This window comes from Sutcliffiella horikoshii (assembly GCF_044809035.1).
Taxonomy (GTDB): domain Bacteria; phylum Bacillota; class Bacilli; order Bacillales; family Bacillaceae_I; genus Sutcliffiella_A; species Sutcliffiella_A horikoshii_G.
The window spans coordinates 502555-733240 of sequence record NZ_CP085237.1; the positions used below are offsets into that span (position 1 = coordinate 502555).

Consider the following 230686-nt stretch of genomic DNA (forward strand, 5'->3'; position numbering starts at 1 on the left):
ATCAAAGTCAAAATAATTAAAGTGAAAAAAGGCTATGCATTCGGCCGCCTTGAGGAGATCCACAAGACGAGCCCTTTTCGTGTCGATGCTCCGTGTCCGATCTACAAGCAATGCGGTGGCTGCCAGCTTCAGCATCTGAGCTATGAAGGTCAGCTTGTGGCGAAGCAAAAGCAGGTCAAGGATGTTCTTGAACGCATTGGACACCTAAAAGATGTGCCGGTTCATCCCGTTCTCGGCATGGACCACAACCCATGGCGCTACCGCAATAAAGCTCAGGTTCCGATCGGGGAACGCGAAGGCGGACTGATTGCAGGCTTTTACCAGCAGCGCAGCCATGAGATCATCGACATGAAGGAATGCTTGATTCAGCAAGAAATCAACGACCGTGTGGTTCAAACAGTCCGTGATATCTGCGACAAGCATGGCGTGCGTGCTTATAATGAAAAAACTCATAAGGGTGTACTCCGTCACGTGATGGCTCGCTATGGGCTGGTCACTGGTGAGGTGATGGTCGTGCTCATCACCCGAACGCCAGATATCCCAAATCGCAAGTCAATCGTCGAAGAAATAACAGCGGCCATGCCGGAAGTGAAATCTGTTGTGCAGAACGTCAACACGAAGAAAACAAATGTGATTTTCGGTGATGAAACGCGTGTGCTTTGGGGCAACGAGTACATTTACGATTTCATCGGCGATATCAAGTTTGCGATTTCCGCAAGATCCTTCTACCAGGTCAACCCGGAGCAAACAAAGGTATTGTATGATAAAGCGCTTGAGTATGCCGACCTAACAGGCGAAGAGAGTGTCATTGACGCCTACTGCGGAATCGGGACGATCTCCTTATTCCTGGCACAAAAGGCGAAAAAAGTGTTCGGAGTAGAAATTGTGCCAGAAGCGATTGAAGATGCAAAACGTAACGCAGAGTTAAATGGAATTTCCAATGCGGAATTTGCAGTGGGCGAAGCGGAAGTCGTAATTCCCAAGTGGTATAAAGAAGGAAATACAGCCGATGTGTTAATGGTGGATCCGCCGCGTAAGGGCTGTGATGAAGCGTTGCTGAAAACCATTTTGGAAATGAAGCCGAAGAAAGTTGTCTATGTATCCTGTAACCCTGCGACACTTGCAAGAGATTTAAGAGTGTTGGAGGACGGTGGATATAAGACGGTTGAGGTGCAGCCGGTGGATATGTTCCCACATACGACACACGTGGAGTGTGTTTCGCAACTCATTTTAAAAGAAGGCAACTAACCCTTGTGGTTGTTGCCTATTCTTGTTCATCGAAAGGATTTACGAAGTTGTAATGAATCCTTAGTTTACCATCAATGCTACAGGTGACTTTATTCACCAGTGAATGCAAGACTTGATGAGTTAAATCGTTTAGTATTGTGACTTTATTTAGCATCTTACCTAGATCGATTGTGTAATCCTCGCTTTCCCACTCTTCTAGCTTTTCTTGCAAATCCCTTCTAGTCGAATCTAAACTGGATATTTCTTCATCAATTTGCTTACGATATTCCACGAGTTCGTCTCGAGAAATAATATCGTCAGCATACATATCAATGTAATCTTTTTTTCGTGAACGTGATTTATTTGATTGGCTTTCAATATTTGTCAGCTCATTTTTATTCAGAATTTTTTTCTTCTCAATTCTAGTTTATAGGCTTCTTAGAAACTCATCATCTTGAATAGATATAAAAATCTCTTGTAAATCTTCGATGATTATTTGTTTTAATTCTTTCTCTCGGATAACTACTCGACTTTCGCAGAAAGCATCTCCGTGTTTAATATTACCACCACACCTATAACCTTTTTGATTAGCTTTGAACCACATTCCCTTTTGACAATTTTCACAGAACAAAACATTTGTGAACAAATGCTTTTTAGGGGCTGTACTGGTCCGTGTTCTTGTTTGCAGCAGGCCTGGAAAGTATCTTTCGCGATAATAGGCTCGTGAGTGTTCTCGTGGGTTATAACTTCGTCTTCACCTAGAACTCTTCGTTTTGTTGTTGTAACGGATACAGTTTCAGTTCTGTTTTGAACCAGGTCTCCACAATATGTTGATTGCTTAAAATGTTTTTTACTGTGGATGCGTGCCATAGAGGTGATGCAAAAATAAAAAATTTTTTAGGTGAAAAGTATTTGAGTTTGGACTTTAGTAACGAGAACTTCCATCAATTTCCCAGTAGAGATTGAATTATAATTAAACTTGCATATGTGTTTAAGATTCACTCGAAAAGCTCTAACGATATAGGTTGGAGTCTTTTTTCTTCTATATGTTTTTTAAACATATGTTGAATTTTTATTTTTGATTATAAATAACATAAAATTATCTATCCCTTTTATTGGTAATGTTATAATGGATAATATTAGAATATTTTTTCTGAAAACAGGAGGGAGATCTATGCATATATCAAAACTCCATATTAACAACTTCAGAAATTTTAAAAGTCAGAACTTTTTCTTCAGGCCTGGTGTTAATACAATAATTGGGGAAAATGGTTCCGGTAAAACCAATGCATTCTTTGCTTTAAGATTAATGTTAGATAGTAATCTTCCGATAAGTGCATCCAAATTATTAGAGAATGATTTCAATAGGAGTCTTGGAAAGTGGCAAGGTCATTGGATAATAATATCCATTGATTTTGAAGATTTGGACTCAAGTGAAGGAGCTAGTTTATTAGCTCACAAGGTTGAGAATATAAGTGATTTTTCATCTAGTGGTTCATATTATTTTTATTTTCGGCCTAAGAAAATATTTAGGAAAAAGTTATATGAACTATCACATACTGAAGATAAGGATCAAGATAAATTAGATAACGTTCTAAATGTAATTACAATAAATGATTATGAAGCAGTTTATTATTTAAGAGGTTCAGCAGACTTCTCAAAAGAAGAAGTTTATAAGGAGTTAGTTGGTGACTTAGAAAATATAAATTTTCCTAATCCAGATGACCAGAAAATGGACTTATTAGGGATTCTAACATCGCAAATTTTCTTAGTACGATCAGAAATATTCAATACAACCAAGAAAAAGGAGCTGTGTAATGAAAAAATGGAATACTGAAATTAATGCGTTTTTTGAAAAAGTTACTGAATTTTTATTTAAGTATTTGAAGGAAGGGAGTAGTGTTATTTTTGAGTTTGTAAAGACTTATAATTCACTTCTTGCATTAATTATATTAATACTAGTAGGCTTTTTTTACTTTAAAAAGGTTATTGATAAGGAAGAAAAGGAATTTACGTTATTAAAGATATGTGAGGTAATCTTAAATGTTTTAATAGCGGTTGGCCTAGGTTATCTGGTCAAATTAGCTAATATTGAGGGTTTAATAAAAATATTAAGTTTAGTTTGGTCTGTAAGCGTTGGATTAGTAATTTTTTTTCTTGTGCTCTTAGTAAGAGAAATAGTTATTTATATAAAATCTAGTAAGAAAATAGTTGCAGGATATTCAAATGGATATATTTTTTTAGGGTTAATTTATTTGTTTGCATCTATAGCTTCAAATCAATTTGAACCTATAAATAATATTTTAACGATTATTTACTTTTTAAGTTTATGGATGTTTGTACAATTAATTAATCAAAATAGTAGAAAAGTAGACATTGGAATTGATGAGGAATCTGACAACCCTATAAATACATATTCGCAGTTACTACCAACAAGAGCGAATGAATTTAACCGGGTATATAACCAACTAACGAATGTTCGCTACAATGAGCCTTTCGCAATAACGATTAATGGGGATTGGGGAGAGGGAAAGACTAGTTTTGTTAATGTTCTTTCAGAAAAATTAGAGGAAAACGATAACTATATAATTTTTATTCAGCCAATGGTTTTAGATACGAGTGAAAAACAAATGGATTATTTGTTTAAACAATTAAAATCAATTTTGAATAAGAATGGTATATATACCGGTAAAGGGAGTCCCTTTAAGCAATATTTTAAACTAATCACTAATGTATTAAATGCAAAACCACTATTGCAGTTAGAAGAGCTTTTCTCCGTTTTTAATGATGAGGAACTCCCAAGTGATTTTAGGACTAATAAACAGCTCCTTGAAGAAGATATTCAAAGGTTGTTAAGAACGAATAAGGATATGTCTGTTAAAAAGAAAATTTATATTATAGTTGATGATTTTGATAGGGTTGAGAAAGAGACAATGTACAACACATTAGTCTTTATTAAAGAACTAGTTCATTTTAAAGGAGTGAATGTTATCTTCTTAATGGATGAACAAAAACTTGAAGCTGTCAAAGAGAATAAGATTAATAAAGAATATCTAGACAAATTCGTTAATAACAAAATACAAATGTCAAAGATAGAATCTAGAGAGATTTTTGATTATTTTCTTAACAATATTAAAGAAGATTTTAAATCTGATTTCGTAAAGGCAATATTAAAAGAATTAAAAGATAAAGTGAATAATCGAATTGAACAAGTTCAATTGACGACAAAGGAAAAGATTGCAGAGGTAGAAAAAACCATTGAAGATCTCACTTCAAATACTGGAAAACAAAATAAAGAGGAAGATAATAAAAGTGAAAGGTATGAAAAATTACAAAACCAAAAAAATCAATTAATTTCTTTTTTAAATCGTTTTAACAGCGGTGTAACAAATTTAAGGAAAGCAAAAAAAGTAGTAAGGGAAATCAAAGAAATACTAATTATTTGTGATGAACAAGAAAATAATAATAATTACTCGTATTTCGTTATTAATATGAAAAAGGGAAAAATTAATGAAAAGATTGCAAATTTGGCTTTTTTAAAGGTATTGTTTAGTGAATTTGTTGATGAAATTATAAAAAGAAATGACACAAGGGATTTAATTTATGAAACAAATGTTGATTTTTTAAAAATTATGTTTGAAGATCTTGGATATCCTTCGTATACGGAGGATAAGGAATTGATGGCTAATATCGTTAATTTATTTTGTAATTCTATCTTCCTAAATAAGCCTTTTGAAAAAGAGTTGTTTTCAGAATTAAGAACAAACTCTGCGGAAATATTGAGTAAATTGGATAGTTCAGATATGTTGAATATTTCAAGTAATCATTTTGAAGTAATACAGGAATATTTAAGAGCCATTAAGTATAATTCTGCGGTTGTACCAAACAATATTGTGTTAAAAAGACTGGAAAAACTCATTGAATATATCTTTGTTTTGTACGATAATGAGGATCTTTCTTTGAAAAACTTATTTGAGCTATTATCGAAACCCCAACGAAATCCATTGATTGATCATTCGTTGTATTTTGAAAAAATAAATAAGATATTGCAACAAGAAAAGAAGTTTGAAAATGAAAATGATAAGAATGTAAGTGTATATTTTCTTGACCAAATAGAACCACAACTACTATCCCAACATAGAGGGGATGTAATAATGTTTATCAGTTTATTAAAATTAAAGGAAGGACTCTTTACATATGAGAACTTTGTTGCTGATTTGGGCGGGACCATTAGATTAGATATAATGATTAAGGAAATAAAAAATATTTTTAAAGAAAATGATAATAACCTATTTGGAATTGAATTCTTAGCAAATTGGACTGAGGAAGCTGTGTTGAAATTAAATGTAGAGTATTCCGATAATAAATACATTCTAGATTCCATCGAAAAATACAAAAAACTTATTAATGATTTTATAAAAACTTATAGATTTTGGGAGGAAGTTAAATTTAAGGTTAAGAATTTACCGGTAATTCTCCAATCAAAATTTACTGAAAAACTAGCAGTAAGATCTATACAAGAGTTAGAATTTGATATTAATGAATTTTATGAGTATATAAATAAGGGTAATAGAGTGGAACCCCACTTTTATTATTTCAATTCTATGCTTATACATCTAGCAAAATACACAAGAGAGAATAAAATTAAAGAGGATATCATTCAAACTGTTGAGGATATATACCAGAAATTAAATAGAGAAGATTTAAATGAAATAACAGCTGATACAAATCAATTACTTTTATGGTGTGCAGTAAATCTCGGAGAAATTAAGGAAAATCTTAAAAAGGCAGAAAATATGAACTAAAATTCCTACCAAGCGTTTTTCTTTTTTTGTTTATATTATTTCAATGTTTTAAATCTGAAATTGGATTTTTTTGAACTTAATACTGATGAATAAAAATAATAAATAGACAGGTGCTAATATGGAGAGAAAAAGACCTATAATACAAAACAAAGTCGAAATCCCCGTAAATATTTACAAAGGAGAAGAATTAATAGCTGAATGTCCTAGTATTCAGGAGGCGGCAAGATTTTTTAAAAAAGAAACTAATTCTAAACGTTTCAATTGGTCTGTTATTAATAAGGGGATTTGGTACGGTGAATCGTATTCTAAAGATGGAGCTACTTATTTTTTTACAACGGATATAGAAGCTGTTAAAAAGAAAATTAGATGCGATGTAGTCTAAAACTAGAAAAGAAAAAGATACAGTTATTGAAAGTGGTATTTCTTTTTAGTGAGGTATGAATATGTTGAAAAATAATAATACATCAGCTGAGAATTTAGTTTATAAAAGGGCAGTAGATTGGTTAATAAGAAACTACAATGCAATAAAATTAATGGATCCAGAATCTAGACATACCTTTCAAAATAGTACGAATTTTATCCAAGGTTTCGTATATAGATGCTTAAGGTCCTCTGCAAAAGAAACTTTAGATATAAATTATGATTGGAATGGTATAGGGGTACATAAATATATTACCCCAATAGCTTTAGAAATGTATGATACTAACAATAAAACTTCATACATAAAGGAACACGTAGTATGTAAAAACATATATTTCAAAGATATAATTAAAGAATTAAAAAAAGATTCTCCAGGTGAAGGCACTATTGGTAATATCCTATTAAAGTATTACTTTACAGCTCTTATAACCAAAGAAGAAGATAAAAAATTAGATGAAAAAGGGCTAAGAAGGGTAATGTGTGTTAATGAGGAATGGGATTATGAAAGTTTGTTTATAAGGTATGAAACAGCAGGGATCGAAATAGTTGAAAATCCATACTATGTTTTAAAGTAGAGAAATAAAACTAGTGTGTTTGTTGACAAAGGTACGAGGAATTAACAATAGTTAAAAATAAAGGGATGGCATTTTATGAGTAATGGGTATTTATATGTGCTTATTAATGAGAGTATGAAGGGGTTAATAAAGATAGGAATTACCTCTATAAGTCCAACTGAAAGAGCAAGAAATTTATCAAGTAGTACAGCAGTACCTACGCCGTTTAAAGTTGCTTATGAGGTTTTTGTAGAAAATTGTAAGGAATTAGAAAGAAAGATACATACACATCTAGAGGATTTTAGAGTTAATCAAAGGAGAGAGTTTTTCAATTATCCATTAAATAAAGCCATTGAATTAGTTCAATCTTATTCAAAGAAAGAGACAAGTAATAAAGAAGACAGTTACGAATCAATCGAAATACTGGACGATTTAAAAGAAAAATATAGTAGTAGTATAAATAAAAATGTAACTTCTGTAAAACTGTATCAAACTAAAGAGAGGGTATCATTGGAGGTTACTTGTGATTACAAATTAGGAAATGACCTATTAGATCAAGTAATTAGGAGAACAGATTTAGGGTTTATTGGTAATGGGAATGGAAAAACTTTTGATCCTAGAGACTCAATTCAATCCAATGTTGAAATGTTCTTAAACTGTAGCCCAGCCACTCACGTTGTAAGTTATTCAAATTTATTTACTGAAGAACAGGCAGAGAGAATATACAATGAAGACGTATTTGGATATTCTGAATAAATACCATTAAAAGCCTTTTATTTTATTATTTTGTAAAACAATTTCTTAAACTCTAAATGATGCGTTAGTTTTAGTGGGTTTTCAGAAAGAAAAGGTCATAAGAATGTTGATAAACCCACCAACATCCCTTTGTGTTGTCAGTTACACTCCATACACGTGGAGTGTGTTTCGCAACTCATTTTAAAAGAAGGCAACTAACCCTTGTTGTAGTTGCCTTATCCTTTTTTATAGAGAAGTATTAATTACGTAAATTACCTTCTTATTTAAATACACCTTTTCTTTTGGAAAGCCAATCTTCCAAGGCATCTTCGTGTTGTTTTGTAAATAATTTCGGCATTTGGTTTATTGGGAAGTATTTTAATTCTAAACTCTCGATACCATCTGCGTTAAGTTCCCCATCAATTGGCTTGCATTGAAAAAAATGAGTGATAGTCTGAGCTTTATCTCCGTTCGGAAACTCACTAGAATAGTTAGAGTAGACACCAATAAGATGTTCAATCTCAACATTTAATCCTGTCTCCTCAAGTATTTCTCGTTTAGCGGTTTCTTCAAGAGATTCTCCAAGTTCCATAGCACCACCTGGCAATCCCCACTCATTTCTATCTCCCCGTTTTTGTAAAAGAATTTCATTTCGTTCGTTGTAAACTATACCTCCAGCAAAGTTAAGGAATATTAAATCGTGCCCAACTTTCCCACGAATATAACGAATGTAGTCCTTATTTGTAGTCATAAATTCCCTCCAGTTTTAAAAAAGTGTATAGATGTTAGTGAAAGAAGCCGCACTAATTATAACACGATAGTTAATGCCCTAGATTTTCCTTAACGTCAAATAAAAAGTAGTGGCATAAGCAGTAGGCAGGTGGCGGTTAAGATTCCCACCTGTTTTTTGTTTTATTAAAGTATCATTCAGGCAGGATTTTCGTTAAAATAAACAGTGGCAATTTACACAGGCTTTATTTTTTCTGAATATATGAGTTTGAAAATATGGGAAGAAGCATGATATAAATTATAGGTATAAAATTTTTGAACGGGTAAGAGAAGTTGCATTACTAACGAGAGGATTTGAGTTTGACATGATAGATAATTTTTGGCGTGATTTACCGAAACCGTTTTTTGTTTTGGCGCCGATGGAAGATGTGACGGATGTAGTTTTTCGCACGGTGGTAAGTAAGGCAGGGCGACCGGATGTGTTTTTTACCGAGTTCACCAATTCGGATAGCTATTGTCATCCAGAAGGCAGAGACAGCGTGCGTGGGCGTTTGCTTTTTACAGAAGATGAACAGCCGATGGTGGCGCATATTTGGGGCGATAATCCTGAGTATTTCCGTCAAATGAGCATCGGCATGGCGGAGTTGGGGTTTAAGGGAATCGATATTAACATGGGTTGTCCTGTGCCGAATGTGGCCACAAGAGGAAAAGGGAGCGGCCTTATTCAACGTCCAGAAGTTGCGGCGGAACTGATTCAAGCGGCAAAAGCTGGCGGACTGCCAGTTAGTGTGAAAACACGACTTGGCTTTACGGAAGTAGACGAGTGGAAGGAGTGGTTGAAGCATATTCTAGAACAGGATATTGCGAACCTATCTATTCATTTACGGACACGAAAAGAAATGAGCGAAGTGGATGCGCATTGGGAGCTGATTCCGGAGATCAAGGAATTACGTGACCGCATCGCGCCGGAGACGATGCTAACCATCAATGGGGATATTCCAGACCGCCAGAAGGGACTGGAGCTTGCGGAGAAATATGGCATTGACGGTGTGATGATTGGACGAGGCATCTTCAAGAATCCTTTCGCTTTTGAAAAAGAGCCGAAAGTTCACAGCAGCAAAGAATACCTGGATCTCTTAAGGCTGCAACTGGACCTGCAAGATCATTATGCGGAAATAGTACCGCGCAACATGTCTAAGCTTCACCGCTTCTTCAAAATATATGTCAAAGGATTCCGTGGAGCCGGAGAACTAAGAAACCAACTCATGAACACCAAATCAACAGACGAAGTTCGTGCATTGCTTGATGCGTTTGAAGCAGAAAATGGGCTGTAAGGACAGGCACCGTGACCCACTCTGTCCAAGGATGAAAACAAAGTAAAACCCGAGAATATACGAGCTATTCTCGGGTTTTTTAGTATGTACACATAAAAATGGGTTGGCGTGCCTGTCCCCTCAGTTTCTAAAGATTTAAGGTTTATTTAAGGTTTGATTAAGCTTCTATTTATACTAATTACTTAAAATAAAGGAGAGGATAGAGGGGGATAAGCATGCGGAAATATGTAATTTATGCTTTGTTATTAAATATTATTATCATAGCTATAATTGATAGCTGGGGAGAAGTAAGTAAAACTATTATGTTTGGAATTGCACTTTTAAGTATTATTAGTTTAGTCATAATGAAAGTAAAAGAAATAAACTGAGGGGAATAAAAGAGAAAGTGATTATGAATTTTGAGCCAAATCACCATTTACATATAGGGTATTACGATAATGGTTTTGATTTAGAAGCAACAGCTTATAAAACTGTCGGTCACAGTGAGTGGGTAATATTCCTAAATAGTGATCAAGATCTTACTGATTTAAATGATGCTTTGTACTGTTATAAAGAGATTGATAAATTAGGCTATAAGATATTTACAGTAAATACGGACGATTTGTCATATGAATATGGACTAGAAAAATTTACAGAATGGTTAAAATCACTTAATTTAATTTAAAGTTAAATTGTCAATTAGAATATTGTGGCGTATGAGAAAGGTGATTTAAATGAAGATGGAAATAAGTTTCTTTCCTCCCGAATATACATATCCTTTTGAAATTAACGGTGAGTCAAAGAATATCGTAGAATTTTCATGTTATATAGATGGAGAGTTTTCAGATGCCCATGAGGATTTCTTTTGTAAATGGATGGAGATACCAGACTACTACCCTATTTATTCACTTGCCGAAATCTATGATTTTCAGCAAGCAGAGTACGAAGAGTTGTTTGAGTTGCACAATATAAAATTCACTTATACGAAGGGAAGCCGTAAAGACACATTCTTTGTGAAGGCAATTATCAGCAACCCAAAGCAATTTAAAGAATATTTTCCGTATTTGCATGGGAATGGCAGCATGTTGAATTTATCATTAGGGTCCTTAAACCAAGATATATTTAGATTAGAGGAAAGGGAATATGAATCCCCTTATCCTGTGAAAAGGACTAAAAAAAATCAAACTCGACTAGTCAAAATAAAGTGGGTAGCCCATACTCCTATCATCACCTTAACGGAAAGCTCGACTATGTTTTGGGTAGGGTATGATGGTGATTATATTACTGCATTCTCCAACAATAAACACTTCTCAACGGTAGAATTTCTTCAAAAAATTATGCCTGAAAAAGTCGAACTGGTGAGAATTGAATATGGTGGGTTGTAGAGGCATTATAAGAAAACGGGTCAGCCTGCCTGTCCCTTCAACTGCTTTTTCTCTTTCCGATCCAAATAATAACTCAGAAACGTAAGCAAACTCGCACAAACAGCAACAATTCCGCCTACCCATGTTACATGAATAAGGCCGACTTGGTGGTAGACGAATCCGCCTAGGGCGGACCCGAAAGCGATGCCGACGTTGCTTGCGACAGGCATAAGGGAAGCCGCAAGACCTGTTGCTTTTGGCTGGTAGATTCCGGCTAGGTCTATCAGGTAGAGTTGGGTGGATGTTGTCAAAAGAATGGCCATTAACGACATTAATCCAATGTTTAAAAGTCCGAGCTCGAAATGGTTGGTTGTCCAAAATAAACTTATCAGTACAACCGCCTGCACGAGAAACACAAATCGAAGGCGGCTAATCGGATTATGGCTGGCTATTTTACCTGCCAGGATATTGCTGAAAATCGAGATGAATCCGTATGCGAAAAGAATCAAACTGATCGAATAGCTTGGTGCTCCCATTCCCTTCAAAATTGGAACAAGGTACGTAAAGACGACATAGGTTGCTCCAAATCCGAGAGCGGGAATGAAAAAGGCGATAAGTATTCGTGGATTGGTCAGCAACGAGACCTGATCACGAATCGAGCTTCGAACCTGGCTAAGCTTGCTTGGCAGTACGAAATAAGATGCTAGGAACGCCACTATTCCGAGAATGGTAGTCAACATGAAGGTGGAATTCCATCCGAACCAAGATGCCACAACCGTTCCAATTGGTACACCGATGACGTTCGCAAGGGTAAAACCACCGAACACGAATGAAATGGCAAGGCCGCGCTTTGCTGCGGGCATGGTTTCACTTGCGACTATCATGGCAAGGGAGATGAGGACTCCCGTCACAATTGCCGTCAAAATCCGAAAAGAAAGCAGCATCGTATAGGAAGTAGAAACGGCGCACAAAGCATTAAAAATAATGAAAGCCCCTATTAAAAACAACATCCATTTACGCTTTGGAAAATGACTTGTTGCGGACATCACAATCGGTGTGGCGATAGCAAACGTTATGGCAAACGCAGAAACAAGTGTACCTGCTTTTGCATTTGACATATTAAGGCTTGAAGAAATCTCAGTTAAGATTCCAACTATAACAAACTCACTTGTACCAAGGACAAATGTTAATAAAGAAAGGGTTACAATGAGCAACCAATGTTGCCTCGTTAATTTCTCAGATTGCATAAATACCTCTTTTCTAAGCTGAATGGACATGTGTAGTATGGTAGGTAAATAACCTAAATATCATAACATAATGAACGTTCAATATAGAAGTTTTCTCAAATGTAAAAGAAAAAGCCGAGAATCCATGAGATTCTCGGCTTACTTGCATAAGTGTAGAAGAGATTGGTCACTTCAACCCATACAATCACTTTCCACAATGTCTACTAAAGCTTTCAACTGATTCACACCTGTGTCCAAGGTTAAGGAATAATAGCGCATGGTGCCTTTTTGTTCCATCTGCACCAGTCGGTTGTCTTTTAGGATTTTTAAATGATGAGAAATTGCCGATCGAGATAGGGAGGACGTGTTTGCAATTTCTCCAACACTAAGGTTTTCATGTTCTGCCAAAAGTAAAATAATATCTTGCCTGGCAGGGTCACTTAATGTTGTAAACAATGGAATACAGGATCGAAAAACATCTATTGCTTCTTGTGTCATGGATGTGGCCTCATTTATGGATGTAGTTTAGTTTTCTTTCATGACAAGCTTCGCAACTTTAGCTGCGGTACGTCTTGGTAAAAATTTTGCGGCCAATGCCCCAACTTTGTTAAATCCGCCAGTTATCACAACACCTTTTCCTTGCATTAAAGCATGATACCCTTGTTGTGCTACTACATCAGAAGACATAGCATTGCTAAACATTTTGGTGTTCTCCACTTTTGCAACAGAGCTGAAATTTGTTTTGGTTGCTCCAGGGCATAGAGTGGTAACCGTGATATTATCTTCTTTCAACTCCTCAGCCAATGCTTCTGAAAAGGATAGAACATAAGCCTTTGTTGCATAGTAGACGGCCATATTAGGTCCTGGTTGGAATGCTGCAGTACTCGCCACGTTTAATATTTTTCCAGACTTACTTTTTTTCAGTTCTGGAAGCAAACGATAGGTTAATTCGGTTAATGATGAAACATTGAGGTGAATCATATTTAATTGCTGTTCAATATTGAGGCTTTCAAAGGATCCTAATAATCCAAAGCCGGCATTATTTACTAATATATCTACGGAGATTTTCTTTGTTTGTATTTCGTCCATGATCTCTTTACTTGCATTAGGCATACTCAAGTCTTTAGAAATTACTGTAACGTTAATGTTAGGGAAATCTCTTTTTATTTCTAGAAGCTTTTTTTCATTCCGTGCTATTACCACTAAGTTATAGCCATCATTCGCAAATAACTTAACAAATTCCAACCCAAGTCCGCTTGACGCTCCTGTGATTACAGCTGTTTTCGTCATATATATCTTACCTTCCTTTTTGTTAGAGTAATTAAACGTTTAAGTGTTTAAACATATAATACGCAGTGTGCATTACTTCTGTCAATTGGTTTGGATAAATTAATTAAGGTAAATTATACAAAAAGCCGGGAATAGTTGATTCTCGGCTTCTCTCAACTATAGGTTTAGTTTATAGGTAGTTCTATATTTAAGTTGAAAGTATTGTCTTTACTTGTAGCCCAAACCTTACCGTTATGCATGTGGATGATGCTTTTGACGATGGCAAGTCCAAGGCCCGAACCAGTGGAGGTGCGTGATTGATCTTTCTTGTAGAAACGCTTGAATAGCTGTTCGACCTCTTCCTTAGAAAGGGGTGGGGCTGGATTGGAAAAAGAAATTTGGACAGTTTCGCTCGATTTCAAGCCTGTTTGAATGGTCAAAGTCGATGGCTTCAAGCTATACCTGCCAGCGTTCGTAAGCAGATTCTCAAATATTCGGATCAATTTTTCAGGGTCTGCTTCCATCCAAATGGTTTCCTTGCTTAAACGAAGCGATACTCCCATTCCTTTTGGTAAGGTACCTTCACTTTCCATGACAAATTGTTGAAGCAACAGGTTCAAGTTAACCCTTTGCTTGGTAATATTGGCTTGATTGTGCGTTAAGGTAGTAAGGTCGAATAAATCATTGATAAGACGTTCAAGTTGTTGTGCCTTGGAGTGGGTAATATCGATATATTCGTCCTTCTCTTGCTCGGATTCATAGCGCTTCTCTTTCACCGCGCTCAAAAAGCCGATAATGGAAGTAAGAGGTGTTCGCAAGTCATGAGAAATATTTGCTACTAGTTCGCTTTTTTCCTTCTCCAATTTTTGCTGATACTCAAATCTTTCTTTTAATTCGGCTGCCATTTGATTGATGTTTTGCGAAAGGGAGGAGAGCTCGTCTTTTCCTTTGACTGGGATGGTACGGTCCAGATTCCCTTCCCCCATATCCCTAATACCGGCTTCTATATCCCGTATATAAGTAAGGGTGGGGCGAAACAGCAGATAAAACAACCCAATGAAGAACAAGATGCTGATGAAAAAGTTAGCAAATGCAATCGTGTTCCATTGAAGAACCGTAAGTTTATCTAACTCCATAAGCCTATATACATACTGAGCTGGAAAGCTAAATATAAAAATGCTTACGAAGCCACTTATGACAAAAATACCAAGGATTTTCGTCACCAATTTTTTTGTCAGCATGTGATTTTATACCCCACTCCCCAGACCGTTTCGATATAGCGTTTGCCGGTCTCTTTCTCCAGTTTTTCTCTAATCTTCCTGATGTGGACCATCACGGTATTGTCGGAACCATAGGGATCTGCCTTCCAAACATGAGTGTATATCTGTTCGGTGCTTAGGACCTTTTCCTGGTTCTTCGCCAGCAACAGGAGAATGTCGAATTCCCTGGGAGTGAAATTGATTTGTTGAGATTTCACCTTAACTAGTCTTGTTTGAGGGTCTATTGTCATATCACAAATCGAAATATTGGTTTCTTTTACTTCATGAAAAACTTTGTGACGTCTGATTTGAGCTTTAATACGGGCAGCCAATTCAAGCGGGTTGAACGGTTTGGTCATATAATCATCAGCGCCAAGACTTAAACCGGTGATTTTATCAAGGTCCTCTGATTTTGCTGATAAAAGAATGACTGGGATGACTTTTTCTTCCCTTATTTTCATCAATGTTTGTAACCCATCCAGCTCAGGCATCATGATATCAAGTACGATGCAGTCGATTGAACGTTGGTTGACGATTTCCAATGCCTCAACCCCGGTAGAAGCCTGGTGCACCTCGTATGCTTCATTTTTCAAGTATATAGAGATGAGTTTTCGAATAGCCTCATCGTCATCCACGATCAGTATGGAAGTCTGGTTTTTCATGGCGCTTACTCCTCCGGAAAGTGTTCGTTTTATTATATAGAAAATAAGCAAAGATTCCAATTCCGAGTAAGATGCCAAACCACAGTCCATATTGAAAGGCGAGTTCGGAAATCCATTCAATATTTTCCCCGAAAGTAGACCCTAAAAGGAAATAAAAAAGGGTCCAGAAAAACCCTGTGGTATAAGAATATAGGGCGTACCGCTTGAACGTCATTTTGTTGATGCCGACAAGATATGGAACGATATGACGGACAAATGGGATGAAATAGCTCAGCACCAATGCGTAATGGTTATACTTTTCTAGTAAGTTCTGTGCTTTTAGGAGATGCTTGTTCTTTTGTTTGGCCAATACCTTATCGACCACTTTTACCCCCATCACCCGCCCCACGATATAACCGATGGATAATCCGGAGACCACGCCAAGGTAAGTGAGCAGAAAAGCAGGGATAGGTAACAGGATTCCAATGGACGAAACCATTCCGCCACTCATCACAATGACTTCATCCGGAATGGGTGCTCCGATGATCCCTAGCCAAAGACAAAAGAATAATGCGGCATATCCATAATTGCCAATTAAGTTAATCAGTTCATTAACTTCCACTTAGACACCAACTTTCTTGCATGAAAGAACATAAGCAGGAGGAAGGTTACCCCATACTTTTTTTAATGCAATGCTTGGAAAATACTCTTGTATGAAAGATTTCTTTACTAAGGAGTATTGAAACGTGATGAAACGACCATCACTATCCAAACAGTGTGAAACCTTTTTTAGTATGTTCTTAGAAATGATGGCCGGCATGGATGCAAAAGGAAGTCCTGAAATAACGACATCGATTGTTGTCAAGTTTAGTTCATTCAGGTAGTCTTCCATATTTTCTGCAGATCCATGAATGATGTGGAAATTGGGAATATGCTTGAATTCTTTTTGAAGTTGCTTTACAAATGTTTCATTGATTTCTATAAGGATCAGGGTGGTGTCAGGTGCTTTTCTTTTCAGGATTTCCTTTGTGAAAACACCGGTTCCCGGCCCCAATTCTACGATGGTAGTTGCCTTTTTATAATGGACTTGATCTGCCATTTTTCTCGCAAGATACTTAGAACTTGGTGCGATGGCTCCTGTCGTTCTTGGATGTCTGATATATTCGGATAAAAAGGTAATCATTTTACTGTTTTCCCTCATTTCATTAGTCCTTCTTGAAAACAGTTTAAAGGAGAAAGCTGAAGAAAATAGGAGGGGAAATCTTAAGGTTTCTTAAGGAATAGACTAGGAAGGAAAATAAAAAAGCCAAGGATACCTAGTATCCTTGGCTTTAAACGCAAAAAAACACTTGAATCTCCACTAAATACGTGGTAAATTCAAATAGATTGTATTTGTATATGTTTAACATTACTTATAATTATCCCTATTATAATCATACAATACAATCCGCCCACGAGTCAACCCCCTAAATAGCCATTTTCGAAAAAAAAGGAGTGTTTGCATGAGTATGGAATTTCAGTTGGAGCAAAAGCGTGTGGACGATGTGATGGAGACCATTACGGAGGAGATCGGGAAGCTGGAGAAGGAGACTTCCAGGCGTAAGGATGAAGTCATTACTATTCGCAAACACTTTTGGGATGAGGTTAAGGTTAGTACGGATTCATTTGATGATTATTTGGAAACGATCATTGGCTTGAGGCAGGAGGCACAAGCGTTGTCTTTGAGTCAGAGCTCCCATAGGCATGCCGCCAAGCGTTTGATTACCTTGCGCAAAATGGAGCAGATTCCTTATTTCGGCCGAATTGATTTTAAAGAGGACGGCACAACGGAAGAAGAACAGATCTATATTGGAATTTCCGCTCTAATGGATCAAAGTGGGGAGGACTTCCTTATCTATGATTGGCGAGCTCCGATCTCGAGCGTCTATTATGATTTCCAGCCGGGCCGGGCTAGATACACGACTCCAGGCGGCGAAATTGAAGGCACCCTAGAAAAGAAATGGCAATACCTGATCCGAAATGGTGAGCTCGAATCAATGTTTGATACAAGTCTCACGATTGGGGATGAAATTTTACAAAAGGTGCTCGGCAAAGCGACCACAGACAACTACATGCATAACATCGTGGCGACCATCCAGCAAGAGCAGAACCGGATCATAAGGCATGACAGCGGTAGGCTCTTAATCGTTCATGGTGCGGCAGGGAGTGGGAAAACGTCAGCCGCCCTTCAACGGATTGCTTATTTGCTTTATAAGTACAGAGATAACCTTGATGCCGACCAGATCCTTTTATTTTCACCTAACTCCATGTTCAAAAGCTATGTGTCCAATGTCTTGCCAGAACTTGGAGAGGAAAGCATGCAACAGGTTACTTTTCAGGAGTATCTAGATCATCGATTGTCCAAGGTATTCCATGTGGAAAATCCCTACGAGCAGTTGGAATATGTACTGACGGAGAAAGATTCGCCAGGATATAGTGCAAGGCTTGCAGGAATAAAATTTAAGGCTTCGTTGCGATTTTATGATGCAATTCAATCTTATATAGAGTTGTTAGCGTCGGAAGGAATGACCTTTAAAGATATTACATTTAGAGGTGAAACGATTGTATCGGCACAGCAAATTGCGGATCGGTTTTATCAGCATGAAACTTCGCTTCGCCTGTCCAACCGACTGGAAAAATTGAAGGATTGGCTGGTTAAAGAGGTAAAAACAATCCAGAAATCGGAAAGTGATAAGCCGTGGGTTCAGGAGGAAATGGAACTTCTCAGTAACGAGGAATACCATGAAGCGCGAGCGTTTTTGGCGAAAAAGAAAGGCTTTGAAAGGGAAGAGGTCGCTGACTATGAAGTAGAACCAAGGGCACTAGCGCGTTTGCTTGTGCATAAAAAGATGAAGCCATTGCGTCAGCGGATTCGTGGCTATCAATTTATCAATTTTAAGGCGTTGTATGAGCAAATTTTTGCAAAACCGGAGCGGATTGTCCATTGGCTGGATGGGGAGACACCTGAAAAGTGGCCGGCAATCTGCCAGGGGACAATTGCAGCCTTGACGGAAAATAAGCTGATGTATGAGGATGCGACGCCATTTTTACTTTTAAAAGAATTGATTCTTGGTTTTCAGATCAACAGCTCAATCAAGCATATTGTCGTGGATGAAGCACAAGATTATTCCCCGTTCCAATTTGAGTTCATGAAGCGGCTTTTCCCTGCAGCCAGAATGACCGTCCTTGGCGATTTTAACCAAGCAATCTTTGCCCATGCGAGTGAAGCGGTCAACTTTGACGTGCTGGAGGGTCTTTATGGAGCGGAAAAGACGGAAATAATCAATATTACGAGGAGCTACCGTTCCACAAGGCCAATCATCGAGTTTACTCGAAGGCTAGTTCCAAACGGAGATAAAATCATCCCGTTTGACCGGGACGGCGAGGAACCAGTGATGACGGAAGTGAATGATTTTGATAGTCTGCATAGTGGGATCGTGGCAAGAGTGGAGGAGTTAAAGGCTCGGGGGTATCACAGCATAGCTATTATCTGTAAGTCGAGTGAAGAGAGTGGTCGTGCGCATGAAGCACTTTCTTCGGAGATCGAGAATCTAAAGCTCTTGAAAATGAACTCCTTGGAGTACGAACAAGGCGTGGTTGTCGTGCCGTCCTACTTGTCAAAAGGCATCGAGTTTGACGCGGTCATTATTTATAATGCATCCGATGAAGTATATGGTGATGAGAGTTTGAGGAGAGTGTTTTATACAGCATGTACCAGAGCGATGCATTATTTAGAGGTATGTAGTGTGGGGAAGGGTTGTGGGGACAGGTTCCTTGATCCGGCTGTGCGTTAATGGATAAAAAAAGAATCCCACACCTACATTCCTGGAAACAAAAATGTATGAGATTTTATTACATCTTTACTTGTCGTCCAGGGGAATATACTTATTGTGCTACAAACTTGAAAGGTGGCGCATCATGCATATTATTAGGAGGATGGTTATGGGTATTTTAAGTGGAAATCCACAAGACGAACCAATGCATTATGGTGAAGTATTTGGAACTTGGAACTACTTGTTAACAGCTAAAAGTACAATAGCAGGCTATCAGATGCAACTAAATCATGCAGGAGATGAAGATCTTAAGAAAATTTTGAAAGATAGTATTGAAGGTGGACAAGAAGAGGTCAAACAAATAGAAACGCTTCTTAAGGAAAATGGAATTGGCTTACCACCTACCCCACCTGAGCCACCTCATGCATGCTTAGATGACATTCCAATAGGAGCTCGCATGCCGGATCCTGCCATTGCAGCAGCATTATCTGCAAATGTTGCTTCTGGATTGGTAGCATGTAGCACAGCTATTGGTCAAAGTATTCGTGAAGATATCGCAATGATGTTCGGTCAATTTCATATGCAAAAAGCTCAACTAGGAGCAAAAGTTTTAAGGTTGAATAAAGAGAAGGGATGGCTTATTCCCCCTCCACTGCATAAAAATAAAAATGAACACTGTGAATAGAAAAAAGATTTAAACTGGCCCTTTATCGATTAAGACCATCTTAATCGGAATGTGAAGGAATTTGCCGGTGTGTAAAATAACAAAGGGGTAAAGGGGGAGGTAGGTTCTCCTCCCTCATTTAAGTGGATTGAGCCTTCGAAGGTATAATTCGCTGAGAGTTTATAGAAAAAATTTAAGCAAGTCCCGAGTGTGGCTTGGCGATTAATGGGGGAGGCTACCTGTCCTTCGATTTCCAAGGGTATTTAATTCACAATATCCTTTTTCTTAATCAATATAGATGTTACCTAATTGATCGATTTGGGCAAAGAATACGTCTTCCACATTAGAAATATTGTGGGTTTCCAAGGTTTGTATTACCCAATGAATGTCTTTACCAAGTAACTTCAAACTTTTTTGCAGTACTTTTCCATCAATGATGATTGCCTGAGCTAATCCTCTACTTTTGTTCTCACAATCATTTCATAAATTGTCATAGGTGCACCTACTTTAGGTGTGGAAAATCATACATAATGGAGGACTCTTTTTCCATTCAGGGTTGTGGGACAGGTTCCCAAGCCGAGTGGTGCGTTAAGTGATGATAAAGTTGCTCCTGCCCTCAAAGACATAATTGGCCGAGGTTCAAATTCCGCTTTAATTTTTCATCTTGCTAGAAAGAAAATTAAAGCCAAGTCCCTGAGTGGGGCTTGGCTATTAGTGGTGGACCTGTATGCCTGTCCCCTCGCCCCACTGAAACTTTTCTTCCGCAAATTCGTAAGTAAAAGAGAGGAGGCGATTAATATGAAGATATGGTGCTTGGTGAAAGCCTCATGAAAAACTATTGGCTGAAACAATCCTTGGTAATTCTTTTACTCGTTTTATTTGCGTTCATAGCAAATTTCAATTTGGTTAATCCTTATCTGACTATGGAAAGTACACTATTAAAACAATTGGCAATCCTGGTGTCCATTTCACTGATCTTGTTTGCATGTAATCAGTTGCTCTATAACTATGCAAAGTATAAAAAGCAATTCATTCAACATCCATTAGGGAATAAAATGTCCATTATCCTCTTGGTTTGGCTCATGATTTCCTTTGTGCTGTTTATCGTGTTATTTTTTATAACGCCATTAGAAGACTTACTCAATCAGCATGCTTGGTTGATGTTTATGGTTATCTATTACTTTTTGTTTTTCATAAATCTATTCATTTTGTCTATCGTACATAAGGTGATGGACTCATCCGTAAAAGTAGAAAAGAAGCTCGTTATCACATGGATCGGGTCTTCCTTATTAATTGCTATCATCTTATTAATGGGCTGAAGGGACAGACAATTTTTGACCCGTGGTGGGCCGGGGGGCCTTTACCCTTGGACCACTCTTACTCCACCCTCGAAAAATCACTCCGCCTAACCACAATATATAATACAGCCGTAATACAAGTAGAAATTATAAACAGTGGGGGAATAGGCAAAAATTCAGCCCATATTCCTGCTATAAAGAGACCCAGCGGCAAGGCGAGTTTCATTAACATGGAGGATGTGCCGGCAACCCGCCCTAGTAGATGGTTTGGTGTGAACTCTTGACGAATTGTAAAATACACCACATTGGACATGATGACTGCAAAGCTTCGGATTAGTAAAGACAATCCTATCAGCCACCAAGTATTGGCGAAAATAAGAACAGCAAGTCCGATAATTTCAATAAACAAGCACCAAGCATAGATTTTCCCTCGTCCCATTGTTTTTCTAAGTTTTGTAATGACAAGGGAACCGATTAATCCTCCCACTGCCCCAAAGCTAAACATGAATCCTATCTCTTTTTCGGATGCTTCAAGGACATCTGCAGCATAAAAGATAAGCACTCCAATGACGAGGCTGGCTGAAAGGTTAGAGAACACAGTCACTATGGTTGGTGTGAGCAGTGTTTTATTCCCGAACAATTCGTGAATCCCTTCCTTCATATCCTCCCAAACGGACGCTTGTTGCTTTTTCTCTCTTTCAACTTGCGGTACCTGTACGAAAAGTAAGAAGGCTAGCATGACTACAAGGCAGATCAGGTATAAAGAAAAGCTGAAACCAAACGAATAAAGGGCAATGATGATACCAGCGAATCCTGGTCCAACCATGGAGACAAATGTGTCAACGAAGGTTAATTTTGCATTTGCTGCCGTCAATTGCTGTTTGGAAACCAGCTGGGGTATGGCCGAATGCTGAGAGTTTCCAAAGGTGTAGCCTGAAGTGGATAAAATAAACCCAAATATGTAGAGATGCCAAACTGCGATTTCATTAGAGAAAATAAGCAAAACGATTCCCGTCAATGCCGCAATTTGTATGATGACGGCGTATTTCATGATACTTTTTCGGTTAAATCGATCTACCATCACTCCTGCTAACATTCCTATGAAAATATTAGGGAAGAAATCAACCGCCCGCATCATACTCATGGCAAGCGCAGATTTTGATAGTTCATAGATTAAAAGTGGCAAAGCTATTGCGTAAATCTGAAACCCAAAGTTTGAAATTACTTTTCCAACCCACAAGAACATAAAGTTTTTATTTTTCCATAAGCTAGGTTCTTGGAAAACTGACTCTAACTTTCTTTCCCCCATGACAATCCCATCCTTCCGTATTTCAACAACTTTAAGTTTATCTGGAAAAAAGGTGAAGAAAAAGTGTAGTATTTAGGTAACAGATAGAGCACCTTTTATGAGGAGAGTGACTGCACGTGAAAATGTTAGAGCATTATTTAAGGCTATTGGATGAACTTAGAATAGTGGATACCCCAATTCCTACAACGATAGAAGAGTTATCGACGACACTTTTTTGTTCCAAACGATATACCAAACAGATTCTAAAGGAACTAAAAGAACAAGGTTGGATTGCCTGGGAGGTGAAGCCCGGCCGGGGTAACCGCTCCATCCTAAAGCTCTTGTTAAGTTTGGAAGATATGGAGTTGATGAAGGCGCAAGAGCTTTTTAAACAAGAGAAGTACAAGCAATCCCTGGAACCTCTCAAAAATGTTTCGAACGAGAAAAGGGAGGAGTTTCTTCATTGGATGGAGGGGCAGCTTGGCTATGTGAATGATAGTAAAGAAGATAAAGATATTCTCCGCTATCCTTTCTATGAAGCTGTGAAAAACTTAGATCCAAACGGTTTGGTATCACGGCATGATGTCCATATCGCCGAACAGATTTATGATACACTCGTTGCCTATAAACCTATGGAAAATGTGTTTGAAGCTAGGCTAGCTTTTTCATGGGAGGTAGATGAATCAGGGCTTAAATGGAGTTTTTATTTGAGAAAAGGGGTGTATTTTCATCAAGGCAGAAAGTTTGATGCAGACGATGTTATTTACACGTTTGAACGATTGCTACATATGGATTCAGAGGAGACGGAATGGATAAGAGCACTGGTGACAAGAGTGGAAAAGGTAAGCCCGTATACAGTACGGTTTCATCTGAAATCCGAAAATTACTTGTTCCTTAACTATTTAAGTGGCATTCGAGCAGCCATCCTTCCAAAAGACGAAAAGGTGGATTTGAGAACGATGCCTGTCGGGACTGGGCCGTTTAAGCTGGTACGAAACGATGAGTCCATGATGGTACTTGATGTTAATGAGAAATATTTTCTGGGCCGCCCTTTTTTAGATAGAATCGAAATTATTCACGTTCCCGACATTTCCCCAAAACAGACCCAGCTATCTTTTTGGTTGAGTAAAAGGGATGTTAAACCTGAAACGAGCATTCGCAAGTTAGAAAAAGGTGCAACTTATCTTTCTTTTAATCTAAGGAAGAAGGGACCTCTTCAAGACGAAAAGGGTAGAGATGCCATCATGGCTGTGTTAGATCCAAACCTGCTAATCGAAAAGATTGGTTCGGAAAATCATGCCGCCGCTACAAGCTTTCTCCCAGAAAAAAGTAGTGTATCTGTTTGTGGAACAAGTGTAAAAGCTCAATTGCCTTTTGCGGAACCCTTGGTTGTTTGCGGTACGCAGATCAGAAAAGGTGCCAATGTGGAAAGGGAGCTTATATGGGTAAAGGATATGCTTGAGGAAGCAGGCTATAAGGTCAAGGCGGAAATTGTTCCTATTGAGAAGCTTGCAAGCGATGAGTATTTAGAAGGGGTGGATATGGTGATTGGAGGAATTGCCTTAAGTGAGGATGAAGTGCTGTCTTATGTCAGGTTTTTTCAAATGTCCCAGGCCTTTATTTACAATCTGGCAGATGATGATTTGCGGAAGGTTATAAATAAGACGTTAAGAATGGTCGAGAAAACACCTGCAAGAAGCGAGCAACTTCAACTTTTGCTAGACTTAGAGGAAAAAATTATCCAAAGTAAGCTCATCCATCTTTTCTATCACCGTGCTCAACAAGTGAACATCTACAACTCATCGATCCAAGGTGTTTCCCTTAAGAATACAGGGAGGGTAATGTATAAGGATTTGTGGGTGAAGAGGGGTTAAGGAGAGTCAAAGGGACAGGTTAAATGACCCTGCGTCCCTTTAAAGTGGGTCAGCGTGCCTCTCCCCACGACGCCCCTCACCCAAACACCTGCGCTGCAATTCCATAATAAGTGCGGCTGCGGACAGGCATGCCAGAAGAAGGATGGATCATGATGGGAGGTTGGCTGACTTTGTGAAATCCGCACTGCTCCAAAGAAGTCATAAACATCCCATGACCTGAAGGTACATCGATTCGGAGCGCTCCATCATGGCCGTATGCCAATTTTTCTAGTAAGCTTACAGCTATTTGATTATCTGGCGCAACAATTGGCCCTAATATTAAATGGATTGGACCGGCGATTGCCATTCCAAAGGCAAGGACTCGTTTATTGCTATCCTTAACTACCAAGCACGTTTTGGCTTGCTGGATACGGGCCCGAAGAAACTTGCTCCGCTTATCTCCAAAGGCCTCTTTATCTAAGTTTAGGAGAGCAGGTAGGTCACTAGATTGATACTCTTCAATCGTGTAGGCAGTTTGGTGAAGGTCCGTTGTAATAGGAACAAACTTTTCACATAAAAACTTATGTACGCAATCGACCTCTTTAAATCCCATTTTTTCATAAAGGGGCTTTCCGTCAGGGGTTGCAATCAGCATAATTGTTGCATTCATACTGCGAACTTCATCCATACATCTCTGTGTAGCCTTTTTTCCTAAACCCATCCCTCTGAAATCCCCATGCACAATGACCATTCCGATGGAAGCCAACCTATCATCATAAGGAATGATCGCGGCGCTAGAAACAATGACGCCTTCTGAGTTTTTATGACCAAAAATTTTGCCAGATGCCAGGACCGTTGAAATCTCTTCATACTCATAATCCCATCCAACCGAAGCTGATAGTCCAATGAGACCAGGGATGTCATTACACGTAAATTCTACGAGTTTTAGTGACTCTTTCGTATGTATAGTCATGATTTGCCTCCTATTTCAATAGTGAGTTATAGGGACAGGCACTATGACCCGTAGTGGGTCGGCGTGCCTGTCCCCTCAAAGCAAGTGCTTCACATCCTCCCAACCATATACAACCTCCGTAAGTTTCTTCCCAGCAATCTGAACTTCAAGATCTTCTATTTTCTTACCACCCAGTGCTTCATAAAACAAACGCGAGGCATTATCTTCTAAAACAAGAACAAGCATGGTGTTTAAACCCATTCCTATGATTTCGTCTATGATTGGTTGAATAAGTGCTTTTCCGATCCCTTGTCCCTGATACTCTTTTAAAATATAGATGGCGTATAATTCCCCATCAAAGCCATCATAGTTACCACTTCGTTCTTTGCCGCCGGAAGAAAAACCAACTATTTCGCCTTGATTATTTTCGGCTACATATACACCGCCATTTGGAATGCTGGTTATCCAAATTTGTTCACGACTTTCATAAGTTAAATTGTTCAAGTATTCGTCTGGAACAATATTGGCATAGGTAGTTTTCCAACTTTCGACGTGTACTTTAGCTATCCCTTTTGTATCGGATAAATTTGCTTTTCTGATTATAATAGACTCTTTAACCATTTGCAATCCTCCATTATTCTAGTTAAAAAACTCCATATGTGTTTTTTCATTTGCATAGTAATACAATCTATCTTGTAGTGTACCTGTATGAAATTCAAATTTATGACCATCTGGGTCCGTAAAATAAATGGATTTTTTATCTCGTTCATCTCTTGGACGACCTGATAGGATGTTCACATTTAATTTCTTTAGCTTCTCATGGACTTCATCAAACTCTTTTTCTTCAATGGAAAAAGCAATGTGTGAGTAGGACTGGTGTATTTCATTGCGGGGTATATCTTTCTCCACGTTAAGGGCAAGCCACATTCCATTTAAATCAAAGTATGCGGTGTTTTGTCCTTTTACTAACAATTTAGCATCAAATACTTCATTATAAAATTTAATGGAAACTTCCAAATCAGAAACGGAAAATAAAAAATGATTAAGTCCTTTTATCGACATGGTGTCACCTCTATAAAATAGTATCCTTAACATAAGGAATGTGTTGTGCGAACTTTTCCAAATCTATCTGGAAATAGTCCTCGAGATCTTTTCTAAGTGCAGACTCTAACTCCATAAGCTTTGAAACGGCATAAGATTGATCAAAGACATTATAAATATCGACTTCTGCCCAAATGGTTGTAATCCTTGCCTTATCTGCAAAAGGGAGCATGGAAAGAATCGCACCGTCCTCGTAATCGTCATATTCAATCGAATAGTAATGGAACGATGGAATGTGGGAATTAGTCACCTTTTGTTTCCATTTTAAAAGTGTTTTGTAGAATTCTAGAATAGCGATTTCCGCCTCGAAATAGGTCTCATCCTTAATTTTCACTATAAGAGTTGCATCAATAGAAAGGATGGTAGGAACATCTCTATAGTGTTTATTGAAAATCGCGTTGGGCTCATTTATGAATTGATAGGTAAACTGAAGGTTGTTCATTTTGCCTCCTTTAACTCTACACTTCTCACCTAAAACAAGGTTGATTAAACTAAAAAACCTCTCATCCTTCTGACGGAGTGTAGGTTTCAGAAGCCTATCACCCCTTCTTAAAGATTGTAGTATTCTCTATCCGGATGGAGTCAACTTCCCCACAGCTTAAACAAAAGGTATAGATTTTGTTGGAGCCGGTCAGAGCGAGTTTACTCGTTTTAATAGGCATAAAATCTGTTCCCTCGGCAAATTCCATGCCTCCACATTTTAAGCATGCTTGTTCATTCATTTTTTGTATCCCCTCTCTCAACCTACTTGCATGATTTTACGTTATATAGGTATACGTGCGTTAAGAGATTTTGTTTCAATATTAAGATGTAATTATGCTCTAGCATGTTTGGTAACATTAATTGAAGAAGGAAAAGAGGAAAAGTGAACTTGAAAATCTTTAACGATGTAGATATAAACCAACCATTGACACCCTACTTTCAAGTTGGGGTTGCTCAAAGGATTCGCTTTGCGATGACAACCTTGCAGGAAAAGCCAGGATTGCTGAAGAAAATTTTTAAAAACATGAAATTTGATAGGGAGGCAAAGGTCGATTGTACTTTTTTATCTGCATATGAAACGGATGCATATAAAAGGAGTATAAAGCTAGGTTTAGGGAGAAGGTTCAACATCATGAACTGGAGGGAGAGCAGCATATGGAATGAGGATTTAGAATGCACCTGTTTCTATACCACCATTACGAATGTATCAACCGACAGTCTCTATTCATACATTCTTGCGTTTTCCAGAGGGTATCAACGAGAACTGAACATCTGTTTTTACAACAATGACTATCTTCTATATGCAAATGGAGATGTGCTGGATATTGTCTCAAGTGAAAACAACATAGCTGGTCTCAAGCATACTTTTAACAAAGAATATGATAGATACCATGAAGAGGCGGGCATAGAAGGTGGTGGGGGATATATAAATATCGCCATCGTCTATTCCAAAAATAAAGATATTAAAGAAAATCTCCTTGCATTTCTCGACTTTTTCTACACAAAGGAGAACAAAGGGTTGATGGTTACATATAGCACAGACATGGATGGAGAAGAGTGGGTGGAAGAGAGTGTACTTGAAAACAGTAGGGTTCTAGACCTGCTGTCGAACTATTACCTTACTATTGAAATGTCAGGGAAGGATTTAGGCATTGAAGGGGAGGAGCTAACCATTACCATAACGGAAGAAATTGATTTTTATGGATTTCTTGTAAATATGAGATGGGAGGATGTCTGCCAATCTGATGTAAACGAGGTACAGGAAACGTTTATTGAGATTTTAAAGCATTTCTACTCCGTAAGTAACTATGATTACGCACTGATTGGACATGAACTAGATATAGAAATTGCGCCGAAGAGATTTAATACGATTGTTGAAGAGGCAGACTACTTCCCTGTAGCGATAGTGGGGGAAGACTCGAAGCTTCACATCTATAAAGGTTCTTGCAAAATGGATGGGTTCACTAAACAGGATCGAAGCTATGAAGTAGTGGATGTGAAGTAATTGTATTCTTCTTTAAAATTTCCGCCTTTGATACTGAATAATTGTCATTGTACTGTTTTAATTACCTTGAAAGGAGCAATAAAATGACCAATCCCACAGAAGAAACCTACAACAAACTAGCTCAAACTTATCAAAACGATACGGATGAAGGAAGTCCTTATAACGCCTATTACGAACGTCCGGCGATGATGGCTGCATTGCCGCAAAACCTATCAGATAAAAAAGTGTTGGACGCCGGCTGTTCCGCTGGCTGTTCCGCTGGCTGGTATGCTTCTCAATTGGTGCAGCGTGGTGCAGTGGTAACGGGGATAGACCTCAGTCCGGGTATGATAAAAGCCGCAAAGGAACGGGTAGGGTCGGCGGCAACCTTTCTTTGCCACAATCTCAAAAATCCACTACCGTTTGAGGATAATTCTTTTGATGTGATTGTCAGTTCGCTCACGCTTCATTATCTAAAGGATTGGATCGCCACCTTCCGCGAATTCGAACGGGTGTTAAAACCGGGAGGAACATTTTTGTTTTCGGTTCATCATCCATTCATGGACTATACGAGATTCCATTGTGAAGATTACTTTAAAACCCAACTACTAACAGAAACGTGGCATAAGCCGACCATCACCATTGAAGTGAGCTTTTACAGGAGGCCGATGGAGGAAATCGTCAATGAAACTACTCGATTTTTCGTGCTAGAAAACCTGATTGAACCTAAACCGCACGAGATGATGCGAGATGTAAAAGAGGAAGCTTACTACTATCTCATGACAAATCCACATTTTCTCATGGTGAAAGCTAGGTCTAAATAAAAATGCCCAAAGATTATGGTCTTTGGGCATTTTTTATTAGTAATCTTCTGTTACTAGGTCGGCGTGCCTGTCCCTTTAACCCGCATTACCATTTTGCTCTCTGGCAAGCATGGGATTTGGGACATACTAAAGTTCAAATCTTGTTCTGGTAAGTCATATTCTAAATCATTCACAAGGAAGTCCAGGCTTAAATTCATGACATCAACAGTCAGCCACTCTCCGGCACAGCGATGACCGATATCGTATTCTCCGCCACCTTGTGGGATAAAATCAAAAGGACTTTTGTCCCAGGTTTTAAAGCGGTCGGGCTCAAAGCGGTCTGGATTCTCCCAATCTTCCGGATGATGGTTTGTTCCGTATAAGTCCAAGAGGGTAAGGGTGTCTTTTTCAAACTTATAGCTATTCCAAGTAAAGTTTTCTTTTACTCTTGCGGCGGTGAAGGGGAAGAATGGATAGAAGCGGCGAACTTCTTGCACAAATCGTTGAAGACTTGCGCTTTCTCCTTTTTGCAATTTTGCAGCTTCCTCTGGATACTGATGGACAGCAAGAGCGGAAAAGCAAACATAAACAGAAATAGCCACAATCGGACGCAAGAGATTCAGTAATTCCACTGCAACGATTTCTTTATTAAGAAGTTCGCCGTTGAGGTCGCGATGCATGGAGAATTGATAGAGGGCTTTGTCTTTTGGCGGCTCTATTTTTTTCTCCCGTACTTCGTCTACCAGGTCCTCCAACCAGCTCTCTACACTGGAGCGGGATCTGCGTCCTTTCCAATGCTTTAACCCGATTGCAGCAGCGGATTCATACATATCTCCCAGTTGTACGGAGAACTTCTCCACTTTATCTTCCGGGAGAGGGACGCCCGTCCACTCACATGCAACCTGTGTGAGAATTTTCTTTGCTTCTATGTATAAACAATTTCGTCCTCGCGCTCCCATTTTAGGGCGGCATTTTCCCATGCTTTTCTTGTAAGTACGGTAATCTCCTTTAAACTCTCTTTCGTCATAAGGGACATAAACATTGCTTTTCGGTGGTGGTGCGCTTCACCGTCCATCGCCTGTACGCCACCTTCACCGAAGAGCGTCTTTTGCAAACGTTTAGGAGCTGCACCTTTTCGTTTAAACTTTTCATTATCATAGAAAATTTCTGCAGCTTCTTTACCAGTCAGGCAAATTGCTTTTTCTGCTAGAAGAGTTGTTTCAAAGATATTAGAGTGGAACATATGACGGCGGTTCATAATGAACTGGTATCCTTCTGATAATAATTTCAGGCTGTGATCCAGTCCTTCTTCCTTAGGCATGGAATGATTACTTTTCAAACAAATCCCTCCTTAATGTATATATACTTTGTATATTTACTTCTTTCTTCCAACCTAAACGTAAGACATGGAGGGGGATTAAAAGGAGTCAACTAGGTGGATGTGGAGCACCAGGTGGACTGTATTTCGGAGGAACCCTTAACCATCCCCTGGACTTCATTAAATTCTTCAGTGGTGCGGCAAACTTCATTAGATGAACCTGTATGGAAAAGAACAAAAGCCCAACATCGGTTCGAACCGTTTTGGACATTGCTTGGGCACAAAAGGTAATGGAAGTGGCAACTTTAGCTGCAATAAGATTTGCAATCTCATCCTCGGTCAGTTTTACCCCCTCGGGAACAGCGCTCGGATCGGATACAGGCTTATTGGGATTAACAAGGGGTAATGGGACGCCTTCTTTAACGAGGAAATCTTCTATCCGTTTTGTATCAGACAGGCTGCTGTCCAATGCATCCTCCAACATGGCTTTCAAGTCCCTATCAATGGTGCTGTTGAGTGCAACCTGATAAAGAGTATGCGCTTCCTTAAAAGCTGTAAAAGCTGTCCAAAGATCCATTACTTCGCCAACATGTAACGGAAGTTTAGGCTCTTCATCTGTGAAATTTTTTAAGATGGCTGCTATGGTTTCTATTGCACTAGTCATGATGAACCCTCCAAAATCTGATTTTGTATATTTTTACCGTAAGACTAGTAAATATTCCTCTCTACTCTTCATTTAACATTCTCAGATGTATCGCTTCAACTCCAACATTCTCCTAGAGGTTGGTTCTTCATCGGTGCTACATAAAAGAAGAAGATTGAGGGAACATACGGATAATAGGCTTTTCTTAAAGGAGAACATCATGGAGAATTTTAGTAATGACAACACAGCAAGAAGGTATAGAGCGCATGTCAGTATACTGGGTACGACTCAACTTCATCTTAGAAACCCTTATATCATGGCTTGGTGGAGTGCTGCTTTTCCTGGTTTTGGCCATCTGCTTTTATCTAAATATCTTCGGGGATTTGTGCTGTTTATCTGGGAAGTTTTAATTAATATTAAATCACATGTTAATTTAGCCATGATTTATTCTTTTCAAGGAGACATCGATAAAGCTAAAGACATTCTAGATACCCAATGGTTATTAATTTATATTCCAGTCTATATATTTGCAATCTGGGATAGCTATCGTACAACGGTTGATATGAATAAAGTCTGTGTGTTGGCAGAACGGGAAGAGCATAGGTTCAATTCCTTTAGTATAGGTGCACTGGAAATCAATTATTTAGATAAACGAAATCCAGTTATGGCAGTCCTTTGGTCCCTTTTTATACCAGGATTAGGTCAACTTTACTTACATAGAATTGTAACAGCATTTTTCGTTATCGTTTGGGTGATCGTCTTTTTTTATTACTCTCACGGCCTGGAAGCTATATCTCTATTATTTTTAGGGGAAATCGAAAAGGCTACGTCGGTCATTGATCCAGAATGGCTCCTTTTCTTCCCATCTATTTATGGTTTTGCCATTTTTGATTCATATATTAACACGGTTGAAAATAATAAATTATATGATAAAGAACAGCGTGGCTTTTTTATTGATAAGTACCAATCCTCATCCTTTCGAGTATTAAAAGGGCAAAAGGTGGACTAGACCATGCAATTATTTTCTACATTTAAACATTCCATTCATATTGAATTGGCTATTTCCACTCTTGAGAAGAAGGGTATTGAAAGGGAAAAGATATTTATCCTTCCTCTTGATAATAGAAAAGAGGAACAAAAACTATTTGATACCATTCATCATTCCGATGGAACTTCTCTTATTGATATCGGAGCAGCACTTGGGACCGCTTTTGCAGTAATTGGTGCCAGTATAGGTTTTAAATTGGCATGGGGGCCAATATATTGGGGTTTAATAGGTGCATCTGGCGGGTTTGTTTTAGGTTTTGCCATACGTCTCTTTACGGAAAAGATCTTAAAAAAGAAACAACGGTTGTTAAAAGGCGTCCATTCGGAATTGATTATGATTGTTGATTGTGAAGACGCGCAGGGAGAACTTGTTGAAAACATTTTGTTTGACCACTTTGCATTTGGTGTGGCGAAAATAAAGTGAATGAACATTCTGCTTCAATTCCATAAGGTGATTGGAAAATAAAGAAAAAGGTAAAAGAGAGAGAGGAGAGGTGGGGAAAGTGCTCTTTAAATCCCTCCCTCTTGCACCTAGAGTAAAGAATTGAGGGGAACGCCCATCTCTTTAAAAACCAAACTGATCCTTAATCACTTGAGCCACTTCCGCCGCACTCATGTCTGTATTGTTAATTTTGATGTAGTTTGGAAATGTTATCTCCCCATGCACCGAGTTCAAACGATGTTTATCCAATGTCTGCAGTAAGTCATTTTCCGACCACTCCAAGTCTCGCTTTTTCGGCTTGTGTTCCAGGCGGTTTGGCGTTTTATTTCGCTCAAGTCGTTCGTCTAGATCTGCCTCTAATTCCACGTAGTAAACAGTCGCCCCTCTGGATTCAAACAGTTGAGTGAGGTTCCTCACATACTCCCAATCTGACTCCATATCCAACATCCACACATACGTGAAGATCATGCCGTACAGGTCACTTTTAGAAACCTCTTCAAATATCTCCTGGCGGAACAAATTCACTAGCCGCTTAGCTTCCTTCGTACTGTAATCAAAAAAATGCCCAACTAAATCAATCGTCATATGGTTATGAAAAAGCTTCAGCTCTGTTATTTTCGCTAACTCTTGTCCAACCGTCATCTTCCCAACTGCTTGGGGGCCGAATATGTGTACGAATTTCATGGGATGGATCACTCCTTACTTTATAGAGATATATTAATCTTCCAATCGCTCCAACCATTCGCTTACTAATGCGTTGAAAAGTTGTGGTTGTTCAATTTGTAAATTATGACCTGCTTTATCCAAAGTCGCGAAAGTTCCACGCAGATATTTATCCTGCAATGCCAGAGCATCCATATATCCAACCACTGCGTCCTGTTTCCCCATGAGGAACAGGCTGGGTTTAGAAAAAACAGATTGATCCACCTCAAAGGAAAATCCATAGTTTTTCTGGACCTTTTCTAGAAAAGGAATATCTGCAATTTGAACACCACTAACAATTTCTTGGTTGTATCTGATCCAAGTAGACTCGTTTAGAACTACATTTTTCGTTTTAAAGTCCTCTAACTCCGTTTGTGTTAATGTTTCTAGGAACTTTTCGTCCGTTTTTACTATTTGGTGTTGCCCGACAGTTCGATCTTTTGCAAAAGGCTTAATGACTGGGCAGATGAACGCCGCACCTAGAATGTGCTGCTCTTGCTTATGAATGATGCCCCTTGCTATGTAACCACCATAAGACTCGCCAAGGACAACATACTGTTGATCGGGAATAATTGTTTGAATAAACTCCACTACCGTATTCAACATTTCGTCTGAGCTAGTAATCTCGTCATAATTTCTCGATTGACCCATCCCTGGAAGGTCCAAATAAATACGACGCCATCCAGTTCTATTTTCAAAAAACGGCTCCATGCACCCGCTCATCAAACGGTGGTCAGGTGAAAAACCGTGAATCATGATGATAGGCGTGCCTTCTCCTATATCCTTATAAAAAATCTCTGCTTGCTGAACCTTACAATATGCCATATTAGATCCTGCTTTCTTTAATAATTTCTAGTTTGAAAACCTGGTTGGAACACTGTTGTTTTAGGTCATTCCATAGTAAAGAATTTGAATTATTTTAACATAATGTACCATATAATTGTTTGTAAAAATCAAATATTTGCGACAAATTATAATTTCAGTTATGGAATTATATGTTAAAATGAATGTGGGATTCAAGGAGTTTCGTAGAAGTGGGGGAGTCATAATGATTTATGAAAGTGTTGGTGTCGCAGTTTATGCATTGTTGGTTTGGTGGGCCATACTTCTCGCATTTAAAAGGTTTCCTAGTAGTTACCCACACAATAATACCTGGAAAAAAGACATTTCCGTTACGTTTGTTCAAAGTATAGTAATGTTAACAGCTTTTCAAATTATCGTGTAATTCCAATAAAGGATGAGCATGTAACTTAAGCTAAGTAAGAAGGTGTATGGATGATATACAAAGTACTCTTATATATGGCAATTGCTATTTTCATAGTGAATTATTTAGTTGGGCCCACGTTCTTAAATATGGAAAGCAGTGATACGGGATTATTTGTTGGATTAATGTTGTTGTGTATAGTTGTTGGACATATTTTGAGACGAGAGAAAGTGTGAAGGTGGGAAAAAAGGGTCGAGGTTCTCTCATCCAAAAAGAAGGAGTGTGAATCATGCTCTATATCTACCTTACTTTAATGAGTTTAATTTATGGGGCTTATGTTTGGTTGTTTCATTATAGAATGAGTATGTCTGAGGTGTGGCTGTCAAAGAGTATCTTAACCCCAGAGGACAGTGCAATGATTAGCCAATTAGGAAAATGGTCAGAAATGCTGGATATATTATTTCTACTAATATTCATTGGAATGGGGTTATTTTGTTTTTACAAGAGGCGATCAGATAATAAAATAGTTAGGAAATTTATTGCAGTGAATGTCATTTTAACGTTAGGGGTAGTGGTGTTCAGTATTATTTATAACCAAATTACTTCGCTTCCATTTATGAATTTAGTGCTGCCTTTAATTAATTTGGTCGGGATTGTTATTTTGCTCACCATATTTTTGATTATCGAGATAAAATATAGAAATATAGTAAGTCGAGCATAAGGTGGCAGGACGGTGATTGTAAAATGGGTCGCCGTGCCTGTCCCCTCGACTCTCAAGAGGTGAAATCATTGAAAACTACAAATAAAGAATTAAAAGTGGTAATCGGAGCAGGGGAATATAACAATAATCCAGGCTGGGTTCATACACAAGAAGACGAACTGAATTTAATAGACGTGAGCACTTGGAGGGACAAGTTTGATAGAGCTTCTATAAGAGCTATTTTAGCAGAACATGTTTGGGAGCATTTAACCTATGAAGAAGGCATAAATGCCGCGAAGCTTTGTTATCAGTATTTAGAACCTTCAGGGTATATCCGCTGCGCTGTCCCAGATGGGTACTTTCCGGATGAAGAATACCAAAACATTGTGAAAGTAGGGGGACCTGGATCATTAAATCATCCCGCTGTAAGTCATAAAATAGTTCACACTTATGAAACATTAAGAGAAATGTTTGAGGCTGCGGGATTTGAAGTGAATCTACTAGAATATTGCGATGAGGATGGTAACTTTCATGCTCATGATTGGGATGGCAAGGATGGAGTTATTTTTCGTTCAAAAAAATTTGATCCTAGGAATCAAGGAGATAAGCTAGCGTTCCCTTCTTTAATAGTGGATGCGATAAAGCGTTAAGGAGAAGTGAAAATGGAAAATATAAAAGAGCAATATAAAAATTCATCCAATCTACATACTCGAATCAATATTCATGAGTTATATAGTACAAATAAGGAGGATTGGCATCTCTGGCTTTTTGATCAGTACGATATCTCTCCGAATAGTAGGATACTAGAGATTGGTTGTGGGGACGGGACTTTTTGGTATAAAAATAGAGACAGGATTCCTGCTGATTGGGACATAACTTTGTCTGATTTATCGTTGGGGATGATGGAGGCGGCAAAAAGTAGATTAGAAGGCATTTCTAATATAACTTTTCGTCCGTTAAATATGGAAGAAATTATATATGAGGATAATAGTTTTGATGTGATCATTGCAAACCACATGTTATACCACGTTCCCGATAGAACGCGTGCCATAAGTGAAGTTCGGCGTGTGTTGAAAACAGGTGGCGTATTTTATTGTTCAACCATAGGAAAGAATCACATGAGGGAGTTTGGAGAGCTCGTGGAGGCTTTTGATCCTGAAATTCAGTATGCTTCAGCTAACAACCATGCTGATGCATTTGGGATAGAAAATGGACAAGCGCAACTAGCCACTCATTTTAACTCGACAACTTATCATGATTTTCCAGGAGACTTGATTATTACTGATATAAATGCGATAGTGGATTATCTGATTTCAACGAATCCAGAGCTTTCTAGCATTATAGTAAAGGAAAAATTAGCGGAATTTCTTCACTATTTATCTTCTGTAAAAGGAGAAAATAATGGAGCGATTAGAATTACGAAGGCAACCGGTTTATTTGTGTCGGGGTAAAGAAAATAATTTATTGAATGGGTAACGTTTGTAAGGGTGTGGTAAATTGATGCTTTATAATCCCAAAAAAATTAGTCTAGAAGAGGCTCAAGCATCCGGAGTAGATGTGAACTTTGAGCTAATGGAAAATGGAGAAAAACGGTACAGATTAGTAAGCTCTGATGGCAGTGGATATTGCCGCACGGAGGGGTCAGGTGCGGGAGCTTGGCAAAATAGTCATTACCATAAATCCACATCTGAGTTTTATTTGGTTCAGTCCGGATGGATTGTATATGCGGAGTTGAATGAGAGTGGAGAAGGGGAATTTCGAATTCTTCGAGAAGGTGAAAGTGTGTTGGTAACCCCACTGGTCCATCACAACATCTATATGTCAGCAGATTCAGTCATTCACACCATCAAATATGGTGGTGGCGCGGAGGATACTGTCGATTGGTTTGCATCAGAAGAATTGGATACTTTTATTCAATTACATAAGGAAGATGGTAAATATTTTTGAATGAATGGATGCGATTCTACCTGCAGGATTGCGTCCATTTTAATATTTGTTGATAGGGGGTGAATCATATGAGTACAGTCGTTTATATGGTCAGGCATGGTGACTCGCCAAAGGACGGAAACGAAAGAAGCAGAGGATTAACGCAAAGAGGATATTTGGACGCAGAACGAATATCAGGCTTGTTAATAGAAGAAAAAATTGATGTAGTTGTTTCAAGCCCTTATTTACGTTCGGTGTTAACGGTCCAACAGCTGGCTGGACAAATAGGACAAGAAGTAAGGGTGTTCGAGGATTTAAAAGAGAGAGTTTTCTCTTTTGGAGAGAGTCGGGTGTCTGATGAAGAATTGCTGCCACTGTTAGAGAAGTCGTTCTCGGATCCAGATTTGTCTTTAGATGGAGCGGAATCAAATGCGGAATGCCAAAGAAGAGCTGTCCGTGTCCTAAATGAAATTTTAGATACATATAGAGGTAGAAAAGTAGTGATAGGTACTCACGGTGCGGTGATGACCTTGATGATGAGCTATTTTGATAGCCGGTTTGACTTGGATTTTTTGCATAGCACATCGAAACCGGATATCTATAAGATGGAGTTTGACGAAAAGAAGTTAGTAAATGTTCGAAGATTATGGGGAGGGAATTAAAGCGTGAGAGGGAGTCTGGAAAATGAGTCGGCGTGCCTATCCCCTCGACTCTCCCCTCAACGCACCCTCTCAAAATTCACTTCCAGTTCACTGGTGGCTTAACCATTTGCGCTTTCATTCCAAGCTCTTCTGCAGCTGCTAATATAAACTCTTTTCGGAAAAAATAGCTTTGGTGGCTTACTATTTTGCCATTTTCTATTTCTTGGATTTGTATGTCATGGATTTCGCCATTGGCTAACACGATGATGACGGGTTTATTCCAAAGAATGAATTCTTGAGCTGTATGGCCGGGTAATCCGAATTTTAGGGAGCCTTTCAGCATTTCGGATTTAGAAAATTCCTGGAACCCGAAGAACGCTTCGTTTTGTGCTTGATCACTAAACAGTCTCAGCATGCTATCTAAATCTCCATTATTAAAAGCTTGTAAGTATGCTTGAATAGTTGGGTTTTGGACCTGTGTATCCCGTTGAGCCTTGGATTGTGTAAAGTCCAAAGATGCTATTTTCCTTCTCGCCCGTTGCACAGCTGAATAGACACCGCCTGGCGTACTATGGACAATCCCGGCTATTTCTTCTGCACTAAATTGAAAAATGTCCAATAAAAGGAATGCAGCTGTTTGTTTTGGGGTCAAATTTGATTCCAACGATATTAGAATTTCTTCTAGTCTTAGGTGATCGGAGAAATCAAGAGTAGCTTCAGGTGTTTCATCTAACATACCTATTTCACGGTTTTGCTTCCTGCACTGATCAAGCCACGTATTTGTTGCCACTCTAAAAAGATAGTATTTCTTGTCGGTAATATCACTCCATCGCTGGGGGAGTAATCCAAAAGCCTTTATCATCGTCTCTTGAAAAAGATCTTCTCCATCCCAAGGAGAACCTGTGACGTATTTACAATAATTCCATAAATCTGTTGAATAAACACAAACTAGTTCCTCAAATTCATTCTTTAATCTCCGCGCTTCCTCCACCAAATCCTTGCTAATGGTACTTGCCTGTTCCATATTTGTTCCCTCCTAAAGTGCTTATACTATAAAGACGTTTCCATATAAAATAATTATACGGATAACTTTAAATTTTTCATAAAATTTATAAGGAGCTGACGCTATGTTGGGTGTTAGTAATGTGGATGGCGTTCTGGAAAAGTACAAACAGGCCATTTATGAAAAAGATGTGGAGAGCTTTTTAGCTATCTATGATGCGGATGTACATATTTATGATTGCTGGGGGAAGTGGGAGAGTAAGGGTATTTCTTTATGGAGAGAAAATGTAGTGAATTGGTTTGGCGCTATGAGGGAAGAAGGCGAATTACTGAAAGTGGATGTTAGTGATGTAACCATTGAGGAAAATACGAATCTTGCATTTGTGCATTGTGCAATTACCTTCGCTGCGTATAATGAAAAATCGGAAGAGAAACTTCGTCAAATCACCAATCGTTTTACATTTGGTTTGAAAAAAATAAATGAATCTTGGCTCATCACCCACGAACATTCCTCCTTGCCAATAGATATGGAGACTGGAAAAGGGATGTTTGAATAAGTGGGAGAGGGAGGTAACTAGTAAAATTATTAGTGTGCCTGTACCTTTACTGAAAAATATTGCTCAGAGATTAAATCTCTGGGTATTTTTTTGTTTTTTTCAATATGGTGAGATAGCGATATTTAAACAATCGTTTGTTCAAAGGGTAATTCTGTATGGCTTCATTAAGGATGAAATGGGTTCGTGATTTTTCAACCATTTTCGCACGGTATATCAGGATAGGGAACAACGGAAAAGTATTCTTATCTCCAGAAAAAATATAAATGGTAAATAATACATTTATAGTGTAAAATTACACAAAAGGTGGGTGAAATATATGTCATTTACAATGTATGTTACGGCTCTTTTAATGGGTGTTTTAATGTTAGTTGTCAGCTATGCCTTTTTGAAAAACTGGGAGATATCAATGAACTACAAAATCCTTGTTTGTTTAGTTCTTCCACTACTTAATATAGCCTTTGGAGTAGCATTAAACTTACTCGATTCCTTTGTAGGTGATCCCGCAACTTTAGATCATCTCCTCGTAACAATCATTCATTTAGCTGTCTGGATAATCTGCATTGGAATCGCTTATAAAGCAGAAAGCAAGGGTGTGCTAAAGTTGTACGCTATTTTTTGGGCGTTAACTTCTGGAATCGCTGCCTCAACTGCTTACATTAACTCTGTAGAAAATACCGTTGATTTTGCTTGGGCCATTCCTTTTGCAATGTTACTTTTGCCACAATGGCATGGATTCACCTATTTAGTAGAAGATTATTTTGTTTTATCAATAATCTTAGTGTTCATATCCTTGATGATGTTCAGCATCGTGGTCTGGAGATGGAGGAATATATTATAAGTGGAGTGGGTCACCGTGCCTGTCCCCTCAACCCACTTCCCTAGGCATTCGCACATCTTTGTGGGTACAAGTTTATAGACTCATGTCCCTTGAATAGGATGGTAAGGAATAACTTGAGGGAGTGTAGTCTAGTGAACTTTAATTATAATGATCAACGAAGAATTGTTGGCCGCCCAGGCTTTGGTTTAGGTGGATTCGGTTCTGGCTTTGGTGTCCGTCCAGGTCTAGGGTTTGGCCGTCCAGGCTTTGGCTTTGGTGGTTTTGGTTTCGGTCTTCCGTTTGTAACTGGTTTGGCAGCTGGTGCGCTGTTAACGCCAAGACCATATCCGTACTATCCATACCCGCCTTATCCATATCCACCATATCCATATTATTAATCTATCAAAATGAAACATTCCACTCCCTAGCTGCGTAGTACATGTTAGGGAGTGTTTTTTTATGAATTTTTCTTTAAATAGTAACAGTGGGTCTGCGTGCCTGTCCCCTCGACTTAAACCGATAGTTATTGCCATTGCAGCTGTTTCTGGTGGAGGGAAAACCACCGTGGCTTGTGTTGAACATATTGTCGAACTGGTGAGGAAAGAAATACGAGATAGAGGTTTGTAAGTTATTAGATTTGGGGCTTTCGATTGTTTAGCTGTGAAAATGCTCTGTTTTTAATGAAAAAATGCCTGTTTTTGGGGCCAGAATTTAGGTTCAGACATTTTTCATATATCTTCGGTCAAAATGTGTTGATATAACGAGGTGTTCGGTCATTTGAAAATTTGGTTCGGTCAAAATTCGAAAATCTTTGGCCAACTTCGCCCGAACTTCGGTCAAGAATGCAAAATCTTTGGTCAACTTTTGGGAAACTTCGGTCAATTGCAATGCTGCCCGGCTCCAAACAGACAATTAGCTTATCTCGACGCTAAAAAAAAACTGATTGAATAATCCAACTTATTTCGAGATGATAAGTAAAAGTAGATTCATTACTAAAAAGGAGGAAACTACATGTTATTCATGCTAATCGTCAAAGCATCAACAAATTCGGAAACCGGTAACCGCCCGAATCCTGAGCTGAATGAAGCGATGGACAAGTACAACGAAGATTTAGTGGCGGCAGGTGTGCGGGTGATGGCAAAAGGACTACACCCAAGCTCAAACAGCATGCGTATTTCGTTCCCAGAGCCAGGTGGGGAGCCAGTGGTGACGGAGGGACCTTTCGCTGAACCGAACAATTTGGTTGCGGGATTTATTTTGATTGATGTGGAGTCGAAGGAAGAGGCTGTTGAGTGGGCGATGAGGATGCCGGACCCGCAAGGATATGGGGAAGGGCAGATCGAATTGCGTCAAGTGTTTGAGTTTTAAGTTAGGATAGGGTCGAGTCGCGGGAAGGGCACGGTGACTTGTGAGAAAATGGGTCGGCGTGCCTGTCGCCTCGACTCCCCTCGAACCTAGAAGTAAACGAGATAGATGACCAATGCCAGCACAATTCGATATATGGCGAATGGCATCAGCTTAATTTTATTGATTAATTGTAGAAAGAATTTAATTGATATTAGTGCGAAAATAAACGAGGTGATAAATCCGGCTGCGAAAAATGGTAGTGCTTCGATAGAGAAATACTGCCAATTTTTCAATAAGGACAATCCACTCGCTCCCACCATGATCGGCACTGCCATAATGAATGTGAAGTCTGCGGCAGCACGATGGCTCATTCCAAGCAGAACTCCCCCTGAGATGGTGGAACCTGATCTAGAAAATCCAGGCCATAAAGATAGGCACTGAATCAACCCGATGGAAAAGGCCTGTTTGTAGGTCATTTGGTCAATACTCTGCATTTTCGGTTCTTTTGGTCCGAATATGTCTGCGATGATCATCAATACAGCCCCGATGACCAGCCCGATCAGAACAGTCTCCAGTGAAAATAAGTGTTCATCAATATAATCCTCAAATAACACGCCCAAGACACCTGCGGGAATAAGACCGACAATAACGTGCGTAAGTTTAAGTTGCTTGGAATCTTTCGAAACAGATTCTCCACGGAGTTTTTTTAACCCAAGCAATTCAATAAACCGGTCCTTGAAAATCACAATTACCGCCAGGATGGAGCCCAGCTGTATGACGATTTTAAATGTGTTGGCTACATATTTACCAAGAAACTCTTCAGATTGAAGAAGCATATCGTCCACAATGATCATATGTCCTGTGGATGAAACAGGAGCAAACTCCGTCAAACCCTCGACAATTCCTAAAATGACTGCTTTTAATATGATGATAAAATCCATAATCTAGCTCCTTTTCATTTAAGCGATAACCTAATTACTATATTACAAATTAATAGTTTTGAAAATGCGAAAGATTACCAAAAGATTGATGAGTTGCCGTACATGGCCTTAAATTTTTTAGGGAGGTGATGAGGTTGCCAGAGCCGAGATTTAGAATGAAGAAAATTTGGACGGATACTGATTTTTTTGAAGTGAAACTATCCCTAACCGGAACTAACTGTACGGTTGATATGGATTTTTATCTAGATAATGCTCAATTAGAGGAACTGCAAAATGGAGTTTATATATTTGCCGATCAACTTGGAAAAAATGAATTCACGTGGGTAACAGGGGATAAAAGCGACAAAACAATGCCATTCTTATCTATGAGATTCTTCCTGCATGATAGAAGGGGAATGGTAGGTATTGAGTTTAACGTAGATAATAGATTAGAGGTTCCGGATGCTATGCGATCAACCTTCTATGTTTTGACTGAAATAAACCAGGTGGACGATTTCATAAGGCAGTTGAACAAGTTCATTATAGAGGAAATTTCTGTTTTAGAGAGTATAAGATAGAGGGAGGGCAGGGCGGTCACGGTGTCCGTCCCCACAACCCTGCCCCATAGGGGGGAACAGGTCACAGAGGATTTATATTATTACACCAATCAAGTGGTGAATATATGCCTTTATGGAAATTCAGAGAGCTGGGTACTGATTGATACAGGCATGCCAAAGTCTGCACGAGAGATTCTTTCTATGGTGGAGAACCATTTAGGTAAAGGTGCCCGCCCGAAAGCGATCATTTTGACACACGGTCATTTTGATCATGTCGGGGCATCGGTGGAGCTGGTGCGGCATTGGGAGGTTCCGGTGTATGCGCATGAGTTGGAGCTTCCTTATTTAACTGGAAAAAGCGATTATCCTGAACCGGACCCGAGTGTGGAAGGGGGGCTCGTTGCAAAAGTGTCCTCCTATTTTCCTAACGAATCAACGGATCTCAGCGGGCATGTCCATGCACTGCCTGCGGACGGGACTATACCGGGTATGGAAGCCTGGCGCTGGGTTCACACGCCGGGGCATATCTCTCTGTTTCGCGATTCAGACCGCACCCTCATCGCAGGGGATGCCTTTGTAACGGTAAGGCAGGACTCGGTCTATAAGGTGCTTGTGCAAAAGCAGGAAGTCTGCGGACCGCCTCGTTATTTTACAACGGATTGGCAAGAGGCATGGGAGTCGGTGAAAAAGATGGAAGCGTTAAAGCCGCAAGTTGCTGTCACGGGTCATGGGCCAGCCATGGAAGGGGAGGAACTTGCCTGAGGACTAGCAACACTGGTGCAAGAATTTAAAATGGTGGCTATTCCTGCGGACGGGAAGTATGTATGAGAGAACCAACAAGATAAATGGAGAAAAGGTAAACAAACAGCCATGCAGCAAGATTATATCTACATGGCTGTTTGTTCTAGTTGACTTGTTTGTAGTCTGTTCAAGGTGGGTCGCCGTGCCTGTCCCCTCGACTCTCCTTCGACTCCCTAAGCTTCTTTGCGTTTGATAAATTTTACGATAAGAGGAAGGGCGATAAGGAAGACCATGTATTTCATATATGGTTGGATTTTCACTTGGAATTCTTGCAGTGCTTGGAAGGACTCTGCGATAGAAACCCCCAGAAAGAGGTTTAGCAGGATAAACCCGCCTCCACCCAGGAAGGCAATGCCAATGGGAATGGCAAGGGCGGAGAGGGCGATTAGTGCGATCTTTTTAAACACGGTTTACTACTTCCTTTCTTTTATAGAGCTGGTTCTTCTGTCGGTACTCTCTTTCTATAAATCTGTCTTACTCCTAAACTAATAATCAGAGTCAGGATGCCGACGCCGAAGATGAGCAGGTATATCTGACTGGAGAATCCGTCGACGAGAACACCGAAAAGCATTTGTCCGATCGGGACAGCAGTTGTTCCGGCAGTGATTTGGATGGCCATAACTTTTCCAATCAGGTTGCTAGGTGTTTCTTCTTGGATCTTGGTGTTGATAAAAATGTTAACTACTGTTAAGGCAAACATGACGAGCATGGAACTTACCGTTACTATCAGGTATTGGACAAAGGGGCTGGAAATGAGGCTGGTCGTTCCGGCTGCCATGGCAAAATAAACTCCGGCACAGCCCAAAATCCATAAATACAAGTTGCTCACCTTGATCTTGCCTTTTAGCAGGCCAATGGTCATGGCGGAAAAAATGATGCTTAAGGAAATGCCGGACTGCGTGAAGCCAAAGAATGTGTCTGGCATGCCAAACAGAATTTTTATCATATAGGGCAAGCCCACAAAGAACATAGGAGCAATAAATAAGCTGACAATGAATGTGACCATAATGCTTTTTAGAATGAATCGATTATCGTGAATGATATACATAAGTCCTTCTTTGATATCGGAAACAACCATTTTCACCAGCGGCTGCGGAGGCCTCTTTTCAAAAGGGATCTTTATGAACATTTCCATGACAGCTGCGAGGAAGAAGCAGATCGCACTGACAATGACGATCGCTTTGATGCTCACGAAGCTGTACAGGACGCCTCCGACAATCGGTCCGATGAAATTGGAAATGGACATGACACCTGAGATGACGCCATTGCTTTTTAGTAATAATTCTTTCGGTACCAGTACCGGGATGCTTGATTGAACGGCAGGTTGGTACATCGCACTGATTAGTGTCAGGGCGGTCATCAGGATGGCGATAGCGACGACGGTCACATTATCGGTAAAGAGTATGACGGCAAAAGCGGCAATGAGTGTGCCGGTGATAATATCAAGGGTCACCATCAACTTTTTCTTATCAAAACGGTCAGCAATGGCGCCCCCGACAGGTGAAATGAAGATCGTCGGCACAATGGAAAGGGCCAATATCGTCCCGAAAATGGTGGCCGATCCCGTCAAATCCAGAATATAAAGGGACAGGGCAAATCGGAGGACAGAGGCTCCGAACATGGAGATGACCTGCCCGACTACCATAAGCTTGAAATGACGATTGAATTCTTTCATATTATTCCCCCGCTAAAAGTTTTTGGAGTGCAGTTGATAATACGCTTATTTGCCTGCTGATTTTCTCTGTTAGTTCTTCCGATGGTTTAGAAGCGAGGTCTGGATGATGGATCAGACCCGTCATATACACTTCAATCAGCGTTAACACTTCTTCCTTTTGCATCGTTGTCTTAAACGTACCAGTCTTTAACTGTTCTACGAGAAATGCAGCAAAAGACTTCTGCAGATATTGAAGATTGGACACTTCGTTTAGTTGACCCTTCACTGTTTCAAATCTCGCAGGATCTTTTGAATACAGGGAAATAAGTTCGTAATAAATCGAGCCATCTTTCTTTATGGAAGCAACGATGTGCTGACCGATGATGCGAAGAAATTGGTCCAGCTTTTCCGCAGGCTCTGACTGACTCTGAAAAAGGACGTCAACCCGCTCCTTGATCGAAGAAGTCAATGTTTCTTGGTTCAAGATTGCGACAAACACTTCATCTATATTAGCGAAATATTTATAAACGCCACCCTGGCTCATTCCAGATTCCATCACAATATCCCGCATTGCCACTTCATAGACGGGCTTTCGGCTGCAAACCCGCTTTGCCGCATCTACTATTTCTGCTTTTTTCCGTTCTGCATGTTCAGGTTTAACTTTTGGCATGAATGTTACCCTCTTTCTGGTTAATTTTTATCGTTTCCAAGATAAGCTTCGCTGCTTTTTGGGCACCGTGTTCTGCTTTTACGTTCGTTCCTAATTGCCTTGCCTTTTCTTGAACAGAAGCTGTTTGCGTGAAGCGGATGGCTTCTGTAAGTTTTTCTGTAGTCAATTCCTTTCTCGGTATAGCATTGGCGCCAACTCCCAATTCATTCATTCTTCTGCCCCAAGCAAACTGATCGTTTCCAAACGGAATAATCACTTGCGGAACACCGGAACGTAAAGCCGCTGCTGTCGTGCCAGCACCTCCGTGGTGGACGACGGCAGACATATGAGGGAAAAGCCATTCATGCGGAACACTCTTCACAAAGAAGACATCCTTTGTATTAGGCCTTTCATCCATTCCGCCGCCAGCATTGATAATGGCGCGTTTTCCTGTTGCCTTCAATGCGCCAAGCACCATGTCCGTTGATTCCTTAGCCCGTTTTTTATCCCCGACACTACCAAACCCGACATAGATTGGGGCGTCCCCAGCTTCTAAAAATTGTTGCAGCTCCTCGGACGGCTGATAGTCGCTTTGGTCCTCAATGAACCAATTGCCAAAAGCGTGCACATGCTCCGGCCAGTCCTTTGGAACAGGAAAGACGCTAGGACTCACGGAGATGATGGTAGGGTTATTTTTCGTCCGCTGCTTCGGATAAGGGTTCGTAAATCCTTTTGGCAGCTCGCCGAACTTTTCTGTCCAATAGCGCTTAAACCCTGTATTGGCCATCTTCCAAAATCCTTTCTCAAAGACAAGGTGTGTCAGTTTATTGGAAAGCTTCCCAAGCCGCACCTTGTCATAAAAAATGATTGCAGGATATTCATTGGTCGGAACCATTGGGAAGGGGGAGGCAAGTATGCTTGGAATCCCCATCTCTTTAGCCACAAAATAACCAAGTGGCGAACCTGGATGATAGACGATTGCATCCGCACCCTCGCACGCTTTATGCTGATCTTCCTGAGCCCCCACCATCAAATCCATCAAGTCGTCATTCTTTAAACTGGAGAAAAACTTAAAAGGATTATCCGCCTCTTTTACCACACCACTTTCAATGATCTTGGCGACATCCCCGCGGATCTCAGCATAATCAAATCCATAACTCTCCACCAGTCCCCGATAAGACTCGGAAGCGGCGATTCGCACGTCTAGACCAAGCTTCTTTAATTCCAATCCAAGTGCAATATATGGCTGTGTATCCCCGCGAGTCCCGCTCGCTAACATTGTAACCAACATATATAAAACCTCCTGTGAGATGTGTTTAAAAATTTATAACGACAACGTTGTCGTTTTTTATTATAGGGCAGATTCTTTTGGGAGTCAATAGTAAAATGACAGTGTTGTCGTTTTTGTGGGTGTGTGGGTGATTTTTAGGTTTAAGTGGGGCGTTCTCTTCGCGGGACGGAAGGGGGAGAATGCTACTCCTTAGATAATTGGAGTAAAATTGAGTGATTTTAACCGGAAAATGCTTGTTTTTTATGGTTGGAATTTAGGTTCGGTCACTTTTCATCTCGCTTCGGACAAAATTTGTTGTGATTAAGAGAGGTTCGGTCAAATTACCTCGGGGGTTCGGTCAACTTTTACCAGGGGTTCGGCCAATTGTATTTTTGGTTCGGTCAAATTCGTGAAGACTTCGGTCAACTTTCCAAAAACTTCGGACAAAATCGCAAAAACTTCGGTCAAATTTCAGAAATCTTCGGACATTTACAAAGATAGGCCTGTACCGATAGTCAATCCGCGTTATATCATATTACCTAATAAAGCATTTAAATAAGTAACAAAAAGGAGGATCTCTTCATGTTATTCATGCTAATCGTCAAAGCATCAACAAACTCAGAAACCGGAAACCGCCCGAATCCCGAGCTGAATGAAGCCATGTCGAAATACAACGAAGAATTAGTAGAGGCGGGCGTGCGAGTGATGGCAAAAGGACTACATCCAAGCTCAAACGGCATGCGCATTTCGTTCCCAGAGCAAGGAGGGGAGCCGGTGGTGACAGAGGGGCCATTCTCTGAACCGAACAACCTGGTTGCCGGTTTCATTTTGATTGATGTGGAGTCGAAGGAAGAAGCCATAAAGTGGGCAATGCGAATGCCGGATCCTCAAGGTTTTGGGGAAGGGCAAATTGAATTGCGCCAGGTGTTTGAATTTTAAGTTAGAATAGGGTCAAGCAAAAGGCGCGGTGACTTGTGAAAAAGTGGGTCACCGTGCCCTTCAGCCCTCCCGTTATCCGCGACCAATCGTATCGTTCAACTTCTTCCGATACTTGTCTTTATATGTTTCCGTATCCTTCACAAGTTCATCGCAGAAAGCTGCCACGTCTTCTCCTGTGAGGTCTGTTACTTTTTTGCCTTCTGCTGCGCCTTGCTCGAAAAGTTCTAGAATGCCACCAAATATACGACTGCATTCCCTCCAGTCAGTAGGCCCGCCAGCGGTCCACATATACTTTTGGATTGCGTAGTATGCGTTGCGGTACTCAGTAGGAAGGGCTTTCGCGCGCGCCTCCATTTCTCTCCATTCCTTTTTGTCGTTTAAACTTCCGATGATTTTCTCTAAAAAGCTCATAGTATCTCTCCTTTTGATAAGTCTTTTGTTTTCAGTTCGTTGATTTTGCTTGAAACGAACTCCCATTTTCCCCAAAACGTTTTAAGGTGTTCTTGGCCAGCTGCATTAAGTGTGTAAAACTTTCTCGGCGGTCCTATGGTGGATGGCTTTTTCTCGATGTTCACCAGATTGTTTTTCTCAAGGCGCATCGTAATCGTATAAACAGTGCCTTCCACCACATCTGTGAAGCCAAGTGCCCGTAGTTGTTGCGTAATCTCATAGCCGTACGTTTCGCCTCGGCTGATGATTTCCAGCACACAACCCTCCAGCACTCCCTTCAGCATTTCTGTAATATTATCCAAATCTATCCCACCAATCAGGTATTCTGTATTACTTATTACTAGTATATAGTAATACATAGTAGTGGTGCAAGTAGAGAATTTTGCTTTTTGGAAAAAACATTAGAAGAATAATAAGTAGACCAGAAAAATAAGGTGCTCTTAAATGGATTATTTATGCCAGATGAAGTTGGTGAGTTATTATCAGTGGAAAGGAAAGACGCCAGGTCCATCATCTGGCATCCATTAAAGCGAATTGAAAAAGATTGTAAAATCCTTTGGAGTTTACAACGCAAGTTAGAAGTGGTCGGCCTGCTGTCCACGTGTACCAAATTATTTTTAGCTTTGTAGGCATTGAGAGAAGCGGATGGTTGGCAGAACGTGGTAGAATTATTTGAAGGATTGTTTAAAAGGTAGAGTTTTCCTAAATTTAAGGAGGGAATGGAATGTTTACTTCAGTAAATGATTTTCTAAATGAATGGAAACAAGAAGCAGCTGTTACACAAAAATTGTTGGATGTGCTGACAGATGAATCGTTGAATCAGGAAGTTTCCCCAGGATTATACAGTGTTGGTAGCCTTGCTTGGCATATTACAGGATCCGTTTACTACTTTCCTGCTCAAGTTGGTATAAAATTTGAGGTTCCTGATCTTCAAAAAGAGACCCCAAAATCAGCTGCTGAAATCAGCGAGACATACAAAACAATAAGTCAGCGCTTTACACAAGCATTTTCTGAACAAGTTACAGACGAAAATATGAACAAAATGGTGAATTTATTTGGCGGAGACATGCCACTTCAGGCTGTTTTTCGTCTGCTGATTCAACATCAGGCACATCATCGCGGTCAATTGAGTGTCCTTATGAGACAGGCAGACTTGAAAATTCCTGGAGTGTATGGTCCTAGTAAAGAAGAATGGGAAGCGATGAATGCTCAAAAGAGCTGATATCGTCATGATGCAAAAAGCCGGCGCACGCCGGTTTTTTGTATTGGCTGTTATCTTAAACTATGAATATGGATAATGGAGTGGATAAAATGAAGGTTATTGGTCTTATTGGCGGAATGAGTTGGGAATCTTCTGTTGAATATTATCGGATTATCAATCAAGAGGTTAAGAGAAGGTTGGGGGGATTACATTCAGCGAAATGTCTATTATACAGTGTCGATTTTCATGAAATAGAACGTTACCAATCAGAAGGCTCCTGGGAAAAGGCCGGTGAAGTGTTAGGTGATGCCGCGTGTTCTTTAGAAATGGGGGGAGCGGACTTTATTGTCATTTGTACCAACACGATGCACAAAGTTGTAAATGACATCCAATCAAAAATAACTATTCCCCTATTGCATATCGCAGATGCAACCGCAGCTCAGATTAAGGAGAAAGGTATAAATTCGGTTGGATTACTAGGCACAAGGTACACTATGGAACAAGATTTTTATAAATCTCGGTTGGAGATGAACGGAATAAAAGTCATTGTACCAAATGAAAAGGAAAGAGAGATTATAAACAAAGTCATTTATGAAGAGTTATGTTTGGGAAAGATTCAACAAAAATCAAGGGATTACTATAAAAAAGTCATCCAGGACTTAATCGAATCTGGTGCCAAAGGAATTATTTTAGGCTGTACAGAAATTGGTTTATTGGTAAAACCGGAGGATTCAGATGTTCCTCTATTTGACACAGCTCACATCCATGCTTTTGAAGCTGTGAATACGTCATTGAATGAAAAATAGTCTTATGTGATAAAGAAATAAAACCTATTTTAATAAAAACTCCCGGGACTGGTTTAATAATAATTAGGAGTGGGAAAATGAAGAAAATGACGTTATGGGGAAGAGAACTTTTTTTCGTATACTCTTGTCTTCTCTAATAGTAAAAAAATGATTAAAATTAGGTCAATAAAAATAATACTGTTAATCAAATAATAAAAATTCACAAAAAAGAGGTGATGGAATACTTGAACAAATCCAGAAATAATTCCAAAACTACACAAACAAAAGAAGAGGAATTCTTAATTTCCAATACATAGGATTACCTACCTTTTTTTAATAAAGGGGACAAGCAACGTGCCTCGACTTCAAATAATCCTCCAAAAGATAATATAAAATCCTATATAAATGCTAAAAGAAAAGCAATACCCCAGCTTCCTACAAAAAAGATCAAACTTGAAATAAAATATAAACTAATATCAGGGGAACTCGCCGCTTCGTATTGATGTCCATAATCGTTATTGGTAAGAAATTTTGCGACGGTACCTTGAGAATTTGTGCTGGCCTTCCTTGTAATGTTTGTCATCCACCCTAACCCAAAGAGACACAGGCTGGAGATAAAAATAGTATCAATGAACTTCCAGTTTCCGAGTAAACTGATGACATAAGTGCCGCTTATCATTAATGAAAGCAAGATAACAATGATTGTGCTATTTAGGTATTTAGGGTTAATACGTTTTTGTAAAACTTTGCTGATAAAGTCGATTGAAAAAGCTGCTAGTGTAAAAAGGATTAAAAGAATAATCGTAAATGCCACACTATAGTAATAATTCATTCCCCTCACCTCCAAAGTAACTTCACATCGTATATCTCTTTTACGTTTAGAATGGAGTAAAGTTCCAGTAATTAAAGAAAAATGAGTCACCGTGCCTGTCCCCTCGACTCTCTCTCCAAAAAAATGTTTATCCCCCGCCCCCTTAACAAATACTATCCAGGTACATACAGGATAGGAGTGTTAAAAGATGTCTCAAGATATGAACTACAGCCATGACAACAAATTTATCCCGGTTACATCCATCGCTTCACATAGTGGAAAACATGTCACCGAAGATTTGTATTACTACACGAATCAAGTAGTGAATATTTACATCTACGGAAACTCAGATGGCTGGGTACTGATAGATACAGGCATGCCAAAGTCTGCGGGAGAAATCCTTTCTGTAGTGGAGAACCATTTAGGAAAAGGTGCACGCCCAAAAGCAATCATTTTGACGCACGGACATTTTGATCATGTCGGGGCATCGGTGGAGCTTGTGCGGCATTGGGAGGTACCGGTGTATGCGCATGAGCTGGAGCTTCCTTACCTGACCGCCAAAAGCAATTATCCAGAGCCGGATCCGAGAGTAGAAGGGGGCCTCGTTGCGAAAGTGTCCTCCTATTTTCCCAACGAATCAACCGATCTCAGAGAGCATGTCCATGCACTGCCTGCGGACGGTACTGTACCGGGTATGGAGGGCTGGCGCTGGATTCACACGCCAGGTCACACGCCGGGACACGTCTCTCTGTTTCGCGAGTCAGACCGCACCCTCATCGCAGGGGATGCCTTTGTCACGGTGAGGCAGGACTCGCTCTATAAAGTGCTTGTGCAGCAACAGGAAGTATGCGGGCCGCCGCGATATTTTACAACGGATTGGCACGCGGCATGGGAATCGGTGAAAAAGCTGGAAGCGTTAAAGCCGCAAGTTGCTGTCACCGGTCATGGACCTGCTATGGAAGGGGAAGAGTTGGCCAATGGACTTACAAAACTTATACAAGATTTTGAATCAGTCGCTATCCCTGACTACGGAAAATATGTATAACAAAAGGAGAACATCATGAAAGCAGTCACTTACCAAGGGAAAAACACAGTAGTCGTAAAAACAGTAGAAGCCCCGAAAATTCAAGATCGTGAAGACGTCATTATCAGAATAACGTCCACCGCCATCTGTGGGTCGGACCTTCACCTGTATCAAGGGAATTTCCCATTGCCAATCGGCTATATCATCGGGCATGAACCGATGGGGATCGTGGAGGAAGTGGGACCAGACGTGACAAAGGTGAAAAAGGGAGATCGGGTGGTCATCCCATTTACCGTTGCGTGCGGGAGATGCCATTACTGTGAGCACGAACTGGAAAGTCAATGCGATAACTCTAACCCGCACTATGACTCTGGCGGCTATTTCGGCTATTCCGAGAAATTCGGAAATCACCCAGGAGGACAAGCAGAATACCTGCGGGTGCCGTTTGGCAACTATACCCCATTCCTGATTCCGGAGGACTGTGAGCTGGAGGATGAATCACTCCTCCTCTTATCTGACGTCCTGCCAACTGCCTACTGGAGCGTGGTGAATGCCGGTGTGAAAGAGGGAGACACGGTCATTGTCCTAGGATGCGGACCAGTTGGTCTCATGGCCCAACAATTCGCCTGGCAACAAGGTGCCAAGCGAGTCATCGCCGTCGATTACATCGGCAACAGGCTCCAGCATTCCAAGCAATACATGCAAACAGAAGTCTTCGATTTCACTAAATATGACGATATGGGCGAAACCCTCAAGGAACTGACCAAAGGCGGAGCAGACGTTGTCATCGACTGTGTCGGAATGGACGGTAAAAAGTCTCCGCTGGAATGGGTTGAGCAGAAAATGAAGCTGCAAGGCGGAACACTCGGTCCAATCCAAATTGCCACCAAAGCCGTGCGAAAAGCAGGGACTCTGCAAATTACTGGTGTGTATGGTGGATTGTACAACATGTTCCCACTAGGGCCGTTTTTCAGCCGGAACATCAACATCAGAATGGGGCAGGCGCCGGCGCGTCACTTTATGCCGCATCTTTATGATCAGATTAAGAGTGGGAAGATTGATCCGACCAAGATCATTACACATAAAATGTCGCTGGATGAAGCAGCACATGGATACGACATTTTTAACAAAAAAGAAGATGACTGTATTAAGGTGATTTTGAAGCCTTGATGGTGCAGGGACTTCGACCGTCTTAGGTCAAGGTCCATGTACCTAAAGAAAAAAATGCTTGGAATAAATAACTATATATTGTAATATATTCATATGAATATCCACTAGGGGAGCCAATAGGCTGAGACGGAGCTTTACGCGACGGACCCTTTGAACCTGATCTGGGTGATACCAGCGGAGGAAAGTGGTGCATTGAGTTTAGTACGTACATATTCTCATGCTCCTCTTTCCCATGGAAGAGGAGTTTTTTTCGTTTTGAAACTTCTGTGGGAAAAGGTGGGTATTCTCCTAAAAAATTTTGAGGAGGAATACACATGAAGTTTTCTGAGCAGTTACGAAGAGAGGCAGATCCCATTTTTCAGGCTATTTTTGAACACCCGTTTGTAAAAGGGATCGGGGAAGGAAATGTACCAAAAGAGGCACTTATTCATTATGTAGAGCAGGATTTTGAGTATTTATCGACTTTTTGCAGAATTTATGGGCTGGCTGTTTCTAAATGCACCGACCGAGAGGATATGGCATTTTTCCAACAACAAATTGGGTTTGTGTTAAACTCTGAGGTGCATCCACACAATAATTTTTGTGAAGTAGCTGGCGTGCGTTATGAGGATTTACAAAAAGCACCACTTGCCCCGACTGCCCACCACTATACCCGTCATATGATGGAAGCAGCAGCAAACGGGACACTGGGCGAAACACTTGCTGCCCTCGCCCCTTGCCCTTGGACCTATTGGGAGATTGGGAAAAAGCTTATCCAAGAAGTGAAGCCAACACCTGCCCACCCTTTCTATGAATGGATCATGTTTTACGGAAACGAGGAAGTGACGTCGATCACACAAGTGTTCATGGACAAAATTGATGCTTGTGCAGCCACTGCAGGTGAAGAAGAAAAACAACGTATGCGAGACCACTTTATAACCAGCACACAATTAGAACACCAATTTTGGACAATGGCTTATACGCAGGAAAAGTGGCCAGTTGCGTTGGATCGGGTGGGGGTTTAGAAAGGTAGATTAGTAACATTAGGGGACTGTGTTTTATCAATTGAAGCATTAGACATAAAGAAAAGCTTGAAACATGCAGGTGATCATGATGATTACCTGCATGTTTTTGAGTTTTAGTGTTTAAGCGACCGAAGCATGCATACAAAAACTGGGTCAGCGTGCCTGTCCCCTCAACCCTCCCTCAACCCCGATGAGCCAGTCTTGGGTGATGCTCATTAACTGGTGGAAGGTGGTGGTGCTGGAGTAGGTGTGGGTGGCGTGTTGGATGGTGTGGAGTTGGCAGCTTCCGTTAGTTCGTGTTGTAAAGGCGTTGGCGTATTCGGTTGCGTATTGAACATGGATGTCTTCGTCGTCCTCCCCGTGAATGATAAGAACATCCCCCGAAAAGAAAGGGCAGAGCTCAATTGGTTGATAGTTCGCTAAAGAGGCGATGAAAGCATCAGACAGGAAGTATCCCTCGTATTCATGAAGGTTGTTGCCGGACTTCTGGATGATCTCGCAAATATCTTTAGAAGGGTTACCGACAGCAGACCAAAGAATCAGTCTTTTGACATCAGGCTCTTTTAAAGAGGCGAGGGTAGCCACCGCACCGCCTAGGCTATGTCCTACAAAAGTGATCGAATGAGGATCCACCCTGCGCAATGTTTTAGCAAAGCGCAGAACTGCCCTCGTCTGCTCGATAAAACAATCGAATGTGTTGGATCCGTAATCCCCCTCACTTTCCCCGCACCCGGCATAATCAAACCGGATCACCACATAACCGACTTCCGTCAAAGCGTCACAAGTCTTGACGAAAAGTCGATTCACGCCCACCTTCGAACCGATAAAACCATGGCAAATAATGACCACGGGAAAAATAGCTTTCTTATCTGAAAAATAGGAAGGAGGGTAGTCAACAGATACAGACAGATTTATTTCATTCCAAGTTAGATTCAGGTGATTTCTCAATGGTACTCCTCCTTTATGCGCTCGCCTTTTTCTAAGGTTGGAATCGTTTTAGACAGAACGGTTTCCGGATATTTAATTCCCATCCCTGTATTCAGGCAGAGCACCTGCTCATCATGTGAGATCCAGTTACTTTCCCGCAGCTTTGTTGCCGCAGCAATGGTAGCGGCTCCCTCTGGACAGATGAATTGCCCTTCCTCTTGTGCTACCTTCCGCTGATAAATCTCGATATCCGCTTCAGACACTGCAATAGCTGTTCCGTTTGTTTTGGCGATTGCCTCCAACACAAGAAAGTCCCCGAGTGCTTTTGGCACATTGATTCCAAAAGCCTTTGTTTGGGAATCTTCCCAAAATACTGATGAGGATTCTCCTGCTTCATGTGCTTTTACAATAGGAGCACACCCTTCCGATTGAACGGCTACTAGCCTAGGCAGCTTGTCGTTTTCCAGCCAGCCAAGCTCCTGCAGCTCCCTAAATGCTTTATAGATTCCAATCAACCCAACCCCGCCACCAGTTGGATAGAGAATGACATCCGGAAGCGACCAATTAAACTGTTCTGCAATTTCATAGCCCATCGTTTTCTTGCCTTCTATTCGATACGGCTCTTTTAATGTAGAAGCATCATAACAATCATGCTCCTGTACAAATGCTGCAACAGCTTTGCCGGCATCACTGATAAGTCCATTGATTAAGTAGAGCCTGCCACCTGAGATAAGGACCTCTTTTCTAGTGATTTCGGGTGCTTCTACGGGCATCACGATATGTGCCTTAATTCCCGCCTTCGCAGCGTACAAGGACCAAGCCGCCCCGGCGTTTCCGTTTGTCGGCATTGCCAGTTCCGTTACACCGAGTTCCTTTGCCTTGGAAATTCCCACTGCAGCCCCTCTGGCCTTAAAAGAACCACTTGGAACGAGCCCTTCGTCTTTTAAAAATAAAGAGGGAAGAGAACTGCGGGATCCTAGCCTGTTAAGCGATGTGATGGGGGTGAATCCCTCCCCTAAAGAAACTACATTTTCTTTTTGTAACACAGGCAAAAACTCATGATAACGCCAAAGCGAAGATTCCCGCCCATTCAGAGACTCTTTAGAAACCTTAGATTTAGCTTTGGCTAAGTCATAACGAACCAACAGGGGAGAGCCACATGAACAAAGTTGGGTTTTATCGTTAATGGAGTAGGTGTTCTTGCATTTAGGACAGCTGAGATGTGTAGCGTAGCTATGTGTCATTCTTTTTCCTCTCCTTTTTTATAATTATTCCAATGAGTTTACTTGGTATTAATGTCAAAAAAATAAGTCCTCTCCAAGAAAAGGAGAGGACTTATGAAAACATCCGATTTCTTCCTTATCTCTCAGGCTTCCACCTGCTGGAATTAGCACCTTCTCACGCTGAAGAGGTTGCTGCGGGATCATAAGACCAGTTCTTCCCCCGACTCTTTATAAGGATTTAGTTGTTAAAAATACCATACAAGAACTCTATGGTTGTGTCAATATTTTGTTAGTATCATATGACTTCCAGTTTGGAAGGTACCGCTACCCAATGACCTTTTGTGATTTCTACTAGTTCGGAAGCCTGAAGCCCGTATTTATCTTTCTCGTCTGATTCCTGCATGAGCTTAGTGCTTCTGTTGTACTCAATTTTAGGGTTAGGAATCGGTATTGCCTCTAATAAGGACTTCGTATAGGCATGTTGAGGATTGTTATAAAGCTCCTCGCTTTCTGCCAATTCGACGATTTTTCCTTTGTACATCACCGCTACTCGATCACTGATATGTTTGACCATGGAAAGGTCATGTGCGATGAAGAGATAGGTCAACCCAAGGTTCTTTTGAAGATCTTCTAATAGCGTGACAATCTGTGCCTGGATGGAAACATCTAGTGCAGAAAGTGGCTCATCACAGACAATGAAGCTCGGCTCTACTGCGAGCGCACGTGCAATTCCAATCCGTTGTCGCTGACCGCCTGAGAATTCGTGCGGATAACGTTCAGCGTGAAAGGATGAAAGTCCCACTAGCTCTAATAATTCCTCGACCCTTTTTCTTCGTTGAGCGGAGCCTGTTGTTAGTCCATGAAGGTCCAATGGCTGCCCGATGATGTCTTCCACTTTATATCTTGGGTTTAGGGAGGAGTATGGATCTTGGAAAATCATTTGCATATGTTTGCGCATGTGTTTTAGTTCTTTCTTGTTTAGACGATTCAGTGGGAGGCCTTTATATAACATTTCTCCGGCAGTTGGTTCGTGCAGTCTCAGTAAAGCTCTCCCTGTGGTGGATTTTCCAGAACCGGACTCGCCGACAAGCCCCAAAGTCTCCCCTTGGTAAATCTCAAACCCGATATTGTCTACAGCTTTTAACACATTGCCTTTGCCTAAAGGAAAGTATTTCTTTAGGCCTCTCACTTGAATGAGCGGCTCTGCTTGAAAGGCAATGGACGGGGCTTTCTTCTTCTTCTTTTCATCAAGTCTTGGCAGGGCATGGAGCAGTTTTTTTGTATAAGGATGCTGAGGCTTTTCAAAAATATCCACCGTGTTTCCTTGTTCTACAATCTCTCCGTCTTTCATCACCAGCACCCTATCACACATACGGGCAACGACACCAAAGTCATGTGTGATCAGTAATATCGAAGTATGGAATTTCTTTTGCATGTCTTTCATCAAATTTAAAATTTGAGCTTGGATGGTTACATCAAGCGCGGTAGTTGGTTCATCTGCTATTAGCAAAGCAGGATTGCAGGCAAGGGCTATGGCGATGATTACCCGTTGTCGCATGCCTCCTGAGAATTCGTGTGGATATTGGGAATAGCGTTCCTCGCTGTTTAGTATCCCAACAAGCTTTAACATGTCGATAGCTTGAATTTTAGCATCGGATTTGGAAAGGTTTTGATGCTTTAAGATGCTTTCCTTCAACTGTTTTCCGATGGTCATGGTCGGATTTAGTGACGTCATTGGGTCTTGGAAGATCATGCTGATATGTCGTCCCCTGATATCCTCCATCTCTTTTTCTGTTTTGGTTAACAGATTCTCCCCTTGAAAGAAAATCTCCCCTGATTTTATGAAGGATGGGGGAGTGGGTAGCAATTGCATAATGGATTTAGCGGTTACACTTTTCCCGCTCCCTGATTCCCCGACAATGCCTAGGGTTTCCCCATTTTTAATCGAAAAGCTTATGTTCTTTACAGCATCAAATTCTGATTTGCCTGTTCGAAAAGAGACGCTTACATTCTTTAAATCTAGTAGTTTATCCAAATACAACCACCATCCGAGCGAATAAATTTTTATAAAAAAAAGAATATTTTATATTGTAATATATTAGAATTAAACTATACTATACCTATCGGAATTTAGCAATTTAAAGTAAGGAGGCGAAAAAACTATTGTTGGAACCAGCGAAACAGGCTAATCAGAAGCAACTGGATGATACCAGAGCCACATCAAATGGACTACAGCTGATATATGAAAAATTATGTCGTGCCCCCATTTATAAATGGTTAGTATTACTTCTGGGGATCCCAATTGTTGTATGGATTTACGGGCTTTATTTAATAAAAAGAAGAGATGATCCTTATGCCGAAGTCTACGAGAAAGTAAAGGGACAGTTAGAGGTAGAAGGTATCTATGAGCAGTTGGTAAGTAAGTATACAGCTCAAATCAACCAAAAGAATCGCTTCTTTCAGGAGAAGGTCAATTCCGCGAACGTCGCAAAGGAAGCAACGAGATGGGCGGATGAAAATTATAGGGAGATAATAAACGCAGAAGTGGATAGGCAATTGCGGAGTACAGCGAAACAGAGGGTCACGTTTGATCACGTTTTTACGGAATTGTTGGGAAAAAGGATGTTTGTCCTTCTTACATTCGTTCCAGGAGTGTTCATGTACTTATTGATGTATGTGTTTGGAAATCCCTATCAGAAGTTTATCGTGGAAAGATTGGCAATGAGTGTTTTTGTTGTCTTAGGTGTCGCGTTTTTTGTCTTCACCATCCTTTATTTATCGCCGTTCCAGCCGGCTGCCAATATACTTGGAGAGTCGGCAACACCTGAACAGATTGCAGCCTTCAATAGGTTATATGGGCTTGATCAGCCATATTTCGTCCAACTTTGGAGTGCGTTAAAAGGAATTGTTACCTTTGATTTGGGAACATCTTTTACAGGAAATGAAAATGTGGCAGACAGTATCTTCCGCCGATTCCCGATTACGATGGTCTTGGCTGTGATTTCCTTATTGATGGCAATCATGATTGCCATTCCGATTGGGATCATTGCGGCAACGAAACCAAATTCTTTTTTCGATTATACCTTTATGTTCATTGCCCTAATTGGCTTATCCATCCCGAATTTTTGGCAGGGATTGATATTTATCCTTAACTTCTCTATTAAACTACAATGGTTACCGGCTACTTTCAGTCCAACGAATTGGCTATCCATCATTATGCCGGCCGTTGTGCTGGGGACAGCGCTTACGGCTTCCATTGCCAGGATGACCCGTTCATCTACCCTTGAAATCATTCATGAAGATTACATGTTGACGGCCAAAGCAAAAGGTTTATCCAAGCAACAGGTACTGTGGAAGCATGGAGTGAGAAATGCCATGATTCCGATCATTACTGTCATTGGCTTGTTATTTGGCGGAATGCTAGGTGGTGCGGCTGTCACTGAGAAGGTATTTAATATTAGTGGAATCGGTAGCTTTATTGTGGATAAGCAATTTATCCCTGATATTCCGAGTGTAATGGGTGGGGTTGTCTATATCGCGATCACCATCTCACTTGTCAACTTATTGATTGATGTTCTTTACGCGTTCTTTGATCCACGTATCCGGACAAAAATGAAACACTATTAAAGTAGGTGATGCTTTGAAAACAGAACTAGAAATGATACCGGAATATGTAAAAGCACATTCCCTGAAGCTTTCTGCAGAATACAAACAGTCAGGGTTCGCCTTGATCATGTCGGCGGTTGTAGCGGTTGTCCTCCTTTTTGTTTCATTTGATATCCAATCGAAGGAAGTGAATCAACCGTTATTCCTTGTATTCAGTACTTATGCATTTTTTACCCTTATTCAACTGGCAATATGGTGGAAGGTGAGACGGGATATCACAAAGGTTGGCTATGTCCTTCCTGCAACTAGAAAACTAGGAATCTTCCAGATAGTAAGTATTCTGACAGGTAATATATTTACAGGAGTGGCTGGATTCTTATTGGCAAAGCAAAAGACAACGCCGGAATATGTGTATGGTACATATATGCTTGTGACACAATTCTTCATCATTGGCGTTTCAGCCTTAAATATATTTAAACCTTATGTCGCCGACAGCTTCCCACTAGCGATGTTGATTCTTTTAATCATCCTGTTTATTTACGTTTTGACAGTTGGGTTGTTAGCGGCGGATGTCCTGGAAAAACGGAAAGGGCTGGCAGTTTTCTTGGCTATCATCCTTTTCACTACAGCAATCACAGGGAATCTTTTTGCGCTTCTCACAGGGTATCTCATTTTAAAGAAGCGATTTGGATTAGAAAGAGCGGTAAACAAAGCCTTTTATTCCGTATTAGAAAAATTGGCCACTAATTCCACCGCAATGTTAGGTATGTTCTTTATCCTATTTGCGTTTACCCTTTCTATATGCAGCTACTTTACCTTTGATTATAGCCTTGCGATCGAAAATAATTATGCATCCATCCTGCAGTCTCCAAGTCTAGTTTATCCATTGGGTACAGATAATTTCGGGAGAGACCTCTTTTCTAGGATTGTCTTTGGTGCAAGGATTTCCCTGATTGTCGGGATCATATCTACCTTTATTCCATTTGTGATCGGAGGCGCGCTTGGTGCGATCTCTGGTTATTACGGCCGTCATACAGACAATGTCATCATGAGGCTGTTGGATATTTTATATGCGATTCCAGGAATCCTGCTTGCGATTGTCATCATAGCTGCATTTGGTTCCAGCACCACCACATTGATTATAGCCTTAAGTGTAGGCGCCATCCCGACATACGCGAGGACCATGCGTGCCAACGTGTTGATGGTGTCCAATTATGAATATGTTGAATCTGCAAGAGCGCTTGGAGCAAGTAATCTTTCTATTATTTTTCGTGAAATCGTCCCTAACTCCATGGCCCCGATGATTGTGAAATCCTCTTTAACCGTAGGGGGAGCTGTCATCGCAACGAGTAGTTTAAGCTATCTTGGCCTCGGGATTGAACCGCATATCCCGGAATGGGGAAATATTTTGAAGATTGGTAGTACGTATTTAGAGTCCCATTCATATTTAGCAATTTACCCCGGCTTAGCGATCATCCTTTTGGTGCTTTCCTTTAACTTTCTAGGAGATGGGTTAAGGGATGCGTTAGATCCCCGGGTCGATTGATAGATAGGTGGTCTTACACCACCATATACAACCTTTAAGAAATAGGAGGAGATTTAATTGAAAAAATCATTTTTAGCGCTTGTATTGATTGCCGTTTTGGTTTTATCCGGCTGCTTTAATACAAAATCAAGTGTAAGTGAACAAGAATCAGCAAACGACGGAGTGAGCGAAAGTGGTTCACAAGTCGAAATCGAAGTATTGGGGATGTCGAGCTCAGAAGATGACCTCAATATTGTAAGAGATCAATTAGAGAAAAACGGATTCAAAGTTAAATTAAACATACAGCCAGACTATGGAAGCTTTACGTCCCAAAAGGATGCAGGCAATTATGATATTGCCCACTCTAGTTGGACGACTGTGACAGGAAATCCTGACTATGCAGTACGCGCGCTCTTCAAAACAGACGGAGCAAACAGCATCATGTCCGATGAGGAAGTAGACAAATTGATCGACCAGGCGAGTACCGAAACACAGGAGGAATATGCATCCACTTATAAGGAGTTAGAACAACGACTTGTGTTTGATAAGGCATATATCGCACCTCTTTACAACTCATTTAAAGCGCAAGGTGTCAACTCGGAAGTCTTAAATGAAGAAACAGTTCGGTTGGCTAAGTCACGTGCAGTAGCGTGGGAAACGATAGACTTTAACGATACAAGTAAAAGAGAGTCCACTGCGCTTGTGACACAACAACCGATCGGCACCCTTACCTCCCTTGACCCGATCAAAGGAAATGATGGTTCCATCAACACGTTAAATACGAATATGTATGTCCGCTTAGTCAACTTAACAGACGATGATGTCGTGACATCAGACGGGTCCCTGTCTTTAAATCACGTGATTGCAGAAGGAAATGCAGAGTATTACTTCTTGCTTAGAGATGATATCAATTTTGCTAAAATTACAGACGGAGCAGCAGAAGACACAGGCGAAAGAGTCGGTGCAGATGATGTAATCTTCTCCTTGCAACGTGCAAGCAATGTAGACTCTGTTCCAGATCACCGCACATACAGCCTTCACGAGCATATTGAAGATGCTGAGCTTGTGACAGATGTGGCAGAATTAGAATCTGCAAAGCAATCTTTAGGCGAAGGAACAGTAAAAGAAGCTTTGGAACAAAATCTTGACATAAAAATCAGCGAGTTAGTGGCAGATAAAAACGATGCAAACAATCAAGAAGGGAAATACCAAGTGGTCAAAGTAACCACTTCCAAACCATTCCCACAAGTATTGAACTACCTGGCGCACCAATCAGCGGGGATTGTTTCCAAGAAGCAAGTAGAAAGCATCAATACGTATGATGTGGCAAGCTTCGACCCAACAAAGGATGTTCCATACGGAGACCAAAATACGGTTACAGAGGGTGGACAATACGACAACCACCTATATGCGAGCGGACCATACATCCTTAACAGCAAAAACGATTATGAAGCAACTTTCTTGAAAAACCCAGCCTACATGACAGGTACAGAATACGAGGCGAAAATCTCAACCGTCACTGTTCGCTTCATCCAAGATCCAGACAGTGCCTTATCCGCACTACGAAACGGTGAAATCCACCTATTTAACGGCGTGCCTGAAACAAAATATGATGTAGTCAAAGGCGATGAAAAACTATTCCTTCAAAAAAATGACAGCAATGCCGTTGCTTACTTGCTTTTCAACACTAAAAATCGCGAAGTATCCGATAGTGAAAACCTAAGAAAAGCAATCTTGCATTCTATCAACCAAGACGAAATCATCAGCTTCTACCAGAACAACAAGAAAAAAGCAGTTTCCACTGTCAGCCCACTGGTAGACACAGGAAATGAATTGAAAGCCGACCCGGAAAAAGTGAAAGAATATTTGAAGAAGTATCAAGAAGGGGAATAAGGCTTAGGGGACCGGTGGGTCGAGGGGTCAGGTTCCTCGGCCCATTTTATAAGAGTATAAGTACGCTCCATGCAGGTGATTGCACATAGGTCACCTGTATTTTTTATGGGGGGGAAAGGGGAGGGGAGATATTCTACTCCTGTTAAGGGGGTTTGTTAGTTGGGCAATGGTTTTAAGTGGAAATACACTGTTTTTGAATGAAAATTGCGCTGTTTTTACTGAGGTGGACTCTCGTTAGGTCACTTTTTATCTTTCTTTGGACAATAAATGGTGGTAAATTCGTTAGGTTCGGACAAAATATCTAGAGGGTTCGGCCAACTTTTCATAGGTTGAATTTTTGGTTCGGTCAACTTTACGAAAACTTTGGTCAACTTATGAAAAACTTCGGACAAATTCGCGAAAACTTCGGTCAACTTATCAAAAACTTCGGACAAATACCAAAAATCATACAATCAAAAGCAAAACTTCCCAGGCTTTCGTCTACCCTTCACCTCTTCTAGAATAACAAAATTTAAACAAACGTTGGTTTAAATGAAAACCAATCCCCGAAACAAAAGACTTTAAAACCATTCGCCAAAGCTCAACCATTTTCGCAATCTATATTAAGATAGCTTTACCCTCGCCCCCTCACCCAAACTGGGCAACCGTGCCTGTCCCCTCAACCCAAAAACCCCTTGTATAATTATGTCACGACGTGATATAGTCAAACTACGACATATGTCACAACGCGACACACTTGAAAGATAGAGGTGACTACATTGGATCTTTCCAAAATCATAAAAAAGTACATACCCATGACCGAAACGGCGTTCTACATCTTGCTCTCATTAACAGAACCACGCCATGGCTATGGCATCATCAAACACGTTGAAGAAATATCAAACAACAGAATTCGCCTTGGCTCTGGAACCATCTATGGAACCCTGACGAAAATGCAAAAGGATGGGGTCATTACGGTGTTTGCCGATGCCGAGCGAAAAACGGTGTACGAAATCACCGATAGCGGCAAAGAGCTGATCACCGCAGAGATAGAGCGATTGAAGGAGCTTCACGGAAACGCATTGAAGTACGAGGGGGAATTTAAATGAAAACGGTCACCAAACCATTATGGAGCTATGATGTGCAAAAAACCGAGCAATGGCTCACCGACCAGGCAAAGGCAGGCTATCACCTAACACAGCTACACCGCTTCAAACGTCGCTTCACATTCAAAGAGGGCAATCCAAAAGACGTCACATACCGAATCGGTTACGACAAAATAAAACCAGCCACTTTATCCAACACCATGCGCAATGACGGTTGGGAAAAGGTCACCGAAAGCGGCAAATGGTATGTAATAGCAAACGATAGACTGCAGGCAGAAGTGACCACTTCCACCAGTCGCGATGCTATCATCAAGCGCAATAACTATATCTTTTACGCATTCATGGCCATACTCATTTACATAACAGGTGCTACGCTGGCTAACATCGCCCTCTTCTCCACCGCCTATATCGCAAGTGACGGTAACGTGGAAGTAGAGGAAAGCCCATACTGGATCATCACCTACATCGCCGGAACCTTAGCAACGGCTTTCTACTTTTTCATGATCTACTCCGTCTGGAAAATAAAGAAGACAAACAAAGCGCTATCACAAGAGAACCAAACAACATATTCGCCCCAACACACCCTAGAAAAGAAAAACTTTACCAAAGCAGAAGAAAAACAATGGAAGCGCGATGGCATCATCATCAAACGCCGCAAGTTCGGCTGGATGTACTCACCAGACAAACTGGAAAAATGGCTGGAACAAATGGCAGCTGAAGGGAATCGTCTCCACCGTGTCAGCAAACTTGGCACCACCTTCTACTTCAGAAAAGGCGAGCCACAACATATCAAATTCAGTGCAGACTACCAAAATCTATCAAATGACAGCTATTATGAGATTCATAGACAAGCAGGTTGGAAGGATATATTCAGCTCCAAGGGTGCCCTTCAAAAATGGACGATCTGGAGCAAGGAATATGAAGAAGGCGAAACACCACCAGCCTTATACAGCGACAAAACACACAAGCTCAAGCAAGCCAAGAAAGTCGCCTTCTCTTATACCGCAATCTTCCTACCGATGGTTCTTACGTACATGTTCATCGCCAGCATGAACATAGGCTTTCTGTTCCGAAAAGAAGAGGCGTGGACGTTACATGATACCAATACCATTATGTTTTTCATCTGTATCCTCATGTTTGGGACATTCATCATGAAGACTTGGATGTATTACTTTAGGCTGCGGAGAGCTTGAGGCTAGAGGAAGCAATAAAAAATGACCATTAGAACCCACACGGTTTTAATGGTCATTTTTATATAAATGCTATTGCTTTTTCATAATCCCTGCTGCCTGAAGTTTAGCCAACAGCTCGTTAAAGTCTGCCACTAACTCAGGTAGTGTTGTTGCAGTAGAGTCAGCTTGGTGCTCGATTTGAAAACTAACCTCATCGGGTTGAATCTTAACGAGCGTGCCTAAACCTGGTATCAACTTTTTCGCCTCGTGTGCCATAGTATTCTCCTCCTTTTTCATCAAAATTCCTCACTGCTTTTTTCCGGTGTCAATGCAAATATTATCCCAATGGTGTTTGGTGGAACGCTGGCAAGCAGGAACCACCAGTTGCCGGTAGTAATAGATAGGATTGCAAAACAAATAACGGACAAGGCAACAATGAAAATTCCGAATTTGACTTTAGAGGGTTTCAACGGCTCTGACATATTCATATTGATGGACAAAATCATGCCTGTAAAGCCCCAGCTCGCCATATGAACAACCATAATGACAGCAAGAACGATGGCGGGACTTAACTCCATACCGAACATGATCAACGTAAATAATAAATAAATGGAAGCGAGGGTAAAGAACCAAGAAATGGACCGGGCCTTTTGCCAAATATGGTCATGCAGTTCATCCAAACCGCGCTGCTTTTTGGCCATACGCCGTCCAAACCACCAAGCTAATATTCCTATAACAGCTCCTCCATATAATCCTACCAACCCACCAATTTGTACCTCCATTATTCCTCTCCCCCTTCTTCTAAAATAAAGACCTCTTCAATGATGCAATCGAATACCTTTGAGATGTTATATGCTAGTTCAAGTGATGGATTATACTTTCCCGATTCAATCGCGATGATGGACTGCCTCGAGACGCCTACTTGTACGGCTAAGTCCTCTTGCGTCATCTTCGCAGTTTTGCGCAGATCTTTAATCCGATTTTTCAATTTTTCCACACCTCAATTATTTTTGTAAAGCTAGCTTTACAATCGGTTGTAAGTAAAGCGTACTTTACATTTGGTTAAATGTCAAGGGCGCTTTACAAAAATGGTTAATGGTGAACAAGAAGACTCGTAGCGCCAGGGGGCCGGTAAACCAACCCAGGTCTATCCTAATGACAAATTAAATATTTTAACAAAAATTTACAAAGATGCGCTAAAATAATAATAGACACCCATGTATTCAACTAACCAAAAGAAATACGAGGGGGAGTAAAATGAAAAAATTCACGTGGTTATCGGCAATCGTTTGTGCACTTCTTCTACTTACCAGCTGCAACGAGACAACCAATAATCATACAGCTCAGGCTAATGGTGAGGAGGAAACGAATCAACTAGTAGAGGAAAAAGACACACAAATTAGTGCGCTGCAAAAAGAAGTAGAAGAGCTACAGCATTCATTGGAGAATATTGAATTAGATTTAAAATATTCAAAGGAAGAAGCAACCTACTACAAGGAATTCCTCACCGGCCTTATAGAGGACTATACGGATGGGCAGAAAAATGAACTGGCGAGAGATTTGTGGGAATATGAATAGAAGGTGAATGGGGTAGCGGTTTCGGAGGATGGAGAAGTACAGATAAAAGAAGATAGTATGGAAATATCCATAATCCAAAGCCAGCCAGCCTTTCCTATCCTGCCTAATGATGTGTTTGCAAAAGGTAGACTCAGCGGGCAATATCATGAGCATCTCTCTAATTTTAGTGAAGAGCCAACGAATACCTATGGAACGGACGGAACCATTGTAACGGGAGTACATTATAAGTTTGAAAACTTGAAGGCTGGAGCAACGATTACCTTCACCATTACGGATGAGTTGAAGGAGAGGTTGAAATTAACTGCTTCTGAAATAAGGGTTACGAAGGTGGAGTAAGAAAAGAAGGCTGCCAGAAAGTCAACTGCTGATAACTTTCTGGACAGCCTTTTCCTATTTAAACTTATCCGGAAACTGCTTCACCACAGCCGAAGAGATTCCATCGGACATGAGGATGATATGTGTGAGCCCTTCGTCAATGGCAACGATTCTTGCCTCCCAGTCTTTTGCTAGGCTTGCCGATAAATCATCTGCCACTAATTCCAGATGCATATACATCATCTTTTTCACATCTTCATTCTTTAAATTAGGGTTGGCCCCGCTAAGAAAAGCGGATATGTCATCGGCATTTCGATACCATTCTTTGTTCAGCTGCTTCACCAAGGATTCATTTCCACTTTTCGCGGCATCTACAATCTTTCCTGCAATAACAATATGCTCCGTAAGCAGCTCGGTCAGCTTGTTCCCAGCCTCTTCTCCGTATACTGGCTTTATCGCATTGCCAATATCCTCCTGATTTTTCAGAAGCCTGGTCAGTACCTCTTTTTGATCCTCCGCGCCTGCTGTTGTTGCACTTGTAATATAATTACTTGTCCACAATACATGATCAATCCAAAGCCTTCTGAAGTCATTTTCGAATTTCACCTCAGATTCGCTAATGGCATAAGCAGTAGTTGTTCCACCAAACATGTTTAGAGAAAATAATAATACAAATCCGATCAACCAACATTTTTTCATCAAAAGTTCTCCTTCCAAAAAGTGTCTTTTTTATTATGAATAGTTGCTGGTTTATTATTCCTAAAACGTGTTCGCCCATAATTTCAACAGTTCTTTCATCCTTAGGGGGGGATCGGATGTATCATAGCAATACTTCAGATGATACAGACGCCTGTAAGGAAAAATGCGACAAGGTTGGAAAGGTTACGACTTTGAAATCTTAAACCAATTAAGTGAACGAGAATTTATTGGTGGCGGAAACCGTTCGAAATCCGTATATCTAACAGAAGGGGTATAGAAGAAGCGAAAAAACTAGTTGAAAAGTATATTGAACAATTAGACAGCAACTAAAAAACAGGGGCGGAGGAATTCACTTCCGCCTCTGCCTACGTGTAACTCCGTGGTTCGGCGTGCCTGTCCCTTCAGCCCTCCGGAAAATCATACTCACTCATTAAAGAAACCATCGTATTCCAAATATCATCATTGGTCAGTAGATCTGCTTTTTTCATTTTGTTATTCATATTGCTCCTCCTCTTACCTGCATTTGTAAATATACTAGCATGAATTCCCTGTATGATAATTAAAACTTTAATTTAAGGTTTATTTAAGGATTAGTTAAGCTTACGTTTATTTAAGTTCTATATAATTTAAAATATTGAAAAACTTAGAATCACACATAAAAATTGAAATTGATTGCACTCTCTATTCAGGAACCCTTTATCAAATTTGAGTCAAGTTCTCTATACAATCAATTAATTTCGGGAGGTTTTTGTTAAGGATGCTAAGGACGCTGTAAATGGACCACAATATATAACACGCGATAGATCAAGCCATGTTGGAGGTGTATGGAAAGGAGCAAAAAGGGTTGAAGATTTAGGAGGAAAAGAAACTAGACTTGGTACATATAATGCTGTACTTAAAAGAATTGGGGATTAAATCTAATGATATTCTAACCTACTAAATAAACCTATTTAATTTAAAGATGGAGGTCAACATTGAATAAAGAAATTTTAAATCAATGGAGAGTAACAAAGTATAATCCAAATTACAGAAATAATGAAGGGCATTACACTAAACCAGAAGAATGGACTAGCGCATCAGATATTGGAAAAATAATAGATAGTAAGACTTTTACAATAGAGGAATATTTACAAATTGAGCAAACGTATATAAATGCAATCATACATATTATAAAGCTAAATAATGTTGAAAGTGTTCGGATTTTAAATTTCAAAAAGAATAACATGGACAAAAGATCTCCATTATATGAATCTAAATTTCATTTACTGAACTTTAAAGAAGATTCAGAGATAAGTATAGAAAATATACCAACATTGTCCCGAATGGTTCTAAGAGAATTTATTTTTTGTCACTTTTATTCTAACGATTTCTTTATTCATTTTGGATATGATTATTATTTATACTTCGGATCTAACTCTGTACAAACTAAGCAAATAGAAGATGTAGTAGATGAAAGCCTCTTTGTAGAAGAGATGCGGTCTCCATTTTATATCTCTGAAAAAGACGTGAAAAGAACGATAGAATGGAGCCGAATTGGTGGAGAGATTATTGAAGGCGAGGAAACACTTTTAAAAATATCTCTATATGAATTCAGAAGAGAGTTAGGAATTTCTGATAACCATCCTGTAATTGGTGTATTTCCTATCACAAAAGAAAGCTCAAGCTTTTTTAGGGGGAAAATGAACCATAATATGGATTTTAATAAGAATAACTATTTCTTGGTCGCTGGTGATTAAAATAGAGGGGACAGGGACCTCGGACCCGTCCCCTCTACTTCCTCAACAACACGGCCTTAAAAACAGACCGAAGCAATAACAGCTTGCTAAGGCTACTGCGAAATTTCATAGTAATAAAACAAAAAAGACATAGGAATTAGTGGAACTACAACCCACAAATGTCTATTAAAACTCCCCCTCATAATACTAAAAAGCATGAGTAGGCGTGCCTGTCCCCCTCAGTCCACTATTAGAATGGGGGTGTACGGTAATACCCTTGACATTAAGGTGGTACATTTCTTGTCAAGGCTGGTCAATTTGTCAGGCTGTAATTATTATGGCGAGTAAATTATTTTTAAATATTAAAATCAAATATTCTAATTATTCTTAGAAGAATAAAAAATATTCTTGTATATTAATTTTAATATGTTAGTATTTTCCTAGGAAGAGGAATTACAAATAAACAATTAAAAGGGAGTTTTGTATTTTTATGCTAAATAAGTATTTCTTAACCACTATTGTCTCAGTTATGTTCTTTTCGATTTTTGCACCTTTAGGAAAAGTTGAGGCTACTAGTGAAGTAATTGTAGAAGATGTTGTGGAAGAAGTCGAAGAAATGACAGCTGAAGAACTAGATAATTTTATTAAACCTTATGTAGAATTAAAAGAAGATGGAACTATTTCTTTTAAAGATAATATTCCTCAAGATGTTTATGAACTTTATAATTTTGATCAGTTAGAAAATCATTTTTATACTGTAAACCAAGGTGTGAGAAATGGTACGTTAGTAGTAGACGAAGAATTAAATATTACTGATATTTCAATTTCTTTGTCAGCTGTTTATGGTAAATGGACTTATCATTTGTGGGGTTATGATAGAAAATTTAATAATGCTCAAACTAAGGATTATGTAAATCGATTAGAATATCAAACTATAGCTGCAATGTTTGCAGCTGGTGTGATGCCTCCAATGTCTGGATTAGCTTCTTTATCAGGAGGTTACTGGCTATTATTAGCTAAGCGTGTAGAAGCTAACAATAAGGGTAAAGGTGTTTATGTAGCTATCACATGGGTAAATGTTTTTAATATAAAACCTCTATAGTAAAATAAAAAAACGCATGGATAAAACCATGTGTTTTTTTATTTTACTATAGTTTTTTAGATTTAATTATCAATGGAATAATCGTTTTTACAACGAGAAATATTATTAAGATAGAGGCAAATTGTATAATTATATCAATATTATTTATCACTTTATAATCTCCTTTGATTAAAAATAGAGTTTGCAGATAGTGTATTTTAATAAACTTTAGTTAAAATTATCATAGAAATGAATACAGTGATAATAGATAGAGAAGCTAGTATTGCCACTAATCCATAAGCAGTCAAGCTAATGACGTTAAAATAAAGAAGGGTAATAAATATAAAGAAATAGAACATCTGTATAAAATAAGAGTAAAACATTGCTTTTTCTCTTATTATTTGCATTCTTTCATCTTTCTTTTTAAATTGTGGATGTAAATAACCTAATGATAGAAACATTATAGATATAGCAAAGAGAAGTAGGGTAGTTGGTGATAATGAAAAATCTTTTAATATTCCACCATAAAAAAGATAGCCACTTTCTATTAATAGTACAAAACCTATAATTAAATACCCTAATCTTGAATTCATTTGAAGATCCTCCTATCATTCTAAAAAATCACTTATAATCTTCTTCTTCTAAAATGAAAATATTTTCTACGTTTGATTCGAATAACTTTGCAATCATCAGTGCTAGGGGAAGAGAAGGATTAAATTTACCTTTTTCAATTGAAATGATAGTTTGTCTAGAAACGGCTAACTTATCAGCTAATTTATCCTGGGAATATCCAAATTTCTTTCTATATTCAGCAACGTTATTTATCAATTTTATTCCTCCCCTCTGTATTTAGAATATAGTAAAGTAGACTTTACGTCAAGTAGACTTTACGTAAAGTCTACTTTACTATAAGGTTTGAATAAAACAGGAGTAGATCTAATCAAGAACTATCCCTGTTTTAGGGGAGAAAGAGGGGGAGTGAACCTTTTCACCATTCATAAACATGAGCAAGTATTCGGCGTCTAATTGTTTGCAGAAATCCACGAGGAACAAAAATCTCATTATAGAAACCATCGTCGCATTCCATTTATCATCATTGGCTGTATTTTTCATTTTCTTATCCAAATGGATCAAACCTCTAACCAGCTAAATTTCTTGAAAATACATTAGCATAAATTCCCTTCATGTTATACGATAAATAGATAATATTTACAGATACATAGAATAAAAGGGGGCTATACATTGTACTTATTACTATCCATTTTTTAAGCACTAATTTTAGGGTATGCATTACTCCTTATGGGGCCAGTAGTTGGCGGTTTCCTTGCTTTTGGAATTATCACCGGAATTTTATTTAGAGTTCTGTATCTCCTAAATGAAATACATAAAAGGCTCACCAAAGATGAACCCAAACCTGACCCGGTAAAAGAGGCTTATGAAAACTATTTAAAAGAGAAAGAAAGCAAAGTCCATGGATAGAGGGAATTGCACCGGCAAAAATGGGCCGCGGTGCCTGTCCCCATGGACCATGGAGGTATCTATGAAAAAATATGGTTTGTTCTTTATTACATTCTTCGTTGCGACGTACATAGTTCTGGTTGTTTTTAGAGTCGGGGAAACGTTCACAAAAGGGATTCATGTTTTCATTTTATCAATTATTGTCACCACTATTCACTGGATGTGGGATAGTTTCACCAAACCAACCAAACAGGAAAGGTCAAAGTAATGGACAACAAAAAACGGGTCGCGGTGCCTGTCCCCATAAACCATAAAAAACGACTAACCGAACTACTAATAGACTACGTAGTAATCGTTATCTACCTGCTCCTGTTACTGCTCGCCAACTTAGCCATCAGCTTTCTCATCCTAGATGGAATTCCAGCCTACACAGAACTACAAGCACAACTAATAGCCACAATCACATCCGTAATCCCCATCATCATGCTGTTTTCTTATCTTGATTATTATAAAGAGGGATCGATTGGAAAGAGAGTAGCTGGGTTGAAAGTGGCTTTCATAAAAGAAAGATTCAGCGCCAGTTTACTAAGAAACGCCATAAAGTTTTTACCATGGCAACTAGGTCATATAGGTGTAATCCATGGCATGTATAGTGAGTTTGATGTGACAGCGATTATTATCACAAATATGGGATCGCTGCTTGGATTGGTGTTGCTTTTGATGGGGTTATTCAGAAAAGATAAGCGCCATTTAGGTGATTTGCTGGCAGGGACGAAAGTGGAACCGAAATGACAGTTAAAGGAGAACGACTCTTTGAGAAAAACCAACATTCAACCATGGACCAAAGATTGGGAAGTGGCATATGACCAAGAAAAGAAACTGCTAAAAGAAATATTGATAGATAATTTAGTAGACATTTATCACATCGGAAGTACATCCGTCCCGGCAATAGGTTATGCCAAACCAATCATTGATATTTTAATTGTGGTAAAAGAAATCGAAAAGGTTGATCGATACAATGAAGCCTTACGAAAAGTGGGGTATGATCCAAAAGGCGAGAACGGAATTGCAGGGAGAAGGTACTTTCCAAAAGGCAAGCAAGCCAGAACACATCATGTACATATCTTTCAAGTCGGAAATGACAATATACAAGCACACCTAGATTTCAAAATGTATCTTATGGCACATCCAGAAGATGCAAAAGCATATGGAGTGTTGAAGCTTAAATTAGCAGGGCAGTTTCCTGAAGACCATCATATGTATCAAGAGGGGAAGCAGGAGTTTCTAAGTGAGTTGGTGGAGAAGGCGAAGAGTTGGGGGGCGAATAGATGAATGATTTGTTACATAGTATCCGAAGACCGGTAGATATATCCCTCTCGAAGAAAGTCGTAGCTTCGTCCTTACTATTCCTTACAGGGGTTATGTTGGGTGTGCTCTCTAAAATGCTGGATGAAACGGCCAGTAATCTATTACCGTCTTTTCTTCAAGTATGGGACTTACGGAACTTCTTTTCACGGATGGGTGTTTGGCTATTCCTTGCGATGCTGATTGCTTTGTATAGCAAATCACCGGTCAGGGCTGCCATCAATGTTTTTGCGTTTTTTGTCGGGATGGTAGGCAGTTATTATCTTTATACGGTTATGGTAGCCGGCTTTTTTCCGAAATCCTATATGATGATTTGGATCATGATGACGGTTATCTCCCCGTTCGTGGCGTTTGTTTGTTGGTACGCGAGGGGGAAGGGGTTGCCAGCTATACTAATCTCATCGCTACTAGTAATGTTTATGTCCAGACAAGCCTTTGCGTTTGGTTTTTGGTATCTGGACATTAGAAATATTCTGGAATTCCTACTCTGGATAGCTACTATAATTGTTTTATACCAAACTCCAAAGCAACTAATTAAAGTGGTTGCCATAGGACTGTTTTTGTACTTCCTTACTGCGCCTTTTCATATAGGATGGGGGATGTTGTAGGTGAAAAGATTAAAAGTAATTTATAAGGGGACGGATAGAATGAATAAGAGTTTAAAATTGTTTGGCTATGTTTTATTTATTTCGGGTATTATGTTATTCGGTTTAATGCATTTGGCTATAGCTTTATTCATTCCTAATTTGTCAGGTTGGAGTGATCCACCAGGTAAACTTGCAACGGTTCTAAACGAAATAATTGGATGGTTTCCTTATACGTTAAGCATCATATTATTTATAATTGGTGCAGTGATTATTACTTATGATTTATGGCAATTAAGGCATAAAAGTAGTTGATACTTCAAAGAAGAACGCAACTTTATTTATCCAATAAATGAAACGCAATCTTCAACAATCTGGGAGCGATTGCAACACAATGGATCGCTCCTTACATAAGAATTGAGCACTTTCAATGAAGAAAAATACAAAAAGGGGGGAGATTTAGATGTTTAAAAATAAAGTCACTATTGGGGCTATTATTGCTGTGATTATTCTAATTTCTTTTTGGCTTTTCGCAGGAGGAGACGATAAGAAACAAATAGCAAGAAAGAAATTAAAAAACATTGGAATGTCACTGACATACACCACATTGAAGTAATTAATGATAATGAATCAGTAGCCTTTTTTAAAACAATTGATGGTACTTAAATGGAAATGCATCTCGAAAAATTCTTATTCTCTTGGAACAAAAAACGAGATTACTCTTTTTCCTCAGAAGGGATAAATAAGCTTGGTATTAAGCAATCGGGCAGCTATCCTTTAACAAGGATCAGCGCTAATTTTTCATTCTAGGGACATTTTGTTGCACAGTCATAAAAAAATAAAGAAGATAATTTGCTTTTACAAATTATCTTCTTCAAATTACAATCTAAAAACTCTTTTACGAGACAAGTTTTAATCCTATTGCTGCGCCTAAAACCATTGCAATAAAAACAACTCTTCTCCAGTCTTTAGATTCGTCATATAACACCATTCCTAGAATGGCACCACCAGACGCACCAATTCCGGTCCATATTGCATAAGCTGTCCCCATAGGGAGTGTTTTCATCGCGTAAGCTAGAAATATAAAACTTGCACCAAATCCTACAATTAATAGAAGTAACGATTTCCAAGTTCTATCATTATGCAATTTATTTATCATAACAACACCAAACATTTCAAATAATCCTGCTAAAATTAAAGATATCCACGCCATTAAGAATCAGCCCCTTCCTGAACTTTGTCCTTTGTAACTAATTTCAAGCCAATTACCCCCGCTAATAAAAGTAAAATCAAGAGCGCATTTTCCACTTTAAATGGTTCTCCAAAAAATAGGATTTCTGAAAAGACAGTTCCTGCTGTACCTAAACCAACAAACACTGCATATACAGTTCCCACAGGGAGTTTTCGTCCAGCCATTATCATTAAATAGAAGCTGATAAAGATAGCAATAGCAGTTCCAGCCCAAGTCCAAAAGTCGAATGCATGTTTTAAACCAATAACCCAAAAAATTTCAAAAAAAGCAGCAACAAATACTTTAATCCAGTCTTTATTCATCTAAAAGACACCTCCAATATTATTCTTACCCTAAAAACAAAAAAGCCTGGGAGATAACTGTTAAACAGTATCTCCCAGGCTTTTATCCTTCCGTGACACAGCATAGCTGTGAGTTTTCTCTCGGACCAGACCAACAACTTGTTGCGGAACCCTAGAAAACATTTAACATATATAATTAATTTATATTATACATACATTTGGTACTTACTCAAGGCAAAAATTATGGGAAATAATTATAGGAAAAGAAGGTGTTCTTGAACAATCTGGATGAACGCTCATTTTCATCTGAGCCAAAGTAAATATCTTATTGAAGGAATTTTTAGATTATGAAATAATTGGAATTATGCAAACAGGCAGGATTATTTAACAAGCATCGTAAAATATTTGTTATTTAAGGGAGGAGTTAGCAATGCCATATTTTGAAAGGGTTAAAAGATTGTCAAAAATTTTGTTTGGTATAAGTGGGATGTTTATTTTTCTTATCATCATTAGCTATATGAACCAACCATACGATGGAAATAACGCTAATTCGTATCGATTGGTGTTTTTAATCTTTTCAATATTTAACCTAACTCTTGCCATTACCCTAAAATATATTATTAAGGATGCAAAGGAGTATATTGATAGGGCTATAAACTTTAAATACTAAAAGAAATTATACAAACTGATTATGTGGAGTATAACTTTGATTGCTTCAGCAAGCGTTTATTAAGCTAAAGAAGGGGGGATAGCTGAAGGATTGTTTGCTGATTTTCGACTCTTCCTTTTAAATGAGGAGCTTTTCTGTAATAAGAAAGGTTTGTATTATGGTGCAATCGAGTTATAAAAGGGGATGAATTTATGTTGTGGATTCTATTATTTTTAGTTGTTATAGGTATAGGTACAATTATAGGATTACTTAAGGAACAATTAAATCAAAACAAAAGAATCATAGAGCTTCTTGAAGAGAGAAAGAAAAATGCAGAGTAATGCTGTTCCATTAAATGGGAGCAATAGCGTAGTAAACAGGCATCCTAGTATTAAAAAGAAGGGGAATTAGATGGAATATATAAAGTCTTTACGCCAGGCAGTAGGGAATATGCCACTGATAATATGTGCAGCGGGTGTTATTGTTACGGATTCATACAATAAAATTCTCTTGATCAAAAGAAGTGATGATGGAAACTGGTGCATACCTGGTGGTGTAATGGATGTAGGAGAAAGTATTCAAGAAACCGCAAAAAGAGAAGTATTGGAAGAAACAAATATAAACATTGAAGAAATGAAGTTGTTAAATGTTTATTCTGGCGGCCAGCAACATCACATTTATCCAAATGGTGACGAGGTTTACTTTGTTAATGTAGTATTTTTTTCATCGACTTATAGTGGGCAGTTTAAAGCTGATGGAATAGAAAATGCCGAAATTAAATTTTATGACATAAATGAATTACCTGAAAATCTTTCTCCCACTAACAAACCTTTTATTGAAGATTTTAAGAAATTCAGTAGTAGTGAAATCTAATTGTTGATTTCCCTTGGAACAAATGTGGACGGCGGTGGCATTGGGGTACACTTTTTAGGATTAGAAATAAATGACCGAGTACCAGAAGCGAACATTCCTACATATGCAATTGGTTTCTTTGTTGCAAGTGTTATTACGTTGTTGATTGCCGTTGCACTAGTTGCATTAACAATGTCAGTACCAGGTAAGAAAAATACATAGGAACGGCAAGGGGTTTAACATGAAAATTGATTTTTTAGCAAACCATCCGGATAAGACAAAAGTAGTTGCTGAGATGATTTATGAGGAGTTTGTAGTAAAAACTGATAGTGTTATGCAGTTTGAAGATGTTGTTAAACATTTTTCAAATACGCATACAACTATTTTCCCCATAACACTTGTGGCTATAGAGAACGATGAATGTCTAGGGACTGTATCGATTCTAGAGAATGATTTGAAGATAAGAAGTATGTATAAACCTTGGCTGGCATCTTTATATACAAATCCTGCGTATCGCGGTAAAGGAGTCGGACAACAATTAATAAGTAAAACGTTAGAAGTAGTTAAGGAATTAGGCTTTAGTGAGCTTTATTTAAGGACAGAAGATACATCTGAGTATTATAGAAAAAGAGGTTGGACTTTTATTGAAACGGTTTCTGATGATAAATACGAAGAGATTCATATATTTAAAATAAGTGTAAATTGTATTTGATTTTGTATCAAAGCGTTTGCAGCACAGAGGATCGATTCTTTTATATAAATAGGACGAAATGGCTTAATTGCGAGAAAACTGTGAGCTTTATAAAGGAAGTGGTACTTTGTCGGAAATTCAATTTTTAGCCTCAACAAAGCCCTTTGTTATTCCAAAGGAAATGGAAGAAAATAATGGCGGATTTTTTGAAAATGGATTGAGTTTCTCTGTTCTTGATTTAGATCCATATTGGATTAAAATAGTTCAAGAAATTTTAACGTTGCCATATTTATATGAAGCAAGGGGTTTGGGCAACAAAGACTTCTGGACTTATATAGATAAGTATATGGAGGTAGGAGATGTTCTTGAATTATATACTATCCCTGTACAACAATGGTATAAGGAATCCATTCGACATGTCTTAGAGGATCCAAAGCACGTCAAAATCAATATAGGAAGCCGTACATATCAATATGAGTATGGAATAATGAAACTTAATGAAAAAAAATGGCTAGAAGAATTATCGCATCGCATTTTAGTTACAGAGTATGGTGTTACAACAATTGAAAATTATTAGAGTTGAATTTTTATAGGGGGAATGATTGGTGAACAAGCAAGCAATGGTGTTTTTTATTTTAGGGATTGTTATTTTAGTAGTTAGTTCACCTTTAGGGTACAGCCTAGTTAATATCGTGTACCGAAACCAGAATTTAACTGGAGAATTTGTACCTCTTCTAAATGGGTTTATACATTCATTGATGTTAATTGGTGTCTTGGTGTTTAGTATCGGAGTGGTTACTTTACTAAAAGAAAAAAATTAATTAATTGTTGGAGTGAGACGATGAAAAAATATTATCTTGCAGTGACGTACGATGTTTGTGAACATAATAATCTATTTGAAGATATGAACGAGTACCCGTTAGATATGTCCATTGATTTAGATAAGCAGATAAGCAAGTTTGCAAAAATGGATGTTGCTCCTTTGGTAAAGGTTTATGAATCAGCTACCAGTGATTTTCAAGAATTAAGTTTGTACAAAGAATATAAATTCAAGGAATTTGATTGCGGATGTAATCAGTAATTTTATACACCAACTGGGAGTAACGCTATTGTAAAGATTGAAATTCCCGAATTTGTTTTAGATGGCTTAGTTTGAAAACCTAAAAATAGTAAAAGAGTAGCAGGCATTAACAATGTGAGTGCCAGGAATATATTGGACCGGCGCGGGAGTTTTAAATGAAAATTGATTTTTATTTAAGAACAGAAGATACATCTGAGTATTATAGAAAAAGAGGTTGGACTTTTATAGAAGCTGTTTCTGATGATAAATACGAAGAGATTCATATTTTTAAAAAAAGCGTGAAGAAAAGTTAGCTTTTTGCATAAATGCCCAAATCGAAAGGGAGATGTTATGAATAGAATAGTAGGTCTTTTTCTATTTGTTTTCTTTTGTTATTTAATATGGGTATATCTTGCAATATATGAATCTTCCATAAATGACTGGTGGACAGTGAAAGACATAAAACATATAACGGAAGATACTATTGAAGTAGGGGTATCATTTGTAAAGTTTATTGTTGGTACGGTTATCTTCATTTTAGGTGGAACGATGCTCTACTTGTTAATGAGAAAAAGGAATTAATTAGGAGTAATAGCAGGGAAATGGCTCGTTTATGATTTAAGGATAGTTTCAGATGAAAATTAGGAGGAGGTAACATAATTGGATTTTGTCTACTTAGCATCAATAACTGTCGCAGTTTTTTGTATGTCCGTAGCTGTTTTTCAGGTGTTACTTTCACTTGGCTACCCTTTTGGTGAATTTGCAATGGGGGGATACTATAAAGTATTGCCTAAAAAATTACGAATTGTGAGTGCGGTAAATGCTTTCATTCTCATATTTATGGGCTTCGTTTTTCTGCAGCATACTAATGTTTTAAATAGTTTAGATTTTTTATCTACGAATACATTAGTCTGGGTCATTACAATTTTCCTTGGATTAAATACAATAGCAAACCTAATGTCTCGAAGTAAAAAAGAAAGACTCTTTATGACACCTTTATCGGGTTTTATTTTCATACTATGTTTATTTATTTCTTTAGCATAAGGAGAAAGGGGGGAAAAACAATGAGTGAACTCCCTCAAGGTCAAATAGAGAGAGGGAAGTTTTATCTATAACTTCGTAAAGGTGCGATTCCATGCTTATACAACTGAGAAATGAAAACTGGCTTGAGGTTAGAGAGTATAGAAAAGAAGACTTTATACATATTAATAGACTAAATGCAGAGGAAAATTGGAATAACCTTGTTGAAAAAAAAGAGAGTACAAAGGAAGCCTGGGATCATTCAACCATTACTTATGTTGCAGAAATAAACGGGCAGCTGGTTGGGTATATACGGGGGCTTACAGATCAATCTATCACCTTGTACATCTGTGAATTACTAATAGGTCGCACCTATCGTGGGTTAGGGATTGGAGAAATATTGCTGAATTATGTTCATCACTTATACCCAACGACAAGGATTGAAATGTTGGCAAACAGTGATTCTCGAACTTTTTATGAGCAAAAAGGTTACAGAACATTTTACGGATTTAGGAAGACAAGTAAAGAATAATGGCGAGTTACGTACTCAACTACCAGGCGCTATCCTTGTTTCAAGGATGAGCGCTTATTTTGTATAAAAGTTTTGCAGAAACCTATGATGAAACTTTTCATATTCATACGCGTATATATCTCAAAGATAAAGATGTAACCAAAGGAGGAGTGTTTGCATGGTAGATCCATATGCTATGGGTGCTGGTGATGCTATGTTTCAGGTTGTACCTATTTTTATTGGCATTATTTTTGTGATCGTTATTGGTAGTATCTTAATTTCGGTTTTTAAAGGCATTGGGGAGTGGCAGAAGAATGAGCAGTCACCAAAGCTAAGTGTGCCAGCTGTTGTTACATCAAAACGGATAGATGTCACCAAAAGGTCCAATATGCATCATCACAACGACACCCATCATCACCATTCTTCCAGCACGCATACTAAATACTTTGTGACGTTCGAGTTCGAAAGCGGTGACCGTTCGGAGTTTCATGTTTCCGGTAAGGAGTATGGGTTACTTTCCGAAGATGACAATGGAGTTTTAAGCTTTCAAGGGACTCGGTATTTAGGCTTTGAGCGAAACAAAGTGAGTATATCGGGAGCAGAGGATTACCAAGGTGACTACAAGTGAAAAAGACATTCTACTGTTGAATAGTGAGAATAACTTTAATAGATTACTTGAAATTATTGAATCCGTACCAAGTAGAAAAAGGGCCATTCCCATTGAAACGGAAGAAAGAGATAAGAATTTCCGTGATGTCGTCATGCACCTGTATGAATGGCATGCCATGCTGGAGAGATGGTATAGGGAAGGAATGGATGGGGAAGATACAGAGTCATGTTAATAACGGTAATACTAAAGTTGTAGAGTTTTAATATTCTTATAGGAATTTTCTATTTAATAAAAATGGAAAAAATGTATAATCATAGTTGTTGCTGAACATTGCAATCAATGGTGGTTTATGGGCTTATGTAGAAAAGAAAGCTTGGAAAGAGGCAGCTAGATTATTGATCAGAATTGGTGTAAGAGGGAATCTAATAGGGCTTACAGCGTTTTTTGTATATTATTCTGCAAAATGTTGGGAAAGGTGATATAAATGAGTAATAAATCTAAGTTAAATTTTGTCGGTTTTTTTATCATATTTCCTATAATTTTTTTATTAAGTTCTTTTATATGGGGATATGTTATTAAGAAACATGAATTTATGGCATTTACATCAGATAGTCTTTCTATTTTAGGGATTTACTATATTTTAATTAGTATAATTTTTATGTTTTCTAGTATAAAAAAAATTAATTTGAAAGACATCTAAATACAAATATCGTTTAAAAGAAAGTTAACAAAACTATACTTTAGTAAAAAAAACCGGTGTTATCTATGATATACAAAGATAACATTGGTTTTTTTACTAAAGGAACACTTGAATTGGGTTTAAGATTAGGTGGGTTCTATGAAAATACTATTTAAAAATAAACTACTACAATTCGGTATGATATCTCCAATATCCATACTTTTGATTTCTGTATTATGTATATTGACTCCAGTTTTTGATTTGCGATATCCCAAGATAGTGGATATACGTGATACAGTTACGCTTGTTTCATTCGCTTATTTTCTTTCTAGCTTTTATGCCATCCCATTAGCTATCATTACGGAGATGATCATCAAAAAAATTCCTTCTGGTGCCAAAGCTTTTAAATTTATCCTCTATGTCTTTTGGGCACTCCTGTTCTTTCTATTGTTTCTGATTCCTACGTTTGGCTTTAGCATTTTTGCATTTGTTCCTTTTCTGTTACTTTTCATCTATGAAGAATGGAAAGCTGGGTTCATTCATAAGCTTTACATACTGCTTTCCGCAACAAGTGTAATAGCTATACTTATCATTTATTTTGTAAGCCTATTCCATTGAATATTTCTTTAAAGGGAATTTAGGGGATCCAAGTGAGGGAAGGATGAGGTGAAAGTATTGCTAATTATAGTAATCATTATTATTGTCATTACCCTTTTATCCATAGAAGTGCAGTTAAGGCGAGCAAACAAACAAAATGAAGAGATAATTGATTTGTTAAGACAGATAAAGGATAGAAGGGATCAAGACGTCTGAGGGTGATTTCTTGAAAAAGGGGAAGTTGATTGTCGTATTAGCTGCAACTAACAAAAGGGAAGTTGTGGAGTAAGCAGTAAAAAAACTTAGTTCGTTACGAGCTTAACAAAGTCTTCTCAAAACCCGATTACAGTTGAACTCTCTTTTTATCCTCAATGGATCAAAGGAGAGGATAAAATAAAAGTAAAATAAAGTTCAATAAAATGAGGTAGAGGAAAGATTTAAATGGAAGGAAGAGATCAAGTGAAGCATACACATTTGTTTTTGTTTGGGGGAAGTCCGCCTTTTCCTAGAGGTCTAGGAAAAAGATTTGCTGAACTTGCGATGGGTGGAGAAGGAAAAGTGGCGATCCTATTTGTGCTGCGAGATGGATGGGAGCAATATATGCCAAGATATACCCAAGTGTTAGAACAAAATGGAGTTCTTGATTTTGTTTACATCCCTTTAACAAAGCATCAGAACAGTAGTGATGTGGTCGAAAAGTTAAGAGCCTGCACGGGTGTCATAATTGGGGGTGGTGAAACGGAGCTTTATCGCAAGTATATAGTGGATACCGAAATAGGGCAGCAGGTCAAAAGAATGTATACGCAAGGTGTCCCGATAGCGGGATTTTCTGCAGGTGCGTTAATTAGTCCTGCACATTGTGTCATCCCCCCAATAGATAATTCAGAAGGTAAGCATCTTTTTCTTAAAGGGTTAGGGTTGATAACAGCATGTGTCGTTTGTGTCCACTTTACGAAATGGAACGAAGGAAAGAATCTCATTGCCGCCATGTCGAAGCTGGGGGTTCCAAAAGGATATGGAGTGGATGATGAAGAAGGCTTGTATTTTGTTAACGGTGATTTTCAAGAGAGTGAAGGGGAGAATTACGTCCTTGTTGAAGATACAGGGAACGGTTATAACAAAATGGGTGGCTCTTTGCTTTACACAGAAGAGACACTGGAGTTGTAAGGGGAAGCGAATGTTAAGAAGCCCTCTTTAAAATTGAAGGGCATAGGAGTCTATGAAAAATGTGCATAACCCAGTTCGTTACGAGCTGGGTTTTTCTTATATAAAAAGCACTGCAAGAGCAGTGCGATCTAAGGTGTCTTCGTAAAGATAGAAACAATCCCTTCCCCAAACTCTTCCGCTTTCTTCGGTCCAATGCCTTCAATTTTTAGTAAGGCCTGTATGGACTTCGGCTTTTGCTCAAGAATCGCTTCCATCGTTTTGTTTGTGTATATATAGTATGGCGCTACATTCAACTCCCTGGCACGGGTTTTGCGGTATTCCATTAGTAGAGAACGAAAGTCTTTAGGTGTATCTGATGAATTTTCCGCTATCTTTCCTTGTAAAATGTGCAAGATCTCGCCTCCATAATCCTCCGCTTTTTTCTGTCCAATGCCTTCCACTTCCAGCAACTGTTCCGAAGTTTGTGGCATGTTCTCAAGGAGGATATCCAATGTACGGTTGTTGAAAATATGATACGGTTTTACTCTGGACTCCTTGGCTTTTCTTGTGCGGTATTCGGTAAGCAACATCTTTAGATCGTTGTTTTCCATAGGAACAACTGGGGGCATTTCCTTCTCTATAGTGGCTGCAACAAAAGCGGACGCCCCTACTTGTTCGTCTTCCACCAGATATTCCTGTTCATTAAAAGGTTTCAATTGGCTGGCTCCCAAGATAGCATTAGTAATCTTATAAACAAGGGAAGCATGCATCTCAACAGGAGAACTCTTCTTCTTTTCAGCCTTTAAAAAAGCACTTATTTGGTCATGGCGGATGACGCAGTTCTGAATATGGGAAGGAGTGTTTTTGGAAATCTCCAGGATCGTCTTCGGGTTGGCAAAAGTCACCGCATACCGAATTGGACACTTTTTGATGATCCCTTTTTCCTTAAGGAACCTCTCCAATATCATCACATGTCTTTCCACTTGGTTGATCGGGCTATACATTCCCTCTTTATTTACCACTCTATTACTCTTCCTGATGACACGCTGAAAGTCACCCTTATCCGTGACAAGGATATCGCCAAAAAGTTTCTTTACTTCCAGTACAAGAATGAACTTTGACGTGACAATAACAAAATCCATCTGTGCTTGATAATCCTCAAACTCAAGATAAATATCATGCAGAATCAGCATCGGAACCATGGAGTTCTTCAACTCAAACATCACACTTTTTTCTCCTGCATGCCCGATGGAAAACAGTTTGAGATGGTTCTCTACTTTCTTAAAGTCAACAGAAGGGTTGCTGCTTTCTGCAAGACTTTTAAGGTTTTCTAATAGAATAGGATTTTCGCTGATATGCTTATGTACGATAGGTTGATTTATTTCTCGGTTATCTTTAAACGCATCAATGACATTTTTGAAAAAGAACATGGGTTACCTCGCTAATAGTATTTCTTTAAGGGTGGAAATATTGTAACATTATGTAATTATTATAACAGAAAGCATTGTTAGTACTACAGTTGGTGCGGTAACTAAAATGAAGAACTGTAATGAATATAGACCACTAGGAAGAATGGAAACTAGAAAACTGTGCCTATCTCTATCGAGGTGTAACATGAACAACATATCCCAATAAAAGGGACTAATTGAACTACTAATAGATTAATTGTATTCGTTGTTCACTTACTCCTATTACTACTAATTTAGCAATTAGCTTCCTCTCCTAGACGAATTCCTATTATCACGGAAGTCAAAGGAATTTTAAGCTAAAAACAAACTGGTAGGAGTTTTGTTTTCAAACCTTCGATTTTGAAAAAAATTAGTAAGGTCTAATAACCTATTTTTGCTAACTTATAGTAAGATGAAAATATAAAGTACATAAAAGTTAAGAGGTTGATTATAATGGATATTTTAAACATTGTGGATTCACATGTTATTAGTAGAGGTTTGGAAAATTCGAAAAAAAAAATAACAAAAGAAAAAAAAACGCCTAAAGGAAATCAAAAATCTAGTGTGAAGAATAATGGTCCCAGGTCCAAAAAAGAAAAAATAAAAAGTGCCCTTTTAGAAACTGAAAATATATCTGGCAACAGTTACTCTAATATAGAACCAAAATATAATATGACATCATTAAGCATTGAAGAGATAAAGGTATTACGTACCATGATGTCTGAATGGATAGAAAATAAGGTTGAGGAGGATAGAACAGAAGTTCAAGAAATATCAATTCAAATTAATGCTCAACTATTTAAAATACTGAATGCGTATGCAAGGCAAAATAATTTAAGTAAAACAGTGATTATTGAAAGAGCATTAGAAAATTTCTTAGTGAGTAAGGAATTTTTAATTGATAATGAAAGTGAGAAAAGAACTACAAGAGAAGGGCAAAAAAGTACTGTAGCAAAAAAGGGTCAAAATAACAATCCTAATAATTGGGATACAGAAAAAGAAAAGCTACTTATCGATGCCATAATAGAAGGCACAAAAGAAGGTAGGACTATTAGAGATATAACCCAGGAAGTTTCATCTCAAATAAATATATCTGCATCTGCATGTCAATCATATTGGAATAGTAAAGTGTCAAAACAATTTAAGGATCAGTTTAAAGAAATTAAATTGGATCAAGAGTTTAATTGGTCCGAGAAAGATTTGGAACTATTAGAACAAATTGTATTTTTTGAATATGCACATTTAACACCGTACGAAGTTCTTCCCATTGCAAGTAAAAGGTTAAAACGACATATTGATGTTGTTAGAAAAAAATTATTTGAGTTGCAGAGAAAGCGCAGAACTGGTGGGGAATAACAGTATATATGGTTTTCTTACCTAAAACGTGAACTTAGAGAATACGAATAATTCTTACTTTAAAGAAGAAAGAGGACTGGATTCTATCCAGTCCTCTTAACTATTTATAATTCCTTAAAAACTTCTAACTCTTCCTTAGATATCAAACTAGATAAAGAAAAACGTAAAGTAGATCTCACTTCCTCCAAAGACAACCCAATCGCATCTAGTACATGCGAAGGCTTGCTTGAACTGCAAGCAGAACCTGTAGATGCAGCTATAAAAGGAGCTAAACCTTTAACAAGTAACTCGTTATTCACACCTTTAAATTGAACACTAAGTACACCTGGTATCTTATTCTCATTATCGTGATTAAAAGTGATTTGGTCAGCAAATTTATTTCTCAAGATAGATAATAAATAACCTTCCAGCAATTTAAGCTTTTTAACATTTGTGGCTAAGTTACTATTTGCGATCTCAGCAGCCTTGCCAAGTCCCACTATATTATGAACAGCTAGGGTACCGCTTCTAATTCCTAACTCCTGTCCACCTCCATGCAACAATGGAGTTATTTTTGTTAATAACTCGTATCTATCTTTCCTAATAAAAGTAGCACCAATTCCCTTTGGACCATGAAACTTATGAGCCGAACAGGATAAGAAAGTAATACCTGGGAACTCTTCTAAATTAATCTCTACTTTTCCAATTACTTGTGTAGCATCTGTGTGGAGAAAGATATTCTTCTCAAGACACAACTCAGAGATTGCTTTTAAGTCATTAAGAGAACCTAATTCATTGTTCCCCCAAATAACTGTTACCAGAATCGTGTTTTTTTTAATAGAGGTTTTTAACTCTCCAAGATCTATTCTTCCGAACTTATCCACGTTTAAGTAGGTAACCTCATATCCTTTAGTTTCTAAGTACCTACAAGTTTCTAAAACAGAAGGATGTTCCACTTTTGTAGTAATAATATGGTTACCTTTAGGAGAATAATGATCAGCTACTCCTTTAATAACCATGTTATTACTCTCAGTCGAACCACTTGTGAAGATAACTTCATCATCTGCACACCCAAGTAAAGAGGCAACAGTCTTTCTGGCTTCTTTTACCGCGTTTTTAGCATTTTCTGCAACCGAATAATATTTACTAGATGGGTTTCCGAATTCCTCCATCAGATAAGGAAGCATGGCTTCTTTAACATCGGGATGAATAGGGGTGGTTGCACTATTATCTAAATAAAGCATAGTTCTTCACCTAATTCTCCATTTTTAATAGGTTAGTAAGTAATTTTTCATAATTCCCGGCGTGTTTGTATTCATTTTCTAACAATGCAATGCCTCTTTCTAAATGCGCATTGAAGAGATCGGGGAAGTACTCTTCATCTGATACATTCCTTTTCGCGTGCTGTCTAATCAAGGCTTTGTAAACATAGTCATTTTCACCTGTCATTGCATTACGATGAATCTCTACACCAGATTTATTTTCAACTATTTCAGGAATTAAAGGGTCGTTTAAAGATAGAGAGACGGCAATTCTAGAAAGAATATTCCATGTTAAGCCTGTGGTACTTTGAAGAAATACTAATCGATCTCCAGTTTCTTTTGATGTTTTTAATCTAAAATTCATAATCTCACCTCAGAACCTTTAAAAGGAAAATATTGCATCAAGATGTTGGTTTCTTTTCTTGCAACATTAAAATCTAACATATATTCCTTTGAAATATGGTCTTTCAAAAGGATATAGTGGTCTTCATCGATTTCTGTGTCAGTTGATAATATGATGGCTTGTTTACCGCAGTTAGGAATGAATTCTTTTAATAAAGCTGCTTTATGCGTTTTATCAAGTCTTCCTAACAGGGTATCAAAAATAAATGGTACTTTCCTTCCTGAACATTTAAAGATAGCCCATATTATTGAAATTAATAGTATCTGCTTTTCACCTGCAGACAATGTTGTTTTTTCAATTTGTTCCTTATTAGAATCTAATAGGATTACGTTGTATGTTTCTGGTTCAATAATGATAGAAGTGACGTAGTTATGCTTTCTGAATATTCTCTTCAACATATTTGATGATTCTATCTGGACTTCTTGAAGTTTTTTCTTTAATTGGATTTCCCTAAACCGTCTACTCAAGGCAATTATTTTTTGAGATTCCAAGAAGGAACTCTTTGTTTTATCGTCATCTCTTAGAGTGCTTTGTATTTTTTCAATTGCCATTAATGTAGATTCTAATTTGGTTCTATTCTCTAGATGACTCTGTTCTAGCTGGCTTATTTCATTATTATGATTAACAATTTTTTGCTGTATAGTTTCCATGTTGGTAATCATGTCACTAAACTCATTCGTTGTATCATTGACCTTTAACTTTTCTCTTAAAACTTGAAGCTCATTAAGCTTATTTTTATTATCTTCAATTATGCTTTGACATGCTTCTTTACGCTCGCTATTAACTTTATGATACATGTTTTCTATTAAACTACTTTCTGAAAAGGAAGAACCATGAATGGGAGTAACTTCATGCTCAGGTTTCATAAGATTTAATAGGTTATTCCTTAAATCATTACTTTGCGAAGTATCGATAGTGACAGAGTCGAGAATCTTATTTAAGTTATCCTGCGTTAATTTCTTATCTAACTGTTTATAGAGTTGAAGTGATTCCTCATCTTTAATTTGTTCGCGTGTATTAGATATCAAACTTTTCGTTAAGTAAAAAGGAAGAAGGTTTGAAACAAAATCTCTAATCTTTTCTTGATTTTGTTTTCTCTCCATCTCTAAATTATTCATCGTTCTAATAATTTCTTCTCGTTCAGACTTGACTAAACCACCGTATTTTTCGAAATCGATTTTTAGACGATTATATTCATCTTCAAGTTCAGTTTTCTCTTCATTCAGTTGTTTGAGTTTATCGTTTTGGTTTAGTAGATTAGTTTTAAATTCACGTTCCACTTTGTTTAACTCATAAAGATCCTGCTCAATGGACTCCATTTTTTTCACATCTAATGTTTGACTGGCATAGGATTCTAAATCGGACTCTAAAGTTTCAAATAGATCAAGGTTAAATACAATCCTAGATAACTTCTTCAAATAGTCTGATAGTAGATCTTCATTAACAATCCTTGCGATTTCCTCTCCATCAAAAAGACATAGATCTAGCAATTGTGGAGGCATAATTTCTTTAAGTTTCGATTGAAATAAGTCAGTTTCATATTCTGATAGATGTTTGCCGTTCGCGATTAAGTCGAACGATTCTTTTAAACTTTTATTTGTAAACTTCCAGTAGCGGTGTAAAACATAATCGGTGCGTTCAAACTCATCTACCAAGCTGAATTCAAGTTTAATTCTAAAGTTATCTTCATTTAGTCTTTTCGCATTTTGGTTGAGGATGCTTTGAACCCTTTTGTAGTACTCAGCACTCTCTGTTTTATATCCATATCCATAAGAACCAAAAAGTCCTAGTTTAATTGCGTTTAATAAAGTTGTCTTTCCAGCACCATTTTCTCCACCCACTAAGATAACATTTTTAGTGTTATCGGTTCTGAAATCAAAGTAGTTTTTCCCTCTATATGCACCAATATTTGTTAATTGGATATCATTTATTATCATGATAAAACCCCGTTTTCCTTAATCATAAATGTAAATAGTCTTGCTTCAATGCCCTAGATAAATCATCCATTAATCCTCTACGGACTTTATATCCTGCATAATCTTTCTCAATTGAAACTAGTTTTTTCAATACTTTAAGATCGACTTTATATTGATCACATAATAGTTCGAGATCAGAAATTTGGTCTTTGTCAAATAAAGGACGATCATCCATTTCCCAATCTACCGAGCTGCCAATAATTTCTTCATAGATGTAAGGGATTTGATCTTCCCAATCTCCGTGTTTAAACCAAATCTTTCTAATAGCCTTTAACTCATCTACACTTATTAATTCATAATAAGGATCATCTGGATGATTTAAATTCTTTTGGACCTCGAGTAATTTTGATAGTATCTCTTTTCGGGTCTCCAATGTGAATGGTCCTAAGCCTAATTGTGCATGTTTAGTGATAACCTGGCCATCTAGAGTTTCTTCTTTATATTTGACCAAAATATTACGTCCGCCCTCTGGTGAGCTCAAGTCAATATTGTGCTTAGCAACATATTCTTTAAGCTCATCTCTTTCAATAACTATATATTTATCTAGAGGAATGTACTTCTTTTCTCTGCTTGATTTTTTGGGAATAAACACATGTGGTACTCCATCAATATCTTCAATTTTTACATCTCTAAAGTAGATTTGGCCATTCATACGGTACTTCATTCTTCTAGTTCGGTCATCCCTAATCGATGCTAGCCAATTTCTGAAATCAAGGAGTGGTTTCATCCAGTCATGTCCACTTTGAATAAACCCATTTAATGCTTTATCTTCGTTAACAACGGTACAAACCCAGCATCCAAAACGACTATTTCCACAAGACCCTGCACTCTCTTTAATGTTTTTATCGATGACAAGAGGACATTCACCACTATTAGAATCTTGGTAAAGCCTGTGAAGTTCATGGTTATCATCACCCCAAGGAGAAGCGTGGTTTAATAAATACTCCCATACATCGTCTAGTGAGAATGATCTTATTGGTGCATATACAAATGCATTTGATAAAGTAGAATGTCTCATAAATGTTTTACCTTCTACGGTGTGTGAACGTATGACATTCCCACGTGTTGCACTTTCATCTTCCCGAACGCCAAGTACCATGATAACTTCTCCAAAAGAAGAGACCTTATCCATAATAAATTGGTTAGCTGGATCTATCTTAAGACGATCCGTACACCATCTAAATTGTTGATTGGGAGAAGGGTAACCTTTTCCAATAATATTTACCCAGAAAGACTGTTTAATTTGTGGTTTTACTTTATGAGTTTCGATAGGTAAGTTTCGATTTAGGGCTTCATCCTGAATTCTTCTTAATGTTTTAGTTATGGAGTTAATAATTAAAGGTGTCTCGACTAATGTATCTGACGAAATTACATAAACTTTTTTATGAAGTTCTTCCTGAGGCATTTCACTTAATGCTTCAAACACTAGTTGAACTACAACTGTAGAGTCTTTTCCTCCACTATAACCGACTACCCAAGGGTGACTGTCTTCTTTGTAGGCAGCTTTAATATGATCCTTAGCCGCCTCTACATAAGGCATTTGTTTAGATAACATGTTACTAATTATTCCGTTCATTTCAAACTACTCCTTGGAAAAATTTTTCTTCTAGTGCTTGCTCTGCTTCTGTTAAAGGGAGGTCAATTAACTGTTTGATCTTAATGGCTGTAAGTTGAATAGTATGGGTAGTCTTTTGGATTCTACCATTATGATTAAATGCTCTACCTAGCCAATCGGCTGTATTACTACGATTCCAATCTACTTTTTCAAGTTTACTAATGTATTTCTTCCAATCTCCTTCATGATAAGTTCGCAAATAATTACCAACAAGGCCGATTGCTTCTATAAATACTCCATGTCCAACAATAAAAGTTGCACGTAAATCTCTAGTAGTAATTTCCTTTTGCATGACATAATTCCATTCCATAATAGAATTACATAAAACTAGCCAGAATTCTTTTAAGAAATCTTCATCGCTATTAGAGATCTTATCACCTTTGCTTTTCCCTAGAAGTCTTAAATTGGTATTGAATATATGATTTAACGCTAAAATTTTTGGAGAGTTTTTGGATAAAGAAACTCTTTCTTTGTCTGTATACCTAGCTAATAACGGTGTGTTAGCGATAATGTCTTTTGTAATTAAAGCTAATTTATCTCGATGGTCATACAAAATACCAATGGAAGACGTAGTATTCACTGCATGCCTATTTAAGTCAGAGAAAATTTGTTGAGATTTTTTTAAATTCTTATCATGGAAAAATACGACTGATATTGTTTCGTTACCAATTTCAGGTGAGATTTTTAAGGCTTCTTCAATTGCTGCTCGTCTATGTTGACCGTCGTTTATTAGGAAACGAGCATCTAAAGCAATCTTTAGCTGACCGAGATCCTTAGAGCTGGATTCATTGTTATAAGGGACAAACTCAATTTCCCCATCAATTGAAGCAGTAATTGATGAAAATACATAATCATTTTCATTTTCAATTATGTAATTTGTAAGTTCTGGAATTCTAGATTTGTTTAGAATTCGCTGAGCTCTATGTTCAGGTGGGATCTCCTCTTCGTCAAATAAGAATATTTTAGGAATAATTCTAAGTGGGCACATAGCAACAAAGTATTCTTTACCTGCTTGTATACCTTTTATAGAGGGGAAACTATAACAAAAAGTGGCGTCCATAGCCAAACCTCCTTATTACGTACGTAATATTATAGTTTGATTATAGGACAACCTGAGTCAAATTTCAATTGAAAAGCGAACCTTCATTCGTATTTTTTGCTATTTATTTTCCTGAATTTAGTTGAGATAATCAATTTCAGTGGAATTATTATGGTAAAATTATATAAAGAAGATTAAAGAAATCGGAGGCACGATCATGGTTTCAAATAGTGAATATTTAATGAGTTTTTTAGAAAGTGCAAATTCAGTTGCCGCTCAAACCGCGAAGAAGATGGAAGATCTAATGTTTGAAGATCCAAGTAGTTCCATAGTCAAAGCAAGAGTTTTTATAGAAGAAATACTTAAGGAAGTATTTGAGAAGGAAGATGAAGCACCTTATTTAACAAGTTTGTACGATAAAATTTCTTACCTTGCTAGGGAAGGAGTAATTAGGAGAGATATTCAGCAATCTTTTGATACGATCCGATTGTCTGGAAACAAAGCGGCTCATAACGCAAAGTTCAACGATATTACAGAAGCCTACAAGCTTCATAAAGAAATGTACAAAATTGCTGTTTGGTTTTACGAAGTGTATTCGTCAGCGCAAATAAAGGTACCTTTATATGACATTCCTAAGCCACGTCAGAAAGATAACATAGAAGACTTGGTAAGAAAACAAATTTTAGAAATGCTAGGAACAGGTAGCATTGGAGTGAGTCAACTTCAACCTAATATTCCATCCATAGTTGAAGAACCTAAGGGGGGGACAGGGTTATTAATAAAAGACTTAGGTGAAAGGGAAAGTTACTTATTAAGAGAGTTAACTAGATTGAAAGACTCTTCTCAAGAAGCAATAGAAAATGCAAATCAATTTAGTACTTTTAAAAATTATCTTCATGTCGATAGAAAGATACAATTAGACCTTGAGAGAATACTTGCAGCAAACAAGGAGCGTCAATGCGGAAGTTTAATACTTTTATGTGGAAGTGTAGGAGACGGAAAATCGCATTTGCTTGCCTATCTAAAGAAAAACAAACCAGCCCTTATGGATGGTTATACAATTTTCAATGATGCAACGGAGAGTTTTTCACCAAACAAGAATGCTATGGAGACATTGGAAGAAGTATTAAAAAACTTCTCTGACCAAAAATTAAATGATTGTAATGACAATATTATACTTGCCATAAATATGGGGGTTTTACACAATTTTATTAGTACAGAACATAACAAGTACTCCTATGAATCACTAAGAATATTTGTGGAAGAGAGTGCGTTGTTTTCTCAAAAAATTACTACTCATTACAGCAAAGACAACTTTGATCTGTTAAGTTTTGGGGACTATCATTCTTATGAGTTAACTGCCAATGGTACAATCTCAACTTTTTATTCTACATTATTGAAAAAGGTATGTGCCACGACTGATCAGAATCCTTTCAACTTAGCTTTACAGGAAGATGAGCAAAAAAATATTACTACAATGGTTCATGAAAATTACAAGTTCCTCCAAAATGAATTTGTGCAAGAACAAGTAGTCCAATTAATTATCAGAACTGTTATTCAACACAAACTAGTTATTTCAGCTAGAGCTTTCTTAAACTTAATTGCTGATATTCTGATACCAGATGAAGTAATTAATAAAAACCTTATAAATGAATTTGATGTCTTAGACCATGCTCTACCAAATCTTATATTTAATAGAAAAGAAAGATCTGAAATATTAAAGGCATTGAGTAGTTTAGATCCTATTCATCTAAGATCTAAATTTATCGATGAAGTTATCGTCGATTTAAATACATTAAGTGATTGGACAACGATTATTAGCGGGAATGTTCTCGACGAAATAGGCAGTAACTGGTTATCGTTATTCAAATCGAAAAGTGATTTATCTGGACATACCTTTAACGTATTCTTTGAATCATTTTTAAGAATAACTTATTTAACCAATAAAGAATTTGTAGGGAAAATAAAAGATAAGAGCTATAGCGAGTTTATTAAAAATCTATATGGTTTTAACACAGCAGATAAAAAAACTATAAGGAACTTCTATGATGAAATGAAAAACACCATTCATAAGTGGAAGGGCACTCCGAAAAAAGATTATGTTTATTTAGACCAAGCTGCTAATAAATATCGTTTAGCACAAAAATTGAACCTGAGACCAACTATTGATCACCTACACGAAAGTACATCAGAAGTGTTAGATACTTTTAAATCCTCAATTGTTGTGGGTTATAGAGGCGAAAAAGATAATAAATTATTATTGGAAATTGATTACAAGTTATATCAATTATTAATGAAAGTTCAAGAAGGATATAGACCTAACAAAAAAGATGAAGAAGATGCAATTAATTTTGTGGAATTTGTGGACAAACTCATGAATTTCGGAGATAAAAAGAAAGAATTGCTTGTCCATTTTCCGAAAGATAATCGTTTCTATATATTAAAGCGAGATGAATTTGAGTCCTTTGTATTCGAAAGGGAGAATTGAGTATGGCAATAGCTAATAATAGAATTTATTTGAAGCAACTTTTTGAAACTAAGAAAAAACATGATACTGGTCAGGCAATAGATGTATTACCTTTTCTTACAAAAAGAACAGGTGCAGTTAAGAATCAATTTAACAATATTTTAGGTGAATTCACACGAAGCTTAAGCAATTTGACATTAGATGAGAAAGCCTTTAAAAAGCATGATGAATTTTATACATCAGAAGAAGAAAACGAAATTAGTGAACAAATTGCGAACAATGTGGAGTTTAAAGAGGAAGATGAGAAGTATGATTTTATTCGCTTTCTAGATCAATATTTATTTAAGGGTGAAAAGATAAATCCTATTCATCCATTCCTTTTTAACTATATAAAAGTTGACAAAGCTCATAAAAATGAGTTTGGAAAATATGCTCATTTTATGAAAGATGTTCTTATAGAAAAAGAAGACAATTCTAAAGTATCTACTATTTTTAAAAACAAAGAGACAGACGATATTCTTACGGAACTAATATTAAGCAAAATGGATGGATTAAAAGAAAACAAAGTTAGCAATGGTGCTGTACAGTATGAGCAACTTTTAAAACCAATTAGCAACTTATATCAAGAGGATATAATGTATTTAAGTAAACATAAAGAATATTTCTTATCTACATTTGCTCTTCTAACTCATTTTTATGTTTTCATGTACGCTAATCAACTCGTGGTAAAGTTTGAGCAATTTTCAGAAGCTAACTATGATTTGATACAACCTCTCTACTTTGCACTTGACTGGGAGTCAATCAGTAAAAGAAGAAAGGCAGCAGACGACCTTGAAGGTTTTAGATATGTTAAAGGTAAATCTTCTAACCTGTTCCCACATATTCATACTTTGTCCCATCTTAGTCACTTAGTTTCTGAAAAAGAAATTAAAGGTGAAAAAGGGGAAGTAATTTCATTAAAGACGTATAGTGAAATTACAAAATACATCAGTCAAAAAGGTGCTGAATATGAAGAACTTTTTTTAAGTGAGCTTAATAAGTGGATACAGGAATACGCAGATATTTGGAAAATAAAAAATACTACTAAAGCCACTACTGTTGAAGAAGGATTAAGAGAGCTGTTTACTTGTTTAAAACAAGGAACTAGTGCCGGTGTAGCGGATAAGTATGGTAAGAATATTGAAGACTTAGGCTTTAATCAATTTATTAAAAATAGAGGTAGTTTAGGTCACATACTAAATGTTAAACATGAGTTTGTTTTACTATTAACCGCAGTGTCAGTTAAAGATGAAAGAATTCCTTTGAATGAATTATTTGTAGAGTTTGAGAAAAGAGGGGTTGCCTTAGATCGCTACTCCAAAAAAGAAGTAATAAGTATGTTAGATAGTCAAAATCTTATTGATAAAAAAAGTGATAGTGGGGATGCTCAGTATGTCAAACCAATTTTATAAATATATAGCCTCATTATTAATAAGTTATTTCAAAAAAGAAGGATTAAAGAATGGAGATAGATATTACCTTCAGCTAGATAGTCCTAAAGATGTAATGAATCTGATAATTGCGTTGAATAACATTGATGGTACAAAAGGCTTTAAGTATCAGCATGATTTGGGTGAAAGATATGAGACTTTCTCAATCCCGTTCAAAGAAACCAATTTAGTGGTTGCTAACACTTCTGATCAAGTTAAACCGGATTTTTTAGTTACTCTTCGGAACTTAGTTGGAGAGCAAAAAGAAGAATGGGAAAATACTGCACTCTTAAGTATCGTTTCTGAGCAACTAGATTCCATACAAGGTGGAAGTAGTGATCTTCAAAAAGAAGGAATGCCACTTCATCCTGGCTTCATTTACAATAAGCTCAAAAACGAAATAGAAAGCAGTGTCTTAACAAAGGTAGAACAAATAATACTACTTGAGAACTTAGATAATTTAATGGAAGAACAATTCTACCAACAGATTACTTTTTTTGAATTTGAAGATATCTTCTCTACCCTACAAAAAGGGTACATTGATGATAAAGAGTATTACAAGTTTGGTCTTTTTAAAGACCCTGATTTAGATAGATTTACAGGTAGAGAACAAAAAGAAAGAATTACATTAAACCGCGAGCTCTTTGATTTTGTAAAAAAAGTACATGATTATGGATTAGAACAAAATGAATTAGAAAGTAAGTTTGTCTTAGAAGGTTCAAAAGCGTTATTCGAAGAAGGATGGGAACAAACTCTTTATCCAAAAGTGAAGAAATTTCATGATGATTTTAATGCTAATAAGAAAAAGGCCAAAGTAGATTTTACTGAGATTAAAGTATCCAATAAACTTATAGTTTGGAATAGAACTTTAAGTGAGAAAGGAACAGGAAAAAGAAAGAGGCATTTCATCATATTTAATCCAGATAACAAGGATGATATAGAGGTTCAACTTTCATTTAGTTTTTCAGGAAGTGTCAAGTCCCTTGTAAAGGATTTCTTTAAAGTCCAAAAAGGAGACGCAAAAAATGTGGAAGCAGATGTAAAGAAATCTAATATTTCTTTAAAACTGTATCCAGAGGATAAGAAACCATTGTTTCTGAAATTCTCCTATAAACATGATAAAAAAATCAATTTAGGAGCAGAATTTTCACTTTCTGTGTTACCAATAGAGCCAATATATTTAGAAGCTTTTAGCTCAAAATATACAATTGATGCAGAGAATAATGCGGTAGAGTTAAATTGTGAAGAGGACTTATTGAAATTTGGAAACGGTTATAACAAGAAAACGGAAGAAATATCTATAAATAATCAAATATTATCTTTTGTAACTGAAGAGGAAACATTAATTGTAAGTCCATTACCTGAAGCATACGATGATAAAGACCAATTGAGAATAAATATTAAGTTTGATCAAGTGGATATTCCTTTTAAGTTGACGAATGAGCTTCCCGAGTCTATGCCAATTAGCGGACAAAGGATATCTAAACTTATTAGAGAAACAGGAAAAGATATACAGTGGATAAAGGAAAACAATCGCTTAGTCCTTGAGAATAGAGAGTTCTATTTTCACTCAGAGTATAGTGAGTACTTCAATTGGGAGAATGAGTATATAGAACGAGGATTAAAAAGCGCTAGGTTTGAGTCAGATCAATTATTAGAGGATGACTTGAAAATAAGTGATGAGATGAGAGAAGCGTATAGTCGATTCATAACTTATTTTAAAATTAGAAATTCCATTCCGAGTTTATGCACAATAACAGAGGATTTAAAGCAAAGATCTAAAGAATATGTTAAAGCTTTTCAGGATGAAGTTAAAACTTTTACAAGTGGTACACCAGCTGGAAAAAGAGGAAGAGATTTATTCAAGTTAGGTACAATTTACTCTAATGGAACCTTCTATTTTACACCGTTTCATCCACTGATGGTTGCATACAAGTTAAAAACATATGAGTTACTTAAGAATGAAGAAGTTGATAATAGTATATTAAACAGGTTAAGCTCAGCTTCTCTAGTCCCTTTTATATATGACCAAAATGAGACTCTTTATAAACCAGAACATCAAAACGCAGCATTAGGATGGATGCTTTTTAGACCTGTTCAAAATGTATCTGTTTCAGATGCAAACCATTACTTGGCTAAAGTTGTTATAGATAAAATATCTCAATTTAAAGAACATTTTTCTTATTTGTTTATAAAAATGTCTAACGCTCCTTTGCAAATAAATGTCTTGAATATAACCAATGACAAAGAAGTATTAAAGGGAATCATTGAGTGGATGTTAATTGAAATAGATAAAGTTGGCTCTGAAAATTTAAAACCGATAGAAGTAACTTTGTATTCTGAGGAGAAATATGAAAGTATTTTTGACTTATATGCACTAACGAATTCAACTGAAGAGCTTGAACTATTAACGGGGGTTAAATTAAAATCAAAAGATTATGAAGCAGACGACCTTTTACGAATAATTAGAGGAAAACTCTTATTTTACAAACAAGATTTTAATGAGGAGTTAAGATACGCTCATATTTCCTTCTACAAAATGAATGCTCAAGAACATCATGCTGTGCAACCGGTTAAAGATATGACCACAGGCTTATCACTGGAAGGTCTTTATTCTAGCGTACCATCAATGAAAGACCAAGAAAATTATAAGAGTGGATTTGGCACTAAAGCTTATTCCATTAATGATAGTGATTATTTAATTTCAACTTCATATTATGTAAATGAATTGTCTGCTAACTTACGAAATAATGGAAGTGATGGCTATCGTAAGCGTGAGGCTATCTTATCCAGAACCACTACAGCAGACGAGGATACTTTGAAAAGAATATTCCAATCATCTTATTGGGTAACGTTTGTAGATCCATCCATTGATTTGGAGTTCTTCAATGAGTATGAAGGGAATTTAGTCGTTATCCATTATAGCGATCAGTATTCATCTTCAAGTCGTTTTGACGCAATTACAGTAACAGATAAGTCAGATCAATATTTTGCTGTAATTAAAGAATTCCTTGCACAAAAAGATGTTCAAGGTACTGATGAAAATGTCAGAAATACCATTAAAGCTTTCAATACTTTTAACGGTGAATGGTTACTGAGAATTATCGGAAGCAAGGGGCACTTCGATCGAGAAAAATTAAGTATTATTTCTGCTATTAAATATTCGGTCTCTTACTTAGATCACAAAGACATTCTATGGATACCGATCTCATTAGAAGAAGTTCTAAGAGTAGCAGGTGCAGTTAGCTTAAGTAAATCTGAAGGTGTCTTTACTGCTAAAAACCTGAGAGTTAAGGGTAGTCACAGTGATGATTTATTATTAATTGGGCTAGAAGAAAAAGAGGGTAACGTCTCTCTCCATTTTTACCCAGTAGAAGTGAAAATTGGGTTAAATAAAGGAACAGTTATAGAAAAGGCAAAAGAACAAGTTAGAAAAACGAGAGAGCTTATTTACAGTGCCTTAACTGGCGAGAATGAACATACTTTTTCAGGGAAGTTTTATCGAAATTTCTTTGCACAACTATTGATATCTAGTGCACAAAAAATTAGACATAGTGAGCTTTGGAATGAGAAAGGGTATGAATTATCCGATCAAGTTGTAGAAGTACTTTTGAAGGATAAGTTTAATGTTTCTGATGAGTTAAGAACTTATATTGGAGATGGAGCAATTCTATCTTTCCAAAAAGATGCGTTTCATAGAAGTGCACATTTGGATGATGAAAACATTTTGTTAGTTAACCTTACTGAAAGAGATGGTTACGAAGGACTAGTATCTTCTTTAGACTCAATGAGAAACTGGATCCAAGAGCAGCCCAATGATTTCGTTAAGGAAGACATGCTGTCCTATAAATATAAGAATGCAGATATTCAAATACCAGCTACAAACAATGGACCAGTTACTACTGGAAATCCAAGTACTGAATATACTACGGAAACTGAAAGCAATGAGTTGAATGAGAATCATAGTGAGAATAATCATTCTCAACCCGGCCAACCTGCTACTCCATTTAAAGACGTTGATGAACCTACAGGAACTGATGATGTAGAGGAAGATACTAGTCCAAGTGAAGTAGTTGAAAGAATACCAGAAGAAACTCGTGTCCTTGAAGATATCCGAATAAAAATCGGTACCGCTGAAGCATCGTCACATGAAGTATATTGGGAATACGGTAACAAAGGTCTAGCTAACAGACATTTGTTGATATCTGGAAAATCAGGCCAAGGTAAAACTTATTTTATGCAGTGTTTGCTGTTGGAAAAGTCAAAGCTAGGAATTCCAAGTATTGTTATTGATTACACAGAAGGATTTTTACCAAATCAATTAGAACCTGAGTTTGTGGAGTTTTTAGGGGATAAGTTAAAGCAAAAAATTGTATACAGTGAGCAACTTCCAATTAACCCATTTCAGAAAAATGTAAGAGATATTGGTGGGATCCAGCTACCGGAATCAAATACAGATGTAGCTGAACGGATAAAAAGTGTCTTTGCTGCAGTGTATAAATCATTAGGTATTCAACAACAAAACGCTATTTATGAGGCTGTACTGAATGGTTTAGAACAATTTAATGACGATATGAACTTAATGAAATTAAAAGATATGCTAGAGGAAGACGGTTCAAGTTATTCTAAAACAGCATTATCTCAAATTCGCCCATTAATTGACCGAAATCCATTTAGTAATGAAAACACAATTAATTGGAAAGATGTTGTAGATAGTAACGGAGATATTTTCATCGTTCAGTTAACTGGTTTTCCACGTGATGTGCAACTAATGATTACAGAGTTTATTCTTTGGGACTTATGGAATTATTCAGTGAGATTTGGAAATAAAAATCGTCCAATGCCAGTAATAATGGATGAAGCACAAAACTTAGATCATACTGAAAAATCTCCATCAGCAAGAATTTTAACAGAAGGAAGAAAATTTGGTTGGTCAGCTTGGTATGCAACACAATTTCTGAAGTCACAACTTGATTCTGATGAACTTGCAAGGCTACAGAATTCATCACAAAAGGTATACTTCTCTCCGCCTGAACAAGAGCTATCTACAATAGCAGGTAGTTTATCTAAGGATAATCAGGAGAAAAAACATTGGGAATCAAAATTATCTTCGCTAAGAAAAGGACAATGTATTGTTCATGGACCAGTACTTAAACCAAACTGTGAACTATCCCATCCTACGGTAACAGTAGTAGATATTAGTCCTCTATCAGAGAGAATATAGTAAAAGCCCACCTGAAATGGTGGGCTTTACTTATAAAATAGTTAATCGAAGGTCTTCCATTGAGGTTTTACTATCATGGTCTGCTTTTAACTTCCGAAGGCCTTCTTCAATAAAAGCAATCATATGCTTGTGTAATTCGTCGTCAGTCAACGACATATTGACTTCATTAATTATTAGGTGCTTAAATATTAAAAACTCTTTGTCCTTAATAATATTATCTGGAATAGTCCATTTGTTTTTTCCACCATCAAATTCATTAATAATAGGACCATTAGAAACAGCTAAACCTCTAGAAAGCGCAATTTTCACTGCTGTAGGTCTATCAACTTCTAAAGCATCAGCTATTAAATCTAAAATTATTTTTCCTTCTTCTGATAACTGCATTCTTCTGTTCGACATATTTCTTATTCACCCTTAACTCTTAGCATATTCAAAATATCCATCTCTGATAATGGTGTACTTTTTTCGTTCATCGTAGTCTAGCATGTATTGCTTGTAAGAGTGACTTTCCATAAGCTCAACATACTCTTTGGTGATCTCTGTATCAGTAGAGAGTATAATTACTTGCTCACTTAACTCTTTATAATAGTGGTTTATAAGATGGTTTCTATGATAACTATCTAGTCTTCCTAATGGAGTATCAATTACCATAGGTAGTGCTAAATCTGAAGCTATAGTTAATGCCCATATTAAGGCTGATGATATCATCTGCATTTCACCAGCAGAACGTTCTTGAATGCTTATTTCCTGCATTTGATCATTATATAAACGTATAGAATAAGTGTTTAAATCAAATTCTATTTTTCCAAACTCATCTTGTTTTCTAAATAATTTCTTTAACATAAAGGAGAACTCTTCTTTAATGTAAGTCGCTTTCATTACTGTAACTTCACTTACGTATTGTTGCATTGTCTTAATTGTTTTATCTACATCTACAAGTTGTTGATTCAATTCATCAAGATTTGAATCTTGACCTGATATACGAGTTAACTTGTTTAATAGACTGGTTCTTTCCTCCACTGCACCATTGTATTTCTTTTGTATAGCTTTTCGTTTAAGATCAAGTTCCCCAAGTTTTCTTGTTAGTAAATCTATCTTATTGTTTTCTTTATCAATATTTACAGATTCAGGGGCTTTTCTAATATCAATTTCTAAAGCATCCAACTCTTGTTGCAGCTTCTCCATTTTATTAATTATATCTGAAACTTGGTATTTGTCCTTAACTGCGATATTTGTTAGCAATGCATAGTCTTTGCTAGTAACATCATGAATAATTTCCATATCTAGTTGGACATTACTAATTTTATTTTCTTTAATCCATACCTCTTCACCGAGAATTCTTAACTGCTCCAATTGTCCGCTTGAAAGTGGAGGATTAATACTCTTATTCAATAGTTGATTAATAAAATTACGATAAGGGGATAGTGATGCATCTTGTAGCATCTTCTTCTGAGAAATAGAATACTCATCTTTTAGCCTTATTTTCATTTTCTGTATCTTTTCTCTGAGCATTATGTTATACGTATTTTGCTGTAAGAAGAGACTTAAATCTTTCTTCAGCATTTCAAGCTCTGTTGCAACTCGAGATTGTTGTTTAATAATAACTTCTCTAGATTTAGAGTTTTTTGATAAAATCTCATTACGCTCTTGTTTAGCTTCCTTAATTAAGTTTTCATAATGTCTAATCTCTGTCTGTATTTTATTCTTTTTAATTTCTAACTCACTAATTGCTACTTCCTTTTCTTTAAGTTGACTTTGAATGTTAGTTAGGGTGGAATGACTAACCGATCGTGTTAGTTTATTCTCTATATTTCCTTTTAAAGTACGCAAATCAATTAGTAATTGTTTATAAGCTTCCATTCCAGTAATCTTATGAATAGCTTCTTTCATTTCTTCACTATTTTGTCTCAATATTACCTCTTTAACTTCTTCACCATCGAAAATAAAAAATGGAGCAGCATGATAGGGAATAATCTTATCAATGTACCGGTTATAAACTTCAATATTGTCAATTCTGGCATGCTTGGCCATTTTTGAACCAGCTTTTCTAACATTTAAATTTCTCTCTTCGTGGGTCATCTTCTTAAGCTGGTTAAAATACCACTTAACTTTTAAAGTCCATTCTTCTCCCGAATCAGTTTCTATAACTAGAGTAAGGGAGCACTCGCGTCCGCCTTCATTAAAAAATGTATTATTAATAACATTGGAAAAAAGCCTCTTGTACTCAGTGTCAGACATTCCTCTTTTACCGAAAAGAACATATAGTATTGCTTTTAGTATTGTTGTTTTTCCTGCTCCATTAAGTCCACCTAAGAGAATAATATTCTGAGTTTTTTCATCTCTGACCTCTTTTGGGATATAAAGATCAATCTCTTGGAGACCATAATAAGTTTTGTAATTATCAAAGATTAACTTTTTTAAAATCATAATTTATCACCATAGGATTTATTTGTTTTTCATTTGGAATTTAATTAATTCTTGGTATTCTGTAACTCTTGTAGAAGCACTAATATTTTCATAAGAATATTTTTCTGCAGTTTTAATTAGATCTCTTGCAAGCCTTAATGGAACTCCATTTTTGTTACATATCTTAGCTAAAAGTTCAAGCTCTCTTCTTTGTACTTCCTTCATCTATATCACCTTTATATTTAAAATACATTCAATAAATATTTTATCATAGTAAGCTGTTAATTTTACAATATATCACAAAACAATTATTGGAACTGAATGTGTGTGATAACTTTGTAGTGAATTCCTAAATAAATATATTAATGTAATTGTCATACTATTGCATAAACTGTAAAATAATGATAATGAATTATATTTGAAAAATTGAGGAGAGATTAAATGAGTTTAACGGAATTGAATATCTCCTATCAATATAGAACCGGACAGGACGAAGGGAATATCATAGAAGATTTTTATATTCCAGTCCTATCAAAAAGCATTTTATATAAAAGAGCAGTTGGCTATTTTTCTAGTGGATCTCTAAAATTGGCTGCTAAGGGGATTTCAGAGCTGATTGGTAAAGGTGGAAAGATGCAACTTATAGCATCTCCGCATTTAGAAAAAGAAGATATAGAAATGATAGAAAGCGGTTACAAGTCTAGAGATAGAGTAATAGAAGAATCTTTGCTCCGTTCTTTAGATAGAGAAATTTATACACCTTTGCAACGAGAGAGATTGAATTACTTAGCTTGGCTCATTGCGAATGATAGTTTAGATATTAAAATCGCAGTGATGTCAGATTCCAAAAAATTTGGAATCTATCATGAGAAACTGGGGATTATGGAAGATGATTTTGGTAATAAAGTTGCTTTTTCTGGATCTTCTAATGAAACTGAGGGGGGACTTTATAATAATTTCGAATCTATTGATGTTTTTTGTTCATGGCTACCTAATGAAAAGATTCGAGTAGAGCAAAAGAATAACGATTTTAATAGATTGTGGGAGAATAGAACAAATTATCTTGAAGTTATGGATTTTCCACAAGCTGTAAAAGAAAAAATTCTTTCTTATAAGATTTCCACATATATAAAGGTTGATCCGGAATTGATAGTGAGAGAAAACCAAGTCAACTATGGAGAAAAATATCCTGTTATTCCTACGGGGTATGTTATTCGCGATTATCAACAAGAGGCGATTAGATGCTGGTTTAGAAATGAATGCCAAGGTCTTCTGGAAATGGCCACAGGTACAGGAAAAACTATTACAGCACTTTCTGCAATATCTAAACTATGGGAAGTATCTAACAGGCTTGGAGTTATTATTGTATGTCCCTATACTCACTTAGTAGATCAGTGGGTAGAAGATATAAAGCGATTTAATATGGAACCTATAGTTGCATATAGTTCAAGGAGCTTATGGGAAGCAGAACTATCCAATAGTATAACTGCATTTCTGTCAGGAATCACAAAACATTTCTGCTTAATAACAACTAATTCAACTTATTCATCTAAGCATATGCAGCTGTTATTAAAAAGACTAAATGATGATGTGGTTTTTGTGGCTGATGAAGCGCATCATCTTGGAGCAGAAAATAATAGGAACAAGCTTATTAAATCAATTCCTTATCGCCTCGCTCTTTCTGCAACCCCTAATCGATGGTTTGATGAAGAAGGTACTACCAAGTTAATAGATTACTTTGGTGGAAATACCGTGTTTGAGTTTGGACTAGAAAAAGCAATTGATAAAGGCTTTTTATCTCAATACTTCTATTACCCTCATTTAGTTTATCTAGATGAAGATGAAAGTGAATTATATTATGAAATTACAAGAAAACTGGTCAAGATTTTCCCGAAAGATGGAAATGTAAAAGGAGAAGACGCAAAGTCAGCACAGTCACTATTAATTGAAAGAGCACGTATTTTAAGTAGAGCTAGAAATAAGCTTTCTAAGTTAAAAGAGTTAATGTATCAAGAAAAAACTTCAAAATATAATATCGTCTATTGTGGTGATAGTTGGACAGACGGAGAAAAACAAATAGATGCAGTTGTAAAGTTGTTAGGTAACGAATTGGATATGAGAGTCCATACCTTTACATCTAGGGAAGATAAACAACAAAGAAAAGAGCTTCTTCAAAAATTTGAAGAAGGAGACCTTCAGGTACTCGTTGCGATTAAATGTTTAGATGAAGGAGTAGACGTACCAGCTACCCAAAGAGCTTACATACTCTCTAGTAGCACCAACCCTAGAGAATTTATACAAAGGCGTGGTAGGGTTCTACGTAAGCACAAAAGTAAAGAATATTCGTATATCCATGATTTTATTGTCATTCCAAGAAATCTAGATGAGATCCGTCATATTGAACCATCATTATTTAATATGGAGAGAAAAATGGTTATTCGTGAACTTAACAGATTTCTAGAATTTGCAGATTTAGCTATTAATGGTCCTGTAGCACATGAGAGTATCCTTGAATTTAAAAAGGCTTATCATTTGTTAGATGTTTGAACATGAGGAGGAATCATCAATGAGTCAAGAACGAGAGAAAATAGAAGCTCTGTTAGCAGAACTACCGGACACACATACTTTAATCTTAAAAGAAATTTTAGAGGCTGAGAAAGCAGTCCTTCATTTAAAAACCATGCAAGGAACATCCATTGTAAGTGATATCGTTAATATTGTTAAGGAAAGGATTACTGAATAATGCTAATAGAATCAATTACTTTATATAACTTTCGTCAATATTATCAGGATCAAACTATAAACTTTTCTAAATCTACTACAAGGAATGTCACGGTGATTCATGGTGAGAATGGATCAGGCAAGACTGCTTTGTTAAATGCATTTAGTTGGTGTCTTTATGGAGTTATAAATTTACCAAATGGGTCCAATGTTATAAATGAACACGCCATTGCAATTGCAGATCCTGGTGAAACTATAGAAGGATGGGTACGCATTGTTTTTCAAGATAACGGAAGGACTTATACTGCGACTAGAAAGGCAACAGCTAGAAAAGAGAATAATAGTGATATTACGTATTTAGAAACAACAATATCCGTTGACTACAAAGATGAGTTTGGTTTATTAAAATCAATAAATAATCCTACAGTGGAGTTAAATAGAATACTTCCTGAGGATTTAAGAACTTACTTCTTCTTTGATGGTGAAAGGATTGATAACCTTTCGAAAGATAGCGGTTCCGATGATGTGAAAAAAGCAATTAAAAATATTATGGGACTAGAAATCTTAGAAAGAGCAATCAATCATACTGAAAAAGCAAGAGTGAAATTTCGTAATGAGTTAAAAAAGCATGGTGACGTCCAAACAGTAACTATCTTAGATGAATTAGATCAGTTAGAAAAGCGAAGAGGAGAACTCATTCAAGAAGACACCTTGCAAAAGAGCAATATTAAAGCGATTAATAAAGAGATATTTGAAGTTGAAACGAGAATGAAACAAATTGAGGGAGCTAAGCAACTGCAGGAACTAAGAGACGCAAAAACTGAAGAGTTAAATAAAGAGCAAGATGCAATTAAAAAGATTAAAAAAGAGACTATAGACCTTTTAAGTAAACAAGGTTATTTAGCCTTTACATTTTCTGCAATCGAAAAGGCAAATGAGATAATTAAAGAAAATAGTGAATCGAAACCAAACGGCGGTATAAGCAAAGCATTTTTAGAGGAATTAATGAGAGAGGGAGTATGTATTTGTGGCGAAAGACTCACTGATGGTTCCACACATTTGGATCACTTAAAGAACATAGTAGATAAAATATCAGAAACTCGTAGCAAGTATCAGATTATTGACTTGGCTAGTAATTTAAAAGTAATAAAAGAGCGAAAAGAGAATCTTCTTAGAGAAATGAAACGGTTAAAAGAAGAAGAAGTTCATCGAAATCAACTAGTTAAAAAACTAAACGAAGAAATTGATGAAATTAGTGTACGTCTCTCTGGTGAGGATTCTGAGGAAATAGTTAAATTAGAAGAAAAGAGGAAGAAACTAATAGATCAAAAAAGTTCTATTGACAGAAAAATTGGAGTAATCCATGCAGAATTAGAAAAAACGTTGGAAGAGATTACTGATAAAAATAATGAAGCAAAAAAGCTGCAATCAGTAGAACAAAAAGGAAAGCTTACACAAAAGAGAATGAATGCATGCCTTCAACTAGAAAATACTATGCAAGGAATATTAAATGTTCGTGAAAAGCTTGTGAAAGCTCAATTACAAGAAAGAATTACAAGTGTGTATTCACAATTCTTAAGAAAAGGTTATCAAGTGCAGCTGGCGGACAATTACGAATTAAATGTTATTAATGATAAAGGGAATATAGTAGGGATGTCACAAGGGGAACGTCAAATTACAAGTTTATCATTCATAGGCGCTATTGTTGATATTGCACGTGAACAGTTTAAAAAAGAAAATAAATCTGGTTTTGATGAAGGAGGAATTTATCCACTAGTCATGGATTCTCCTTTTGGAGCATTGGATTCTGATCATAGAGAAAGAATTGCTAAAGGAATTCACAAGCTTGCCGATCAAGTAATAGTAATTGTATCTACCTCACAATGGAGAGGCGAGGTTCACGAACAAATGGCTGGATTAATTGGCAAGGAATATAGACTATCCTACAATGACCCACGACAAAATAAAGAAAAACCTTATGAATTTACAGAAGCTATTGAGGTGAACAAAGTCCATGTCTAGAAGAAGAATAAGGCGCCCAAAAGAGCAAGAAAATATATATAAATCATTAACTGACTCCAGTGAATTTGGTATATTTGCTACGTATAAAGATGTATTTATGTTAGCTGGATCTATAGGTTTTATGGAAAAGAAACGCAAACCTTTTACTGGTTCAGCAGAAGGAATTCCTTGGACCGTGTTTACGTTGGAAACAGATGAAGCTTTAATAAATGCCGTTGCCTTAGCAGAAAGCAATGATATATCTATTTTGGAAGATAACAGTGATGCATTCGATAAAAAGATGATTATTTTTGAAGAATACGCAGCCGGTGGCCTAGAAGTAATAAATAATAAGCTAATGGAAAACCCAAAACTTGCCCTCAACTCATACTTTGACATGATTATTAGTATGGAAAACGAAATTAATGATAAAAATCGTAATCTTAAAGGCATAGCGGATATGCTTTCATTCTAAAAAACTAAAATTAAAGGATGTTCTACATGGACATATTGGATATTGTGAATAATGTAGTGAATCAGAATGAAGAAAGATACATTGATAGTAACTTGGAAAAAATTAAAGTTTTTTTGTCTGAAGGTAAAAGTGTTGATGATATTGCGACATTCTTAGATGTTGATTCTGCAATATTATTAAAAAGATTGACTTCTTTCGGTCTGACTAAGACACCCATTAGCAATAAAAAGCTAACATTAAATCAAATACAGAACGCTGTGCTTAATGTATTTATGGGGTCATCAATAAGTAAAATAGCGAGTGATTTAAAAATAACTTCGGAAATACTAGAGAATGAATTAATAAACAGGAAGTATCAAAAAAGATGGGTAATCTCAAATAATTATAAGTTACCGCCAAAATCAAATGAAATGTTACGAGCTCTAAATATCGATAAAAGGAGCTTAGATTATATTTCTAATGAGTTTAATATTGATTCTTATATATTGAAAGCAAGTCTAAGAGAGATTTGGGTTTATGAAACATCTAGAATAGATAACGACTCGTATACAGAATTAAATGATGAATTGCTTCTTGTGACTTCTATAGAAAATGGAAAATTAAAATTTATAGAATATAAAGGAGAGAAATTAATAGCTGGATCAAAAATTAACGAACTGCTTGGAATTAATACACGATATTACTTTAAATTAGAAAAAGAAAAATTCATTGAAAAATTACATTATTTTAGTATTGATAAAGGGGAATTATATGACATTAAATATACACTTCCTCAACTAGAATATTTGCTAGATGAGATATTCTATACTAAAAATGGTTTAGAATTATTTACTAAAATATCTAACAAAGAAGGTGTCAACAAAACAGCTTTAACTGAGTATTTCGACGGCGTACAATTGCTATCTAACAACTTAATTGGAATGAAGCAGAATGACAAACAACAACAGGAAAATTACAGTTTCTTTTTTGATCAATCCCATCCTGAAGGTGAACTAGGAATAATTTACGATATAGTCACCGAATTAAATAATGGTCTAACCATCTATGATTACTCACAAAAATATGCAAAAAGCAGAAAATTCCGTGCAAAATTTTCAGCGAATCTGCAAAAAAAGATTGAGGATGCAGGATTTAGATACAGTAAATCTAAAAAATGGGAAAAACAATTGAAGAAAGATGATATTGGAGATGCACAGACTATCAAAGAAAAAGTGAACGAAGTCCCAATTGAGACAATAGTAAAATATATTAACGAAATCAATTCTTTTTCAAAAGCAGAAAAAGAGTTCGGTATATCATCGATAGAAATTAGATTATTGTTAAAGGAAAATGGTTTCTCTTACGACAGCTTGTTTAAGATATGGACATTAAAATCCCGAGAGCAACTCCTTGAAGAAACTTCTAAAGATTTAATGACAGGAAAGATAAACTTTCATGATTTAGAGAAAAGCGGGTTAGTTGTTGAGACTTTAAAGAAGAAATTAGAAGAAATAAAGCTACCTTATTCTAAAATCGAAGTGGAGACTAAACCTATTGAGCAAAGCAATGAAATGCTTGGAAGTAATAAACAAAATAGAAGTCCCTTTTCTGAAAAAGAGATAAAGATTTTAAGAGAACTAATCTCTGAATGTGAGAAAAAAAATAAATTCATGGAAGATAAAAAAGATGAAAAAGTGGAATCAATAGTTTTATTAAACAAATCTTTATTGAGTAAAATTGAACTTTTCTCTGACGTAAAAGAGATCAGTCGATCAAAGGTGATTGAAATAGCACTAAATGAATATTTTGAAAATAACTCTTTGTAGATTCAATCATATGTTTTTATAATGAATTGGATTTCCTCAAAATGGTTATTTTTTCATCTATAAAGTTCATAAAACTGAGTCTGTATTTATGCCTTTTAGGAAGAGTTTGATTATGTCATTTTTAAACAAACTAGTCCACGGCAAAATTCCACAGAGAATAGTAGGAACAGGAGTATTTTTGGTAGAGTCGGAAGTTTAGTGTTGGTAAAAAGACATGTCTAGGCATGTCTTTTAATTGTGGAAAATAAAGGATAGTGTATGTTTTTGTAGAATTTTATTTTAGAAACAACTTTTATTATAGGGGGAGAGTAAATGGCATTAATTAAAGGGAACACTATGAAAAAAATCATGAAGGAAAGAAATGCAGTTCATTATGAAGTGGATAATACATATACGAGTTTTATAGATAAAGAAGGGAATAGAATTCTTCAGATAGATACATATGGATCGAACCAAAGAGAATTTAGGGGGAAGGTTAGTCAATCTATCCAATTTGATAAGGAATCAGCTCAGGAATTCTTAAAAGTAATAAAAAAGGAATTTAACATTAAACTTTAATAAGAAAGGGTGGATTGACATGAATTAACCACACCTCAACCTTATTCAGTTCTTTAAAGGGTTTGAAAGAATTATCGGAAACTATATTTGAATATCCTACATAACAGGTCCATGTTTACAGAAAAGGAAAAAATTATTTTGCAGACTTAGGGTAGTGTCCCCCTAGTTAGTTAATTAAATGCTTCTACTGTCTCAAATGCTAATTTTTTTGTAAGTTATATTTCACCCCCATTTAAAAAATATTACCACCCTTTTAGAATCTTAGGAAACAAATAATTATTGCTATGTAAAATTATAACGAGAGTAGAGGAAAGAATGAATACAAAAATAAGGAACTGTTTCTTAAAACTAATGAACAATTACCCACAAGCCAAAACCCAGCCCTTTGGAGGCCATGAATTAGGTTCCTTCGTTAGGAACGATGTTACAGACGAGTTAAAAAAGCTGCCTTTTGTTAATGGACAATATGTAGTAACTGGTTCCGTTGGCCAAGGGAACTGGGCTAGTGTTCCTTGGATTGCCATAATGAATAAGAAGGTTACCATCTCCACTCAAAGAGGGTACTACATTGGATATTTGTTTAGTGAGGATCTGCAGGAGCTCTACCTGACGTTTGCGCAGGGTGTTACGGAGACATCCAAGGAAGAAATGCTAAGAATTAAAGAGGCTATTAGAAGTGCAATTGGGATGGATGACCGGTTTCAAAAGGACGATAACATCTACCTTGGACTTTCCAAACGAGCAAGAGACTATGCTGCCTCAACTGCGGTGTATGTGAAATACAAGCTGGAGGATTTTCCTTCTGAAGACGTATTAGTAGGAGACCTTGAGAAAATGGTGAGGTACTATGAGGAGTTTATTAGTTTAAATGAAGGTGTGAACTATAAACCAACTGATCCACCTAAAGTTATCGCTATGCCAAAGGCTGATTATATGAGCAATAAGGCACTAGTGGAACATATTTATCAATACATAAGAAGTAAGGGATTCTTTTATGAAAAGGAAGAAATAACAAATCTTTTCCTATCCTTAAAGACGAAACCCTTTGTCAGTATTTCAGGTATTTCTGGAACAGGGAAAACAAAAATTATTGAGTGGTTTGCTGAAAGTGTTGGGGCAACGGCAGAAAATGGGCAGTTCACTTTAATCCCTGTAAGACCGGATTGGAGCGATGGCTCTGATTTGATTGGTTACAAGGATATTAAGGGTGATTTCGTGGAAGGTCCATTAACAAAAGTAATGCAAAAGGCTCTCGATAATCCAACCAAGCCCCATTTTGTTCTTTTGGATGAAATGAACCTTGCCCGTGTGGAGTATTACTTCAGTGATCTGCTTAGTGTGATGGAGAGTAGGAACTGGAAGGATGGGGAGATCGTTTCCTTCTGATATCTTGGACAGTTCCATGGTAGGAAGGTCCATTGGCTTCCCGGAGAACATGTACATTGTTGGAACGGTTAATATGGATGAAACAACTCATCCTTTTAGCAAAAAGGTATTAGATCGTGCGAACACTATTGAATTTAATCGTGTGCAGTTGGATTATTTGGATTTCCTGAATGGACCGTCTGTGGAACTTGAACCACAGAATATCGAAAATGGCATGCTTCGTGCTGACTATCTGTATCTAAAGGACCTTGCCTCCAAGCATATGGAGTTAATAAAGGAGACCTCTTTGACGTTAGTCGGTATTAACGAAGCTCTAAAGCCACTTGGCGCGCAAGTTGGTTACCGTGTTCGTGATGAAATCTGCATGTATCTCGCCTATAACCAGGAAGGAAAGTTGTTTTCGCAGGAGGATGCTTTTGATTATTGCTTAGTTCAGAAAATCTTACCGCGAATTTCTGGTAGTGACAGTAGAGTCGAACACACGATAAAGGAATTATTTAAGCTCCTTACAAATCAAGAGTTATCAGAGGATATAGAGGATTATACTGCGTACATCAAGCTCTCTAAGTACCCACGTAGCACAGAAAAGCTGGTGGAGATGTATAGGAGGTTAACGCACGATGGCTTTACCTCTTTCTGGATTAGCTAAAGGTGATGTGGAATTGGTCAAAATTGAAACAGCAGACTTTTCTTTGGTGATAAAAGGGAAGCCCTATCATGACCGGTATATCGGATTACAGCAATACCGCAATCTTGATTTCCACGATGAAATGCAGTTCAGGGTAGTGGGGGACCATGAAGAGGTAAAGGTTTTTGATGTCGAATCCTTGGAACTAGTAGACATCCACACTCATCGTCCGATCTTCTTTGAAAATGGTGTGTACACGGTTATGGTGTCTCCCAAAAATGGCAAGGAATTGATTTTCTATCATGAGCATCCAGTTTTTCGGAACGCGATTGACCGCGTGGAATTTGGACAGTCTTATGTTTTGCTAGGAAACTTACATTTTCAAAATGAAATCGGCTATTCTACTTTTGAGATTAGACAAGGCAAACGGACGCTGCTAGAGGTAACGATGGAAGTTTTCCCGACAAAGCTTAATTATAAGGAGGACTATCGGAAGCTTTTAGATGAAGTGAACGATGAGATCTATAATTTGGCGTTTCACTTTTTAAAGAAAACGTTCCTTAATGCGCAAACGAAATTAGAAGGTTCGCCATCTCCCGCTGAATTTTTCCGTTTGATCACAGTTTATTTTGATGCTTTCTTAAAAGCTGTCGAGCAAATTGAGCGACAGCCACATCATAAGCTAGTAAAAACACATGAGATAGTAAGAGGAGACCGAATTAAAGCGCTAGATACAAAAGGACGAAATTTCTTGAGGAAGAACAGCCACTTTTTCCAAGAAGTATGCCATGGCATCCCAATTGGGGACAAACAAATTATGCCGAGTAAAGGAATGACCGTCAATAAGCAAATCACCTTTCATACACATGAAAATCGTTTTGTTAAATGGATGATGACGCGACTTGCTAGTAAACTTGAAGACTTACTTTCTAGGTTCAGAAATAATCGCTGGAACAAGGCCGATCAAGACCCTGAGTTAGTAACAACCATAGATGTAATGAAGCGCTCGCTCACAAGGAAGCTTAGCACCCCTTTCTGGCGAGAGTTTGCGTTACCAGATAAAACCGTTCAAAGTCTCGTCATGCAGCTAGCACCTGGCTATCGAGATGCCTATCAAATCTACCTAACTGTTTCCAAAGGATTAGCCCTGCAAAACGGCATGTACAAAATGTCCGTGAAGGACGTGGCAACCCTTTATGAATACTGGACTTATTTGAAGTTAGGTCAAATCCTCAATAAGAAGTACGAGATGATTAGTTAGGACATCATCAAAGTGGATAGAAAAGGCCTCCATGTAAGTATGGAAGGAAGCCGCAAAGCAAGGCGTGTATTTAAGCATCCAGTTACCAAAGAGCGCATCACCCTTACCTATCAAAAATACGAAGGCAACCTTCCAACCATTGCACAAGTGCCAGACACCATGCTCAGCATTGAGAAAAAAGGAGAAAGCTACACCTTTAACTATGTCTTTGATGCAAAATACAGAATCGACTTTCCGCTAGAGGGTAGCTACTATGGCAAGAAGTATCACGCTCCTGGTCCAATGGAAGAAGATATAAATACAATGCACCGCTATAGAGACTCCATAGTTTCTGAGCATAACGGACCTTACGAGCGAACTGCATTTGGCGCGTATGTCCTTTTTCCATGGAACAAAGAACAGGTTTACCAAGATCATCACTTTTATAAAAGTATTGGGAAAGTGAATATTGGAGCACTTCCTTTTCTGCCGAATGCTACGGACCTTGTTGAACGATTTATTGAGAATCTCATTGACAAGAGTCCTGAGGATATTCAGAAGGAAGGCATTTTACCGAGAGGATCTCTGCAGAAATGGCAGGAGAGTGTGGAGGAGAAGGTACTGGTTGGAGTGGTTTCATCAGAGGAGCAATATACGGTAGCCATGAGGTCAGCTAAGTACTCGCTAGCTGCTTCTGTTTTAAGAAAAGGTTGGCAAGAGGCCCAGTATGTTGCACTCTACCTGACAAAAGAAGTGGGCATGGAAAATGGGGTTGTTTGCTGTGGTAGGGTGAGTGATGTAGAGCTTTCTGGAGAAATAGTAACATTTTCAGTTGAGCATTGGTCGAGGTTGAAGAAGATTATTGTTCCTGTAGGATATGGATTTGCTCATTATATGATAACTACCTTAAGAAATCTGGAAAACTCTACTGAGTTACCGGAGTTGTTCATGAAGTCTGAAGAAGAGAAGGTTGTTTGGCAGATGCTAAGACGGATGTCTGATCGTATTCATATAGAGCTGGATGATCAGAGAATGGATCAGGCAGAGCGAGTTGCGAAGTATACCATAAAAGATGCGACGGTTAATTTTGATAGGGAAAGTGAAGTTGTGGAGATAGTGAAGGAAGGCACGGTGCAGACAGTAACTTTTGAGGAGTTTAAAAGTGATCGAGTGAAATTGTTTAGGTATCTGATAGATTGAACGCTTTTTGATTTTTAGGAGGAATGCTAATGCCGGTATACAACAAGCTAGTGCGGGACAATATTCCACAGATTATTGAAGGAACAGGGAAGAGTTACACCGCTAAAGTCTTGAGTGATGAAGATTACATAAAGTATCTCAAGTTGAAGAGCTATGAGGAACTGGATGAGTACTGTGCAGCGGAGACGAATGAGGAAGCTGTAGAGGAACTCGCGGATCTTTTGGAAATTGTTCGTGCGCTAGCAGGTTATCATAGGTCTTCTATGGAAGAAGTTGAGAAGATTCGTCGGGGAAAGGCAGAGAAGCGTGGTGGGTTTGAGGAGAAGGTGTTTTTGGTTGAAGTTGAAGATTAGTTGGTAGGTAAAAAGACATGTTTAGGCGTGTCTTTTTATTGTGGGAAATAAAGGATAATGTAGGTTTTTGTAGAATTTTTAACGAGAGGATCAGTATGAAGGAAAAATTAATTGTTTGTGTAGAAAATAGTTTCTATGATATTAGAACTATAATGGGAGGTGCCACATGCAATTAAGTGACCGTGATTCTGCTATATTTCAAAAAGATATGGGAGAAAAAGAATTTTTAACATTATTGGTGAAGCTGGGGCATTTCGGTTTATCTAAGGATAAAGGAGTAAAAGATGACTTCGAATTAATAACTACTAATCTGTTAGATTACGCTATTGATAAAAAAGAGCCAGAGCTAACCATACTGCTTTTAAAAACACTTGTTTTAATACAAGACTATTTTGAATTCCATATTTCTTCTAAGAGAGGTATTGTAGAGAGGCTTTGTAATGTTTTCTTCATTCAATACACCCAAGATAAAGAGGATATTTACCTTCATTCACTGAAACTTCTAAATCATGTAGAAGATGACAAAAGTGAGGTGTGTTTTCATTCAGTCGTTAAACCAAGAATGTGGGACATGGAAGGAAATATATATGAGTGTTTTAACTTAGAGCTAACATTAGAACTGTTGCATAGTTATTTAATTCTTGATCATTCAGATACCAAGGGTCTATATAAAGATATTTTGGTCGATTGGGAAATAGTAAAGGGTTCAATTTACGTAGAAGCATTCGAAAAGCTTTTATGGTATGGATTGGCTTTTGAGGAAGAAAATCTTATGAAAAGTGTTATTGATGAATACGATGAGTTAATCGAATCCGATAGCTGGGGAATAAAATTCTACTGCTATTTAACCAGAAAACTCTCAAAGGATGCCCCATTCGATCAGGAGAAAATGAGTAAGGCTATAGCGAGGTTTAATAAGTTGGATTCTTACTCTAAGAAAGAGAAAGATTTTTTTACTGGGGCAATTATAAAGAAACTATCGGGCCATGTAAAAAGGAATAAAGTGGATAACATTGTAGCTAAGGTAGAAAATTCACACCATATAGATAAGAAGGTAAATAAAAGAGAGGTAGTGGATAGTGTAATTAGGCTCTCCCCTAGGAACCTTCCCTCTGGTATACCAATTGATAAGGTAAATCACAAAGAACAAGTATACCTGTCTATTTACGAAAACCAAGGAAAAAAGAAAATTGTAAAAAATATCTTAATAGACGTTTTAATTCTTAAAGGCAGAAAAGAAAAATATATTTGTAGATCAATGGTGAAAAAAATCAGAGTGGAAGCAGGGTCTAATTATTTTCACTTAATAGACAACCTAAAAGAGTCCCAAAGTAAAGTAACAGTATTACCGAACCATCAATCATTTACTTGGCCTACTACAGATGTTTCTGGGACAGGGTACGATACAAAAGATGCGAACGGTTTTAATGAGCAGAGTGCACTAATGAAACTAGGCTACCAAATAACTGGCACAACAAGAGATCAACGATGGGCAGTGTTAAAGAGAGCTGTCCCTGCACTTGAACTTAGGAAAGTCGCTTACTCCATTGCGAGTAACATAAGACTTCGCAAAGGACAAAAGAATGGTCGTATTAAATTTAGCTATGCTATTTCTCAATGGGAACACGACCTAAACAGACTTAAACAAACATATTATAAGAAGGATTTTACTTGGCCGAGTGTTTAAGATAACAACTATTTGTGGATCTACAGGTAAAATTAATTCAAAATCTTGGAAGGGGTCATACAATCTAAGGTTATAAAAAGCACACAATATTGTGATTTGATTGCTCAGGGAATTTCACAAGAGGGAAATGATATTTCTGCTGTTGAAAAAATATACATTCATAGTATTAAACGGGAAGAAATAAGGTTTGCTTGGTATAAAAATGAGGGAGAGGTCATTCGTTTTGTACCCAGGCCACTTGATTTGACCGAAGAAGAGCTTTTAAAACTACTTAAAAGTGGCTTTGAAAATGATGTTTTTACAGATGCTTTCGAATTAGAGCTGCGAGATTATTTATTAAATAATATGTCTTGAATTCTTTCTTCGAATAGAAGAAGTTTACAAGCAGTCATTTTTGTCATTCCCACAACTCTCAGAATTGATTGTTGTGGGAATTCTATATCCACTTAAGTTCCTTCCGTATATTCAATCCCCTCAATATTACAGATGTCTCTTCTTAACTCTGGTACATCAAACAAAAACGAGTACTTGGGATTATTACGGTTTCGCATGGTGTGTTCTAGGTCATGTCCTTTTTTACTAATTCCATTGTCTGGGGGAAATGTGCGTAAACCAACATCCCTTTTTGGAGAGAAATATGTTTCTTTTCCGAACAGTTATAAGCGATGAAAAATTCAAAATACGCTTGTAGGTATCCCTGCATTTGTAATTGCTTAATTGTTCTGTCTAAATCATGATTCATGAAGTAACTCCAAAACTTACAGAAGCAACCGACATAAGATAACAAGGTATTGTGTTTTTTTCATAGAATTTTAATGATGTTGATTATTTTTAGGCGGACACTTTTAAATAGAGACAAAGAATAACTTTCAAGCGTAATAAAGACTATTACAATATTAGGAGGAGAAAACAATGAGTACTCGTTTCGATAATGAAGAAACACCAAGTATTTTAAAAGCAATTGACATCATAATTGCATGTCCAGAGTCAATACAAGAAGACGTCCGACAGATGGAAGAAAAGTATAGGAAAAAATATGCAAACAAAATGGAAGAAGAGGTAATTCAAGACAAGTTAGCTGAACACATAATATCAAATTATTCATATTATACGGCGTTTACGGGAGGAGCAACTGCTTTAACAGGTGTTATTCCCGGAATAGGAACTGTTATTGCGGCAGTAGGAGGAGCCACTGCTGATGCAGCTGTCACAATGAAATGGGAAATAGAAATGGTAATGGCTATAGCAACAGTTTATGGGAGAGATATAACTATCGAAGAAGAAAAGAGACTATGCTACCTAGTGGCTGGGTTAGGTGTATTAAATGAAGCTACCAAAAAAGGTGTAGCAGGTTTTAGTACAAAAGCTTTGCAAAATATGGCAAGACTTTATCTTAAAGGTCCTAGTTTAGTAGCAGTTAAGGAAGTTTTTAAAAAAGTTGGAATCAGTTTTACAAGAAAGGCATTGGAAAAGTCTATACCTTTTGGGGTGGGAGTAGTTATTGGTTTTAGTGCTAACAAAGGTTTAACTTGGTACGTTGGAAAGAAGGCAAGAGACTTTTTTAGAGTGAGAGACTTTAAAATAGATCCTGATGAGAATCCCGTTCTAGTTTAGTTTTTTGAATAATGGTGATAGAAAGGTTGGAAGATTGCATTTGCACATATTTCTGCACTCTATAAACAATTATTACTATACAAAGTGAGCAATTGTAAAGTTCATGAATTTACAGATATAAGTAAAACAACTCTCATCACAGAGAGTTGTTTTACGTTCTATATTATCCACTTAAGTTCATCCCTATTCGAATCCATGATTGTTTTAGGTTAGGTCCTTTCTGAAAATTCGAGTGAAACTAACTCTATATTTACAAATATTCTCTAACCCAAGCTTTTCTTTCATCATAACCATTGGAATCTATCACCGTTTTTTCTGGTTCTTGATTCCACTCCAAAACGAATTTCTCATAGGCACGTTCCATTAATTGTGGAGTTAAATGTGTATAAATCCAACATCCTTCTTTAAGCGGGATGTTTTTCTTTTTTGAACCATTTTTTGCGATGAACAAATCAGTTTCGCTTGTGCGTATTCCTGCAGCTTCAATTGTCTTAACGGTTCTCTCTAAATCATAGGTCATGAAGTAATCCCAAAACTTGCGAAAGCAACCCGCAGAGGACTTATCGGTGATAACCAGTACTGTGTTATTGACTTTGAATTTATATGTATGAGCTGTTTGCGAGGTATCTGCCATTTAAGTCTCTCCTTTTATAAAAATCTTCATTTCACTAATTCGTCAAGAACCTGAGCAGCTTTATAATCATAAAGCTGAAAGTAATCAATTAAATGACAAGCTTCTTTTTCCTTCAAAACTCTTGCCAATGTCTGCAGATCTCCTAATACGTATGAAGTGCATTGAGAATCACAAAGACTCTCCAAAAACACTGATAATCCAAACCCATCACCAAGTATTGCTTTTTCGTGATACTTCTGTAACACCGTAATAGCACTTTTAACCATGTGTATATACATGATTCCAGCCCCCTTTACTTTACGCTACTACCATTTTAATACAGATAATATTGGTAGCCTAGACAAATTTTAATAAAGTATGTACTTTCTCTTTAGACTGGATGCACTTTTAAAGTGAAAGGTTACCGTTCTATTTTTCTATTATTGTTTTTCTAGTATATAAAAGTTAAGATTAATTTATAAGAATATTTTAAAAATACAGAAAGGAGGGTGGCGACATGAATTTTGAAATCTTTTTTGCATTAATAGGTTTGCCGGTTTTAATTCTGGTTACGGCAATTGTTTGTTACATACATACAGGTAGAAAAGGTAAGAAAGTAACGAGTAGTAGGGTCTCAAATGATATGAATTCAAAAGGTGGTGTTTCTCAATGATTACTGTAGAGCCAATAGCTATTACTATTTTAGTCTTATATTTAGTGGGTCTTCTATTAATAGGATTCATTAGTTCAAGAAAGAGCTCAGAAGGGTTAACGGATTTTTTTCTTGCTGGTAGGAACTTAAATAAGTGGACGGTTGCATTGTCTGCGGTAAGTTCTGGTCGAAGTGCCTGGTTAGTACTTGGGGTAACTGGAACTGCCTATGCTACTGGGCTTAATGCCGTTTGGGCGATAGCAGGGTATATTTCGGTGGAAGTATTTATGTTTTTCTATGTGGCGAAAAGATTTAGGACGTATAGTGAGAACACCGGTAGCATTACTGTACCAGATATTTTAGAGACGCGCTTTAATGATAATAAACATGTTCTTAGAATTGTAAGCGCTGTGATTATCATCTTCTTTATGATCGCATACGTAGGGAGTCAGTTAGTTGCTGGTGGGGGAGCATTTGCGACGAGTATGGGTGTGTCCCCATCAGTAGGCATGTGGTTAACGGCCTTTATTTTACTAGCTTATACGATGTTGGGTGGATTCCATGCCGTTAGTAAGACAGACGTGATTCAGGCAGGGTTTATGTTTGTCTCCCTTGTTCTTTTGCCAACGGTTGCTGTGATCGGTTTAGGGGGTTTTGGACCGATTCTAGAAGCAATGAACACAGAAGGCGGCGGGTTCATCAGCCCATTTGCCTTTGGTTTTGGTGCCATCATCGGATTGATTGGTATTGGATTTGGAAGTCCTGGTAATCCTCATATTTTAGTTAGATACATGTCTCTTAAGAACGTTAAAGAAATGAGACATGCAGCTTTAATTAGTTCTGTTTGGAATGTTCTGATGGGCTGGGGAGCGGTGATGATTGGCTTGGCTGGTCGCGCGTACTTTCCTGATATCAACATGTTGCCTAACGGAAATCAGGAACAAGTTTTCCTTTCGTTAGGATCTGAAATTCTCAATCCATTTTTCTTCGGTTTCTTGCTAGTCGCAGTGTTGGCTGCCATCATGTCGAGTGCGGATAGTCAATTGCTTGTAGGATCGAGTGCTTTCATTCGAGACATCTATCAAAAAATAATTGGAAAAGATAAAGAGCTTCCACAAAAGAAGCTAGTATTCTTAAGCCGACTCACGACGGTCGTGTTTATGGGTCTTTCTCTCATCCTAGCATTTACTGCCCAGGAATTCGTATTCTGGATGGTTTTATTCGCCTTTGGTGGACTAGGAGCCTGCTTTGGTCCAGCCCTACTTCTATCTTTCTATTGGAAAGGTGTATCCAAACAGGGCGTGCTTTGGGGGATGATTACAGGATTAATCACGGTGATCCTGGTAAAACAACAGCCTCAATGGACGTATGCTTTCTTGCCGGATATTAAAGAATTATTAAACACGTATTTCTTTGGTATCACCTATGAGGCTGTCCCAGGATTTATCGTCGCATCTCTATTTACAGTAGTGATTAGTTTGTTTACGAAGAAACCAGACAATGCTGCGGAAGTTTTGGAGAGTTTGAAAGAGAGTGCTTAAGTTTACTTTAGGGGAGAGGGGTAGCCTACATGGTTATTCCTCTTTTTTACATTATGAAAAGGGTTTTTGAAAACTATTGTCGAAAAGTGGAGTATGTAAAACTGAATATTTGCTTAGGAGGAAAACTTGTATGCAAAAAATAGAGCCATTACTAAATGATCATGATCTATCCCACCAAAAGTCAGCGATCATCGACAGTTTTAAAAACGCTGTCAAACTGAACAAAGTGAAAACAGATGACAATTACATTCCGCTTGGGTCTTCCAAAATAGGCGGGTCCCCAGACTTGCCTTCCGGTTGGGAATTCCCTCCCTATGAAGAAGACTATTTAACTTTTATGCTGCAAGTCAATTTATCTGAAGCAAAGCCTTATGACAAAGATAATCTGCTGCCTGAGAGCGGCATTTTGTATTTATTTTATGAAGCATTGGAGCAGCCTTGGGGATTTGATGGAGATGAGGGATGTTTTAAGGTGCTTTATTATGATGGAGATCTCGGAGGCTTGGAGAGGAAGAAAAGTCCGAGCAGTAGGACGGAGTTTGTTGCGTTTCCGGCGTTCCAACTTGTCTTTGAGACGATAGTGACGCTGCCAGAGAGTCCCGAGAACCTGGACTTTGCAGATGATGATGAAGAAGCGAATTACTTTGATTTCCGTCAGGAGCTAGTGCAGCCGGAGGACGAAGATGGCAAAGTGGTGCCGGCGCATTATATGTTGGGCGCGCCGTTGAATATTCAGGATGATGTGTTGGAGGAGCTATTTGAAGATGGAAAGGATCCTGTGCTCTTGTTCCAGATTGATTCGGATGAAGAACTGGCTGATGTCATGTGGGGAGATAGTGGCATGTTGTACTTCTGTATGGAAAAAGAGGACTTGATGGAGAAGCGGTTTGATCGGGTGAGGTTTACGTTGCAGTGTTTTTAATGTCGGCAAAAACTAACGGAGGTGCAAAATGACATCAATCAAAGGATACACGTGTAGTTGCTGCGGAGAATATCACGATGAACTTCCGATTAGTTTCGGAAACCTCGCACCAGCGTACTACGAAGTTGCCGAACCACAAGAACGGGAAGCAAGGTTCGAATTAACTGAAGATCTATGTGTGATGGACAATGAACACTTTTTTATCAGGGGTTGTTTAGAAATACCTATAATTGGTACGGATGAAGAGTTTATTTGGGGAGCTTGGGTTTCCTTGAGTGAAGCTAATTATAAGAAAGTAAAAGAACACTGGGATAATCCAGAACTTCTAGAACCAATGCTTGGTTGGTTTTCTACTGCATTGCCTTGTTATCCTGATACGATTAACTTGAAGGCAAAGGTTCATCACAGAACAGGTGGAATTAGACCTTTTATTGAGCTTGAACCAACTGAACATCCTTTGTCAGTAGAAAGTAGAAACGGTATTACAATAAAACGGGTACAAGAAATAGCGGAGGCACTTTGTATGAATAACGGAGATGAAGAAACAGAAAATTGATCTATTTTGTTAACGCTATAGGACCTAATAAAGAGGTGCAAAGTGATTACATATATTGGAACACCAAAACTAGAAACAGAACGATTAATCTTGGAGAAGTTCAAGCTCGGTGATGCCCAGAAGGTGTTTGATCACTGGATTTCAGATGAGCGGGTGACAGACAATCGGGTGAGTGCGGCGCATACAGCTGTTTCGCAGACGGTGGAGAGAGTGGCCAATATTGTGTCGCAATATGAGAAGGAAGATTTTTGTTATTGGGCAGTGAAGTTGAGGGATAGTGGAAAGCTGATTGGCGAGATTGATTTGTATGACTTTGATGATGCAACCGGAAATTGCGAGGTGAGTTATTCCCTCGGTTACTGTTGGTGGAATCAGGGGTATGGCACGGAAGCGTTGCGAGCTGTGATTGATTTTGGCTTTCGGCACATGAATCTTCATAAGATTGCTGCTGCACACAACACCGACAATCCAGCGTCCGGCCGCATCATGAGCAAGGCAGGGATGGTGCAAGAGGGGATTGTGAGAGATATGATCCGGAATTCCAAAGGTCAGTATAAGGATTGTGCGATTTATGGGATTTTGCAGGGGAAGTATTTTAGTAAGAGGCTTGGGGATTCGGTTTTGAAGAGGGTTGAATGAAAGAAACTTCTTAGATTGGCAGGTGAAGTGTGTTATGGACAACAATGTGAAAAGAACGATAGGAGCGACTTTAGTGGTAGGATCCATCCTCTGCTTAATCGTTATCTATACGTTTCTTGATGATATTTTAATACCAAGTGGTTATGACCTAGCTATTGATGGATTTGTACTATCTAAAAATCTATTACTGTTTCTGATATTTATTATGATATCCAAATTGGGCTATATGCTTTTGAAAAGTAAGTAGAGGCATGGGATGAAGGGGTGAGGAAAGTGGCACATGAAGACTGTCTATGCTGCCGATTAGCCAACAAAAACGAAACCATCTATATGATCTACGAAGATGACTATGTCACATGCTTCCTAGACCACGACCCGTTTAACGAGGGACATACCTTAATCCTGCCGAAACAACATTTCCTAGATGTTGAGGAACTCGATGAGGATACGGCCAATGCTATTATGAGGGCTTCTATTCTTATATCCAAGGCTTTGAAGCACCTTTACCAGCCAGACGGAATCACGATTAACCAGAACGGTGGGGTGTTTAATGAATTGAGTCATTACCATATGCATGTGGTTCCGAGGTATGAGGGGCAATGGTTTGGGGAGTTTTATAGGGAGGAAGCAGTGGGGGAAGTGGATGTTAGGGGGTTGGAACGGGTTAGGGGGATGATGGTGGACGCAATGCTTTTTATTAATATGTCTTGCTCTCAATAGCCTTCTAACAGAGTAGTACATTAATAAAGCTAACCTCTATTTTATAAGGTTAGCTTGGAAATAATAGAGACCTATATTCATTATCCAATATGAATCTATAGTAGTAATATAATTCACTTATTCACACCCTAAGGTTGAAGCGCGAATAACTAATTGATTAGTGTAACCCCCTCTACATCCAGTTGCCCCACCATCGCTCAAACACTGTATCATAACATTCTCTAAATTAGGAGAATAGTAAAATATTGAGTTTGTTTCTGTTTGTGTGGGTGATGTATTCGGATTCGGTATTAGGAAATCAAGGGTTTTTCCACAATTTAATTGAATTATTACTTCTAAGTCACAACTATCTTCTCCTGCGGTTGAGGTAGATAAACTGATATTACCTATCGTTTCAGTTGTTTCATCACTTCCGTAAATAATAATTTCCTCACTCCCGCAAGGAAGAGAATAACTTCCGGAAAGTGTTGGTAGGTTTCCTTCTGAAAATGCATTTCGGTTCTGAAGATAAACCGGGCAACCACATTTTGACCTATTATTTGATCCCCTTAGAAAAATAAAAGAATTCCAGAATCCTCTGCATGAGGTTCCTGTTCCTCCTAGACATTGTATAAAGATTCTCCTTACTTGTTTACTATATATACTGGTATTATTTGATTCGGAAAAGGTTGCAGATTGGTTTGGATTCAGAAGGATTCGTACGATTTCATTCCCATCATGTAGTTCAACCCTAATTCTCAATTCACACGAATCTACGTTCTGAGCAAATTCAAATAAGGTGACTTCAAATGTCAATTCAGTGGGTACATCGCTTTCAAAAATTTTAAAAGGTTCGCTTCCACATAATAAACTATAACTGCCACTTATGCCTTGTGAAAAATTAATCGGACAACCGCATTTTTGCTTTTTCTTGTAACAATCATAATAAACGATAGTATTTACCTCCATTTAGTTTTTATTATATGGCTCTGTTAAACGCCGCTGTTGATTTCCGCAATAGGCTCGCTTTCCGTGGGGCGATCTTGAGCCTTCTCGGGCTTTGCCCTGCTGGGTCTCAAGATTGTCGCTACTCCCCCGCAGGAGTCTACGCCTTTTGCTCCAATCATCAGCAAGAAACCAACTCATTATCAACAGTCAACTTTAACAGAGCTTATTAACTATATATGCTAGAAAATACACAAGTTTTGGGCTTGAAGTTTTTTCCACTAATGCCTAACTAAGTGGTGAAATAAAGGACGTAACTAGGAGCAAGGTTGCTTATCCATAAAAAATGACAATGGATGATGCCTAGAAACTGTTTAAATGTGAAGGGGTGAGGAAAGTGGCACATGAAGACCTGCCTAGGCTGCCGATTAGTCAATAAAAGCGAAGTTATTTATATGGTCTTCTAATTGATATTGAAAAATTACTGGGTGAGGAACCATTTTTCAGAAAGAATGTACATCTCAAAGAAGTGAGAGAAGAACTGAAGCAGGTGTATCAGTTAAAGAAATCTGTATATGGTGACAACCTCCAAGTTCTTTACCTACCTCCAGATAAAAGAAAGTTTAACCCTTTCCACCGAAGCGCGCATAATGCTGCTAGAAAAATGATTAGGTAGATGACGTTTTGGGAGTTAATGAAAGATAAGAAGTTTCCTTTCTTTTCAGGCGGAATCTACAACTAGCAACAACTACAGATTCTGAATAAATAGTGTCATTGATGTCCATTATGGGAGTGAATAAAATAATTATAATCCCTATGTTTTGAATTAACTTTGAAAGGGTGATTAGGTATGGGAGATACAAAACCGATGGCAAGTATGCAGAAAATACAAACCTTAATAAGAAAGTATGGCTATTTAAGAGAGTGTAGTTGCGGTGATGTTGCTGTACCTGAAAAAATCACCATTCAAGAAGAATTCGAAGATATAGAGTTGGTTATCCGTAATTTTCCGGTATTCAAATGTTTGCAATGTGGTGACGTAACATTCAGTCCCAAAGACCATGTGGAATACTACAAAAAAGCGGTGAAGCATTACGAAACCACAAATGAAACTGAGTTTGATTGTACCTTGAGTCAATAATCCTATTAGATAGCATAGTACTAGAAGAAAGAAGGGATAGTGAATGGAGAAACCTAAAAAACAGAAGCGACACCAAAGAAAATAACCCGGCTAAAAGGGGCAACCAAGATGGAGAAATAAATAAGGAAGCTTTAAAGGTTATTAAATCTATTAAAGGGATGTTTGGTTGAACGTTAAATTGACTGTTAATCTCTGTTCTTTTCTTGTGGAACTTTTTTACTTTTAAAACGTATAATACCTAATATGACTTCCACTAAGAAAGGAGTTTCATACAAATGAAAAAGCTCTTTCTCTATTTTTTCTTAACCTTAGCTGTCTTACTCGGTATTATCTTCATGATCTCCCACTTTTTTGACTTTAGATTTAGTAATGTTGCCTTCATTACAAGCATTATCGCTGCTTTTGTCACGTATAGTGGTGGTGCTTCTACATTTGGAGCAGCCACTGTAGCGGTACAGTGGTTAGGAAAATATGTTCCATCCTCTAATGAAGAAAAGATAAGTTACATAAACCCCTTTTTCGTTGCATCATGTTCTATACTTCTGGGATGCTTTGCTTCTTACTTTTTCTTTTATTAAACCCTCTTCAATGCTTTTAAGTCATAAAATAAAAGCTACAGACCAGTGCCTGTAGCTTCTTCACGCATCCTCAATCACCAACATATTCCATTCATCAATTTCCCAAGCTTCGCCGTAAGCAACTTCCTAGTAGTACCCGTTTTTTGCTTATAATATTTTCATAGGTCAAATCTCTTATTTTGCAAATCTATGCAGGAAAATCTATTAACAGGTCGAAACGTGATAGTTATGTATATACAGTTTTTGTAAAAAGATAGCGAGAGGAGGGGAATGATGAAGGTTTTAGATGTGTCATCTCTGCATGAGGGAATACGAGGGATGACCCAGCAACTGTCGCAATTAGAAAAACAATTAAATGGAGTGGAAAATAGTATTCGGTCTTTTGTCGCTTCAAAGGATTCCTTTCGCGGTATGGGTGCCAACGCGATAAGACGGTTTTATGAATACGCACATCTTCCATTTTTGCAGTTCTTCCAATCGTTTCTCACAAACTTTCAATCGAAGCTTCAACAGCTTCAATTTGAGATGGACGGGCTGGAGGGGGATTCCCGCGGATTTATCAATGAGTCCTTCCTGACGAGTGAACTTGAGGACGGATTAAATCAAATTAACCGAATGGTGACCGAGCTGACAGGGGAGACGAACGCCCAACTCAGTCGTGTCAGTGACATCGTGTATCTGCCCCGGTTGCAGGACCACCAGTTTCACGAAGGCATCCAGCAAGCTAAACAGACAGCAAGGCAAACGGTGTACAAGCTGCACCAGTTCGATCACCAACAAACCCAGTCGTTCACTGCTTTAGTCGAGGATTTGTCGCTAATCAAGAGTTACATAGAGGAAATGAACCAGCAGTTTGAATCTGGTAAGATAAATGTGAAGAGCTTTTCGCCGGTGATGCTTCAGGATCTGGAGGCTTACGGGAAATTGCAGACGCGGCTTTATAATCAGACCGTTATCCAGCGGTGGAATAGTCAGCACTATCCGGAGCTTGGGGTGTTTTATTCGGTGGGGCACCCAGTAGCGTTTGATCAGTGGGTGAACCCTAGTTGTGCGAGGCCGGAGCCGAAAGGAGTAGTAGAATCAGGTGTCGATTTTACTAAAGGGCTTCTAAAGGGTGGATTCACTGTCGTCAAGGAAACGGTAGAATTTGCAGGAAGAGTTCTAACCGAACCAGTAGAAGTAATTATTGAAACAATAGATTTTGTGGCAGCTGTTGCGGACGACCCCGGAATACTTCTGGAAATAGGCCAATCATTAATAGATTCATTTAATGATCAAGTTGTTTACGGAACTGCGGAGACTCGTGGAGAATGGTTTGGCTATGCCCTTGCTACCGTGGCAGGAGGGAAAGGGATTACCTCCATACCAAAGATAGCGAAAGCCGGAAAGCTAGGAAAACTGGGAGGCGGTCCCGGAAGGCAAATGCAACATAAAGTGCAACTAATGATAGAAAGTCAGAAAGCCAAACTTAAAGACTTCTCTACTTCAGTCAAGGGCACCATCAAGACACAACAAGCTGCAATTAAAAGCGCTGCCACAGCCCTTAAAACTACAGGGATCAACAAAGTACGTGAACTCATGAAGGATTTCCTCCCTCCTAACAACCAATCGCAATTATCACTTGCTGGGGGACCTTATAATACAATTGATAGTGCAAATATTAATAAAAAACTTAATGATAATAAGAAGGGAATTATTGATAGGATTGAGGTTAAGGCGGGTAAGAATAATAAGATAGATATTGATTTAATAAAAAAATATATTAGAGATATAGAAGGACGAACAGGTAGAGAGTTACCTAAAAATCAAATAGAGAAGTTGAAGGAAGCGTTAAGAAGTAAAGAGTATAATAAAATTTCACCAATACAAACAGCTAAGCATAGGGCTGAATTTGATAAAGTAAAGAATAAAATCATTAAAGAATGGGAAGGAAATACTGGACAAAAGTGGCCCGTGTATAACCAAGATGTTATTTCTGAAAAAACAGGAAAAATAATTAGGAAAAAAGGAGATAAATATGATGCCCATCATATAATTGAAAATACTTTTGGAGGAGAACATGAGTGGTGGAATATTCATCCTGCAAAATTCCCAAATGAGCATCAAGCTGGTATTCATGGAACAGGATCACCAGCAAATACATTATTTAAAGGGAGATAAAAAAAATGAGTTACGAATTTATTAAGGAAAACGAAAATAATAGTTTTTATCCAGTGACTGAAAACGAAATAAAGGAAGTTGAGACGGAACTGAATTTAACATTCCCTAAGGAGTTAGTAAAGTTTTATATAGAGGTTGGCTACGGGTTTATTAAAGGTTCAGAGTCTACCATTAATCGTATTATGGATCCTTATTCTGTAAGGGATTTTCGTTTAAGAGTTAATGATTTTGAATTTTATCCCGACATAGAAATCTATGATGAATTTGAAAGTAATAAATTAATATTTTTTGAAGGTAGTGAATCAGCTTTAATGTCAATCGGATTAAATGAAAAGGATAAAAATCCGGTTTACTATTATAATATTCAAATTGCAGACTCTCTTGAAGAATTCTTAAGAAAAATAGAAGAAAATGATAAATATTACTTGGAATTACTGGTTGATTAAGACTTTTATTGAACATACCTACAAGAAGAAGAGGTAGTTACATGAAATTATTTCAAGAAACTATAGTAACACCTTTGCCTTCTGATGAGTTAATAAAAAGGCACGAAAGATTTTGGAGACTTAATTTGCCAGAGCTTTTCATAGAATTTATCAAAGCTAATAATGGAGTAAAAGTTAAAGAAGCGTCATTTGATTGTAATAGTCGAAACTATTTAATAGAGAGATTTTTGTGTATGGTGGATGATATCGAGAATCATCCAGATGGAGTCTATGATATTGATGTTGTTTTCTCACAAATTGGCGAAAGACTAACGGATAATGAAGATCTTTTAGGAGCAGAGGTGTTGCCAATAGCATCGATATTTGCAGGGGACTTTGTTTGTTTAGATTTTAGAAGAAATAAACTTGCTCCATCAGTGTGTGTGTGGTCTCATGAGGAGTCCGGGGAGTTTGATCCTGTTACGTACACTGTAGCGGATACTTTTAGTGATTTTCTAAATATAATTGAATAGTCTATTTGAATTAGATTAGTTAATAAAAAATGAAATTGTCTTACCCCACCATCTTAGTACTCTAATGATAACTAGAGGAGATGCACCTCAATATCAATTTGGATCACAATATATAGGAGGAGCGAATCAATGGTGGATAATGGACAGAACAAAATTAATCGAACCTTAGAAAGACAGCAAAACAAAGTAATCAGTTTAATAGATAAGGTTTTAGAGGACTTATCAAAAGAAATCGAGGCTAGAAGAGAAGGGTTGATAGATAGTAATGAGATACCCTCGAAAGTGCAACTAGAATCTATATTTAATGATTTATGTAAAATGAAGGGGGAGTTATCTCCCGAAAAGTATTACCCCACTTATACTAGACAAATAGTAGATTCTTGGGATATACATTCAAAACTTGGAGACAAGTTATTATCTGTGGCACAAGAGTATAAAAAATAAAAATAATCAGAAAACTTCGGAATAAGAAATTCTCAACCAATCTTTAAGAAAGTTTGGAACAAATTTATGAGATATAATTTTATTAAAAACCAAGTAGACAATCAGTTTTTCCCTGTAAATGAAAAAGAAATAGAAGAAGTTGAATCAACCCTTGGCTTGAAATTTCCTACTGAGTTAAGAGAATTCCTTATAGAAGTGGGATATGGATTCTTGAAAAAATCAGAATATAATATCAATCGTATTATGGGACCAGCTTCTATAAGAGATGCCAGATTAAAAGTGAATGATTTTGAATTTTATCCTGATATAGAAGCATATGAAGAACTTGAAGATGGAAAATTAATATTTTTTGAAGCAAATGAAAGTGCACTTTTATTAATTGATTTGAGTGAGGAGAAAGATAATTCAATCTATTACGACGAGATAAAAATAGCTGATTCTTTAGAAGAGTTTTTGAAGAAAGTAATGGAAGACGACAGATATTATATTGATATGGAGTAAAAATGATACTGTATTTTCTAGAACCAGAAGTTTCTGGTGGCCATGGTGAACAAACAATATATGGAACCGAAGAAAATGTGAAAAATGATGGCATATCCGGTCAGGTTAAATTTTTGCATTATGAGTTTGAAGGCTGGCGAGGAGACGATCTTATAGAGTCAACACCTACCTTCATCATTTCTCATAATCTAAAAAATGAACTGTTAAAGAGCGAATTTAGAGACTATAAACTTGAAGATTGTTTAATAACGACTTCTGATGAATTTAAGGAATTGTATCCTAATAGAGAGCTACCTTCTTTTACTAGATTTATTCCACTTGGAACAGTAGAAATGGAAGGGGAGAGCTTTAAAAATTGGTCAGGATATCATTTCTCTTTATCGCTAAAAGGAGAATTAGTGGTGACTCAAAAGGCATTAGAGTTTTTGGAGAAACTCTCAATAGATAATTGTGATATTACTAGACTAAAACACTCATAAGTGCAGAATATTTTTATAATTGTGTTTGGCTTGAGGGTCATGATCCTCAAGCTTTTTTGTCTAACAAATAGTCATTTGGAGTAAAAGGTAGAGAAAATAACATTATTTCTATTGGTAAAATCACCAAAAAACGAACATTAAATTAGGTATATTTAATTAATATTCGTATTTTAGTTGATAATCCCATGTCCATTTGTTATATTAGGAAAGTAGTAAAACTAAATATTTACTCGTATATACTCGGTAATATGGTCTGAGTGTCTCTACCCGGTTCCCATGAAAGAACTGGACTACGATTTAAAGTATAGGGAAAATCAGCTTATTTGCTGATTCCAACTTTTGATGCAGGTTTATATGCCTGCGTCGTTATTTATACTTGAAATCGTAGGTGTAGAGGGTAGAAATTATTCTATTTTCTAGGCCTTTTTCTTTTGACCAGAGCAGCAAGAAAATACTACTTAGGAGAGATTACGTATGAAAAACATGATGGTAAGAAAATTCGCTTCATTAACATTGATTGCGGTACTGTTAGTGTCGGTATTTGCAGGTTGCAGTTCTACGACTCAGTCAGCAGCAGGTAAGGAAAAGGAGACGCAAAGGCCGATCATGGTTCAAGGGCCGATGCCAATTGAAGCAGAGAAGTTTGCAGATAGACTGGAGAACGTGAAGGAAGAGAAATCAGGATCGTTTGTATTTTACATAGGAACGTTAGATAACTATCCGGTTATCGTTGCAAAAACCGGTAAAGGGATGGAAAATACGGCAGCAGCTACTGCGGTTGCCATTGAGAGATATAATCCAATTGCCATCATCAACCAAGGAACATCAGGCGGACATGACGCGGATCTAAACGTATTTGATATCGTCTTAGGAGAAAGAACGACCAACCTTGGTTCATTAAAGACAGCGGATAAGGATGAAAACCAAGGAATTGATCCAACTGTATGGAAGCCGATGGACTTAATGGCTTCTGAAGGAAGTGCAGGGGAAGATCCTAATGCAGAAAAGATTCGTTATTATGAGGGAGACAAAGACTTGCTCGTAGCTGCCAATGCCGTAGTAGATACATATACGGAGGGGAAAATTGTTCAGGGGACAATCGGCTCTGCAGATGTGTGGAATAATGAAGTAGATCGAATTAAGTGGTTCCATGAAAAATACGGCACATCCGTAGAAGAAATGGAAGGAGCAGCAGCTGCTCAAATCGCGGATGCGTATGATATCGCATTTTTAGGAATAAGAATACTCTCCAATAACAAAGTAAACGGAGGCAAATACAACCCGGAAACAGCAGCAGCCAACCAAGGATATGTGTATGAAGTGGTGAAAGAATACATCTCCACGTTGGATGGTGAGTGATGTAAAGTAGAATTATGAAAAAGAACCATTCTGTTGAAAAGCCCTCATTTCTGTACGATGAAATGAGGGCTTTTTATGTCCTTGTATACCGTCCTACCAAATCATCTCCGCAAATTCCGGGTGGTCGATGAATGGATTGCGGTTTCCTTGGTAGTTTTCGAAAATGATATTGTTGCGGCGGATTTCTCTTGCGTCCACTGGGTCTTCTGCGTGCCATTGCAGCAGGACGGACAGTTTGCCGTGGTAAGGGGCACTGCCGTTGTTTACGTTGTTATTAATCTCTAAATCTAGTTCCCCGCTGTCTCCTTCATAGCGAACCGCCATATAGAAAATCATGCGTGCTACGTCGCCTTTTATTTCATCGCGCGGCTCCCAAGAATCATGGTCATAATAGTTTCCTGGTGCTTCCGGATGCTGGCTTCCACCGTTGTCAAAGTCGAGATTTCCTCTGGAGGAGTTTACGGTGACATCCGTTGGGCGCAGGTGGTGAAGGTCTGTTCCAGGTCCTTGTGTGGTACCGAAGTCACCATGGGACTTTGCCCAAACGTGCTCGCGGTTCCAGTCGTCTACTCCGCCTCCATTTGTGAATTTGGATTGCGAACGGCCGGTATACAGTAAAAGAACATTATTTGGGTTTGCTGGGTCTTCATCTGTATTTCGTAACGCATCCCACACTGCACTATAGGATAGAGTCTGATGGTCGTCGATGATGTTATGCAGGGCTGTTTTCAATGCGGATCCTGTTTTACCTTCTGCAGAACTGTAATACTGATCGTAGCTTGGTGGTGGGTCCGTTGGATCGGTAGGGTCAGTAGGGTCCGTTGTCCCTCCATCAACTCCCTCAAATGCAGAAGGTTCTTTGATACCTGAATGAGAGAAGTATGCGGATAAAGAACCAGTAACCTTCAATTTTTTTCCCATAAGGTCTGGGTTGCTCTTCAATCCATAGCCTGAACGGAAGGAAGATGGAATTTGAACATAAATCATATTGGATGTGCTTGTTTCAGTCGGGCTGTCAGCTAATGCTAAAGCGTAGTCGTTAGGGAAATTGCTCGTAACAACCGTATTGGTTGCGGTCGGTTGTCCCACTACATAACCTTCGACCGTTTTAGCAGAACCGTTTTGATTGGAGTTTGCTTGGCTGACAGTAAACGGAGAGGTCCATGTACCAGAGCCAGCAGCGCTCATCTTATCAGGTACGGCGTGGGAGCATGCAAGGGTAAAAGCAAATAGGAAAATAAATAAGCCTCTAACTTTTTTGTTTAATTGATTCAAACCGTTTCTCCTCCTCGTGGTTGCTTCGTTACATAAATAGCGTACAACAGGAGGTCTAAAAATTGTGTAAAAATTGTGTAAACAGAGATAAATGAGGCTTTTAGCATGCGTAAAAAAGCCGTGCCGTGTGTGTCTGGGGACATGTTATTGTTTTTAGGTGGGGATTTACACATCCAGAAAGTCACTAGGGACCGAGCAGTGTTCAAAATAAATTTTATTTCGAAAACAATTTTTTAATCATTTTTTCATAATAGAAAATTTGATAAAGAACATGCACTAGAAAAAATATTAATCATATATAGGTGATATCCCGTTTTAAATGGTTGAGGAGGATTTCATGAAATCTATACTGCCTATTGAAAAATATTTCGGTAAGTTAGAATTGGTTTATAAATTTTTTGGGGCTATGCCTACAGGTGTTAGTGTTTCGGAAACTGGTCGTAGTTTCATTTGTTTTCCGAAATGGGGAGATGATGTTAAATTTACGGTTGCGGAAATTGTTGAGGATAAATTGCAGCCTTATCCTAACTTACAAACCAATTTGGTTAACCCTGAGAATATCACAATGAGTTTCATCAGTGTCCAAAGTGTAGTTGCGGATGGAAGGGGAATGCTTTGGGTATTAGATACAGCGGCACCCAATTTTTCTGAACCCATTAAAGGTGGGGCAAAATTAGTCGCAGTTGATTTAAAAACCAATACAATTAAAAGAGTGTATACCTTTACAGAAGATGTTGTCCTGCCAACAACTTACCTGAATGATGTCCGATTTGATTTTCGTGTTGGAAAAGCGGGTTATGCCTATATAACGGATTCATCTTCCAAAGGACCAGGAGCTATTATCGTTGTAGATTTAGAAAATGGAAACGCGTTTAGACGATTAAATGGAGCAAATTCAACTTCACCTGATCCATATTTTATACCGAAAGTAGAAGGTGAAATTTTGATGAACCGAAACAAAGATGGTTCAACATCTCCATTTAGATTGGCGTCTGATGGTATAGCGATTTCTCCTGATGGAAAGGTATTGTTTTTTTGTCCACTAACAAGTCGTCATCTATTCTCGATCCCGACAGAAGCCCTGAGAGACAGAAGTATACCGGACAAGGATTTACCTTATCATGTGGAGTATTGGGGAGAAAAAGGTGCATCTGATGGAATGATTACAGATATAAAAGGTACCGTTTATGCTGGAGATTATGAGAATAATAGTATTCGAAAAATATGGCCGAATGGCACAATGGAAACCATTGCACATGACCCAAGAATATTATGGCCGGATACTTTTTCGATTGGTCCGGATGAATACTTATATGTCATTGTGAACCAATTACATCGGCAGGCAAGATTTCATTATGGAAAAGACCTGCGAGAAAAACCCTATAGTTTACTTCGTATAAAAATTGGTGAATTGCCTGCTCCGACCATTTGATAATACAAAATAAATTCCGAATTTGTAATTGTAAAAAATTTTGGTCATAAAAGGTGGAAATCGTATATTAAAATCAGTTTTAGTTTGGTAGGAACAGTATAGGTTGGTAATCCTAAACTGGTCCTATTTTTGCTGATCTGTAACTAACGCCTTCATCGTTTTGGACTTAGTCAGACAATTGGTCTTAAATGCAGCCATCTCATGGACCTCAAGAAGTTCATGCAAGGTGTAGTTCATTTTTTCATACTTCCTTCCTTAAGGTTTAAACACGACTTTTTCGTCAGGTTCTTCACAGGTTTCTGGTATCTAAAAGTGAGTGATATTGGCAAAGGGAACACGTAAATATTCAGCTTGTCCCCCCTGGATAACCGCCAGTCATATTTTTGATTATCCAATTCTAATTTACAGCCAAATTGCAATAAATCAACATAACACTAACACACCGTTAAAATAAAGTATTGACGAAACCAAAGAGGAAGGGTAATATACAAATCGTAATTATTACTATTTGTAGAGCGGAGGATTAAAAATTGAATAACGTAAAGGCAATTATTTTATTAGTATTTGCAATGCTTCTAGTTGCAGGGTGTAGTGGTAATTCGGCAACTTCAGAGAAACCAGAATCAAAAAACAAAACGGAAGTAAAAGAAGAGCATGAAAACGAGGATGATGAGCACGACCACGAAGAAGATAGCAATGAAGAGGTAGATGGAACAAGAGTGGCAATAGGATATGATGGAGGCGTCATTATCGCGGACAGTAATTTCTCCATCATGGAAACGTTGGAAACAGGCACGAGTGCTATTGCTCTTGCAGCGGATCATCGTCATGCGTTCCTGAATAATCGGGAAGAAGGGGTAATAAAACTCCTTGATCTCGGAGTATGGACAGAGGACCATGGGGACCACGGCCATACAAATGCAGAAGAACCAGCTTTATCTACATACAGTATCAATGGGGAAGAACCAACGCATTTTACGGGCCATGGTAGTAAGACCGCAATCTTCTATGATGGAGATGGCTCCACTGAAATTTATACGAATGTAAGTTTAAAAACAGAAACAAAGCCAACCCCGCTATTAACAATTCCCGGGATTGAACATCACGGAGTGGCGGTCCCATTAACAAATGGAAATTACGCCGTTTCTTACACAGATGAACATGATCCTCAAACATTGCCAGAAGGTATTATCATCTATGACAAAGAAGGCAAAGAACTTTCTCGCTTTGATTCCTGCCCTGGTCTACACGGAGAAGCCTCTAGTGGATCAAAGGAAGATGAAATAGTGGCTTTCGGCTGTGAAGGGCAAGTTTTGCTTTACTCTTCTCACGACAACGAAGGCCTGGAGCTGACCTTGCCGGATGAGGGAGCCCGTGTCGGTACGATTAAGAGTGACGACGGCAGCCTTTATATGCTAGGAAATTACAGCAGTAAAGACAATCCAGAATTAAATACAAATGTCACCATCATCAACACTGTCGACAAGTCGCTCCAGACGATGGACATCGGCACACCGTATACTGGTGCGATGGCTGTAAGCAGAACGGGAGATGGATATGTTCTTGGGATTGACGGAGTTCTATACCAAATCGATTTGGCAAGAGGTGAAATCAAATCAGAGGTGAAGGTCGTCGATGCATTTGAGATAGTGGAAGGACACGGACATGGTACGGTTTATCCAACAATAGCATTGATGGAGGACCGTGTTGTGGTTACAGATCCTGTTGAAAATAACATTTTGCTAGTGAACGGTGAAAAAGTGGAAACTGTATTGACTTTGGACGTTCAGCCAACGAGTATCTTGTCTGTAACGGCGAAGTAGGTAGAGGGGACTGGCACGAGGACCCATTTAGTATTGGTAACGAATTACAAAGAGACATGTCTAAGTGACATGTCTCTTTGTGTTAGTGGAGCAGTAAGAGTAATAAGCATTTTTCCGTCTTAATTGCTTTTTTAGCTCATTTCAAGTTCCAAGTAATAATGATAAAACTCATCGTCCTTTTTATAGCCGTTTCTTTCGTATAAACCTTGAGCTACTTCATTATCTGGTGTTGTTTCTAACGTAATACTTTTAGCACCTGTCTGACTAGCAAACTCCTTTGCTTTTTGTAAAATTTGTTCCCCGACTCCTTGTTGTCTGGCATTAGCATCTACAAACATGTCATTTAAAATCCACGCTCGTTTCATGGATATGGATGAAAAGGTGGGGTAGAGTTGGGTGAATCCGATATATTCATGGTTAGATTTTGCAACGAAAATAACAGAATCCCCGTTTTCTAAGCGTTCTTTTATGAAAGCCGTAGCCCCGTCCAAGTCTGGTGTTTGTTGATAGAAAGTACGATACATATTAAATAAATTTGCAGCTCCTTCTAGGTCTTTCATGGTAGCTTGATAGATCTCCATTTGTCGTAATCCCCCTTACTTTTAGTTAGTTATATTTTATAGGGTGGATTATTTTATTTACATAAACTTTTAAAGGTTATTGGCAAAAAATTCATGCTATTTTATTATAATAATAGTTAATTACTTTAAATTTTATTCGCGAGGAGGAAAGGACCTTGGATGAGATAGATCAAAGTATCCTCCGTCATCTTCAAGAAAATGCTCGAATGTCGATGACTGAACTGGGGAAGAGGGTTGGGCTTTCCACCCCGGCAACCAATGAGCGAGTAAAAAAGTTGGAAGATAAAGAAGTGATAAAGGGGTACAGGGCGATTGTGGACCCAGAGAAACTTGATAAGAATGTGACAGCCTTTATTCTATTTGATACCAAACAAGGGAAGAAGTTCAGGGACTTTTGCAAAGTGCATCCGGTGGTGGTGGAGTGCCATAGACTGGCAGGGCAGTACAGTTATTTGGTGAAGGTGGTGGGGCAGTCGGTTAAAGAGCTTGAGGAATTTATTGACGCTACATTGCCATTTGGTGAGCCTTCGACGTTGATTAAATTGTCTTCGGTGGTGGAGTTTAAGAGTTTGGTGTAGAGGGGACAGGTTCCTCGACCCGTTTGTAGTGGTACGTTTTCATATATTCACTTCTCTTTCCTCTATTATTATTTTATGGAAGTCTAGCAAAAAGGGTATTTGGTAGGGGGGATGTATTATTTATTGGAAAAAGGGATTAGTAGAAGTATTTATTACTAGCATATTCGGATAAAATAGAATGGTATACAATAAATACTAGGGGTGAAGAGTATGTCTGTAGATGTTTATCTTGTATTTGATGGGAATTGTAGAGAAGCGGTTGAATTTTATGCAAAGGTGTTTCAAACAGAGGCACCGCAGATTATGACTTTTGGCGAAAGCCCGCAACATCCGGATTATCCACTTCCAGAGGAGGCGAAAGAACGCATCATGCATACCCGTCTCTCTATAGATGGAAGCAATGTGATGTTCTCCGATACCTTCCCAGGGCAAGAATATATTCAAGGCAACAATGTTACACTGGCTTTGGTAAGTCACAACACAGATGACTTAACTTCCTGGTTTGAACAATTGAAAGAAGGCGGCAAAGTAGACATGGAACTGCAAGAAACCTTCTGGAGCAAGCTTTACGGGCAAGTCACAGATAAATTTGGCGTGCACTGGCAATTGAATTATGGAGAATAATAAGTCTTTTAATAGAATGTCTTCGTAATCTGAAGGCATTTTTTTGTTGTGGAAAAATTCCCAGGTAGTGTAAGGGGACAGGTTCCATTACCCATTTGTAGGTGGGGTACGGTGCCTGTCCCTTTGATTCTTTCCCTTGACAATAAAAACCATTTGGTTGTAATTTAAGTAGTTAAGTAATTACTTAAATATTTAAGGTGGAGGTCAAGTAGTTGAGCATCAATGGATTGTTTAAAGCGTTATCCGATGAAAATAGAAGAAAAATATTGGATTTGTTGAAGGAGGGGGATTTAACTGCAGGTGAAATTGCAGACCATTTTGAGATGAGCAAGGCTGGGATTTCGCAGCATTTGTCTGTTTTGAAAAATGCTGGTTTGGTATATGCATTGAAAAGGGGTCAGTATGTGTACTATTCGTTAAATGCAACTGTATTTCAAGAAGTGCTGAAGTGGGTTGTTCAATTTCAGTCACTATCAAAGGGGGAAAATGATAAGTGAAAAAGTTGGGTGTTTTCTTTTTAGTCGTCGTTTCTTTTGCTGTGAGCATTTATGTAGTGTCAATGGGTGGACTAAACGCTGCGGATCAAAGCACGGTTGTTACCTTATTCAGCATTCCATTTGCGATGGGGTTGGTTATCATAAGCTTTATGGCAATACCAAAACAAAGAACGTTTGAACGGTATCAAAAGGGATTGGAAAGTATAATTTTTGTTTTGATACTGGTTCTGACCATTATTCATATTGGTTTGGTTTTCTATCTTATGGATAGTGGATTTCCTATCATGATGCTTGTTCCAATTGGTGTGGGACTTGTCTTTATTGCCACTGCCAATACACTCCCAAGATTTCAACTAGAGACTCCTCCTGCATCCTCAGAATACACTAAATCAACTCATACCGTTTGGAACAAGGGATTGCGACCTTTCTCGCGTCCGCTAATTATTGGAGGACTTGCCATGTTAGTGTGCGCTTTTCTTCCGCAGCATCTCATATTGGTTGGATTTTTGACTGTTTTGGCTTGTACGTTAGTTACATCTGTATTTGTCTTGGTAAAAGCCTAGCAGAAGGGGGGAGGTGGGTCAGCGTGCCTGTCCCCTCGACCCTAGTTTGGCTCCACATGTACATGCACATCATGAACGCCGTGTTCCGTCATCAAGATTGTTTCCACGCGAGTTGCGATGTCATGTGCTTCTACAATATCTAGGGTGGATTTTACGAGAATGACGACATCAATGACTTCGTTGTTTCCGTAGTTTCGCCCTCGGATATCCTTCACACCTTTTACTCCATTAAGTTGTAGGATGATGTTTTGATAGTGATGTATCTTTTCCTCATCAAATCCATCTGACAGTTCATGAGAAGCTTCACGAAAAATCCCCCATGCGGTATGGCAGATTAATAGTCCAACAATAATGGCGGTCACGGTATCAAGCCAAGGCATACCAAGTTGCGAGCCGACTATCCCGACTGCCGCCCCAATACTCACCCACGCGTCGGAGATATTATCTTTTGCCGCTGCCATTACGGATTTGCTTTTAATTTTTATGGCAAGCTTTTTGTTATAGCGATATACGAAATACATGATCACAGCTGAAAAGAAAGCAATAAAGGCTGCCAGCACATCTGGGGCTTCCTTGCCACCTTCAAACATAGTGCGGAAAGCTTCCAATACCACTTGAATTCCGACTACAGCCATAATAAAAGAAGCAATCATAGCGGCGATGGTTTCACTTTTCCAATGACCATATCCATGATCTTTATCAGGAGGACGTTGGGATAGTTTAAGTCCTATCAGAACTGCAAGAGATGCGATGATATCGGTCGCATTGTTTAGCCCATCTGCTTGTAGGGCAGCGGAATTCGTCATATACCCAACCACTAGCTTCAAAATGGACAAACATATGTATGCAATGATGCTGATGATAGCTCCGCGTTCACCCAATTTGAGATTATTATATTTTTCTTGTTCCATTATTTTTCCTCCCTGATTTGCACTTACATATAATAGCAAGCGAGAATCGAGTGGGTCTAGAGCAACCTTTTTGCCCTATGGTATATGAATGGGAGGCTTGCAAATAAGTTGAATGAGGGAAAGTTTTGGGTTGTGGGGACAGGCACGGCGACCCACTGTGGGTCAGCGTGCCTGTCCCTACTTACTCATCAGCACCTTAACGGTAGTTCCGATACCAAGCTCACTTGTTATGCTTACTTTTCCGCCATGTGCCTCGATGATATCTCTTGCGATGGCCATTCCAAGTCCTGTGCCACGAATGTTTTGGGTGTTTGTTCCACGGTAATATCGGTCGAAAATATGCTCTAAGTCGTGTGGTAGGATTCCTTTTCCGGTATCGGAAATTACAATGCCGTCTGACATAACTTGTATGCTTACTTCGATATTATTCTCATTATGGATGAGCGCATTATAAACAAAGTTAAGTATCGCCCTCTTCATTAAATGGCGATCCATTTTCCATTTTGATTCTGGTGAAAAACTCTCAAAAGAAATATTGTATTTGCCGAATTGGGGGTCATTCAATAGGTCGATTACAATCTCTCTTACAAAGCTCTCCACCCGTGTTTCTTCTAAATTTAGGGGCATCTCTTGATTCCTCAATCTTATCGTGAGGTTAAAGTCATCGAGTAAATCCTTCATATAAATGGATTGACGTTCTATGACTTCCGCATATTCCAATCGCTCATCTCGTGTTAAATCCTGATAACAGAGTAACTCCGCATATCCCCTAATGGAAGCAAGTGGTGTTTTTAAATCATGAGAAACGTTGGTGATCCAATCATCTCTTAATTTTTCAAGTTTAGTTCGTTCATTTTCATGGGCTTGGAGGGTTTTGGATACATCATTTAGATTGGCGAATACAGGTTTGAAAATACCCATTCTCTTCATTTCCAATACGGAAAAATTACGCTTTTTCAGTTGCGTTATACGGTCGATCAGCCTTGTTATTGGCTTTGTTAATATAGTACTGAACAGTAACCCTACAATGGATGCAATGAGTAGGTCCACGATAAGAATGACAAGGATGGCTTTAGAAAGAAAAGCGAAAAGAGACTCAGCTTCAAGCATGAAGACGACTCGCTCCTCTTTAGAGTTTGGAACTCCAATTAGATAATCATAGGGTTCAAACTCACCAATAAAATACGTGACAAACTCATCATCCATGTATTTATAAATATGGATAAGTTCCAAAGGACTGTAGTGGTCAGGAGCATTTGCTGGAGCTAGGGAAGAGTTGACGACATGCCCGTTGGCATCAAGTATTTGAATCCATGCCCCAAAAGATTGCAGAGCTTCCATCCCTTCTTCTGAAACGGCAGGCTGCCCGTTTTCCATCACTAAGTACTTGTTGAAATGACGGGAAAACGCCTCACCGGAATGACTTGAAACTTCATCCATCCCTTGATTTTGCTGTTGAATGAACATTCCGATAAGTATTACGGTGTTAATAAAGATCACAATAAAGACAATAATGAGAACAGATACTAAATAACGCCCGGTCAGTTTCCATTTCACAAGTGCTCACCTACTTTGGGATGAATCGATAACCAAGTCCTTTTACCGTAATGATATAGGTTGGCTTGGACGGTGTATCCTCTATTTTTTCACGTAAACGTCTGATATGTACCGTTAATGTATTGTCTGCACCGTAAAATTCTTCCCCCCACACTTGATTAAAAAGTGTCTCTTTACTAAGAATATGATTTGGATTTCTCATAAAGCATGCCATTAACCCAACTTCCTTGGCGGTCAATTCTAGCATCTTCCCATCTCTCATCACTTCTGTTTCCTCATGATTGATAGAAAAGGAACCAACGGAAATCACTTTTTCATTTTTGTTGGAAGTGGATGCACCAACCGTGCTGTAGCCTGCACGTCGAAGCTGAGCCTTTACTCGAAACGCGACTTCCTTTGGACTGAATGGTTTTGAAATATAATCATCGCCCCCAATTGCCAGCCCCAAAATTTTATCGACTTCTTCTGTTTTGGCGGATAAAAATAACACAGGTACCCGCGAAATCTCCCGTATTTTTTTGCATAAATCATAACCCTCACCATCAGGTAGCATGACATCCAGGATGACGATATTAGGATGGAAGTCGTTGAACGCTTCCCACCCCTGATTAATAGTCCCAGCCATTCTTATTTCAGAAAATCCTTCTTTTATCAATGCGGTTTTAATTAATGTACAAAGATCCTTTTCATCATCCACTATTAATATTCGTGGTTTGTCCATCACCTCAAGCACCTCCTCTAACTCTAATTTTACTGACATCTCGTTTCTATTAGTATAAATCAATGCCTGAACTAAATGTATGCTTTTCCACCTGTCTTGGATAATTTAAGGATTTTGTAAGGTACCGTTGATCTTGATGTAAGGTTGGCTCGGTATAGTTAGGACATACGAAAGAGGTGCATATAAATGGAACCATTATTAGTGGTTGATAAAGTAGAAAAAATATATGGAAAAGGAGCAAATACCTTTAACGCGCTTCAGGATATTTCATTTGAGATTCATCCTGGGGAGTTTGTTGGGGTGATGGGCCCGTCTGGTGCCGGAAAATCCACCTTGTTAAACGTTTTGGCGACAATTGATTCACCAACCAAGGGAGATATTTTCCTTGGAGAAGAAAATATTTCAAAGCTGAAGGATGAAGCACTTGCAGATTTTCGTCGCGATCATTTAGGGTTCATTTTTCAGGACTATCATTTATTGGATTCCCTAACAGTAAGGGAAAATATTTTGCTGCCATTAGCGATTGCAAAAAAGCCGGCAGCTGAAATTAAGGAAAGGGTAGAGGCGATGGCAGATACATTTGGCATTTCACCCTTGTTAGATAAATATCCTTATCAACTGTCAGGCGGGCAAAAGCAACGGACTGCCGCAAGTCGTGCCCTTGTGACAAATCCGAAACTAATCTTTGCAGACGAACCAACAGGTGCACTTGATTCCAAGTCTGCATCCGATTTACTTACAAGCTTAAGTAATCTTAATGAAGAACAGGAGACGACTATCATGATGGTGACGCATGATGCGTATGCAGCCAGTTATTGTCGCAGAATCTTGTTCATAAAAGATGGTGAATTATCTAAGGAGCTATATCGCGGAACAAAGTCGCGTAAAGAGTTTTTTCAACGTATATTAAGCGAGCTCGCTACATTGGGCGGTGACGTGCATGACGTTATTTGATTTAGCCTTAAAGAATATTCAACGTAATGTAAAGAGCTATTCCCTTTATATTGGTACCACCATCTTTTCCATCGTCATCTACTTCACATTTGTGACGCTTAAATATAGCGGGGACATTAGTGCCCTTGCAGAAACATCGAAGCAAATACAAGGAATCATGAGTGCTTCCGCCTTTGTATTAATGATATTTGTGGCAATTTTTATTATTTATTCCAATTCATTTTTTTTGAAAAAGAGAAAAAAAGAAGTAGCCCTCTATTCTTTATTGGGTGTACGTAAACGTTCGATTGGATTTTTACTCTTTTTTGAAAACATGGTGATAGGCTTGTTGTCGCTAGTGGTAGGAATCGGACTCGGCTTTTTACTTTCCCGTTTCCTACTGTTGATCTTGATGAAATTAATGAATATAGACATGACGGTCGGTTTTGCTTTCTCTATGGACGCCGTACTGAATACGTTGTTGGTGTTTTTCATTATTTTTCTATTTACGTCGTTGCAAGGATATCGTGTTATGTATCAATTTAAGCTAATTGATCTTTTCCATGCTGAAAAAAAGGGAGAGGAAATACCAAAGGCACGGATTATTCCAGCAATATTGGGAGTTGGCGCTTTAACTGGTGCGTATTGGCTCGCTCTTCAGGATCTTTTGACATCAGAAGCATGGCGTACTCTTGGACTAGCAATGCCCATAGTCATTATCGCTTTGACCGTCATTGGCTCTGGGCTTATTTTTCATAGCGTTTTGGTTTATATATTGTCCTTTTTGCAAAAGAGGGAAGCTTGGGCTTGGAAAGGGCTTAATCTAATGACTGTTTCACAGTTGCTGTACAGGATTCGTGGCAATGCCAAGACCCTTACGATCATCGCTATATTGAGTGCAACTACCATCACTGCAGGTGGGGCTGTCTTTGGCATTTACTATAATGCGGAAAAAAGTGTCCTGGAGAATGCGCCGTTCACCTTTATGTGGGAAGGTGACGCAATTGCGATTGATACTAGTGTAATCGAGCATGAAGATACCATAACAAGTAAAGCAATCCGTGTGACAGAGGATGGATATGAAAGGGAGTATTCGGTCATCAGCCAGTCTACGTTTGAAAGGGTTGCTGGCTATCTGGAATGGGCTGATTTGCATTCCATCAAGGAAGGCGAAATCCTACTGATTGATGCTTTTTATGATGAAAGGTGGTCATTCAAACAGGAATCGGTTGTCATTGATGAAAAGGAGCATACCATCGTCAAGCAATATGACAAAGCATTATTAAATACCTTTTCCTTTGGAAGCATCACGGTTGTCGTAACAGATGAGGAGTATAGCCGCATCGCATCTGATGAGCGTACTTTTCAAGCGGTGCAGGTTGAGGATTACAAAAATCAACTGACTTTGTCAGAGCAATTAGAGGCTTCACCTGTTTCTGAGAATTTTTCTAGTGCCACAAAGGATTATAAAGAGTCAATTGAAGCATTTGGCTCACTACTGTTTGTTGGTAGCTTTTTAGGGTTGGTGTTTCTAGTAGCGACCGGAAGTATCATCTTTTTCAAAATGATGACAGAAGCGGAAGAAGATAAAGAAAAATATGCGATGCTTCATAAGCTTGGCGTTTCAACCCGAGAACGAAAACGCACCATTCGAAATCAAGTGGCAGTTATCTTTACGGCACCGCTCGTATTAGGTCTTATTCATGGTGCTGTTGCGCTGACCGCATTTTCTAACTTGTTCATGATGAACCTGCTCGTACCTGTCGTCCTTTGGATGTTTGCATACAGCGTTATCTATACCATTTACTATTTTGTGACGGTTAGAGGCTTTAATAAAACTATTCAACAACACTATTTGGGGGAATCTTGATGAAAAAGTTCTTTATTTTTATTAGCGGTATGTTCGTACTTCTTGTTGGAATCGCCCTTGTTTTGACAAATGTTGATTTCAATAGACTAGCAAAAGACAATGCATATGTTCAAATTACAAAGCCTACTTCTGTAGAAGAAATGAAGTTGGATTCCGGTGAAATCATGACCACCTACTGGTACACACTACCCGCCTATCATGAAGACGGAAGGATGATAGAAGTAGAATTCTCCGCAATCAAGGAACTGCGTGAAGAAGCCTATCTCATGCTATACCTAACCAACGACAACAACGTATCATCCTATGACGAAGTTTCCTTTGAGGAATACCAAAGGGCTGTGGGGGAAGGTTAAGGAATGGGAAGAAGCATAGGGACAGGCACGGCGACCCACTTGGGTCGCCGTGCCTGTCCCCTCTCCTCTTATGAAATAAAAGTTCTATGTATAAATATTGCTGGTAAAATAATAGGGGAAGGTATCCTGCAAGTTAGGTAGGAAGTGGTGATGGGAGTATGAGTAAGAAAGCGTTAAAGATTTCGTCACTAGTTTGTTTTGTCATTTGTGTGTTGCTTTGGGTGCCAAATGTATTGTTGAGTGTTGCTAGTCCGTTTTGGATGTTGACCTTTGTTGTCGGGCCTATTGGTCTTGCGTTTGGGTTGGTGGGGAAACATTATTTTTTAGCTTTCTTAAATTTTATTATGACATTTAGCTTCTTTTGGCTTATGGCGATTGGTTACTATTTTTTAGGGCCTTAAAGATGGGGAAAGGACGTTGCTTTTGCTTGCTCAGAAAATGGGTGGGATGCAAAAGTTACGTCCTGTTTTTTTGTCAGGAATTAAGGGCAAGGGATGTAGTGACTTGGGTCTTGGTGCCTGTCCCTACGACACCTTAAATGCTTCAAAATTGGAGCTGAATCCAAAGTTTGGGATTTCGACGTCTGGTTCGATGAATCCGTCGACGGTGCTTTGGCCGAAGATTTCGACGAGGTCGCCGGCTTGCAGTTGGAGGACGGCTGAAACATTGACGACGTTAAGATTTGCTAGTTGATCCCAGTAGTCATTATCGACTTGAACGGTGATTCCATTTACGACAATGTCCGCTCTTGTTCGGTACGGAATATTTTCGTCTGGTGCAAAGGTGAAACTTGCAGCTACATAATAAACTCCACTTTCACGAGGTACAAACGTAGAGTTAGTAGAGTTATAGATATTCCCGATATCAAACTGTTCCTCTTCAAACGTAATTTTGCTTGACTGACCTGCTACTAACGGTTGTACGCCTGTTTTAAGTGCACGGAATGCCGGTGTCATTCGCTCCCGGCCACCGTCACCGCATTTAACGTTGATGGTGATGTCTTTGGAATCTTTTTTGTGATGGTGGAAAGAAGCGGTAGAGGGTGTTTCTTCATTTTTGTAATGATAGTATTTCAATTTTCTCACCTCCTTATCGTTTCTATTAATATATGCATGAGGTGATAGATTTGATTGGGTGAGATTAGATGAAAGTTGCTAGAAAACTGGAAATGATTAATAATTTGGTTTATATTGGTAATGGGATGGATGTACCACTTCTCCTAGTAATCCATTTTTATAGATTAGTGAAATATTAAGCAATTCGAAGTGCATGCAAATACGGAAATGAGGGAAAATCACATGTATTATGCATTAGAAGTGAAAAATTTAACAAAGAAGATTGGAAGCAAAACGATTGTTAAAGATGTAAGTTTTGCTGTGGAAAAAGGAGAAATATTTGGTCTCCTTGGGCCTAACGGAGCAGGGAAAACTACTATTATTAGAATGATTGTTAACTTGATTAATAGATCAGGTGGAAGTGTCATCATCAATGGACATAATCTTGACAGCTCCTTTAAATCTGCAATGAGTGAAATTGGAGCGATTGTAGAAAATCCTGAGTTTTATAAGTATATGTCAGGATACAAAAATATTAAGCATTATGCCAATATGGCCACTAAGAAAATTACAAAAGAACGAATTCAAGAAATGGTTAATTTAGTTGGCCTTGAAGATGCCATTCACAACAAAGTGAAAACCTATTCCTTAGGGATGAGGCAACGTCTTGGGGTAGCTCAGGCATTACTGCATGAGCCTTCCTTGCTTATACTTGACGAACCTACCAATGGACTAGATCCACAAGGGATCCGTGAGTTCCGTGATTATTTACGGTTGCTTGCGAATAATGGTATTTCGGTTGTTGTCTCCTCCCACTTGCTCTCGGAAATGCAGCTCATGTGTGACAGGTTCGCCATCATTGAAAAAGGGGAGCTTATCCATATCTCCACGATGAATGAATCCGTTGGAACACAAGAATCACTGCGAGAGTATGTCTTTGAGGTAAGTGATGTGGACAAAGCCATGGATGTTCTTAGGAAAAATAATTTTGAAGACACGGTTGGAAAAAATGGAGAATCTCTCATCCACCTTTCCATTGTAAAAGAAGATGTTGCCAAGATTAACCGTTTGCTTGTAGAACAGAATATTGATGTATTCGGCATTGAGATGGTTAAAGCAACACTTGAGGATCGATTCTTAGAATTAACAAACAAGGATAAAAAGGAGCAAATGGTATGATTGGATTAATTAAAAATGAGTTGATGAAGATATTTTCAAAAAAATCCAGTTGGATCTACATAGCGATTCTTGTTATTGGGGTAGTGGGAGGCGCTGCTATCTATGAAAATGTGTTTGGTGAAACCAACGAAAATTGGAAAAGTGAAGCGCAAGCAGAAATCGCGGAATTGGAAGCCTTGTTAGCAGAAGCACCAGAAGAAGAAAAGGAAATGTATCAATTACAAATCGATGAGAAGCAACAATTCGTCAATGCAAATATTAACCCCACTGAAAAAGTAAGCTGGCACTTTATGAATGATGTGGTGATTGGGATGACATTCTTCATTACCTTATTTACCGTCATTGTCTGCAGTGCGAACGTTTCTGCGGAGTTCTCAGATGGTACGATCAAACAGTTATTGATCCGTCCACATCGCCGCTGGAGCATCCTTTTATCAAAATATGTCTCCGTCCTTCTGTATTCTCTTGTCATGCTATCTGTTCTTCTTTTGGCAGGTTATTTAGTTGGTGTCCTGTTCTTTGGGGCTGGAGATTTTAACATGAAGTCCATCGTTTATACATTAGACGGCCAAAAAGAAGTGGCCATCGGAACACAATTTTTCACTAGCATTCTTTACTTCCTGCCGAGTCTGTTGATGGTGATGACCATTTCATTCATGCTCTCCACACTGTTCAAAAGTCAAGCACTGGCAGTTGGTATTGGTATTGCCGTTCTATTCTTCTCGTCTGTATTGGGAGGTATCATTGTATTCTTGGCGGAGAAATTCACATGGGTGAAATTCTTGATCTTCCCGCATCTTGACTTAACCGTCTATGCGCTTCAGGATACCATACTTCAAGACGTCACTATAGCTGTTTCTTTGACGATCTTGCTCGTCTATTACGTTATATTCATGGCGTTGACATTCCTGTTCTTCCAGAAGCGGGATGTTAGCATTTAAATGGGTCGTAGTGATTGTTCCAACAACGCCCCTCCTCCGTCAGTATAATTTTTCTCATCCTTTTCATACTAAGAAAGAAAAAGGAGGGGAGGGATACTTACCATGGCGAAAAGAAATGGCAAAACAGATGCGGAACAAAAGAATAAAAAAGGCTTTGACGCTAGTCAAACAGACGCTGAATTTTCTAAGGAATTAGGTAGTGCAGCAGCTAACCAAGCCCATAAAGAAAAAGCGAAAAAAGAAAAGTCCTCTAAGAATCAAGGGGAATGGAATGGCATGAACTAAGGGTAGAGGGGATAGGCACGGCAACCCACTTGGGTCACAGTGCCCGTCCCTTAAGCTCTTACAAGTGCTGTCTCCTTAATTTGCGTTCTTGTAATAAACTAAATGGTCGGTCCACTCGTCGTTTTCGAAAATAAAGCCTTTCCGAACACATTCAAATTCCATGCCAGCACTTTCTGCCAATTTCATAGAAGGAGTATTATCCAAGTTAATGTGGGCTTCTATGCGGTGGAAGTTCAACTGTTCAAAAGCGATGGCTAGTGCTGCATTTACTGCTTCTCTGCCGTAACCTAATCTCCAATACTGATTATGGATGGTATATCCAATCCTTCCCCAGTGGAAGTCATCTCTTGCAAGGGTGGAAAAATCGATCATACCTAAGTGTGTTCCATCATCTTTTCTAAACACTCCAAATATATGAGCTCTGTCTGTCAGCGCCAACTCTTGATGTTTATCGACAAGGTTGTGAAACCATTCTAACGTACAAACACTCATATCCATTCTTCCTTCATCATGGCGATGTTGAGAAGGTAAACGTTTTTTATATTCATTTAACCAGTTTTCATAGTCGTTTTTGTTTAATAGTCTTAATAATAATCGATCAGTCTCCGAAAAACACTCGAATTTTTCCTCTTTATTAGTCAATCTGACATCTCCTCAGGGTGGTTTATTTATTTTATAGTCCAAGTTTTGGATTTATAAGCCAACTTTTTGTTTTATAGTCCAAGTTTTTAATTTATAAGCCACTTTTTCATTATATAATCCACTTTGGGTCATATAAATGCCATTCGACAAAATGAGATTGGAAAATTAGAGTTTCACTTTTTCTTAAATTGGGAATGTGAAAAAAAGGAAGTATACTAGAGCGAATGTTGTGTGAAAACGTGGAATTAAGTGCATATGGATGGGAGAAAAGTTACAGTTTTTGGAGTAGGAGCTTGCTATCTAGATGAAACATAAACCATAACACCTATTCTAAACAAGTTGGCAAATTGGTAAAATTAAACTAACTGTTTTTTAAATGAACGTGGGTGGTGATTGCGATATGAAAATTTTAGAAGTGAATTCTCTTCAAACGGAACTTCAGTCCATGCTTGAAAAGTTGGAGTTGCAAAAAGAAGCAATGGAGAAGGTACATAATGATGTCATGGGAATCGTTGGCCTTGAAGATGCCTTAAAAGGTCAAGGCGGACAGGCAATCCGATCGTTCTATCAGGACTGCCACATTCCTTTTTTAACCTATTATCAATCCATGCTGGATGAGTTCAAAAACACGTTAAACGGCATGAAAAGTGCCCTCCAGTCGGTGGAACCATCAAGTTCCGGCTATATTAATGAAAGCTTTTTACAAAATGATCTACCGCGAGCTCTCGATAACGCAAGGCGAATGACAACAGACCTAGCGAACGAAACAAATCAGGTCCTCTATTCTGTAAGCGACATTGTTTCCTTGCCAAACGTAAGGGAAGATGGATTTGTCGATCAGGTCCGGATGGCAGAGAAGGATATTGACCAAACACTTGAAAAACTGCATGTTTTTGATCAGGAACAAACCAGGAAATTAGATGCCGTTTCAGAGAGCAGCCAGGTAGCATCCGCTTATATTGAACAGATTAATTCCATGTTTACTGCGAAAAAGATTAGTATTAGTGGGTATGAATCGGGTTTGTTGCTTGAGAAGTTGGCGGATGAAGCGGTGGGGTCTGGGGTGAATTCACCCGGTAGTGCTTCGGGTACGACGCTGAATGGGAACTCGATTAGTGAACGTGCACTGAATTTGTTGTTATCGCATGAAAGTAATATGACAGCGGATGGACCGGATTCGGAGGGGCAGGAAGAGTCGAAAAGCCTTTTCCATGCTATAAAGGATGGGGCCTTTGATTCCTTCGCTCCGCTTGCGGTGTTAGTGGCAGCTCATAAATCAAAGCTTCTTCGAATTGAATACACGAAGAAGAAGAACCATTATACGTTTAAGTATAATAGGAAGGTTTTGCAGTTTCTTAAAGGGAAAATTGGGCCTGAATGGACGAGGAAGCTCATTCAAAAGTTTAATAGAACATCGAAAAACTATAGAAATATAGAGAGAACATTAAAAGCTCAGAAGGCTAGTGTCCTAAAGGGTAAGGATTTCAAAGATCATAGAACCACGAAACAGAAAGTAAAGGGCGGAGTCTGGAAGCTAGCAACGAAAAACCGACCTCTGCATGAAAATGTTAAAAATAAGATAGTTAAACATTCTACCCGTGAAATGGTCATTCCTAAGGAAGCTTTTAAGAAAGTGGCGGCAAAAGCTTCAGGTGTCGGAGCAGCTATCGTTGGCACTTACTCCGCTGTTACGAGTATTAAAGACAGGTGGAGTGAAGGGGATGGCCTGAAAGGAAAAGATAAATATAGTGTAAGAGGAAGAGTTGTCGCAGAAGAAGTGAATAAAGTGGCTGGCAGCGTAACTGGTGCTGCCGCTGGAGCGTATGTTGGAGCAGCAATCGGTGGGGTTCTCTCAGGTCCTTTTGCACCATTCGGAGCTGCAGCTGGTGCAGTAATTGGTAGTGCAGTAGGGGCCACAGTCGGTGAATGGGCTTCAAAATATACAAACAAATGGGCAAGTGATGCTGGTGCTGCCGTTGGTGAAAAAATCCATGATGTGAAGGAAAAAGCCAAAGATGCACTGGATGGAGCCAAAAATGCATTAAGCGATGCCAAAGATTCATTATTCGGTTGGATGGGATAATGTTAATGTAAGCCAAAAAATTAAAAAGGTAGTGTTAAGGGATGCTAGATACGTAATGGGAGTTATTGCAACTATTTTTGGGATACTAGGAACATTTTTATTATTTAATTTTCTCTTCTCCCTCTTATATACACTTAGCAAAACAGCAGGAAATGGATTTTATAAATGGATCACTCATGATCTTGAATTCTTGATGATCCTGTCTGCTCCACTATTTGGGTTGACTCAGTTAGTGGCAAGTAGCACGTATGAGCGGTTTAACTGGTTGATGGCACGGGTGTTGTTATTCTTATATGCTATTTTAGTACTTATTTTAGCGATTGTTTGCTTTATAGCTTTTGGACATTTTGCCGATATGCAGTGATTGAGTACAGAAGAAAGCAATTTGCTCTTGGATGAATAAAGATAGAATTAAAGGGTGTTAGGTTATCATGCAAATTCTTGCGGTTTCTTTTGGTTCTCTTGGGGCATTTATATTATTTAATTTTATCTTTGCCCTTATATATATACTTAGTAAATCAGCAGGAAATGGAATTTATCGTTGGGTTACTTATGACCTGGATTTTTTAATGTTTATATTTGCTCCGTTATTTGGTTTGACTCAATGGGTAGCAAGTAGTTTTTATGAGCGATTTAATTGGTTTATGGCAAGAGTATTCCTGCTTTTTTATGCCATATATATATTGATTCTTTCAATACTATGTTTTAGCATGTTTGGTTATTTTACTGATCGGATGTAATTAAAGTTTAGATATTTTGAAATTCATAAAGGTAGCGTTGTGGGGTGTTTAAAATTCAGTGGAACTAATTGGAACTATCTTATTTGCCCTCGCTGCATTTTTATTATTTAATGTCCTGTTTGCCCTCTTATATATACTTAGTAAATCTGCAGGAATTGGCTTTTATCGATGGATTACGCATGACCTGGATTTCCTGGTAATTTTGTCTTTTCCGCTATTAGGGTTGACTCAATGGGCAGCAAGTAGTATATATGGCCGGTTTAATTGGTTTGTAGCAAGGGTGCTGTTGATTTTATATACAATAGTAATATTTATAATAGCAATCGTTAGTTTTATAGTGTTTGCTTATATTGAGGATAATAGGTAATTCACTGTGATATCTGGTGGTAAAGGGATGCTAAATACGTAATGAAATATATTGCAATTTTTCTCGGTATGCTAGGAATATTAATTTTATTTAATTTTCTTTTTTCCCTCCTATATATACTAAGTAGATCAGCTGGGAAAGGTTTTTATCGCTGGATTACTTATGACCTTGATTTCCTGGAGATTTTATCTTCTCCGCTATTTGGGATAACCCATTGGGTGGCAGAAATTACTTATGAACGTCTTAATTGGTTTGTAGCAAGGGTGCTACTCCTTTTATATGCCATACTAATATTTATTCTATCGAACGTTTGCTTTAGCATGTTTTGGTATATTGCAGATAGGTATTGATTGAAGGACAGACGTGGTTAAGAGGAATTAGTTGTTCGTACAAATAAAATAAATGAAGTGTTATAGGTGGGCATAAATGTGATGAACTTTATGGGAGGGGTACTCTTTTTACTAGGGATATTTGCATTATTCAACGTGTTTTTAAGTCTTTTATATATCCTTAGTAAAACTGCAGGAAATGGCTTCTATCACTGGGTAACTCATGATTTTGATATCTTGATAATCTTGTCTGCCCCATTTTTTGGAGTGACACAATGGGTAGCAACCAGCATTTATGATAGATTTAATTGGTTTGTAGCTAGACTTATACTTGTCTTCTATTCTTTATTGGCATTGATACTGGCAATCGTTATCTTTGTAATGTTTGGTTATATTGCAGATATGCAGTAACGGTAGTGTTGAAGGGTGCTAGATACCTAATGAAAATTTTAGAAAATATTAATTTTATGCTCTCAGGTTTTTTTATTATTTAATTTTCTATTTTCACTAGTATATATACTTAGTAAATCGGCTGGAAAAGGTTTTTATTGTTGGATTAATTTTGGAATGGACTTTCTTGCAGTTATACTTTTTCCATTCTTTGGATTGACGCAATTGGTTGCTAGTAGTACGTATGGGCGATTTAATTGGTTTGTAGCTAGAGTGTTGTTAATACTTTATGCAATTATTATTTTTTCTCTTATGATTGTCTTCTTTATTGGTTTTACTTATTTTATAGGCAAGCGGTGATTATTAAACAAGTCTGAAAAAGAAAAGAAAGGAGTTACTCCTATGACGTATACTCTTACTGCGGAAGAATACATACTATCGCTTTTATTGCTTGATGGGGCGGAAGTGGCAGCTTCAATCAAGGATGAGGTGTTCGGTGATATTTCGGATCAACTATTGGAGTGTCGGCTGGATAGTGCGACAAGTGGCCTGATCTCCAAAGGGTTATTGTCGGTGGATCGTAATCAGGAAAAGGTGGATGAGCAGTTTCGGGAGTTTCTGATGGGACTGACAAATGTGAAGCGTGTGATTCGTTGTCAGATAGCAACAGACGAAGGTGCCAGTACGGTGTCGTTGTTTTGCAACGAGGAATTTACTGTTCAACAATCGTTGTATGATAACCGTGTTTTCAAGTTGTTTGGCGAGAACAATGAGCTGAAACTGAGCCAGTTGACGGACATGAGTCTTAGTCGAGTGGGTGGCGAGGCATTTTTTATGAAGGAGCCACAGTTTGAGAAGGTTGTAGATAAGTTGCTGCGTGGGATGGAGCTTACAGCGGATGAGGTTGGTATGTTTAACCCGCAATTTTTAGACGTGCTTGTGGCGAAAAAAGGGATGTTGAATTCATTGTATGATTATCGTCTTGGTGAGCAGGTTGCCATTGGTGCTCTTTTGTATGTTAGCAATGGGGAGCAGACATGGATCATTGAAAGCAATGAGGACAATTTAACGATTGCGCCGTTTGCGTATGGGGATTTATTTGAATAACGGGTTTAGGGACAGGCACGCCGACCCAGTTGGGGCTGGCGTGCCTGTCCCTATTATTAAGGTGACGACTTCGCAGTTTATGGGCGAGGTCGTTTTTTGTTGGTGTTTGTCGCCTCGCTTGTATTGGGATGGATTTGGACAGTAAAGTGGGGCCAATGGACAGTATTTGTGATTTTTCCGACAGTATTTGTGTCATCTCCGACAGTAAAGGGGTGTGTTTGGACAGTAAGTGGAATCAGCAAAAAAATTAGTTCCACCTACAACTTAAGTCGTACCTATACAACAATTTTAATGGTCAAAAAGCAGTAACCAAACTTCCTTCCTTTGCTGAATGTTACCAAATTCTTCTTCCTTTATGATGAAAGTATCAAAGGTGGAGAGGGAGAGCAACAATGAACAGTTTATATAAGGACATCAGGTTTCGGTATATAATTTTAGCAAATGTGGCTTCAGCCATTGGGAGCGGGATCACGATGATTGCCATTCCGTGGCTATTGGTGACGAGCGATAATGGCAATGAAGTGTTTGGGTATGTGGCAATTTGCATGACAATCATCAACTTTATTCTGACGCCATACTTGGGGTATTTGATTGATAAAATTTCTAGGAAGAGAATGCTTGTAAGCAGTAAGGTGGTCAGCCTCGTTGCTTTGGCATTATTTTCGGGAGTCGGTTTTCTTGGAATGGATTATGAGCTTTGGCATTATATCGTCATCTATATGATTGGCAGCCTGTATTACACGATTTTTTACCCGACGATGTTTGCTTTAAATCAGGAGTTGTTTCATAAAAATCAGTTTAAGGTTTTGAACGGCACGATGGAGGTGCAGGGGCAGCTGTCGAGTATGGTGGCAGGGGCGATTGCGAGTGTGCTTCTTTTGAAATGGGACCTTCATTACATTTTGCTTTTGGATGTGTGTACGTACGCACTTGCGATCTACTTTTTTGTGAAGATACCTTATGGTAGGAAGCGTCTAGGAAGTACGGTTTCCGAGGGTTCCAAGGTGAATGCATCTGCGGCTATTGATTTTATGAAAAGGGAGCCAGGCATGTTTCTGTTTTTGTTGGCCTCGTCCTTGCCGTTCATTGGTGTGATGCTCACAAACTATCTGTTTCCTGTCTACTTGGCAGATGTGTTGAAAGTGGAAGGGAATATTTATGGGATCCAGGGGATGGTGTATGGGCTTGGCGCTGTGTTGGCTGGGGTCTTTATTCCTCTTGCGGCGCGGAAATTTGAGGATGTGAAGTTAGTTGCAGGGATGATGATTCTTTTTACGATGGCGATTTCGGTTATGGTGTACCTACCTGTTGGGGGCTATCTAATGATGATGATGTTGATTGCCATCGGTAATAGCGGTGCAAGGGTTGCTCGGAATGCCTTCATGATGGAGCGGATCCCGAATGAGATTATCGGAAGGGTCGATGGTTTGCTGAGAACCGTGGGACTGTTGTTGCGAATTGTGTTGTTGGGATTGTTCACGGGGCTCGTTTCTATGGGGCTGATTTTGATGTGTTTTACAATTTTGGCAGGGATTTTGCTGGTCGCTTCGAGTTTTGTGGTCGTTTTTTCGCGGAAAAGTGTGGAAGTGGCTGGTCGGGAGGTCGTAAAAGTGTAAAAGGAGCCGAAATGCGTAGCTCCTTTGGTTTTGATGGGGGGGCGTGGTGATTTATAGTCCAAGTTTTGGATTTATAAGCCAACTTTTCAATTTATAAGCGACTTTTCGAATTTATTAGCCACTTTAGCCCATATAAATGCCATTCGACAAATACCGACACGTGCGCCCCCCTTAATTTAGAATAAAATCCCCACAACCTGGGTCGGCGTGCCTGTCCCCTCAGGCCACCACCGTCAACACCACTGCCACCCCGTTAAACACCCCGTGAATAATGATCCCCGGAACAATTGATCCCGACTTCTCATAGGTCCAGGCAAATATCGCTCCTGATAGAAAGTTGACCGGCAGCGTGTTGTAGGTAGGGATATGCACAACAGTGAAAATGAGCGAGCTGACGATAAGACCTGCCCCCACACCCCATTTCCCAAGAATCCACTTATATAGAAATCCTCGATAAAAAATTTCCTCGTAGATGGGCGAAACAACAGCGGCAGATAGAAAAGCTATGGTAAAGGTGAACCAGGTGACCTGTTCATTCAGTGATTCTGTCTTACTGTTGTCGACTCCGATTCCCAAGATATCCATCATAACTACCAGTAGAATACTAGAAACAATCAATACAACCGTCCAGACCGGGATCCATTTCCAATAGCTTTTTGAAAAGGAGCGGAGGCCGACAACATCCCATCCCAAACCATGTGGTTTAAGGGCAATCAAGTATACGCTTAGTGTGAAAATAATGGACATGACAAAACCCGTCATGGTGCCTGCGTAGAGTGTGTTTTCGAATGTTTGCAATAAAAACCGATGCAGCAACAGCTCAATAAATATCGGCACGAAAACGAGTGCCATTAATAGTAGTAGAATCAATTCTTTTACCTTCCATTTTGTGTTCATTTTCAATGTGATTTCCTCCAGATATTTTGTATGATAGATGTAGGATAAATGGTGACGTTACGTAACCTGCAAGTAGTTTAGGAGGGAATTTATGAATTATTTTTCATCGGGAGAGGTTGCAAAGAAATTGGGGGTATCGCTGCGGACGGTACGGTATTATGACGACATCGGGTTGGTGGAACCGACAAGCAAGGATGAGAGTGGAAGGCGGCTGTATACGTCTGAAGACATCATCAAGCTTCAAAAAGTCTTGCTGTTAAAGGAAACGGCCATGCCTCTGAAGGATATTCAAAAAGTCTTGAATCAGATTACGATGGAGCGGATCCTTCTTTTACATAAGGAAAAGTTGGTGGAAGATCTCGAACGGTTAAATCTTTCGCTTGATCACACGAATTCTCTGCTAAATATGATGAAGCTTGAAAAGGACATTCATTGGGAGCATCTTCTTCCATTATTGGGGGAGGACATGGAAGAGAGGCGCCAGCAAAGAGCGGAAGCAATGGAGTTGGTATTCAGCGAGGACGAGCAAGCAGTGTTGCAAGAGAACTTGCCTAAGTTGGAAGACAATCCGGTGGAGGTGGCAAAGTGGATCAACATCATCAAGCGGATTGAGCTTTGCATTGCGGATGGGAAAAAGCCAGATTCGGGCGAAGGGCAGCTAATAGCGGAAGATGTGATGATTTTGTCTGAGGAGACCTTTAAAGGGAATGCCGAGCTGGCGGAGAAATTCTGGGATGCGAGGAAATCAGAAGAGGCGTCTAATGGGTTGGGATTCTATCCAGTGAGGCAGGAAGTGTTGGAGTTTTTGGAGAGGGCGATGAAGGAGATGTCCCTATCTTCGTAACTAGTTATTGAACCGTTGTCCATGGATGAATTATGATAGAGAAGTAAGCAATGAAAGCGGTTTATCCGATGGGAGGGGTACGATGGGGAGATTAGTTCATTTTGAAATTCATGTGGATGATATGGAGCGTGCAAAGGGGTTTTATGGAGAGGTATTTGGCTGGTCGTTTCAAGATTGGAGCGAATATGCTGGTACGCCATATTTCGGAGCTGTGACTGGGGACGAGAATGAGCTTGGAATCAATGGTGCATTGATGCAACGAAAAGGTGCTGCGCCTGCAGCAAATCAACCTTTAAATGGGTTTTCCTGCACAATGGGTGTGGAAGAGTACGACGCCACGGAAAAGTTGATTCTTGAGAATGGCGGTAAAGTGGCAGTGCCAAAGTATGCGTTGCCTGGAATGGCATGGCAAGGTTACTATGTGGACACCGAAGGCAATGTGTTTGGTATCCACCAACCAGATCAGCATGCGAAATAGATAGATTTGAAGAAGACAAGACCTCATGTGTGGGTCTTGTTTTTTCGTGGGTCGGCGTGCCTGTCCCCTCAGCCCACCTGTCCCCTCAACCCGCGGTTCAAAAACTCATTCAACAACCCTGCCATCTCCTCAGGTGTTTTATTCATTCCACTCTCCAACCAGTTTTTAATCATGTAAATACTTCCGCTCACAAAGAATATACTTAGGTATTCGAAGGTTTCCGCGTCTACTTGCTTATGGGGAATGAAGTTTTTCAGTATGTATTCCTTGGCGATCATCATGCCTTTTTTCTGGAATTGCACTTCGGTATTTTCACTTAACAGAATACGACAAATATCACTTTTAGAAGCGATGTATTCGAATATTTTCTCGGTCATTTGGTATGCCTCGTCTTCTTTTGAGAAATTATATTGGTTAAGCGTTTTGACCATGTCTTCGGTAAATTCATCGTCAATAGAATCCAGCAGGTCGTATTGACTGGAATAGTGGGCATAAAAGGTGGAGCGGTTAATATCCGCTTTTGTACATATTTCTTTTATGGTAATGCTTGCAATGGATTTTTCCTTTAATAAATCTAACAAACTTTCCTTCAGAACCATGCGTGTATACTGCTTTCTTCTATCCATTTTTTCGCTCATCTTTATCACAGCCTTTCATAAAAAACAACACAATAGAATGATTTGTTGTCTATCTGACATCCGGCAAACAACTGTCTGTTGAATACCCAACACGGTGTCCAATATAATAATAAGATGTAAAGCGGAAAGTTACAAGAGAGGATGAACAACGATAAATATTGCATCACGTATTATAAAACATAAAAAGGCTGTTTTGATTGTGTTTGCGTTGGTGACCATCATCTCGACCGTGGCTCAGTTTTTTGTCTCGGTCAATTATAATATGGTAGATTATCTGCCGGATGATGCCCAGTCCACCAAGGCGATGGAGATCATGGAAAAAGAATTTACAGGCTCTGTTCCGGATACGCGGGTCATGATATCCGATGTGACGATACAGGAAGCCGTTACGTATAAAGAGAAATTAGAAGCCATTGATGGAGTGGCAGAGGTAATCTGGCTCGATGATGTGGTCGACCTGAAAACGCCGCTTGAAATAGCAGATCAAGAGATGGTCGAAAGCTACTACAAGGATGGCAATGCCTTGTTTTCCATCAGCGTCCGTAGTGGGGATGAGGTAGCCATTACCGATGCAGTTTATGAATTGATTGGCGAAAATGGTGCAATTGCAGGGGAAGCGATAAACACTGCGACCTCACAGAAAATGGCTGGGAATGAATCGATGTATGCGGCCATGCTGCTTGTGCCGATCATTATTTTCATACTTGTCATTTCCACAACATCATGGGTGGAACCGATATTCTTCCTGACAGCAATTGGGGTGTCGGTCCTCATTAACTTAGGAACCAACATCTTTATCGGAGAGGTTTCCTTTGTGACGCAGTCGGTTGCGCCGATATTACAGCTCGCCGTGTCACTTGATTATGCAGTGTTCCTGTTGCACAGTTTTTCAGAATATCGGAAAAAGACTAACAATCCCGAAGAGGCCATGGAGCTTGCGATGAAAAAGTCTTTCCCGGCCATTACGGCAAGTGCGGCGACGACGTTCTTCGGATTTATTGCCCTTACTTTTATGGAATTTGAGATCGGTTCTGACCTTGGGTTGAACTTGGTAAAAGGGATTGTACTGAGTTTTATCAGTGTCATGGTATTTTTACCGGCATTGACGCTTTTCTTTTATAAATGGATGGATAAGACGCAGCATAGAAGTTTCATTCCAAGTTTTGAGGGGATTGGAAAATTTGTTGTGAAGTTTAGGGTTCCGAGCTTGTTGATTGTTCTTGCCTTGTTGGTGCCGGCATTCCTTGCGCAGACAAATACCTCTTTTACATATGGTTTCGGTGAACTGCCAGACCATACGAGAGCGGGTGCGGATTATAAGCAAATCAATGAATCCTTTGGGGAAATCACACCGATAGTCCTCTTGGTTCCAAAGGGTGAAGTGGCAAAAGAGGAGGAGCTTGTGGCAGACCTGGAATCTATGGACTATGTCACAAGTGTCGTGTCTTATGTGAACATGGTGGACCCAGTGATTCCTCCGGAGTATCTTGACGAAGAGGTCCGGAATGAATTTTATTCGGAAAATTATAGCCGGATCGTGATCAACACCAACCAGGCGACAGAAGGAGACATTCCTTTTGCCATTGTGGAAAATGTGGATAAAGCCGCATCCGAGTATTACGGGGACTCCGCGCTCAGCCTAGGGGAGAGCGTAACCTTGTATGATATTAAAAACACGGTGACAAAGGATAATATACTCGTCAATGTGTTGACGGTTGTGACCATTGCTATAGTATTATTGATTGGTTTCCGGTCCATTTCCATTCCGGTTGTATTATTACTGGCGATTCAGTCCTCTGTGTGGATTAACTTGTCGATCCCGTATTTCTCGGAAACCTCGCTCGTTTTTGTCGGGTACCTCATCATCAGCACGGTGCAGTTAGCGGCAACGGTGGATTATGGAATTTTGTTTACAGAGGCTTACACGCACCATCGCAAGGAAATGTCTGCGAGGAGGGCAATTATCAAGACTTTGGATGAGAAGACCTTCTCGATTTCGATTTCGGCAGCCATCCTTTCAAGTGTCGGGTTTATTTTATGGATTACGTCTTCTAATCCGATTGTCGGATCGATTGGACTATTACTTGGAAGAGGAGCACTGCTGGCGTTTATCATGGTACTGTTCTTCCTGCCGGCGATGTTGCTTGTGTGTGATAAATTCATCAAGAAAACGACCTATAAGTCCAATTTTAAAGAGGAGAAGTGATGATGAGAAAGAAAAAACTACTATATGTTACACTAGCCGGAATGATTTTCTTGCCTTCATTTCTTAGCAATGCGGGTGGCGTTTATGCTGAGGACCAACGGAATGTCCGGACCAAGGAAGAAGTGGTCTATGCCACGTTAAAAGCCAATGGAGACCTTGGCCCTATTTATGTCGTGAATACGCTTGATGTTGCGAAAGCGGGGGAGATCCTGGATTTCGGTGAGTATAAAACAGTGAAAAATTTGACGGACATGACCGAGCTTGAGCAAGATGGCGAGCGTGTGGTGGCCGATGTGGAACAGGAAGGGAAGTTCTACTACCAAGGCGATTTGGAAGAAGGAACAGAACTGCCATGGGATGTGACGGTTACGTATCTTTTGGATGGTCGTAAAGTGGACCCGGCAGAGCTTGCGGGGAAAAGTGGTCGTGTGGAGATAGTAGTAGAGACAGCATCGAACAAGAATGTGAATACCGTTTTTTATGAAAATTACTTGCTGCAAGTCTCCCTGACTATGCCGAATACGTATCAGAATATCGAAGCCTCTGCTGGTGGCATGCAGGCGAATGTCGGGAAAAATAAACAAATCACGTTTACCGTCATGCCTGGAAAAGAAGAGCAGCTTCGCGTCGAGGCGGATGTGGATAACTTTGAATTCAATGGTGTCGAGATTGCCGCCGTCCCATCCAGCCTTCCGATTGATACAACGGGAACGGAAGGGATGACCGATGATATGGCAGAGCTGTCTGATGCTATCGGACAGTTGAATGATGGAGTTGGCCAGCTGCAGGACGGTGTTTCTGAGTTGAATGGCGGTGCCGGGAAGCTTCGTGATGGTTCTGCACAATATAAAAATGGAATCAATCAGCTCAATGGATCCTCCTCTGAGTTGGTTGGGGCCTCAAGCTCTATAAAAGAAGCGTTAGGAACGATTAATCGTGAGCTTTCTGGTGGTGCTGCGGAAGTTGATTTGAGCAGCTTGATGGAACTGCCTGCCGGGTTGAGAGAGCTTGCGAAAGGATTGAATGATACGGCAGCTGGACTCGCAACTTTTCAGGAAAACTACGCTGCGGCATATGCTGCACTAGATGGTGCGATTACAGAAATTCCTGCAGGGGATTTAACTGAAGCAGAGATTGCCGGGTTGTATGAGAGCGGAGCAGATCCCGCCGTTGTGGATAAGTTGGCAGCCAATTATGCCGCTGCCCAGAAAGTGAAGGGGACTTATGCACAGGTTCGCGAAGCATTTGCCGCAGTGGAACCATCTCTGACCCAGGTCAATGGAGCGGTAAGAGGGATGAGCGGCACGTTGACGACGATTGCAGATGAGCTATCTGCATCATTAGAGGAGACAGATCTGATTGGGTTTGCTGAGCTGACGAAAGGGTTGGAAACATTAGCAGCCAACTATAATCAGTTCCACTCCGGACTTGTGAGTTATACAAACGGGGTGGGTGAGCTATCCACATCCTATTCACAGCTTCACACAGGCTTACTTGGATTGACAGATGGTACAAGTGAATTGTCCTCAGGAGTGAATGAGTTGTCTGAGGGAACAGAGGAACTATATTCCGAAACCAAAGACTTGCCTGCAAAAATGCAAGCTGAGATTGATAAAATGATTCAGGAATTCGATAAATCGGACTTCAAGCCGGTGTCGTTTGTTTCTGAGGAAAATGAGAAAGTTACTTCCGTACAGTTTGTGATTAAAACCGAGGCAATCAAGATGGAAGAGAAGAAGACGAAGGAAGCGGAGCCTGAGAAGAAGAAGGGATTCTGGACTTTGTTGAAAGAGTTGTTTAAGTAAAGAAAAGGGAGGTTTCTACTGATACACAGAAGAAACCTCCCTTTTCTTATAGAGCTATATTTTACTTGGCTCGACAATATCTTTCCGTCTGTAAACACTTAAGATAATCCCTAAAACGGCGGAATAAAAAATCAGTGTGGTTCCGCCATAACTGATAAAAGGTAAAGGAACATTTATAATTGGTGCAAACCCTAAGCCCATTAGTATATTCCATAGTGCTGGAACCGCAATTAAGGTAGCACCCCCAACTACTAGTATCCTTCCATAAGCGTCCTTCGTCTTGCTTGCATTTTGTGAAATTTTCCATATGAACACGATTAATAACATACATAGAAATATCCCGAATGCCCAGCCGAGTGAGTAAACAAGATAGGGAAAAGCGAAATCTGTGTGAGCATCTGGTAGGGATTGAATGGCGCTATCCCCATTTAGACCTTTTCCGAACCAGCCTGCGTCAGCAAGAAATCCTTTGATTAAGATGTACATATACCCCGGTCCATTTACATATTCTTCAGGGGAAAGAAAAGAAAATAATCTTTCCCTTAAAAGGCTACCACGAGAGCTGATTAAAATCGGTACAATAAAAAGTAGACACGTGGTCAAATTTGCGGTGATCATGATAACTTTGCTCTTTTTCGGTATATGGGAAAAAGTGAACATCATTAGTACACAGAAAAAATAAAAAATACTGTAAGGAAAGGAAGGAAGCATCATGTAAAGCATGAAAGGTATCCAGAATAGACCAAACATCATTCCTTGTCTCCACCCGTTAAACAGGTCAGATTTAGTGGAAATACCAGACCACGCAAGGAAAAACAAAAGCATGGAAATGGTAGCCACATCCACCGTAAATCCGCCAAACGAAATCCATCTCTTGACTCCTCCTGCTGAAATGCCGAATACAAGAAGGTATAGGAGTACAAGCACACCACTACTATAAAAAAGAAACCACCAATTTTTCAGTTTCCTATAATCAAAGAATAGAAACGAAATCAGGACGATTGTTCCCAGGCTGAACCAGATTGCCTGCTTCTCCAAAAATAAAGAGCCTGGTGCATTCCCGATTAAGGGGAGAAAGCTTATCGCTCCTATAATGGTAAACAGAATAATGAGCATCCAGTCCATTCTCGGTTTATGAAGCTTATTTAATTTCTCCCCGATTGAATAAGGATTCCCCATTTCTTGAACGGCCTTTTCCTCTGCTTTTTCTTTGGAATCCTCACGGTTTTGGAATGACTGGCTTAGTTCTAAGAGGTGATGATGGAGCTCTTTTTTTATCATGCTGTGAGCATCTTTCGATTTTACTTTTGACATTACTTTTGTTAAAAATTCATCAAAGATGGGCGAACTCATAAGGAAGCCTCCTCTAGTAAGTCCTTTAATAAAAACGGTTGTTTGGCATACCCTTTTTTTGTGGCGGCTGCCAAGTGTTTCCGACCTTTTGCAGTTATTGCATAATACTTCTTATCCTCTCTCCACATAGAGACCAAAACTTCTTTATTCTCTAACAAATGTAAAAGCGTATAAAGCTGTCCTTCATTGTGCAAAAAGCTATGTTCTTCTTTTTGGAAAAGCTGTGTGGAAATCTCAAAGCCATGTTTGGCCTCCAGGTGTAGAGATTTCAAAATTACAAGGATGGTATCTTCGCTAAATGACTGAAGGGAAGAGGAGGAAAGCTTTGCCTGTATCGCTTCGTTTACTCTAGTTTTCCTTTCATCCGTAAAAGTGAGATCCTTGAAAACATTCTTCTTCATAGACTTTTTAAAATTTAGAAATGGATCATTCATTCTCTATACCTCCTCCATCATATTTTCTTTTAAAATTTCTCTTGCGCGTTTAAGTCTTGTTTTTAATGTGTTGACATTTACTGAAGTAATAGCGCTTATTTCAGACAAAGGGAGCTCCTCATAGTAATGAAGGATCACCACTTCACGGTATTGTATAGGTAATTCCATTACTGCGTTGGTAAGGCTGGCTTCCTCACTTTTAGCTATTACTTCAAGCTCTACATCTTTTGCTTTGGAGGGTATATAGTTCAATATTTTCTCATTGAGTAGTAGCTTTCGATAATGCCAGCTCTTTAGATAGTCTTTGCAATGATTACTGGCAATGCGGTAGAGCCAAGTCTTTATGGAAGACTGGTGATGGAACTGCTCTATCTTTTCATAGCATTTAATAAAAATCTCTTGTGTTAAATCCTCGGCTATCGTCCTGTTCTTTACATATGTAAAAACAAGATGGAGAACCGCGTCCCCGGTCTCATTCATTAGTTCTTGGATAAGTTGTTCTTTATCTATCACATTTTCCTTAGAAACAACTACATGTTCTAGCTCATTCATGTACACATTCCTCCTTTCTCCATTTTAGACGATGCATCCACTGTTTGGGTTTGGAAAAAATATATAATTTTATTGAAAAGGAAACTAAAAGAGCCAATCCCGTCAAAGGATTGGCTCTTCTTCTGTCCTACAACACTCTATCAATAATCTTCTCAAACTCATCACTCACAGATCTTCTGTCATTCAAAATCTGCTCATTCTTAAACGTCACGCTGCCTCTGTTTTTATCCAGATTCAACTTATCCACAACTGAAGAAAATGGAGTCTTCCGCAGTTTATCCACATCAAACAGCACTGTCGTTTCTACATCCCCTTGGAAAATGTACACCTCAATTTCTTCTAGTCTCTTAAAATATTTTCCGAACGTAGGGACGAATTCGTATTGTTGGCCGAATACTTTTTCCGATTTTAGGTTGAAGGGAAGCTTCTGGCTTTCCATCTGACGGAACTTAAGTAAAATTAGTAATTAATGGAATTTTACTAATAAGTACTTTGTTAGGAGAATTACTTTGACACGCACAGTAATATGTTGTAAATTATAACCAGGAGGTGATGAGATGTGGAGAATAAAATATCGACTGATTTAATACGGGGGCATACGGATACGATCATTTTGAATGTGCTTCGCCAAGGGGATAGTTATGGTTATCAGATTTATAAGACCATTATTGAACTAAGTAAAAATCAGTATGAGCTGAAAGAGGCAACGCTTTATACAGCTTTTCGTCGCCTGGAGAAGGAAGGGTTTATCGCTTCTTATTGGGGGGATGAAACCCAGGGTGGTCGGCGAAAATACTACCGGATTACGGAAGACGGTTCGGCACGCTACGAGCAATACAAGAAAGAATGGAAGTTTGCAAAAGAGATACTTAATTACTTGATAGAGGGAGGAATCGAGAATGATGAGAAATAGTTTGGACAAAAAAGTCCAGGCATATGTAGATAGCCTTTTCTCCGGCGTTGGGGAAAGTCAGCAATTATTTGATCTTAAAGAAGAGCTAACAACCAATCTAAAAGAGAAAATCGCGGACTACAAGAAGGATGGAATGGATGAGTCGGCTGCATTCAAAGAAGCAGTGAGTTCCATGGGAGATCTTAGCGGATTGGTCGATGATATGCGCGAAGTCGGGCAGAACAAAGCGAAGCAAGCGGTCTATTCGTCGATGACAGCACGAATCTCAGCGGCTGGTTTGATCACTGGGATATTGCTCATTTTGTTCGGTATTTTGACATCTGCCATGTTGTATTTTATGGATATGGAATTGGAAGCTGTGACAGGGACTGCGATTTTTGTGGTGTTTGGGATTGCCATCATTACGTATAGCGGGTTAACGAGAGAGAGTTCTAAGAAGTATGCCATGAATAGGGTTCGGGCCATTTTATATGCAGTAGCAATAGGGTTGGTGGCATTTAGTTTGTTTGTTGCATTTACAACTGGTTTTGCCACTGGTGAGGTGTATATTGCGATCAGTTCTTTCATGATTTTCTTTTTAGTGGGGATTGGCTTATGGTTAGGGCTTTTATTTACAGGGGCCGATCGAAGAAAGATGGTGGCGTGAAAGTGATATCGCAAGGAATTTGGGTAAGAGAAAACCACCTTCTGCTTCGGTAAAAGAAAAAGGTGGCTTTCCTACTAATAATATTGCATTGCAGAGAGAGGTGTTCGCGCACTTCTCTCTTTTATTATACACCAGAGTATTACGCAGCCACATCCCCTTTGACTTGCAGTAAGTTAGCTTGCTTCAAACGTCTTCTCACTGTAATCCCAATCCAACTTGCCAAGAATGCTTTAATGAGACCTACAACGATGAAAGGATAAACCCCGAATTTCAACGCATCCGCCCATGTCATATCCATCACAAGTTTTAACTGAATAGTTCCCATCACAAGGGTGATGATCATCCCGACTGTGTTGGCGACCATTGCCCATTTTAATGTGAAAGCTGTTTTTTCCAAAATGTAGCCAGTAAAGAATGCAGCTAGTATAAAGCCGAATATGTATCCCCCTGTTGGACCGACCAATACCCCGGCTCCACCCTTCATTTCAGCAAAAACCGGTAAGCCCACTGCTCCGAGCAGGACGTAACAGACCATCGACATTGCCCCGTATCTGCTTCCGAGAATGGTTGCCGCAAGTCCTACCGCAAGTGTTTGTCCGCTTATTGGTACAAGCGGTAAAGGGATTTCCATTTGTGCGAGCACGGCTGTGATCGCGGCGAACATAGCGCATAAAATTAGCCAACGTAATCTTTCGTTTTTTGCATTCATTTGATGTTCCTCCATTTTTGTTAACTTAATAATAAATTTAGTTTACATAAAAGCCCGGGAATTGAAAAGGCTTTTTTTTAGCTGTTTGGTTTACGACTATTCCTACAGGGAACACAAAACGATAACCTATTTTACAGGAGGAGTTCAAATGGCTAAAACAATATTCATCACAGGAGCGGGAACTGGGCTCGGAAGGGGTGCTGCGTTAGGGCTTGCCAAGAAGGGCCATAGAGTCATCGCCACAACGGAACTGACATCCCAGAAAACGGATCTATTGCGGGAAGTGGAGAATCAAGGGCTGGATATGGAAGTTTTCAAGCTCGACATTACCAACCCTCTTGATTTGGAACAGATGGAAAAATACGATTTTGATGTGTTTGTGGCAAATGCTGCAATCAATGAGGGAGGGCCGCTTGGGGAAGTGCCGATGGAAAGATTTCGGGCCCTTTTTGAAATCAATGTATTTGCGACTCTAGAAACCGCGCAGATTGCTGCAAGGAAGCTTGTGAAAAAGGGAAGCGGAAAGATAGTCTTCATGAGTTCCATGGCGGGCATTTCCGCGACACCGTATGTGGGTCCTTACACGGCAACCAAGCATGCATTGGAAGGCATCGCACAGACGATGAAATCTGAGCTGGAAGAGTTCGGCGTGAAAGTGGCGACAATTAATCCGGGGCCATACGCAACTGGCTTTAATAAACGTGCTGCTGAGGAAAAGTGGAAGTGGTTTGATGAAGAAAAGCATTTTACAAGAGAAGCAGATATGATAGAGCAGGAAGCGCAGTTGAAGGAGTTCCATCCTGAAGATATGATTGAAAAGATGGTGGAAATCATTCCAGCAGACGACCATAAGTTCCGCACCGTTTATCCTGAGGAAACGGAGAAGCAGTTGAAGGAGACGGAGCAGGAGCGATGGGATATGAGGATTTGAATGAGAATACTGAAACCGGTGACCTTTTTTAGGAGGGTCACCGGTTATTTTTATTGTTAAGAAGCAATATAGGAGCCTTTCTTTCCAAGATGGGCTTTATTATTGGGAATGAAGACGTCAGTGGGGTGGAATTGGGAGCGGGGATGTTTTCATTCGGGTACGAAGAAAAAAGCCCTCTATAGATATCCAAGGTTCCAACCTCCTCTAAAATATATGGTAAAATAAACCTAAAAATAACTATTAAAAGGAGCAAGCCCTTGACTATATGGAAAGCAACTGAATTTGATGAGTATGAGTTAAAACCATTAACTGTATCAGATATCAAAGAGGCTGAGGAGCGGCTGGAAGTCCGTCTTCCAAAAGCCTATCTAGAACTATTAATGGAACAAAACGGAGGGAATATCAACTATAATGCGCATCCTAGTCCAGTGCCTACAGACTGGGGAGAGAATTTTGTACAGGTAGAGTACATCATGGGGATAGAGAAGGAAAACGGCATTCTAGGAAACTCGTATTTTATTAAAGAATGGGGGTTGCCGGAGGGGCTGATATTATTTAACGGGGACGGTCACTGCTGGTTGGCATTTGATTATCGCAAGGTCCCATCAGATCCGGAGATTGTCTATGTAGAAAGTGATAGTGGAAAGCTAGTGAAGCTGGCGTCATCTTTTGAAGAGTTCCTTTCCAACTTGTATGTAGAGGAAGAGGAGGAGTTTGACTTTGATGGCTCCTTTGAATATAAATTTTATAGTCAAGAAGAGTTTGAGAGGTTGCTAGAAAAGAATGAGTCAGAGGAGTTAGTGATAGCCTTGGGCACCTTGTCGCAAGGAGATGTTGATGAAGAGTGGCTCGGGAAACAGCTGGTGTTGTTGAGCAAGCACCATGATCCATACATTAGGTCGGAGGTTGCAAGCAATGTTTGGAACTACTTAACTTATCGCCTGGACGATGAAACATTGCTTCAATTAATAGAAACTTTCCGGGTAGACACGGACAGCGACATTCGAATGCTCGGCGAAATGATTGTAGAAAAGTTGAACTACTCCTATGATCAATTAAAGAAGGACATTCATCTTAGAGGCATGGTGAGTTTCAGCTTGAACGGTTCTATTTATCACCTTAATAACCATTCTGGACAATGGCACCTATCGGACTCTGAAAGAGATCTGCAGTCATTTGGGACGGTGGAGGAGTTGCTGGAACACGCAGTGATAGAGGGAAAAACGTTGGAACAAATCTGGAATGAAGTGAAGATACTATAAGGATGGTTCTCCTGCTTCTATTTAAGAGGGAGGAGGCCATTCTTTTATTTTTTTAAAACTTTTTTGAAGTTCGCCCGTCTATACAGTGTCAAAAAAATGAAGGGGGAAAGCCGGTGTCATTCTATAAAGAAAATGAGATAGAGGAGTGGTATAGCCAATATCATCAGACTATCTTCAAATATATTATTCTCATGGTCAAGGACAGTCAGCAGGCGGAGGATTTGACGCAAGAGACTTTTTTAAGGGCATATAAGCATCATCATACATTTAAAAGGGATTCTTCCCCGAAAACATGGCTTTTCAAAATTGCACATAATACTACTGTCGATTACATCCGTAAAATGAAGCCGATTAGGTTATTCCATCAAGTATTTAATAAAGAAATGTCAGCATCTTCAGAGGAAATCATCATTCTTAGAGAGAATTCCCGAGAACTTTATGAGGCTTTAAGTAATATGAAAGCATCATATAAACAGGTAATCACTCTTAGGAAGATAAAAGGGTTTTCCATTTTGGAAACAGCTCATATCTTGGATTGGTCGGAAAGTAAAGTGAAGTCAACCTTGTTCCGGGCGATGAAGACCTTGGAGGAGAAAATGAAGAGGGAGGTAAATAATGATGAGAAGCAGGTCAGAGGGTGATTCCCGTTTGGAGCAATCACTGAAGAGGTTGGAACATGATTTGGAGTGGAATCAGGAGCGTGCAGGGTTGGTAAGAGAACGAATCGGTGAAAATATCCGAAGCATCAAGAAAAGGCGAGTTGCCTCAAAACTCCTTATAGCCATCGCAACATTATTACTGGTTATAAGTATTCCAATTATCGTAGTAGACCAACAGGAAGTGGTTGTCAAAGAGGAAAATCTTTATCAAGCAGCTCCAAATACGGAGAAGAATGCCGATGCTGATGGCATTATTCTGGATTCGATTTATCAAGTGTTTCCCCTTAATGCAGAAAAATATATTGATGCTATCGTCGGTGAGCCATTAATTTCGGAGGGAGGTATCTATGGGGCTTACTATTACCAGCTTGGTAACCGTACTCCAGAATTACTTCATATTACTACTTATGAAAATGAGTATCCCATTGAACAAAGGATGGAAATGCTGTTACCACACAAAAAATCCCCCTCAGCATCCTATGAATCTAAAGAAATTCTAGTTGGGACTCATCGGGCAGTATTGACTGTTTCAAACCAAGAATATGGAGGAGTGACACTTCTAGTGGTAACTGACAATTACGTGTACACTTTCTCCCCACCCTTTCAATTTAAGGATATAACTGACAAAGAAGCAGAGCAGCTGGAAGAGGATATAGTCGAACTTGCAAAGCTACTTACTTTTAAATGAAAAAAGGTTCCATTTGCTTTCTAGTGTAAACTAGAGTAGCAGATGGAACTTTTTCACTAACTATTCTTTTGTAGTAAAAGTAAATCCATAAGTATCCTTTAGTTCTAAAAGTATGCTTCTTAGCTGTTGTACCTCCTCATGATTATCAATAATTATGGTTTGGTTATCTTTGTAATGAAACTCCAAACTATCTTTTTTCGTTTCATCATTGGTAATTAAGAATACTTTCTCTACATCTTCCCAGCTGTATAGAATTTTTTCGTCAAATGGCGCATCTACCATTGTAAATCCTGCTGACCCAACAATAGTTATTGGTTTTACACCAATGTACATGAGTGGTAGGGCTATAATGACTGCTAGTAAACAGATACCTACTTTCCATCTGTAAAAAAAATAGGAAGCTATGGATGCTGCAAGTAAAAAGAACCAAGCTGCAGCAAAGTAAGTGTAAGTAATACTAGGTGTCTCTAACATCCATATGGAGCCTTGGTTAAAGATACTTCTTTGTAAAATATATGGAAGTAACCAGATGACTAATGGAGAAAGAACTAATAAAGCGATGGTACTGACAATAAAGTAATGTCTTTTTTCATAGTTTTTACTCAGTTCAAAAACCCCCTTAAGTCTTGTATATTGTTTATTTTCGGATCTTCTTTATACTAAGCACCCAATAACCAATTAGTATTAAAAAGATAGACAGTCCTGAAAGTACAAGGCAACCATATAATACATTGATCTTTGCGTTATCCATCACAATAGATAGTTCGCCGTTTATCACTTTAGGAAAATCAAAGTATGTGAATGGAAGTAAATGAGCAATGTCCATCCCTAATTTAGTTGTGGCGTAATATCCAGAGATATTTAGAAGGATGGAAACCGAAAAAACGGTCAATGCATTCTTTATAAAAGTCGATAAAACCATGGTAAGTGCCAGGACAAAAAGTAAACATAAAACAAAAAAGATCACACTGAAGAGAAGGTACTCCCCTAAAGGGATGAAGTGATAGCCATATCCACTTGAAACCAACCCAGAGTAGTCGGAAGAATTTACGATGTCTTCATGGTTATAATATAAAATCGGGTAAAGCCAATCCCCAAAACGATTGAATAAGCTTCCAATCAAAACAATGATTAAAAATAACCCTACTCCACTAGCAATCGATAATATACTACTTGTCATTATTTTTCCTAAGAAAAGGTTACTTAACGCTAGTGGTTGAGTTTGTAATAAATGTAACGTTTGCTTTTTCCCTCTCTCTGAAGCCAAACCCCCTCCAAACAAGAAGAAACATAAGAGAATAGGAATGAAATAAAGGTAGTACTTGTTAAATAAATATAAAGAAAAAAGACCGCTACTATTTAGTTTTCTATTTTCTTCTTTGAATGTCTGATGGAGCTCCTCATCTGTAAATTGATGATAGATGGTCGGGATAAAGGTACCTGTAAATATAGGTTGAATATTTTTTTTCATCAACCATTCTTTTTCTGTAATACTGGTTTCCACAGTGAATTTTCCGAGATTATCCATTCTGTTATCCAGATAAAAACCACCTGTATCAATTTTCCCTGCAGCAGTATGATTATCAAAGAGTTGATAATCATAAAATGCTGTCCAATTTTTTTGTTCGTATTCCTTAGCTGCTTCTGTTCCTTTTTCTCTTTTTTCTTTAAAAAAATTGATGGATTTCTCGACATCAGCAATAAAGTCATCATAAATAGTTTCTCCTGATTGCTCTTTTACCTCTTCGTATCTATCTATAGCTTCTTCGGAAAGTGCAATCCACGTTTCTGTTTCTTCCATTTTTGACAAATCTTCTAGATACTGTATTTCTTGTGCACTGGATTGTTGGAAAAGAATAAAATAACCAACTGTCACAAATAACAATAATAAAACATTAATCTGTACAAATAGCTTTTTTCTAACTACCTTTCTCCATTCGAAAAACATTAACTTATTTAAAAGCGATCCTTTTTTACTCTTAAAAGGTTGAATGTGGGAAGATTGTTGAGAGAAAGACAAACTTCTTATTTCAGGAATAAAATATGCAAAGAGGATCAATATGAAAGCCCACATAATTGAAAGACAGGGATAATTCCAATCATCGCCAGTAGGTATGGTGGCTGATAAAGCCGAAATACGAAAGAGTTGAAAAGGATTTCCTGCCATCTGTAAAGAGTTATTAAGTTCAGTTAAGCTATAACCAACCATGATAATAAAAGAAGAAAGCATTATGGTTATAAACGTATTCTTAAGTAAGTTACTTAAGAATGTTACCAATGCAAAAAGAAAAATAGCCGCACTGACAAAAAAGATTGCGATTCTAATAATGTAAGTCATGATCGGGAGTATATAGAAAGTTTGAGTGTCTTGTATTAGAATCGGATAGTGTCCACTAAAGGAGTATTCAGAAAAAACACTTGGAATGGCTAAGCCAACAACGATGAATAAAGCCATGAAGATTAAGGTGGCACCTAACAGACTAATATATTTGGAAACTAGCAGTTCCCATTTTCTTATCGGCTGGGTCTGTAAAGTCAACCATGTTTGTTGTTCCCTTTCACTGGTGAATATATTGCCAAATAGCAATAACATTACAAAAAGACCAGCTAAACTGAATGCCCAGTCACTTAATTCCTTTACAATTAAATGGGGAGAAACAGGATACTCTTCATCTTCATAGCTAAGATTGTATGAAATAAACCACTCTGCTAAAGCTTTTTCCATGCTTAATTCTTGCCCTGTTAAGATAGGGAAAGGTTCTCCATATGCTTCGTACTGCTCCACCAATTCTAGAAAGGAAAGCTTTAAGGTGTAAATATCTTCCCACTCTTCTCTTTCCATCACTCTATTTAACTGCATTAATATTAAGTTCATTTCTTTTGTAAGGTTTAATTGATTTTGTTGAATTTCTGGTAGCTCCTGTTGCCTGTCTAATTCTGATAAATCCCTTTGTACTCCATTCACAATTTCTTGGTGTAGTATCAGTTCCTCTTGTGCTCTTTCCAACATTCCCTCTTGTTCGTTAACATTGGATTGAAAGATAGCGACGGTACAAAGTAGGCAAATAATCGATACCCAGAGGAATTTTTTTTGCCTCCATAATTTTTTTAGCTCAAATAGAAATATCTTCATGGTCTGCATCCTTTTTTACAAAGATATTTTGATAACGGTCCTCTGAGCCAAAAACTACTTTTTCTATTTCAGCTATCTTAGTCCCACTTTGCATAAGCAAAGACAGAGGAATATGTATGGAAGTGTCTTTCAGGAACAGGGAGATTTTCTGGTTTGATATAATTTCTACTTCATATAATTCCTTAGTTAATTGCTTATGTGCTTCTGAAACATCATTTACAGTAAGGTGATAACATATCCTTTCATATTGAGAAATATCTTCTTTTATTATTACTCCCTTTTTCAGGAATAAAATCTCTGAAGTGATCCGGTCAATCTCCGATAAATTATGGGAGGATAATAGAACAGTGGTGCCTTCTTTATGTAACTCTAACAATAGGTTGCGCACTTTAATGGCACTTGTGGGGTCAAGTCCATTCAATGGTTCATCCAATATCAACAATTTTGGCTTATTGAGGATTGCCATTGCGAGTAGAAGATGTTGCTTCATCCCTAAGGAATAATTGCCAACGCGTTTATTCAAGTATCTTGTAATACCAATGCGCTCTGCGGTTTCTACAATTTGGCTTTTAGGTAAAGACTGCACTTCCGCAATAAATTGCATGTGATCATATCCAGTTAAATAGTCATATAAAACCGTATTGTCTTGCATAAATGCAACCTCTTTAAATAAACTCACATCAGTATTTTTTTTATCTAAAATGCTAATTTCTCCACTGTCTGCCCGTTGTAGATTGGTGATGATACTTAGGAGGGTTGATTTACCCGAACCATTTGGGCCAACCAAAGCGATGATAGAGGATTTCTCAATTTTAAACGAAACATCTTTAAGGATCTTGTCTTTTCCGAATGATTTATTTACGTTATCAACTGTAAGGATCATGGGTGTAGTCTCCTCTTTGATTTTTAAGAAAAATATTAATTGATTTAATAATCAGACATTTATTGCTATACAAAAGGCCCTTATCTTGTCTTACTAGATAAGAGCCTTTAATTTTACCTTAATTTTACCACTCCAGTAGAATAAAAAATAGATATTAAAATGGTGTTGGGTATTGCAAAGGATGTTTATACAGAGTACCAGAGTATATACAACTAGATCCACAACCTGAATTTGTACTTAGGTATCCTCTGTATGTTGCACCATGCTTTCCAATTGTATAGAATTTGTATTGGCCACTCCAAACAGTGGTGCCACTACTCCAATAAATAGTATTAGGTGCCGATTGAGCGGTTACAACATTAGCACTAACATTCGCTGAAAAGTAACTTACAGATAGAGCTAAAACTGCTATTAGACTAACAATCTTTCTTTTCATAGAATTTCCTCCCCCCTTAAAGTGTTTTTTCTTTTTTCTTACATTTTTATACTAAAATAGTAAGATATATAGGTCAATAGAATTATTGGTAAATTTTTATTCTTTTAGGAATAATATGGGTTTTGATAAATACAAGCATTTTATTTGTTTCTTTAAATAAGAAAGACCAAGAGATTGAATAATGTTAAGATAGTTGCAAATCCTAATAACGTACCTAAACTCTTGATTCGCATGAATACTACGTACATTGGCAACCAGTTTTTTCTAGAGCAGTTTTAATTTTTGATACATAAATCCAGTTTTTGTGTCATTACGGCAAAATAATAATAGGTTGGCACATAAAATCTATTTTTGTAAAATTGGGTTTAGAATTTCCTCCCCAAAACCTGCTTCGCCATCTCCATATATTCTTCTAAACCTGACTTGAGTGCAAACTCCGCTATGGCGATCGGGTAGGCTGCTGTCAGTTCTATCACGTGCTGAGCCATTCCTGGCCACACGTATCCACCAGCTTTTTCATAGTAATGAATCAATTCTTTCAGCACACCTTCTCCAAATGTGCGGTAGTGTGCTACAAAGTCGATGGCAATGTCTCCAACGGCTGCCTCGGTCCAGTCGATAAAGCCAGTAACCTTGTTCGCTTCATCAATCAAGATATGACCGGCATGGAGGTCGCCGTGAACAAGGGCGGTTTGTTTTGGCCAGATTGAGTCATTCCCCAACCAGTCCTGCCACCTTTGCCAAAGCTCTGGGTCCACATGAAATTCCTCTTTCACTTTTTCCATTCTTTCCGCCATGTTTTCACGGATTTCTTCCGGTGTTTCAACAGGGAGACCTGCAGTGCGGGCTTCTTCATGGTCGATACGGTGTAAGGATAGCAAGGCTTCTGCAAGTGTTTCGTTAAAACCAGTTGGAACGTTCTTTTCGTCCAGTACCCATACATATGCTTGTGCTTCGGGGTCGACAGTAGCGGCTGGTACTCCGCTGAGTTTTTTATAGGCAATCAGTGAATCCGTGTAAATCAACCAGTTTGGTGCTTCCACACTCAGCTTCGCCCCTACTAAATCAAGGGTACGCTTTTCCTTTTGGGTGGAAGCCATCACATCGTCTCTTCTAGGGAAGCGTAATACCCACTCTGCACCATCAACATCTTCAGCAAATACTACAAGGAAATCCAGTCCGGATTCGTTATAAGTCAGTGTGTCGGCCAGTATATCCAGGCCATTATCTTTTGCAATTCCTATTACTTTTTCTTTAGTTAAAGTCATCTTTCATTCTCCTCTTCATTTTTATTTTGGCGTCCTGTGAGAAGAGTAGATGGGTAGGCAAAATAAAACCATGTCCGCGATTTCATAAAAAAGGCATAACAAAAAGAGGGTAGACTGTCCCCTCTTTTTTCTACAGATCATATTAGCATCGTAAAATAAAGGTTTCCTAAAAGTAGGCAGACCAATCCCATATACCCTGCACACAGGCAGAGCCTTTGAACGTATTCAATTAACGGTTCAAAGCTTGGAATCGAAGTCGCATACTTGCAGTCATAGGAAAACCCTCCATTTCTTTAAAAGTTACTATGAGTGTAGCATGGATGATGGAGGGGAGGCAAGCGAGGTGGAAATTATTCTGCATCAGGCTTCTAAGGTTTCTGTCTGTGGATTAAAATAGAGAGTACAAAGGGGTGATTTATATTGTTGCTTTCACTTTCCATTCTCACTATGCTTTTGGGTATTTTTTATCTTTATTCAACCGAAAAACAACTTGCAAAATGGATGTATCTTTTAAAGCCAGGGACTATGGTCATCATTATTTTAATAGCAACGTTGGGCTTGGATGAATTGTCTTCTACATATAGCTGGTGGATCCTTGCTGGGTTATTATTTTCTATACTAGGTGATATATTTTTGATGCTACCGAAGGATCGCTTTGTATATGGGTTGATATCCTTTTTGGCTGGACATGTTTGCTATGTTGTAGCGTTTTTATATATCCCCGGGGGTGGAGAGGTGGGGACCTGGGTAACTGGAGCGTTACTTTTAATTGCTATTTTCTACCTCTTAAAATTGTCCAAGGGAGTCTTCCATTCAGGGGGCATTACGCTTTTACTTGCGGTTACGGTATATGTAGCGATCATCACGTCCATGGTATGGGCAGCATTCTATAGTCAACAGCTGATAATAATTGCAGGCGCCATCTTGTTTTTCTTTTCCGACGCAATTCTTGCCTGGGATAGATTTGTCGGAAAGCTAACCTATAGAAACTATCTGGTGATGATCCCTTATTATTTGGCTCAATATCTATTTGCGATTTCTTTGCATTGGGTTTAAATTTTTTCATGTAGATGTGCCTTAGCATCGGATAATATCTTTCTTGATGGGAAATGTAAAAGTATTAAAATTTTCATTCTTCATGAAAGGGTGTCCCAATGGAAAGAAGGTTGTTAAATCTATTAAATATACTGTGTATGGTCTCCTTACCATATTTATTTAAAGGTTCAAAAATGAGAGAAAATTTACTGGTTTTTTTCCTAAAGGGAGTTATTTCGATTTTACTTGATTCTTATGTAGTAGGAACTAAAAAAATTGCTTATCCGGTAAGGCCTTTTTCAAAAATTTTCAGTACAAATATTATTTATGATTTGTTGTTCTTTCCAATATTAAGTGTCATTTGGATTAGAATATCTTACCATGATAAATGGAAAACCTTACTACTAAAAAGTATGATTTTTAGTGTTCCAATGAGTTTATGTCAATGGTGGCTAGAAAAAAACTCAAGATTATTTGAGTGGAAAAAATGGTCTGCTTTCCATACATTTGGCAGTATCAATTTTACCTTGTTTTTAGTTAGAGGTATTATTGGCTTCTTAAAAAGAGTAGATGCGATGAAGCAGTAGCGGAAACCTTGATGCATGCCTGTGTGTAAAGTGAAATGAAGCAAGTGTTCATAAGCCTTTTGAAAAATGCCTTTGAAGCGATGCCGCGTGGCGGAGAGGTAACCAGCTATCTAAAGGAAACAGCCGATTGGTTTTTGTAGAATTTGAAGATCAAGGGGTAGGCACCTCTCCTGAAAAGATTAAGGAGCTGGGGAAACCATTTTTTACAACAAAGAAAAAGGAACAGGCTTAGGCCTGCTTGTTACAAATAAAATTATAAAAAATCATAATGGCCCTCTTAATTATGAGAGTGAATTGAATAAAGGAACGGGTGCAAGAATTACACTGGAAAAGACAGCGGAAGTGAAGCTTGCAGCAAATGTGATGGAATAGAGGAGAGTGCTGGGATAGTGAGCACTCTCTTATTTTTGTTCTGAAAATCCACTTGTCAGCTTGGAAGCTAGCGCTTTGGATTCTGCTCTTCTAGTGCGTCGTGCTTTTGCCCGTTCTTCCCCGGTTTTGTTTAGGTACAACTCTTCTTCTGTTTCTGGTGAGATAGAAGGTACTGGAGCAGGCTTTCCTTGATCATCTAGTGCCACAAACGTTAAAAAGGCTGTCGCTGCAATGTTCTTGGTACCTTTTGTTAAATCCTCCGCTGTCACTTTGACAAAGACTTCCATGGAAGAATTCCCGGCCCATGTTACAAATGATTCAAAAATTACAGCATCTGTCGGTCGGATTGGCGATAGGAAATCCACCGAGTCCATCGAAGCTGTTACGCATTCGCAGCGGCACAAGCGGGCTGCAGAAATAGAGGCAAGCATGTCCACGTCAGATAACAGTTTGCCTCCGAACAGGGTGTTATGGTTGTTAATGTCGTTTGGAAACACTCGGCTGGTTCGAATGACACGGGTATCTTTGCAGGTTTTGTTCATTGGGATTCTCCTTCAATTTGTTGTAGATGAAGTTATTTTAGCATTATTTTCCTTGTTGCCAAAATGTGAACTGTTTTTTCGGTGAGCTTCCTTTATTAAAATTGCAGTCCTAGAGGGTATAATAGAAGCAACAACAAGACAGATGAAAAAGAAGGGGATTTGATGAGCAAAGTAAGTAAAATTGGTTGGAAGTTTGATAATAGCTATGAATCATTGCCTGAACTGTTTTTTTCTAATATGGAGCCAAATCCAGTGGAAGCGCCTAAGTTGATTGTGTTTAATGAATCTGTGGTAGAAGAACTTGGACTTCGTGTGGATGCATTAAAGGCGTCGGATGGTTTAAACGTTTTTGCGGGCAATACGATTCCAGAGGGTGGTTCTGGAATTGCCCAAGCATATGCGGGCCATCAGTTTGGCAATTTTACGATGCTTGGGGATGGTCGTGCATTGTTGGTTGGGGAGCAAATTACTCCAAGTGGGAAAAGATTTGATATTCAGTTGAAGGGGTCAGGACGTACTCCATATTCCCGAGGTGGAGATGGTCGTGCGACTTTAGGGCCGATGTTGCGCGAGTACATTATAAGTGAAGCAATGCATGGGCTTCGGATACCGACAACGCGTAGCCTGGCAGTTGTTACGACGGGAGAAGAGGTGTTGCGTGAAGGTCTGTTGCCTGGAGCCGTGATGACCCGCGTTGCATCCAGTCATCTCCGTTTTGGAACATTTCAGTTTGCAGCGCAGTGGGGAGATATGGAGAAGTTGCAAGCGTTGGCGGACTATGCAATGAAGCGTCATTATCCAGAATTGGAAGCTGGAGATTATCTTGGCTTTTTTAGAAAAGTGATGGAGCGACAGGCGGAGTTGATTGCGAAATGGCAGTTGGTCGGTTTTATTCATGGCGTGATGAACACTGACAATATGACAATCAGCGGGGAAACGATTGACTATGGGCCATGTGCGTTCATGGATGTATACGACCCGGCGACTGTGTTCAGCTCGATTGATGTGCAGGGGCGTTATTCATATGAGAACCAACCTCGAATTGGTGGCTGGAATTTGGCACGTTTTGCAGAAGCATTGTTGCCGTTGTTCGATGAGGATCAAAAGCGTGCTGTTGAGTTGGCGCAAGAGGAGCTATATACGTTTTCCGATTTGTACAAAGGGCACTGGCTGGCAGGTATGCGTGAGAAGCTAGGGTTGTTTGGTGAAGAAGCTGGGGATGAAGCGTTGGTGCAGGGGCTGCTTGATGTGATGAAGGAAAGTAAGGCGGATTTTACGAATACGTTTCGTGAGTTGACGTTGGGTGAACTGGACTTGGTAGAAAGGCCAGCTTTTGGTGAGTGGCATTCGTTGTGGCAGGAGCGTTTAGGAAGGCAGTCTGAAAGTGCGGAAGTTGTGCGGGAGCTGATGCAGAAGAGCAATCCTTCTATTATCGCGCGCAACCACCGGGTGGAAGCTGCTTTGGAAGCGGCTGTGGAGCATGGGAATTATGGTGTGATGGAGAATTTGGTGAGGGTATTGCGTGATCCGTTTGCTTATTCGGATGATCAGGTGGATTATTGTGTGGCGCCGGGTGCTGGTGTGTCGGCTGGTTACCGGACGTATTGTGGGACGTAGGTAGCCTCTCTCCGCCCGAAAAGCAAGGGGAACAGCAAAAACGGTAGTAGAGAGGCGGTCTCTCCGCCCGAAAAGCCAAGAGAATAGGAAAAACGGTAGCAGAGAAGCGGTCTCTCCGCCCGAAATACAAGGGGAACCGGAAAAACGGTAGTAGAGAGGCGGTCTCTCCGCCCGAAAAGCAAGGGGAACAGCAAAAACGGTAGCAGAGAGGCGGTCTCAACAACCAAATGCAACAAGCATCTCGCTCTAGCCAGTTTCCAGATAATATAATAACCATAAAATGATCATCAGAGGTGAACTCATGTCAAAAGAGTCATTTACCTCCATAGAAGAATATTATGAAATCCGCGAATCAAGTGACCATCTGTACGAATATATAGATGGCTCTATCTTCATGTCTCCATCTCCGTCCACCAAACACCAACGCATATCAGGACGGCTTTTAGTAAAATTAAGCAATTATCTCACCCAGAAGGCTGACAAGTGTGAAGTGTTTGCTGCTCCCTATGATATTGAACTTTCCAAAGAAGGCATGGAAGGGACTAAAATAGTCATTCCCGACCTAGCGGTAATGTGTGATAAAAGTGGATTCACGGATACAAAATACGTTGGCGTACCAGATATGATTGTTGAAATTTTAAGCCCCTCCAATCAATCTCATGATCTTATTACAAAGCTTAATCTTTACATGAAGTATGGAGTAAAAGAATACTGGATCGTAAATCCAATGCTTGATTCCATCATAATCTACTCCCTTAACAAAGAGGAAGTATATGAACAATATGCTATAAAAACAGATCTAGGGACAATTACCTCAAAGCTTTTAAGTGGATTTCATCTTGAACTAGAACATATCTTCCAATAAAAAAAGGTCAAGGACACCCCATCCTTGACCTTCCTTATTTCCCTTTAAGTCAGCTGCTGCTCGGCAAACTCGCGATACAGCTTATGCGACTCCACTAACTCCTGGTGAGTACCCATCCCGGTGATCTCACCTTTTTCAATGAAAATAATCTTATCCGCATTTACAATCGTAGACAGTCGATGGGCGATGACAAATGTCGTCCGTCCTTCCATCAGTCTGGTCAACGCTTGTTGCACAATTCCTTCTGATTGACTATCTAGGCTCGCGGTTGCTTCGTCCATCATCAAGATTTTTGGATCTCGCAAAAAGGCACGGGCAATTGCGATACGCTGACGCTGTCCACCTGATAGCATGACCCCGCGTTCTCCCACTTCGGTATCAAGTCCTTTTGGAAAATCTTGAATGAACTGATCGGCATAAGCCATCTTGGCCACTTCCCATAAGCGATCATCCGTCAAAGAATCCTTATTTTCCAAGCCGTACGTCAAGTTATCCCGGATGGTTCCGGCCATCATCGGGCTGTCCTGGGAGACATACCCGATTTGCTGGCGCCAAGCTTTCATGGATAAGGAGCGGATTGGCAAAGCGCCAACGAAAATCTCCCCGTCTGTTGGCTCATAAAAACGCTCAAGCAAACCGAATAGAGTACTTTTTCCGCCGCCGCTTGGTCCTGCAAAGGCCACCATCATGCCGGGCTCTACGTCAAATGAGACATTGCGCAGGATAGGCTCGTCCTCGTTATATCCAAAGGACACACCTTTAACAAAAACAGGTTGATTGGTGATATCGGCCGCCAAGCCCACTTGTCCTGGCTCATCTTCAATTTCCAGGATATCAATGATTCGTTCCGTCGCACCCTTTGCTTTTTGCAATTGGGTGAAAAACATTGTAAAGGATGTGATTGGAAAAATTATTTGGAACAGGTAAAGCAGGAATGCAACAAGTGCTCCGGTTGTCATGGTTCCTTCAGATACACGAATTCCGCCGTACCCGATAATGACCACGATAACGAGCATGACGACCATATACATAAGCGGTCCGATGATGGCAAAGATGCGCGCTTCTCGTAGACCAAACGTCAAAAGCGTACGGATGCCTGACTGCCCCTTTGCTTCCTCAGCCGTTTCAGCATTGGATGCTTTCATGAGACGGATTTCGCTTAATGTTTGCTGGACGCTGCCGGTGAAATTGGCCGTTTCATCTTGCATGCCACGAGAAATTTTCGCCATTTTCGTACCAAGTGGGATCATGACCAGCGTCGTTACAGGAACAGAAATCAGCATAAGTAAGGTCATTTTCCAATCCATGATAAAGAGGATGGTAACGGCGCCGATAATGGTGATGATCCCAGTAATAAACTGAGGGAAATGCTGTGAGATTAAATCTTTTACAATCCCGGTGTCGTTAACCACACGGCTGACCGATTCTCCGCTTGTCTTTTTGTCAAAATAACTGACAGGAAGGCGGATGAGTTTGAACCACATTCTTTCGCGAAGGCCGGCCACGATGCTTTGGCCAACATAAGCGAGGGAGTAGGTGGAAAGTCCGTCAATAACAGCTTGGACAATAAAGACAGCCGCAATGGCAACAATCAGTCCGACACTGAGCGATTCCATGGAAAAGCCGTCGACAAGTTGCTGAGTGAGCAATGGAATGGTTAATCCGACCATTGTGGTGATAAGGCTGCCAACTAACCCGAGTGTCAGTGCAACTTTGGGAATGTTGGTCGACAGAATGAGAGAGATGAATTTCTTTAAATTTTTATTTTTGGCTGGTTCCATTTATTGTGATCTCCTTTAAAAAGGTTTGTTTGATAATTGTACGTTTTTAAGACAAGTAAGTTCCTCTATCATTGTGACAGATTGAGGAACATGTTTCCAATTTTTAAGTTGACAATAGTATATCAAGAATCAAATGAAAGACAAAAAAGGGAATCAGTGGTCTGATTCCCTTTCGAAGTCGATATGCACCTATGCCCTTCGCAGCCGATAAACTTCATACAGATTCTTCGTCACAACCTTCAACACCGAATACACCGGGACAGCCAACAGGATTCCGATAAACCCATACAGCTTTCCTGCTGCCAGAAGAAGCAGGATGACTGTTAAAGGGTGAATGGACAGCTTGTTTCCGATAATTTGCGGGGATACCAGATTTCCTTCAATCTGCTGGACGACTGCCAACAGTATCAAGATTTTCACGACCATAAATGGATCTGTCATCAATCCGATGATCACTGCGGGCAGTACTCCTAATGCAGGACCGATAATGGGGACGACAGCGGTAATCACAATGAACAGGGCCAACACTAAGGCATAATCCAATCCGATGATGAGATAGCCTATGTACATGAGAAAGCCGTTAACCAATGCCACGATCATCTGCCCGCCAATGTAGGTGGATAAAGTTTTGTCGATATCGGTCAACAATCTCTTGCCTTCGTCATGGTGCTTATTCGGCAGCATTTTCAAGATAAAGGGCAAGAGTTTATGGCCATCCTTTAGAAAATAGAACAAGATGAACGGGACGACCACAAGGATGGTCACAAAGTTGGTGATGGAGGAAATGATGGTAGATACGTTTTCTCCGATGCGCTGAGACTGTTCTTTTAAAAAGGCTAGTCCTCTCTTTTTGGCTTCCACATAAGAGATGAGACCTAAGCTATTGTCATCCATCAGTTCTTTTGTTTGTTCTTCATTTTTTTCAAGAAAAGCCGGAAAGTCCTCAGCAAACTGGACGACCTGCTCCTCGATTTTTCCTCCAACGGAAAAGCCGCCTAAAACCGCACTTCCAATAATAGCTGAGAATACAAGAATGATAGCCAAAGTACGCGGTATATACTTTGACTTTGCGAGGAGATTCACGAGAGGCTTTAGGATATAAAATAAAAAGCCTGCAAACAAGATAGGGAAGAACAGGGTTGTGATGAAGCTGATTATTGGATTTACTATAAATTGCACTTCACTTAATAGAAAAACGATTAATAATACTAGAATGATACCTGTTGCATATTTAAAGAACGGGTGTCTGATCCACATGATATTCCTCCAGTTAAAGTAATAGTATGGTTATTCCCTAGAATAGAGGTGGATGAAACGGGTAGTGTGAATCGTTCACTATGTATTGATTTAAAAAGGGACAGATGACATTTACCTGTCCCTTTTGTCATTACCTCGCAAGTCCCCTTTCAAAAGCAGCCAAATGATTGACCGACGCATCTCGTAACCTGGTAAATACAATTCTCATATCATTTGGAATGTCTAAAGCTAGGAATTTCTCATACATGCCAATGTTTTCGATTTCACCTTCCACGCCAGCTGCATAGGCATCTTTTATAGATGGAGGTGTGGTGACGAACTGTGGGGAGATGTCTTGCGGAACAGGAACTTGATATTGTTGGAATAAGGGCAGCAGGGCACTAATGTGGCGCAGTTCGGCCTCTTGTATTCTTGCAAAAGTACGGATATATCCATAGGTGCCAAGGATCCGGTTGTAGCGTGCTTGAGCGAGATATTCATCCTGCAATGTATAAGTAAGTATTTCTGGAAGAGTTAATGATGCGGCATTTAGAGCACCTTTAGCCCCGTAGGTATCCAATGTTTGGCGATAAAAGTAGTAAGGATAAAACATGATGTACCTCCTAGAAGTATTAATTACATAGTATATGCGCCTACGGAAAAGAGGTGTAGACATACAAATTTAAATAATTGCTTTACTTCCCACACTTTCATACTGTATGATACATAGTATAAAACATACTGTACGACATATAGTATAAAAAGAGGTGAGCAGATGAGCGATGGATTGTTGCAGTCATTGACGACAGAATTAAGGCGGGGGACTTTGACATTGGCGGTTTTAAGCCAATTGAGAACTCCGCAATATGGATATTCTTTAGTGCAATTGCTTGAAAAAAGTGGGATCACCATTGAGCAAAGTACACTTTATCCGTTGCTTAGGCGCTTAGAAAAGCAGGAACTGGTAACGAGTAGTTGGGACAAAACGGAGAGCAGGCCCCGCAGGTATTATGTTTTGAGTGATTATGGTATAGAGATTTTCGAGAAGTTGAAAAAGGAATGGGAGAAAACGTCTCAGGAATTAGCGATTTTACTAAGGGAGGAGAATGAGGAAAATGAAACTGATTGAGTTATATATTCAGGAGGTGACAAGAAGGCTGCCTGAACGCCAGCGGGAGGATATCGGGTTGGAATTACGATCCACCATTGAGGATATGTTGCCGGATGACCCTCAGGAGGAAGAGGTAAAAGCAGTATTGTCCGAGCTTGGGCATCCTGCTAAACTTGCCAGCGGCTATCTGGATAAACCGATGCATTTGATAGGGCCTCGATTTTTTGATGTGTATGTTAGTTTGTTAAAGCTGATCATTCCGATTGCGATGATTTTTTCCTTTTTAGCCGTGACATTCAGCCATGTTTTTTCCTACAGCGGAGAAGGAGAAGTGATTTCGTCCTTATTGAGTATCATAGGAGATGCGACTTGGAACAGTTTAGGGGCAGGAATGCAGACATTCTTTTGGATCACTGTCACATTTGCAATTGTGGAAAGATACGATACATCCAATAAAACCAACCCAATTACGTCCAGCTGGAAGGAATGGACTCCTGACGACCTTAAAGATGTTCCATATATTCCTAAGGAAAAAGCTATCACGAAGGTTGAATTGTTCGGCAGTTTAATTTGGACGGCCATTTGGGTAGCAGGGTATTTTAACGCCAATAATCTGCTGGGAATCTATGAAAAAGGGGAAGAAGGTCTAAAGCTTATCACACCGCTGTTCAATCAATCGCAATTGATTTCCTTCTGGCCACTGGTTATATTGGTAATCTTTTTGGAGCTTGGTTTGGTAGCGTATAAATGGAAGCTTGGTCAGTGGACAATGAAGCTTGCATTGGCAAATGCAGTCGTCCATATGGGGTCCCTTGCTGTATTCATCCTCGTGTTCAGAAACACAACTGTATTCAATCCAGCGTTCTTCGACTATTTTCAAGAGAGGTTTGGCTTTACGCACCAGCTTAATTTAGTTTTTTGGTTGGCGGTATTGATATTTCTCGTTTCTTCGATATCTGATATTTATCAAGGCATTAAAAAAGCAAGACGTTGATATTTCATCAATTAGAATATATGATGGGTGCAAGGGAGTTGGCAAAGAAAGCTAGACTCCCTTGTTTTTTTGTCGAATGAAAGAGGATTATTTAACTTTTTATAGAAGTAGGAATTAATAAATATACATAAAGGGGATTATTTTATGAATGTGAAATTTGTCAGCAATGGAGAGGTTACCAGTTACCTAAAGGACCATAAGGATGAGTTCGAGGCAACTCTGCTGTCAGAGGCTGTAAATGTCGCATCGAAAATCAATGATATTTTGCAAAAGGGGAATATCGATCTTCTTAAAAATGCTCAAACTTTGATTCAACGAGTGGTGGAGCAGAAAGACTCGGAAGTTATTGCTTTTGCTGAACAGGAGGGGGTTGCGTGGGCGAAACACTCCGATTCCCTAACCCTATCATTTAAGCTTGAATGGGTTCAAGCGATCAGAAGAACGCTTTGGAAATACTTAAATAAATATATTGAGGAAAGAGGGGAGTTCCTCTCTCAAGATGATTTCTTTGAAATGGAGAAGAGAATCAATAACAATATCGACTTCTTTTTAAATAGCTTTTTCCTCAGTTATTCCAATTACAAAGACGATTTAATCAGTTCGCAAAGGAAGCTGGTGGAGCATTTATCTGTTCCTATTATTCCTGTTAGTTCGACTGTTGCGGTGTTGCCTTTAATTGGACATGTGGATGATTATAGAATCCGCATTATTGAAGAGAAGGCCTTGATAGAGATTTCGAACTTGAAGTTACAGACACTTGTTTTAGATCTTTCTGGTGTGACAGCTATGGAACAGAGCGTTATCGCAAAGTTTGAGGATATTCTGACTGGGGTTTCGATGATGGGGTGCAAGGCGGTTCTTACTGGTTTACGTGCAGAGCTTGTGAGGAAGATGGTCAGCATGGGTGTGACTTTCCATCAGCATGCGGAGACACATGGTACGTTGCAGCAGACGTTGAGGAAGTATCTTGTTGCGCAGGAAGTTTAAAGAATTCTGGAACCTGTAAAGGGTTCCCGGATTCTTTTTTTATTATTAAAGAAATTATAAAATAATGGAATGATGTATTCGTTGAGATGAAGACCTCAGTGACGAGGAAAAGGGAGGAGAGAGGTCCTCATCACCGTTATGAAGACCTTGGTGAAAATGAAATTTCATTGAAATGTCAAAGATGAAGCGCATAGGCAAGATCCGGCCAAGGCCAATATTTTAAAGGTATGCGAAAAGCGAGAAACGTCCCAAGAGATTAAACTCTTTCTTGGGACGTGGTTTTAGGTCGCATTAACGATTTTGTTCTATGGTCTGATAAACACGTGTTGATTCCCGCAAATGGCTTCCCTTTCAGCTATTGCCCCAATTTTCTGTCCTCAACTTCCGACTATTCTCCTATTGCTTGATTTATTTCGACATCGTGTGATAGCAAATGGGGTAGGTTATCGTCATTTTCAGGACTTATTTCCCGAAAAATAACCCCAAGAGGGATTTGGTTAGTTTTCTTTAATTCTATTAATACAACAATTTTAGCTAATTGCTGCCAAAAGGGGACATGAACATGATTGTGGGAGAAATAATCAGGTTTTATCGAGAACGAGCTGGACTTACTCAGACTCAATTAGGAGAAGGGATATGCACGACAACTCATGTGAGTAAGATTGAGCGAGGAAAGACAGCATATTCTAAAGAGATCATTGCTTTATTTTCCAATAGATTGAATATTAATATTCAGGATGAGTTGGCTTATCTGCAAAAGGTTAAGTTGCTTTTGCGAAATTGGCATAATGCGCTTATCTTGCGACGAGAAACCGAGATTGAGGAGTTAAAAAGGGAGCTTGAGGAATCTACTATTGTTCATGCCTCAAAGTATGCGGTGCGCTATCAACTCTTGATGGCAAGGTACCATTTGTATCGAAATGAAGTAGAGTCCGCATTCTCAATTATTAGTAAAGTAGAAAAAGAGTACTCGGATATGCTGGCGTTTGATTATAATTTGTACCTCCATGTGAAGGGAATTTACTATTTAGCTTCTTTTAATAGTGAAGATCACCAGAAAGCAATCAGTGTATTAAATCAGATTGATCTAAAGGATTATGGAAATAAAGAGTATTATTTTCATTTGGGTACAGCATATTTTTTAATTGATTCTAAGGTGATGTCTTTCTTTTATGTAGATAAAGCATTGCGTCACTTTCAGGAAACGAACAATTATATGCAAACGAACAGGGCAGAAGCGTTGATGTTATTACAGTTGAGCGGGGATATGTACAGTGATTTTCATTATATTGTGGGTAGATATAAGGACTTGATCAGTAATTGTGAACAATATGGGTTGGAAGAAAATAAAGGCCTGTTACTGAACAATCTTGGATATGAATACTACAATAGGGGGTTCTATGAGGAAGCGAAGACTTATTTTGAAGAGGCTCTGTCACTTGCTGGAGAAAATTCAAATAGCTACTTGGTGAGACTGTATAACTTTGTTGATAGTTGTATGGAGGGAAAGCTAGCTAAGAAGCGTGTTCTACAGAGACTCATTAAGGACGGTGCGAACAAGGCAAAAGAAAGCAGGAATACGTTACATATCACGCTCTTTAAATTATTGAAGCTGCGTGTCGAGGAAGACTATGAGGCCTATTATACCTTCATGGAAGAAGTTGCCCTCCCTCAATTTTATTCTGGTAAGCACGTACCATTGATGAAACGGTACGGCAAGCTATTGTTTCTTCATTATATTGGAAGTAATAATCACGAGAAAGCGACAGAGGTATCCTTGTATATATAGAGACAGGAAAGCCCGCACAGGAAAATTGTGCGGGCTTTTGATTATTATTGTTCACTGCCCTCTGTTTGGTGGGCATTAAATTTCCATTCAAGTTCTAAGGAGTCACCTTGGAATTCATTTTGGTCTTCACCGTTGTCCACAAATTCGAAGTAGGCAATAATCTTGTCCGTTTCCCCTGGTTTCAATCCGTCAGGACGTTGGCCGCCACCGACGAAATTATCAATTGTTGTTAAGTCTGGTGTTTCGTTTTGAAGTTCATGAAGAGTCATTTCGGCTACTTGAACACTTGCATTTGCTTGGTTGTTAAGAATCGTTACTTTAATGTGATGTCCAAGATCCTCTACATTAGCTGCCCCGTTCAATTAAGCATCATTCACTGTGTAGCTTGTATCTAATAGGATTTTAGAGATGTCCAAGGTTCCATTGTTCGTTACGTCAAACTCACGTACGATCTCATCTCCAGGTTTCAAGTTAGGAACGTTCACGATCGTTTCCGGATTAACAGATAAGTCCAATGTTCCTACTGCAAATGTGTTATTTGTTACCACTGTGTCGCTGAAATACGCATATGTACCTGCGCCAATCAAAGAAATGTCAAGGGATTGAATGGCAAAGAGATCTATCAAACAAAAGGGGATAATAACAATGCTCCAAACCCTGTCTATGTTACAGAGGAACAGATTGAAGGGAAGTACGCTGATTTTACGATTCCTTATATCGGTTTCCTAGTAAATCTAGCCAGTACTAAAGAAGGCTCCGCTTTTCTATTAGTCGTCGGTGGCTACACAGAAGACGGCTACTACCCAGATCATTACGATAAGCGTTACTACTTAGGAGAGCTGGACCGAGGCGGAGTTCACATCAACTCCAGTATTAATAATAAAGCCGCACAACTTATCACAGACGGCGGTACACATTATGATGTAACGGTAAATGGAATCGGAAAAGCGAAGACAGAAAAGATTTTCTACCGTGCCCTGACACTTTACCTAACACCATCATCAGGCTTTGCGGAAATGCGTCAAGCAGCAATCCAGGCTACTATAGATCTTCATCCTGACAGAAATGGAGCACCATCTTTAGAAGTGCAAGCAGTTATGGCAGCGTATGATGCGGTTGGAGTTCACTAATCTTAAACTATAAAAAAGGACAGTCCCTCTAATCTACGAAACTGTAGCAGGGGGACTTGTCCTTTTATTTGTCTTTTATTACTTTTCCATAGGCGAGTGTCATGAGGGCAAAGAGAATGAAACTAATCATTAAAATAGTGCCACCCACAATATAAAAGATTAGGGTGAATGTCTCTGGTAGTGCACCTGGTTTCAAGAAGTACATCCACATCCCTGCTGTGAGTCCAAAGCTACCAAGGATTGCTGACCACACGTGGAAGGTAGCCAGTTTGGATGTTTTCGGAATGGCAAACAAGGCATAAAAGACGGCAAATGCAAACAAGGAAAGCCAGCCCACAACAAGTATATGAGCATGGATGGCACGGAATGCATAAGAGCCGGCACCTGCCATGTGCCCTCCTATGAATGCGCCGACTACCGCATAAAGCGCAGAAAAACGGATTAACAGTTTGGTTCTGTTCATTTATTCTCTCTCCTTTTGATTCTTTTGTTCTATGGCTTTTGAAGGCCACCAGTTCCAATTGTTCAATAGTGTTACAATTGCCGGCACCAGCATGCCCCTTATGAGAAAGGCGTCCATTAAAATACCTATACAAACAATAAATCCAAACATAAATAGTTCGAGGATAGGTTGTGTCATCAATACGCCGAATGTTGCGGCTAGAATGACCCCTGCAGAAGAAATGACCCCGCCTGTCAATGCCACACCGCGTCTTGTCGCTTCTTTGATGGAGAAGTAGCGATTCTCTTCCTTGATTCTTGATATGAGCATAATGTTGTAATCGACTCCAAGAGCTACAAGGAAAACAAATGCGTAAAGCGGTATTCGATAACTCATCCCCTCAAATCCTATGAATGTATCAAAAATCCACCAGCTTAAGCCAAGTGCAGAAGCATACGATAGCAATATAGTGATCATCATGTAAACTGGTGCTACCAACGAGCGTGTATGGAAAATCAACATCCCGAAAATAACAAGGGTTACAGCGATTACTATCATTATTGTATCACGGTCATTAGTGGACCGTATATCAGTAGATGCAGCGGTTTCCCCGGCAAAATAGATGTTATATTCCTCCGTGTCCAATCCGCTCTCTTTTAATATTTCTTCTTTTGACTCGTTTAATTTATAAAGAAGGTCCATTGCTTCCTTCTCATAAGGATTCATCGTTAAGATGATATCAAACTTTACTGCCCTACCATCTTCACTTATTATGCGACTTCCTTCTAGGCCACCGGTAGCGACAATTTCTTTTTCGGGAAGAGTGGTACTGGAAACACCATTCATTCCGGTGAAACTTTCGTTCAGTGCTTCTATCGCATCAAGTTCACTGCTAGAAAACGTGAAGTCGGACTCCTTTTCCACCAACACATTTACAGGAGCGAGTTCGCCGGCTGGGAATTTTTCTTCCAGTTGTTCAAACCCCATCCTGGATTTCATCTCCTCCGGGAAAGACTGGATAATATTATAAGAGTAGTTGGCATGGAACAGTTGAGAAGCATTTAAAAGTAAAAAGACTAGGACAATCCCCCCTGCAAGAACAGGTCTTTTGGTGACAAACCCGCCAACTTTACCCCAAAAGCGATTCTTCTCTAATGTTTCTTCCCCTACTTTAGGGATGAACGGCCAGAAAGCTCTGCGGCCGAATATAGTGAATAATGCGGGAATCAAGGTAAGTCCTGCTACTAATACGATGGCAATGGTAATGGTGAATACAGGTGCAAAGCTTTTATACGGACCATAGTCTGCCAATAACAATACAAGCATGGCGGCAAAAACGGTTCCACCTGAGAAAATAAGAGGCTCTGCTATTCCGCGTACCGCTTTTCGCATTGCTTCATGTTTGTCATCCTGTTTCCTCAATTCTTCACGGAACCTGGAAAAAACAAAAAGACTGTAGTCAACCGTTGCCCCGAATAAAAGAATCATCACAATGGAGATAGACTGTGCTTCCACGGTAAACACTTCATTTTTCGCCAAAAGTCCAAGCACGCGATCTACAACCTGGTAGACAAAAGCGACAGCCACCAACGGTATAATCGCAAGCAATGGGGAACGATAAATGACAATCAGTAAGATAAGTACTAATGCAATGGTTGAGAATAATAAAACCAGATCGGCATTGGAAAAAATGGCAATGGTGTCAGATGCGATTCCAGCAGGTCCGGTTATCACCATCGTTCCATTCGTTAATGCGTTCTCAGTAAATGTTTCAATGGATTGAACGGTATCATTGACCTCGTCCATTTCCAAATTATCATTTAAAAATAAAGGGAGAACAAGTGTTGTCCCATCTTCCGATAAGAAATCTTTTTTCACCTGTTCCGGAAATTGATGGAATGGGACAGCAGATTGAATGGTTTTCAGTGTGGAATCTTCCACCATCCATTTGCTGATTTCATCCACTTCTGTATAGCTTTGTGTATTCCATCCCTCTTCGTTATAAAATACAAGTAATGCGAACAGCCCATTGTCATCGGGAAAGTAAGTGTTGAATTTTTCACTTGCAACAACGGATTGTGCCTCTTTAGGCAGGTCGTTCTCTCCCGTGTTCACTTTGTAGTCATTGACAGAAGGGGCTGCGCTCAAAGCACCGGTAAGGATGATCCAAGCAAGCAGAATCACCCAAACTCCTTTTCTGTGAGATGCGTATTTTGCTATTCTTTTCATAAGTACCCTCTTTCTCTATTCGTTTATTAATAGTGCTTAACAGTATAGGAACGATGCAAGAATAGCATTCGAATGTTAATGAAATGTTAACGAAAAATGCAATTTGATGTGTTAACGCTTTGTTAACATTTTTATGAAATAATGGGGTAAGGAGTATTTTGTGGAAAGGAAACAATCATGAAAATATTAATAGTAGAAGATGATATTAATATAAGGTCCATTATTCAGATGTATATGTCTAAACAGGGGTATGAAACCGTTCTGGCAGGTAATGGCGAACAAGCACTAGAGCTGTATGATGAGGTAAACCCTGACTGTATCATTTTGGATCTGATGCTGCCGGAAATGGACGGCTGGGAAGTATGCAAGTTGATCCGTCTAGATGACCCTGTCATCCCCATAATTATGCTAACGGGAAAAGGGGAAAGCTACGATATCGTAAAGGGACTGGAGCTCGGGGCTGATGATTATATAGTCAAACCCTTTGATCCCAATGAATTGACTGCAAGAGTAAAGGCTGCATTAAGACGAGTGACACCGGTCCATCAGGGAAGGGATATCATTCATTTAAAAGAGTTCATGCTTAACCTGCAAGAGTTCAGGTTGAGAATTGGCGGCAAGGATGTAAAGCTTGCCCCTAAGGAACTAGAGTTGCTTTATTATTTTTCCTATCATCATGATCAAGTTTTATCAAAGCAACAACTGTTAGACAAAATTTGGGGCTATGATTTTGATGGAGATCCGCGAACCATTGATGTTCATATTAAAAGGGTAAGGGACAAACTAGCTTCTAGTGGTTCTGCGTGGTCCATCACAACTATCCGCGGTGTAGGTTATCGATTTGAGGAGAAGCTTCATGAATAAAATATTTTATAAACTATTCTTTATCTATGCGTTGATCATCTCGAGTTTGTTTATCATTTTTGGACTTATCTTTTTATATCTGTTTCATGTTGATCTTTATGAGGATTTTGAGGAAACCTATACCCATCAACAACAACAGATTACCGAGTTGCTCACAGCAAGAAAAGAGTTTGGGTGGACGGAAGAAGAGACAATGGTCGCAATTGAACCGACGTTAGTTGAAAAAGACTTTCATGTTTATTTATTCGATGTGGATGGGGAGAGGATCTTTAAGAATGGGTCCTTTGAACATGAGGAGATAGACAAGGGGTTATTAGAAAAGGCAAAGTCCGGAGAGTATGTTGCAAAAGGGGGCTGGACTAACGGGGATTTAAGTTATGTGATTGCTTCGCCAATAGAGCGCGAATTGACTATGGTGATGATTTTTCATGATTTAAGCCATGCCTATCAGCAGGTTTTGTATATGATATTGCTTACATTTGCCATTACCATTGCCATTGCGGGCATCATCATATGGTTTCTTTCTGCCAAAATAACTGCTCCGTTAAGGGATATGAACGAGATCGCTTTAAAATATGCAAAAGGGGATTTCTCACAATCTGTACAGATAGCGTCTAAAGACGAAATTGGTCAACTTGGAGAAAGTTTCAATCATATGGCAGCAGAGCTGAATTCCTTGGAGGAAACGAGAAAAGATTTTATCGCCAACGTTTCCCATGATTTACGGACACCACTCACTTCTATTAAAGGATTTTTGATTGCCTTGTTGGATGATACGATTCCAGCCAATCAACGAAAAGAATTTTACCTATTGATGAAGGATGAAACGGAGCGAGTCATCAAGCTTGTCAATGATACCCTTGATATGTCGCAGTTGGAGGCTGGTCAAGTGACGTTAAGGCCCACTTCTTATAATTTGACGAAGCAGCTGCAGTTGATTGCTGTGAAGCTTGAACCTCATCTTGCCAATAAGAAATTGGAGATACAGCTCATTCCTGACAATCAGGAAATCATGGTGGTTGCTGACAGAGACCGAATCGAACAGGCACTCATCAACCTTTTGCAAAACGCCATTCAGGTGTCATCCACTCACCAAGACATTCAAGTGTTTCTGGAAAAGGAGGAAGAGGAAGTCGTTATAAGAATTCTGGATCACGGTGAGGGAATAAGTGAAGAAAATCTTAGGCGCATCTGGGAACGGTTCTATAAAACCGACAAAGCGAGGTCCGGCAAGACAGGCATTGGGATCGGCCTGTCCATTGTGAAATCCATCATGGATTTACATGGAACAACTATCAAAGTAGAAAGTAAGGTCGGAGAAGGAACGGTGTTTAGTTTTGCATTGCCATTGATGAAGCAAGAGTCGGATCATGAGAGGTAGGAGTGGAGTAGTCATATGTCCGACTTGTTTCATTTGGGAGAAGCTGTCTGTCACCCGTAAACGAACTGTGATAGGATAATAAAAAATTATATGATTTTCACAGGGGATGACAACATGCTGGAAGGTAAGATTATCAAATTTTATCGGGAATTTCAGGGATTAAAGCAAAAAGATTTAGGAGATGGAATTTGTTCCAGTACCCACATCAGCAAGATAGAGCGGGGCCTGACGGAGGTTTCCGGTGAGACGATTGATTTTTTATGCAAGCGGCTTGGAATTGAGATGGAAGCAGAAATAGAGAATTATAGGGAAATAGAACAGCTATTGAAAGAGTGGCAGGATGCTATTGTAAAAAAACTTAAGCCAAGAGTGGTCTCTGTGAAACGCCAGCTTGAGGGCTTCAACCTTTTACATATGCAGGATTTTTATCGCTTATATACCCTCCTCTTGACTAGATACTATCTATTTATTGGCAAAGGAAGAATGGCGGACGGTTTGATAGAAGAAATGTCAGTCTGGACGGACCTGACCCCTTATGAAAAGAATTTGCTCTTACATGTAAAAGGAGCCTACCACTTATCTGTGAAGAATAACTACGTAGAGGCACTCGCATGCCTGAAAGAAATTAACTTAGAACACTACCCTAATCAAGAGTACTATTATGATTTGGCTCTTGTATATCACTCACTCAACTCGAGAGTGCTGGCATTTTTCCATGCCAACAAAGCCCTTCAATTTTTCACTAAAATACGCAGTTTTTCGCGTATCATAGAATCAGAAATGCTCATGGTCATTCAATTAGAGCAATCAGAAGACCATCCTACGTTAAGTCAGGAATATCATAGATTAATAGAAATGACAGAAGATTACGGGCTCGAGCATCAAAAGGCCATGCTATATCACAATGTTGCCTATCTCTATTTAAGAAATGCGGAATACCGTAAAGCCGGTCAATTTTATAAAAAATCGATGGATGCACGAGAAAAGAGTCATCCAAATTATTTAGGTTCTTTAGAAGGCTATGTAAATGCCTTGACGAAAGAAGGAAAGACCTCCAAGGAAAAACTCTTATCACTCGTAGAACAAGGGTTGGAGCAATCTAGATCCTCAAGTGCTTCTACATTTATCCACATTTTTAAGATGCATTATTTTTATCTCTCCAATCAAATGGATATGTATTATGCGTATTTGGAAGAGGAAGCATTCCCATACTTTAAAGAAAAAGGCTATATGCTGCTGGTTGAGCACTATGCGGTCGTTCTTTTTGATTATTATATGGAAAAGAATGATATGGAAAAAGCGAACCGCTTTGCTACGCCGGTGATCAACAAATTCCGTCGTAACAATCAGTTTGTGTGAGAGTGATATCCTATATGAAAATAGTAGTGGAACATGGAACCCATTGAAGGTTCCATGCTCCACTTTTTTGTGAACTTCATTTAACATCGCTATTTATCTCCGCGTCAGGCTTTGCTTTCCGCGGGGCGGTGCTTTAACCTCCTCACAACGCTTCAGGGGTCTCAAGTCTACCGCTACCTCCCGCCGGAGTCTTCGCCTTTCGCTCCAATCACCAGCTATGGATTCTAACTATCAATAATATATTATTAACGAAGTCCGTACGCTTTAATGATTTCTTGTGTGACTTTGTTGCCTTTGTCATCCCATGCGGATGCTTTTAGGGAAACGGATGTTGCGGATTTGTTATTGGTGATGGAAGCTGTAAATGTGTCCCCATTGCGGGTTAACTTTACCTTCTTCCATGTTTTCCCCTCATTGAAGGATACCTCAAGTGTTGCTCCATCCACATTTCCATAGCCAATGGCATCTTTTACTTTTTCTACAGATATCTGTAGTTGGGTTGGTCTGTTTAACAAGGCATCACCGTTTACATCAGTGTCAACTTGATAATTGAGTGAAAGAAACGGTAAATCTGTTCTAAATGACTCTTGTTTCTCAGTCCAAAAAGTCCATTCAGTGTGGGTGCGAACAGATGTGTTCCAGCGTTCTGCATCGCGTTTCGCTTCTGAAACTAATCGGAATTGAGTCCGTTCTTCTGGTGCAATTATGGTGCCTGCTATAGATTGACCTTTTCCTTCTTTTACCAATTCGCTACCTTGGTATAATTTATTCGTTTGGTTTTGTACAGAGTTATTATAACCGGTACCACCAGTATTCCCAAATCCTGCATCTGCCCATGCAGGTATATTAAATTGTAAATAATTATTCTGTCTGTTTGGCCCCCAATATCCTTCACCTAATGCAGGGCGAACTACCGGAGAGAACCAATTTTCAACAAGCTTTTGTCCTTTTTCATAAACTACACGTGGCTGGCGAATTTCCCATTCTTCATCAAGGACTTTTGCTTGGTGATACCAATACGTATCCTTTGTGGCAGACACATATTCCGTTCTTGTAGTAGGGAGGGAAATTTTGTATAGGAATCCGATTGCTCGTCTTGTGTACGGTCTCATGTCAAATCGGAACTCTCCACCATCTGTTTCTACATGGGAATTGTAATTTGTTTCAATTATTGTAAGGTCTTTGTTCTTAGGCTCGTATGCCAATTTTTTCGGAACATTGTCTTGATGTACATAATCTAGGTCATAGACGTATGGTGAATCCTTAGTTCCTTCGACTTGTAACTTCACATTTCCGGAACGAACCGCTTTAATTAGTTTGTCTCCTTCTGACTTACTGATAGCAGCGGCAGTAAGAGGCACTTCCCCTACATAAGCATTAAATTCCACATTTTCATAGTTTGCGATAATCAATAGCTTTGCACCTGCTGCAACTGCTGCAGCTGCTTGTTCGGATTCACTGATCGTTTTGCTGCGGTCTACCACAACTGCTTTACCTTTTGCATTCAAACGGTCGTAGTCTGCTTGTGCTCCTTCTCCGGCATAGATTGCCTTCAAGTTATGCTTTCCTTCTAAAAGGGTACTACCAGGCATCACGATATCATCCAGTTCTTTTCCTTTAAAATTAATGGTCAGGTATGGTTTTGCTAAGCGCCAGCGCGTTAGAAATTCAAACTCTCCAAGTTTTGTTTTCTTGGTTGGTGCTGCGTAAAGTTTATCCACCCATACAGGCATTAGATAGACACTGTGTACTGTACCTGTTCCCAGCGTCTGGTAGTATTCCATACGCTGATACATCGGTTCTGTTTTCTTAGGAACTTTGACTGTGATTTCGTTGGCTTTTCTTGCATCCAATTCCACCGTCTTCGGTCCATCGAGAACCACTTCTGGATCACCGACAAGGGCAACCCCTCTATGGTCCGTATTCACATCCACGTCCATCATTGACATCACGGAGTAAGTGCCTTTTTTCAGGCGAAGCTCTCTTGTTCCTGGTACTGCGATAGATTCTGGCTGCATGTTTTCGTTAAACATCACAACATATGCAAGGGCAGGTGAGCCATCGCGGTCTGTAGCATTCAATGTTAGTGTGTATCTTTCATCTTCTTTTATCGTAGCCATGGTTGTGTGGACCACAGTTTCTCCATTGGCACTTGCTGTTAAATGACCTTGGTAGCGTTGACCGCTTTCTCCGTAAGCAGGGTCTACTGTTACTTGAACGTCTGCAGTTCCATTAGACGGAACAGTAACGGTTGTTTGTGCCAATGTCAGCATGCCCTCAGGAGCCGCATTGCCATTTGCATCTGCAAAAGTAGCTTCAAGATCAAGGGTGATGTCTTGGTCGCTTTCATTTGTGTACGTTACTGTTTTCTCTACAGGTGTCGCTTCATCATGCGGCCATTGGAAGAAACCGAATGAAACGGAGCCTGTTGCTCTTATGTCTGTATTTAACGCTTTTACGATATCAATGCGTCCAGTACCGATATGGTATGGTTGGTAGTTTGGTAGTTTTTTCGCAGTATTCATCAGTGTTTCTTTTAATTCTTGAGGTGTGGCTTCAGGATTTTGTTGTAAAAGAATCGCCACTGCACCTGCTACGTGAGGTGTTGCCATGGATGTACCGTTCAAACTTTTATAAGAACCAGTTCCTGATGAGTATTGAGAGCGAGCGGCCATGATTCCTACTCCAGGTGCGGAAACATCAGGTTTTAATGCCATATCCCCAAGTCTTGGTCCTTTGGAGGAGAAGCTTGCCAGTTTGTCTGACTTATCTACTGCACCGATTGTAAGCGCAGCATCCGCAGCACCTGGAGATCCGACTGTTCCTTCGCCGTAGTTATTACCAGCTGCAATAACGAATAATGTTCCATGCTCTTCTGTCAGTGTGTTTACAGCTTGTGCCATCGGATCTGTGCCGTCACTGCCGACAGAGCTTCCAAGACTCATGTTAACAACATCTGCATTTTGAGCTGCCCATTCCATTCCTTCGATGATCCAAGAGGCAAGCCCGGATCCGTTATCGGCCAGCACTTTTCCGACTAGTAATCTAGCATCTGGGGCCACACCTTTATTTTGCCCTTCAGAAGCAGCACCAGTTCCGAGGATAGTAGAGGCTACGTGTGTGCCGTGTCCGTTTTTATCCTGCACTTCTTCACCAGGCACAAAGCTTACTGAATCATCCAGTTGTGGAGCAATGTCAGGGTGAGTCGGGTCAATACCCGTATCAAGTACGGCAACTTTGATGCCTGCGCCAGTTAGACCGGATTCCCAAGCAGAGTGCGTTCCGATTTGTGGCACGCTTTGGTGAAGGGTTGCTTCGACTTTAGCATCCAACCAAATTTTTTCAATTGCATAATCAAGTTGTACGGATTCTGGTTGTGTAGAGTCGGTTTTTTCCGACTGTACATCATTCCAGAAAGTTGTTGCTTCTTCTTTGTTTGTTTCTAAAGCAGCAGCGTTAATACTCTTAAGCTCACGTTGTTTCTTTGCGCCTTTTGGAGCTGCTTTTGTGGAAGAGGCTCTTGCCTTAGTCTCTTGGTATTCGACGATGATAGGAACCGTGGAGCTGTTGGTGTCATCAAATTGGTATTCTACTAGTTTTGTAATGTTGAAAAGGTTGTGGTCAAGCTTACCTTCTGCCAGGTAAGGCATCGCAGCATTCGGGTACACATATGTGTCGTCACCGACAGTGATGACGCGAATTCCATCCCCGTTGTTCTCGGCAGGTTCTACATTAATGACACTTTGTCCAGTTGGCAGAGCGGTTACATGAACGATATCCCCGGTAATTAAGGTGATTTTGGTTTCGCCAGTTCCTAGTTGATCGTTAACGATGGTTGGTTCATTAGCCGTTGTGGAATTGGTGGCTGCCCCAAGTGCCTGTCCCTGAAAAAGGGAAGTGGCAAGCATGAAAACGGCGATGACTGCTATAAAGCATGTTTTAAGTGTTGGCTTTCGCATGTGCATTCTCCTGTTCTAATAGTTGTTTGATAGGTTATGTAATTCTTAGAAGTTGATAGATGGGTAGAGTAGAATAGTTCGGGAATTCACCTCCTAGTATGTTTTGTGTGGGAATTTGTTACAAGATTTTAGTTGTTAATCTTTGAAGAGTAGTAATTTGGGTGATGATTCGTGATGCGAGGTTAATTGAATTGTAAGGGCTGTGTGAGTGTGTTGACAAATGGTGTTTTGAGTAGGTCTGGAGAACCATTTAAAAGTAGAGGAATGCGGAAAAGCGGTCGGAAATTAGCTCTGGAATGTTTCAAAAGTACTGAATAAGGGGTGGTGAGTTGGGGTTTTGAGGAAGGAGGAGGCTAAAAAGGGGGCTGACCCGTTGTGCGTTGGTTCTTTAGAAGGCTATGTCAACGCCTTGACGAAAGAAGGAAAGACCTCTAAGGAAAAACTTCTTGCGCTGGTGGAAGATGCACTTGAGCTTACTGAAGCCTCAAGCGCTACAACATTTATCCATATTTTTAAGATGCATATATTCTACCTTTCGAATCAAAAAGAAAAGTACTATGAATACTTGGAAGAAGAAGCATTCCCATTTTTGCTATATGAAAATAGTTATGGAGCATAGAAACCATTGAAGGTTACCATGCTCCACTATTTGTTTAACGTTAACGAAGTCCGTATGCTTTAATGATTTCTTGAGTGATCTTGTTGCCTTTGTCATCCCATGCGGATGCTTTCAGAGAAACGGATGTTGCAGATTTAGGATTAGTGATGGATGTTGTAAACATGTCCCCGTTGCGGTTCAGTTTTACTTTCTTCCATGTTTTCCCTTCGTTGAAGGAAACTTCAAGTGATGCACCGTCCACATTTCCATAGCCGATAGCATCTTTCACTTTTTCTACAGAGATGGAAAGGTTGGTAGGTCTGTTCAGCAATGCAGCCCCGTTCACATCCGTGTCTACGCCATAATTCAACGTAAGGAATGGAAGCGGAGATTGCCAAGGTTCTATCTCTTCTTTTGCTTTGAAAATCCATTCTGTATTCGTGCTAGTGGAAGTATCCCAACGCTCAGCGTCACGTTTTGCCTCTGTTACTACTCGGAACTCTTGCAGTTCATCCGTTAGAACACCAAAGCCATTGACAGCTTGACCTTTTCCTTCACGGATGAGTGTGTCCCCTTTGAATAGTGTGGTTGTTTGATTTTGGACAGAAACATCATACTCCGTGCCACCTGTATTACCTGAACCTGCATCTGCGTATGCTGGTACGTTAATTTGTAAAGAGTCCCCTTGGCGTTTAGGAGCCCAGTAGCCTTCTCCTAAAGCTGGGCGAACAACTGGTGAGAACCAATTTTCTACAAGTTTTTGTCCTTTTTCATAAACTACCCGCGGCTGACGAATCTGCCATGTTTCATCTAGGACTGTTGCCTGGTGATACCAATACGTATCCTTTGTGGCAGACACATATTCCGTTCTTGTAGTAGGGAAGGAAATTTTGTATTGGAATCCGATTGCTCGTCTTGTGTACGGTCTCATGTCAAATCGGAACTCTCCACCATCTGTTTCCACATGGGAATTGTAATTTGTTTCAATAACTGCAAGATCTTTATTCTTCGGCTCGTATGCCAATTTTTTCGGAACATTATCTTGATGGACATAATCAAGGTCATAGGCGTAAGGTGAGTCCTTTGTTCCTTCGACTTGCAATTTCACATTTCCGGAACGAACTGCTTTAATCAGTTTGTCACCTTCTGATTTACTGATAGCCGCAGCCGTCAGAGGGATATCCGTATATTCTGGTGTATGAACAGATTCGTTGAATTCTAGATTTTCATAGTTGGCAATGATCAATAGCTTTGCACCTGCTGCAACAGCTGCTGCGGCTTGTTCGGACGCACTGATTGTTTTGCTGCGATCTACTACTACAGCTTTACCTTTTGCATTCAAGCGATCGTAGTCTGCTTGTGCTCCTTCACCTGCATAGATTGCCTTTAAGTTATGTTTTCCTTCTAGTAGAGTACTTCCAGGCATCACGATATCATCAAGTTCTTTGCCTTTGAAATTGATGGTCAGGTATGGCTTTGTTAAGCGCCAGCGTGTCAAAAATTCAAACTCTCCAAGTTCTGTCTTTTTAGTTGGTGCTGCGTAAAGTTTATCCACCCATACAGGCATTAGATAGACACTGTGTACTGTACCTGTTCCCATCGTCTGGTAGTATTCCATACGCTGATACATCGGTTCTGTTTTCTTAGGAACTTTGACTGTGATTTCGTTGGCTTTTCTTGCATCCAATTCCACCGTCTTCGGTCCATCGAGAACCACTTCTGGATCACCGACAAGGGCAACCCCTCTATGGTCCGTATTCACATCCACGTCCATCATTGACATCACGGAGTAAGTGCCTTTTTTCAGGCGAAGCTCTCTTGTTCCTGGTACTGCGATAGATTCTGGCTGCATGTTTTCGTTAAACATCACAACATATGCAAGGGCAGGTGAGCCATCGCGGTCTGTAGCATTCAATGTTAGTGTGTATCTTTCATCTTCTTTTATCGTAGCCATGGTTGTGTGGACCACAGTTTCTCCATTGGCACTTGCTGTTAAATGACCTTGGTAGCGTTGACCGCTTTCTCCGTAAGCAGGGTCTACTGTTACTTGAACGTCAGCCGTTCCATTAGACGGAACAGTAACGGTTGTTTGTGCCAATGTCAGCATGCCCTCAGGAGCCGCATTGCCATTTGCATCTGCAAAAGTAGCTTCAAGATCAAGGGTGATGTCTTGGTCACTTTCATTTGTGTACGTAACTGTTTTCTCTACAGGTGTCGCTTCATCATGCGGCCATTGGAAGAAACCGAATGAAACGGAGCCTGTTGCTCTTATGTCTGTATTTAACGCTTTTACGATATCAATGCGTCCAGTACCGATATGGTACGGTTGGTAGTTTGGTAGTTTTTTCGCTGTATTCATCAGTGTTTCTTTTAATTCTTGAGGTGTGGCTTCAGGATTTTGTTGTAAAAGAATCGCCACTGCACCTGCTACGTGAGGTGTTGCCATGGATGTACCGTTCAAACTTTTATAAGAACCTGTTCCTGATGAGTATTGAGAGCGCGCTGCCATGATTCCTACTCCAGGTGCGGTAACATCAGGCTTTAATGCCATGTCACCAAGTCGCGGTCCTTTGGAAGAGAAGTTCGCAAGTTTGTCCGCTTTATCAACAGCACCAATAGTAAAAGCTGCATCGGCTGAACCAGGAGAGCCAACACTGCCTTCTGCACCAGCATTACCTGCTGCAATGACAAACAATGTTCCATGTTCTTCTGTTAGAGTGTTGACAGCTTCCGCCATCGGATCCGTGCCGTCACTTCCGACAGAGCTGCTAAGACTCATGTTAACGACGTCTGCGTTTTGAGCTGCCCATTCCATTCCTTCGATGATCCAAGAGGCAAGCCCGCTCCCGTTATCGGCCAGCACTTTTCCTACTAGTAATCTAGCATCCGGTGCCACACCTTTGTTTTGGCCGTCAGAAGCAGCGCCAGTTCCGAGGATAGTAGAGGCAACGTGTGTGCCGTGTCCATTTTTATCCTGCACTTCTTCACCAGGCACAAAGCTTACTGATTCATCCAGTTGTGGAGCTATGTCAGGGTGAGTCGGGTCAATCCCGGTATCAAGTACGGCAACTTTGATGCCTTCACCGGTTAGACCGGATTCCCAAGCAGTGTGCGCTCCAATTTGTGGCACGCTTTGGTGAAGGGTTGCTTCGACTTTAGCATCCAACCAGATCTTTTCAATTGCATAGTTAAGTTGAACAGATTCAGGTTTAGATTCGTCCGTCTTTTCTGATTGCACATCATTCCAGAAAGTTGTTGCTTCTTCTTTGTTTGTTTCTAAGGCAGCAGCGTTAATACTTTTAAGTTCACGCTGTTTCTTTGCGCCTTTTGGAGCTGCTTTTGTGGAAGCTGCTCTTGCTTTATTTTCCTCGTATTCAACGATGACAGGGACTGTGTTGCTGTTTTTGTCATCAAATTGGTATTCTACTAGTTTTGTAATGTTGAAAAGGTTGTGGTCAAGCTTTCCCTCTGCTAGGTAAGGCATCGCAGCGTTTGGGTACACATATGTGTCGTCACCGACTGTGATGACGCGAATTCCATCACCCTTGTTCTCGGCAGGTTCTACATTAATGACACTTTGTCCAGTTGGCAGAGCGGTTACATGAACGATATCCCCGGTTATTAGGGTGATTTTGGTATCGCCAGTTCCAAGTTGATCGTTAACGATGGTTGGTTCATTAGCAGTTGTAGATTTGGTGGCTGCCCCAAGTGCCTGGCCTTGAAAAAGGGAAGTGGCAAGCATGAAGACAGCGATAATTGCTATAAAGAAAGTTTTGAGTGTTAGCTTTCGCATGTGCATTCTCCTGTTCTGATAGTTGTTTGATAGACTATGTAATTCTTAGAAGTTGGTCGGTAGGTAGAGTAGAGTAGAGCGGGAATTCACCTCCTGAAATGAGATCCGATTGTCTGTCGATGTTAAGAAACGTCTTAGATGTGGGGTAAAAAAATGATCGTGAGTAATTCGTGTTGCGAAGTTAATTGAATTGTAAAGGCTGTTTGGCTGTGCTGACAAATGGTGTTTTGGACGGGTCTAAAGAACTATCTGAAAAGGTGAAAAGTGGGGTGTAATATCGAAAATAACCTTTGGAATGTAACAAAAGTACTGAAAGGGAGGCGGGGAGTTGGGGTTTTGGAGGATGAAGAGGCACATTTTGTGTATGTTTTAGGAATGGAACGCCAAAAGGAAAGCGAGAGGGGAAAACGTGTTGCATAGTGGTCCAATGGAGCGCGAAAAGGAAAGCGAGAGGGGAAAACGTGTTGCATAGTGGTCCAATGGAACGCGAAAAGGAAAGCGAGAGGGAAAAACGTGTTGCATAGAGGTTCAATGGAACGCGAAAAGGAAAGCGAGAGGGAAGAACGTGTTGCATAGTGGTTCAATGGAGCGCGAAAAGGAAAGCGAGAGGGGAAAACGTGTTGCATAGTGGTCCAATGGAGCGCGAAAAGGAAACCAAGAAGAAAAATACGTTCAAATGGCGCACAACACAATGATACGTAAAAAAAACGCGTGTCATAATGGTGCTATGACACGCAAGATATAGTCGAGCCTGAACAAGATGTAAGCATATGAGGTCAAGCCAATTATTATGTCATTTCTCTCCCGAAAAAAAGAATTGATCCACAAGCTCCTGAAGCTTTATCCATTCCTTACCGCCCTCAGAGCTAAAAACACTGTCCTTCCTAAGGCTATCCATCGCACTCTCCACAAGGAAACGCCTAGGTGCAATGCCGGTTTTCCCGCTTAACTCCTGTTGAATAAATTCCAACAACTCGGCTACCCGCTTATAATCAGCCCCACCAGAAAGATTCTTCTTCAAGTCGCTCACTGCATGGGCAATAGCATGTGGCAGAGTCCATTCATGTTCTCCTTCTTGCGGCACCCAGCGGGCCATCGACTCCGCTTCAACCAGTACCTCACCTGACTCCGCTACATCCTCCACTATTTTCACCAAGCGATTGACGCTGTACTGGACAACTTTATGAATATCCAGCTTCTTATCGTGGGTCATCGTGTAGTATCTGATGCCGTGATTCAGGATTCCGAGGTACATGATGGCACAATCCCACAGGTATTCTCGTTTTCCCTCTCCGAAAATCTCCAAGAATCGTTGGTGCACCCACCTGAGCATTCTTAGCTGGCTCTTTTGGATGAAATCCTTTAACTCCGAATCATTTATGAAGATTACTTCCTCAAATAGCGATATTAATTTATTCGCCCGATTTGTCTCCATCTGCAGTACAAATTGTTTAATGAAGATATTAATGTCTGAAGGGTCTTGACCGATCAGGAGGTCGTTCCGTTCTTTTTCCATTTTTTTGTATAAAGTTTTGAACAAGGCTATTAAAAGTTCGTTTTTGGAAGAAAAATAATTATACAAGGTTCCTTTGGCGATCCCGCTCTCGTCCAGAATGTCTTGAATAGAAGTGGCTTGAAAGCCTTTTTCTATAAAAAGTTTATGAGCACATGTGAGAACATGCAGTTTCCGATCTTTCATTTTATCACCTAATTTAAGTAGACTGACGGTACAAAAATAATAGTACACCAAAATATTTTTTAACACAAATAGCAAATTAGCAAAGTTTTCAAGATTGATAAATATGAACTGATGGTATAAAATTGGTGTAGATGTAATAGTAGTATAAAAAATGTACTGTTAGTATAAATGGAGGAGAAAGAATGCAGCAATCAGCACCAAACAAAATTTCAAACCGTCCGCCATATGGTATTTTGGCCATTTTAATGATCGGCGCGTTTATTGCTTTTTTAAATAATACATTATTGAATATTGCCCTGCCGTCCATTATGACGGAACTTGAAGTGGGGCCATCGACGGTACAATGGCTGACAACAGGCTTCATGTTGGTCAACGGGGTATTGATTCCAACCACAGCTTTCCTTATTCAAAAGTATTCTGTCCGGAATTTGTTCATCGTCGCAATGGGTCTTTTTGCCGTTGGGACGGTTATCGCCGGTTTTGCACCGGTTTTCTGGATTCTTTTAGCAGGAAGAATGATGCAGGCTTCAGGGTCGGCCATTTTAATGCCGCTCCTGATGAATGTTATGCTGGTCAGCTTCCCGATTGAAAAACGCGGGACTGCGATGGGGGTATTCGGCCTTATCATGATGGGGGCACCGGCCATTGGGCCTACGCTTTCCGGTTGGTTAATTGAACATTATGATTGGAGAATGCTTTTCCATTTTGTTTCTCCAATCGCGGTTGCCGTCTTGTTATTAGGTGTTTTTCTATTAAAGGATAGAAAAGAAAAGCAGGATATTCGTTTGGACCAAGTTTCGGTCGTCTTGTCGAGTGTCGGTTTCGGTGGATTATTGTATGGATTTAGTTCTGCGGGTTCCAAAGGATGGGATAGCCCGCTTGTTTACGGAACCATTGCAATTGGTATGTTTACGTTAGTTTGGTTTATTTTACGTCAGCTTCGAAAAGATAAACCGATGCTGAACTTCCGAATCTTTCGGTATCCGATGTTCGCTTTATCATCTGCAATCTCCATGGTTATCACGATGGCCATGTTCTCCGGGATGATTTTGTTGCCGATCTATGTGCAGACAATCCGTGGGATTTCCCCATTGGATGCAGGATTACTGATGTTACCGGGTGCAATTGTGATGGCGTTGATGTCTCCGATTACCGGGAAGTTGTTTGACAAGTACGGTGGACGCGCGCTCGCGATTACTGGTTTGACGATTACGGTCGTAACGACGTACTTTTTTAGTCAATTGACATTTGAAACGACCTATACGCAACTGTTGATCTTGTATACTGTTCGTATGTTTGGGATGTCGATGGTATTCATGCCGGTTTCCACGAACGGGTTGAATCAGCTGCCAACACGCTTCTACCCGCACGGTACCGCGATGAACAACACGTTACAGCAGGTATCCGGTGCAATTGGAACGGCATTGCTTGTGACGCTGATGTCTACACGGGCAGAAAGTGTTGGCCGCGAGCTTTCAGGTGATGCAATGGCAGCGTTGGGTGCGAACCCATCCACTGAAGCCATTGCTGGTGTCCAACAGCAAGTCATGATGCAAGGAATGTTGGAAGGAATCAATTTTGCCTTTTTCGTGTCGACGTTTATTGCGGTGGTTGCACTCGTGTTGTCTTTCTTTATTAAGCGGGCGACACAGGCGGAGGACCTTGTGGATTCAGATGAGCCGGAGCCAATGGGCGAGCTGGCAAGCGCTGGTGAGCGCAAGGTGAAAACGGAACTGGTAGGGAATAATTAAATGTTGTGTGGGAAGTCCGCTTCTGCCTTTTGGGTGGGGGCGGCTTTTTTTTGTTTGGGGTTAGGCAGGTGGGCCAGGGTGTACATATTTGTGCATGTCGATTAATGCGTTTTTTGTCGAATGGCATTTAAATGAGGAAAAGTGGCTTATAAAATCAAAAGTTGGCTTATAAAATCAAAAGTTGGACAATAAATCGAAAACTTGGCTTATAAATTCCAGGAGTGGACAAATAAAATAGACGTTGCTACTTATCTGGATGTTAATTTTAGTGTTTTTTAAGCATAATGGAAGGAGGAGACGTGTTTTAGCTACATTGAATCTTTTTATAGTGAGAGGAAGGTAAAATTATGATAACGGAAGTTGCATTTTTTAATATAAATGAAGGAATGGAAACTGATTTTGAAAAAGATTTTGCAGTAGTAGCCGGACAAACAATCGCTCTTTCTAAAGGCTATATTGCTCACACTTTACATAAATGCATCGAGACAGACGGGAAATATATGGTGCAAGTGGAGTGGGAAACGCTTGATGACCATATGAAAGGCTTTGTGGGATCTGATTTATTTAAGGAATGGGTTAAGAAAATGGACCATTATTTCAAACCTGATATTTATATGGAGCATTTTCGCTTGGTAAAATAAATCGGAAGGGGTGGTAAAACTGAAAGATAAAGGAAAATCTCCAGTAAATTATGATCAAAAACTTAACATCAAGACGTCTGATATACAGATGGGAATTCACCGCTCTTTTACCTATCATCGCTATGAGCCGACTCCATATGAAGCGTTGGACCGGCTGTTTGAAGTATATATGGTAGACTCCTGTGACCACGTGGTTGACTTTGGTTGTGGAAAAGGCAGGTTGAATTTTTACTTAGCGCATCAGTTTGGGCCTAGGGTAACCGGAATTGAAATGAATGAAACATTTTACGAGGCTTGTTTGCGGAATTTGACCGCCTATAAAGGTAAGGGAAGACAGGATATTGAGTTTGAACGGTGCTTGGCGGAAGAATATGAGATACCTGAAACTGCGAATGTATTTTATTTTTTTAACCCGTTTACGGTGGATATCTTCCGGAGAGTGGTGGATAATATTCTTTACTCTATGGAGCGATGGTACCGTCCTGTTGAAATTGTCCTTTATTATCCAGCTCCGGATTATGTGTTTTTTTTAGAAAATCATTCGATGTTTACCCTCAAGCTAGAGGTGCAGCTTGAGGGCTATGAGAAAAATGCGAATGAACGATTTTTGGTGTATGAACTCGCAATATCAGGAAGTTAGCGAGAGAAAACATCAGAAATCACAGCATCCAGCCCATCTAGATCCTCACGACCGACCATTTTATACTTACATTTCCCGCTGCGCAAATAACTATAGATGATTTGCGCTTTATCAATTTCAAAGCGGCTGACTTCACAGGGTTCGGCAGGGACGGTATCAGACAATCCATGAGAAAGCGCTGCTTCGATATCTTGCCGGACTTTCCTCGTTATTCCATCTTCACCTTTATATACCTCACTGAACAGCACATCCGTCCTCTTGATTACAAAGCATTTTACCCTTTCTTCATCCAGTCTTTCGACCACCACCATTACATGGTTTCCCTCGGTAAAATTCATCACGTCTTCTTTTTGTAAAAGAGCCTGCAAGGATTGAATGCAGTTGCGGTAGTTTGCTGCACGCTCAAAATCTAAGTCAGCCGCAAGCTGCCCCATCTCCCGCTGCATGTCTTCCAGCAACTTTGCACTTTCCCCATTAAGCAAGGCTATCAGCTGTTCCACAATGGCATTGTATTCACGGACCGCTTTGCCGCCGAGACAGATGCCGCGGCAAAGGCCAAGGGAATAGTTGAGGCAGGGAGAACCGTTGATGGCAGGGTTGGAGCAGTCTAGGCGGTACACATCCTTCAATCCGCGGATCGCAAAGCTGACTGTTTTCCTGCTTGTATAGGGTCCAAAGCTCCAGGCATCTCCGCCTCGTAATGGTTGGGTGGATGGGCGGAGACGGTAGAGCTTGCCGACTTTACGGATTGTTAGATAGAGGAAGGCTTCTGGTGTTTTCATTTGGCGGTTGTATTGCGGACGGATTTCTTGGATGAGCTGCCATTCGAGCAGTAAGGCTTCAAATTCTGTGTCTGTTTCGATGATTTCTAGGTTATGGATGTGTTTGACGAGCTTCCGGACTTTATTGGAGTGAGCGGATGACTCTCGGAAATAGGATTGAACGCGTTGGCGAAGACGTTTTGATTTTCCGACATAGATGACTTGGCCGGCGGAGTCTTTCATGAGATAAACGCCTGGTGTAGCGGGTAATTCTTTTATTTTTTGTAAAAGACTCATGACTGATCACCTCTCTAGGAAGATAGTTCTATGTTTAAATTTTCTAAACCTTACAAAAACGTGTGTGTTCATGTAGAATTAGAAGTGTCATTACTTAATAGAGTACCAAATATAATAAGAAACTCACAAGAAATAAGAGGGGGTCATTCCATTGAGCAGAGAAACATGGAAAAAGGTATTTAGTACGATTCCGGATTTGGAATTGGTGGAATTAGCGGACTTTTGGTCGATTCAGGTAAAAGGCTTCCGTCAAATAAATCAGGAAAATATAAGACAAGCGAGGGCCATGGTCATCACAGAGGCTTTGAAGCCGCGAAATCTAAAAATGATTAAAGCCTATTACACGATAAACGATGATGAATCAGATGAACCGGCTGATAAAGGGGAAGAAATTACGTTAGATGCGTTGATAGAATTATATGAAGAAGGCAAAGAACTGCATCTGATCCTTGGTGGCTTATATGCAAGTGAAGAGGAGAAGTTTGAGCAGCTTGCTTTGGAGCTTGAAGAGTCGCTTTTAGAAAAATATAAGGTGGATGATTTAAGTAGTCTGATAGATAGAAAAGAACAAAAGGAAGAAGAAGCTTCACCTGTAGTAGCAGAATCCGCCTCCACAACAGAGTGGGAGAAAAAATGGAATAAATCTGAAGACAAGAACAAGGATTTGCGTGCAAAAATAGGGGAGTGGGAAAAAAAGTACTCGCAGTTAAAACAGCAATCTAAGGAAGAGAAACAGACAGCATGGAGCGAAAAGCTTAAGCTGCAGCAGGAACTTGGAACAGAACGGGCGCAACATAGGGAGACGGTAGAAAATAACAAGAAAACCGCTGAGGAAAACGACGTGCTGAAGGAAGAAGTGGCAAAGTTGAAGGGGGAAATTTCTCACTTAAACGCGATGTTACTTCTTCAACAACAAGAAGTTGCCGCAACAGCAGCGAAGCCGGATGAAAAACAACCTGCTGCAACGAATACAAAGGAAATTGTCTTGGTGGGGGATCCGAAGAATAAATTAACAGAAAATTCAGTAAAACACACTTTTCGTGTGTTGGAATTGAAGGATGTACCAGAAGCGCTGGAGTCTGATTTGCTTGAAAAATGCGATGAGGTTTGGATAATGACGTATCTTGTTCCACCGCAGATGAGACGAAAAATTAAACGAACGGTACAAAAAAGTATAAAAGAGTTTAGCGATTTCCCGACATTGAAACGTTATATAGAGAAAGGTTGAGAGAGATGAATAAGGTTTGGGAGAATGACTTAGTTGGTGTGCTGGCAGATGTGGATCAGAGTGAGCTACTCTATAGGGACTCCATTTTAATAAATAAGCAGGATAGTCTCCAGTTTTTTGTCCGAATCATTTCACAGCCAGCCGAAAGCTTTCCGAATGTCAAAGCGGTGACAGGTTTTTACTCGGATCTGGAGAAATGGGGATTTGAGGATGACTATTCGCAGCCAGAATTTATCCGAAAAGAAAAGCTGAGGGAATGGCTTGATGATCGGTTGTTAATTTTCAAGGTGGAAAAACGTATCCGTTATAATCACGAGGAAGTGTATAACATGTTCGGCGTGCGTGTGATGCCGAAGCTTCCAAGCTATGAAAAGGACTTAAAGCTGATTCCTGTTCCTATTTTTAGCAAAAAAATAAATGGGATGGAGCAGGGGGAATTCATCTCAAGGCTTATGGAGAAGAAATTTGTCGGCCGCATTGCGGAAGTGTCGCATGAAGCCAATGACACCCCGCCGATTGTGCTTTGGAGAAAAGAAACGAATGAGGACGAGGAGTTTACCGTGTATGGTGTGTTCGAGAAACATCAGTATGCACATGGAGGATTTAACTTTGAATTACGTGATGCGCTAAAAAGGCTTGATTTGGAAGAAGATTGGCTGGATGAATGTTACCTTACCGATGAAAGTCCAAATGTTGCATTTTTGCCGATTGGGATTTACCAGAAGTTATTACATCGTTTAGAAGCGCAAGAGGCGGTGGAGATGGCTGATGTGTCTGAACGAGAAAATTCACCTCAAGTGACGGGAAGCGGGGCAGTTTCTAGTGAGAATCAAACCTCACCAGAACTTGAGCACAGCAGGCAGGAAGTTGCTGTTTCCGTTATGGAAAAGCCAACAAGCGATAGCGTTGCACCTGCTCCAAAAGGAAACGAAAAGGAACAGGAGTTTTTGGAGCTACTCTACAGCCACACCCAAGACGCGGGACTTATTTATCGCAAAGAGAATCTAATCAATTTTCACACTTCCATGAAGTCATCGTCCCTTGTGATCTTGTCCGGTATGAGTGGAACGGGGAAAACGAAGCTGGTGGAATTGTATAGTCAGTCACTTGGGCTAAAAGGGGAGCAGCTTACAGTCATACCGGTAAGTCCGTCCTGGACGTCCGATTCAGACCTGATCGGCTATGCGGACACGTTGAATATGGTGTACCGTCCTGGGGATTCCGGGCTGATCAATGCACTTAGAAAAGCGGAAGATGACAAAGACAAATTGTATATCATTTGCTTTGATGAAATGAACTTGGCACGGGTGGAACATTATTTTTCTCAATTCTTATCGATTATGGAAATGGATCATGGGAAACGTGTGCTGAGGTTGTATAACGATGATTTGGAGAGCAGGCTGTACAATTCGGCACAGTATCCGCCGACCATCGTGATTCGTGAAAATGTCCTGTTTGTCGGCACCGTCAATATGGATGAATCGACCTATCATTTTTCCGATAAAGTGTTGGATCGTGCGAATGTGTTGTCTCTGGATGTGATGCCGTTCAGTGAGATGAAACAGCTTCCTGAAAAGAAAAAAGGGATGGTCGCACGGGCTGATGAAGTCGATTATGACACCTTTGAATCTTTTCAATATAAAAATAGAAGTTTAAGCCTTCTTGATGATGAACTTGCATTATTGTGGGAGGTTCATAAAATGATGCAAAATGTGAACAAGCAGGTCGGAGTGGGTCCGCGGATTGTGAAACAGATTGATCAATATTTGGGCAATCTTCCGGTGCAGAACTATATTTTACGCGAGGATGCCTTTGACCTCCAAGTCGTGCAGAGAGTTTTAACGAAGGTAAGAGGGTCAGAAGATCAGCTTAGGGAGTTGCTTGGACGCTATAATCGTGAGAAGGATACCGTGGAAGGCAGTTTATTTATTCGGTTATTTGACCGCTACACAAGTGTTTCCATCTTCAAGGAAAGCAGAAATGTCATCAAACAAAAAGTGAAAGAGCTGAAATATAATGGATACACCATGTAGCACGCAGCCTTTTTCGGTCATTTTTACACATGTTTTTCAAAATGGATTCCGGGAGGACTCTGAGGTCCAAAGCTTTGTCGAGCATCTCTCTGACTGGGATGAAACCGTACATGTCTACACGGAAATTCGGGAGAATGTGAATCTTGAGCTGCGCTTTCGATGTGAGGATCACGGTGCAAGATGTTATATGGATGGTTTTGACGGGCTTAGGGATGACAGGTTACTGGTTGATCAGGAGTCAGAGGAAAATTATCTTGGCTGCAATGGTCATGTAACGCTTTTCAGGCACTCTACTTCCGATAATTATTATCCGTATATTCCCGGCTTGTATAGTTTGAGGGTGGAAACGTCGGATGGGAGGACGTTTTACACGCTCGTGAAGGTCATTTCCAACAGGTTGTTTGATGATCAGCTTGCCACGATGCGCTCTGAAGTGGAAGGGAAATTAAAAGGTGTTGCGCTTGATGTCATACGCAAACAACATAGTCCGAAGAGTTTAGCGGCACTGCGGATTGACCCCAAGTTGTTCCGCCAATATCAGGTGTTGCAGCATTATTTCACTGATATTTATGCGATTGTTTCGGACCTTGCCCAAAAGGTGAGGTCGTCGGTTGCGAAGGAATACCATATGCAGCCTGCTGAAATGCCGGCGCATGTGGACGTTGTGTCAATCCAGCATAGGCTGAAGCGGCCTGATACGATGAATCTGGTGAAATCGGTGCAAAAACGAATAGAGTATGACTTGCCGGAAAACCAGATGTTAAAGGCAATTTTAGAAAAGTGGAATCGATTATTGCATGAATTTGTGGCTTGTATGGACACCACCATTAAAGGGTTATCCAATCGCAAGGACTATTCGTTTGCCATCTCCCTTCCTTTGGAGAGAAAGCGGCGCCTAGTAGAGGAACTAAAGGAATATCGCGGAAAAGCGATGCGGATGAGTGGTGCGTTAAACCTTGTCAAATCCAGTCACTGGTATCAGGAGGTGTCCTACAGAAAGGCACTTGCGGTACCGAAAGTCATGTTTGTGGACGTGCGGTACCGAAAGCTTTATCAGATTGATCAGGCTCTTGATGGAGACGAAATTCCTGTGCATACAGGGCTTGGGCAGCAATGGAAACGGACTGATCAGTTGTACGAGATTTGGGGTTGGCTGCAGGTGGTGGATGTGTTTGGTGAGCGGGACAGGGGAGGTCATGATCAATCGCTGTCCTTGCATGATGAGTGGAAAGTTGGGGGAAGCAGCTTCGAAATAACTGCCAAGCCAGTCGCAAAAGATAACATGATTAAGTACCAATTTGGGGAAGTTTCCCTGCATATTACCTATGACGGAACGATTCCCGGTAATCCGGAAGCGACAGATAAATGGACGGTACCTGTCTACACAACCGGCACAAATAATAACCCGGATGTACGGATGGATTTGTTTGTGAGAGAAATTTATGTTGGCACCATTATGATTGACATGAAGTATCGGAAGCGTCATGCGCTGACAGATTCAATGAGGCAGCTGACAAGCTATGCCGATAATGTGAGATCTCCTTATATTTATGGGAAAAAGCGTTGGCAGAAGTATCGCCCGGTTCATCAGGTGCTTGTGCTTTATCCGGAAAAACACGGTGGGCTTGAAGTGGAGGAGCTGGACGGCAAAAGTATCAGCTTTGTCCCACTGACGCCTGCCGAGGATCAGACCGTTTTCCAAGAGACACTAAGGTGGCTTGTGGCGGAAATGCTTTTGGAGGCGGAGGAGGAAGGGATAGAGTAGGGCATGAATGTAGCGGCAAAGCTCCTCGTTTTGGGAGCTTTGTTTTTTGTTAAGGGCGCTAGTGCTAATATGGATATATTAGATTTACAATGGATAAATGATTTTTATAATGGATATATCGTTTTTACAATGGATATATCCCCGCTTATAGTGGATAAATCCAATTGCCCCGTCAACAACTTAACCTTAACAGCTACCTTATCGCAGGTACTTTGATTTTCACGGTGAATTCTTCGACTTTACACACAAAATCCAAGAATCCCTGGTGATCTTCCACAATATCCTTTATTATTTTCGTCCCCAATCCTTCGTGCTCGCCACCCTTAGTTGTATGTCCATAAGTAGCGAACAGGGAGTCCAGTACATCCACCGGTACAGGCAAGGTGTTATTTTTGCATACTAACATATACAGACCGCTGCGTTTATAGAACTGTAACGTCAACATTGCTTGTTCGCCGCGTTCGCGCTGCCATTCCTCGCAAGCATCTAAGCTGTTGCTCAATAGATTCCCGAGTAGTGCTACAATCTTTTGGTCGCTAATCGGCAATGTAGACAAAGGCAGATCCAGATCATATACCATACTGATTCCTGAAGCTTTTCCACGTCGGTACATTTGATGAAGAACGCCAGCGACCACCCCGCGCTCTCCTCTAATGGAATAGTTTGTTTCTTCGTAGTTTTCCACTAGATTATCGAGATACAATTTAGCCTCTTCTGCCTTACGGTCCTCCAGCATGAAGTGGACGGCTGATACGTGCTTGAGAAAATCATGACGCTCGCTTCGGACAATTCGGAACGTTTCATTGATATGAATTCGTTGCTCTTCGTGTTGAGCGAGGTCCCGATTTAATCTAGTAAAATGGCGAGCAGTCGTTAACCTAACATATTCCCCAGCAACAAATATTAATATTGGTGCAAAAGACACCCCTGTTGGTAGAGGAGCTGTTAGAGCAACTATCACGACCAGCAGTTGTGCCATTCCGAGCACACTATTGACCTTCCAACCTAAACTTTCAATCTGTGCTGCTACTTTTCTATGAAAATAAAACGCGAGTGCCGCGGCAACTATTAGGCTTATATAGAAGGGAACCCACTGGCCTAAAAGTGCGTGTATATGTAAAAATAAGAGCGCCCCTAGCGCACCATAGTAAACGGAGGAAGTTTTCAATCCCAATCAATCCTTTTTAGAAATAGTTCTCTTGCAGAAAGTCTACTTTATCTTTTGTAATCATCGCTTGTTCTTCCATCCCTTCAAAAGAGACAATGTAAGAGTTCTTCGCATAGAGGGAGAAGTTTTTTACATGATGGATGTTAATGATGAAGGAACGGTGGGAGCGTAGAAAATCTCGTTCGCGCAGTTCTCCTTCTAGTTCATTTAACGTCTGGTAGGTTTTGATGGGCCCGCTTTTTGTATAGATAGTGGTAGAGCGGCCAGACCTTTCAATAAAAACGATGTCCTTTTTTTGAACAATATGGATGTCGTTTTTTTGCTTGAGATAAAGCCGGCCCGCGATTTCGGCAGACTTGGATTTCTCCAGAAGTCTTTCAATGCTTTTTACAAGACGGTCTTTTGGGTAGGGCTTCATGATATAGTCGTGAACGTTTAGTTCAAAGGCATGTACGGCATAGCCGCTTGTGCCTGTAACAAAGATGACCGAAATATTCAATGCGTGCGAGTGAATGATGTCTGCAAGCTCATAGCCAGAGAGGTTTGGCATCTCAATGTCTGCAATCAAAAGGTCCACGTCTTCTTTTTTTATATGTTCATAGGCTTCTTCGGCAGATTGAGTGGAGAAGACAATCTCCATATTTGGTATACCTGCCACAATGCCATTGAGTTTATCCAAATCAATGTATCTGTCATCTACAAGACCAACCCTCATTGTATTCCCTCACCTTGTTGTTATTGGTACATCCCATTTTCATGGTAATTATCTTTATTTTACCATCAAAAAGGGTGGAATAGTCATTTTCGCGACATCAAACGGAATATTCACGACAGAACTAGAGATTCATAACTAAATAATTTGTATGATGAAAACAAGAAATCAAACAGATGGGGTGAAAGAAACATGATCGAAATTAATCAAGTGACAAAGAAATTTCAAGATAAAAAGGTTTATGTGACAGCGCTCAAACATGTGACATTTACGGTGAATAAAGGCCAGGTAGTCGGTTTGCTAGGGGAAAACGGTGCCGGAAAGACGACGTTGTTAAGATCCATTGCAACGTTATTAACTCCGACAGAAGGGTCGATCAGTGTGGCGGGTTTTGATACGGTTAAGAATTCCGATTCTATCAAAAGAAAAATCGGGGTACTTTTCGGAGGAGAGACGGGATTATATGACCGACTGACTGCCCGCGAGAACCTGGAGTACTTTGCGGCTCTATACGGAATGAGCAAGCACGAGACTAAGGTTCGGATTGAAGAATTGGCTAAAATGTTCGGGATGAAGGATTACTTGAATCGCAAGGTCGGCGGCTTTTCGAAAGGGATGCGTCAAAAGGTGGCAATAGCACGCACGTTGATCCATAACCCGGATATCATCTTGTTTGATGAGCCGACAACCGGCTTGGACATCACATCCTCTAACGTATTTCGCCAGTTGGTCCATCAGCTGAAGCGTGACGGGAAAACCATCATTTTCTCCAGTCACATCATGGAAGAAGTCAGTCTGTTGTGCGATACGGTGGCGATGATGCATAAAGGCGAGCTCGTCCACCATGGCTCTTTGGAAGCTTTATATAAATCTGAAGGTTCTCGAGATCTTAACTATATCTTCATGAGTAAATTGGTAAGGGGGAACGAACATTATGCTTCGTAAAATATACTTTAAAGAAATGAAAGATTCATTCCGGGACAGACGTACACTTTTATTGACGGTTTTATTGCCGATTGTGATGATGACAGGACTTGTGTTGTTTTATGAAAGCATGCTGTCAGATGGGGAAGGGGAAACTTATACCCTAGCTGTGAATGAAGCATTTGGTGCAGAGGAAGAAGCGTTGTTTGCTGGGATAGAGAATATTGAGTTTGTGAAAAGTGCAAATCCAGAAGTGGCATTGGAAGAAGGAGAAGCACAGGCTGCGTTGATGATGGAGAGCGGATTTTTTGGAAAAGTGGAGAACGGAGAAGCCGCGGTTGTCACGCTTGTAGGAAATTCTTTTAGTCAAAACTCTTCTATGTTAATGAGCCAGGTCACTAGTGTTCTGGGAGCCTATGAAAAACTGGTTATTGCAGATCGACTAGAAGCACAAGGTACCCCTCAGGATCTTGTTCAACCATTTACGATTGAGCAGAAGGAACTGACAGAGGAAACAGCAGGTGTGAACATGGTTGCCATGCTTGTACCGTTAATTTTAGCTTTAGCGATTGGAATTGGAGCAGGCCCATCCGCCTCTGATTTGTTTGCTGGAGAAAAAGAGAAAAAAACGATGGAAGCGTTATTGATGACACCAGTAAACCGCATGACTTTGTTACTTGCCAAGTGGCTGACCATCTCAACGATTGGTGCACTAACTGGTATTGTCACGTTGATTGTGGTGGCGTTGGAAATTACCTTCTTAACGGAAAATATGAAAAGTGCCATTTCGTTTGGTGAAAATGTTTACTTGATTGTTGGATTTGCCATTTTAGTCTCAGTTGTTTATGCGATGTTTATGGCAACTTTCCAAATGATTACAAGCATCATGGGCAAAACGGTAAAAGAATCACAGAGTTACAGCACACCAATCATGATGATTGCGGTATTCCCGATCATGATCATCTCGGGAATCGGAATCAATGAACTATCATTCGAACACTTTGCCATTCCTATCATGAACATATTCACCGTACTCAAAGAACTCAGCTTCGGCATCATCAACTACGAACACCTCGCCATCATGATCGGCAGCAACCTAATCTGCATCATCGTGGCATTCATCATAGCCAGAATCATGTTCTTGAAGGATAAATGGGTGATGAACTAAAAAGGGGTCTGACCCGCTGTGCGGTGAAGTGATAAAGAAGTAAAGAGGGGTCTGACCCTCACTGCGTTAATGTGTTAAATCATCCCCGAATTAATAATCAAATAGAACATGCACCTCCCAGCTAGCTTTCTGCATAGGCTATTAGGCAGAAGTCTAGTTAGAGGAGGTTTTTTTATGTATTCCTATCAACATTTTGGCCAAAATCCTTATGCACATCGGCATACACCAACTGATGAGCGGTTGATTTATGTCTATCCTCGTCCAAGGCCATATTACCCTTACTACTATCCATATTACCCGGCGCCATATTATTATCCATATTATCATCCTCGTCCACGCCCGTACCCGTATTACAGAACGGAAGACAATGAAATGCGTGCAAGCTGGCGGGAGTGGGAAGATCTTGGATCGCCTTTGCTTGGGATGAAGGGGGCACCTGCTGTTGCTTCCTGGTCCGCCAATCGTCTTGACACGTTTGTCCGTGGGGAAGACAACCGGTTGTGGCAGAAGTTTTGGAACGGAAGACGCTGGAGTCGGTGGAATGACCTTGGCGCCCCACGTGGCGGATTAAGAAGTTCTCCGGCAGCCGTGTCTTGGGGGCAAAATCGCATTGATACGTTCGCCCGCGGTGCCAATGAAGGTATGTGGCACAAGTGGTGGGATGGACAGCGTTGGAGTCAGTGGGAAGACCTTGGTTCCCCGCGAGGTGGCTTTAAAGGAACGCCGTCTGTAGCTTCTTGGTCTGTCAATCGTTTGGACTGCTTTGTACAAGGGATGGACAATAATATGTGGCACAAATGGTGGGACGGTTCTAGCTGGAGTCAGTGGGAGAATCTCGGTGCCCCACGCGGCGGCTTAACTGGTTCTCCAGGGGCAGTGTCATGGGGACCGAATCGCATCGATTGCTTTGTCAGAGGATTGAATGAGCGCATGTGGCACAAATGGTGGGACGGGAGAAGTTGGAGCAGCTGGGAGAATCTTGGTACCCCAAGAGGAGGATTTGAAGGAGCTCCAGCCGCATCTTCATGGGCACCAAATCGGATTGATGTATTTGTAAAAGGTGACGACAACCGCATGTGGCAGAAATATTGGAACGGACAACGCTGGAGTGAGTGGGGCAATCTTGGTGCACCTCGTGGTGGTGTACAATCCCATCCAGCAGCCGTTTCATGGGGCATGGGCAGAATTGATACTTTTGTCCGAGGCAACAACAAGAAAATGTGGCATAAGTGGTATGCTTAAATGACAGAATATTATTGATATTAAGCGGAGATGAGTATAAACTGGTAATACCAAACATAAATTTGGTATTACCAGTTTTCTTTTTAACCAAATAAAGGAGGCAACTAACAATCATGAGGGCAAGCGATAAAATCGAAAAGCTTTTTATTCAAAAAGTTCTCAAGGGGGAATTTTCACCTGGTACCCAAATTCCATCAGAACGTGAACTTGCAACGCTTTTTGAGGTGGGGCGGCCTGTCATTCGTGAAGTTCTGCAACGTCTTGAACGTGATGGCTGGCTTACGATCCGCCATAATCAGCGTGCTACGGTGAATGACTATTGGAAAGAGGGCAACCTCATGACCATCGCTCACATTTTGAGTGAAGAAGACAGCATTCCGAACGAGTTTATCATTCACCTTCTCGAGCTAAGAAAAAACCTTTCCCCTTCCTATGTAAAAGGAGCGGTCATACATAAACCACTTGAGGTCATTTCTTTGTTAAAAGAAAGCGAAAGCGTCACCGACAATCCGGTCTCCTTTGCCGAATACGACTGGCATCTCCAACGGGGACTTGCGGCCGCATCGCCGAATCCTATTTATCTCCTTATTCTAAATAGCTTCGGTAACCTTTATCTTAAGCTGGCAACCTATTATTTTACAGATTCCTCATACCGGAATGCCTCTAAGAACTACTACCTGAAGCTGATGGAAGCGACTTTAGAAAAGGACGGCGACAAAGCGGAACAACTAGTGCACAACATGATGGAACAAAGCATCAAGATGTGGCAGGATCAAACGGCTGTAAAATAAATCAAAACAAGGGGAGAATCGAGATGAAGGGGTATTACAAGGAGTTCTTTTTGTTTCCGGACATCACTGTTTTATTAGTGCTGATTGTGGGAAGTATCGGGTGGCAGGTTTGGAGCGGGTTAACATGGGGGGAATATGCAGTGTTTGCTTTCGGGATGCTGACTTTCATGTTCAGCGAGTATCTTACGCACCGATTTGTGTTCCACTTGAAGCCGCCGAAAAATCCTTTTTTATTAAAAATGCTTAAGCGCCTTCATTATGATCACCATTCACACCCTGATAATTTGCATCTACTATTTTTACCGCTTTGGTACAGCCTGCCAAATCTGTCTGTGTTGGCCATTATCTTCTATATCATCGTGGGCAGCTGGGGATTGACACTGGCATTTTCGAGTGGCTTGATGATGATGCTCTTCCTTTACGAGTGGAAGCATTATGTTGCGCACCGTCCAATCAAACCGCGCACGAAATTCGGGAAGTGGGTGAAGAAGACGCATATACTGCATCACTTTAAAAACGAAAATTTCTGGTATGGGGTATCCACGCCTTTAGTGGATGTACTGTTTGGAACCTTGAAAAATGAGAAAGAGGTCGAAACAAGCAAGACAGCCAAGGATTTGGAGAAGCGAGTGTGAAGGTAAAACCCGGGGGGATTGTTCCTTTCGGGTGTTTTTTTGCCCTCACTTACTATAATATTTTCAACCTCACCCGAACCTCAAATACACTCTCTTTTATTTATAATATTCTGAAAAAACCTTTATTAACAATACAAAAGAAAATTTGTCCAAAATATGAAAACGTTTTTATGGTAAATAGAAAGTTTTTTCTGTATAATTTAGGTGTGAAAGAAATAGGTGAGGGTATTGGATTATTAGATGATTCCATTAAGCACCTGAACCTTTATATAGTAACTAGTTTAAAGGCATTTTAAAAAACGTCACAGCCTAAGATGGGGGCATGTAATAATGAGTAAGGTCGAAGTTGAACAAATTTGGGAGCGCTTTTATGGCCCGAATATGGGTTATGTGTATGACATGTATGAAAAATACCAACAAGATCCGGAATCAGTAGACGGATCTATTCGTGCGCTATTTGAGGAATTGGGCCAACCGCCTGGAATGGATTCCATTTCCATTTCTGTAGAAGAATCCAAAAACGATGCTAACATTCAACAAGCAGTGCCACAAATGGCAATTAAAAAAGTAATTTCCGCTAACAAGCTTTTGCGCAACATTCGTGAGCTTGGACATCTTGCCGCGAATATTAATCCGTTGCACAAGGAGCCACAAGATGATGTGGGATTCCTAGATGTGGAGACATACGGATTGAGCAAACAAGACCTAGTGCAAATTCCAATTGACCTTGTCTGGGAAGCAGCACCTGAGGCGATTTCTAACGCGTGGGAGGCGTATGAGCATCTTAAGCGCATCTATACAGGAACGATTGCCTATGAGTTTGGGCATATCCATGATGAGGAAGAACAAACTTGGCTGAACTCGTATATCGAGAATACAAGAATTGAGCGACCGTTCACTAAAGAACAGCGTGTAGAATTACTTGAAAGATTGATATCAGTTGATGGCTTCGAAAAGTTTTTACACAAAACATTCGTAGGACAGAAGCGATTCTCCATTGAAGGGTTGGACATGCTTGTACCGATGTTTGACAAACTGATTCAGTCCGGCTGTGAGGACGGAACAAAAAATATCAGTATCGGAATGGCACATCGTGGACGTCTGAATGTACTTGCTCACGTACTTGGCAAGCCGTACGAGCTGATTTTTTCTGAATTCCATCACTCTCCGAACAAAGAACTGGTTCCTTCTGAAGGATCCCGCGGAATTAACTTTGGCTGGTCTGGAGATGTGAAGTACCATATGGGTGCAGATCGTCAAGTGACAGGTGAAAAGGAACAAGTGGTACGAATCAATCTTGCACACAACCCGAGTCACTTGGAATTTGTAAATCCAGTAGTTCAAGGTGTGGCGAGAGCTTCCCAGGAAGATCGTTCTGCAAAAGGCTATCCAAAACAGAACAAGCAGTCCTCCTTCAGTGTCCTTGTACACGGAGATGCAGCGTTCCCTGGTGAAGGTGTAGTGGCAGAAACGTTGAACCTGACGAAGCTGAAAGGCTATGCGACAGGCGGAACCATCCATATTATTGCAAATAACTTGCTTGGTTTCACGACAAACTATGGTGATTCCCGTTCCACTAAGTACGCAAGTGATCTTGCAAAAGGCTATGAGATTCCGGTTATCCATGTGAACGCCGACGATCCGGAAAGCTGTTTGGCAGTTATGGTATTTGCATATGAATACCGTAAGAAGTTTGAAAAAGATATCGTGATTGACCTTATTGGTTACCGTCGTTTCGGACACAACGAAATGGATGACGCCAATGTGACGCAACCACTTTTATATGAAAAAATCAACAACCATCCGGTAATTGCCGAAAAGTATGGAAAAGAGCTTGTAAATAGAGGCATCCTTTCTGAAGAAGAATTTACGGGTAAGAAGACGGAATTCATGCAGAAGCTACAAGGGATTTTCGATGAGCTGCGCAAAGAGGATGAAGGCAATGTGAAAATAAAGCAGGTGCCAAAGCCTATTAGTGATCAGGTTCCTGAGTTGGAAACGGCAGTGCCGGAAGACGTGTTGAAGTCGATCAACAGCAACCTGGTAAAATTCCCAGAAACATTTACAGTCTATCCAAAGCTTGGCCGTATTTTGAAAAAACGTGAAAGCCTGCTTGCCAATGATAACAAAGTGGACTGGTCTTTAGGGGAGACACTTGCCTTTGCAACCATTCTTGCTGATGGCACGCCAATCCGTCTGACAGGTCAGGATAGTGAGCGCGGAACGTTCTCACACCGCCACTTAGTGTTGCATGATAACAAAACGGCAGAGCGTTTCGTTCCGCTGCATGACCTGCCGGAAGCAAAAGCTTCTTTATCCCTTTACAACAGCCCGTTATCAGAGACGGCAGTTCTTGGATTTGACTACGGATACAGTGTGCAATCTCCAGAGTCCCTTGTTATTTGGGAAGCACAATTTGGTGATTTCGTAAACGTAGCGCAAGTAATCATTGACCAGTTCATCGCATCCGGAAGAGCGAAGTGGGGCCAGAAATCAAGTCTTGTTATGCTTCTGCCACACGGTTACGAAGGACAAGGGCCGGAGCATTCCAGTGGTCGCGTAGAGCGTTTCTTGAATTCTGCTGCAGAGAACAACTGGATTGTGGCGAATGTAACAAGTGCAGCACAATACTTCCATCTTTTAAGAAGACAGGCAAAATTGACGACCAAAGAGGATGCAAGACCACTTATCGTCATGACACCAAAGAGCTTATTGCGTAACTCCATGACGGTATCCGACTTAACTGAATTGACAGAAGGAAGCTTCAAGCTGTTGGTGGAGGAAAAGCGTACAGGTCAAAACAAAGATAAAGTGAAACGACTTGCATTGTGCACAGGTAAGGTAGCAATTGACCTTGCTTCCAAAGTGGATGAAATGGGCAGTGAACAAGTAGAATCCCTTCACATCGCACGCGTGGAGCAACTATATCCATTCCCGCATAAGGAAGTAGAAGAGCTTGCCGCACAATTCCCCAACCTAGAAGAAATTGTTTGGGTTCAGGAAGAGCCGAAGAATATGGGAGCATGGCCGGTCGTGAAAGCGAACCTTCATGAAATTGCAAACATCGGCATTTCTGTGGATTATATCGGGCGTCCGAAGCGCTCCAGTCCAGCAACAGGTGAGCCGCACATTCATAAACAAGAACAAGCTTGGATTGTTGAAGATACAGTGAACGTAGACAAAGGGCATGGAGGGGAAAACAAATGATCGAAATTAAAGTGCCAGAACTAGCAGAATCCATTACAGAAGGTACCATTGCAGAATGGACAGTAAAAACAGGTGACGCGATTGAAAAGGGAGAAACAATCGCCGAGCTTGAAACAGATAAGGTAAACGTAGAAATCAAAAGTGACTTTAGCGGGGTAATTCAAGAACTTTTGGCTGAGCCAGGAGACAATGTTGTCGTAGGACAAGTCATTGCGAAACTAGGGGACGAAGGTGCAAGCGATGCATCTGAAGCTGCACCAAAAGAAGAAGCACCGAAAGCGGAAGAGGCTCCTAAAGCTGAGCCAGCTAAAGAGGCAGCACCAGCTCCAGTTGCGGAAGAAAAGAAAGTAAGCAAATCAAGAACTGTGGCTTCTCCAGCAGCGCGTAAGAAAGCAAGAGAACTTGGCATCGATCTTGATGAAGTTTCCTTCCGTGACCCAATGGGACGTGTTCGTGTAGAAGATGTGGAAGCACACAGTCAAGTTAAGAATGCACCAAAGGCTGAAGCTCCATCCAAACCGGCAGCTGCTCCATCCAAACCTGCTGCAGCAACTCCAGTTCAAGATGACGCACGCGTTGAACGCATCAAAATGAGCAGAAGACGTCAAACAATCGCCAAGCGTCTAGTGGAAGCACAACACACAGCAGCAATGCTTACAACGTTCAATGAGGTGGACATGACGGCGGTGATGGACGTTCGTAACCGTCGTAAAGATGCTTTCTTCAAAAAGAATGGCGTTAAACTTGGATTCATGTCTTTCTTTACAAAAGCGGTAATCGGCGCACTAAAATCTTTCCCATTGTTAAATGCGGAAATTCAAGGCGACGAGATCCTGTTGAAAAAGTTCTATGACATCGGAGTAGCGGTATCAACAGAAGAAGGCTTGGTAGTACCAGTTGTTCGCGACGCTGACAAGTTAAGTTTTGCCGGTATCGAAAAAGAAATCGGTGACCTTGGTAAAAAAGCTCGTGATAACTCATTAGGACTTAAAGACCTTCAAGGTGGGACCTTCACGATCACTAATGGTGGTATTTTCGGTTCCCTGTACTCTACACCGATCTTGAACACACCACAGGTTGGTATCCTGGGAATGCACACGATCCAACGCCGTCCGGTAGTTGTGGATGACAAGGATACAGTAGAAGTTAGACCGATGATGTACATTGCACTTTCTTATGATCACCGTATTGTTGACGGAAAAGATGCGGTTCAGTTCTTGGTGAGAGTGAAGC

At 39.4% G+C, this 230686-nt stretch carries 242 protein-coding genes, 10 pseudogenes and 4 riboswitches (2 of these 256 running past the window's edge); of the genes and pseudogenes, 162 read left to right on the forward strand and 90 right to left on the reverse strand.

What is annotated here, in order from left to right:
* Window positions 1-1248 carry the 3' portion of a 23S rRNA (uracil(1939)-C(5))-methyltransferase RlmD gene (rlmD, locus tag LG307_RS02760; RefSeq protein WP_404447795.1) on the forward strand. Its footprint begins 129 nt before the window's first position, so only the last 1248 of its 1377 coding nucleotides appear in the window; its start codon lies beyond the left edge, outside the window; the stop codon is at window positions 1246-1248.
* A 16-nt stretch (window positions 1249-1264) separates the two neighbouring features.
* On the opposite strand, the gene LG307_RS02765 is transcribed toward rlmD, so the two are convergent.
* The 3 genes and pseudogenes from LG307_RS02765 to LG307_RS02775 all read right to left on the reverse strand — a co-directional run.
* Window positions 1265-1555, reverse strand: coding sequence for a hypothetical protein (locus tag LG307_RS02765; protein ID WP_404447797.1), 291 nt, complete (start codon window positions 1553-1555; stop codon window positions 1265-1267).
* Window positions 1556-1654: 99 nt separating this feature from the next.
* Window positions 1655-1873, reverse strand: coding sequence for a zinc ribbon domain-containing protein (locus LG307_RS02770; RefSeq protein ID WP_404447799.1), 219 nt, complete (start codon window positions 1871-1873; stop codon window positions 1655-1657).
* Between the two features lie 47 nt (window positions 1874-1920).
* Window positions 1921-2097, reverse strand: a pseudogene (locus tag LG307_RS02775) (recombinase family protein); the annotation flags it as partial.
* 304 nt (window positions 2098-2401) lie between these two features.
* On the opposite strand from LG307_RS02775, the gene LG307_RS02780 reads away from it, so the two are divergent.
* The 5 genes from LG307_RS02780 (at window position 2402) to LG307_RS02800 (ending at window position 7762) form a co-directional block, all read left to right on the forward strand.
* Window positions 2402-3064, forward strand: coding sequence for an AAA family ATPase (locus LG307_RS02780; protein ID WP_404447802.1), 663 nt, complete (start codon window positions 2402-2404; stop codon window positions 3062-3064).
* Window positions 3045-6032: a P-loop NTPase fold protein gene (locus tag LG307_RS02785; RefSeq protein ID WP_404447805.1), complete on the forward strand. Its 2988-nt coding sequence runs from the start codon at window positions 3045-3047 to the stop codon at window positions 6030-6032. Before LG307_RS02780 ends, LG307_RS02785 begins: the two co-directional genes overlap by 20 nt.
* A 118-nt stretch (window positions 6033-6150) precedes the next feature.
* Window positions 6151-6414: a hypothetical protein gene (locus LG307_RS02790; RefSeq protein WP_404447807.1), complete on the forward strand. Its 264-nt coding sequence runs from the start codon at window positions 6151-6153 to the stop codon at window positions 6412-6414.
* 61 nt (window positions 6415-6475) lie between these two features.
* Window positions 6476-7027 carry a hypothetical protein gene (locus LG307_RS02795; protein WP_404447810.1) on the forward strand — a complete coding sequence of 184 codons (552 nt, stop codon included), beginning with the start codon at window positions 6476-6478 and terminating at the stop codon, window positions 7025-7027.
* Window positions 7028-7102: 75 nt separating this feature from the next.
* On the forward strand, window positions 7103-7762 hold the full coding sequence (locus LG307_RS02800) for a GIY-YIG nuclease family protein (protein ID WP_404447813.1): 660 nt from the start codon (window positions 7103-7105) through the stop codon (window positions 7760-7762).
* Between the two features lie 259 nt (window positions 7763-8021).
* Here the strand turns inward: LG307_RS02800 and LG307_RS02805 are convergent, their stop codons facing one another.
* Window positions 8022-8492 (reverse strand): NUDIX hydrolase, encoded by a 471-nt coding sequence (locus LG307_RS02805; RefSeq protein WP_404447816.1) that lies wholly within the window; start codon window positions 8490-8492, stop codon window positions 8022-8024.
* 343 nt (window positions 8493-8835) lie between these two features.
* Between LG307_RS02805 and LG307_RS02810 the strand changes: the two genes are divergently transcribed.
* The 4 genes from LG307_RS02810 (at window position 8836) to LG307_RS02825 (ending at window position 11168) form a co-directional block, all read left to right on the forward strand.
* Window positions 8836-9804: a tRNA dihydrouridine synthase gene (locus tag LG307_RS02810; RefSeq protein ID WP_404447818.1), complete on the forward strand. Its 969-nt coding sequence runs from the start codon at window positions 8836-8838 to the stop codon at window positions 9802-9804.
* 215 nt (window positions 9805-10019) lie between these two features.
* Complete coding sequence (locus LG307_RS02815; protein WP_404447821.1) at window positions 10020-10172, forward strand: hypothetical protein; 153 nt, start codon at window positions 10020-10022, stop codon at window positions 10170-10172.
* 23 nt (window positions 10173-10195) lie between these two features.
* A complete protein-coding gene (locus LG307_RS02820) occupies window positions 10196-10468 on the forward strand; it encodes a DUF3986 family protein (protein ID WP_404447823.1) in 273 nt (90 codons plus the stop codon).
* A 49-nt stretch (window positions 10469-10517) separates the two neighbouring features.
* Window positions 10518-11168 (forward strand): hypothetical protein, encoded by a 651-nt coding sequence (locus LG307_RS02825; protein WP_404447826.1) that lies wholly within the window; start codon window positions 10518-10520, stop codon window positions 11166-11168.
* A 20-nt stretch (window positions 11169-11188) separates the two neighbouring features.
* Here the strand turns inward: LG307_RS02825 and LG307_RS02830 are convergent, their stop codons facing one another.
* From LG307_RS02830 to LG307_RS02860, 7 genes are all read right to left on the reverse strand, one after another.
* Window positions 11189-12394: an MFS transporter gene (locus LG307_RS02830; RefSeq protein ID WP_404447829.1), complete on the reverse strand. Its 1206-nt coding sequence runs from the start codon at window positions 12392-12394 to the stop codon at window positions 11189-11191.
* Window positions 12395-12565: 171 nt separating this feature from the next.
* The gene (locus tag LG307_RS02835) at window positions 12566-12871 is read right to left on the reverse strand and encodes an ArsR/SmtB family transcription factor (protein ID WP_404447832.1); all 306 of its coding nucleotides are present in this window, start codon (window positions 12869-12871) and stop codon (window positions 12566-12568) included.
* Window positions 12872-12898: 27 nt separating this feature from the next.
* On the reverse strand, window positions 12899-13663 hold the full coding sequence (locus tag LG307_RS02840; protein ID WP_404447834.1) for an SDR family NAD(P)-dependent oxidoreductase: 765 nt from the start codon (window positions 13661-13663) through the stop codon (window positions 12899-12901).
* 164 nt (window positions 13664-13827) lie between these two features.
* Window positions 13828-14883 carry an ATP-binding protein gene (locus LG307_RS02845; RefSeq protein ID WP_404447837.1) on the reverse strand — a complete coding sequence of 352 codons (1056 nt, stop codon included), beginning with the start codon at window positions 14881-14883 and terminating at the stop codon, window positions 13828-13830.
* Entirely contained in the window at window positions 14877-15563 is a 687-nt protein-coding gene (locus LG307_RS02850) for a response regulator transcription factor (protein WP_404447840.1), read from the reverse strand. The genes LG307_RS02845 and LG307_RS02850 overlap by 7 nt, the downstream gene beginning before the upstream one ends.
* Window positions 15529-16164, reverse strand: a complete 636-nt coding sequence (locus tag LG307_RS02855; protein WP_404447843.1) for a DedA family protein — start codon at window positions 16162-16164, stop codon at window positions 15529-15531. Before LG307_RS02855 ends, LG307_RS02850 begins: the two co-directional genes overlap by 35 nt.
* Window positions 16165-16743, reverse strand: a complete 579-nt coding sequence (locus LG307_RS02860) for a class I SAM-dependent methyltransferase (protein WP_404447846.1) — start codon at window positions 16741-16743, stop codon at window positions 16165-16167.
* 301 nt (window positions 16744-17044) lie between these two features.
* Here LG307_RS02860 and helD point away from each other — a divergent pair, with 301 nt between their 5' ends.
* Both helD and LG307_RS02870 read left to right on the forward strand, forming a co-directional pair.
* Complete coding sequence (gene helD, locus LG307_RS02865; protein ID WP_404447849.1) at window positions 17045-19375, forward strand: RNA polymerase recycling motor HelD; 2331 nt, start codon at window positions 17045-17047, stop codon at window positions 19373-19375.
* Between the two features lie 148 nt (window positions 19376-19523).
* Window positions 19524-20039 carry a DUF3231 family protein gene (locus LG307_RS02870; protein ID WP_404447852.1) on the forward strand — a complete coding sequence of 172 codons (516 nt, stop codon included), beginning with the start codon at window positions 19524-19526 and terminating at the stop codon, window positions 20037-20039.
* Between the two features lie 264 nt (window positions 20040-20303).
* On the opposite strand, the pseudogene LG307_RS02875 reads toward LG307_RS02870, so the two are convergent.
* Window positions 20304-20471, reverse strand: a pseudogene (locus tag LG307_RS02875) (YetF domain-containing protein); the annotation flags it as partial.
* Window positions 20472-20845: 374 nt separating this feature from the next.
* Here LG307_RS02875 and LG307_RS02880 point away from each other — a divergent pair.
* Window positions 20846-21337: a hypothetical protein gene (locus tag LG307_RS02880; RefSeq protein ID WP_404447854.1), complete on the forward strand. Its 492-nt coding sequence runs from the start codon at window positions 20846-20848 to the stop codon at window positions 21335-21337.
* Window positions 21338-21395: 58 nt separating this feature from the next.
* Here LG307_RS02880 and LG307_RS02885 read toward each other — a convergent pair whose 3' ends face one another.
* Entirely contained in the window at window positions 21396-22625 is a 1230-nt protein-coding gene (locus tag LG307_RS02885; RefSeq protein WP_404447857.1) for an MFS transporter, read from the reverse strand.
* A 122-nt stretch (window positions 22626-22747) separates the two neighbouring features.
* Here LG307_RS02885 and LG307_RS02890 point away from each other — a divergent pair, with 122 nt between their 5' ends.
* The gene (locus tag LG307_RS02890) at window positions 22748-24478 is read left to right on the forward strand and encodes an ABC transporter substrate-binding protein (RefSeq protein ID WP_404450361.1); all 1731 of its coding nucleotides are present in this window, start codon (window positions 22748-22750) and stop codon (window positions 24476-24478) included.
* A 76-nt stretch (window positions 24479-24554) separates the two neighbouring features.
* Here LG307_RS02890 and LG307_RS02895 read toward each other — a convergent pair whose 3' ends face one another.
* The 5 genes from LG307_RS02895 to LG307_RS02915 all read right to left on the reverse strand — a co-directional run bounded on the left by LG307_RS02895 (window position 24555) and on the right by LG307_RS02915 (window position 27232).
* Window positions 24555-25430, reverse strand: a complete 876-nt coding sequence (locus LG307_RS02895; RefSeq protein ID WP_404447860.1) for a GNAT family N-acetyltransferase — start codon at window positions 25428-25430, stop codon at window positions 24555-24557.
* A gap of 75 nt (window positions 25431-25505) precedes the next feature.
* On the reverse strand, window positions 25506-26030 hold the full coding sequence (locus tag LG307_RS02900; RefSeq protein ID WP_404447863.1) for a GNAT family N-acetyltransferase: 525 nt from the start codon (window positions 26028-26030) through the stop codon (window positions 25506-25508).
* Between the two features lie 18 nt (window positions 26031-26048).
* Entirely contained in the window at window positions 26049-26471 is a 423-nt protein-coding gene (gene fosM, locus LG307_RS02905) for a FosM family fosfomycin resistance protein (protein WP_404447866.1), read from the reverse strand.
* Window positions 26472-26481: 10 nt separating this feature from the next.
* Entirely contained in the window at window positions 26482-26952 is a 471-nt protein-coding gene (locus tag LG307_RS02910) for a hypothetical protein (protein WP_404447869.1), read from the reverse strand.
* Between the two features lie 97 nt (window positions 26953-27049).
* Window positions 27050-27232, reverse strand: a complete 183-nt coding sequence (locus tag LG307_RS02915) for a hypothetical protein (protein WP_404447872.1) — start codon at window positions 27230-27232, stop codon at window positions 27050-27052.
* A 149-nt stretch (window positions 27233-27381) separates the two neighbouring features.
* Here LG307_RS02915 and LG307_RS02920 point away from each other — a divergent pair, with 149 nt between their 5' ends.
* Both LG307_RS02920 and LG307_RS02925 read left to right on the forward strand, forming a co-directional pair.
* Window positions 27382-28497 carry an Imm64 family immunity protein gene (locus tag LG307_RS02920; protein WP_404447875.1) on the forward strand — a complete coding sequence of 372 codons (1116 nt, stop codon included), beginning with the start codon at window positions 27382-27384 and terminating at the stop codon, window positions 28495-28497.
* A gap of 83 nt (window positions 28498-28580) precedes the next feature.
* Window positions 28581-29300, forward strand: a complete 720-nt coding sequence (locus LG307_RS02925; RefSeq protein ID WP_404447877.1) for a methyltransferase domain-containing protein — start codon at window positions 28581-28583, stop codon at window positions 29298-29300.
* 53 nt (window positions 29301-29353) lie between these two features.
* On the opposite strand, the gene LG307_RS02930 is transcribed toward LG307_RS02925, so the two are convergent.
* The 3 genes from LG307_RS02930 to LG307_RS02940 all read right to left on the reverse strand — a co-directional run bounded on the left by LG307_RS02930 (window position 29354) and on the right by LG307_RS02940 (window position 31261).
* Complete coding sequence (locus tag LG307_RS02930) at window positions 29354-30139, reverse strand: cytochrome P450 (RefSeq protein WP_404447879.1); 786 nt, start codon at window positions 30137-30139, stop codon at window positions 29354-29356.
* Window positions 30140-30204: 65 nt separating this feature from the next.
* Window positions 30205-30618 carry a hypothetical protein gene (locus LG307_RS02935; RefSeq protein WP_404447882.1) on the reverse strand — a complete coding sequence of 138 codons (414 nt, stop codon included), beginning with the start codon at window positions 30616-30618 and terminating at the stop codon, window positions 30205-30207.
* Between the two features lie 88 nt (window positions 30619-30706).
* Entirely contained in the window at window positions 30707-31261 is a 555-nt protein-coding gene (locus LG307_RS02940) for a DUF3231 family protein (protein WP_404447885.1), read from the reverse strand.
* 199 nt (window positions 31262-31460) lie between these two features.
* Between LG307_RS02940 and LG307_RS02945 the strand changes: the two genes are divergently transcribed.
* Window positions 31461-32249 (forward strand): hypothetical protein, encoded by a 789-nt coding sequence (locus LG307_RS02945; protein ID WP_404447888.1) that lies wholly within the window; start codon window positions 31461-31463, stop codon window positions 32247-32249.
* 3 nt (window positions 32250-32252) lie between these two features.
* Window positions 32253-32711: a hypothetical protein gene (locus LG307_RS02950; protein ID WP_404447891.1), complete on the forward strand. Its 459-nt coding sequence runs from the start codon at window positions 32253-32255 to the stop codon at window positions 32709-32711.
* A 141-nt stretch (window positions 32712-32852) separates the two neighbouring features.
* Here LG307_RS02950 and LG307_RS02955 read toward each other — a convergent pair whose 3' ends face one another.
* Together LG307_RS02955 and LG307_RS02960 are read right to left on the reverse strand one after the other, a co-directional pair.
* Window positions 32853-33413 carry an AAA family ATPase gene (locus tag LG307_RS02955; RefSeq protein ID WP_404447894.1) on the reverse strand — a complete coding sequence of 187 codons (561 nt, stop codon included), beginning with the start codon at window positions 33411-33413 and terminating at the stop codon, window positions 32853-32855.
* Window positions 33414-33446: 33 nt separating this feature from the next.
* Window positions 33447-34256, reverse strand: a complete 810-nt coding sequence (locus tag LG307_RS02960; RefSeq protein WP_404447897.1) for an alpha/beta fold hydrolase — start codon at window positions 34254-34256, stop codon at window positions 33447-33449.
* 668 nt (window positions 34257-34924) lie between these two features.
* Here LG307_RS02960 and LG307_RS02965 point away from each other — a divergent pair.
* From LG307_RS02965 to LG307_RS02985, 5 genes are all read left to right on the forward strand, one after another.
* Complete coding sequence (locus LG307_RS02965) at window positions 34925-35356, forward strand: hypothetical protein (protein WP_404447900.1); 432 nt, start codon at window positions 34925-34927, stop codon at window positions 35354-35356.
* 68 nt (window positions 35357-35424) lie between these two features.
* Window positions 35425-35985, forward strand: a complete 561-nt coding sequence (locus tag LG307_RS02970) for a class I SAM-dependent methyltransferase (RefSeq protein WP_404447902.1) — start codon at window positions 35425-35427, stop codon at window positions 35983-35985.
* Window positions 35986-35997: 12 nt separating this feature from the next.
* Entirely contained in the window at window positions 35998-36786 is a 789-nt protein-coding gene (locus LG307_RS02975; RefSeq protein WP_404447905.1) for a class I SAM-dependent methyltransferase, read from the forward strand.
* A 46-nt stretch (window positions 36787-36832) separates the two neighbouring features.
* Window positions 36833-37282 (forward strand): cupin domain-containing protein, encoded by a 450-nt coding sequence (locus LG307_RS02980; RefSeq protein ID WP_404447908.1) that lies wholly within the window; start codon window positions 36833-36835, stop codon window positions 37280-37282.
* A gap of 68 nt (window positions 37283-37350) precedes the next feature.
* Complete coding sequence (locus tag LG307_RS02985; RefSeq protein ID WP_404447911.1) at window positions 37351-37923, forward strand: histidine phosphatase family protein; 573 nt, start codon at window positions 37351-37353, stop codon at window positions 37921-37923.
* A gap of 76 nt (window positions 37924-37999) precedes the next feature.
* On the opposite strand, the gene LG307_RS02990 is transcribed toward LG307_RS02985, so the two are convergent.
* Window positions 38000-38926 (reverse strand): sigma-70 family RNA polymerase sigma factor, encoded by a 927-nt coding sequence (locus tag LG307_RS02990; RefSeq protein ID WP_404447913.1) that lies wholly within the window; start codon window positions 38924-38926, stop codon window positions 38000-38002.
* Between the two features lie 103 nt (window positions 38927-39029).
* Here LG307_RS02990 and LG307_RS02995 point away from each other — a divergent pair, with 103 nt between their 5' ends.
* The 4 genes from LG307_RS02995 to LG307_RS03010 all read left to right on the forward strand — a co-directional run bounded on the left by LG307_RS02995 (window position 39030) and on the right by LG307_RS03010 (window position 41646).
* Window positions 39030-39461 carry a YybH family protein gene (locus tag LG307_RS02995; RefSeq protein ID WP_404447916.1) on the forward strand — a complete coding sequence of 144 codons (432 nt, stop codon included), beginning with the start codon at window positions 39030-39032 and terminating at the stop codon, window positions 39459-39461.
* 316 nt (window positions 39462-39777) lie between these two features.
* Window positions 39778-40299 carry a hypothetical protein gene (locus tag LG307_RS03000; RefSeq protein ID WP_404447918.1) on the forward strand — a complete coding sequence of 174 codons (522 nt, stop codon included), beginning with the start codon at window positions 39778-39780 and terminating at the stop codon, window positions 40297-40299.
* Window positions 40300-40397: 98 nt separating this feature from the next.
* Window positions 40398-40676, forward strand: coding sequence for a spore coat protein (locus tag LG307_RS03005; RefSeq protein ID WP_404450362.1), 279 nt, complete (start codon window positions 40398-40400; stop codon window positions 40674-40676).
* A 613-nt stretch (window positions 40677-41289) separates the two neighbouring features.
* Window positions 41290-41646: a YciI family protein gene (locus LG307_RS03010; RefSeq protein ID WP_404447921.1), complete on the forward strand. Its 357-nt coding sequence runs from the start codon at window positions 41290-41292 to the stop codon at window positions 41644-41646.
* Window positions 41647-41732: 86 nt separating this feature from the next.
* Here LG307_RS03010 and LG307_RS03015 read toward each other — a convergent pair whose 3' ends face one another.
* Window positions 41733-42566: an undecaprenyl-diphosphate phosphatase gene (locus LG307_RS03015; RefSeq protein ID WP_404447928.1), complete on the reverse strand. Its 834-nt coding sequence runs from the start codon at window positions 42564-42566 to the stop codon at window positions 41733-41735.
* 134 nt (window positions 42567-42700) lie between these two features.
* Here LG307_RS03015 and LG307_RS03020 point away from each other — a divergent pair, with 134 nt between their 5' ends.
* Window positions 42701-43123: a hypothetical protein gene (locus tag LG307_RS03020; protein WP_404447931.1), complete on the forward strand. Its 423-nt coding sequence runs from the start codon at window positions 42701-42703 to the stop codon at window positions 43121-43123.
* Window positions 43124-43144: 21 nt separating this feature from the next.
* Window positions 43145-43930 (forward strand): annotated as a pseudogene (locus tag LG307_RS03025) (MBL fold metallo-hydrolase).
* Window positions 43931-44076: 146 nt separating this feature from the next.
* Here the strand turns inward: LG307_RS03025 and LG307_RS03030 are convergent.
* From LG307_RS03030 to LG307_RS03045, 4 genes are read right to left on the reverse strand one after another with little or no spacing between them, the layout of a single operon-like run.
* On the reverse strand, window positions 44077-44310 hold the full coding sequence (locus LG307_RS03030; RefSeq protein ID WP_404447934.1) for a hypothetical protein: 234 nt from the start codon (window positions 44308-44310) through the stop codon (window positions 44077-44079).
* Window positions 44311-44330: 20 nt separating this feature from the next.
* Window positions 44331-45578, reverse strand: coding sequence for an MFS transporter (locus LG307_RS03035; protein WP_404447936.1), 1248 nt, complete (start codon window positions 45576-45578; stop codon window positions 44331-44333).
* 1 nt (window position 45579) lies between these two features.
* Window positions 45580-46227: a TetR/AcrR family transcriptional regulator gene (locus LG307_RS03040; protein WP_404447939.1), complete on the reverse strand. Its 648-nt coding sequence runs from the start codon at window positions 46225-46227 to the stop codon at window positions 45580-45582.
* Entirely contained in the window at window positions 46214-47497 is a 1284-nt protein-coding gene (locus LG307_RS03045; RefSeq protein ID WP_404447941.1) for a glycosyltransferase, read from the reverse strand. Before LG307_RS03045 ends, LG307_RS03040 begins: the two co-directional genes overlap by 14 nt.
* 561 nt (window positions 47498-48058) lie before the next feature.
* On the opposite strand from LG307_RS03045, the gene LG307_RS03050 reads away from it, so the two are divergent.
* Window positions 48059-48415, forward strand: coding sequence for a YciI family protein (locus tag LG307_RS03050; RefSeq protein ID WP_404447944.1), 357 nt, complete (start codon window positions 48059-48061; stop codon window positions 48413-48415).
* A gap of 72 nt (window positions 48416-48487) precedes the next feature.
* Here the strand turns inward: LG307_RS03050 and LG307_RS03055 are convergent, their stop codons facing one another.
* Together LG307_RS03055 and LG307_RS03060 are read right to left on the reverse strand one after the other, a co-directional pair.
* Window positions 48488-48826, reverse strand: coding sequence for a DUF1048 domain-containing protein (locus tag LG307_RS03055; protein ID WP_404447946.1), 339 nt, complete (start codon window positions 48824-48826; stop codon window positions 48488-48490).
* A complete protein-coding gene (locus LG307_RS03060) occupies window positions 48823-49167 on the reverse strand; it encodes a PadR family transcriptional regulator (protein ID WP_404447949.1) in 345 nt (114 codons plus the stop codon). Before LG307_RS03060 ends, LG307_RS03055 begins: the two co-directional genes overlap by 4 nt.
* Before the next feature lie 153 nt (window positions 49168-49320).
* On the opposite strand from LG307_RS03060, the gene LG307_RS03065 reads away from it, so the two are divergent.
* The 3 genes from LG307_RS03065 (at window position 49321) to LG307_RS03075 (ending at window position 50872) form a co-directional block, all read left to right on the forward strand.
* The gene (locus LG307_RS03065; RefSeq protein ID WP_404447952.1) at window positions 49321-49494 is read left to right on the forward strand and encodes a hypothetical protein; all 174 of its coding nucleotides are present in this window, start codon (window positions 49321-49323) and stop codon (window positions 49492-49494) included.
* Between the two features lie 95 nt (window positions 49495-49589).
* The gene (locus LG307_RS03070) at window positions 49590-50087 is read left to right on the forward strand and encodes a DinB family protein (protein WP_404447955.1); all 498 of its coding nucleotides are present in this window, start codon (window positions 49590-49592) and stop codon (window positions 50085-50087) included.
* Between the two features lie 89 nt (window positions 50088-50176).
* Window positions 50177-50872: an aspartate/glutamate racemase family protein gene (locus LG307_RS03075; protein WP_404447957.1), complete on the forward strand. Its 696-nt coding sequence runs from the start codon at window positions 50177-50179 to the stop codon at window positions 50870-50872.
* 376 nt (window positions 50873-51248) lie between these two features.
* On the opposite strand, the gene LG307_RS03080 is transcribed toward LG307_RS03075, so the two are convergent.
* Complete coding sequence (locus LG307_RS03080; RefSeq protein WP_404447959.1) at window positions 51249-51683, reverse strand: hypothetical protein; 435 nt, start codon at window positions 51681-51683, stop codon at window positions 51249-51251.
* A 187-nt stretch (window positions 51684-51870) separates the two neighbouring features.
* On the opposite strand from LG307_RS03080, the gene LG307_RS03085 reads away from it, so the two are divergent.
* From LG307_RS03085 to tenA, 3 genes are all read left to right on the forward strand, one after another.
* Complete coding sequence (locus LG307_RS03085; RefSeq protein WP_404447961.1) at window positions 51871-52707, forward strand: MBL fold metallo-hydrolase; 837 nt, start codon at window positions 51871-51873, stop codon at window positions 52705-52707.
* 15 nt (window positions 52708-52722) lie between these two features.
* Window positions 52723-53856 (forward strand): zinc-dependent alcohol dehydrogenase, encoded by a 1134-nt coding sequence (locus LG307_RS03090; protein WP_404447965.1) that lies wholly within the window; start codon window positions 52723-52725, stop codon window positions 53854-53856.
* Window positions 53857-53952: 96 nt separating this feature from the next.
* Window positions 53953-54056, forward strand: a riboswitch (TPP riboswitch).
* Between the two features lie 114 nt (window positions 54057-54170).
* Window positions 54171-54860, forward strand: a complete 690-nt coding sequence (gene tenA, locus LG307_RS03095; protein WP_404447968.1) for a thiaminase II — start codon at window positions 54171-54173, stop codon at window positions 54858-54860.
* Between the two features lie 153 nt (window positions 54861-55013).
* Here tenA and LG307_RS03100 read toward each other — a convergent pair whose 3' ends face one another.
* From LG307_RS03100 to LG307_RS03110, 3 genes are all read right to left on the reverse strand, one after another.
* A complete protein-coding gene (locus LG307_RS03100; protein ID WP_404447970.1) occupies window positions 55014-55808 on the reverse strand; it encodes an alpha/beta hydrolase family protein in 795 nt (264 codons plus the stop codon).
* A complete protein-coding gene (locus LG307_RS03105; protein ID WP_404447972.1) occupies window positions 55805-57031 on the reverse strand; it encodes a threonine synthase in 1227 nt (408 codons plus the stop codon). Before LG307_RS03105 ends, LG307_RS03100 begins: the two co-directional genes overlap by 4 nt.
* A gap of 112 nt (window positions 57032-57143) precedes the next feature.
* Window positions 57144-57247: riboswitch (SAM riboswitch) on the reverse strand.
* A 58-nt stretch (window positions 57248-57305) separates the two neighbouring features.
* Window positions 57306-59045 carry a dipeptide ABC transporter ATP-binding protein gene (locus LG307_RS03110; protein ID WP_404447975.1) on the reverse strand — a complete coding sequence of 580 codons (1740 nt, stop codon included), beginning with the start codon at window positions 59043-59045 and terminating at the stop codon, window positions 57306-57308.
* 128 nt (window positions 59046-59173) lie between these two features.
* On the opposite strand from LG307_RS03110, the gene LG307_RS03115 reads away from it, so the two are divergent.
* The 5 genes from LG307_RS03115 (at window position 59174) to LG307_RS03135 (ending at window position 66312) form a co-directional block, all read left to right on the forward strand.
* A complete protein-coding gene (locus tag LG307_RS03115) occupies window positions 59174-60637 on the forward strand; it encodes an ABC transporter permease (RefSeq protein WP_404447977.1) in 1464 nt (487 codons plus the stop codon).
* A 31-nt stretch (window positions 60638-60668) separates the two neighbouring features.
* On the forward strand, window positions 60669-62162 hold the full coding sequence (locus LG307_RS03120; protein WP_404450363.1) for an ABC transporter permease: 1494 nt from the start codon (window positions 60669-60671) through the stop codon (window positions 62160-62162).
* A gap of 57 nt (window positions 62163-62219) precedes the next feature.
* Entirely contained in the window at window positions 62220-64034 is a 1815-nt protein-coding gene (locus LG307_RS03125) for an ABC transporter substrate-binding protein (protein WP_404447980.1), read from the forward strand.
* A gap of 794 nt (window positions 64035-64828) precedes the next feature.
* The gene (locus LG307_RS03130) at window positions 64829-65122 is read left to right on the forward strand and encodes a PadR family transcriptional regulator (protein ID WP_168865628.1); all 294 of its coding nucleotides are present in this window, start codon (window positions 64829-64831) and stop codon (window positions 65120-65122) included.
* The gene (locus tag LG307_RS03135) at window positions 65119-66312 is read left to right on the forward strand and encodes a DUF2812 domain-containing protein (protein ID WP_404447982.1); all 1194 of its coding nucleotides are present in this window, start codon (window positions 65119-65121) and stop codon (window positions 66310-66312) included. The genes LG307_RS03130 and LG307_RS03135 overlap by 4 nt, the downstream gene beginning before the upstream one ends.
* 69 nt (window positions 66313-66381) lie before the next feature.
* Here LG307_RS03135 and LG307_RS03140 read toward each other — a convergent pair whose 3' ends face one another.
* From LG307_RS03140 to LG307_RS03150, 3 genes are read right to left on the reverse strand one after another with little or no spacing between them, the layout of a single operon-like run.
* A complete protein-coding gene (locus LG307_RS03140) occupies window positions 66382-66567 on the reverse strand; it encodes a hypothetical protein (RefSeq protein ID WP_404447984.1) in 186 nt (61 codons plus the stop codon).
* Between the two features lie 20 nt (window positions 66568-66587).
* Window positions 66588-67073 (reverse strand): hypothetical protein, encoded by a 486-nt coding sequence (locus LG307_RS03145; RefSeq protein ID WP_404430894.1) that lies wholly within the window; start codon window positions 67071-67073, stop codon window positions 66588-66590.
* Entirely contained in the window at window positions 67073-67279 is a 207-nt protein-coding gene (locus LG307_RS03150; RefSeq protein ID WP_237664875.1) for a helix-turn-helix transcriptional regulator, read from the reverse strand. The genes LG307_RS03145 and LG307_RS03150 overlap by 1 nt, the downstream gene beginning before the upstream one ends.
* A 269-nt stretch (window positions 67280-67548) precedes the next feature.
* Here LG307_RS03150 and LG307_RS03155 point away from each other — a divergent pair, with 269 nt between their 5' ends.
* Together LG307_RS03155 and LG307_RS03160 are read left to right on the forward strand one after the other, a co-directional pair.
* Entirely contained in the window at window positions 67549-67869 is a 321-nt protein-coding gene (locus tag LG307_RS03155; RefSeq protein ID WP_404447987.1) for a hypothetical protein, read from the forward strand.
* 3 nt (window positions 67870-67872) lie between these two features.
* Window positions 67873-68205 (forward strand): hypothetical protein, encoded by a 333-nt coding sequence (locus tag LG307_RS03160; RefSeq protein WP_404447989.1) that lies wholly within the window; start codon window positions 67873-67875, stop codon window positions 68203-68205.
* A gap of 54 nt (window positions 68206-68259) precedes the next feature.
* Here LG307_RS03160 and LG307_RS03165 read toward each other — a convergent pair whose 3' ends face one another.
* Window positions 68260-68883: a glycosyltransferase gene (locus LG307_RS03165; RefSeq protein WP_404447990.1), complete on the reverse strand. Its 624-nt coding sequence runs from the start codon at window positions 68881-68883 to the stop codon at window positions 68260-68262.
* 163 nt (window positions 68884-69046) lie between these two features.
* Here LG307_RS03165 and LG307_RS03170 point away from each other — a divergent pair, with 163 nt between their 5' ends.
* The 4 genes and pseudogenes from LG307_RS03170 to LG307_RS03185 all read left to right on the forward strand — a co-directional run bounded on the left by LG307_RS03170 (window position 69047) and on the right by LG307_RS03185 (window position 71700).
* Window positions 69047-69160 carry a DUF6429 family protein gene (locus tag LG307_RS03170; RefSeq protein ID WP_404447993.1) on the forward strand — a complete coding sequence of 38 codons (114 nt, stop codon included), beginning with the start codon at window positions 69047-69049 and terminating at the stop codon, window positions 69158-69160.
* A 467-nt stretch (window positions 69161-69627) separates the two neighbouring features.
* A pseudogene (locus tag LG307_RS03175) lies at window positions 69628-69798 on the forward strand (toxin C-terminal domain-containing protein); the annotation flags it as partial.
* A 59-nt stretch (window positions 69799-69857) separates the two neighbouring features.
* Window positions 69858-70619, forward strand: a complete 762-nt coding sequence (locus LG307_RS03180) for a hypothetical protein (RefSeq protein WP_404447996.1) — start codon at window positions 69858-69860, stop codon at window positions 70617-70619.
* Window positions 70620-71088: 469 nt separating this feature from the next.
* Complete coding sequence (locus LG307_RS03185; protein ID WP_404447999.1) at window positions 71089-71700, forward strand: hypothetical protein; 612 nt, start codon at window positions 71089-71091, stop codon at window positions 71698-71700.
* Between the two features lie 197 nt (window positions 71701-71897).
* Here LG307_RS03185 and LG307_RS03190 read toward each other — a convergent pair whose 3' ends face one another.
* Together LG307_RS03190 and LG307_RS03195 are read right to left on the reverse strand one after the other, a co-directional pair.
* Window positions 71898-72272: a permease gene (locus LG307_RS03190; RefSeq protein ID WP_404448002.1), complete on the reverse strand. Its 375-nt coding sequence runs from the start codon at window positions 72270-72272 to the stop codon at window positions 71898-71900.
* A 28-nt stretch (window positions 72273-72300) separates the two neighbouring features.
* A complete protein-coding gene (locus tag LG307_RS03195; protein ID WP_404448005.1) occupies window positions 72301-72507 on the reverse strand; it encodes a helix-turn-helix transcriptional regulator in 207 nt (68 codons plus the stop codon).
* Window positions 72508-73219: 712 nt separating this feature from the next.
* Between LG307_RS03195 and LG307_RS03200 the strand changes: the two genes are divergently transcribed.
* From LG307_RS03200 to LG307_RS03225, 6 genes are all read left to right on the forward strand, one after another.
* Complete coding sequence (locus LG307_RS03200) at window positions 73220-73405, forward strand: hypothetical protein (protein ID WP_404448008.1); 186 nt, start codon at window positions 73220-73222, stop codon at window positions 73403-73405.
* Window positions 73405-73929: an RDD family protein gene (locus LG307_RS03205; RefSeq protein WP_404448011.1), complete on the forward strand. Its 525-nt coding sequence runs from the start codon at window positions 73405-73407 to the stop codon at window positions 73927-73929. Before LG307_RS03200 ends, LG307_RS03205 begins: the two co-directional genes overlap by 1 nt.
* Before the next feature lie 21 nt (window positions 73930-73950).
* Entirely contained in the window at window positions 73951-74469 is a 519-nt protein-coding gene (locus LG307_RS03210) for a GrpB family protein (RefSeq protein WP_404448014.1), read from the forward strand.
* On the forward strand, window positions 74466-75110 hold the full coding sequence (locus LG307_RS03215) for a hypothetical protein (RefSeq protein WP_404448017.1): 645 nt from the start codon (window positions 74466-74468) through the stop codon (window positions 75108-75110). Before LG307_RS03210 ends, LG307_RS03215 begins: the two co-directional genes overlap by 4 nt.
* Complete coding sequence (locus LG307_RS03220; RefSeq protein ID WP_404448020.1) at window positions 75111-75401, forward strand: hypothetical protein; 291 nt, start codon at window positions 75111-75113, stop codon at window positions 75399-75401.
* 148 nt (window positions 75402-75549) lie between these two features.
* Window positions 75550-75702 carry a hypothetical protein gene (locus LG307_RS03225; protein ID WP_404448022.1) on the forward strand — a complete coding sequence of 51 codons (153 nt, stop codon included), beginning with the start codon at window positions 75550-75552 and terminating at the stop codon, window positions 75700-75702.
* A gap of 282 nt (window positions 75703-75984) precedes the next feature.
* Here LG307_RS03225 and LG307_RS03230 read toward each other — a convergent pair whose 3' ends face one another.
* Together LG307_RS03230 and LG307_RS03235 are read right to left on the reverse strand one after the other, a co-directional pair.
* Window positions 75985-76299, reverse strand: coding sequence for a DMT family transporter (locus LG307_RS03230; protein ID WP_404448025.1), 315 nt, complete (start codon window positions 76297-76299; stop codon window positions 75985-75987).
* Window positions 76299-76640, reverse strand: coding sequence for a DMT family transporter (locus tag LG307_RS03235; RefSeq protein ID WP_404448028.1), 342 nt, complete (start codon window positions 76638-76640; stop codon window positions 76299-76301). The genes LG307_RS03230 and LG307_RS03235 overlap by 1 nt, the downstream gene beginning before the upstream one ends.
* Window positions 76641-76709: 69 nt before the next feature.
* A riboswitch (guanidine-I (ykkC/yxkD leader) is annotated at window positions 76710-76806 on the reverse strand.
* A 674-nt stretch (window positions 76807-77480) separates the two neighbouring features.
* On the opposite strand from LG307_RS03235, the gene LG307_RS03240 reads away from it, so the two are divergent.
* From LG307_RS03240 to LG307_RS03315, 16 genes are all read left to right on the forward strand, one after another.
* The gene (locus tag LG307_RS03240) at window positions 77481-77609 is read left to right on the forward strand and encodes a hypothetical protein (protein WP_404448031.1); all 129 of its coding nucleotides are present in this window, start codon (window positions 77481-77483) and stop codon (window positions 77607-77609) included.
* 70 nt (window positions 77610-77679) lie between these two features.
* Window positions 77680-78141, forward strand: a complete 462-nt coding sequence (locus LG307_RS03245; RefSeq protein ID WP_404448034.1) for an NUDIX hydrolase — start codon at window positions 77680-77682, stop codon at window positions 78139-78141.
* Complete coding sequence (locus LG307_RS03250) at window positions 78142-78342, forward strand: hypothetical protein (RefSeq protein ID WP_404448036.1); 201 nt, start codon at window positions 78142-78144, stop codon at window positions 78340-78342. It begins immediately after the preceding gene.
* A gap of 19 nt (window positions 78343-78361) precedes the next feature.
* Window positions 78362-78832: a GNAT family N-acetyltransferase gene (locus LG307_RS03255; protein ID WP_404448039.1), complete on the forward strand. Its 471-nt coding sequence runs from the start codon at window positions 78362-78364 to the stop codon at window positions 78830-78832.
* A 106-nt stretch (window positions 78833-78938) separates the two neighbouring features.
* Window positions 78939-79388, forward strand: coding sequence for a hypothetical protein (locus tag LG307_RS03260; RefSeq protein WP_404448042.1), 450 nt, complete (start codon window positions 78939-78941; stop codon window positions 79386-79388).
* A 28-nt stretch (window positions 79389-79416) separates the two neighbouring features.
* Window positions 79417-79632: a glycosyl transferase gene (locus tag LG307_RS03265; protein ID WP_404450364.1), complete on the forward strand. Its 216-nt coding sequence runs from the start codon at window positions 79417-79419 to the stop codon at window positions 79630-79632.
* A gap of 20 nt (window positions 79633-79652) precedes the next feature.
* The gene (locus LG307_RS03270) at window positions 79653-79892 is read left to right on the forward strand and encodes a hypothetical protein (RefSeq protein WP_404448044.1); all 240 of its coding nucleotides are present in this window, start codon (window positions 79653-79655) and stop codon (window positions 79890-79892) included.
* A 155-nt stretch (window positions 79893-80047) separates the two neighbouring features.
* Complete coding sequence (locus LG307_RS03275; RefSeq protein WP_404448047.1) at window positions 80048-80185, forward strand: hypothetical protein; 138 nt, start codon at window positions 80048-80050, stop codon at window positions 80183-80185.
* Window positions 80186-80222: 37 nt separating this feature from the next.
* Window positions 80223-80453 carry a hypothetical protein gene (locus tag LG307_RS03280; protein WP_404448049.1) on the forward strand — a complete coding sequence of 77 codons (231 nt, stop codon included), beginning with the start codon at window positions 80223-80225 and terminating at the stop codon, window positions 80451-80453.
* A 78-nt stretch (window positions 80454-80531) separates the two neighbouring features.
* Entirely contained in the window at window positions 80532-80915 is a 384-nt protein-coding gene (locus LG307_RS03285) for a hypothetical protein (protein ID WP_404448052.1), read from the forward strand.
* Between the two features lie 91 nt (window positions 80916-81006).
* Window positions 81007-81423: a GNAT family N-acetyltransferase gene (locus LG307_RS03290; RefSeq protein WP_404448055.1), complete on the forward strand. Its 417-nt coding sequence runs from the start codon at window positions 81007-81009 to the stop codon at window positions 81421-81423.
* A gap of 157 nt (window positions 81424-81580) precedes the next feature.
* Window positions 81581-82030, forward strand: a complete 450-nt coding sequence (locus LG307_RS03295) for a DUF2500 domain-containing protein (RefSeq protein WP_404448057.1) — start codon at window positions 81581-81583, stop codon at window positions 82028-82030.
* Window positions 82017-82244, forward strand: coding sequence for a ClbS/DfsB family four-helix bundle protein (locus LG307_RS03300; protein WP_404448060.1), 228 nt, complete (start codon window positions 82017-82019; stop codon window positions 82242-82244). Before LG307_RS03295 ends, LG307_RS03300 begins: the two co-directional genes overlap by 14 nt.
* A gap of 606 nt (window positions 82245-82850) precedes the next feature.
* The gene (locus LG307_RS03305; protein WP_404448063.1) at window positions 82851-83309 is read left to right on the forward strand and encodes a hypothetical protein; all 459 of its coding nucleotides are present in this window, start codon (window positions 82851-82853) and stop codon (window positions 83307-83309) included.
* Between the two features lie 57 nt (window positions 83310-83366).
* The gene (locus tag LG307_RS03310; RefSeq protein WP_404448066.1) at window positions 83367-83504 is read left to right on the forward strand and encodes a hypothetical protein; all 138 of its coding nucleotides are present in this window, start codon (window positions 83367-83369) and stop codon (window positions 83502-83504) included.
* Between the two features lie 225 nt (window positions 83505-83729).
* Entirely contained in the window at window positions 83730-84455 is a 726-nt protein-coding gene (locus tag LG307_RS03315; RefSeq protein WP_404448069.1) for a Type 1 glutamine amidotransferase-like domain-containing protein, read from the forward strand.
* Between the two features lie 128 nt (window positions 84456-84583).
* On the opposite strand, the gene LG307_RS03320 is transcribed toward LG307_RS03315, so the two are convergent.
* Window positions 84584-85864, reverse strand: a complete 1281-nt coding sequence (locus LG307_RS03320; protein ID WP_404448071.1) for an HRDC domain-containing protein — start codon at window positions 85862-85864, stop codon at window positions 84584-84586.
* A gap of 471 nt (window positions 85865-86335) precedes the next feature.
* Between LG307_RS03320 and LG307_RS03325 the strand changes: the two genes are divergently transcribed.
* The gene (locus LG307_RS03325) at window positions 86336-87238 is read left to right on the forward strand and encodes a hypothetical protein (protein WP_404448073.1); all 903 of its coding nucleotides are present in this window, start codon (window positions 86336-86338) and stop codon (window positions 87236-87238) included.
* Between the two features lie 104 nt (window positions 87239-87342).
* Here the strand turns inward: LG307_RS03325 and LG307_RS03330 are convergent, their stop codons facing one another.
* The 5 genes from LG307_RS03330 to dndB are packed head-to-tail and all read right to left on the reverse strand — an operon-like array spanning window position 87343 to window position 93533.
* Complete coding sequence (locus tag LG307_RS03330; RefSeq protein WP_404448076.1) at window positions 87343-88461, reverse strand: cysteine desulfurase family protein; 1119 nt, start codon at window positions 88459-88461, stop codon at window positions 87343-87345.
* 10 nt (window positions 88462-88471) lie between these two features.
* Window positions 88472-88843, reverse strand: coding sequence for a DNA sulfur modification protein DndE (gene dndE / locus LG307_RS03335; RefSeq protein ID WP_404448078.1), 372 nt, complete (start codon window positions 88841-88843; stop codon window positions 88472-88474).
* Window positions 88840-90819 carry a DNA sulfur modification protein DndD gene (gene dndD / locus LG307_RS03340; RefSeq protein ID WP_404448080.1) on the reverse strand — a complete coding sequence of 660 codons (1980 nt, stop codon included), beginning with the start codon at window positions 90817-90819 and terminating at the stop codon, window positions 88840-88842. Before dndD (LG307_RS03340) ends, dndE begins: the two co-directional genes overlap by 4 nt.
* 22 nt (window positions 90820-90841) lie before the next feature.
* Entirely contained in the window at window positions 90842-92434 is a 1593-nt protein-coding gene (gene dndC, locus LG307_RS03345; RefSeq protein WP_404448083.1) for a DNA phosphorothioation system sulfurtransferase DndC, read from the reverse strand.
* 1 nt (window position 92435) lies between these two features.
* On the reverse strand, window positions 92436-93533 hold the full coding sequence (gene dndB, locus LG307_RS03350) for a DNA sulfur modification protein DndB (protein WP_404448086.1): 1098 nt from the start codon (window positions 93531-93533) through the stop codon (window positions 92436-92438).
* A 196-nt stretch (window positions 93534-93729) separates the two neighbouring features.
* On the opposite strand from dndB, the gene dptF reads away from it, so the two are divergent.
* Genes dptF through dptH form a run of 3 tightly spaced genes read left to right on the forward strand, consistent with a single transcriptional unit; the run spans window position 93730 to window position 102672 of the window.
* The gene (gene dptF, locus LG307_RS03355) at window positions 93730-96000 is read left to right on the forward strand and encodes a DNA phosphorothioation-dependent restriction protein DptF (protein WP_404448088.1); all 2271 of its coding nucleotides are present in this window, start codon (window positions 93730-93732) and stop codon (window positions 95998-96000) included.
* A gap of 2 nt (window positions 96001-96002) precedes the next feature.
* On the forward strand, window positions 96003-97430 hold the full coding sequence (dptG, locus tag LG307_RS03360) for a DNA phosphorothioation-dependent restriction protein DptG (protein ID WP_404448091.1): 1428 nt from the start codon (window positions 96003-96005) through the stop codon (window positions 97428-97430).
* On the forward strand, window positions 97411-102672 hold the full coding sequence (gene dptH, locus LG307_RS03365) for a DNA phosphorothioation-dependent restriction protein DptH (protein ID WP_404448094.1): 5262 nt from the start codon (window positions 97411-97413) through the stop codon (window positions 102670-102672). The genes dptG and dptH overlap by 20 nt, the downstream gene beginning before the upstream one ends.
* A gap of 30 nt (window positions 102673-102702) precedes the next feature.
* Here the strand turns inward: dptH and LG307_RS03370 are convergent, their stop codons facing one another.
* Genes LG307_RS03370 through LG307_RS03380 form a run of 3 tightly spaced genes read right to left on the reverse strand, consistent with a single transcriptional unit; the run spans window position 102703 to window position 105303 of the window.
* Window positions 102703-103071: a hypothetical protein gene (locus LG307_RS03370; protein ID WP_404448096.1), complete on the reverse strand. Its 369-nt coding sequence runs from the start codon at window positions 103069-103071 to the stop codon at window positions 102703-102705.
* Between the two features lie 15 nt (window positions 103072-103086).
* Entirely contained in the window at window positions 103087-105099 is a 2013-nt protein-coding gene (dndD, locus tag LG307_RS03375; protein WP_404448099.1) for a DNA sulfur modification protein DndD, read from the reverse strand.
* A gap of 18 nt (window positions 105100-105117) precedes the next feature.
* Window positions 105118-105303, reverse strand: coding sequence for a DNA modification system-associated small protein (locus LG307_RS03380; RefSeq protein WP_404448101.1), 186 nt, complete (start codon window positions 105301-105303; stop codon window positions 105118-105120).
* Window positions 105304-105519: 216 nt separating this feature from the next.
* On the opposite strand from LG307_RS03380, the gene LG307_RS03385 reads away from it, so the two are divergent.
* The 13 genes from LG307_RS03385 to LG307_RS03445 all read left to right on the forward strand — a co-directional run bounded on the left by LG307_RS03385 (window position 105520) and on the right by LG307_RS03445 (window position 119486).
* Window positions 105520-107625, forward strand: a complete 2106-nt coding sequence (locus tag LG307_RS03385; RefSeq protein ID WP_404448104.1) for a DEAD/DEAH box helicase family protein — start codon at window positions 105520-105522, stop codon at window positions 107623-107625.
* 19 nt (window positions 107626-107644) lie between these two features.
* Window positions 107645-107821 (forward strand): hypothetical protein, encoded by a 177-nt coding sequence (locus LG307_RS03390; protein WP_404448107.1) that lies wholly within the window; start codon window positions 107645-107647, stop codon window positions 107819-107821.
* A complete protein-coding gene (locus LG307_RS03395) occupies window positions 107821-109821 on the forward strand; it encodes an AAA family ATPase (protein ID WP_404448110.1) in 2001 nt (666 codons plus the stop codon). The genes LG307_RS03390 and LG307_RS03395 overlap by 1 nt, the downstream gene beginning before the upstream one ends.
* Complete coding sequence (locus tag LG307_RS03400; protein ID WP_404448113.1) at window positions 109814-110275, forward strand: DNA phosphorothioation-associated protein 4; 462 nt, start codon at window positions 109814-109816, stop codon at window positions 110273-110275. Before LG307_RS03395 ends, LG307_RS03400 begins: the two co-directional genes overlap by 8 nt.
* 26 nt (window positions 110276-110301) lie before the next feature.
* Window positions 110302-112080 (forward strand): hypothetical protein, encoded by a 1779-nt coding sequence (locus LG307_RS03405; protein WP_404448115.1) that lies wholly within the window; start codon window positions 110302-110304, stop codon window positions 112078-112080.
* Window positions 112081-112392: 312 nt separating this feature from the next.
* A complete protein-coding gene (locus LG307_RS03410) occupies window positions 112393-112638 on the forward strand; it encodes a hypothetical protein (protein ID WP_404448116.1) in 246 nt (81 codons plus the stop codon).
* 315 nt (window positions 112639-112953) lie between these two features.
* Window positions 112954-114024 carry an MrcB family domain-containing protein gene (locus tag LG307_RS03415; protein WP_404448118.1) on the forward strand — a complete coding sequence of 357 codons (1071 nt, stop codon included), beginning with the start codon at window positions 112954-112956 and terminating at the stop codon, window positions 114022-114024.
* Complete coding sequence (locus tag LG307_RS03420; RefSeq protein WP_404448121.1) at window positions 114002-114673, forward strand: hypothetical protein; 672 nt, start codon at window positions 114002-114004, stop codon at window positions 114671-114673. Before LG307_RS03415 ends, LG307_RS03420 begins: the two co-directional genes overlap by 23 nt.
* The gene (locus LG307_RS03425) at window positions 114645-115913 is read left to right on the forward strand and encodes a DUF2357 domain-containing protein (RefSeq protein WP_404448125.1); all 1269 of its coding nucleotides are present in this window, start codon (window positions 114645-114647) and stop codon (window positions 115911-115913) included. The genes LG307_RS03420 and LG307_RS03425 overlap by 29 nt, the downstream gene beginning before the upstream one ends.
* Before the next feature lie 12 nt (window positions 115914-115925).
* Window positions 115926-117092 (forward strand): nuclease domain-containing protein, encoded by a 1167-nt coding sequence (locus LG307_RS03430; protein ID WP_404448127.1) that lies wholly within the window; start codon window positions 115926-115928, stop codon window positions 117090-117092.
* A 29-nt stretch (window positions 117093-117121) separates the two neighbouring features.
* A complete protein-coding gene (locus tag LG307_RS03435; RefSeq protein WP_404448129.1) occupies window positions 117122-117445 on the forward strand; it encodes a phosphoribosyl-ATP pyrophosphohydrolase in 324 nt (107 codons plus the stop codon).
* A gap of 166 nt (window positions 117446-117611) precedes the next feature.
* Window positions 117612-119132 carry a hypothetical protein gene (locus tag LG307_RS03440; RefSeq protein WP_404448131.1) on the forward strand — a complete coding sequence of 507 codons (1521 nt, stop codon included), beginning with the start codon at window positions 117612-117614 and terminating at the stop codon, window positions 119130-119132.
* Window positions 119133-119177: 45 nt separating this feature from the next.
* Window positions 119178-119486 carry a hypothetical protein gene (locus LG307_RS03445; RefSeq protein WP_404448134.1) on the forward strand — a complete coding sequence of 103 codons (309 nt, stop codon included), beginning with the start codon at window positions 119178-119180 and terminating at the stop codon, window positions 119484-119486.
* Between the two features lie 205 nt (window positions 119487-119691).
* Here LG307_RS03445 and LG307_RS03450 read toward each other — a convergent pair whose 3' ends face one another.
* Window positions 119692-119874 carry a hypothetical protein gene (locus LG307_RS03450; RefSeq protein WP_404448137.1) on the reverse strand — a complete coding sequence of 61 codons (183 nt, stop codon included), beginning with the start codon at window positions 119872-119874 and terminating at the stop codon, window positions 119692-119694.
* A 170-nt stretch (window positions 119875-120044) separates the two neighbouring features.
* On the opposite strand from LG307_RS03450, the gene LG307_RS03455 reads away from it, so the two are divergent.
* Window positions 120045-120746 (forward strand): EcsC family protein, encoded by a 702-nt coding sequence (locus tag LG307_RS03455; protein WP_404448140.1) that lies wholly within the window; start codon window positions 120045-120047, stop codon window positions 120744-120746.
* Between the two features lie 250 nt (window positions 120747-120996).
* Here LG307_RS03455 and LG307_RS03460 read toward each other — a convergent pair whose 3' ends face one another.
* Entirely contained in the window at window positions 120997-121380 is a 384-nt protein-coding gene (locus LG307_RS03460; protein WP_404448142.1) for a hypothetical protein, read from the reverse strand.
* A 26-nt stretch (window positions 121381-121406) separates the two neighbouring features.
* On the reverse strand, window positions 121407-121658 hold the full coding sequence (locus LG307_RS03465) for a hypothetical protein (RefSeq protein WP_404448144.1): 252 nt from the start codon (window positions 121656-121658) through the stop codon (window positions 121407-121409).
* 218 nt (window positions 121659-121876) lie between these two features.
* Between LG307_RS03465 and LG307_RS03470 the strand changes: the two genes are divergently transcribed.
* The 7 genes from LG307_RS03470 (at window position 121877) to LG307_RS03500 (ending at window position 126389) form a co-directional block, all read left to right on the forward strand.
* A complete protein-coding gene (locus LG307_RS03470) occupies window positions 121877-122032 on the forward strand; it encodes a hypothetical protein (protein ID WP_404448146.1) in 156 nt (51 codons plus the stop codon).
* On the forward strand, window positions 122029-123552 hold the full coding sequence (locus LG307_RS03475) for a sodium/proline symporter (protein WP_404448148.1): 1524 nt from the start codon (window positions 122029-122031) through the stop codon (window positions 123550-123552). Before LG307_RS03470 ends, LG307_RS03475 begins: the two co-directional genes overlap by 4 nt.
* A gap of 130 nt (window positions 123553-123682) precedes the next feature.
* Window positions 123683-124474 (forward strand): YwqG family protein, encoded by a 792-nt coding sequence (locus LG307_RS03480; RefSeq protein ID WP_404448151.1) that lies wholly within the window; start codon window positions 123683-123685, stop codon window positions 124472-124474.
* A gap of 28 nt (window positions 124475-124502) precedes the next feature.
* Entirely contained in the window at window positions 124503-125030 is a 528-nt protein-coding gene (locus tag LG307_RS03485) for a DUF2199 domain-containing protein (RefSeq protein ID WP_404448154.1), read from the forward strand.
* Window positions 125031-125072: 42 nt separating this feature from the next.
* Window positions 125073-125669 (forward strand): GNAT family N-acetyltransferase, encoded by a 597-nt coding sequence (locus LG307_RS03490; protein ID WP_404448156.1) that lies wholly within the window; start codon window positions 125073-125075, stop codon window positions 125667-125669.
* A gap of 34 nt (window positions 125670-125703) precedes the next feature.
* Complete coding sequence (locus LG307_RS03495) at window positions 125704-125916, forward strand: hypothetical protein (RefSeq protein WP_404448158.1); 213 nt, start codon at window positions 125704-125706, stop codon at window positions 125914-125916.
* Between the two features lie 83 nt (window positions 125917-125999).
* Window positions 126000-126389, forward strand: a complete 390-nt coding sequence (locus LG307_RS03500; protein ID WP_404450365.1) for an HIT family protein — start codon at window positions 126000-126002, stop codon at window positions 126387-126389.
* Window positions 126390-126506: 117 nt separating this feature from the next.
* Here the strand turns inward: LG307_RS03500 and LG307_RS03505 are convergent, their stop codons facing one another.
* A complete protein-coding gene (locus LG307_RS03505; protein WP_404448161.1) occupies window positions 126507-127337 on the reverse strand; it encodes a hypothetical protein in 831 nt (276 codons plus the stop codon).
* An 826-nt stretch (window positions 127338-128163) separates the two neighbouring features.
* Between LG307_RS03505 and LG307_RS03510 the strand changes: the two genes are divergently transcribed.
* The 10 genes and pseudogenes from LG307_RS03510 (at window position 128164) to LG307_RS03555 (ending at window position 134933) form a co-directional block, all read left to right on the forward strand.
* The gene (locus tag LG307_RS03510) at window positions 128164-128454 is read left to right on the forward strand and encodes a YgiT-type zinc finger protein (protein WP_404448163.1); all 291 of its coding nucleotides are present in this window, start codon (window positions 128164-128166) and stop codon (window positions 128452-128454) included.
* A gap of 275 nt (window positions 128455-128729) precedes the next feature.
* Complete coding sequence (locus LG307_RS03515) at window positions 128730-129032, forward strand: hypothetical protein (RefSeq protein WP_404448165.1); 303 nt, start codon at window positions 128730-128732, stop codon at window positions 129030-129032.
* Window positions 129033-129305: 273 nt separating this feature from the next.
* A pseudogene (locus tag LG307_RS03520) lies at window positions 129306-129896 on the forward strand (T7SS effector LXG polymorphic toxin); the annotation flags it as partial.
* Between the two features lie 855 nt (window positions 129897-130751).
* A pseudogene (locus tag LG307_RS03525) lies at window positions 130752-131192 on the forward strand (hypothetical protein); the annotation flags it as partial.
* A 5-nt stretch (window positions 131193-131197) separates the two neighbouring features.
* The gene (locus LG307_RS03530) at window positions 131198-131638 is read left to right on the forward strand and encodes an SMI1/KNR4 family protein (RefSeq protein WP_404448168.1); all 441 of its coding nucleotides are present in this window, start codon (window positions 131198-131200) and stop codon (window positions 131636-131638) included.
* Window positions 131639-131679: 41 nt separating this feature from the next.
* Complete coding sequence (locus LG307_RS03535) at window positions 131680-132150, forward strand: SMI1/KNR4 family protein (protein WP_404448171.1); 471 nt, start codon at window positions 131680-131682, stop codon at window positions 132148-132150.
* A 129-nt stretch (window positions 132151-132279) separates the two neighbouring features.
* Window positions 132280-132594, forward strand: a complete 315-nt coding sequence (locus LG307_RS03540) for a hypothetical protein (protein WP_404448174.1) — start codon at window positions 132280-132282, stop codon at window positions 132592-132594.
* Between the two features lie 66 nt (window positions 132595-132660).
* Window positions 132661-133095: an SMI1/KNR4 family protein gene (locus LG307_RS03545; RefSeq protein WP_404448177.1), complete on the forward strand. Its 435-nt coding sequence runs from the start codon at window positions 132661-132663 to the stop codon at window positions 133093-133095.
* A 2-nt stretch (window positions 133096-133097) separates the two neighbouring features.
* Window positions 133098-133574: a hypothetical protein gene (locus LG307_RS03550; protein WP_404448180.1), complete on the forward strand. Its 477-nt coding sequence runs from the start codon at window positions 133098-133100 to the stop codon at window positions 133572-133574.
* A 210-nt stretch (window positions 133575-133784) separates the two neighbouring features.
* Window positions 133785-133887, forward strand: a riboswitch (purine riboswitch).
* Between the two features lie 161 nt (window positions 133888-134048).
* Window positions 134049-134933: a 5'-methylthioadenosine/S-adenosylhomocysteine nucleosidase gene (locus LG307_RS03555; RefSeq protein ID WP_404448182.1), complete on the forward strand. Its 885-nt coding sequence runs from the start codon at window positions 134049-134051 to the stop codon at window positions 134931-134933.
* 93 nt (window positions 134934-135026) lie between these two features.
* Here LG307_RS03555 and LG307_RS03560 read toward each other — a convergent pair whose 3' ends face one another.
* A complete protein-coding gene (locus LG307_RS03560; protein WP_404450366.1) occupies window positions 135027-136121 on the reverse strand; it encodes an endonuclease in 1095 nt (364 codons plus the stop codon).
* Window positions 136122-136545: 424 nt separating this feature from the next.
* Here LG307_RS03560 and LG307_RS03565 point away from each other — a divergent pair, with 424 nt between their 5' ends.
* Complete coding sequence (locus LG307_RS03565; protein WP_404448185.1) at window positions 136546-137640, forward strand: L-dopachrome tautomerase-related protein; 1095 nt, start codon at window positions 136546-136548, stop codon at window positions 137638-137640.
* A gap of 135 nt (window positions 137641-137775) precedes the next feature.
* Here the strand turns inward: LG307_RS03565 and LG307_RS03570 are convergent.
* Together LG307_RS03570 and LG307_RS03575 are read right to left on the reverse strand one after the other, a co-directional pair.
* Window positions 137776-137877: pseudogene (locus tag LG307_RS03570) on the reverse strand (hypothetical protein); the annotation flags it as partial.
* 72 nt (window positions 137878-137949) lie between these two features.
* A pseudogene (locus LG307_RS03575) lies at window positions 137950-138016 on the reverse strand (hypothetical protein); the annotation flags it as partial.
* Between the two features lie 154 nt (window positions 138017-138170).
* On the opposite strand from LG307_RS03575, the gene LG307_RS03580 reads away from it, so the two are divergent.
* Window positions 138171-139463 (forward strand): hypothetical protein, encoded by a 1293-nt coding sequence (locus LG307_RS03580; protein WP_404448188.1) that lies wholly within the window; start codon window positions 138171-138173, stop codon window positions 139461-139463.
* 131 nt (window positions 139464-139594) lie between these two features.
* Here LG307_RS03580 and LG307_RS03585 read toward each other — a convergent pair whose 3' ends face one another.
* A complete protein-coding gene (locus LG307_RS03585) occupies window positions 139595-140044 on the reverse strand; it encodes a GNAT family N-acetyltransferase (RefSeq protein WP_404448191.1) in 450 nt (149 codons plus the stop codon).
* Window positions 140045-140199: 155 nt separating this feature from the next.
* Between LG307_RS03585 and LG307_RS03590 the strand changes: the two genes are divergently transcribed.
* The 4 genes from LG307_RS03590 to LG307_RS03605 all read left to right on the forward strand — a co-directional run bounded on the left by LG307_RS03590 (window position 140200) and on the right by LG307_RS03605 (window position 142306).
* The gene (locus LG307_RS03590) at window positions 140200-140622 is read left to right on the forward strand and encodes an Lrp/AsnC family transcriptional regulator (protein ID WP_404448194.1); all 423 of its coding nucleotides are present in this window, start codon (window positions 140200-140202) and stop codon (window positions 140620-140622) included.
* A gap of 210 nt (window positions 140623-140832) precedes the next feature.
* Window positions 140833-141246, forward strand: a complete 414-nt coding sequence (locus tag LG307_RS03595) for a VOC family protein (RefSeq protein ID WP_404448197.1) — start codon at window positions 140833-140835, stop codon at window positions 141244-141246.
* Window positions 141247-141464: 218 nt separating this feature from the next.
* Window positions 141465-141743: an autorepressor SdpR family transcription factor gene (locus tag LG307_RS03600; RefSeq protein WP_404450367.1), complete on the forward strand. Its 279-nt coding sequence runs from the start codon at window positions 141465-141467 to the stop codon at window positions 141741-141743.
* Complete coding sequence (locus LG307_RS03605) at window positions 141740-142306, forward strand: hypothetical protein (protein ID WP_404448200.1); 567 nt, start codon at window positions 141740-141742, stop codon at window positions 142304-142306. Before LG307_RS03600 ends, LG307_RS03605 begins: the two co-directional genes overlap by 4 nt.
* Window positions 142307-142347: 41 nt before the next feature.
* Here the strand turns inward: LG307_RS03605 and LG307_RS03610 are convergent, their stop codons facing one another.
* From LG307_RS03610 to LG307_RS03620, 3 genes are all read right to left on the reverse strand, one after another.
* Window positions 142348-143217: a cation diffusion facilitator family transporter gene (locus tag LG307_RS03610; RefSeq protein ID WP_404448203.1), complete on the reverse strand. Its 870-nt coding sequence runs from the start codon at window positions 143215-143217 to the stop codon at window positions 142348-142350.
* 177 nt (window positions 143218-143394) lie between these two features.
* Window positions 143395-144774, reverse strand: coding sequence for a sensor histidine kinase (locus tag LG307_RS03615; RefSeq protein ID WP_404448206.1), 1380 nt, complete (start codon window positions 144772-144774; stop codon window positions 143395-143397).
* A gap of 10 nt (window positions 144775-144784) precedes the next feature.
* Entirely contained in the window at window positions 144785-145495 is a 711-nt protein-coding gene (locus LG307_RS03620) for a response regulator transcription factor (RefSeq protein ID WP_404450368.1), read from the reverse strand.
* Window positions 145496-145681: 186 nt separating this feature from the next.
* Between LG307_RS03620 and LG307_RS03625 the strand changes: the two genes are divergently transcribed.
* From LG307_RS03625 to LG307_RS03640, 4 genes are all read left to right on the forward strand, one after another.
* Window positions 145682-146449, forward strand: coding sequence for an ABC transporter ATP-binding protein (locus LG307_RS03625; protein WP_404448208.1), 768 nt, complete (start codon window positions 145682-145684; stop codon window positions 146447-146449).
* Window positions 146436-148298 (forward strand): FtsX-like permease family protein, encoded by a 1863-nt coding sequence (locus LG307_RS03630; protein WP_404448211.1) that lies wholly within the window; start codon window positions 146436-146438, stop codon window positions 148296-148298. Before LG307_RS03625 ends, LG307_RS03630 begins: the two co-directional genes overlap by 14 nt.
* Window positions 148298-148651: a YxeA family protein gene (locus tag LG307_RS03635; protein WP_404448213.1), complete on the forward strand. Its 354-nt coding sequence runs from the start codon at window positions 148298-148300 to the stop codon at window positions 148649-148651. Before LG307_RS03630 ends, LG307_RS03635 begins: the two co-directional genes overlap by 1 nt.
* A 158-nt stretch (window positions 148652-148809) precedes the next feature.
* A complete protein-coding gene (locus tag LG307_RS03640; RefSeq protein ID WP_404448216.1) occupies window positions 148810-149052 on the forward strand; it encodes a hypothetical protein in 243 nt (80 codons plus the stop codon).
* Window positions 149053-149175: 123 nt separating this feature from the next.
* Here the strand turns inward: LG307_RS03640 and LG307_RS03645 are convergent, their stop codons facing one another.
* Window positions 149176-149727 carry a hypothetical protein gene (locus tag LG307_RS03645; RefSeq protein ID WP_404448218.1) on the reverse strand — a complete coding sequence of 184 codons (552 nt, stop codon included), beginning with the start codon at window positions 149725-149727 and terminating at the stop codon, window positions 149176-149178.
* Window positions 149728-149949: 222 nt separating this feature from the next.
* On the opposite strand from LG307_RS03645, the gene LG307_RS03650 reads away from it, so the two are divergent.
* The 3 genes from LG307_RS03650 (at window position 149950) to LG307_RS03660 (ending at window position 152111) form a co-directional block, all read left to right on the forward strand.
* Window positions 149950-150885 carry an ABC transporter ATP-binding protein gene (locus LG307_RS03650; RefSeq protein WP_404448221.1) on the forward strand — a complete coding sequence of 312 codons (936 nt, stop codon included), beginning with the start codon at window positions 149950-149952 and terminating at the stop codon, window positions 150883-150885.
* On the forward strand, window positions 150882-151826 hold the full coding sequence (locus LG307_RS03655) for an ABC transporter permease subunit (protein ID WP_404448224.1): 945 nt from the start codon (window positions 150882-150884) through the stop codon (window positions 151824-151826). Before LG307_RS03650 ends, LG307_RS03655 begins: the two co-directional genes overlap by 4 nt.
* Before the next feature lie 102 nt (window positions 151827-151928).
* Window positions 151929-152111: a hypothetical protein gene (locus tag LG307_RS03660; RefSeq protein WP_088017127.1), complete on the forward strand. Its 183-nt coding sequence runs from the start codon at window positions 151929-151931 to the stop codon at window positions 152109-152111.
* 75 nt (window positions 152112-152186) lie between these two features.
* Here LG307_RS03660 and LG307_RS03665 read toward each other — a convergent pair whose 3' ends face one another.
* Window positions 152187-152753: a GNAT family N-acetyltransferase gene (locus LG307_RS03665; protein ID WP_404448227.1), complete on the reverse strand. Its 567-nt coding sequence runs from the start codon at window positions 152751-152753 to the stop codon at window positions 152187-152189.
* Between the two features lie 400 nt (window positions 152754-153153).
* Here LG307_RS03665 and LG307_RS03670 point away from each other — a divergent pair, with 400 nt between their 5' ends.
* The 7 genes from LG307_RS03670 to LG307_RS03700 all read left to right on the forward strand — a co-directional run bounded on the left by LG307_RS03670 (window position 153154) and on the right by LG307_RS03700 (window position 159385).
* On the forward strand, window positions 153154-154836 hold the full coding sequence (locus LG307_RS03670) for an LXG domain-containing protein (protein WP_404448231.1): 1683 nt from the start codon (window positions 153154-153156) through the stop codon (window positions 154834-154836).
* Window positions 154802-155200 (forward strand): hypothetical protein, encoded by a 399-nt coding sequence (locus LG307_RS03675; RefSeq protein ID WP_404448234.1) that lies wholly within the window; start codon window positions 154802-154804, stop codon window positions 155198-155200. The genes LG307_RS03670 and LG307_RS03675 overlap by 35 nt, the downstream gene beginning before the upstream one ends.
* A gap of 67 nt (window positions 155201-155267) precedes the next feature.
* Window positions 155268-155576, forward strand: a complete 309-nt coding sequence (locus tag LG307_RS03680) for a hypothetical protein (RefSeq protein WP_404448237.1) — start codon at window positions 155268-155270, stop codon at window positions 155574-155576.
* A gap of 58 nt (window positions 155577-155634) precedes the next feature.
* Window positions 155635-155943: a hypothetical protein gene (locus LG307_RS03685; RefSeq protein WP_404448240.1), complete on the forward strand. Its 309-nt coding sequence runs from the start codon at window positions 155635-155637 to the stop codon at window positions 155941-155943.
* 431 nt (window positions 155944-156374) lie between these two features.
* Window positions 156375-156683: a hypothetical protein gene (locus LG307_RS03690; protein WP_404450369.1), complete on the forward strand. Its 309-nt coding sequence runs from the start codon at window positions 156375-156377 to the stop codon at window positions 156681-156683.
* A gap of 381 nt (window positions 156684-157064) precedes the next feature.
* Window positions 157065-157769 carry a hypothetical protein gene (locus LG307_RS03695; RefSeq protein WP_404448243.1) on the forward strand — a complete coding sequence of 235 codons (705 nt, stop codon included), beginning with the start codon at window positions 157065-157067 and terminating at the stop codon, window positions 157767-157769.
* 392 nt (window positions 157770-158161) lie between these two features.
* Window positions 158162-159385: an MFS transporter gene (locus LG307_RS03700; RefSeq protein WP_404448246.1), complete on the forward strand. Its 1224-nt coding sequence runs from the start codon at window positions 158162-158164 to the stop codon at window positions 159383-159385.
* Window positions 159386-159604: 219 nt separating this feature from the next.
* Here LG307_RS03700 and LG307_RS03705 read toward each other — a convergent pair whose 3' ends face one another.
* Window positions 159605-160282, reverse strand: a complete 678-nt coding sequence (locus LG307_RS03705; RefSeq protein WP_404450370.1) for a lysostaphin resistance A-like protein — start codon at window positions 160280-160282, stop codon at window positions 159605-159607.
* Window positions 160283-160373: 91 nt separating this feature from the next.
* On the opposite strand from LG307_RS03705, the gene LG307_RS03710 reads away from it, so the two are divergent.
* Both LG307_RS03710 and LG307_RS03715 read left to right on the forward strand, forming a co-directional pair.
* On the forward strand, window positions 160374-161126 hold the full coding sequence (locus LG307_RS03710) for a MerR family transcriptional regulator (RefSeq protein ID WP_404448248.1): 753 nt from the start codon (window positions 160374-160376) through the stop codon (window positions 161124-161126).
* A gap of 82 nt (window positions 161127-161208) precedes the next feature.
* Window positions 161209-161604 (forward strand): VOC family protein, encoded by a 396-nt coding sequence (locus tag LG307_RS03715; protein ID WP_404448251.1) that lies wholly within the window; start codon window positions 161209-161211, stop codon window positions 161602-161604.
* Between the two features lie 68 nt (window positions 161605-161672).
* Here LG307_RS03715 and LG307_RS03720 read toward each other — a convergent pair whose 3' ends face one another.
* Window positions 161673-162242, reverse strand: a complete 570-nt coding sequence (locus LG307_RS03720; RefSeq protein WP_404448254.1) for a TetR/AcrR family transcriptional regulator — start codon at window positions 162240-162242, stop codon at window positions 161673-161675.
* A gap of 262 nt (window positions 162243-162504) precedes the next feature.
* Here LG307_RS03720 and LG307_RS03725 point away from each other — a divergent pair, with 262 nt between their 5' ends.
* Complete coding sequence (locus LG307_RS03725; protein WP_404450371.1) at window positions 162505-164448, forward strand: RND family transporter; 1944 nt, start codon at window positions 162505-162507, stop codon at window positions 164446-164448.
* Window positions 164448-166253 (forward strand): YhgE/Pip domain-containing protein, encoded by a 1806-nt coding sequence (locus LG307_RS03730; RefSeq protein ID WP_404448256.1) that lies wholly within the window; start codon window positions 164448-164450, stop codon window positions 166251-166253. The genes LG307_RS03725 and LG307_RS03730 overlap by 1 nt, the downstream gene beginning before the upstream one ends.
* 54 nt (window positions 166254-166307) lie before the next feature.
* On the opposite strand, the gene LG307_RS03735 is transcribed toward LG307_RS03730, so the two are convergent.
* The 4 genes from LG307_RS03735 to LG307_RS03750 all read right to left on the reverse strand — a co-directional run bounded on the left by LG307_RS03735 (window position 166308) and on the right by LG307_RS03750 (window position 169031).
* Window positions 166308-167606 (reverse strand): FtsW/RodA/SpoVE family cell cycle protein, encoded by a 1299-nt coding sequence (locus LG307_RS03735; RefSeq protein ID WP_404448259.1) that lies wholly within the window; start codon window positions 167604-167606, stop codon window positions 166308-166310.
* Window positions 167603-168040 carry a PadR family transcriptional regulator gene (locus LG307_RS03740; RefSeq protein WP_404448262.1) on the reverse strand — a complete coding sequence of 146 codons (438 nt, stop codon included), beginning with the start codon at window positions 168038-168040 and terminating at the stop codon, window positions 167603-167605. Before LG307_RS03740 ends, LG307_RS03735 begins: the two co-directional genes overlap by 4 nt.
* 3 nt (window positions 168041-168043) lie before the next feature.
* Window positions 168044-168592: a sigma-70 family RNA polymerase sigma factor gene (locus LG307_RS03745; RefSeq protein WP_404448265.1), complete on the reverse strand. Its 549-nt coding sequence runs from the start codon at window positions 168590-168592 to the stop codon at window positions 168044-168046.
* A 127-nt stretch (window positions 168593-168719) separates the two neighbouring features.
* Window positions 168720-169031 (reverse strand): sporulation protein, encoded by a 312-nt coding sequence (locus LG307_RS03750; protein WP_404448268.1) that lies wholly within the window; start codon window positions 169029-169031, stop codon window positions 168720-168722.
* Between the two features lie 120 nt (window positions 169032-169151).
* Between LG307_RS03750 and LG307_RS03755 the strand changes: the two genes are divergently transcribed.
* Both LG307_RS03755 and LG307_RS03760 read left to right on the forward strand, forming a co-directional pair.
* Window positions 169152-169505, forward strand: coding sequence for a PadR family transcriptional regulator (locus LG307_RS03755; RefSeq protein WP_404448270.1), 354 nt, complete (start codon window positions 169152-169154; stop codon window positions 169503-169505).
* Window positions 169492-170151, forward strand: a complete 660-nt coding sequence (locus tag LG307_RS03760; RefSeq protein ID WP_404448273.1) for a permease prefix domain 1-containing protein — start codon at window positions 169492-169494, stop codon at window positions 170149-170151. The genes LG307_RS03755 and LG307_RS03760 overlap by 14 nt, the downstream gene beginning before the upstream one ends.
* A gap of 139 nt (window positions 170152-170290) precedes the next feature.
* On the opposite strand, the gene LG307_RS03765 is transcribed toward LG307_RS03760, so the two are convergent.
* Complete coding sequence (locus tag LG307_RS03765; protein WP_404448276.1) at window positions 170291-170860, reverse strand: biotin transporter BioY; 570 nt, start codon at window positions 170858-170860, stop codon at window positions 170291-170293.
* A gap of 148 nt (window positions 170861-171008) precedes the next feature.
* On the opposite strand from LG307_RS03765, the gene LG307_RS03770 reads away from it, so the two are divergent.
* The 4 genes from LG307_RS03770 to LG307_RS03785 all read left to right on the forward strand — a co-directional run bounded on the left by LG307_RS03770 (window position 171009) and on the right by LG307_RS03785 (window position 174400).
* Window positions 171009-171791, forward strand: a complete 783-nt coding sequence (locus tag LG307_RS03770) for an SDR family oxidoreductase (RefSeq protein ID WP_404448279.1) — start codon at window positions 171009-171011, stop codon at window positions 171789-171791.
* Between the two features lie 257 nt (window positions 171792-172048).
* Window positions 172049-173053: an SMI1/KNR4 family protein gene (locus LG307_RS03775; RefSeq protein WP_404448282.1), complete on the forward strand. Its 1005-nt coding sequence runs from the start codon at window positions 172049-172051 to the stop codon at window positions 173051-173053.
* Between the two features lie 113 nt (window positions 173054-173166).
* Complete coding sequence (locus tag LG307_RS03780; RefSeq protein WP_404448285.1) at window positions 173167-173694, forward strand: RNA polymerase sigma factor; 528 nt, start codon at window positions 173167-173169, stop codon at window positions 173692-173694.
* A complete protein-coding gene (locus LG307_RS03785; protein WP_404448288.1) occupies window positions 173669-174400 on the forward strand; it encodes a hypothetical protein in 732 nt (243 codons plus the stop codon). The genes LG307_RS03780 and LG307_RS03785 overlap by 26 nt, the downstream gene beginning before the upstream one ends.
* 60 nt (window positions 174401-174460) lie before the next feature.
* Here LG307_RS03785 and LG307_RS03790 read toward each other — a convergent pair whose 3' ends face one another.
* From LG307_RS03790 to LG307_RS03810, 5 genes are all read right to left on the reverse strand, one after another.
* On the reverse strand, window positions 174461-174874 hold the full coding sequence (locus tag LG307_RS03790; protein ID WP_404448291.1) for a hypothetical protein: 414 nt from the start codon (window positions 174872-174874) through the stop codon (window positions 174461-174463).
* A 163-nt stretch (window positions 174875-175037) separates the two neighbouring features.
* On the reverse strand, window positions 175038-177533 hold the full coding sequence (locus LG307_RS03795; protein WP_404448293.1) for an ABC transporter permease subunit: 2496 nt from the start codon (window positions 177531-177533) through the stop codon (window positions 175038-175040).
* A complete protein-coding gene (locus LG307_RS03800) occupies window positions 177514-178416 on the reverse strand; it encodes an ABC transporter ATP-binding protein (protein WP_404448295.1) in 903 nt (300 codons plus the stop codon). Before LG307_RS03800 ends, LG307_RS03795 begins: the two co-directional genes overlap by 20 nt.
* A gap of 154 nt (window positions 178417-178570) precedes the next feature.
* A complete protein-coding gene (locus tag LG307_RS03805; protein WP_404448298.1) occupies window positions 178571-178852 on the reverse strand; it encodes a hypothetical protein in 282 nt (93 codons plus the stop codon).
* 365 nt (window positions 178853-179217) lie between these two features.
* A complete protein-coding gene (locus LG307_RS03810; RefSeq protein WP_404448301.1) occupies window positions 179218-180120 on the reverse strand; it encodes a macrolide 2'-phosphotransferase in 903 nt (300 codons plus the stop codon).
* Window positions 180121-180540: 420 nt separating this feature from the next.
* Between LG307_RS03810 and LG307_RS03815 the strand changes: the two genes are divergently transcribed.
* The 3 genes from LG307_RS03815 (at window position 180541) to LG307_RS03825 (ending at window position 182114) form a co-directional block, all read left to right on the forward strand.
* Window positions 180541-181176 (forward strand): lysoplasmalogenase, encoded by a 636-nt coding sequence (locus LG307_RS03815; protein WP_404448304.1) that lies wholly within the window; start codon window positions 180541-180543, stop codon window positions 181174-181176.
* 98 nt (window positions 181177-181274) lie between these two features.
* Complete coding sequence (locus LG307_RS03820) at window positions 181275-181742, forward strand: CBO0543 family protein (protein ID WP_404448306.1); 468 nt, start codon at window positions 181275-181277, stop codon at window positions 181740-181742.
* A gap of 198 nt (window positions 181743-181940) precedes the next feature.
* Entirely contained in the window at window positions 181941-182114 is a 174-nt protein-coding gene (locus tag LG307_RS03825) for an ATP-binding protein (RefSeq protein WP_404450372.1), read from the forward strand.
* Window positions 182115-182143: 29 nt separating this feature from the next.
* On the opposite strand, the gene LG307_RS03830 is transcribed toward LG307_RS03825, so the two are convergent.
* Window positions 182144-182656 carry an acyl-CoA thioesterase gene (locus LG307_RS03830; RefSeq protein WP_404448308.1) on the reverse strand — a complete coding sequence of 171 codons (513 nt, stop codon included), beginning with the start codon at window positions 182654-182656 and terminating at the stop codon, window positions 182144-182146.
* 162 nt (window positions 182657-182818) lie between these two features.
* Between LG307_RS03830 and LG307_RS03835 the strand changes: the two genes are divergently transcribed.
* The gene (locus LG307_RS03835; RefSeq protein ID WP_404448310.1) at window positions 182819-184273 is read left to right on the forward strand and encodes a YdiU family protein; all 1455 of its coding nucleotides are present in this window, start codon (window positions 182819-182821) and stop codon (window positions 184271-184273) included.
* 301 nt (window positions 184274-184574) lie between these two features.
* Window positions 184575-185138: a Uma2 family endonuclease gene (locus LG307_RS03840; RefSeq protein ID WP_404448312.1), complete on the forward strand. Its 564-nt coding sequence runs from the start codon at window positions 184575-184577 to the stop codon at window positions 185136-185138.
* A gap of 44 nt (window positions 185139-185182) precedes the next feature.
* Here LG307_RS03840 and LG307_RS03845 read toward each other — a convergent pair whose 3' ends face one another.
* From LG307_RS03845 to LG307_RS03855, 3 genes are all read right to left on the reverse strand, one after another.
* Window positions 185183-186919 (reverse strand): ABC transporter ATP-binding protein, encoded by a 1737-nt coding sequence (locus LG307_RS03845; protein WP_404448314.1) that lies wholly within the window; start codon window positions 186917-186919, stop codon window positions 185183-185185.
* A gap of 189 nt (window positions 186920-187108) precedes the next feature.
* A complete protein-coding gene (locus tag LG307_RS03850) occupies window positions 187109-188176 on the reverse strand; it encodes an AI-2E family transporter (protein WP_404448316.1) in 1068 nt (355 codons plus the stop codon).
* A 130-nt stretch (window positions 188177-188306) separates the two neighbouring features.
* Window positions 188307-188768, reverse strand: coding sequence for a hypothetical protein (locus LG307_RS03855; RefSeq protein ID WP_404448318.1), 462 nt, complete (start codon window positions 188766-188768; stop codon window positions 188307-188309).
* A gap of 162 nt (window positions 188769-188930) precedes the next feature.
* On the opposite strand from LG307_RS03855, the gene LG307_RS03860 reads away from it, so the two are divergent.
* The 4 genes from LG307_RS03860 (at window position 188931) to LG307_RS03875 (ending at window position 193036) form a co-directional block, all read left to right on the forward strand.
* Entirely contained in the window at window positions 188931-189284 is a 354-nt protein-coding gene (locus LG307_RS03860) for a PadR family transcriptional regulator (protein WP_404448320.1), read from the forward strand.
* Window positions 189271-190260: an HAAS signaling domain-containing protein gene (locus tag LG307_RS03865; RefSeq protein ID WP_404448322.1), complete on the forward strand. Its 990-nt coding sequence runs from the start codon at window positions 189271-189273 to the stop codon at window positions 190258-190260. Before LG307_RS03860 ends, LG307_RS03865 begins: the two co-directional genes overlap by 14 nt.
* Window positions 190261-190404: 144 nt before the next feature.
* Window positions 190405-191247: an STAS domain-containing protein gene (locus tag LG307_RS03870; RefSeq protein WP_404448324.1), complete on the forward strand. Its 843-nt coding sequence runs from the start codon at window positions 190405-190407 to the stop codon at window positions 191245-191247.
* 562 nt (window positions 191248-191809) lie between these two features.
* On the forward strand, window positions 191810-193036 hold the full coding sequence (locus LG307_RS03875) for a helix-turn-helix domain-containing protein (protein ID WP_404448326.1): 1227 nt from the start codon (window positions 191810-191812) through the stop codon (window positions 193034-193036).
* A gap of 44 nt (window positions 193037-193080) precedes the next feature.
* On the opposite strand, the pseudogene LG307_RS03880 reads toward LG307_RS03875, so the two are convergent.
* A pseudogene (locus LG307_RS03880) lies at window positions 193081-193677 on the reverse strand (TasA family protein).
* Window positions 193678-193836: 159 nt separating this feature from the next.
* Here LG307_RS03880 and LG307_RS03885 point away from each other — a divergent pair.
* Window positions 193837-194166, forward strand: a pseudogene (locus LG307_RS03885) (M4 family metallopeptidase); the annotation flags it as partial.
* 64 nt (window positions 194167-194230) lie between these two features.
* Here the strand turns inward: LG307_RS03885 and LG307_RS03890 are convergent.
* Both LG307_RS03890 and LG307_RS03895 read right to left on the reverse strand, forming a co-directional pair.
* Window positions 194231-194629 (reverse strand): hypothetical protein, encoded by a 399-nt coding sequence (locus LG307_RS03890; protein WP_404448328.1) that lies wholly within the window; start codon window positions 194627-194629, stop codon window positions 194231-194233.
* On the reverse strand, window positions 194630-196837 hold the full coding sequence (locus LG307_RS03895) for an MMPL family transporter (protein ID WP_404448330.1): 2208 nt from the start codon (window positions 196835-196837) through the stop codon (window positions 194630-194632).
* A 177-nt stretch (window positions 196838-197014) separates the two neighbouring features.
* On the opposite strand from LG307_RS03895, the gene LG307_RS03900 reads away from it, so the two are divergent.
* From LG307_RS03900 to LG307_RS03910, 3 genes are all read left to right on the forward strand, one after another.
* Window positions 197015-197701: a response regulator transcription factor gene (locus tag LG307_RS03900; RefSeq protein ID WP_404448332.1), complete on the forward strand. Its 687-nt coding sequence runs from the start codon at window positions 197015-197017 to the stop codon at window positions 197699-197701.
* Window positions 197694-199082, forward strand: a complete 1389-nt coding sequence (locus tag LG307_RS03905) for a sensor histidine kinase (protein ID WP_404448334.1) — start codon at window positions 197694-197696, stop codon at window positions 199080-199082. Before LG307_RS03900 ends, LG307_RS03905 begins: the two co-directional genes overlap by 8 nt.
* Before the next feature lie 114 nt (window positions 199083-199196).
* A complete protein-coding gene (locus tag LG307_RS03910; protein WP_404448336.1) occupies window positions 199197-200441 on the forward strand; it encodes a helix-turn-helix domain-containing protein in 1245 nt (414 codons plus the stop codon).
* Window positions 200442-200686: 245 nt separating this feature from the next.
* Here the strand turns inward: LG307_RS03910 and LG307_RS03915 are convergent, their stop codons facing one another.
* Window positions 200687-204400 carry a S8 family peptidase gene (locus tag LG307_RS03915; RefSeq protein WP_404448338.1) on the reverse strand — a complete coding sequence of 1238 codons (3714 nt, stop codon included), beginning with the start codon at window positions 204398-204400 and terminating at the stop codon, window positions 200687-200689.
* Window positions 204401-204773: 373 nt separating this feature from the next.
* On the opposite strand from LG307_RS03915, the gene LG307_RS03920 reads away from it, so the two are divergent.
* On the forward strand, window positions 204774-205019 hold the full coding sequence (locus LG307_RS03920; RefSeq protein ID WP_404448339.1) for a hypothetical protein: 246 nt from the start codon (window positions 204774-204776) through the stop codon (window positions 205017-205019).
* Window positions 205020-205059: 40 nt separating this feature from the next.
* Here LG307_RS03920 and LG307_RS03925 read toward each other — a convergent pair whose 3' ends face one another.
* The gene (locus tag LG307_RS03925; protein ID WP_404448341.1) at window positions 205060-208791 is read right to left on the reverse strand and encodes a S8 family serine peptidase; all 3732 of its coding nucleotides are present in this window, start codon (window positions 208789-208791) and stop codon (window positions 205060-205062) included.
* Window positions 208792-209584: 793 nt separating this feature from the next.
* The gene (locus LG307_RS03930) at window positions 209585-210490 is read right to left on the reverse strand and encodes a TetR/AcrR family transcriptional regulator (RefSeq protein ID WP_404448343.1); all 906 of its coding nucleotides are present in this window, start codon (window positions 210488-210490) and stop codon (window positions 209585-209587) included.
* Between the two features lie 182 nt (window positions 210491-210672).
* On the opposite strand from LG307_RS03930, the gene LG307_RS03935 reads away from it, so the two are divergent.
* From LG307_RS03935 to LG307_RS03945, 3 genes are all read left to right on the forward strand, one after another.
* Entirely contained in the window at window positions 210673-212241 is a 1569-nt protein-coding gene (locus LG307_RS03935; protein ID WP_404448345.1) for a DHA2 family efflux MFS transporter permease subunit, read from the forward strand.
* 347 nt (window positions 212242-212588) lie between these two features.
* Window positions 212589-212882, forward strand: a complete 294-nt coding sequence (locus LG307_RS03940) for an antibiotic biosynthesis monooxygenase family protein (protein ID WP_404448347.1) — start codon at window positions 212589-212591, stop codon at window positions 212880-212882.
* A gap of 88 nt (window positions 212883-212970) precedes the next feature.
* Window positions 212971-213522, forward strand: a complete 552-nt coding sequence (locus tag LG307_RS03945; RefSeq protein WP_404450373.1) for a methyltransferase domain-containing protein — start codon at window positions 212971-212973, stop codon at window positions 213520-213522.
* Here LG307_RS03945 and LG307_RS03950 read toward each other — a convergent pair.
* Window positions 213519-214580, reverse strand: a complete 1062-nt coding sequence (locus tag LG307_RS03950) for a GIY-YIG nuclease family protein (RefSeq protein WP_404448348.1) — start codon at window positions 214578-214580, stop codon at window positions 213519-213521. The genes LG307_RS03945 and LG307_RS03950 overlap by 4 nt on opposite strands.
* Before the next feature lie 151 nt (window positions 214581-214731).
* On the opposite strand from LG307_RS03950, the gene LG307_RS03955 reads away from it, so the two are divergent.
* From LG307_RS03955 to LG307_RS03965, 3 genes are read left to right on the forward strand one after another with little or no spacing between them, the layout of a single operon-like run.
* The gene (locus LG307_RS03955; protein WP_404448350.1) at window positions 214732-215808 is read left to right on the forward strand and encodes a hypothetical protein; all 1077 of its coding nucleotides are present in this window, start codon (window positions 214732-214734) and stop codon (window positions 215806-215808) included.
* 5 nt (window positions 215809-215813) lie between these two features.
* Complete coding sequence (locus LG307_RS03960; RefSeq protein ID WP_404448352.1) at window positions 215814-217841, forward strand: McrB family protein; 2028 nt, start codon at window positions 215814-215816, stop codon at window positions 217839-217841.
* On the forward strand, window positions 217825-219606 hold the full coding sequence (locus LG307_RS03965; protein WP_404448354.1) for a hypothetical protein: 1782 nt from the start codon (window positions 217825-217827) through the stop codon (window positions 219604-219606). Before LG307_RS03960 ends, LG307_RS03965 begins: the two co-directional genes overlap by 17 nt.
* A gap of 193 nt (window positions 219607-219799) precedes the next feature.
* Here the strand turns inward: LG307_RS03965 and LG307_RS03970 are convergent, their stop codons facing one another.
* Both LG307_RS03970 and LG307_RS03975 read right to left on the reverse strand, forming a co-directional pair.
* A complete protein-coding gene (locus LG307_RS03970) occupies window positions 219800-220774 on the reverse strand; it encodes a sensor histidine kinase (protein WP_404448356.1) in 975 nt (324 codons plus the stop codon).
* A gap of 16 nt (window positions 220775-220790) precedes the next feature.
* Window positions 220791-221489 carry a LytR/AlgR family response regulator transcription factor gene (locus LG307_RS03975; RefSeq protein WP_404448358.1) on the reverse strand — a complete coding sequence of 233 codons (699 nt, stop codon included), beginning with the start codon at window positions 221487-221489 and terminating at the stop codon, window positions 220791-220793.
* 189 nt (window positions 221490-221678) lie between these two features.
* On the opposite strand from LG307_RS03975, the gene LG307_RS03980 reads away from it, so the two are divergent.
* From LG307_RS03980 to odhB, 8 genes are all read left to right on the forward strand, one after another.
* Complete coding sequence (locus LG307_RS03980) at window positions 221679-222431, forward strand: ATP-binding cassette domain-containing protein (RefSeq protein WP_404448360.1); 753 nt, start codon at window positions 221679-221681, stop codon at window positions 222429-222431.
* On the forward strand, window positions 222421-223578 hold the full coding sequence (locus LG307_RS03985) for an ABC transporter permease (RefSeq protein WP_404448362.1): 1158 nt from the start codon (window positions 222421-222423) through the stop codon (window positions 223576-223578). Before LG307_RS03980 ends, LG307_RS03985 begins: the two co-directional genes overlap by 11 nt.
* A gap of 174 nt (window positions 223579-223752) precedes the next feature.
* Window positions 223753-224820 carry a carbohydrate-binding protein gene (locus tag LG307_RS03990; RefSeq protein ID WP_404448364.1) on the forward strand — a complete coding sequence of 356 codons (1068 nt, stop codon included), beginning with the start codon at window positions 223753-223755 and terminating at the stop codon, window positions 224818-224820.
* A 113-nt stretch (window positions 224821-224933) separates the two neighbouring features.
* Complete coding sequence (locus tag LG307_RS03995) at window positions 224934-225611, forward strand: GntR family transcriptional regulator (protein WP_404448366.1); 678 nt, start codon at window positions 224934-224936, stop codon at window positions 225609-225611.
* 23 nt (window positions 225612-225634) lie between these two features.
* Window positions 225635-226246 (forward strand): sterol desaturase family protein, encoded by a 612-nt coding sequence (locus LG307_RS04000; RefSeq protein WP_404448367.1) that lies wholly within the window; start codon window positions 225635-225637, stop codon window positions 226244-226246.
* A complete protein-coding gene (locus LG307_RS04005) occupies window positions 226243-226542 on the forward strand; it encodes a hypothetical protein (protein ID WP_404448369.1) in 300 nt (99 codons plus the stop codon). Before LG307_RS04000 ends, LG307_RS04005 begins: the two co-directional genes overlap by 4 nt.
* Before the next feature lie 34 nt (window positions 226543-226576).
* Entirely contained in the window at window positions 226577-229453 is a 2877-nt protein-coding gene (locus tag LG307_RS04010; RefSeq protein WP_404448371.1) for a 2-oxoglutarate dehydrogenase E1 component, read from the forward strand.
* Window positions 229450-230686: the 5' portion of a 2-oxoglutarate dehydrogenase complex dihydrolipoyllysine-residue succinyltransferase gene (gene odhB / locus LG307_RS04015; RefSeq protein ID WP_404448372.1), read on the forward strand. Its footprint extends 41 nt past the window's final position; 1237 of the gene's 1278 nt are visible here — the first part of the coding sequence; the start codon lies at window positions 229450-229452; the stop codon falls past the right edge of the window. The genes LG307_RS04010 and odhB overlap by 4 nt, the downstream gene beginning before the upstream one ends.

Bases quoted from the DNA above. Each gene is read 5' to 3' on its own strand.
- LG307_RS02765 (WP_404447797.1), bottom strand. From the start codon at position 1,555: ATGTATGCTGACGATATTATTTCTCGAGACGAACTCGTGGAATATCGT.
- LG307_RS02780 (WP_404447802.1), top strand. From the start codon at position 2,402: ATGCATATATCAAAACTCCATATTAACAACTTCAGAAATTTTAAAAGT.
- LG307_RS02785 (WP_404447805.1), top strand. From the start codon at position 3,045: ATGAAAAAATGGAATACTGAAATTAATGCGTTTTTTGAAAAAGTTACT.
- LG307_RS02790 (WP_404447807.1), top strand. From the start codon at position 6,151: ATGGAGAGAAAAAGACCTATAATACAAAACAAAGTCGAAATCCCCGTA.
- LG307_RS02795 (WP_404447810.1), top strand. From the start codon at position 6,476: ATGTTGAAAAATAATAATACATCAGCTGAGAATTTAGTTTATAAAAGG.
- LG307_RS02800 (WP_404447813.1), top strand. From the start codon at position 7,103: ATGAGTAATGGGTATTTATATGTGCTTATTAATGAGAGTATGAAGGGG.
- LG307_RS02805 (WP_404447816.1), bottom strand. From the start codon at position 8,492: ATGACTACAAATAAGGACTACATTCGTTATATTCGTGGGAAAGTTGGG.
- LG307_RS02810 (WP_404447818.1), top strand. From the start codon at position 8,836: ATGATAGATAATTTTTGGCGTGATTTACCGAAACCGTTTTTTGTTTTG.
- LG307_RS02815 (WP_404447821.1), top strand. From the start codon at position 10,020: ATGCGGAAATATGTAATTTATGCTTTGTTATTAAATATTATTATCATA.
- LG307_RS02820 (WP_404447823.1), top strand. From the start codon at position 10,196: ATGAATTTTGAGCCAAATCACCATTTACATATAGGGTATTACGATAAT.
- LG307_RS02825 (WP_404447826.1), top strand. From the start codon at position 10,518: ATGAAGATGGAAATAAGTTTCTTTCCTCCCGAATATACATATCCTTTT.
- LG307_RS02830 (WP_404447829.1), bottom strand. From the start codon at position 12,394: ATGCAATCTGAGAAATTAACGAGGCAACATTGGTTGCTCATTGTAACC.
- LG307_RS02835 (WP_404447832.1), bottom strand. From the start codon at position 12,871: ATGACACAAGAAGCAATAGATGTTTTTCGATCCTGTATTCCATTGTTT.
- LG307_RS02840 (WP_404447834.1), bottom strand. From the start codon at position 13,663: ATGACGAAAACAGCTGTAATCACAGGAGCGTCAAGCGGACTTGGGTTG.
- LG307_RS02845 (WP_404447837.1), bottom strand. From the start codon at position 14,883: ATGCTGACAAAAAAATTGGTGACGAAAATCCTTGGTATTTTTGTCATA.
- LG307_RS02850 (WP_404447840.1), bottom strand. From the start codon at position 15,563: ATGAAAAACCAGACTTCCATACTGATCGTGGATGACGATGAGGCTATT.
- LG307_RS02860 (WP_404447846.1), bottom strand. From the start codon at position 16,743: ATGAGGGAAAACAGTAAAATGATTACCTTTTTATCCGAATATATCAGA.
- helD (WP_404447849.1), top strand. From the start codon at position 17,045: ATGAGTATGGAATTTCAGTTGGAGCAAAAGCGTGTGGACGATGTGATG.
- LG307_RS02870 (WP_404447852.1), top strand. From the start codon at position 19,524: ATGGGTATTTTAAGTGGAAATCCACAAGACGAACCAATGCATTATGGT.
- LG307_RS02880 (WP_404447854.1), top strand. From the start codon at position 20,846: ATGAAAAACTATTGGCTGAAACAATCCTTGGTAATTCTTTTACTCGTT.
- LG307_RS02885 (WP_404447857.1), bottom strand. From the start codon at position 22,625: ATGGGGGAAAGAAAGTTAGAGTCAGTTTTCCAAGAACCTAGCTTATGG.
- LG307_RS02890 (WP_404450361.1), top strand. From the start codon at position 22,748: ATGTTAGAGCATTATTTAAGGCTATTGGATGAACTTAGAATAGTGGAT.
- LG307_RS02895 (WP_404447860.1), bottom strand. From the start codon at position 25,430: ATGACTATACATACGAAAGAGTCACTAAAACTCGTAGAATTTACGTGT.
- LG307_RS02900 (WP_404447863.1), bottom strand. From the start codon at position 26,030: ATGGTTAAAGAGTCTATTATAATCAGAAAAGCAAATTTATCCGATACA.
- fosM (WP_404447866.1), bottom strand. From the start codon at position 26,471: ATGTCGATAAAAGGACTTAATCATTTTTTATTTTCCGTTTCTGATTTG.
- LG307_RS02910 (WP_404447869.1), bottom strand. From the start codon at position 26,952: ATGAACAACCTTCAGTTTACCTATCAATTCATAAATGAGCCCAACGCG.
- LG307_RS02915 (WP_404447872.1), bottom strand. From the start codon at position 27,232: ATGAATGAACAAGCATGCTTAAAATGTGGAGGCATGGAATTTGCCGAG.
- LG307_RS02925 (WP_404447877.1), top strand. From the start codon at position 28,581: ATGACCAATCCCACAGAAGAAACCTACAACAAACTAGCTCAAACTTAT.
- LG307_RS02940 (WP_404447885.1), bottom strand. From the start codon at position 31,261: ATGACTAGTGCAATAGAAACCATAGCAGCCATCTTAAAAAATTTCACA.
- LG307_RS02945 (WP_404447888.1), top strand. From the start codon at position 31,461: ATGGAGAATTTTAGTAATGACAACACAGCAAGAAGGTATAGAGCGCAT.
- LG307_RS02950 (WP_404447891.1), top strand. From the start codon at position 32,253: ATGCAATTATTTTCTACATTTAAACATTCCATTCATATTGAATTGGCT.
- LG307_RS02955 (WP_404447894.1), bottom strand. From the start codon at position 33,413: ATGAAATTCGTACACATATTCGGCCCCCAAGCAGTTGGGAAGATGACG.
- LG307_RS02960 (WP_404447897.1), bottom strand. From the start codon at position 34,256: ATGGCATATTGTAAGGTTCAGCAAGCAGAGATTTTTTATAAGGATATA.
- LG307_RS02965 (WP_404447900.1), top strand. From the start codon at position 34,925: ATGCTCTATATCTACCTTACTTTAATGAGTTTAATTTATGGGGCTTAT.
- LG307_RS02975 (WP_404447905.1), top strand. From the start codon at position 35,998: ATGGAAAATATAAAAGAGCAATATAAAAATTCATCCAATCTACATACT.
- LG307_RS02985 (WP_404447911.1), top strand. From the start codon at position 37,351: ATGAGTACAGTCGTTTATATGGTCAGGCATGGTGACTCGCCAAAGGAC.
- LG307_RS02990 (WP_404447913.1), bottom strand. From the start codon at position 38,926: ATGGAACAGGCAAGTACCATTAGCAAGGATTTGGTGGAGGAAGCGCGG.
- LG307_RS02995 (WP_404447916.1), top strand. From the start codon at position 39,030: ATGTTGGGTGTTAGTAATGTGGATGGCGTTCTGGAAAAGTACAAACAG.
- LG307_RS03000 (WP_404447918.1), top strand. From the start codon at position 39,778: ATGTCATTTACAATGTATGTTACGGCTCTTTTAATGGGTGTTTTAATG.
- LG307_RS03005 (WP_404450362.1), top strand. From the start codon at position 40,398: ATGGTAAGGAATAACTTGAGGGAGTGTAGTCTAGTGAACTTTAATTAT.
- LG307_RS03010 (WP_404447921.1), top strand. From the start codon at position 41,290: ATGTTATTCATGCTAATCGTCAAAGCATCAACAAATTCGGAAACCGGT.
- LG307_RS03015 (WP_404447928.1), bottom strand. From the start codon at position 42,566: ATGGATTTTATCATCATATTAAAAGCAGTCATTTTAGGAATTGTCGAG.
- LG307_RS03035 (WP_404447936.1), bottom strand. From the start codon at position 45,578: ATGAAAGAATTCAATCGTCATTTCAAGCTTATGGTAGTCGGGCAGGTC.
- LG307_RS03040 (WP_404447939.1), bottom strand. From the start codon at position 46,227: ATGCCAAAAGTTAAACCTGAACATGCAGAACGGAAAAAAGCAGAAATA.
- LG307_RS03045 (WP_404447941.1), bottom strand. From the start codon at position 47,497: ATGTTGGTTACAATGTTAGCGAGCGGGACTCGCGGGGATACACAGCCA.
- LG307_RS03050 (WP_404447944.1), top strand. From the start codon at position 48,059: ATGTTATTCATGCTAATCGTCAAAGCATCAACAAACTCAGAAACCGGA.
- LG307_RS03055 (WP_404447946.1), bottom strand. From the start codon at position 48,826: ATGAGCTTTTTAGAGAAAATCATCGGAAGTTTAAACGACAAAAAGGAA.
- LG307_RS03065 (WP_404447952.1), top strand. From the start codon at position 49,321: ATGCCAGATGAAGTTGGTGAGTTATTATCAGTGGAAAGGAAAGACGCC.
- LG307_RS03070 (WP_404447955.1), top strand. From the start codon at position 49,590: ATGTTTACTTCAGTAAATGATTTTCTAAATGAATGGAAACAAGAAGCA.
- LG307_RS03075 (WP_404447957.1), top strand. From the start codon at position 50,177: ATGAAGGTTATTGGTCTTATTGGCGGAATGAGTTGGGAATCTTCTGTT.
- LG307_RS03080 (WP_404447959.1), bottom strand. From the start codon at position 51,683: ATGAATTATTACTATAGTGTGGCATTTACGATTATTCTTTTAATCCTT.
- LG307_RS03085 (WP_404447961.1), top strand. From the start codon at position 51,871: ATGTCTCAAGATATGAACTACAGCCATGACAACAAATTTATCCCGGTT.
- LG307_RS03090 (WP_404447965.1), top strand. From the start codon at position 52,723: ATGAAAGCAGTCACTTACCAAGGGAAAAACACAGTAGTCGTAAAAACA.
- tenA (WP_404447968.1), top strand. From the start codon at position 54,171: ATGAAGTTTTCTGAGCAGTTACGAAGAGAGGCAGATCCCATTTTTCAG.
- LG307_RS03105 (WP_404447972.1), bottom strand. From the start codon at position 57,031: ATGACACATAGCTACGCTACACATCTCAGCTGTCCTAAATGCAAGAAC.
- LG307_RS03120 (WP_404450363.1), top strand. From the start codon at position 60,669: ATGATACCGGAATATGTAAAAGCACATTCCCTGAAGCTTTCTGCAGAA.
- LG307_RS03130 (WP_168865628.1), top strand. From the start codon at position 64,829: ATGACCGAAACGGCGTTCTACATCTTGCTCTCATTAACAGAACCACGC.
- LG307_RS03135 (WP_404447982.1), top strand. From the start codon at position 65,119: ATGAAAACGGTCACCAAACCATTATGGAGCTATGATGTGCAAAAAACC.
- LG307_RS03140 (WP_404447984.1), bottom strand. From the start codon at position 66,567: ATGGCACACGAGGCGAAAAAGTTGATACCAGGTTTAGGCACGCTCGTT.
- LG307_RS03145 (WP_404430894.1), bottom strand. From the start codon at position 67,073: ATGGAGGTACAAATTGGTGGGTTGGTAGGATTATATGGAGGAGCTGTT.
- LG307_RS03155 (WP_404447987.1), top strand. From the start codon at position 67,549: ATGAAAAAATTCACGTGGTTATCGGCAATCGTTTGTGCACTTCTTCTA.
- LG307_RS03165 (WP_404447990.1), bottom strand. From the start codon at position 68,883: ATGAAAAAATGTTGGTTGATCGGATTTGTATTATTATTTTCTCTAAAC.
- LG307_RS03170 (WP_404447993.1), top strand. From the start codon at position 69,047: ATGCGACAAGGTTGGAAAGGTTACGACTTTGAAATCTTAAACCAATTA.
- LG307_RS03185 (WP_404447999.1), top strand. From the start codon at position 71,089: ATGCTAAATAAGTATTTCTTAACCACTATTGTCTCAGTTATGTTCTTT.
- LG307_RS03190 (WP_404448002.1), bottom strand. From the start codon at position 72,272: ATGAATTCAAGATTAGGGTATTTAATTATAGGTTTTGTACTATTAATA.
- LG307_RS03200 (WP_404448008.1), top strand. From the start codon at position 73,220: ATGAAAAAATATGGTTTGTTCTTTATTACATTCTTCGTTGCGACGTAC.
- LG307_RS03205 (WP_404448011.1), top strand. From the start codon at position 73,405: ATGGACAACAAAAAACGGGTCGCGGTGCCTGTCCCCATAAACCATAAA.
- LG307_RS03215 (WP_404448017.1), top strand. From the start codon at position 74,466: ATGAATGATTTGTTACATAGTATCCGAAGACCGGTAGATATATCCCTC.
- LG307_RS03225 (WP_404448022.1), top strand. From the start codon at position 75,550: ATGTTTAAAAATAAAGTCACTATTGGGGCTATTATTGCTGTGATTATT.
- LG307_RS03230 (WP_404448025.1), bottom strand. From the start codon at position 76,299: ATGGCGTGGATATCTTTAATTTTAGCAGGATTATTTGAAATGTTTGGT.
- LG307_RS03235 (WP_404448028.1), bottom strand. From the start codon at position 76,640: ATGAATAAAGACTGGATTAAAGTATTTGTTGCTGCTTTTTTTGAAATT.
- LG307_RS03240 (WP_404448031.1), top strand. From the start codon at position 77,481: ATGTTGTGGATTCTATTATTTTTAGTTGTTATAGGTATAGGTACAATT.
- LG307_RS03245 (WP_404448034.1), top strand. From the start codon at position 77,680: ATGGAATATATAAAGTCTTTACGCCAGGCAGTAGGGAATATGCCACTG.
- LG307_RS03255 (WP_404448039.1), top strand. From the start codon at position 78,362: ATGAAAATTGATTTTTTAGCAAACCATCCGGATAAGACAAAAGTAGTT.
- LG307_RS03270 (WP_404448044.1), top strand. From the start codon at position 79,653: ATGAAAAAATATTATCTTGCAGTGACGTACGATGTTTGTGAACATAAT.
- LG307_RS03275 (WP_404448047.1), top strand. From the start codon at position 80,048: ATGAAAATTGATTTTTATTTAAGAACAGAAGATACATCTGAGTATTAT.
- LG307_RS03280 (WP_404448049.1), top strand. From the start codon at position 80,223: ATGAATAGAATAGTAGGTCTTTTTCTATTTGTTTTCTTTTGTTATTTA.
- LG307_RS03290 (WP_404448055.1), top strand. From the start codon at position 81,007: ATGCTTATACAACTGAGAAATGAAAACTGGCTTGAGGTTAGAGAGTAT.
- LG307_RS03295 (WP_404448057.1), top strand. From the start codon at position 81,581: ATGGTAGATCCATATGCTATGGGTGCTGGTGATGCTATGTTTCAGGTT.
- LG307_RS03305 (WP_404448063.1), top strand. From the start codon at position 82,851: ATGAAAATACTATTTAAAAATAAACTACTACAATTCGGTATGATATCT.
- LG307_RS03315 (WP_404448069.1), top strand. From the start codon at position 83,730: ATGGAAGGAAGAGATCAAGTGAAGCATACACATTTGTTTTTGTTTGGG.
- LG307_RS03320 (WP_404448071.1), bottom strand. From the start codon at position 85,864: ATGTTCTTTTTCAAAAATGTCATTGATGCGTTTAAAGATAACCGAGAA.
- LG307_RS03325 (WP_404448073.1), top strand. From the start codon at position 86,336: ATGGATATTTTAAACATTGTGGATTCACATGTTATTAGTAGAGGTTTG.
- LG307_RS03330 (WP_404448076.1), bottom strand. From the start codon at position 88,461: ATGCTTTATTTAGATAATAGTGCAACCACCCCTATTCATCCCGATGTT.
- dndE (WP_404448078.1), bottom strand. From the start codon at position 88,843: ATGAATTTTAGATTAAAAACATCAAAAGAAACTGGAGATCGATTAGTA.
- dndD (WP_404448080.1), bottom strand. From the start codon at position 90,819: ATGATAATAAATGATATCCAATTAACAAATATTGGTGCATATAGAGGG.
- dndC (WP_404448083.1), bottom strand. From the start codon at position 92,434: ATGAACGGAATAATTAGTAACATGTTATCTAAACAAATGCCTTATGTA.
- dndB (WP_404448086.1), bottom strand. From the start codon at position 93,533: ATGGACGCCACTTTTTGTTATAGTTTCCCCTCTATAAAAGGTATACAA.
- dptF (WP_404448088.1), top strand. From the start codon at position 93,730: ATGGTTTCAAATAGTGAATATTTAATGAGTTTTTTAGAAAGTGCAAAT.
- dptG (WP_404448091.1), top strand. From the start codon at position 96,003: ATGGCAATAGCTAATAATAGAATTTATTTGAAGCAACTTTTTGAAACT.
- dptH (WP_404448094.1), top strand. From the start codon at position 97,411: ATGTCAAACCAATTTTATAAATATATAGCCTCATTATTAATAAGTTAT.
- LG307_RS03370 (WP_404448096.1), bottom strand. From the start codon at position 103,071: ATGTCGAACAGAAGAATGCAGTTATCAGAAGAAGGAAAAATAATTTTA.
- dndD (WP_404448099.1), bottom strand. From the start codon at position 105,099: ATGATTTTAAAAAAGTTAATCTTTGATAATTACAAAACTTATTATGGT.
- LG307_RS03380 (WP_404448101.1), bottom strand. From the start codon at position 105,303: ATGAAGGAAGTACAAAGAAGAGAGCTTGAACTTTTAGCTAAGATATGT.
- LG307_RS03385 (WP_404448104.1), top strand. From the start codon at position 105,520: ATGAGTTTAACGGAATTGAATATCTCCTATCAATATAGAACCGGACAG.
- LG307_RS03390 (WP_404448107.1), top strand. From the start codon at position 107,645: ATGAGTCAAGAACGAGAGAAAATAGAAGCTCTGTTAGCAGAACTACCG.
- LG307_RS03395 (WP_404448110.1), top strand. From the start codon at position 107,821: ATGCTAATAGAATCAATTACTTTATATAACTTTCGTCAATATTATCAG.
- LG307_RS03400 (WP_404448113.1), top strand. From the start codon at position 109,814: ATGTCTAGAAGAAGAATAAGGCGCCCAAAAGAGCAAGAAAATATATAT.
- LG307_RS03405 (WP_404448115.1), top strand. From the start codon at position 110,302: ATGGACATATTGGATATTGTGAATAATGTAGTGAATCAGAATGAAGAA.
- LG307_RS03410 (WP_404448116.1), top strand. From the start codon at position 112,393: ATGGCATTAATTAAAGGGAACACTATGAAAAAAATCATGAAGGAAAGA.
- LG307_RS03415 (WP_404448118.1), top strand. From the start codon at position 112,954: ATGAATACAAAAATAAGGAACTGTTTCTTAAAACTAATGAACAATTAC.
- LG307_RS03420 (WP_404448121.1), top strand. From the start codon at position 114,002: ATGGGGAGATCGTTTCCTTCTGATATCTTGGACAGTTCCATGGTAGGA.
- LG307_RS03425 (WP_404448125.1), top strand. From the start codon at position 114,645: ATGGCTTTACCTCTTTCTGGATTAGCTAAAGGTGATGTGGAATTGGTC.
- LG307_RS03435 (WP_404448129.1), top strand. From the start codon at position 117,122: ATGCCGGTATACAACAAGCTAGTGCGGGACAATATTCCACAGATTATT.
- LG307_RS03440 (WP_404448131.1), top strand. From the start codon at position 117,612: ATGCAATTAAGTGACCGTGATTCTGCTATATTTCAAAAAGATATGGGA.
- LG307_RS03450 (WP_404448137.1), bottom strand. From the start codon at position 119,874: ATGAATCATGATTTAGACAGAACAATTAAGCAATTACAAATGCAGGGA.
- LG307_RS03455 (WP_404448140.1), top strand. From the start codon at position 120,045: ATGAGTACTCGTTTCGATAATGAAGAAACACCAAGTATTTTAAAAGCA.
- LG307_RS03460 (WP_404448142.1), bottom strand. From the start codon at position 121,380: ATGGCAGATACCTCGCAAACAGCTCATACATATAAATTCAAAGTCAAT.
- LG307_RS03465 (WP_404448144.1), bottom strand. From the start codon at position 121,658: ATGTATATACACATGGTTAAAAGTGCTATTACGGTGTTACAGAAGTAT.
- LG307_RS03470 (WP_404448146.1), top strand. From the start codon at position 121,877: ATGAATTTTGAAATCTTTTTTGCATTAATAGGTTTGCCGGTTTTAATT.
- LG307_RS03475 (WP_404448148.1), top strand. From the start codon at position 122,029: ATGATTACTGTAGAGCCAATAGCTATTACTATTTTAGTCTTATATTTA.
- LG307_RS03480 (WP_404448151.1), top strand. From the start codon at position 123,683: ATGCAAAAAATAGAGCCATTACTAAATGATCATGATCTATCCCACCAA.
- LG307_RS03485 (WP_404448154.1), top strand. From the start codon at position 124,503: ATGACATCAATCAAAGGATACACGTGTAGTTGCTGCGGAGAATATCAC.
- LG307_RS03495 (WP_404448158.1), top strand. From the start codon at position 125,704: ATGGACAACAATGTGAAAAGAACGATAGGAGCGACTTTAGTGGTAGGA.
- LG307_RS03500 (WP_404450365.1), top strand. From the start codon at position 126,000: ATGATCTACGAAGATGACTATGTCACATGCTTCCTAGACCACGACCCG.
- LG307_RS03505 (WP_404448161.1), bottom strand. From the start codon at position 127,337: ATGGAGGTAAATACTATCGTTTATTATGATTGTTACAAGAAAAAGCAA.
- LG307_RS03510 (WP_404448163.1), top strand. From the start codon at position 128,164: ATGGGAGATACAAAACCGATGGCAAGTATGCAGAAAATACAAACCTTA.
- LG307_RS03515 (WP_404448165.1), top strand. From the start codon at position 128,730: ATGAAAAAGCTCTTTCTCTATTTTTTCTTAACCTTAGCTGTCTTACTC.
- LG307_RS03530 (WP_404448168.1), top strand. From the start codon at position 131,198: ATGAGTTACGAATTTATTAAGGAAAACGAAAATAATAGTTTTTATCCA.
- LG307_RS03535 (WP_404448171.1), top strand. From the start codon at position 131,680: ATGAAATTATTTCAAGAAACTATAGTAACACCTTTGCCTTCTGATGAG.
- LG307_RS03540 (WP_404448174.1), top strand. From the start codon at position 132,280: ATGGTGGATAATGGACAGAACAAAATTAATCGAACCTTAGAAAGACAG.
- LG307_RS03545 (WP_404448177.1), top strand. From the start codon at position 132,661: ATGAGATATAATTTTATTAAAAACCAAGTAGACAATCAGTTTTTCCCT.
- LG307_RS03550 (WP_404448180.1), top strand. From the start codon at position 133,098: ATGATACTGTATTTTCTAGAACCAGAAGTTTCTGGTGGCCATGGTGAA.
- LG307_RS03555 (WP_404448182.1), top strand. From the start codon at position 134,049: ATGAAAAACATGATGGTAAGAAAATTCGCTTCATTAACATTGATTGCG.
- LG307_RS03560 (WP_404450366.1), bottom strand. From the start codon at position 136,121: ATGAGCGCTGCTGGCTCTGGTACATGGACCTCTCCGTTTACTGTCAGC.
- LG307_RS03565 (WP_404448185.1), top strand. From the start codon at position 136,546: ATGAAATCTATACTGCCTATTGAAAAATATTTCGGTAAGTTAGAATTG.
- LG307_RS03585 (WP_404448191.1), bottom strand. From the start codon at position 140,044: ATGGAGATCTATCAAGCTACCATGAAAGACCTAGAAGGAGCTGCAAAT.
- LG307_RS03595 (WP_404448197.1), top strand. From the start codon at position 140,833: ATGTCTGTAGATGTTTATCTTGTATTTGATGGGAATTGTAGAGAAGCG.
- LG307_RS03610 (WP_404448203.1), bottom strand. From the start codon at position 143,217: ATGGAACAAGAAAAATATAATAATCTCAAATTGGGTGAACGCGGAGCT.
- LG307_RS03620 (WP_404450368.1), bottom strand. From the start codon at position 145,495: ATGGACAAACCACGAATATTAATAGTGGATGATGAAAAGGATCTTTGT.
- LG307_RS03625 (WP_404448208.1), top strand. From the start codon at position 145,682: ATGGAACCATTATTAGTGGTTGATAAAGTAGAAAAAATATATGGAAAA.
- LG307_RS03630 (WP_404448211.1), top strand. From the start codon at position 146,436: ATGACGTTATTTGATTTAGCCTTAAAGAATATTCAACGTAATGTAAAG.
- LG307_RS03635 (WP_404448213.1), top strand. From the start codon at position 148,298: ATGAAAAAGTTCTTTATTTTTATTAGCGGTATGTTCGTACTTCTTGTT.
- LG307_RS03640 (WP_404448216.1), top strand. From the start codon at position 148,810: ATGAGTAAGAAAGCGTTAAAGATTTCGTCACTAGTTTGTTTTGTCATT.
- LG307_RS03650 (WP_404448221.1), top strand. From the start codon at position 149,950: ATGTATTATGCATTAGAAGTGAAAAATTTAACAAAGAAGATTGGAAGC.
- LG307_RS03655 (WP_404448224.1), top strand. From the start codon at position 150,882: ATGATTGGATTAATTAAAAATGAGTTGATGAAGATATTTTCAAAAAAA.
- LG307_RS03660 (WP_088017127.1), top strand. From the start codon at position 151,929: ATGGCGAAAAGAAATGGCAAAACAGATGCGGAACAAAAGAATAAAAAA.
- LG307_RS03670 (WP_404448231.1), top strand. From the start codon at position 153,154: ATGAAAATTTTAGAAGTGAATTCTCTTCAAACGGAACTTCAGTCCATG.
- LG307_RS03675 (WP_404448234.1), top strand. From the start codon at position 154,802: ATGCCAAAGATTCATTATTCGGTTGGATGGGATAATGTTAATGTAAGC.
- LG307_RS03680 (WP_404448237.1), top strand. From the start codon at position 155,268: ATGCAAATTCTTGCGGTTTCTTTTGGTTCTCTTGGGGCATTTATATTA.
- LG307_RS03690 (WP_404450369.1), top strand. From the start codon at position 156,375: ATGAACTTTATGGGAGGGGTACTCTTTTTACTAGGGATATTTGCATTA.
- LG307_RS03695 (WP_404448243.1), top strand. From the start codon at position 157,065: ATGACGTATACTCTTACTGCGGAAGAATACATACTATCGCTTTTATTG.
- LG307_RS03700 (WP_404448246.1), top strand. From the start codon at position 158,162: ATGAACAGTTTATATAAGGACATCAGGTTTCGGTATATAATTTTAGCA.
- LG307_RS03705 (WP_404450370.1), bottom strand. From the start codon at position 160,282: ATGAACACAAAATGGAAGGTAAAAGAATTGATTCTACTACTATTAATG.
- LG307_RS03710 (WP_404448248.1), top strand. From the start codon at position 160,374: ATGAATTATTTTTCATCGGGAGAGGTTGCAAAGAAATTGGGGGTATCG.
- LG307_RS03715 (WP_404448251.1), top strand. From the start codon at position 161,209: ATGGGGAGATTAGTTCATTTTGAAATTCATGTGGATGATATGGAGCGT.
- LG307_RS03720 (WP_404448254.1), bottom strand. From the start codon at position 162,242: ATGAGCGAAAAAATGGATAGAAGAAAGCAGTATACACGCATGGTTCTG.
- LG307_RS03725 (WP_404450371.1), top strand. From the start codon at position 162,505: ATGGTAGATTATCTGCCGGATGATGCCCAGTCCACCAAGGCGATGGAG.
- LG307_RS03730 (WP_404448256.1), top strand. From the start codon at position 164,448: ATGATGAGAAAGAAAAAACTACTATATGTTACACTAGCCGGAATGATT.
- LG307_RS03735 (WP_404448259.1), bottom strand. From the start codon at position 167,606: ATGAGTTCGCCCATCTTTGATGAATTTTTAACAAAAGTAATGTCAAAA.
- LG307_RS03740 (WP_404448262.1), bottom strand. From the start codon at position 168,040: ATGAATGATCCATTTCTAAATTTTAAAAAGTCTATGAAGAAGAATGTT.
- LG307_RS03745 (WP_404448265.1), bottom strand. From the start codon at position 168,592: ATGAATGAGCTAGAACATGTAGTTGTTTCTAAGGAAAATGTGATAGAT.
- LG307_RS03750 (WP_404448268.1), bottom strand. From the start codon at position 169,031: ATGGAAAGCCAGAAGCTTCCCTTCAACCTAAAATCGGAAAAAGTATTC.
- LG307_RS03760 (WP_404448273.1), top strand. From the start codon at position 169,492: ATGATGAGAAATAGTTTGGACAAAAAAGTCCAGGCATATGTAGATAGC.
- LG307_RS03765 (WP_404448276.1), bottom strand. From the start codon at position 170,860: ATGAATGCAAAAAACGAAAGATTACGTTGGCTAATTTTATGCGCTATG.
- LG307_RS03770 (WP_404448279.1), top strand. From the start codon at position 171,009: ATGGCTAAAACAATATTCATCACAGGAGCGGGAACTGGGCTCGGAAGG.
- LG307_RS03785 (WP_404448288.1), top strand. From the start codon at position 173,669: ATGATGAGAAGCAGGTCAGAGGGTGATTCCCGTTTGGAGCAATCACTG.
- LG307_RS03790 (WP_404448291.1), bottom strand. From the start codon at position 174,874: ATGTTAGAGACACCTAGTATTACTTACACTTACTTTGCTGCAGCTTGG.
- LG307_RS03795 (WP_404448293.1), bottom strand. From the start codon at position 177,533: ATGAAGATATTTCTATTTGAGCTAAAAAAATTATGGAGGCAAAAAAAA.
- LG307_RS03800 (WP_404448295.1), bottom strand. From the start codon at position 178,416: ATGATCCTTACAGTTGATAACGTAAATAAATCATTCGGAAAAGACAAG.
- LG307_RS03805 (WP_404448298.1), bottom strand. From the start codon at position 178,852: ATGAAAAGAAAGATTGTTAGTCTAATAGCAGTTTTAGCTCTATCTGTA.
- LG307_RS03810 (WP_404448301.1), bottom strand. From the start codon at position 180,120: ATGACTTTAACTAAAGAAAAAGTAATAGGAATTGCAAAAGATAATGGC.
- LG307_RS03820 (WP_404448306.1), top strand. From the start codon at position 181,275: ATGGAAAGAAGGTTGTTAAATCTATTAAATATACTGTGTATGGTCTCC.
- LG307_RS03830 (WP_404448308.1), bottom strand. From the start codon at position 182,656: ATGAACAAAACCTGCAAAGATACCCGTGTCATTCGAACCAGCCGAGTG.
- LG307_RS03835 (WP_404448310.1), top strand. From the start codon at position 182,819: ATGAGCAAAGTAAGTAAAATTGGTTGGAAGTTTGATAATAGCTATGAA.
- LG307_RS03840 (WP_404448312.1), top strand. From the start codon at position 184,575: ATGTCAAAAGAGTCATTTACCTCCATAGAAGAATATTATGAAATCCGC.
- LG307_RS03845 (WP_404448314.1), bottom strand. From the start codon at position 186,919: ATGGAACCAGCCAAAAATAAAAATTTAAAGAAATTCATCTCTCTCATT.
- LG307_RS03850 (WP_404448316.1), bottom strand. From the start codon at position 188,176: ATGTGGATCAGACACCCGTTCTTTAAATATGCAACAGGTATCATTCTA.
- LG307_RS03855 (WP_404448318.1), bottom strand. From the start codon at position 188,768: ATGTTTTATCCTTACTACTTTTATCGCCAAACATTGGATACCTACGGG.
- LG307_RS03860 (WP_404448320.1), top strand. From the start codon at position 188,931: ATGAGCGATGGATTGTTGCAGTCATTGACGACAGAATTAAGGCGGGGG.
- LG307_RS03865 (WP_404448322.1), top strand. From the start codon at position 189,271: ATGAAACTGATTGAGTTATATATTCAGGAGGTGACAAGAAGGCTGCCT.
- LG307_RS03870 (WP_404448324.1), top strand. From the start codon at position 190,405: ATGAATGTGAAATTTGTCAGCAATGGAGAGGTTACCAGTTACCTAAAG.
- LG307_RS03875 (WP_404448326.1), top strand. From the start codon at position 191,810: ATGATTGTGGGAGAAATAATCAGGTTTTATCGAGAACGAGCTGGACTT.
- LG307_RS03890 (WP_404448328.1), bottom strand. From the start codon at position 194,629: ATGAACAGAACCAAACTGTTAATCCGTTTTTCTGCGCTTTATGCGGTA.
- LG307_RS03895 (WP_404448330.1), bottom strand. From the start codon at position 196,837: ATGAAAAGAATAGCAAAATACGCATCTCACAGAAAAGGAGTTTGGGTG.
- LG307_RS03900 (WP_404448332.1), top strand. From the start codon at position 197,015: ATGAAAATATTAATAGTAGAAGATGATATTAATATAAGGTCCATTATT.
- LG307_RS03905 (WP_404448334.1), top strand. From the start codon at position 197,694: ATGAATAAAATATTTTATAAACTATTCTTTATCTATGCGTTGATCATC.
- LG307_RS03910 (WP_404448336.1), top strand. From the start codon at position 199,197: ATGCTGGAAGGTAAGATTATCAAATTTTATCGGGAATTTCAGGGATTA.
- LG307_RS03915 (WP_404448338.1), bottom strand. From the start codon at position 204,400: ATGCGAAAGCCAACACTTAAAACATGCTTTATAGCAGTCATCGCCGTT.
- LG307_RS03925 (WP_404448341.1), bottom strand. From the start codon at position 208,791: ATGCGAAAGCTAACACTCAAAACTTTCTTTATAGCAATTATCGCTGTC.
- LG307_RS03930 (WP_404448343.1), bottom strand. From the start codon at position 210,490: ATGAAAGATCGGAAACTGCATGTTCTCACATGTGCTCATAAACTTTTT.
- LG307_RS03935 (WP_404448345.1), top strand. From the start codon at position 210,673: ATGCAGCAATCAGCACCAAACAAAATTTCAAACCGTCCGCCATATGGT.
- LG307_RS03940 (WP_404448347.1), top strand. From the start codon at position 212,589: ATGATAACGGAAGTTGCATTTTTTAATATAAATGAAGGAATGGAAACT.
- LG307_RS03945 (WP_404450373.1), top strand. From the start codon at position 212,971: ATGGGAATTCACCGCTCTTTTACCTATCATCGCTATGAGCCGACTCCA.
- LG307_RS03950 (WP_404448348.1), bottom strand. From the start codon at position 214,580: ATGAGTCTTTTACAAAAAATAAAAGAATTACCCGCTACACCAGGCGTT.
- LG307_RS03960 (WP_404448352.1), top strand. From the start codon at position 215,814: ATGAATAAGGTTTGGGAGAATGACTTAGTTGGTGTGCTGGCAGATGTG.
- LG307_RS03965 (WP_404448354.1), top strand. From the start codon at position 217,825: ATGGATACACCATGTAGCACGCAGCCTTTTTCGGTCATTTTTACACAT.
- LG307_RS03975 (WP_404448358.1), bottom strand. From the start codon at position 221,489: ATGAGGGTTGGTCTTGTAGATGACAGATACATTGATTTGGATAAACTC.
- LG307_RS03980 (WP_404448360.1), top strand. From the start codon at position 221,679: ATGATCGAAATTAATCAAGTGACAAAGAAATTTCAAGATAAAAAGGTT.
- LG307_RS03985 (WP_404448362.1), top strand. From the start codon at position 222,421: ATGCTTCGTAAAATATACTTTAAAGAAATGAAAGATTCATTCCGGGAC.
- LG307_RS03990 (WP_404448364.1), top strand. From the start codon at position 223,753: ATGTATTCCTATCAACATTTTGGCCAAAATCCTTATGCACATCGGCAT.
- LG307_RS03995 (WP_404448366.1), top strand. From the start codon at position 224,934: ATGAGGGCAAGCGATAAAATCGAAAAGCTTTTTATTCAAAAAGTTCTC.
- LG307_RS04000 (WP_404448367.1), top strand. From the start codon at position 225,635: ATGAAGGGGTATTACAAGGAGTTCTTTTTGTTTCCGGACATCACTGTT.
- LG307_RS04010 (WP_404448371.1), top strand. From the start codon at position 226,577: ATGAGTAAGGTCGAAGTTGAACAAATTTGGGAGCGCTTTTATGGCCCG.